The 196,875-nt window shown below is 63.6% G+C and carries 198 protein-coding genes, 1 tRNA gene and 1 riboswitch (1 of these 200 running past the window's edge); of the genes, 121 read left to right on the forward strand and 78 right to left on the reverse strand.

The window, feature by feature from the left end; genetic code table 11:
* Positions 1 to 881: the 3' portion of an NmrA family NAD(P)-binding protein gene (locus NKI66_RS16285; protein WP_128304586.1), read on the forward strand. The gene continues 10 nt to the left of window position 1, outside the view; only the last 881 of its 891 coding nucleotides appear in the window; its start codon lies off the left edge, out of view; the stop codon is at positions 879 to 881.
* A gap of 296 nt (positions 882 to 1,177) precedes the next feature.
* Here NKI66_RS16285 and NKI66_RS16290 read toward each other — a convergent pair whose 3' ends face one another.
* Entirely contained in the window at positions 1,178 to 2,833 is a 1,656-nt protein-coding gene (locus NKI66_RS16290; RefSeq protein WP_352752247.1) for an acyl-CoA synthetase, read from the reverse strand.
* 324 nt (positions 2,834 to 3,157) lie between these two features.
* Here NKI66_RS16290 and NKI66_RS16295 point away from each other — a divergent pair, with 324 nt between their 5' ends.
* The gene (locus NKI66_RS16295; protein ID WP_352752249.1) at positions 3,158 to 4,252 is read left to right on the forward strand and encodes a KamA family radical SAM protein; all 1,095 of its coding nucleotides are present in this window, start codon (positions 3,158 to 3,160) and stop codon (positions 4,250 to 4,252) included.
* Positions 4,253 to 4,261: 9 nt separating this feature from the next.
* Here NKI66_RS16295 and NKI66_RS16300 read toward each other — a convergent pair whose 3' ends face one another.
* The 3 genes from NKI66_RS16300 to NKI66_RS16310 are packed head-to-tail and all read right to left on the reverse strand — an operon-like array spanning position 4,262 to position 9,509.
* Positions 4,262 to 4,903, reverse strand: coding sequence for a 4'-phosphopantetheinyl transferase family protein (locus NKI66_RS16300; protein ID WP_352752251.1), 642 nt, complete (start codon positions 4,901 to 4,903; stop codon positions 4,262 to 4,264).
* Positions 4,903 to 5,388 (reverse strand): GNAT family N-acetyltransferase, encoded by a 486-nt coding sequence (locus tag NKI66_RS16305; RefSeq protein WP_023813363.1) that lies wholly within the window; start codon positions 5,386 to 5,388, stop codon positions 4,903 to 4,905. Before NKI66_RS16305 ends, NKI66_RS16300 begins: the two co-directional genes overlap by 1 nt.
* Positions 5,385 to 9,509, reverse strand: a complete 4,125-nt coding sequence (locus NKI66_RS16310) for a Pls/PosA family non-ribosomal peptide synthetase (RefSeq protein WP_352752254.1) — start codon at positions 9,507 to 9,509, stop codon at positions 5,385 to 5,387. Before NKI66_RS16310 ends, NKI66_RS16305 begins: the two co-directional genes overlap by 4 nt.
* Before the next feature lie 259 nt (positions 9,510 to 9,768).
* Here NKI66_RS16310 and NKI66_RS16315 point away from each other — a divergent pair, with 259 nt between their 5' ends.
* Both NKI66_RS16315 and NKI66_RS16320 read left to right on the forward strand, forming a co-directional pair.
* Positions 9,769 to 10,377 carry a BA14K family protein gene (locus NKI66_RS16315; RefSeq protein WP_352752256.1) on the forward strand — a complete coding sequence of 203 codons (609 nt, stop codon included), beginning with the start codon at positions 9,769 to 9,771 and terminating at the stop codon, positions 10,375 to 10,377.
* Between the two features lie 97 nt (positions 10,378 to 10,474).
* Positions 10,475 to 10,822 carry a DUF2934 domain-containing protein gene (locus NKI66_RS16320; protein ID WP_128305741.1) on the forward strand — a complete coding sequence of 116 codons (348 nt, stop codon included), beginning with the start codon at positions 10,475 to 10,477 and terminating at the stop codon, positions 10,820 to 10,822.
* Positions 10,823 to 11,414: 592 nt separating this feature from the next.
* On the opposite strand, the gene NKI66_RS16325 is transcribed toward NKI66_RS16320, so the two are convergent.
* The 6 genes from NKI66_RS16325 to NKI66_RS16350 all read right to left on the reverse strand — a co-directional run bounded on the left by NKI66_RS16325 (position 11,415) and on the right by NKI66_RS16350 (position 16,122).
* Entirely contained in the window at positions 11,415 to 12,368 is a 954-nt protein-coding gene (locus NKI66_RS16325; protein ID WP_352752258.1) for a DMT family transporter, read from the reverse strand.
* 135 nt (positions 12,369 to 12,503) lie between these two features.
* Entirely contained in the window at positions 12,504 to 12,866 is a 363-nt protein-coding gene (locus NKI66_RS16330; protein WP_352752260.1) for a hypothetical protein, read from the reverse strand.
* A 292-nt stretch (positions 12,867 to 13,158) separates the two neighbouring features.
* Positions 13,159 to 13,755, reverse strand: a complete 597-nt coding sequence (locus tag NKI66_RS16335; RefSeq protein WP_352752262.1) for a 7-cyano-7-deazaguanine synthase — start codon at positions 13,753 to 13,755, stop codon at positions 13,159 to 13,161.
* The gene (locus NKI66_RS16340; RefSeq protein WP_352752264.1) at positions 13,752 to 14,957 is read right to left on the reverse strand and encodes a PfkB family carbohydrate kinase; all 1,206 of its coding nucleotides are present in this window, start codon (positions 14,955 to 14,957) and stop codon (positions 13,752 to 13,754) included. The genes NKI66_RS16335 and NKI66_RS16340 overlap by 4 nt, the downstream gene beginning before the upstream one ends.
* Positions 14,954 to 15,295, reverse strand: coding sequence for a hypothetical protein (locus NKI66_RS16345; RefSeq protein ID WP_352752266.1), 342 nt, complete (start codon positions 15,293 to 15,295; stop codon positions 14,954 to 14,956). The genes NKI66_RS16340 and NKI66_RS16345 overlap by 4 nt, the downstream gene beginning before the upstream one ends.
* Before the next feature lie 14 nt (positions 15,296 to 15,309).
* Positions 15,310 to 16,122: an endonuclease III domain-containing protein gene (locus tag NKI66_RS16350; protein WP_352752268.1), complete on the reverse strand. Its 813-nt coding sequence runs from the start codon at positions 16,120 to 16,122 to the stop codon at positions 15,310 to 15,312.
* 519 nt (positions 16,123 to 16,641) lie between these two features.
* Here NKI66_RS16350 and NKI66_RS16355 point away from each other — a divergent pair.
* The 7 genes from NKI66_RS16355 (at position 16,642) to NKI66_RS16385 (ending at position 26,265) form a co-directional block, all read left to right on the forward strand.
* Positions 16,642 to 18,036: a hypothetical protein gene (locus NKI66_RS16355; protein WP_352752270.1), complete on the forward strand. Its 1,395-nt coding sequence runs from the start codon at positions 16,642 to 16,644 to the stop codon at positions 18,034 to 18,036.
* A gap of 192 nt (positions 18,037 to 18,228) precedes the next feature.
* Positions 18,229 to 19,785 carry a dGTP triphosphohydrolase gene (gene dgt / locus NKI66_RS16360; RefSeq protein ID WP_352752272.1) on the forward strand — a complete coding sequence of 519 codons (1,557 nt, stop codon included), beginning with the start codon at positions 18,229 to 18,231 and terminating at the stop codon, positions 19,783 to 19,785.
* A 226-nt stretch (positions 19,786 to 20,011) separates the two neighbouring features.
* Positions 20,012 to 20,821 carry a septum site-determining protein MinC gene (minC, locus tag NKI66_RS16365; protein ID WP_352752274.1) on the forward strand — a complete coding sequence of 270 codons (810 nt, stop codon included), beginning with the start codon at positions 20,012 to 20,014 and terminating at the stop codon, positions 20,819 to 20,821.
* Between the two features lie 62 nt (positions 20,822 to 20,883).
* Positions 20,884 to 21,699, forward strand: coding sequence for a septum site-determining protein MinD (gene minD, locus NKI66_RS16370; protein WP_127415391.1), 816 nt, complete (start codon positions 20,884 to 20,886; stop codon positions 21,697 to 21,699).
* Positions 21,696 to 21,968 carry a cell division topological specificity factor MinE gene (gene minE, locus NKI66_RS16375; RefSeq protein ID WP_024501686.1) on the forward strand — a complete coding sequence of 91 codons (273 nt, stop codon included), beginning with the start codon at positions 21,696 to 21,698 and terminating at the stop codon, positions 21,966 to 21,968. The genes minD and minE overlap by 4 nt, the downstream gene beginning before the upstream one ends.
* Before the next feature lie 299 nt (positions 21,969 to 22,267).
* Positions 22,268 to 24,472 (forward strand): sensor domain-containing diguanylate cyclase, encoded by a 2,205-nt coding sequence (locus NKI66_RS16380; RefSeq protein ID WP_352441818.1) that lies wholly within the window; start codon positions 22,268 to 22,270, stop codon positions 24,470 to 24,472.
* Positions 24,473 to 24,798: 326 nt separating this feature from the next.
* Entirely contained in the window at positions 24,799 to 26,265 is a 1,467-nt protein-coding gene (locus NKI66_RS16385; RefSeq protein WP_352752277.1) for a coiled-coil domain-containing protein, read from the forward strand.
* Positions 26,266 to 26,546: 281 nt separating this feature from the next.
* Here NKI66_RS16385 and NKI66_RS16390 read toward each other — a convergent pair whose 3' ends face one another.
* The 6 genes from NKI66_RS16390 to NKI66_RS16415 all read right to left on the reverse strand — a co-directional run bounded on the left by NKI66_RS16390 (position 26,547) and on the right by NKI66_RS16415 (position 34,175).
* Positions 26,547 to 28,331, reverse strand: a complete 1,785-nt coding sequence (locus NKI66_RS16390) for an ABC transporter ATP-binding protein (protein ID WP_031213654.1) — start codon at positions 28,329 to 28,331, stop codon at positions 26,547 to 26,549.
* A 9-nt stretch (positions 28,332 to 28,340) separates the two neighbouring features.
* On the reverse strand, positions 28,341 to 29,375 hold the full coding sequence (locus NKI66_RS16395; protein ID WP_352722079.1) for a glycosyltransferase family 2 protein: 1,035 nt from the start codon (positions 29,373 to 29,375) through the stop codon (positions 28,341 to 28,343).
* A 4-nt stretch (positions 29,376 to 29,379) separates the two neighbouring features.
* Positions 29,380 to 30,486 (reverse strand): glycosyltransferase family 2 protein, encoded by a 1,107-nt coding sequence (locus tag NKI66_RS16400; protein WP_023814314.1) that lies wholly within the window; start codon positions 30,484 to 30,486, stop codon positions 29,380 to 29,382.
* Complete coding sequence (locus tag NKI66_RS16405) at positions 30,483 to 31,649, reverse strand: acyltransferase family protein (protein ID WP_031213973.1); 1,167 nt, start codon at positions 31,647 to 31,649, stop codon at positions 30,483 to 30,485. The genes NKI66_RS16400 and NKI66_RS16405 overlap by 4 nt, the downstream gene beginning before the upstream one ends.
* A 559-nt stretch (positions 31,650 to 32,208) precedes the next feature.
* Positions 32,209 to 33,450, reverse strand: a complete 1,242-nt coding sequence (locus NKI66_RS16410; RefSeq protein WP_023814317.1) for an ATP-binding protein — start codon at positions 33,448 to 33,450, stop codon at positions 32,209 to 32,211.
* On the reverse strand, positions 33,447 to 34,175 hold the full coding sequence (locus tag NKI66_RS16415; protein ID WP_031213974.1) for a response regulator: 729 nt from the start codon (positions 34,173 to 34,175) through the stop codon (positions 33,447 to 33,449). The genes NKI66_RS16410 and NKI66_RS16415 overlap by 4 nt, the downstream gene beginning before the upstream one ends.
* Before the next feature lie 210 nt (positions 34,176 to 34,385).
* Between NKI66_RS16415 and NKI66_RS16420 the strand changes: the two genes are divergently transcribed.
* The 7 genes from NKI66_RS16420 to NKI66_RS16450 all read left to right on the forward strand — a co-directional run bounded on the left by NKI66_RS16420 (position 34,386) and on the right by NKI66_RS16450 (position 43,975).
* Positions 34,386 to 35,105 carry a hypothetical protein gene (locus NKI66_RS16420; protein ID WP_023814319.1) on the forward strand — a complete coding sequence of 240 codons (720 nt, stop codon included), beginning with the start codon at positions 34,386 to 34,388 and terminating at the stop codon, positions 35,103 to 35,105.
* Between the two features lie 140 nt (positions 35,106 to 35,245).
* Complete coding sequence (locus tag NKI66_RS16425) at positions 35,246 to 35,473, forward strand: hypothetical protein (RefSeq protein ID WP_023814320.1); 228 nt, start codon at positions 35,246 to 35,248, stop codon at positions 35,471 to 35,473.
* A gap of 242 nt (positions 35,474 to 35,715) precedes the next feature.
* Complete coding sequence (locus tag NKI66_RS16430) at positions 35,716 to 36,987, forward strand: efflux RND transporter periplasmic adaptor subunit (RefSeq protein WP_031213976.1); 1,272 nt, start codon at positions 35,716 to 35,718, stop codon at positions 36,985 to 36,987.
* Between the two features lie 3 nt (positions 36,988 to 36,990).
* On the forward strand, positions 36,991 to 40,134 hold the full coding sequence (locus NKI66_RS16435) for an efflux RND transporter permease subunit (protein ID WP_023814323.1): 3,144 nt from the start codon (positions 36,991 to 36,993) through the stop codon (positions 40,132 to 40,134).
* 12 nt (positions 40,135 to 40,146) lie between these two features.
* Complete coding sequence (locus tag NKI66_RS16440; RefSeq protein WP_352752281.1) at positions 40,147 to 41,637, forward strand: efflux transporter outer membrane subunit; 1,491 nt, start codon at positions 40,147 to 40,149, stop codon at positions 41,635 to 41,637.
* 158 nt (positions 41,638 to 41,795) lie between these two features.
* The gene (locus NKI66_RS16445; protein WP_023814325.1) at positions 41,796 to 42,878 is read left to right on the forward strand and encodes a sensor histidine kinase; all 1,083 of its coding nucleotides are present in this window, start codon (positions 41,796 to 41,798) and stop codon (positions 42,876 to 42,878) included.
* Between the two features lie 215 nt (positions 42,879 to 43,093).
* Positions 43,094 to 43,975 carry an EamA family transporter gene (locus NKI66_RS16450; RefSeq protein WP_031213978.1) on the forward strand — a complete coding sequence of 294 codons (882 nt, stop codon included), beginning with the start codon at positions 43,094 to 43,096 and terminating at the stop codon, positions 43,973 to 43,975.
* 112 nt (positions 43,976 to 44,087) lie between these two features.
* Here the strand turns inward: NKI66_RS16450 and NKI66_RS16455 are convergent, their stop codons facing one another.
* Together NKI66_RS16455 and NKI66_RS16460 are read right to left on the reverse strand one after the other, a co-directional pair.
* Positions 44,088 to 45,488, reverse strand: coding sequence for an autotransporter outer membrane beta-barrel domain-containing protein (locus NKI66_RS16455; RefSeq protein WP_352752358.1), 1,401 nt, complete (start codon positions 45,486 to 45,488; stop codon positions 44,088 to 44,090).
* Complete coding sequence (locus NKI66_RS16460) at positions 45,377 to 47,653, reverse strand: beta strand repeat-containing protein (protein WP_352752283.1); 2,277 nt, start codon at positions 47,651 to 47,653, stop codon at positions 45,377 to 45,379. Before NKI66_RS16460 ends, NKI66_RS16455 begins: the two co-directional genes overlap by 112 nt.
* 398 nt (positions 47,654 to 48,051) lie before the next feature.
* Here NKI66_RS16460 and NKI66_RS16465 point away from each other — a divergent pair, with 398 nt between their 5' ends.
* Positions 48,052 to 48,564, forward strand: a complete 513-nt coding sequence (locus tag NKI66_RS16465; protein ID WP_155930641.1) for a hypothetical protein — start codon at positions 48,052 to 48,054, stop codon at positions 48,562 to 48,564.
* A 74-nt stretch (positions 48,565 to 48,638) separates the two neighbouring features.
* Here the strand turns inward: NKI66_RS16465 and NKI66_RS16470 are convergent, their stop codons facing one another.
* On the reverse strand, positions 48,639 to 49,601 hold the full coding sequence (locus tag NKI66_RS16470) for an AraC family transcriptional regulator (protein WP_352722057.1): 963 nt from the start codon (positions 49,599 to 49,601) through the stop codon (positions 48,639 to 48,641).
* A gap of 234 nt (positions 49,602 to 49,835) precedes the next feature.
* Between NKI66_RS16470 and NKI66_RS16475 the strand changes: the two genes are divergently transcribed.
* A complete protein-coding gene (locus NKI66_RS16475; protein WP_023814332.1) occupies positions 49,836 to 50,978 on the forward strand; it encodes a helix-turn-helix transcriptional regulator in 1,143 nt (380 codons plus the stop codon).
* A gap of 302 nt (positions 50,979 to 51,280) precedes the next feature.
* Positions 51,281 to 51,991 (forward strand): outer membrane protein, encoded by a 711-nt coding sequence (locus NKI66_RS16480; protein WP_023814333.1) that lies wholly within the window; start codon positions 51,281 to 51,283, stop codon positions 51,989 to 51,991.
* Between the two features lie 157 nt (positions 51,992 to 52,148).
* Here NKI66_RS16480 and NKI66_RS16485 read toward each other — a convergent pair whose 3' ends face one another.
* From NKI66_RS16485 to NKI66_RS16510, 6 genes are all read right to left on the reverse strand, one after another.
* The gene (locus tag NKI66_RS16485; protein ID WP_023814334.1) at positions 52,149 to 54,464 is read right to left on the reverse strand and encodes a xanthine dehydrogenase family protein molybdopterin-binding subunit; all 2,316 of its coding nucleotides are present in this window, start codon (positions 54,462 to 54,464) and stop codon (positions 52,149 to 52,151) included.
* Complete coding sequence (locus NKI66_RS16490; RefSeq protein WP_023814335.1) at positions 54,461 to 55,444, reverse strand: FAD binding domain-containing protein; 984 nt, start codon at positions 55,442 to 55,444, stop codon at positions 54,461 to 54,463. Before NKI66_RS16490 ends, NKI66_RS16485 begins: the two co-directional genes overlap by 4 nt.
* Positions 55,441 to 55,920, reverse strand: a complete 480-nt coding sequence (locus tag NKI66_RS16495; protein ID WP_023814336.1) for a (2Fe-2S)-binding protein — start codon at positions 55,918 to 55,920, stop codon at positions 55,441 to 55,443. The genes NKI66_RS16490 and NKI66_RS16495 overlap by 4 nt, the downstream gene beginning before the upstream one ends.
* Before the next feature lie 226 nt (positions 55,921 to 56,146).
* Positions 56,147 to 58,405 carry a xanthine dehydrogenase family protein molybdopterin-binding subunit gene (locus NKI66_RS16500; protein WP_352441800.1) on the reverse strand — a complete coding sequence of 753 codons (2,259 nt, stop codon included), beginning with the start codon at positions 58,403 to 58,405 and terminating at the stop codon, positions 56,147 to 56,149.
* Entirely contained in the window at positions 58,395 to 59,453 is a 1,059-nt protein-coding gene (locus NKI66_RS16505; RefSeq protein ID WP_352554559.1) for an FAD binding domain-containing protein, read from the reverse strand. Before NKI66_RS16505 ends, NKI66_RS16500 begins: the two co-directional genes overlap by 11 nt.
* Complete coding sequence (locus tag NKI66_RS16510) at positions 59,450 to 59,947, reverse strand: (2Fe-2S)-binding protein (protein WP_023814339.1); 498 nt, start codon at positions 59,945 to 59,947, stop codon at positions 59,450 to 59,452. Before NKI66_RS16510 ends, NKI66_RS16505 begins: the two co-directional genes overlap by 4 nt.
* Positions 59,948 to 60,236: 289 nt before the next feature.
* Here NKI66_RS16510 and NKI66_RS16515 point away from each other — a divergent pair, with 289 nt between their 5' ends.
* Complete coding sequence (locus NKI66_RS16515; protein WP_352611149.1) at positions 60,237 to 60,857, forward strand: TetR/AcrR family transcriptional regulator; 621 nt, start codon at positions 60,237 to 60,239, stop codon at positions 60,855 to 60,857.
* Between the two features lie 56 nt (positions 60,858 to 60,913).
* The gene (locus tag NKI66_RS16520) at positions 60,914 to 61,912 is read left to right on the forward strand and encodes a bestrophin family protein (RefSeq protein WP_352611150.1); all 999 of its coding nucleotides are present in this window, start codon (positions 60,914 to 60,916) and stop codon (positions 61,910 to 61,912) included.
* Positions 61,913 to 61,975: 63 nt separating this feature from the next.
* On the opposite strand, the gene NKI66_RS16525 is transcribed toward NKI66_RS16520, so the two are convergent.
* The 3 genes from NKI66_RS16525 to NKI66_RS16535 form a co-directional block, all read right to left on the reverse strand.
* Positions 61,976 to 62,980, reverse strand: a complete 1,005-nt coding sequence (locus NKI66_RS16525) for a zinc-dependent alcohol dehydrogenase family protein (protein ID WP_352752286.1) — start codon at positions 62,978 to 62,980, stop codon at positions 61,976 to 61,978.
* Between the two features lie 49 nt (positions 62,981 to 63,029).
* Positions 63,030 to 63,290: a hypothetical protein gene (locus tag NKI66_RS16530; protein ID WP_352722047.1), complete on the reverse strand. Its 261-nt coding sequence runs from the start codon at positions 63,288 to 63,290 to the stop codon at positions 63,030 to 63,032.
* 83 nt (positions 63,291 to 63,373) lie between these two features.
* The gene (locus NKI66_RS16535) at positions 63,374 to 64,126 is read right to left on the reverse strand and encodes a DUF899 domain-containing protein (protein WP_031213983.1); all 753 of its coding nucleotides are present in this window, start codon (positions 64,124 to 64,126) and stop codon (positions 63,374 to 63,376) included.
* Positions 64,127 to 64,419: 293 nt separating this feature from the next.
* Here NKI66_RS16535 and NKI66_RS16540 point away from each other — a divergent pair, with 293 nt between their 5' ends.
* From NKI66_RS16540 to NKI66_RS16550, 3 genes are all read left to right on the forward strand, one after another.
* Entirely contained in the window at positions 64,420 to 65,640 is a 1,221-nt protein-coding gene (locus NKI66_RS16540) for a helix-turn-helix domain-containing protein (RefSeq protein ID WP_352752288.1), read from the forward strand.
* A 35-nt stretch (positions 65,641 to 65,675) separates the two neighbouring features.
* Positions 65,676 to 66,308, forward strand: a complete 633-nt coding sequence (locus NKI66_RS16545) for a Vgb family protein (RefSeq protein WP_352722043.1) — start codon at positions 65,676 to 65,678, stop codon at positions 66,306 to 66,308.
* Between the two features lie 144 nt (positions 66,309 to 66,452).
* Positions 66,453 to 67,283 carry an aldo/keto reductase gene (locus NKI66_RS16550; protein ID WP_352732322.1) on the forward strand — a complete coding sequence of 277 codons (831 nt, stop codon included), beginning with the start codon at positions 66,453 to 66,455 and terminating at the stop codon, positions 67,281 to 67,283.
* Positions 67,284 to 67,341: 58 nt separating this feature from the next.
* Here NKI66_RS16550 and NKI66_RS16555 read toward each other — a convergent pair whose 3' ends face one another.
* A complete protein-coding gene (locus NKI66_RS16555) occupies positions 67,342 to 67,647 on the reverse strand; it encodes a hypothetical protein (protein WP_013530714.1) in 306 nt (101 codons plus the stop codon).
* 206 nt (positions 67,648 to 67,853) lie between these two features.
* Here NKI66_RS16555 and NKI66_RS16560 point away from each other — a divergent pair, with 206 nt between their 5' ends.
* Positions 67,854 to 69,356 (forward strand): helicase HerA domain-containing protein, encoded by a 1,503-nt coding sequence (locus tag NKI66_RS16560; protein ID WP_127297074.1) that lies wholly within the window; start codon positions 67,854 to 67,856, stop codon positions 69,354 to 69,356.
* Between the two features lie 134 nt (positions 69,357 to 69,490).
* Here the strand turns inward: NKI66_RS16560 and NKI66_RS16565 are convergent, their stop codons facing one another.
* From NKI66_RS16565 to NKI66_RS16575, 3 genes are all read right to left on the reverse strand, one after another.
* Positions 69,491 to 70,273, reverse strand: a complete 783-nt coding sequence (locus NKI66_RS16565) for an SDR family oxidoreductase (protein ID WP_352722041.1) — start codon at positions 70,271 to 70,273, stop codon at positions 69,491 to 69,493.
* A gap of 176 nt (positions 70,274 to 70,449) precedes the next feature.
* Entirely contained in the window at positions 70,450 to 70,728 is a 279-nt protein-coding gene (locus NKI66_RS16570; protein WP_352722039.1) for an usg protein, read from the reverse strand.
* A 22-nt stretch (positions 70,729 to 70,750) separates the two neighbouring features.
* A complete protein-coding gene (locus tag NKI66_RS16575; protein ID WP_352752290.1) occupies positions 70,751 to 71,065 on the reverse strand; it encodes a hypothetical protein in 315 nt (104 codons plus the stop codon).
* Here NKI66_RS16575 and NKI66_RS16580 point away from each other — a divergent pair.
* From NKI66_RS16580 to NKI66_RS16635, 12 genes are all read left to right on the forward strand, one after another.
* Positions 71,045 to 71,359 (forward strand): co-chaperone GroES, encoded by a 315-nt coding sequence (locus NKI66_RS16580; protein ID WP_128305759.1) that lies wholly within the window; start codon positions 71,045 to 71,047, stop codon positions 71,357 to 71,359. The genes NKI66_RS16575 and NKI66_RS16580 overlap by 21 nt on opposite strands.
* A gap of 57 nt (positions 71,360 to 71,416) precedes the next feature.
* Positions 71,417 to 73,048 (forward strand): chaperonin GroEL, encoded by a 1,632-nt coding sequence (gene groL, locus NKI66_RS16585; RefSeq protein WP_352722037.1) that lies wholly within the window; start codon positions 71,417 to 71,419, stop codon positions 73,046 to 73,048.
* A 69-nt stretch (positions 73,049 to 73,117) separates the two neighbouring features.
* Positions 73,118 to 73,345, forward strand: coding sequence for a hypothetical protein (locus tag NKI66_RS16590; protein WP_352674188.1), 228 nt, complete (start codon positions 73,118 to 73,120; stop codon positions 73,343 to 73,345).
* A gap of 98 nt (positions 73,346 to 73,443) precedes the next feature.
* Positions 73,444 to 73,740, forward strand: a complete 297-nt coding sequence (locus tag NKI66_RS16595; protein WP_352674190.1) for a DUF982 domain-containing protein — start codon at positions 73,444 to 73,446, stop codon at positions 73,738 to 73,740.
* Between the two features lie 332 nt (positions 73,741 to 74,072).
* Complete coding sequence (locus NKI66_RS16600) at positions 74,073 to 74,957, forward strand: helix-turn-helix domain-containing protein (RefSeq protein ID WP_352752292.1); 885 nt, start codon at positions 74,073 to 74,075, stop codon at positions 74,955 to 74,957.
* A gap of 244 nt (positions 74,958 to 75,201) precedes the next feature.
* Entirely contained in the window at positions 75,202 to 76,290 is a 1,089-nt protein-coding gene (locus NKI66_RS16605; protein WP_127270010.1) for an ABC transporter substrate-binding protein, read from the forward strand.
* A 95-nt stretch (positions 76,291 to 76,385) separates the two neighbouring features.
* Complete coding sequence (locus NKI66_RS16610) at positions 76,386 to 77,207, forward strand: ATP-binding cassette domain-containing protein (RefSeq protein WP_352752294.1); 822 nt, start codon at positions 76,386 to 76,388, stop codon at positions 77,205 to 77,207.
* The gene (locus tag NKI66_RS16615; RefSeq protein WP_352752296.1) at positions 77,204 to 78,463 is read left to right on the forward strand and encodes a sugar ABC transporter permease; all 1,260 of its coding nucleotides are present in this window, start codon (positions 77,204 to 77,206) and stop codon (positions 78,461 to 78,463) included. The genes NKI66_RS16610 and NKI66_RS16615 overlap by 4 nt, the downstream gene beginning before the upstream one ends.
* Before the next feature lie 22 nt (positions 78,464 to 78,485).
* A complete protein-coding gene (locus NKI66_RS16620; RefSeq protein WP_352752298.1) occupies positions 78,486 to 79,214 on the forward strand; it encodes an SDR family oxidoreductase in 729 nt (242 codons plus the stop codon).
* Positions 79,215 to 79,374: 160 nt separating this feature from the next.
* Positions 79,375 to 80,976 (forward strand): FGGY-family carbohydrate kinase, encoded by a 1,602-nt coding sequence (locus NKI66_RS16625; protein WP_352752300.1) that lies wholly within the window; start codon positions 79,375 to 79,377, stop codon positions 80,974 to 80,976.
* Between the two features lie 140 nt (positions 80,977 to 81,116).
* Positions 81,117 to 82,169: a cupin domain-containing protein gene (locus NKI66_RS16630; protein WP_352752303.1), complete on the forward strand. Its 1,053-nt coding sequence runs from the start codon at positions 81,117 to 81,119 to the stop codon at positions 82,167 to 82,169.
* Positions 82,170 to 82,271: 102 nt separating this feature from the next.
* Complete coding sequence (locus NKI66_RS16635) at positions 82,272 to 82,604, forward strand: excalibur calcium-binding domain-containing protein (RefSeq protein WP_128305750.1); 333 nt, start codon at positions 82,272 to 82,274, stop codon at positions 82,602 to 82,604.
* Between the two features lie 14 nt (positions 82,605 to 82,618).
* On the opposite strand, the gene dinB is transcribed toward NKI66_RS16635, so the two are convergent.
* Positions 82,619 to 83,866 (reverse strand): DNA polymerase IV, encoded by a 1,248-nt coding sequence (dinB, locus tag NKI66_RS16640; RefSeq protein ID WP_352752305.1) that lies wholly within the window; start codon positions 83,864 to 83,866, stop codon positions 82,619 to 82,621.
* 122 nt (positions 83,867 to 83,988) lie between these two features.
* Entirely contained in the window at positions 83,989 to 84,405 is a 417-nt protein-coding gene (locus tag NKI66_RS16645) for a winged helix-turn-helix transcriptional regulator (protein WP_023813870.1), read from the reverse strand.
* Positions 84,406 to 84,508: 103 nt separating this feature from the next.
* Between NKI66_RS16645 and NKI66_RS16650 the strand changes: the two genes are divergently transcribed.
* Positions 84,509 to 85,108 (forward strand): dihydrofolate reductase family protein, encoded by a 600-nt coding sequence (locus NKI66_RS16650; RefSeq protein WP_352441786.1) that lies wholly within the window; start codon positions 84,509 to 84,511, stop codon positions 85,106 to 85,108.
* Between the two features lie 24 nt (positions 85,109 to 85,132).
* Here the strand turns inward: NKI66_RS16650 and NKI66_RS16655 are convergent, their stop codons facing one another.
* The 5 genes from NKI66_RS16655 to NKI66_RS16675 all read right to left on the reverse strand — a co-directional run bounded on the left by NKI66_RS16655 (position 85,133) and on the right by NKI66_RS16675 (position 88,643).
* A complete protein-coding gene (locus NKI66_RS16655) occupies positions 85,133 to 85,876 on the reverse strand; it encodes a 2OG-Fe(II) oxygenase (protein ID WP_023813869.1) in 744 nt (247 codons plus the stop codon).
* Entirely contained in the window at positions 85,873 to 86,427 is a 555-nt protein-coding gene (locus tag NKI66_RS16660) for a methylated-DNA--[protein]-cysteine S-methyltransferase (RefSeq protein ID WP_023813868.1), read from the reverse strand. Before NKI66_RS16660 ends, NKI66_RS16655 begins: the two co-directional genes overlap by 4 nt.
* Positions 86,428 to 86,530: 103 nt before the next feature.
* Positions 86,531 to 86,758, reverse strand: coding sequence for a hypothetical protein (locus NKI66_RS16665; RefSeq protein ID WP_023813867.1), 228 nt, complete (start codon positions 86,756 to 86,758; stop codon positions 86,531 to 86,533).
* Positions 86,759 to 86,770: 12 nt separating this feature from the next.
* Entirely contained in the window at positions 86,771 to 87,883 is a 1,113-nt protein-coding gene (gene ada / locus NKI66_RS16670) for a bifunctional DNA-binding transcriptional regulator/O6-methylguanine-DNA methyltransferase Ada (protein WP_023813866.1), read from the reverse strand.
* A 67-nt stretch (positions 87,884 to 87,950) separates the two neighbouring features.
* Positions 87,951 to 88,643: a winged helix-turn-helix transcriptional regulator gene (locus NKI66_RS16675; protein ID WP_023813865.1), complete on the reverse strand. Its 693-nt coding sequence runs from the start codon at positions 88,641 to 88,643 to the stop codon at positions 87,951 to 87,953.
* 173 nt (positions 88,644 to 88,816) lie between these two features.
* On the opposite strand from NKI66_RS16675, the gene NKI66_RS16680 reads away from it, so the two are divergent.
* Together NKI66_RS16680 and NKI66_RS16685 are read left to right on the forward strand one after the other, a co-directional pair.
* On the forward strand, positions 88,817 to 89,143 hold the full coding sequence (locus NKI66_RS16680) for a DUF1330 domain-containing protein (protein WP_023813864.1): 327 nt from the start codon (positions 88,817 to 88,819) through the stop codon (positions 89,141 to 89,143).
* 166 nt (positions 89,144 to 89,309) lie between these two features.
* On the forward strand, positions 89,310 to 89,810 hold the full coding sequence (locus tag NKI66_RS16685; protein WP_023813863.1) for a hypothetical protein: 501 nt from the start codon (positions 89,310 to 89,312) through the stop codon (positions 89,808 to 89,810).
* Positions 89,811 to 89,953: 143 nt separating this feature from the next.
* On the opposite strand, the gene NKI66_RS16690 is transcribed toward NKI66_RS16685, so the two are convergent.
* On the reverse strand, positions 89,954 to 91,021 hold the full coding sequence (locus tag NKI66_RS16690; RefSeq protein WP_023813862.1) for a phosphatase PAP2 family protein: 1,068 nt from the start codon (positions 91,019 to 91,021) through the stop codon (positions 89,954 to 89,956).
* Between the two features lie 399 nt (positions 91,022 to 91,420).
* Here NKI66_RS16690 and NKI66_RS16695 point away from each other — a divergent pair, with 399 nt between their 5' ends.
* On the forward strand, positions 91,421 to 93,538 hold the full coding sequence (locus tag NKI66_RS16695) for an EAL domain-containing protein (protein ID WP_023813861.1): 2,118 nt from the start codon (positions 91,421 to 91,423) through the stop codon (positions 93,536 to 93,538).
* Positions 93,539 to 93,592: 54 nt separating this feature from the next.
* Here the strand turns inward: NKI66_RS16695 and NKI66_RS16700 are convergent, their stop codons facing one another.
* On the reverse strand, positions 93,593 to 93,787 hold the full coding sequence (locus NKI66_RS16700) for a hypothetical protein (RefSeq protein WP_023813860.1): 195 nt from the start codon (positions 93,785 to 93,787) through the stop codon (positions 93,593 to 93,595).
* A gap of 197 nt (positions 93,788 to 93,984) precedes the next feature.
* Between NKI66_RS16700 and NKI66_RS16705 the strand changes: the two genes are divergently transcribed.
* Entirely contained in the window at positions 93,985 to 94,698 is a 714-nt protein-coding gene (locus NKI66_RS16705; protein ID WP_352441261.1) for a 3-keto-5-aminohexanoate cleavage protein, read from the forward strand.
* On the opposite strand, the gene NKI66_RS16710 is transcribed toward NKI66_RS16705, so the two are convergent.
* The 3 genes from NKI66_RS16710 to NKI66_RS16720 are packed head-to-tail and all read right to left on the reverse strand — an operon-like array spanning position 94,695 to position 98,673.
* A complete protein-coding gene (locus NKI66_RS16710; RefSeq protein ID WP_245273302.1) occupies positions 94,695 to 95,879 on the reverse strand; it encodes a serine hydrolase domain-containing protein in 1,185 nt (394 codons plus the stop codon). The genes NKI66_RS16705 and NKI66_RS16710 overlap by 4 nt on opposite strands.
* Positions 95,880 to 95,882: 3 nt before the next feature.
* Positions 95,883 to 97,484 (reverse strand): ABC transporter substrate-binding protein, encoded by a 1,602-nt coding sequence (locus NKI66_RS16715; RefSeq protein WP_023813857.1) that lies wholly within the window; start codon positions 97,482 to 97,484, stop codon positions 95,883 to 95,885.
* Between the two features lie 55 nt (positions 97,485 to 97,539).
* A complete protein-coding gene (locus NKI66_RS16720) occupies positions 97,540 to 98,673 on the reverse strand; it encodes an NAD(P)/FAD-dependent oxidoreductase (RefSeq protein ID WP_023813856.1) in 1,134 nt (377 codons plus the stop codon).
* Between the two features lie 138 nt (positions 98,674 to 98,811).
* On the opposite strand from NKI66_RS16720, the gene NKI66_RS16725 reads away from it, so the two are divergent.
* Positions 98,812 to 99,429 (forward strand): helix-turn-helix domain-containing protein, encoded by a 618-nt coding sequence (locus tag NKI66_RS16725; RefSeq protein WP_023813855.1) that lies wholly within the window; start codon positions 98,812 to 98,814, stop codon positions 99,427 to 99,429.
* Between the two features lie 356 nt (positions 99,430 to 99,785).
* On the opposite strand, the gene NKI66_RS16730 is transcribed toward NKI66_RS16725, so the two are convergent.
* Complete coding sequence (locus NKI66_RS16730; protein ID WP_023813854.1) at positions 99,786 to 100,781, reverse strand: ornithine cyclodeaminase family protein; 996 nt, start codon at positions 100,779 to 100,781, stop codon at positions 99,786 to 99,788.
* Positions 100,782 to 100,908: 127 nt separating this feature from the next.
* Here NKI66_RS16730 and NKI66_RS16735 point away from each other — a divergent pair, with 127 nt between their 5' ends.
* Complete coding sequence (locus NKI66_RS16735) at positions 100,909 to 101,370, forward strand: Lrp/AsnC ligand binding domain-containing protein (RefSeq protein ID WP_023813853.1); 462 nt, start codon at positions 100,909 to 100,911, stop codon at positions 101,368 to 101,370.
* On the opposite strand, the gene gcvA is transcribed toward NKI66_RS16735, so the two are convergent.
* Positions 101,367 to 102,266, reverse strand: coding sequence for a transcriptional regulator GcvA (gene gcvA / locus NKI66_RS16740; RefSeq protein ID WP_023813852.1), 900 nt, complete (start codon positions 102,264 to 102,266; stop codon positions 101,367 to 101,369). The two genes, NKI66_RS16735 and gcvA, sit on opposite strands and share 4 nt — an antisense overlap.
* A gap of 127 nt (positions 102,267 to 102,393) precedes the next feature.
* Here gcvA and NKI66_RS16745 point away from each other — a divergent pair, with 127 nt between their 5' ends.
* Together NKI66_RS16745 and NKI66_RS16750 are read left to right on the forward strand one after the other, a co-directional pair.
* Positions 102,394 to 103,098, forward strand: coding sequence for an SDR family oxidoreductase (locus NKI66_RS16745; protein WP_023813851.1), 705 nt, complete (start codon positions 102,394 to 102,396; stop codon positions 103,096 to 103,098).
* A gap of 50 nt (positions 103,099 to 103,148) precedes the next feature.
* The gene (locus NKI66_RS16750) at positions 103,149 to 104,207 is read left to right on the forward strand and encodes a Gfo/Idh/MocA family protein (RefSeq protein WP_023813850.1); all 1,059 of its coding nucleotides are present in this window, start codon (positions 103,149 to 103,151) and stop codon (positions 104,205 to 104,207) included.
* Positions 104,208 to 104,288: 81 nt separating this feature from the next.
* On the opposite strand, the gene NKI66_RS16755 is transcribed toward NKI66_RS16750, so the two are convergent.
* Positions 104,289 to 104,930 (reverse strand): DUF922 domain-containing Zn-dependent protease, encoded by a 642-nt coding sequence (locus NKI66_RS16755; protein WP_502895812.1) that lies wholly within the window; start codon positions 104,928 to 104,930, stop codon positions 104,289 to 104,291.
* Between the two features lie 75 nt (positions 104,931 to 105,005).
* Here NKI66_RS16755 and NKI66_RS16760 point away from each other — a divergent pair, with 75 nt between their 5' ends.
* The gene (locus NKI66_RS16760) at positions 105,006 to 105,500 is read left to right on the forward strand and encodes a hypothetical protein (protein WP_031213769.1); all 495 of its coding nucleotides are present in this window, start codon (positions 105,006 to 105,008) and stop codon (positions 105,498 to 105,500) included.
* Between the two features lie 50 nt (positions 105,501 to 105,550).
* Here the strand turns inward: NKI66_RS16760 and pdxR are convergent, their stop codons facing one another.
* Positions 105,551 to 106,975, reverse strand: coding sequence for a MocR-like pyridoxine biosynthesis transcription factor PdxR (pdxR, locus tag NKI66_RS16765; protein WP_023813847.1), 1,425 nt, complete (start codon positions 106,973 to 106,975; stop codon positions 105,551 to 105,553).
* A 35-nt stretch (positions 106,976 to 107,010) separates the two neighbouring features.
* Between pdxR and NKI66_RS16770 the strand changes: the two genes are divergently transcribed.
* From NKI66_RS16770 to NKI66_RS16780, 3 genes are all read left to right on the forward strand, one after another.
* Positions 107,011 to 107,763: a pyridoxamine 5'-phosphate oxidase family protein gene (locus NKI66_RS16770; protein WP_031213766.1), complete on the forward strand. Its 753-nt coding sequence runs from the start codon at positions 107,011 to 107,013 to the stop codon at positions 107,761 to 107,763.
* Positions 107,764 to 107,827: 64 nt separating this feature from the next.
* Entirely contained in the window at positions 107,828 to 108,280 is a 453-nt protein-coding gene (locus tag NKI66_RS16775; protein WP_023813845.1) for a GNAT family N-acetyltransferase, read from the forward strand.
* Positions 108,281 to 108,420: 140 nt separating this feature from the next.
* Positions 108,421 to 109,620, forward strand: a complete 1,200-nt coding sequence (locus tag NKI66_RS16780) for an aminotransferase-like domain-containing protein (protein WP_031213765.1) — start codon at positions 108,421 to 108,423, stop codon at positions 109,618 to 109,620.
* On the opposite strand, the gene NKI66_RS16785 is transcribed toward NKI66_RS16780, so the two are convergent.
* Positions 109,597 to 109,899, reverse strand: a complete 303-nt coding sequence (locus NKI66_RS16785) for a hypothetical protein (protein ID WP_245273301.1) — start codon at positions 109,897 to 109,899, stop codon at positions 109,597 to 109,599. The two genes, NKI66_RS16780 and NKI66_RS16785, sit on opposite strands and share 24 nt — an antisense overlap.
* A 330-nt stretch (positions 109,900 to 110,229) precedes the next feature.
* On the opposite strand from NKI66_RS16785, the gene NKI66_RS16790 reads away from it, so the two are divergent.
* From NKI66_RS16790 to NKI66_RS16820, 7 genes are all read left to right on the forward strand, one after another.
* Positions 110,230 to 110,658 (forward strand): VOC family protein, encoded by a 429-nt coding sequence (locus tag NKI66_RS16790; RefSeq protein ID WP_023813842.1) that lies wholly within the window; start codon positions 110,230 to 110,232, stop codon positions 110,656 to 110,658.
* 190 nt (positions 110,659 to 110,848) lie between these two features.
* Positions 110,849 to 111,364 (forward strand): hypothetical protein, encoded by a 516-nt coding sequence (locus tag NKI66_RS16795; RefSeq protein WP_023813841.1) that lies wholly within the window; start codon positions 110,849 to 110,851, stop codon positions 111,362 to 111,364.
* A 95-nt stretch (positions 111,365 to 111,459) separates the two neighbouring features.
* On the forward strand, positions 111,460 to 112,077 hold the full coding sequence (locus NKI66_RS16800) for a cysteine peptidase family C39 domain-containing protein (protein ID WP_031213761.1): 618 nt from the start codon (positions 111,460 to 111,462) through the stop codon (positions 112,075 to 112,077).
* Between the two features lie 25 nt (positions 112,078 to 112,102).
* Positions 112,103 to 113,191, forward strand: coding sequence for a D-alanine--D-alanine ligase family protein (locus tag NKI66_RS16805; RefSeq protein ID WP_023813839.1), 1,089 nt, complete (start codon positions 112,103 to 112,105; stop codon positions 113,189 to 113,191).
* A 153-nt stretch (positions 113,192 to 113,344) separates the two neighbouring features.
* Positions 113,345 to 115,330: an AI-2E family transporter gene (locus NKI66_RS16810; protein WP_023813838.1), complete on the forward strand. Its 1,986-nt coding sequence runs from the start codon at positions 113,345 to 113,347 to the stop codon at positions 115,328 to 115,330.
* A gap of 144 nt (positions 115,331 to 115,474) precedes the next feature.
* Positions 115,475 to 116,146: a glutathione S-transferase family protein gene (locus tag NKI66_RS16815; protein ID WP_023813836.1), complete on the forward strand. Its 672-nt coding sequence runs from the start codon at positions 115,475 to 115,477 to the stop codon at positions 116,144 to 116,146.
* A 108-nt stretch (positions 116,147 to 116,254) separates the two neighbouring features.
* Entirely contained in the window at positions 116,255 to 116,743 is a 489-nt protein-coding gene (locus NKI66_RS16820) for a GNAT family N-acetyltransferase (RefSeq protein WP_023813835.1), read from the forward strand.
* A gap of 58 nt (positions 116,744 to 116,801) precedes the next feature.
* Here the strand turns inward: NKI66_RS16820 and NKI66_RS16825 are convergent, their stop codons facing one another.
* The 3 genes from NKI66_RS16825 to NKI66_RS16835 all read right to left on the reverse strand — a co-directional run bounded on the left by NKI66_RS16825 (position 116,802) and on the right by NKI66_RS16835 (position 119,432).
* Positions 116,802 to 117,803: an aldo/keto reductase gene (locus tag NKI66_RS16825; protein ID WP_023813834.1), complete on the reverse strand. Its 1,002-nt coding sequence runs from the start codon at positions 117,801 to 117,803 to the stop codon at positions 116,802 to 116,804.
* A 70-nt stretch (positions 117,804 to 117,873) separates the two neighbouring features.
* Positions 117,874 to 118,119 carry a DUF982 domain-containing protein gene (locus NKI66_RS16830; protein WP_023813833.1) on the reverse strand — a complete coding sequence of 82 codons (246 nt, stop codon included), beginning with the start codon at positions 118,117 to 118,119 and terminating at the stop codon, positions 117,874 to 117,876.
* 422 nt (positions 118,120 to 118,541) lie between these two features.
* Positions 118,542 to 119,432: a LysR family transcriptional regulator gene (locus NKI66_RS16835; RefSeq protein WP_023813832.1), complete on the reverse strand. Its 891-nt coding sequence runs from the start codon at positions 119,430 to 119,432 to the stop codon at positions 118,542 to 118,544.
* 103 nt (positions 119,433 to 119,535) lie between these two features.
* Between NKI66_RS16835 and NKI66_RS16840 the strand changes: the two genes are divergently transcribed.
* Complete coding sequence (locus tag NKI66_RS16840) at positions 119,536 to 120,405, forward strand: SDR family oxidoreductase (protein WP_127331680.1); 870 nt, start codon at positions 119,536 to 119,538, stop codon at positions 120,403 to 120,405.
* Between the two features lie 103 nt (positions 120,406 to 120,508).
* Here NKI66_RS16840 and NKI66_RS16845 read toward each other — a convergent pair whose 3' ends face one another.
* Positions 120,509 to 120,826, reverse strand: a complete 318-nt coding sequence (locus NKI66_RS16845) for a hypothetical protein (RefSeq protein ID WP_127269194.1) — start codon at positions 120,824 to 120,826, stop codon at positions 120,509 to 120,511.
* Between the two features lie 281 nt (positions 120,827 to 121,107).
* On the opposite strand from NKI66_RS16845, the gene NKI66_RS16850 reads away from it, so the two are divergent.
* Positions 121,108 to 121,350 (forward strand): hypothetical protein, encoded by a 243-nt coding sequence (locus NKI66_RS16850; RefSeq protein ID WP_127269195.1) that lies wholly within the window; start codon positions 121,108 to 121,110, stop codon positions 121,348 to 121,350.
* 95 nt (positions 121,351 to 121,445) lie between these two features.
* Here NKI66_RS16850 and NKI66_RS16855 read toward each other — a convergent pair whose 3' ends face one another.
* The 5 genes from NKI66_RS16855 to NKI66_RS16875 form a co-directional block, all read right to left on the reverse strand.
* On the reverse strand, positions 121,446 to 121,652 hold the full coding sequence (locus NKI66_RS16855) for a hypothetical protein (RefSeq protein ID WP_127331684.1): 207 nt from the start codon (positions 121,650 to 121,652) through the stop codon (positions 121,446 to 121,448).
* A gap of 196 nt (positions 121,653 to 121,848) precedes the next feature.
* Complete coding sequence (locus tag NKI66_RS16860; protein WP_127331685.1) at positions 121,849 to 122,034, reverse strand: hypothetical protein; 186 nt, start codon at positions 122,032 to 122,034, stop codon at positions 121,849 to 121,851.
* A gap of 313 nt (positions 122,035 to 122,347) precedes the next feature.
* Positions 122,348 to 122,421: transfer RNA gene (locus NKI66_RS16865), tRNA-Gln, on the reverse strand.
* Positions 122,422 to 122,505: 84 nt separating this feature from the next.
* Entirely contained in the window at positions 122,506 to 122,799 is a 294-nt protein-coding gene (locus NKI66_RS16870) for a hypothetical protein (protein ID WP_352752311.1), read from the reverse strand.
* A gap of 381 nt (positions 122,800 to 123,180) precedes the next feature.
* Positions 123,181 to 123,663: a pyridoxamine 5'-phosphate oxidase family protein gene (locus NKI66_RS16875; protein ID WP_128307677.1), complete on the reverse strand. Its 483-nt coding sequence runs from the start codon at positions 123,661 to 123,663 to the stop codon at positions 123,181 to 123,183.
* A gap of 165 nt (positions 123,664 to 123,828) precedes the next feature.
* Here NKI66_RS16875 and NKI66_RS16880 point away from each other — a divergent pair, with 165 nt between their 5' ends.
* Together NKI66_RS16880 and NKI66_RS16885 are read left to right on the forward strand one after the other, a co-directional pair.
* Entirely contained in the window at positions 123,829 to 124,905 is a 1,077-nt protein-coding gene (locus NKI66_RS16880; protein WP_502900943.1) for a sensor histidine kinase, read from the forward strand.
* Positions 124,906 to 125,046: 141 nt separating this feature from the next.
* Entirely contained in the window at positions 125,047 to 125,595 is a 549-nt protein-coding gene (locus NKI66_RS16885) for an MgtC/SapB family protein (RefSeq protein ID WP_352752315.1), read from the forward strand.
* Here NKI66_RS16885 and NKI66_RS16890 read toward each other — a convergent pair.
* Positions 125,575 to 126,513, reverse strand: a complete 939-nt coding sequence (locus tag NKI66_RS16890) for an alpha/beta fold hydrolase (RefSeq protein ID WP_352752317.1) — start codon at positions 126,511 to 126,513, stop codon at positions 125,575 to 125,577. The two genes, NKI66_RS16885 and NKI66_RS16890, sit on opposite strands and share 21 nt — an antisense overlap.
* Before the next feature lie 146 nt (positions 126,514 to 126,659).
* Here NKI66_RS16890 and NKI66_RS16895 point away from each other — a divergent pair, with 146 nt between their 5' ends.
* Together NKI66_RS16895 and NKI66_RS16900 are read left to right on the forward strand one after the other, a co-directional pair.
* Entirely contained in the window at positions 126,660 to 126,965 is a 306-nt protein-coding gene (locus NKI66_RS16895) for a hypothetical protein (protein WP_352752318.1), read from the forward strand.
* Between the two features lie 90 nt (positions 126,966 to 127,055).
* Entirely contained in the window at positions 127,056 to 127,190 is a 135-nt protein-coding gene (locus tag NKI66_RS16900; protein ID WP_255337188.1) for a hypothetical protein, read from the forward strand.
* A gap of 43 nt (positions 127,191 to 127,233) precedes the next feature.
* Here NKI66_RS16900 and NKI66_RS16905 read toward each other — a convergent pair whose 3' ends face one another.
* The 5 genes from NKI66_RS16905 to NKI66_RS16925 all read right to left on the reverse strand — a co-directional run bounded on the left by NKI66_RS16905 (position 127,234) and on the right by NKI66_RS16925 (position 129,302).
* The gene (locus NKI66_RS16905; protein ID WP_127271133.1) at positions 127,234 to 127,479 is read right to left on the reverse strand and encodes a DUF982 domain-containing protein; all 246 of its coding nucleotides are present in this window, start codon (positions 127,477 to 127,479) and stop codon (positions 127,234 to 127,236) included.
* Between the two features lie 14 nt (positions 127,480 to 127,493).
* Positions 127,494 to 127,730: a DUF982 domain-containing protein gene (locus NKI66_RS16910; protein ID WP_023813818.1), complete on the reverse strand. Its 237-nt coding sequence runs from the start codon at positions 127,728 to 127,730 to the stop codon at positions 127,494 to 127,496.
* Between the two features lie 94 nt (positions 127,731 to 127,824).
* The gene (locus tag NKI66_RS16915) at positions 127,825 to 128,268 is read right to left on the reverse strand and encodes a GFA family protein (RefSeq protein ID WP_127270773.1); all 444 of its coding nucleotides are present in this window, start codon (positions 128,266 to 128,268) and stop codon (positions 127,825 to 127,827) included.
* 171 nt (positions 128,269 to 128,439) lie between these two features.
* Complete coding sequence (locus tag NKI66_RS16920) at positions 128,440 to 128,619, reverse strand: DUF3606 domain-containing protein (protein ID WP_024501602.1); 180 nt, start codon at positions 128,617 to 128,619, stop codon at positions 128,440 to 128,442.
* A 491-nt stretch (positions 128,620 to 129,110) separates the two neighbouring features.
* Positions 129,111 to 129,302, reverse strand: a complete 192-nt coding sequence (locus tag NKI66_RS16925) for a hypothetical protein (RefSeq protein ID WP_352752321.1) — start codon at positions 129,300 to 129,302, stop codon at positions 129,111 to 129,113.
* A 187-nt stretch (positions 129,303 to 129,489) separates the two neighbouring features.
* Between NKI66_RS16925 and NKI66_RS16930 the strand changes: the two genes are divergently transcribed.
* A complete protein-coding gene (locus tag NKI66_RS16930) occupies positions 129,490 to 129,918 on the forward strand; it encodes a DoxX family protein (protein ID WP_292336862.1) in 429 nt (142 codons plus the stop codon).
* Positions 129,919 to 129,957: 39 nt separating this feature from the next.
* Here the strand turns inward: NKI66_RS16930 and NKI66_RS16935 are convergent, their stop codons facing one another.
* Both NKI66_RS16935 and NKI66_RS16940 read right to left on the reverse strand, forming a co-directional pair.
* Entirely contained in the window at positions 129,958 to 130,263 is a 306-nt protein-coding gene (locus NKI66_RS16935) for a hypothetical protein (RefSeq protein WP_023813813.1), read from the reverse strand.
* 72 nt (positions 130,264 to 130,335) lie between these two features.
* The gene (locus tag NKI66_RS16940) at positions 130,336 to 130,605 is read right to left on the reverse strand and encodes a hypothetical protein (protein ID WP_127398148.1); all 270 of its coding nucleotides are present in this window, start codon (positions 130,603 to 130,605) and stop codon (positions 130,336 to 130,338) included.
* Between the two features lie 347 nt (positions 130,606 to 130,952).
* On the opposite strand from NKI66_RS16940, the gene NKI66_RS16945 reads away from it, so the two are divergent.
* The 5 genes from NKI66_RS16945 to NKI66_RS16965 all read left to right on the forward strand — a co-directional run bounded on the left by NKI66_RS16945 (position 130,953) and on the right by NKI66_RS16965 (position 132,945).
* On the forward strand, positions 130,953 to 131,150 hold the full coding sequence (locus NKI66_RS16945) for a hypothetical protein (RefSeq protein ID WP_023813811.1): 198 nt from the start codon (positions 130,953 to 130,955) through the stop codon (positions 131,148 to 131,150).
* A 171-nt stretch (positions 131,151 to 131,321) separates the two neighbouring features.
* Positions 131,322 to 131,738 carry a hypothetical protein gene (locus NKI66_RS16950; RefSeq protein WP_023813810.1) on the forward strand — a complete coding sequence of 139 codons (417 nt, stop codon included), beginning with the start codon at positions 131,322 to 131,324 and terminating at the stop codon, positions 131,736 to 131,738.
* Positions 131,731 to 132,153 carry a hypothetical protein gene (locus tag NKI66_RS16955; RefSeq protein ID WP_023813809.1) on the forward strand — a complete coding sequence of 141 codons (423 nt, stop codon included), beginning with the start codon at positions 131,731 to 131,733 and terminating at the stop codon, positions 132,151 to 132,153. The genes NKI66_RS16950 and NKI66_RS16955 overlap by 8 nt, the downstream gene beginning before the upstream one ends.
* Complete coding sequence (locus NKI66_RS16960) at positions 132,140 to 132,334, forward strand: hypothetical protein (protein ID WP_352752323.1); 195 nt, start codon at positions 132,140 to 132,142, stop codon at positions 132,332 to 132,334. The genes NKI66_RS16955 and NKI66_RS16960 overlap by 14 nt, the downstream gene beginning before the upstream one ends.
* Positions 132,335 to 132,693: 359 nt before the next feature.
* The gene (locus NKI66_RS16965) at positions 132,694 to 132,945 is read left to right on the forward strand and encodes a hypothetical protein (protein WP_352752324.1); all 252 of its coding nucleotides are present in this window, start codon (positions 132,694 to 132,696) and stop codon (positions 132,943 to 132,945) included.
* Between the two features lie 86 nt (positions 132,946 to 133,031).
* Here the strand turns inward: NKI66_RS16965 and NKI66_RS16970 are convergent, their stop codons facing one another.
* Positions 133,032 to 133,739 carry a hypothetical protein gene (locus tag NKI66_RS16970; RefSeq protein ID WP_023814072.1) on the reverse strand — a complete coding sequence of 236 codons (708 nt, stop codon included), beginning with the start codon at positions 133,737 to 133,739 and terminating at the stop codon, positions 133,032 to 133,034.
* Between the two features lie 39 nt (positions 133,740 to 133,778).
* The gene (locus tag NKI66_RS16975) at positions 133,779 to 133,949 is read right to left on the reverse strand and encodes a hypothetical protein (RefSeq protein ID WP_164762750.1); all 171 of its coding nucleotides are present in this window, start codon (positions 133,947 to 133,949) and stop codon (positions 133,779 to 133,781) included.
* Positions 133,950 to 134,038: 89 nt separating this feature from the next.
* Between NKI66_RS16975 and NKI66_RS16980 the strand changes: the two genes are divergently transcribed.
* From NKI66_RS16980 to NKI66_RS16995, 4 genes are all read left to right on the forward strand, one after another.
* Positions 134,039 to 135,583 (forward strand): glycosyltransferase family 39 protein, encoded by a 1,545-nt coding sequence (locus tag NKI66_RS16980; RefSeq protein ID WP_352441207.1) that lies wholly within the window; start codon positions 134,039 to 134,041, stop codon positions 135,581 to 135,583.
* 113 nt (positions 135,584 to 135,696) lie between these two features.
* The gene (gene msrA, locus NKI66_RS16985) at positions 135,697 to 136,215 is read left to right on the forward strand and encodes a peptide-methionine (S)-S-oxide reductase MsrA (protein WP_023814070.1); all 519 of its coding nucleotides are present in this window, start codon (positions 135,697 to 135,699) and stop codon (positions 136,213 to 136,215) included.
* Between the two features lie 25 nt (positions 136,216 to 136,240).
* Positions 136,241 to 136,474, forward strand: coding sequence for a hypothetical protein (locus NKI66_RS16990; protein WP_155930624.1), 234 nt, complete (start codon positions 136,241 to 136,243; stop codon positions 136,472 to 136,474).
* A gap of 130 nt (positions 136,475 to 136,604) precedes the next feature.
* On the forward strand, positions 136,605 to 137,636 hold the full coding sequence (locus NKI66_RS16995; RefSeq protein ID WP_023814069.1) for a formyltransferase family protein: 1,032 nt from the start codon (positions 136,605 to 136,607) through the stop codon (positions 137,634 to 137,636).
* A gap of 44 nt (positions 137,637 to 137,680) precedes the next feature.
* Here the strand turns inward: NKI66_RS16995 and NKI66_RS17000 are convergent, their stop codons facing one another.
* Positions 137,681 to 138,001: a RodZ family helix-turn-helix domain-containing protein gene (locus tag NKI66_RS17000; protein WP_023814068.1), complete on the reverse strand. Its 321-nt coding sequence runs from the start codon at positions 137,999 to 138,001 to the stop codon at positions 137,681 to 137,683.
* Between the two features lie 195 nt (positions 138,002 to 138,196).
* Positions 138,197 to 138,310, forward strand: a riboswitch (TPP riboswitch).
* Between NKI66_RS17000 and NKI66_RS17005 the strand changes: the two genes are divergently transcribed.
* The 7 genes from NKI66_RS17005 to NKI66_RS17035 all read left to right on the forward strand — a co-directional run bounded on the left by NKI66_RS17005 (position 138,301) and on the right by NKI66_RS17035 (position 143,803).
* Entirely contained in the window at positions 138,301 to 138,909 is a 609-nt protein-coding gene (locus NKI66_RS17005; RefSeq protein WP_352441205.1) for a YkoF family thiamine/hydroxymethylpyrimidine-binding protein, read from the forward strand. It overlaps the preceding riboswitch by 10 nt.
* Before the next feature lie 95 nt (positions 138,910 to 139,004).
* Positions 139,005 to 139,766 carry an ABC transporter permease gene (locus tag NKI66_RS17010; RefSeq protein WP_023814066.1) on the forward strand — a complete coding sequence of 254 codons (762 nt, stop codon included), beginning with the start codon at positions 139,005 to 139,007 and terminating at the stop codon, positions 139,764 to 139,766.
* Complete coding sequence (locus tag NKI66_RS17015) at positions 139,763 to 140,530, forward strand: ABC transporter ATP-binding protein (protein WP_023814065.1); 768 nt, start codon at positions 139,763 to 139,765, stop codon at positions 140,528 to 140,530. Before NKI66_RS17010 ends, NKI66_RS17015 begins: the two co-directional genes overlap by 4 nt.
* Positions 140,523 to 141,542: an ABC transporter substrate-binding protein gene (locus NKI66_RS17020; RefSeq protein WP_352441204.1), complete on the forward strand. Its 1,020-nt coding sequence runs from the start codon at positions 140,523 to 140,525 to the stop codon at positions 141,540 to 141,542. The genes NKI66_RS17015 and NKI66_RS17020 overlap by 8 nt, the downstream gene beginning before the upstream one ends.
* 176 nt (positions 141,543 to 141,718) lie before the next feature.
* Positions 141,719 to 142,414 carry a methyltransferase family protein gene (locus NKI66_RS17025; RefSeq protein ID WP_352752326.1) on the forward strand — a complete coding sequence of 232 codons (696 nt, stop codon included), beginning with the start codon at positions 141,719 to 141,721 and terminating at the stop codon, positions 142,412 to 142,414.
* A 376-nt stretch (positions 142,415 to 142,790) separates the two neighbouring features.
* Positions 142,791 to 143,396 (forward strand): hypothetical protein, encoded by a 606-nt coding sequence (locus NKI66_RS17030; protein WP_031213861.1) that lies wholly within the window; start codon positions 142,791 to 142,793, stop codon positions 143,394 to 143,396.
* Positions 143,397 to 143,647: 251 nt separating this feature from the next.
* Positions 143,648 to 143,803, forward strand: a complete 156-nt coding sequence (locus NKI66_RS17035; RefSeq protein WP_023814061.1) for a DUF3309 family protein — start codon at positions 143,648 to 143,650, stop codon at positions 143,801 to 143,803.
* Positions 143,804 to 144,085: 282 nt separating this feature from the next.
* On the opposite strand, the gene NKI66_RS17040 is transcribed toward NKI66_RS17035, so the two are convergent.
* Positions 144,086 to 144,343: a hypothetical protein gene (locus tag NKI66_RS17040; protein WP_023814060.1), complete on the reverse strand. Its 258-nt coding sequence runs from the start codon at positions 144,341 to 144,343 to the stop codon at positions 144,086 to 144,088.
* A gap of 84 nt (positions 144,344 to 144,427) precedes the next feature.
* On the opposite strand from NKI66_RS17040, the gene NKI66_RS17045 reads away from it, so the two are divergent.
* From NKI66_RS17045 to NKI66_RS17090, 10 genes are all read left to right on the forward strand, one after another.
* Entirely contained in the window at positions 144,428 to 144,697 is a 270-nt protein-coding gene (locus NKI66_RS17045; protein ID WP_027035091.1) for a DUF982 domain-containing protein, read from the forward strand.
* 217 nt (positions 144,698 to 144,914) lie between these two features.
* Positions 144,915 to 145,640 (forward strand): GntR family transcriptional regulator, encoded by a 726-nt coding sequence (locus tag NKI66_RS17050; protein ID WP_023814058.1) that lies wholly within the window; start codon positions 144,915 to 144,917, stop codon positions 145,638 to 145,640.
* Positions 145,641 to 145,643: 3 nt separating this feature from the next.
* On the forward strand, positions 145,644 to 146,684 hold the full coding sequence (locus tag NKI66_RS17055; protein ID WP_023814057.1) for an ADP-ribosylglycohydrolase family protein: 1,041 nt from the start codon (positions 145,644 to 145,646) through the stop codon (positions 146,682 to 146,684).
* A complete protein-coding gene (locus NKI66_RS17060) occupies positions 146,681 to 147,652 on the forward strand; it encodes a PfkB family carbohydrate kinase (RefSeq protein ID WP_128304630.1) in 972 nt (323 codons plus the stop codon). The genes NKI66_RS17055 and NKI66_RS17060 overlap by 4 nt, the downstream gene beginning before the upstream one ends.
* Positions 147,653 to 147,709: 57 nt before the next feature.
* Entirely contained in the window at positions 147,710 to 148,771 is a 1,062-nt protein-coding gene (locus tag NKI66_RS17065; protein ID WP_128304631.1) for an ABC transporter substrate-binding protein, read from the forward strand.
* Positions 148,772 to 148,834: 63 nt separating this feature from the next.
* Positions 148,835 to 149,698: an ABC transporter permease gene (locus NKI66_RS17070; RefSeq protein WP_127317861.1), complete on the forward strand. Its 864-nt coding sequence runs from the start codon at positions 148,835 to 148,837 to the stop codon at positions 149,696 to 149,698.
* Positions 149,698 to 150,486, forward strand: coding sequence for an ABC transporter permease (locus NKI66_RS17075; protein WP_127412003.1), 789 nt, complete (start codon positions 149,698 to 149,700; stop codon positions 150,484 to 150,486). Before NKI66_RS17070 ends, NKI66_RS17075 begins: the two co-directional genes overlap by 1 nt.
* A complete protein-coding gene (locus NKI66_RS17080) occupies positions 150,486 to 151,550 on the forward strand; it encodes an ABC transporter ATP-binding protein (RefSeq protein ID WP_352612623.1) in 1,065 nt (354 codons plus the stop codon). Before NKI66_RS17075 ends, NKI66_RS17080 begins: the two co-directional genes overlap by 1 nt.
* Before the next feature lie 238 nt (positions 151,551 to 151,788).
* Positions 151,789 to 153,039, forward strand: coding sequence for an aconitase X (locus NKI66_RS17085; RefSeq protein ID WP_128303397.1), 1,251 nt, complete (start codon positions 151,789 to 151,791; stop codon positions 153,037 to 153,039).
* Positions 153,036 to 153,494: an aconitase X swivel domain-containing protein gene (locus tag NKI66_RS17090; RefSeq protein ID WP_352441197.1), complete on the forward strand. Its 459-nt coding sequence runs from the start codon at positions 153,036 to 153,038 to the stop codon at positions 153,492 to 153,494. The genes NKI66_RS17085 and NKI66_RS17090 overlap by 4 nt, the downstream gene beginning before the upstream one ends.
* Here NKI66_RS17090 and NKI66_RS17095 read toward each other — a convergent pair.
* Both NKI66_RS17095 and NKI66_RS17100 read right to left on the reverse strand, forming a co-directional pair.
* Positions 153,455 to 154,540, reverse strand: coding sequence for an SIP domain-containing protein (locus NKI66_RS17095; RefSeq protein ID WP_352752329.1), 1,086 nt, complete (start codon positions 154,538 to 154,540; stop codon positions 153,455 to 153,457). The two genes, NKI66_RS17090 and NKI66_RS17095, sit on opposite strands and share 40 nt — an antisense overlap.
* A 2-nt stretch (positions 154,541 to 154,542) precedes the next feature.
* Positions 154,543 to 156,669: a TonB-dependent hemoglobin/transferrin/lactoferrin family receptor gene (locus NKI66_RS17100; RefSeq protein ID WP_352752331.1), complete on the reverse strand. Its 2,127-nt coding sequence runs from the start codon at positions 156,667 to 156,669 to the stop codon at positions 154,543 to 154,545.
* Between the two features lie 176 nt (positions 156,670 to 156,845).
* Between NKI66_RS17100 and NKI66_RS17105 the strand changes: the two genes are divergently transcribed.
* From NKI66_RS17105 to NKI66_RS17135, 7 genes are all read left to right on the forward strand, one after another.
* Positions 156,846 to 157,790, forward strand: coding sequence for a heme/hemin ABC transporter substrate-binding protein (locus NKI66_RS17105; protein WP_352752333.1), 945 nt, complete (start codon positions 156,846 to 156,848; stop codon positions 157,788 to 157,790).
* Positions 157,791 to 158,068: 278 nt separating this feature from the next.
* Entirely contained in the window at positions 158,069 to 158,665 is a 597-nt protein-coding gene (locus NKI66_RS17110) for a thioredoxin family protein (protein ID WP_352752335.1), read from the forward strand.
* Between the two features lie 30 nt (positions 158,666 to 158,695).
* Complete coding sequence (locus NKI66_RS17115; protein WP_352752338.1) at positions 158,696 to 160,321, forward strand: FAD-binding protein; 1,626 nt, start codon at positions 158,696 to 158,698, stop codon at positions 160,319 to 160,321.
* On the forward strand, positions 160,318 to 160,644 hold the full coding sequence (locus tag NKI66_RS17120; protein WP_352752340.1) for a 4Fe-4S dicluster domain-containing protein: 327 nt from the start codon (positions 160,318 to 160,320) through the stop codon (positions 160,642 to 160,644). The genes NKI66_RS17115 and NKI66_RS17120 overlap by 4 nt, the downstream gene beginning before the upstream one ends.
* A 32-nt stretch (positions 160,645 to 160,676) precedes the next feature.
* Entirely contained in the window at positions 160,677 to 161,513 is an 837-nt protein-coding gene (locus NKI66_RS17125) for an ABC transporter ATP-binding protein (RefSeq protein WP_352752360.1), read from the forward strand.
* A gap of 12 nt (positions 161,514 to 161,525) precedes the next feature.
* Positions 161,526 to 162,422 (forward strand): ABC transporter permease, encoded by an 897-nt coding sequence (locus tag NKI66_RS17130; RefSeq protein ID WP_352752342.1) that lies wholly within the window; start codon positions 161,526 to 161,528, stop codon positions 162,420 to 162,422.
* A 36-nt stretch (positions 162,423 to 162,458) separates the two neighbouring features.
* Positions 162,459 to 163,478 carry an aliphatic sulfonate ABC transporter substrate-binding protein gene (locus NKI66_RS17135; RefSeq protein ID WP_352554750.1) on the forward strand — a complete coding sequence of 340 codons (1,020 nt, stop codon included), beginning with the start codon at positions 162,459 to 162,461 and terminating at the stop codon, positions 163,476 to 163,478.
* Positions 163,479 to 163,527: 49 nt separating this feature from the next.
* Here NKI66_RS17135 and NKI66_RS17140 read toward each other — a convergent pair whose 3' ends face one another.
* Positions 163,528 to 164,556, reverse strand: a complete 1,029-nt coding sequence (locus tag NKI66_RS17140) for a LacI family DNA-binding transcriptional regulator (protein WP_023814039.1) — start codon at positions 164,554 to 164,556, stop codon at positions 163,528 to 163,530.
* A gap of 336 nt (positions 164,557 to 164,892) precedes the next feature.
* On the opposite strand from NKI66_RS17140, the gene NKI66_RS17145 reads away from it, so the two are divergent.
* The 15 genes from NKI66_RS17145 to purU all read left to right on the forward strand — a co-directional run bounded on the left by NKI66_RS17145 (position 164,893) and on the right by purU (position 179,859).
* Positions 164,893 to 166,506 carry an extracellular solute-binding protein gene (locus NKI66_RS17145; RefSeq protein ID WP_023814038.1) on the forward strand — a complete coding sequence of 538 codons (1,614 nt, stop codon included), beginning with the start codon at positions 164,893 to 164,895 and terminating at the stop codon, positions 166,504 to 166,506.
* A gap of 81 nt (positions 166,507 to 166,587) precedes the next feature.
* Positions 166,588 to 167,448, forward strand: coding sequence for a carbohydrate ABC transporter permease (locus NKI66_RS17150; RefSeq protein ID WP_023814037.1), 861 nt, complete (start codon positions 166,588 to 166,590; stop codon positions 167,446 to 167,448).
* Positions 167,445 to 168,404: a carbohydrate ABC transporter permease gene (locus NKI66_RS17155; RefSeq protein ID WP_023814036.1), complete on the forward strand. Its 960-nt coding sequence runs from the start codon at positions 167,445 to 167,447 to the stop codon at positions 168,402 to 168,404. Before NKI66_RS17150 ends, NKI66_RS17155 begins: the two co-directional genes overlap by 4 nt.
* Positions 168,401 to 169,492, forward strand: a complete 1,092-nt coding sequence (locus NKI66_RS17160) for an ABC transporter ATP-binding protein (protein WP_023814035.1) — start codon at positions 168,401 to 168,403, stop codon at positions 169,490 to 169,492. Before NKI66_RS17155 ends, NKI66_RS17160 begins: the two co-directional genes overlap by 4 nt.
* Position 169,493: 1 nt before the next feature.
* Positions 169,494 to 170,555, forward strand: coding sequence for an ABC transporter ATP-binding protein (locus NKI66_RS17165; protein ID WP_023814034.1), 1,062 nt, complete (start codon positions 169,494 to 169,496; stop codon positions 170,553 to 170,555).
* 35 nt (positions 170,556 to 170,590) lie between these two features.
* On the forward strand, positions 170,591 to 171,676 hold the full coding sequence (locus tag NKI66_RS17170; protein WP_023814033.1) for a Gfo/Idh/MocA family protein: 1,086 nt from the start codon (positions 170,591 to 170,593) through the stop codon (positions 171,674 to 171,676).
* A gap of 55 nt (positions 171,677 to 171,731) precedes the next feature.
* A complete protein-coding gene (locus tag NKI66_RS17175) occupies positions 171,732 to 172,646 on the forward strand; it encodes a sugar phosphate isomerase/epimerase family protein (protein ID WP_023814032.1) in 915 nt (304 codons plus the stop codon).
* A gap of 57 nt (positions 172,647 to 172,703) precedes the next feature.
* Positions 172,704 to 173,648: a sugar ABC transporter substrate-binding protein gene (locus NKI66_RS17180; protein WP_023814031.1), complete on the forward strand. Its 945-nt coding sequence runs from the start codon at positions 172,704 to 172,706 to the stop codon at positions 173,646 to 173,648.
* Positions 173,649 to 173,730: 82 nt separating this feature from the next.
* A complete protein-coding gene (locus tag NKI66_RS17185; RefSeq protein WP_031213848.1) occupies positions 173,731 to 174,711 on the forward strand; it encodes an ABC transporter permease in 981 nt (326 codons plus the stop codon).
* A complete protein-coding gene (locus tag NKI66_RS17190) occupies positions 174,708 to 175,490 on the forward strand; it encodes an ATP-binding cassette domain-containing protein (protein ID WP_196815367.1) in 783 nt (260 codons plus the stop codon). Before NKI66_RS17185 ends, NKI66_RS17190 begins: the two co-directional genes overlap by 4 nt.
* A 16-nt stretch (positions 175,491 to 175,506) precedes the next feature.
* Complete coding sequence (locus NKI66_RS17195) at positions 175,507 to 176,688, forward strand: aldose 1-epimerase family protein (protein ID WP_023814028.1); 1,182 nt, start codon at positions 175,507 to 175,509, stop codon at positions 176,686 to 176,688.
* Between the two features lie 49 nt (positions 176,689 to 176,737).
* On the forward strand, positions 176,738 to 177,820 hold the full coding sequence (locus NKI66_RS17200) for a fatty acid desaturase family protein (protein WP_164892896.1): 1,083 nt from the start codon (positions 176,738 to 176,740) through the stop codon (positions 177,818 to 177,820).
* Positions 177,821 to 177,831: 11 nt separating this feature from the next.
* On the forward strand, positions 177,832 to 178,146 hold the full coding sequence (locus NKI66_RS17205) for a MocE family 2Fe-2S type ferredoxin (RefSeq protein WP_013530832.1): 315 nt from the start codon (positions 177,832 to 177,834) through the stop codon (positions 178,144 to 178,146).
* 34 nt (positions 178,147 to 178,180) lie between these two features.
* Entirely contained in the window at positions 178,181 to 178,981 is an 801-nt protein-coding gene (locus tag NKI66_RS17210) for a 3-methyl-2-oxobutanoate hydroxymethyltransferase (protein ID WP_031213845.1), read from the forward strand.
* Positions 178,978 to 179,859, forward strand: coding sequence for a formyltetrahydrofolate deformylase (gene purU, locus NKI66_RS17215; RefSeq protein ID WP_023814025.1), 882 nt, complete (start codon positions 178,978 to 178,980; stop codon positions 179,857 to 179,859). Before NKI66_RS17210 ends, purU begins: the two co-directional genes overlap by 4 nt.
* Before the next feature lie 11 nt (positions 179,860 to 179,870).
* On the opposite strand, the gene NKI66_RS17220 is transcribed toward purU, so the two are convergent.
* Both NKI66_RS17220 and NKI66_RS17225 read right to left on the reverse strand, forming a co-directional pair.
* Entirely contained in the window at positions 179,871 to 181,352 is a 1,482-nt protein-coding gene (locus NKI66_RS17220) for an HAL/PAL/TAL family ammonia-lyase (RefSeq protein ID WP_023814024.1), read from the reverse strand.
* Positions 181,349 to 182,350, reverse strand: coding sequence for an ornithine cyclodeaminase family protein (locus NKI66_RS17225; RefSeq protein WP_023814023.1), 1,002 nt, complete (start codon positions 182,348 to 182,350; stop codon positions 181,349 to 181,351). The genes NKI66_RS17220 and NKI66_RS17225 overlap by 4 nt, the downstream gene beginning before the upstream one ends.
* Positions 182,351 to 182,487: 137 nt before the next feature.
* Here NKI66_RS17225 and NKI66_RS17230 point away from each other — a divergent pair, with 137 nt between their 5' ends.
* The 7 genes from NKI66_RS17230 to NKI66_RS17260 all read left to right on the forward strand — a co-directional run bounded on the left by NKI66_RS17230 (position 182,488) and on the right by NKI66_RS17260 (position 191,776).
* The gene (locus NKI66_RS17230) at positions 182,488 to 183,921 is read left to right on the forward strand and encodes a DHA2 family efflux MFS transporter permease subunit (RefSeq protein WP_023814022.1); all 1,434 of its coding nucleotides are present in this window, start codon (positions 182,488 to 182,490) and stop codon (positions 183,919 to 183,921) included.
* 269 nt (positions 183,922 to 184,190) lie between these two features.
* Positions 184,191 to 185,177 carry an ABC transporter permease gene (locus NKI66_RS17235; RefSeq protein WP_023814021.1) on the forward strand — a complete coding sequence of 329 codons (987 nt, stop codon included), beginning with the start codon at positions 184,191 to 184,193 and terminating at the stop codon, positions 185,175 to 185,177.
* A gap of 60 nt (positions 185,178 to 185,237) precedes the next feature.
* Positions 185,238 to 186,263, forward strand: a complete 1,026-nt coding sequence (locus NKI66_RS17240; protein ID WP_352752348.1) for a sugar ABC transporter substrate-binding protein — start codon at positions 185,238 to 185,240, stop codon at positions 186,261 to 186,263.
* Between the two features lie 77 nt (positions 186,264 to 186,340).
* Positions 186,341 to 188,464, forward strand: coding sequence for an ABC transporter permease (locus NKI66_RS17245; RefSeq protein WP_352752350.1), 2,124 nt, complete (start codon positions 186,341 to 186,343; stop codon positions 188,462 to 188,464).
* Positions 188,461 to 189,510, forward strand: coding sequence for an NHL repeat-containing protein (locus NKI66_RS17250; RefSeq protein ID WP_352752352.1), 1,050 nt, complete (start codon positions 188,461 to 188,463; stop codon positions 189,508 to 189,510). Before NKI66_RS17245 ends, NKI66_RS17250 begins: the two co-directional genes overlap by 4 nt.
* Complete coding sequence (locus tag NKI66_RS17255; protein WP_352752354.1) at positions 189,510 to 191,006, forward strand: sugar ABC transporter ATP-binding protein; 1,497 nt, start codon at positions 189,510 to 189,512, stop codon at positions 191,004 to 191,006. Before NKI66_RS17250 ends, NKI66_RS17255 begins: the two co-directional genes overlap by 1 nt.
* 362 nt (positions 191,007 to 191,368) lie before the next feature.
* Positions 191,369 to 191,776, forward strand: a complete 408-nt coding sequence (locus NKI66_RS17260) for a carboxymuconolactone decarboxylase family protein (protein ID WP_023814016.1) — start codon at positions 191,369 to 191,371, stop codon at positions 191,774 to 191,776.
* A gap of 3 nt (positions 191,777 to 191,779) precedes the next feature.
* On the opposite strand, the gene NKI66_RS17265 is transcribed toward NKI66_RS17260, so the two are convergent.
* From NKI66_RS17265 to NKI66_RS17275, 3 genes are all read right to left on the reverse strand, one after another.
* The gene (locus tag NKI66_RS17265; RefSeq protein WP_352752356.1) at positions 191,780 to 194,233 is read right to left on the reverse strand and encodes a DUF4062 domain-containing protein; all 2,454 of its coding nucleotides are present in this window, start codon (positions 194,231 to 194,233) and stop codon (positions 191,780 to 191,782) included.
* Between the two features lie 386 nt (positions 194,234 to 194,619).
* On the reverse strand, positions 194,620 to 195,507 hold the full coding sequence (locus NKI66_RS17270) for an amidohydrolase family protein (RefSeq protein ID WP_352752361.1): 888 nt from the start codon (positions 195,505 to 195,507) through the stop codon (positions 194,620 to 194,622).
* Entirely contained in the window at positions 195,507 to 196,643 is a 1,137-nt protein-coding gene (locus NKI66_RS17275; RefSeq protein ID WP_128303424.1) for a vWA domain-containing protein, read from the reverse strand. The genes NKI66_RS17270 and NKI66_RS17275 overlap by 1 nt, the downstream gene beginning before the upstream one ends.
* Between the last annotated feature and the right edge of the window lie 232 nt (positions 196,644 to 196,875).

Here is a 196,875-nt window from a genome sequence, read left to right on the forward strand (position 1 = left end):
CCCTGATCATCGGCGCGACGGGGCTGCTGGGTGGCGAGATGGCGAAGGCCAGCGCAGGCAATGGCGATCGCCTGCACGTTCTGGTTCGTCCGGCAACAGCCGGTAATGAAGAACGGCTGCGTTCGCTGAAGGAGCTCGGCGCCAAAATCCATGTCGGCGATCTCGACGACTATGACAGCCTTGTCCGCGCCGCCGGTGCGGTGGATCGCGTCATCAGCTCGGTGCATGTGGATTCGGCCAGCGAGATGACGCTGGTGCGCGCGCTCAGAGATGCCGGCGTCTCCCGCTATGTACCTTCCGCCGGCTTCGGCCTCGACTTTGCCGCCGCTGCACCGGGCTCGGTTCCGCCGCTCGACCTCAAGCGAGCCGTGTTCGACGCGATCAGGCAAGCGGATCTGCCCTATACGGTGATCTACACCAACGGCTTCTTCTCGACCTGGGTGACGACGCTGGGCGACCTGATGCGCTTCGGCTCGTCGCCCTTGCCGTCCGAAGAGGTGACGCTTTATGGCGACGGCAATGTGCCGGCGACGTTTGTCAGCGAGAAGGACATCGCCGCCGTCACCTTGCGCGCGTTGAACGACCCCAGTGCCATCCGCAGCGAGATCCGCATCGCCCAGAACGAGATCACCCAGAACGAAATGATCGATCTGTGGCGCCGGGTGAGCGGCCGCTCGCCGCGCATCGTGCCCCAGAGTGCGGCGGAGCTTGAGGCGATGATCGCATCAGCCCCCTGGCTCGGACTGCTGCGGGCGTTTTGGATACGCGGTGAGACGGCGCTCGAAACGGCCACGCCGGAAGCCGGCGCGCTCTATCCGGAGCTGACGTTCGAGACCATCGAGAGCGCCTTTGTGGCGATGGCGGGCACCGCTGGGCGGTAGGAGCAGAAGCGCGGCGGCGCAACTGCCGATCTCCCCCACTTGTGGCAGGGCTATCGCATATGGAATTCCTGAGATGTCTGCCCGGCACGGACCCCCACCCCTAACCCCTCCCCAAAAGGGGAAGGGAGACTTCCGTTGGCGCTGACCCAGAAGCATCGCCTGTCTTTTCGGCGCCAACAAGAATTAAAGACACGCGGCAGCATTCCCTCCCCCTTGTGGGGAGGGTTAGGGTGGGGGTTCTTCTTCGCAAGAATCCATATGCGATAGCCCTGCCACAAGTGGGGAGATCGGCAGCGTCACCCCTTCCGCTTCTCCACCTCGGCCTTCCTCAGCAGGAACCGCTGGATCTTGCCGCTCGGCGTCTTCGGCAACTCGCTGACGAACTCGACTTCGCGCGGATAGGCGTGGGCCGAGAGGCGCTTGCGGACATGCTGCGCCAGTTCCTCGGCCAGCGCCTCGCTGCCTCGAAAGGCGGGCGCCAGAACGACGAAGGCCTTGACGATTTCGGTGCGCTGCGGATCGGGCACGCCGACGACCGCTGCCTCGTTGACCGCCGGATGCTCGAGCAGCGCGCTTTCGACGTCGAACGGGCCGATGCGGTAGCCGGCCGAGGTGATGACGTCGTCGGCGCGGCCGATGAAGGAGATCGAACCGTCGGGCTCGAACTCGACCGTGTCGCCGGTGCGGTAATAGCCACCCGCAATGGCAGGGGTTTCGGCCTGATGATAGCCGCCGAACCAGCGCAGCGGCGAGTTGGCGATGTCGACGGCGAGAATGCCGGGCTGGTTGGGGCTAAGCTCGTTGCCGGCCTCGTCGAGCACGACGACGCGGTAGCCCGGCATGGCAAAGCCGGCCGAGCCGTGGCGTACGGGGTGCGACAGGCCGTGATGGTTGTTGACCATCATGCCGTTCTCGGTCTGGCCGTAATAGTCGTGGATGGCGGCGGCGAGATGAGCGTCGAACCAGCGGATCACCTCCGGGTTGAGCGGCTCGCCGGCGCTGCTCACCACACGCAGGCGGCCCTTGACGCGGGCGGCGGCCTCGGGTCCTTCGGCCAGCAGCAGGCGGAAGGCGGTGGGCGAGCCGGCAAGGCTGGTGACGCCGAGGCGCTCGATGATGTCGTAGGTGCTCCTGGCGGTGAAGGCGCCCTCGTTGAAGGTCGTGGCGATGCCAAGCAGCAGCGGGCCTGTTATGGCGTAATAGAGGCCGTAGGCCCAGCCGGGATCGGCGATGTTCCAGAAGACGTCGGCGGGCCGCAGCCCGATGGCATCGCGCATATAGGCGCCGAAGGCCAGCAGCGCGCTGAGCGGCACCGGAACGCCCTTGGGGAAACCTGTCGTGCCCGAGGTCGACATCATCATGAACAAATCGTCGCCCTTGCGCATCACCGGCTGGCAGTCAGGCGAGGCGGCGGCGAAGTCGGCGCGGAAATCGATGTCGCCGGCCGGCAGGGCTTCGCCTGGGGCAAGGATGGTTGCAACCCGAGGGCAATCCTCCACCTGGTCGAGTTTGCCGCGATTGGCAATGTTGGTGACGACGAGCTTCGCGCCGCTGGTCTTCAGCCGGTGGTCGATGGCCTTGGGGCCAAAGGCGGTGAACAGCGGCTGGTAGACCGCGCCGATGCGCCAGGTGCCGAGGATGAGCGCCACCAGTTCGGGAATGCGCGGCAGCATGCCGGCGACGATGTCGCCGGAGCCGACGCCAGCCGCTTTCAGCATGTTGCCGACGCGCGCCGACATCTCCTTGAGATCGTCGAAGCTGAACTCCCGCAGCTCGCCACCGGCGGAGATGGCGCGCAGCGCCAGCCGGTTCTGGCCGGTATGGCGATCGCAGCATTCGATGCAGGCGTTGATGCCCGTCGCGGGATCGCCGTGAAGTCTTGCGATCTCATCGTCGATGCGAAAGCGTGCAATGGCATCGGTATAGCGCGGCAGCGCCGGTGTATTGGTCATGGCAGTCCTCCCTGGCGGCGCCGCATCTCCCCATGCGGCGCTGTCGGGTGCGAGCTTGCCCGAAATTGTGGTTGTGGTCGATGCGGCGAAAGTTGGTGGGTGGGAAGGTTGGTGCTTGAACACCCCCCTCTGCCCTGCCGGGCATCTCCCCCGCAAGGGGGAGATCGGCGCCTCAACGACATCCAATCTCCCCCCTTGCGGGGGAGATGTCCGGCAGGACAGAGGGGGGTGTGAAGGATCACAGCGCTGACAATCTGCGTGGTTGACCTAATCAGTCATCCAGCGGATAGGTCCGGCCCAAATATACCCGCCCGAGAAACTCCGATGACCACAGACACCAAATTCCACCCCGACACCGCCTGGCAGGCCGAAATTCGCGCCGGCGTGCGCCACGTGCGCGATCTGGCGTCCCTGCCGTTGTCGCCAGCTGAGCGCGCGGCGGCGCAAGCGGCGGCGGTGAACCACAAGGTGCGTGCGCCCAAAGCCTATCTGGACCTGATCGACTGGAACGACCCGGCCGATCCGATCCGGGCGCAGGTCATCCCCTCTCCGCAGGAACTGGAGGAGGTGGAAGGCGAACTCGACGATCCGATCGCCGACCATGAATTCAGCCCGGTGCCGCGATTGACGCATCGCCATGCCGACCGGGTGCTGCTGTTCCCGACCTATCAATGCGCCGTCTATTGCCGGTTCTGCTTCCGCAAGGAATCGCTGACCGCGATCGGCCGCGGCTACACGCGCCAGGCGCTGGAACCGGCGCTGGCCTATATCGCGGATCACCCCGAAATCCGTGAGGTGATCCTGACCGGCGGCGATCCGCTGTCGCTGCCCGACAAGGTACTGGCTGAAATCTTCGCGCGCATCGAAGCCATTGCGCATGTGCGGCTGCTGCGCATCCATACGCGCGTGCCGGTGGTGCTGCCGTCGCGCATTACATCAGGGCTCGTCGCGGCGCTGCAGGGCCGGCTGATGGTCACTGTCGTCACCCATTTCAACCACGCGCGCGAGATCACCGACGCAACCGAGGCCGCCTGCCGCACGCTTCGGCAAGCCGGCTTCGTGCTGCTGAACCAGAGCGTTCTGCTCAAGGGCGTCAACGACAGCATCGAGGCGCTGGAAGAACTCTGCCGCGAGCTGATGTACCGCCTCGGCGTCAAACCCTACTACCTGCACCATGGCGACCTCGCGCGCGGCATGGCGCACCGACGCACGACGATCGCGCGGGGACAGGCGCTGACTGAAGCGCTGCGGGCGCGGCTGTCGGGCATTTGCAACCCCGTCTATGTGCTCGACCTGCCGGAAGGCGGCGGCAAGGTGCCGATCGGGCCTTGCCATGTCGAGGGACGGGACGGCGAGAACTGGCGGCTGCGCGGGCTCGATGGCGAGGTGAGGGCGTATACGGAGATCGTTGGCGAATAGGGCTGCGCGCTACCGCGCGTTTTTCTCGACAAATGCCAGCACCACCACGCGCGGGGCAACGCAATAGGCGAGGCTGGCCTTGCGGCGCGTCTTCGTCATTGCGCGGCCTGCGTTCAGGTCGATGGCGATGTCCTCATAGCCCAGCACCTCGCGATCGAGCGGATAGACGGCCTTGTAAACGGCTTCCTTGGCGGCAAAGAGGATGCGGCCGGCAAGATGCCGGTCGGCTGCGTCCGTGCGGTCCGCGGGTGTTGTCACGAGCGCCAAAATGTCATCCGGGAGAGGCTGCGCGGGCTCGACGTCGATGCCGAGCGAGGCGATATCGCCAATCGGTGCAATCGCCGCCACGGCCATGTCGTCGTCGTGCGCGAGCGAACCGGTTATTCCGTCAGGCCAGACCGGCGCGCCGGTTGGCGAGCGCAAGATGGCGACGTCGCCAACGCCAAGCTCCGCCAGCAGTCCGTGCGCGATCCACCGGGCCGCGCCGCTGGCGCGCCGCATGCCAGGCTGACGCGCGGGGATGGAATGCGCTTCCCCAGGCAGCAGATGGGCGTCGTCGCCGTCGCGGATCATCCGGCATCCGATCCGGACTCCCGATGGTGCGATGGCGGCGATCGCTTCGGCCAAGGCGATTTCCTCGGGCAGCCGCATCACGGCTCGTGCGTCCGGGCCGGCAAAGCGAGATCGGCGATCATTTCTCCGTCCTCGTCGAGCCCTTCTTCGACGAAACCGGCGCTGCGATAGAGATTTCGCGCCGCATCGTTCTCCGGTTCGTAGCAGATCGAGACGTGGCTGATGTGGCCGAGCCCCTGTATTTCGACCAGCACTTCGAGCAGTGCGGCCTTGCCGTAGCCTTTGCCCTGAGCGGCGCGGTCGATCATGAAGCGATAGATGCGTGCCTCGTCGTCATCCTCCGGCGCCTCGTACATCAGGAAGCCGACAACACGATCGCCAGCCATGACGACGCGTGGCCTCGCGTCTTCGTCAGTCCCGGCTTCTTCCAGCGAGTCCGCATTGCCGGCGACGAAATCCCTCTGCTCCAGCGCGAGTTCCAGGGCCATGACCTGGGCACGGTTGGCCTCGGTCACGGCAACGAGACGGATATCTCCGGTGTTCAAGCCGATGCCCTTCTTCAAGCCGATGCCCTGGCCGATACCTTGGAGCCATCGTCGGTGATCGGCTCGACGAAGCGGTGCAGCTTGGCCGGGTTGCCCCGCCATATGGAGTTGGGCTCCAGCTCTTCGCCCTTCATGACGAAGGAGTCGACATCGACCACCGAGCCTTCGCCCATCACGACGCCGTAATGGACAAAGGCTGAAGGTCCGAGCGTGCAGCCCTTGCCGATGCGGATGAAGTCGGACTTGAAGGCGCCTTCCTCCAGCGAATGGGCCTGGATGACGCAGCCTTCGTTGAGGGTCGCGTCGTCGCCGATCTCCACCAGCGAGCGTTCGGTGAGGTTGCTGCCGCCGTCATAGACACGGCTGCCGATCTTGACGCCCAGCATGCGCAGGATCATCGGCCGGAACGGCGTGCCGGCGAACAGCCGCACGATCGGCGAATCCGCCAGCTTCCAGTGGCGTTCGTGGCGCCAGAACGTGACGTCGTAGATCGTCGTCATCTGCGGCTTCAGCCGGCCGAAACCAAGGCTCGCCCGTTCCACGAAGATGTAGAACGGAATGGTGATCGCCGAGGTCAGGAGCACGGCGACGAACAGTGCGACTTCGGCCCATTCGGTATAGTAGTTCAGCGCCCGGTCCCAGATCGCCAGCGTGGCGAACAGCATGACCCATTGCGTTGCCACGAACAGCAGGATCGTCACCAGATTGTGGCGGTTCTTCAACGGGATGCGCCGGCGCCGGTCGTCCTCGTCGATGCCGGCGATGAGTTCCTTGTCGCGGTTCACCATGCGCGGGATTTCAAAGGCTGGCGAACCCAGAAGCCCGACATTCTCGCGCAGCGGCCCGTCGATGGGGATCATCACCTTGGTGCCGAGCAGGACGTTGTCGCCGGTGCGACCGTCCGGCGGATAGTAGATGTTGTTGCCGAGATAGTTGCGCTCGCCGATCCTCGTCGGCTCGAGCCTGAAGGCGGCGGCGGATTTGTGCATGTTGATCATGAACAGCCCGTCCGACACCATGGTCTCGGTGCCGATCTCGCACAGAAGCGGGTTTTCGTGCTGCTGGTTGGAGCCGAAATTGGAGCCGGTCTGCACCACCTTGTTGAGGTTCCAGCCGATCGCTCGCATGTAGTGCACGATCGCCGAGCTGTCGCCGGCCAGCAGGCCGAGCACGCGGGAGTTGCTCGAGAATTCGGCGACAGTCTGCAGCCAGTAGCGGAAGCCGTACAGCGTGTAGGTGCGGCCGGGCTTCAACAGCAGGCTGACCAGGCGCGGCACCAGCGTCGCCGCCAGGAAGGATGCGGCCATGTAGCCGAACAGCGTGACCGTGGTGCCGATCGCGACGACGCCGATGGTTTCCTGGTAGTCGTCGCCGACGTTTTCCCAATAGCTGTGGAATAGCAGCGGCAAGGGAGTGACGATGGCAAACAGCCCGATCAGCTGAACCGCTTCGAACAGGAAGCGCCGGATGTTGGAAGGATCGACATTGCGCACCTTGCAATAGTCGGCCGTGGTCGGCACAGCCGGCGAGCCATGCCAGCGTTCGCCGTCGGGGATGCTTTGGCCGCGGTGCAGCGAGGACGAATGGCCGAGCTGGGCGCCATCGCCGATCCTCGTGTCGATGTCGAGCGTCGAGCCGACGCCGACGAAGGCATCGCGGCCGATGGTCAGCGGCCCGGTGTGGATATAGCCGGACTGCGCCCGGAAGCCGAGGATCATCGATTCCTTGCGCAGGATGGTGTTGGCGCCGATCGAGATGAGATCCGTGCAGACGGGCACGGATTTCGATTCGATGACGGCGTTCTTGCCGAGCCTGGTGCCGAGAAGCTGCAGATAGATGCTGTAGAGCGGGCTGCCGCGGAACAGCACGACCGGCGCGGTGCGGATCAACGTCTTGACCACCCAGAAGCGGAAGTAACGCACGCCCCAGATGGGAAACGCCTCCGCCTTCCAGCGGCCGACCAGCACCCATTTGGCGATAACGGCAAAGCCCGACATGCCGAAGAACACGGCGGCCGAAAGTGCCACGCAGCGCAGATACAGCTGCAGCGGATCGTCGAGCGCGTCATACATCCAGTTGAGGCCGTCATTGACCGCCCACAGGGCGCCATAGCTGTAGAGCGCGTAGAACAGCAGCTGTGCGGCGCCGCAGGTCCAGTAGGCAAGATTCGAGGCCCGGCGGGTGAGGACGGGCTCGTTGGTGGCCGTCGTCATCTCGTCCGCCACGCCCAGGTGAAGCGCCAGGCGCGCCACGGTCGGGTGGAGATAGATGTCGCGCATCGACGCCGTCGCCCATTCCTTCCTGGTGCGCAGGCGCGCGCAGAAATGCGCCATCAGCAGCGAGTTGGCGCCGAGATCGTCGAAGAAATTGTCCTCGACGGACACTTCTTCGAATTTCAATACGGCGGCCAGTGCGTCGGCCAGGAAACGCTCGTCGTCATTGGCGGGCGCGACCATGGCGCGATCGCCCGAAAGCCGCACACTTGTCGGCTTCGGCAGCTGGCGCAAATCCACCTTGTTGGAAACCGTCATCGGGATCGCCGGCAGTTCCTCCAGATAGGAGGGCACCATGTAGTCGGGCAGGCGCCGCTTCATCGTCCTGGCGAGGTCCGCGCGCGAGATCGCCGATTGGCCGGCCTTTGGAGCGTAATAGGCGACGAGTTCGACGCGGCCGGGCTCGATCTCCCAGGTGGTGACCGCGGCCTGCGCGATTTCGGGCTGGTCGAGCAGCACCGCCTCGATCTCGCCGAGCTCGATGCGGTAGCCGCGGATCTTGACCTGGGTGTCGATGCGGCCGTTATATTCGATCTCGCCCTGGTCGTTGATGCGGCCAAGGTCGCCGGTCCGGTAGATGCGCTTCGACGGATTGTTCGGCAGGCCGACGAAATCGGCGATGAATTTCTGTCCGGTCAGGTCCGGCCTGTTGAGATAGCCGACCGCGAGCCCGATGCCGGCAATGCCGATCTCGCCCAGTTCGCCCGGCTCGGCGAGCTGCGGCAGCGAAGCGTCGAGGATGACGATGGAGTAGGTCGGCAGCGGCGCGCCGATGGTGACGGGACTGTCCGGCGTCAGCGCGCCCATTGTAGCGGTGACGGTCGCCTCGGTCGGCCCATAGGTGTTCAGGATCTGCCGCCCCGGCTTCGACCAGCGCACCACCAGATTGTGCGGGCAGGCCTCGCCGCCGACCAGCAGCGTGCGCAGGCTGGGCACATCCGATGTCATCGACGACAGCAGCGTCGGGCTGCAGGCGATGCAGGTGATGTCATGGAGCCGCAGGAAATCGGCCAGCTCCTCGCCCACCAGCGGCATCTGGCCCGGTGCCGGCACCACCGTGGCGCCGGCGACGAACGGCACCCAGATCTCTTCGGAGGAAAAGTCGAAGGCGATGGTCATGCCCTGGTAGACGCGATCGCCCGGCCGGTAGCCGTAGGAGGCGGCGGCGACGCGGATGAAATTGACGAAACTCTGGTGCTTGATGACGACGCCCTTGGGCTTGCCTGTGGTGCCCGAGGTGTAGAGGATGTAGCAGGTGTCGTCTGATGAAGCGGCCTTCGCATTCGGCTTCAGCGGCGCGCCGGACTCTTTGGAGATCTCGGCGGCAGTGCTGTCGATCAGCAGATGCGGGACCGGCAGCTGGCCGGCCCGCGACGCATAGGCGGCGATGGTGACGATCAGGCTGACGCCGGCGTCTTCGATGATGAGCGCCATCCGCTCCTCGGGAAAAGCGGTGGCCAGCGGCACGAAGGCAGCACCTGCCTTCATCACGGCGAGCAGCGCGACATAGGTCTCCGCCGAGCGGTCGAGGATGAGCCCGACGCGGTGGCCCGGTCGCACGCCGCGCTTGACCAGCAGGCGGGCGAACTGGTTGGCCCGGCTGTCCAGTTCACGATAGGTCCAGACACGCCCGTCGGAGATCACCGCCGGCAGCGCTGCAAACATTTCGGCGAGCTGCTCGAAGACGGTGTCGAGCCGCTCGCCGGGGAGGCCGTGCCGGGCAAAGTCGGCGCCCGTCAGGATCTGCCCGCGCCTGGCTGTCGCGGGGGCCGTTTTTACCAGCGCATCGACATCTGCCGGGCCGCTTTCCAGCCCCGATCGTTCCGCGTCCAGTTCGGCGATGTCGACACCGTGATCCATTTCCATACTTTCCCGTCCAGGCCGGGCATCGCCCGGCACGGCCATTTTTCCAGTTGTTGTGGGATGCTTATGCCATCCGATCTTTTCGCCAGTTTTTCCGAACTGTTGAATATTGTTTCTGAACTGTGTCTGGGCGCTCTTTTGAGCCTCCCTTGGCGGCTCTCCCCGGGCGCGCTCGGCGGCACGCGAGGGCGTGCACCCGGCGTTTTTCTGGAACCAGCCTTGAGGCCCCGCATTCTATGAGCAGGGACTTAAGGAGCGTGTGGTGAAAGCGGTTTTGGGACTGGTCTGCGGCTTCGTGCTGACCCTTGCGGTCTTCGGCAGCGGACTGGGCTTCGCCGCCTGGCTGCTTGCCGCGAAGCCGCCGCGCCAGGCAACGGCCACCGTCAGCGTGGCGGAGCTGTGGACCAAGAAGGCGCGGCCGGTGAACAAAGCCGGGCAGGGCCTCGAACGCCTGCCGGCCAAACAGTCCGCGCCGCCCGACATCCCCGCCAAACCGCAGGAAACACCGCCCGACCCCACCGTCACCGGCGCCATCGCGCCCAAGACGACCGGATTGCCGCCTCCGCATCTCGCCTGGTGCGCCAGCCGCTATCGCTCCTACCACCCGGACGACAACAGCTATCTCTCCTACAGCGGGCAGCTGCGTCGCTGCGTCTCGCCCTATCTCGAGGCGGCCGCTCAGGGCGCCCAGCCGGCTGCCGGTGATGGCGACGAAAACGGCGCCGGCCTGGGCGTCTACGTTGCCGACGATAGCGGCGAAGCACTTTCGGCCGACCATGTCGATTACTGCTTCAGCCGCTACCGCTCCTATCGCCCGGAAGACAACTCCTACCAGCCATACTCCGGCGGGCCGAGACGGCAATGCCAGTAGAGCCCGCGCGCCGCAGGCAGGCGATCCGATCGCGGGGATTTTCCGGAGCGTTCGCATTGGCGCGGCGTTCAACCCTGACCCAAAAGGAGGACTGACCATGAGCGACGACCGGGACGACAGAATTCGTGAGCGCGCCTACCAGATCTGGGAACGGGAAGGCCGCATGCAAGGCGACCCCGAACGGCACTGGCACCAGGCCGAGGCCGAGATCGACCGCGAGGCGGCCCTGCCGCTGACGGCGGACGATGCGCTGCCTGAAACCGGCGAGATCGCCAGCACCGATGTGCTGGAGGTCGAGGCGCTGGCGGTGCGCACCGGCATATCGGGCGACGAGGCACAGGAACTGCTCGACCGCTTGGGCAACGACCGCGCCGCGGTGGAGCAAGCCGCCCGCAGCCTCAAGGCCAAAAGGCGGCGAAACCCCGATGAGGGACTGGCCAAATGATCGACAGCTAAAGGACGGAAATACCGGCTCCATTCACTCAAGAAGGGCGAAAACGGCGACGCCTCATCATCTTCGGCTCTGTCGCCAATCTTTTTCCTTGGCCAGAGCCTTGGACTGGTCGTGAGCACGGCCCGCCAACGCGGCTTCTCGAAACGCTCAGTTGCGACGGGCTGGTCGGTCATCACTTGCGCTGGACCGCGAAAGCGAAAGCCCGCGCCTCTGGCGGAGGACGCGGGCCGATCGGACGGCCGATCTTCGGCAGGCGATGGAGGGCACCACCTGCCGCACAGATCAACAATTAGCTATAGCTAATGTTCCGTCAAGCTGGATCTGAATTTACTTTCGTTCGAATGTCGGCCTCCACCGCAATTGCGCGCTGGCTGTTGGTCGGGAATGCACGGGTCCGGCGGGCAGCTGGTGCTGACGTCGATAGGAATTTTTTCTTGACGGGTGAGGGCAGCTATGCTACATTTCTGCCTATGGTGCTGATTTGCGCCAGTGACCCGCCGCAAAGGCGAGTTTTTTGTTGACCCGCCGCACAGTCGTCACCCGCAAGATCTCTCGCCCGCAAGATCTCTCGCCCGCAAGATTTCTACGCCGCGCGTGGTTCGGCCGGCCTGGGCTTGACCATTGTGGCGAGGACGATGCCGGCGACGATGAAGGCCGCATCGACCAGATCGTAATCGTGCAAGCCCTCGCCGAGCAGCAGATAGGCGAGCATGGCCACGAACACCGTCTGCAGGTAGAGCAGCATGCTGGCCCGGCTCGCGCCCAGCGTTTGCACGCTTTTGTTGTAGAGATAGTACATCAAGGCGCCGCCGGGGCCAGCCAGATAGGCGAGCGCGAGAAGGCTGTGGAGGTTCATGGCGGAGCGTTCGTCGTTGAACAATTCCCACAAATGGAAAGGCAAGGCGACCAGCGCACCGGCGCCGAGCAGCAGCACGACCATCGGCAGGAGTTCGATGCCGAATTTGGCACGGCGCAAAAGCACGGTGTAGAGGCCCCAGCAGAACGCGCTGCCGACGATCCACAGCTCGCCGGCGTTGACCTTGAGTTGCAGCAGCGCCGTCAGGTTGCCATGGGAAACGATGAAAATCATCCCGGCAAGCGCAACCAGCGCGCCAAGCGACTTCCACAGCCCGAGCGGCTCGCCAAGCACGAAACAGGCAAGCACCATCGTCATGACAGGCGACAGCGCCATGATGATACCGGCCGTGGTGGCGTCGGTGTGGTTGAGGCCGTGGTAGATCATACCCTGGCACAGCGTCAGGCCGATCGCCCCCACGGCGACGACCTCCACGGCGCGCGTTCGCAAAAGCCCGATCATCGCGTCATGATGACGGTGCACGATCGGCAGCAGGATGGCGCAGGCAAGCGTCAGCCGCCAGAAGCAGAGGCCCCAGGGCGGCATTTCAGGCGCCACCCATTTGGCCGCAATATAGACACCAGCCGAAAGCAGCCAGCACAGGACGGCGGCTGGATAGCCGGCCAGGGAGGGGCCGGCCACGGGTTGCGCGGCTTGATGCCCTATCGGCATTGCCTGCATGTCATGCCCCCTTCGATGACCTCGGCCGGACGGGGCAACATAACCTGTGTCGTCGGGTCATGCATCCGTTTTGAGAGCCGCTAGGCGATTACTGGCTACGGCATCTTCGTTCGCAATCGCCGGCGGAGATTCAAGCTAGCTGCTGAGTTGTACAGCGCCTACGGCGAGGAAGCGGTCCTCTGAAAAGCCGATCGTCTTCAGGTAGCTGTTTCCCGCGAACCCTAGGATAGTGCTTTTCAGGCCCAGCCATTCAGCAACTAGGCAAAGCGTTGCGCCCAATGCCCCTGAATCTCGCCAGGCCAAGCTTTCTCCGTGTTGGTATGCTGCATCTACTTTGCTGGTGTCTGCGATCAGTCGCAGCGTGCACCCGGCGGTCCTCCCCAAAACCGCCTCCACGTCCTTGCCGTTCTGCTTATGCGCTTCGGTGGCGGAGGTGATCAGTGCGAATGCATGACGAGCCGGAAGATAGATTCGCGGATTGAGGTCACCGTGATTCATCTGGCATATTATCTGAACCGCATGGAGCCCGCCCGCTGATGGCGCTCTACGCCACTCGATCGGAATACCTGCTCTGCCTATGCCCCGATTGTGAATAGTTCTGCAGGCGTACCAGAGTAGCCTCTCGACATCGGGCCAGCTTAGCCCCGAGCCGACCCGTGAGCGTCGGCTTTCCAACACTTCGTGGAAAAGCTTTCCGTCAACAATCTGCGGAACTGGCAGTGCCTCTATGACTGCACTAGTGGGCAACCATGCGCTCCAGTCGCCCGGGACTGTGCGTGGCACCGGTTCGTCAGTGAGGAGTCCAGCCAAGAGCAGACCATGTGTTGTAATGTTTCAGGCAACCTCTACACCGCCCGCAGGCGTAGTTGCCGACGTGGCACGAATGAGACCAGGCAAGGGTACCTTGGTCGATGCCTGACTCCTGCACCAATTCGACAGCGTTCAGGTTGATCGCAGGAGCTTCGACAGTGATACCGCCTTCCTGTAGAGTCATGAGATCCGAGGCCCCCTTAATGAACTCCGCTCGGCCATCAGCATGAACTCCGTCAGTGGCCAAGGCGCCGATCAGCAGGCGAGACACCCCACTTCGCACCGCCGCCATCCCCGCCAGTGTGATCAGCAGTTGATTCCGAAACGGCCACCACTCCGAGACCGGTGCGACTGCCGATGGAGCGCTGCCTGCCATGTCGCCGGACCCAAGCGCGGAGCAGTCCACGCGAACGATTTCATGAGCGATACTGAGAAGTCGAGCAACCTGTCCAGCGGCCTCAATCTCGGCGTCAGCAGGTTTCTGCCCATAGTCAATCGTAATGGCAACATCCGGTCTTTTCCACCAAGCAATGCTGACGGAATCCATGCCGCCGGACAAGAGCAATGCCGTCTTCACGTAGGAAGACTCCAGATCGCCTTGTAGACGGCGGTGACGAAATCTTTTGCGATGATTGCGCCGGATCCAACGAACATTTTCAGGTCTTCTTCCTTCTCATTCTCGGCCAACGCGACGATCGGAATGCCCTTTTTGTTTGCATATCCCACTTCGAACACTGTTCCGGGATCCATGCCATTGAGGATAGCAAAAACGACGTCACAACTCTCCAATCCCAATAGATCCGCTGGCGCGACGACATCCGCCTTGCCTGGCCCGATTTCATGAACCGGGGAGAACACCTGTGCGCCAGCATCGATCAGTGCGAGGCGTGTCTCTTCGACAAGCCATCGCTGCCCGAGATCGAAGAACGGTGCAGCCAGGTAAATCCGTCCTTTGCCTGGCTTGATCGGCGTCGCACTTCCTGCTCTCAACCCAGCAGCATTGGGAGGAGGAAGTGTCCGCTCATTGCAGTACCAGGCAGTTGCGCGCGACGCCAAGTCGGCGGCCTCTACGGCTTCTATCCCCTGTATGGCCCAAAACCCTGCAAACGTGGAAGAAAAGACGTCGCCGGAGCCAAGCTTCCAAACGGTGTCGGACGCGTAAAGTGGTACTGGGTGCTCAGCGTCGGGCGTAACAACAAGAGCGCCCATCGCGCCCATTTTCAAGACAACGACTTCCGCATCGTCGTGCTCGAATAACCAATCTGCGCCGACCCTCGGATCGTCGCTTCCGGTGATGGAGAGCAACTCCAATCGATTGAGCACCACAGCAAGCCTTGCAGCCGATGAGCCGTTCTCTCGAAACGCCCTTGCGTGAAACGCGGATTGCGGATCATATACGGCTACTCTTGCCGATACGACGACGTCGGCTTCCACCATCCCGTAGCGGATGACGACATCGTTCTCGACCACTAGATTTGGGAGTTTTCTTAGGATCACAGGCGCTGGCGTTATGGCCGGCACAGCCAATGTATGCACATAGTCGAAGGTGATCAGTTGTTCCGTCTCGACGAGATCAAGCTCAACCTCGGCAAGCGACGCCTCGAACGCGATCCTATCTTGCAACTTCCTATTGGCATAGCCGTGCAGCCGCACGCGTCCGCTTGCGAGTTGCGCGATAGTGAAGGCAGCACGACCGGCCGAGCCATACACCTGATCCCAGGCGGGTTGCAGGCAGCGCTCATGGTACACGCCGCCTACGACCGTAATGTCGCGGCTCAAACGGGAGCGACCCTGACGGTGTAAACACCGCCGACAATCGAAAGAATCTCAGCCTTGTAGTTCACAGCCTGCTGTACGATGCAATTCATCACCTGCAGGTAGCCGAAAAATGTAAGTGAACCGCCGATGCTTCCGCTGGAGTCCATCACCGCTAGGGTAGACGAACTTCCCGTTGGAACGACTATGACGTCCAGGACGTCACCGACATTGAGTGGTCCTAAGGCCGAAGCCTTTGGGCTGTTGATTGGGGCTTCGTAGCTTCTGCTACACTGGTCGATCCCGTCACCGATGGCAGGTCCCAGATCGCCACGACCGCTGCCGCCGCCACCACCGCTCATTATTCGCCTCCCGCTTAATGCGGGTAGACTGGACCTCGATTCTGATAATTAATCAATGTCTGAATCACACGCGGATGAACGCTTCGCATGATTTTCCACATTACAGCATCGAGTATTGACGCTCGAACGCCTATTGCCGAGCTGAAATTAAGATATTTTCTCTCCAAGCCGAAATAGTCCGTGGCCGGATTTGCCTTAGCGGGAAACACGCCAATCTGAGAGCAGGCGCGAATGATGTGAACGTCCAGTATGGCGACGTTATCGCTGCGGCGTCGATTGCGTACAACCCACGATGCTGTTTTGGGGCCGACACCCGGCAACTGGCATAGACTGTCACGTAGCTCTCGGTCGGCAAGAGACCCCTCATCAATAGTCGACAGGCCGGATAAGCATCCATGGAGATAGCGGGCACGTTGCTTGGCGAAACGGTAGTGAACGGTTCTTCCGCGAACCGATAGCGGTTCGGATAGCAACGCCTCAGCCTCGGCAAGGGATAGTCCCGCTCCATTCTTTTGCAGGTACTCGCGAACCCGGTCGTAGGCTGCAAGACCGACTTCCGCCGGCGCTCCATGTCCGCCAAGCAGACAGGCCACCACCTCTTCAATGAGCGTCTCTCCAAGCCCGGGCTTGTCCCGAATGTCGATCATCTCCATCCACGCCTGCGTTGCCCAGAATGCTGGCGTGAACACAGCCGCGAAATTTCCCCACGGCACCGACGGCATAACCTCTGTATCGGCATCTGGAAGGTTAAGGAATACCGGCTTCCCGTCCCTCAGCGATATCACCTGTTGCATCTTTTGGATCCGAATTGTATTCATATTATTCATAAACTTTTCCGATGAAGACGACAAGTGCAAACTCCATGATCCTGGATGAAGTTCGAGATGCGATGGGCCGACTTCGGATCGGTCAGTCCAAGGTTGCGTCCTCGTGTGGCTATACGCAATCCTACATCAGCAAAGTTCTGAGTAAGCGTGCAAAAATTACAACGAAACTGGAGCGAAAGCTGGTTGTTTGGCTTTCCGGGTTGCCCGCAAAGGATGAAATTGCAAGTGAGGAGGTGGAAGCCATTGTTCGCCGCCTAGTGGCAGCGGAGCCGGATCGGAGAATGCATATTATGCATATCTTGAGAAGCCTCGCGGAGATATCCTGATGAATGATTTCTTCGCAGGGGTACGGATTGTGATGGGGCTGCGACATCAAGCTGCGGCCTTTCCACACGTAAAAGCCCCAAGTGCTGGTCCAGACCGAACGAAAGGCGCTAAGGTAGCTAGCTACGCCTTGCCGCTAGTCCCATGATGGGCGGACATAACGAACAGACTGACATGCCAAACCGATCGAGTGACATGAGTGAACCACGGTCAGCTTTCCGCAAGGATGCTGGACTCGCTTATCTTGCAGATGCCTTCAACGTCGCGCAGTTCGTCAGTTTCGCGCCAGGCTACGACGGCCCGGTTCAGCAATTTGCCCGCATCGCTGACTTTCCGCCAGATCATCGGTTCAGAAGCGTCGAGGACGCTGTTGTCGCGATGTTCGCGAAAAGCGTCGAGGGAACGCTCAATGTCCGATCCTTCAACGAGAATCAGCCTCAAAGTGCCGAGTTTCTGTATGGCCTTTCCTCGCCTGATCACGTGGTAGCCGCCGTCATGCGTCTTTCTGCTGATGGTTGGTACACAATCGTGAATGAGACGATCGACGTTAGCGACGGTGGCGTGTCTGGGGTTATCCTCGGCAATGTCGTCGAGTTCGGTCCCGACGTCACGCCGCGGGGCGTAGAGAAAGCCGGGTTCGCCGCCTTGCCCACGTTGTGGGCGCAGCAGATGTTCCAAATCGTCTACGGGTTCGGTCCTGACTTTGCCGCCGCACGCAATGCCCGTCTGGAATTCAGTCTTCACCCAAGACCTCGCGGCTATCGCAGCACTCACGCCATCTACTGGGAGTTCGGCCAGCAGGAACTTCTGCATGCTTCGGACATTCAGCCCCGATGGCCGAACGGGTTCTCTCGGATGGTGGGAGACAAAACCTATGGTCTGCTCATCGGCCATCTTGCCGGTGCGCCGGTTCCTCGGACGACCGTGATCTCGCGGCGCGTTGCGCCGTTCACTTTCGGCGAAAGCACCGGCTCTGGTGAAGTCTGGACGCGGACATGTCCGATGGAGCAGATACCTGGCCGCTTCACCACGGTTCGTGGCTGGCACGATCCGTTCAAACTGCTGAGTTCCGAGGATCCTGACCACCAGTTCATCGCTTCCGTCCTGTCCCAGGAAGGCGTGGCCGCTGAGTGGTCAGGCGCGGCACTTGTCGATGCTGACGGCAGGTTACTGGTCGAAGGCATCGCCGGCACTGGCGATATGTTCATGCTCGGCGAGGTTCCGCCCTCGCCATTGCCGACGCAAGTTTTTGAAGCTGTCGAAACACTCTATCAACGACTTTCAGCTCAACTGGGACCTGTCAGGTTTGAATGGGTCTACGACGGAAGAACGGCGTGGCTAGTGCAACTGCACAGCGGGCGTAGCGTTTCGTCCGGATCGACAATCGTTCCAGGTGATGCCGTGACGTGGAAAGTTTTTGATGTCCGTCTGGGCTTGGACGCGCTACGTAAAGCCATCGAATTGATTCCTGCTGGTCATGGGCTTCTGCTCGAGGGGGAAGTAGGCCTGACAAGTCACATCGCCGACGTAGTTAGAAAAGCTTTCGTCCCGACGCGCCTGAGGGCGGGCGGTGGCGCCGGAAGCGATTGACCTATGCGCGAAAACGGAACATAATGGGAACACTCAAAGCCGCACAGTATAAACAAGAAACAACGTGAAGGGATTGGATGATGGTTTTGACCTCTCTTGAAAATACCCGTAAGAAAGCTGAGTCACAGCTCGGAATATTGAAGGAGGCCTTGCGCCTCCGCGCTGAGCACCAGAAGGAAAATCGCGGATACTATGGTGAAGCCGAGCAAAAGCACAGCGGACCCGGGCAGGTCAAACAAGCCAAAACAGCTGTATAACAAAGAAAACGACGAGCGGCGTGAGGTTCAACGCGATGACTCCCACGCCGTGCCATGGCGAAACAACTACACACGCGATTACGGTCGGATAATTCACAGCGCGAGCTTTCGCAGACAACAAGGGAAAACCCAGGTTTTCCCGAGCCGTGAATCGGATTTTTTCAGAAATCGGCTGACACATTCGCTCGAAGTCGCGCAGATTGCGCAAGGCATCGCCGAGCGGGTTACCCACGCATATGCCGAGAAATTAGGCGCTGAGATCAACGGACGCATTTGCGCCACTGCGGGCTTGGTGCACGACATTGGCCATCCCCCGTTCGGACATAACGGAGAGCGTGCTCTCGACGCGGCCATGCGGAAATATGGAGGTTTCGAAGGCAACGCTCAGACCTTCAGAATTCTCACAAGACTTGAAAAGAAAGAACGTTACGACGATCCGATGGGCGGCGACAACAGGGCAGGGCTGAACCTTTGCCACCGAACTCTCGCTGCTGTGCTGAAATACGACAAGTGCATCCCACCAATCCGTGGTGACAACGAGAAAATCGTCAAGGGCTATTACACGTCCGAAGCCGAAATTGTAAAAAGCGTGACGAAGTCCATTCTCGGGGACTACAAGCTCGTTGCGCCTGCCAAGTTCAAGACGCTAGAATGCTCGATAATGGATCTGGCCGATGACATCGCGTATTCGGTCTATGACTTGGAAGATTGCCTAAAGGTTGGTTTCCTCACAGCAGCAGAAATAATCGCGTCCGAAGAGCCCCTGCTTAGCAAGGTTGCTCAGCGTGTTTCAGAAGAAATGAAACTGGATCCGCCAATCGGCTACGGTGCGGTTCTTGCTGCCCTTGTCGACATTTTCGCTAGCGTCTTCAAGCCAACCGAGAGCAAGGAAGACCCGACTGGCGCCGAAGAAAAAGCAAGTGACAAGCAGGGGCCGCCGCATGGCGGTACCTCGACGGATGATAAGCCGGCAAGCATCGCAGGCGCGCTGTATGACGCATCGGAGACCAAAGACCAGCAGTTCGAAGATTTCATTGGCGCCTATCGGGCATCTCGCCTGAATAGTGAAGACGGTTATGAGCGCACAGCGTTCTCATCCGAGCTTGTACATAGGTTCATTTCGTCGGTCGAACTCGAATACAATGCCGACTGTCCTGCTTTGAGCACCGTAAAATTGCCATATCGGGAACGGCTCCAGCAGGAAGTTTTGAAGCAATACACGTTCGAAGCGGCGATCTATGCGCCCCGGGTGAAGATTGGGGAATACAGAGGTTACGACCTGGTGAGGGACATTTTCGACGCGCTGATGAGCGATCGGGGAACTATTCTGATGCCGGCCGACGTACGGGAACGCGTACGGACAGCACCAAACGTTGGTGTAAAGGCAAGAGATGTGTGCGACTTCGTCGCCGGGATGACGGATCGATATGCGATGGAATTCTGGGCGCGTCTGAAATCCGATTCAGCCGAAAGCATGTTTAAGCCGATTTAGGCTGAAGGCATTGGTGCGAAGCAGCCGACAGAATGGTGGCGAGCGAATTTGGCGCCATCTCACCTGTGCTGGTTCGTGGCGGCTGTACGGCCGTGCAGCGACCGCAACTGGCGTTTAGCCGACCTTCCAATTTCTCGCACAGTTGCCGAGCTGCCGCCGCCTCGCATTAACCATTCGTTAACCATCCTCCCGCTAGCGTTTACCTCTCAGTAAGGATTCGCCAGCCGTGACCTTTGCCGCCCCCCTCGAGGCCAAATCCATTCGTTTTCGTGCCCGCTCTTTTGTCGCTTTCACGTTGACTCCGGAGGCGCCTTTGGACGTGTGGCTCGAGGGGCTGGATCACTGGATCGGCAACTCGCCGGGCTATTTTGCCGGGCGGCCGGTGGTGCTTGATCTCAACACCTTGAAGCCCGATGTCGCCGCGATCGAATCGCTGGTCGACGTGCTTGGCCATCGCGGCATTCGTGTCTACGCCATCGAGCTCGACGGCCACGCCGCACTCGCGCCCAACCTGCCGCCGGTTCTGGTCGGCGCCAAGGAGGCGACGACGGATGGGTTGCTGCCCCGCGAGGCGCGGGCGGAGGGTTTCGACAAGGCCGAGGGCAGGGCGCCTAAACAACTCGCGGACGCGGGTAGCTCGGCCAAGGTCGGCGACGGCAAGGCTGACGCAAGCAAGGCGGGCGATAGCGAGCCGCAGGTTGAAGCTTCGGGCACGCTGATGATCAAGGCGCCGATCCGCTCCGGCCAGGCGATCGTGCATCCGCATGGCGATGTCATCGTGCTCGGTTCGGTCGCTTCCGGGTCGGAGATCATCGCGGCGGGCTCGATCCATGTCTACGGCACGCTGCGCGGGCGCGCTTCGGCGGGTGCGCTGGGCAACAGGGGCGCGCGCATCTTCTGCCGCAAGAACGAGGCGGAACTGCTGGCGGTCGATGGCTGGTACGTCACCGCCGAGGAGATGGAAGGTGTTTCGCGCGGCAAGCCGGTGCAGGCGTTTCTCGACGGGGACGCGCTGCGGGTTTCGACGCTGAGCTGACTTCGACCGGGCGGCGAGGGCCGCTCGACCAAAAACAAATGAACAACAACGGAGGCTTTTCAATGGGCAAGGTAGTGGTGGTCACCTCGGGCAAGGGGGGCGTCGGCAAGACGACCTCGACGGCGGCCCTCGGGGCGGCCGTGGCCAAGACCGGCAAGAAGGTGGCCTTGGTCGACTTTGACGTCGGCCTGCGCAACCTCGACCTGATCATGGGCGCCGAGCGGCGCGTGGTGTTCGACCTCGTCAACGTCATCCAGGGCCAGGCCAAACTTTCGCAGGCGCTGATCCGCGACAAGCGGGTCGAGACGCTGTTCCTGCTGCCGGCTTCGCAGACGCGCGACAAGGATGCGCTGACCGAGGAGGGCGTCGGCGAAGTCATCGACAAGCTGCGCTCGGTGTTCGACTACGTGTTCTGCGACAGCCCGGCCGGCATCGAGCGCGGCGCGCAGCTCGCCATGCGCTTTGCCGACGAGGCGGTCATCGTCACCAACCCGGAAGTGTCGTCGGTGCGCGATTCCGACCGCATCATCGGCCTGCTCGACGCCCGCACCTTGCGGGCCGAGCAGGGCGAGCAGATCGCCAAGCATGTGCTGGTCACGCGCTACGATGCAGCGCGCGCCTCGCGTGGCGAAATGCTGTCCATCGACGACGTTCTGGAAATCCTGTCGGTGCCGCTGCTCGGCATCATCCCCGAGAGCCAGGATGTGCTGCGCGCCTCCAACCTCGGTTCGCCGGTGACGCTGTCGGAGCCGCTCAATTCTGCCGCCAGGGCTTATATCGACGCTGCCAGGCGGCTGGAGGGCGAGGAATTGCCCGTCATCGTGCCCTTCGAGCGCAAGGGCTTCCTCGATCGTCTTTTGGGAAGGAGGGCGGCATGAACCTGCTCGACATCTTCAAGCGACGCTCCAGCGCCCCGGTGGCGCGCGAGCGGCTGCAAGTGCTGCTCGCCTACGAGCGCCGCAACCGCAGCCAGCCCGACCTCGTCTCCATCCTGCGCGAGGAGATCATGGCCGTCATCGCCAAGCATGTGCAGATCGACCAGGACTATCTGCAAGTCTCGATGGACCGCGGCGAGACCATGTCGACGCTGGAAATCGACATCCAGATCCCCAACAAGAGCGCCGTGCCGCTGGCCATGGCGGGGTGACTTTTTTTACCCTCCCTCTTGTGGGGGTCCGAAGGACGGGCGAGACCGGTGGCTCGCCCCCGCAAGTCGATCCGCAAAGCGGATCGGGGTGGGGGTTGGCGCCAGCACCCCCACCCGGACCTGCGGTCCGACCTCCCCACAAGGGGGAGGTGGGGAGCCCAGTCCGCTCCCTCCGCGTGTGGAGCGGCATCGCCTGCCATCGTTAGGACGTTGATAAGCATTTGGTAATAAAAAGCCGGAAATGAGATGCTGGCTCGATTTGACATGCGCAATGCTGTCGTTCTCGGCGGAGCCATGACATGCGTATCAAGAGCCAGATCATTCTCTCCATGGTGGCCGCCGCGGCCCTGATCGGGCTGGTCGGCGGCGTTGCGATCTTTACGCAGATAGCGGCGACCAAATCGTTGGGGTTGACCGAAGCGACCAACGTCGCGCGGGAATTGGCCGACACCATCGTTTTCAAATCATCCGATGGGACGCCTTCGCTGCTCGAGCGGCCCGAGGCGCTCAAGCAATTCATGGAGCACCAGCACCGCCGCCTGCACCGGGATTTCCTGGTCCTCGACAACAACAAGACCATCCTTGCCCATGCCGCCGACGAAGAGCACCAGGTCGGCGACAAATTCGGTCACGACCCCGGCAACGAAATAGGCCAGACCTTGGCGGACGGCATTCCGCGCAGATTTGTCGACCCGGAGGAAGTGAACGCCATACTGGCCGTTCCGATCGAAAATCCCGAGGATACGATCATCGGCGCCGTGCTGCTGGAATATGACCCCGTTCTGCAGGCCGCCGAACAAAGCACCAACAGCCTGCTCTGGCTGGTTGGCCTCAGCGCGACGGCCGCCGTGCTGGTCGCGGTCGGCTTCGCATGGCTGCTGCTCCGTCGTTTCAGCTCTGGCCTCGGGGACATGATGCGCGGCATGGAAGCGCTGGCGAAAGGCAACGCCATGACGCGCATCAGCCACGCCCGCAACGATGAATTCGGGCAGCTGGCCGATGGTTTCAACACGATGGCGGACCAGCTTGCATCGGCGCGTGCGCATGTCGAGGACATCGTCGAAACGGCTGCCGAAGGCATCGCGGTTCTGAACGGCGACGGCCGCGTCGCCAGCGCCAATCCAGCGGCGGCAACGATGATCGGGCGGCGCGCCGACAAGATCGTCGGGCAGCAATGGGATTCGGTGCTGACGGTTCGCGACCCCAGAGGCGGTGCGTTCGCCGCTGGCGCTTCTCCCATCGAAATGGCGTTAGCCACGGGCCGGCAACACCAGGGCGAAGTGCGCCTGACCAGATCCGACGGCTCGCATCTGCCGGTCATCGCCAGTTGCAGTCCGCTCAGCAGATCCGAAGGCGGCCTGGTCCTCACGCTCAACGACATCAGCGAGCTGCGCCGCGCGGAAGGAGTGGTCAACGAGCGTGCCGATCAGCTGGCGCTCCTCAACCGCGAGCTGCACGACAAGTCCGAGACCACGACCCGTCTGGTGAAGCTTGGCGAACTGCTGCAGGCCTGCGTCACCTTCCCGGAAGCGTTCTCGGTGGTCGGCACGGCCATGGCCGAGTTCCTCGGTGGCTTGAGCGGAACCGTCCACTTGACCAGCGCGTCGCGCAACCTGGTGGAAGAGATGGCGCATTGGGGCGACGTCCGCTCGAGCGCCACGCAATTCGCGCCGGAAGACTGCTGGGCGCTCAGGCGCGGCCAGGAACATGTCGCTGGCCCCGGCATGCTCACGCCGCGCTGCGCGCATATCACCGAGAACGGCAAGAAGGGCTATGTCTGCATGCCTCTGGCGGCCCAAGGCGAGACGCTGGGCATCCTTCATCTGTGCGAGCCGAATGCGGCCGAGAAGCCACAATGGCTGACTGAAAGACAGCAGATCCTGCGCGGTGTCGTCGACACGCTGGCGCTCGCCCTGGCCAATCTGCGCCTGCGCGAGACGCTGCGGCAGCAGTCGATCCGCGATCCGAACACCAGTCTGTTCAACCGGCGATATCTCGAGGAGACGAGCAGCCGCGAACTGCGCCGGATGGAGCGCTCGGGCCAGCCGCTGGTGATCATCATGCTCGATGTCGACCATTTCAAGCAGTTCAACGATACGTTCGGCCACGAAGCCGGCGATCTCGTCCTGAAGCAGGTCGCCGCCACCTTGATCGAGCACGCCAGGGATAGCGATGTCGTGTCGCGCTACGGCGGCGAGGAGTTTGCCCTGGTCATGCCGGGAAGCTCGGTCCAGGAAGGTGCCGAGCGGGCGGAAGCGCTGCGCCAGGCAATCAGGAAGCTTCATTTGACGCATCGCGGCCGAACGCTGGGCACCGTCACAGCCTCGTTCGGTGTCGCCGCCTACCCCGAGCATGGCGTGGGCTGGGCCGAATTGACCAACGCCGCGGATCACGCGCTCTACGAGGCCAAGGGTAGTGGGCGCGACCGCGTCGCCATCGCGCTGGGCAACGCGTCCGGCGAGCGACCTCCGATCCAGTTGGTACCAGCCCCGAAAAGCAGCTGAGACCGTTTGGGGTAGAGCACTCGGCCCGGCCCGCGATAGTCATCCTGCGCCTGCCAAGAGGGATCAGGCAAGTTCTCTCTGCCCTCGAGGTCTCGCGCGCGGGCTCTTCCTGAGCGGCCGCGGTCTTGCCGTCCTTCAGACCTCCACACTGTCAGAGGATCCGGCTCTTTTCGGCTGCGGCATTGGTTGTTCGGGCTATTTCAACCCCCAAATGTCCCAAATTTACCTTTGTGCCGACGGGGCTTCCCCTGCGCAAGCAGCGGATGTAAGGATATATTAGCAATTTGTTAAGTTCGAAGCGAGGTATGCGTAAGGGGAGTTTGGTGATGAACTTCAGAGGCCTGATCAAGCGTGCTGAAGACGTGGATAAAGCGATCCAGGACCTGCAGATCGATTTGGCGGACGCGCTGGATGCAAGTCTCGACGCCAACGACCTGGTGCCGTCGGAGAGCGACGATGTGCCGGATGCCCAGGCGGCAGCCGATGATGGGCCACCCCAGGCCGACGCGGCAAATGACGACAACGCCAGGAAGGCCGACGCTGCGGGCGATGCGGACAGTTCCGAAACCGCGCCACGACTGACGGCCCATACACAGACCCGGCTGGCTGCATTGAGCGCCTTCGAGGGTCTCTTCCATGACGCCAGGGACTATCTGGAGGAGATCAATGACAAGCTGTCGGAGATCGGCACCTCACACCATCTGACGCGTGAATTCCTCAACATCCTGCACAGCGACATCCTGCGCGCCAACGAGCTGGAGGTTGCCAATGCCGCTCTGGCCGCCGAACAGAGGGCGCTGTCGGAGAAGCTGCACGATGCGACGAGAAAATTGCGCGAGCGTGACGGCGCTTTCGAAGCGCTGCAGCAGCGCGAGACAAGCCTGGTTCAGGACCGGGAGACGCTTCGTGCGGCACTTGCCGCGGTAAGGCTGGAACTGGTGGAGACAGCCAATGCGAGCGCCAAACGTGAAGCGGAGTTCGGCGACATCGCCAAGCGGCTGACCGCCAGGACGGTCGAGGCCAACAGGCGCTTGCGCGAAAGCAAGATGCTGCGCGAAAAGCACGTCAACCTCTCGATCGAACTCGACAAGGCGCTGAAGCGGGAATCGCAGGCGCGCCACAGGCTCGACGAGCTCTCGACGATCCATGCCAGCGAAGCAGCGCGGCTGGCGGAGCTGCTGGCCGCGCTCGGCAAGAGCGAGAAAGAGGAGATGCGGCTCCAGAAGTCGCTCGAGGCCGCACAGGCGAAGCTGTCGGAAACGAACGAAGCAGCACGCATGATGGAAGGCGACAAGGAAGCCGAGCTGGCTCGCAGCCAGGCGGAAATGCGCGGGTTGAGCTCGGAGATCCAGAACCTGCAATCGCGGCTGGAGCAAACCTCGACCGAAAACAGCGAAGCCGCAGGCGAGATCGCCAGGCTCAAGAGCGAATTGAACGATGCCTTGGCCGAAAAGAAGATCGCCGATGAAAGATTGTCCGCGCTGACCCAGGAGAGCGAAAGCGACAAGATGAGTCTTTCCAAGGTGAACGCCAACCTTTCTCAGCTGACGCTGCAACAGGCGTCCGAACAGATACAGTTCGACGTGCAGAGGCAGGAATGCGAGGACCTCAAAGCTGAAATCGCATCGCTCAATGCCCGCATCAAGGAACTGCTGCCCTACGAGCGGCTCCACAAGGCCACCAATGGCAGGCCGCGCGAGGACGGCGTGGTCGAGATAGCCGGGGCGATGGCGAAGAAAGCACGGACGACGGGCAGGCGGCGCATGCGCAGGAATGTTGGCGCCGCTAGCTGAAGTGTGGCGCTGAAGGGCTTCAGGCGACCCGCTTCAGGTCTTTTGTGCATGGGAGGCCGGCACCTCACCCGGAGAGTAAGCCCAATGGGGCACCGGCCAGGCGGATCGACAGGTCCGCCGCACAGGCAAGGTAGCGCGCCTCGGTCCCGCACGGCATTGGTGCGATCACGGAAGGTGCCAGCGGCACTTCCCCAAGCTTCTGATTCGAACCTTTGCGACGACCCGCCGGCCGGAGGCTGCAAACACGCCCGGGAAACGATCGCGGCCGGCCCGGTGCCTCCTCAGTCGAGCGGCTCGTGCTGATAAAGCTCGTCCATGCTGAGCGAGGCCAGGGCGCCGAAAGGGGCCTGCTTTTTCACGCGGCCGCCGCTCAGGATGACCACGTCGTCGCAGAACGAGATTGTGCTGTGGTGGTGGCTGATGACGATAGTCGTGCGGCGGCCGGCTCTCGACTTCAGGGTCTCGACGATGGCCGCTTCCGACAGCCCGTCCACCGCATTGGTGGCTTCGTCCAGGATGAGGAGATCGGGATCGCGGACCAGGGCTCTCGCCAAGGCGATCCGCTGCCTCTGTCCCGCCGACAGATTGACGCCCCTGTAGCCGACCAGCGTCTCGTAGCCCTGAGGCAGCCTTTCGATGAACTCGTGCGCTTCGGCCAGTCTTGCGGCGGCCTCGGCGTCGCCGGCTGTCGCCGTATCCTGCCCGTAGGTTATGTTTTCAAAAATGCTGCCATCGACCAGTTCCAGTTCCTGACTGGCCAGGGCGATGTGCCGTCGCCACTGGCTGGCGTCGATCCCGTCGAGCGGCGATCCATCGACGAGGATGCTGCCAGTGTCCGGTTCGACGAAGCGGCACAGGAGATTGACGATCGTCGTTTTGCCGGCGCCCGAGCGGCCGATCAGCGCCGTCGAGCGGCCGCCGCGGATTTCGAATGTCGCCGCATGCAGCACGACCTCGCGCCGGTCCGTACCGGAATAGGTGAATGTCACATCGTCGAACTTGATGCCCTGGCGCAGGCCGTGGAACGGCTCGTCGCCTTGCGGCGGTTGCGGCTTGCCGGCGGGATCCAGCAGCCATGTCACCTCTTCGAGCGATCCGCTCAGGCCCTGCAACTGGCTCCACGACCCCTGCAGGGCCCGCATATGCGGCTGCAGCCTGTAGAGCAGGATGACGAACGCGATGATCAGCGGGAAACTCACCTGCGCCAGCCAGGCGCCGATCACCACCGCCAGGAACAGCATGGCGTGGAGAACCTCCGTCAGCGGCGGCAGCGCTCCCTGGCGCACGAGCAGCGCGAAGGAGGCGCGGCGAACCGCATCCGACGCCGTGTCGAATATCGCCTTTTCCCGGTTCTCCTGTCCGAAGATGCGGATCAGCCGTCCGGCATGCACAAGGTGAAGCATCTGCGAGGCGAGGTGGCCGTTGCGCGAAGCGACGCTGCGGCTGGGCTCCTTCAGATTGGCAGAGAGGATGGCGTGCGCGATCTGGACGAGCGCCAGTCCGAGCGTGACCAGCAGCGTCATGCGCCACGAAAGCAGCAACAGGAAAGCCAACAGGATGATGGCGGCCGATGCGCTGACGATGGCCGACAGCATGATCTGGATCGCATCGGAGGCCCGCCAGGACTCGTTGGAGATGATGTTGAGCAGGCGTCCGGGGCTTTGCCGCAGGAAGAATGGGTAGCCGACCCGCAACAGCTGCTCCGACAGGGCGCCACGGATGGAATGGCTTGCCTTGCCGGAGATGAAGGTCGTCAGCAGCGTGTTGGCGAAGGCGAAGACGTTCTTCAGGATGATCGAGCCGAGGATGGCGACCGAAATGACGATCAGCCGGTCGCGCTCGCTCAAGCCCGATCCGACATGCTGGAGGACAGCGGAGAAGCCGCCCATTCCGGCCGCATCCCCGTGTCCCATGATGATGCCCAGCAACGGGATGATCAGGCCGATGCCGAACCCTTCGAGGACGGCGCTGAGCAGGCCGAGTACCACCACCGCCGGAAGCAGGCGCAGTTGCCGCTTTCCGAACGCCCGGAACAGCATCGGCAGGTTTGGCGGCAGCATTGGCATTATTGCGTTTCACCTCGCCTGGGCATTGGCTTGCTGATCTTGCCGCACTGGCTCGGCCCGCGGCCGTCTGGCCAGCAGGAGAACCGCGAATCTGGCCGCGCCGAGCAAATTCATGGCGACGATCGGCCAGTGCGGCAGGTTGAGTTCACGATCGAAGGCGGGTCCTCCCGCCAATTCCCTGATAGCCCCTCTTGCGGCCCAGTAGAAATGGCGAAGCAGCCAGGGCGCGTGGCGAACATGCTTCAGGCAGAGTCCGCCATTGCCCAGGCTGTAGTCGCGGTGCAGCTTCTCGATGGCTTTGCGATCCCGCCGGCCATGATGATGGAATATCGTCATATCAGGCACATACTCGACTGCGATGCCGAGCAGCATCGCGCGCACGAGATAATCGGTATCCTCGGCCGACCGCAATGGTCCGCCGGCGCCGAAGCGTTCGTCGAAATAGCCGATGCGGGCCGCGACATCGCGGTGCATCGTCATGTTGCAGCCCAGCACGAAGCCGCCGGGATGAACATCTGGCGTCAGCCGCTCGCGCGCCCACGACCGCTTGATGGTGAACGGCAAATCCCTGGCATCGCCAAGCTCGACACGTCCGCCCCGGATGAGCCATTGTTCCCCGGACGCATAGTGTCGCTCCAGATCGCGCAGGTAATCGCGATGGACCGCGCAGTCATCGTCGACGAAGACCAGCACACGGCCGCGCGCGCGCCTCAGCCCGGCGTTGCGCGCGGCCGCCAGCCCGGGGCGCGGCTCGCAGACCGGCGTGAACGGAATGTCCGACGCAGCGGCGATGCTGGCCAGGCGTTCGGCCGTGCGGTCGCTCGAACCGTTGTCGACGACCACGAGTTCGGCGGCGAAGCCGGCATGTGCGCGGCACGCGGCTTGCACCGACTTGATACAGGCATCGAGCACGGCGACGCGGTTGCGCGTGCAGATGATGAAGCTGACTTCCGGCGCCGATCGTTCCGGGCGGGGACCGGCCGGGGCAGGGCCAAGCGCCGTCGAACGATCGCGCTGCAGAGGTTGGTTGGCTTTGACGATCATGCCTTTAACTCAACCGATGAGACGCCAGAACCGCCGCGGCGGGCGCGGATTTGAAGAAGTACGCCATGGCATCGGCTTGTCTGGCGGCCGACAGCGAGGCGAGGCTGAGCCAGGGCGCCCAGGCGCCGGGCCGCAGCGCATATTGCTCGCGGCGCCGGATGACGTTCCATTTCGCGGTCCGCGTCAGCAATTCATGCGTCAACGCCGGCTGCTTTTTGTCGGCGACGAGCTGGTAGAGGAAATAGAACAGGTTCAGCGCGCCAGCCTCGAAGCTCGGCCGCGTCGCCGCCGGCAGCGAGCGGATTTCCTCCTCCAGCGCGACGATGAAGCTGGCCGCACGGGCGACCGTGTCGTGGCTGACCGCATCGCCGATGTCGCGCAGGTCCCGCGTGGCCTGCGCCAGGCCCTCGCGCTCGAGGTTCTCGGCCACGATGCGCAAATGCGTCCTGCGCATCTCCTTGACGTGCCGGCTGGTCACGCTTGCCTCATGGACGCGGTAGACGACCAGGTTTTCGGGCATCATGGCTGCCGGGTAGCGGCTGGCCAGCCGCCTGAAAAGATCGAAGTCCTCGGCGTGCCTGTAGGTCTGGTCGTAGTGGAGAACGCCGTCGTCGATGACCTTCCTGTTGTAGACGACCGTCGGGTGCATGAAGATCGTGAAGAACATCGCCAATACAGGGATGCGGCCGAACTGGAACACCGGATCCGGCCTGCCGATGGCGATGCGGCCGCGGATCAACATGTCGACGCCGGCGCCGCAGAAGCCCAGTTCGGGCCGCCGCTCGAACAGCGCCACCTGGCGCGACAGACGCCAGGGATAGGCGACGTCGTCGGCGTCCATCCGCGCGACCAGTTCGCCCCGGGCGACCGCCAGCCCTTCGTTGAGCGTCGCGACAAGGCCGCGGTTTTCGCGCGAGATGATCGAAATGCGGCTGTCGGCCTTTTGGCATCGCTCGAGTATCTCGAGCGAATTGTCGGTCGAGCCGTCATCGATCGCGATTATCTCCAGGCGGCCGTAATCCTGCCGCAGGATGCTTCCCAGCGCGGCGGCGAGATAGGGACCGGCATTGTAGACCGGCAACAGGACGGAGACGAGCGGCGCGGCGGTCATCGTCTCGCATCCGTGCGCTGGAGTTCGAGCGACGGTGTGCGGCCATCGGGCGATCCGCCGGCCGCTGTCGCGAGCCAGCCGCCAGGGCTGCCCTGTGCGGAGCGGGTGCGCGCGACATAAGGGAAGTGGCGCTTGAGGCTGTTGAGCGGCCTCTCGAAAACCACCCAGGAAATCGAGGCCGCGACAATCGTGGCGGCGCTCGCAACCAGGAATCGCCCTGGCCCTTGCTCCGAGACGTTGAGCGGAATCCAGGGCTGCGCCTTGACGGCGAGCGACAGCAATATTGGATGGTAGAGATAGATACCGTAGCTGATGCGGCCGAGGCCAAGCAGCGGCGGCAGTTCGGCAAGCTTGCCAAGGATGCCGCCAAGGCCGCGCGAACAGGCGGCTACGATGACCATCAGTGGCACCAGGGGCAGGACTTCTCGCAGCACCCAGCGGGCCCATTCCAATGTCGGATCGGCGGGCTCTGGGACTAACCACTCAATCGCCAGGAATGCGGCGGCGAAGGCAGGCCAGCCCAGCCGCATCCAGTGCGGCAGGCCGGCGCCCCTAAAATGCCAGCAGGCAAGCAGCGCGCCCGAAGCCAGCGCGTCCATGGATGCCGGCGGCAGCAGGTCGCGCGCCAGCGCCGGCGTGGCAGTGATCGGCCAATAGAAGCGATAGGCCAGCGACAGTGCGATGACGGCGATGCAGATGGCCTCGAAGCGGCGGCGTGGGGCCAGCAGGACGACCAGCGGCCAGGCAAGATAGAACTGCTCCTCGATGCTCAGGCTCCAGAAATGGCCCAGCACCCAAGGGTTCCAGTTATTGTGCTGCGCATACCAGAAGTTCGACAGATAAAGCGCATGCCAGACCAGCGATCCTCTGGATTGATCCAGGTCAACCAGCCAGACGAAACCCAGGACGGCAAAATAGGGCGGGAATATCCGCAACATCCGCCTGATGTAGAAGGAGCGCAGCGCGGGGCCGGTTTCGAATTCGGTGGCCGAACGCGCCTCCAGCAGCAGGCGCGTGATCAGGAAGCCGCTCAGCACGAAAAACAGCCGCACGCCGATATGGCCCCAGAACGAAGGTCCCTCCGCGAAGAAATGGGAATACAACACCATCGTTACGGCGATGGCTCTCAACGCATCAAGTTGGATGTCACGGGCGCTTCCCATCAGCGGCTTCCGCGGCATTGATGTCCGCGACGTATCCGCCAGCCGGTCGTTTCGGGCACCAGGCGGACGAGATCCGCCAGGGCACCGGCACCGTCAAACCTTCGCTTTGCGGGTCCGATCGCGGCGAGTCCGATCGGGCCGGGCTCGAAATCGACGGACGAACAGCACAAGTTGGTCAACGTGCCGGAATCCTCCACAGCGTATGTCCAGTCGCAAACGAACCCCAAAGGAATGGTTCGGCCACCCTATTGTGCGGCGCAACACAAAAAATCTACCGGGATGAAATACTTATGTGAGCAAGCGCTAAAGATTCCTGCTTCGGCTGATTGGGAGGACGTCGTAGGCTGACGCAATAAGATAGGCCTAATCTTTTGTTAAACCAGGCGAAATTTCGGAGTCTGTGTTTTTTGCCGAGTGGATTGGCTCTGGTTACGCCGAGAAATGGGCTGGAACCATTGGCTTTGCGCGGTGCAGCATCGTCGCCGTCTTTTTCTTGCCGTAAGGCTCACTGCTCCCGAGGCAGGCATTCCGTCCAACGGGAACTCGCACGTAACGCTCCTCACACTGCCTCGAACACCACCGTCTGTTCCAGCCCGCCGCCCCGGCGGTTTTGCAGCGTCACGATGCCGCCGTAGCGCTCGATGATTTCCTTGGCGATGGCGAGGCCAAGACCGGCTCCGGGGACGGATTGCAGGCGGCCGGGGTCGACGCGGAAGAAGGGCTCGAACGCCTTGTTCAGGAGTTCCGTGGGTATGCCCGGGCCATGGTCAGATATGGTCAGCACGGCGCGATTGTCGGCTGCGGCCAGGTCGATGCGGCACGCCTTGCCATGGGTGGCGGCGTTGACGATCAGGTTGCGCAAGGCGCGGCGCAGGCCAAACGCGCCGGCCCGCACGCAAACCTTGTCCAGGTGCCCGATCGAGACGGCATGGCCGAGCGATACCATCTCGGCTTCGATATCGCGCACCGTCTTTGCCAGGTCGACCGGTTCGACGGCGTCCTGGTTCACTTCTTCGCGCACCAGGCGGATGGCGCTATCGGCGATGCGGTCGAGTTCGTCGAGGTCGTGAAGCCATTTGTCGCGTTCGTCGTCGAGGAATTCGGCGCGCAGCCGCATGCGCGTCATCGGCGTTCGCAGATCATGGCCGGCGGCGGCGACCAGCCGCATTCGGCTTTCCATGGCGGTCCGCAGCCGCGACGAGAGCTGGTTCAGCGCATGCGCGGTAGCCTTGACCTCGGCCGAGCCCACTTCCGGCACCGCCGCCAGCACGCCGTCCGATCCGATCTTGGAGACGGCGGCCTCCAGCATCTCGAGCGGGCGGATCAGCACCGAGGTGAAATAGACCGACACCGCCGTGGCGCCGGCGACGATCAGCGAGATCCAGCCGGCCAAGACCAGCCATTCGCGCCTTGGCGGCTTGAGATGCGGCACCTCCATGATCGCCCAGCGGCGGTCAGGCAGGTGCATCGATGCGATCTGGCCGGGTTCGTCCGTCTTCTCGTTGACGACCGCCGGAAAGTCGAGGCCACGGCGGTGCAGGATGTCATTGAGCATCGCCGTTTCCGCACGAGCCACCTTGCCGCCCGCCGGATGGTCGGCGAATTGCACCCGCAGGACGTCGGGGATCGGCCCCGGCAAAAGCCGCACCACCAGTTCCATCTGTTGGGCAATCCAGGGCACGGTCAGTTCCGGCGGCGGTCCGCCGCCGCGCACGCTGATGACGGCGGCCGTCGCCAGGCCGACGACGCCGACGATCGAGGCGACCAGCAGCAGGATGAGACGGCGGCGCAGCGAGTTCACGCGTGGCTCTCCACGGTGTCGACGCGCGCGGTGAGTTGGTAGCCGCCATTGCGCACGGTCTTGAACAGCGGCCCGTCGCCGGTGTCGGAAAATTTGCGGCGCAGCCGGCTCACCAGCACATCGACCGAACGCTCCAGCGGGTCGCGCTCGCGGCCTTGCGTCAGGTCGAGAAGCTGGTCGCGCGATAAAAGCCGGCCGGGACGGTCGAGAAACACCTGCAAGAGGTCGAACTCGGCGCCCGTAAGGTCGACGGCCACGCCTTGTGCATCCGTCACCTTGCGGGTGTCCGGCTCCAGCCTGTAGCCGGCGAAGCGGTAGGTACGCGCGCGCGGGGAGGCGGGCGCCTCCTCGGGAGCCGAGCGCCTGAGCACGGCACGGATGCGGGCAATGAGCTCACGCGGGTTGAACGGCTTGCCGAGATAGTCGTCGGCGCCGAGTTCCAGGCCGATGATGCGGTCGACATCTTCTTTCAGCGCCGTCAGCAGGATGACCGGGATATGCGGCTTGCGGTCACGCAAGGCCCGGCAGATATCGAGCCCCGAGCCGTCCGGCAGCATGACGTCGAGCACGATCAGGTCGAACTGGCCCGCGCCCAGCCTCTGTTCGCATTCGCGCCGGTCCGCCGCAGCTGTGACACGAAAGCCCTGGCTGTCGAGATAGCGCTGGAGAAGCGTCCTGATCTCGCGGTCGTCGTCGACGACGAGGATATGGGGTTGTGACTGCATGACCGTGCCCTTGCCTTGGCCGCGATTATAGGGAGAGCCGCATCCAAGCGGCACGGAAAATTGCAACTGAATGTTTCCGGCAGGCCGTGGGAAACATTCAGTTACAAATTGCCCTCTTGCGGAAACCTTCGGCAATACGCCGACGCGAAGCGGACAAATACGCTTCCTATCCTCTCATTTGTCCGAAGCATGAGAGAAAGGAACACCGTCATGCGAAGCAGACTTCTTGCGCTCGGCCTGTTTTCCGTCGCCGCAATTCACCCCGTGCTGGCGACACAGCGCGATCCGGGTGCCGCCCCCGGCGAGCCGCCACCGGTCATGGCCCAGCAGAGTGGGGCAATGCAGGATGGACCCGATCATGGCCCGATGGCCGGACCCGGCCCGCACGGGCCGATGCGGCATGGTCCGCAGGGTTTTGGCCCGCGAGGTTTTGGACCGGAAGGCTTTGGCCCCCGCCGCATGGGTCCGCCGCCGGAATTCATGCTGGCCGCCCGGCTGGCAGCGCTCGAGACCCGCGTCGGCATCCGCTCCGAACAGCTCGACGCCTGGCGCGACTACACCAGCGCGCTGCAGGCCGTGCTGGCGCCGCCACGGCCCGATCATGGGCGGCCCGGTGGTCCTGATGGCTCCGGCAGTCCTGAAGCGAAGGGCTCCGACTCAGCCGGCCCTGACGGCAAGCGCGATCCCTTCGCCTTCCAGGAAAAACTGGCCGACGACGTCACGGCCCGCGCGGTTTCGGCCGGCAAGCTGAAAGACGCGATCGCGGCACTGCGCGCCAAGCTGACGCCCGAACAGCTCGAAATCCTCGCTTCGGCGGAACGTCCCCACGGACCACCCCCCGGTCCCTGGGGCGGTCCGCCGGATGATGCAGCCGGCCCCCGAGGTCTGCCCAACGATGGCAGTCCGCCGCCCCAGCCCGGGAACGGCTGAGAACTCTGACCGGCTGCGCCGGCCGGCCCGGTACCCAACCCGTTCTCGGGCCGGCCGGTCTCTTTCAGGGATGGCGGGCGTATCTTCGCCATCCCTGTTTTTCAAATCATGCCCAGTTCAAATCAAACGGAAGCACGACAATGTGGGAAGCCATGATACTGCTGCGGCTGCTCGCGTCCGCCAGCCCGAGATTGTCACTCGACCATGCCGGACGCGGTCTTCCGCTGTCCGGACGCGGCCTGCCACTGGCTCTGCCGGCCGACACGCTGAAGGGCGCGATCCGCCTGCGCTTCGCCGCCTGGCGACTGTCGCTTCCGCTCTCGCAGTCGCTCGACAACCATGGACATCATGACCGCAAGATCGCGTGAACTCCGGCAAGGCGCTTGGCATGTCCTCGCTGATCGGCATAATGATGTTGGTGGGCATCGCGGCCAGCTACTCGACCTTCGAGCAGCTCCGGCCGACGAGAAGGAGCGCGACATGAGCCGCTTCGAAGCATTGCTCGTCGCCGCCCGCCGACGGGTGCGGCCTATCATCATATGGATCGGCATGCCCTCGACCAAGCGGTCCATTGCCAGCGCGTACGCAACTCCAGGGAAAGATCCAGGCCATGATTTCCAAGTCTAGCCAGCCTCGTTTTTCGGCACGCCGTCTGGCGCCCTGGGCCGCGATGTTCGCCGCCACTCTTCTGCTGGCGTCCTGCTCGCAGGAGGGCAGCGCCCCCGCCGGCATGGGCGCGCCCGGCAAACCGGAAGTCGGTGTCGTCACCTTGCATCCGCAATCGGTGGCGATCACCGCCGAGCTGTCGGGACGCACGGCGGCCTCGCTGGTTGCCGAGGTGCGCCCGCAAGTGAACGGCATCATCCAGCAGCGCCTGTTCAAGGAGGGCAGCGAGGTGGCGGCTGGACAACCGCTCTACCTCATCGATCCGGCGAGCTACAAGGCGTCGTATGACAGCGCGGTCGCCGCACAGCAGAAGGCGCAAGCGGCGGTGCCCACCGCACAGGCCAAGTTCGACCGTTATGCCGGTCTGTTGAAGCAGAACGTTGTTTCCAAACAGGATTATGACGATGCCGCCGCCACGCTGGCACAGGCGCAAGCCGATGTCGCCTCGGCCAAGGCCAGTGCCGAGACCGCGCGCATCAGCCTCGACCGGACCTCGATCACCGCGCCGATCGCCGGGCGCATCGACAAGTCCACGCTGACGCCGGGTGCGCTGGTGACCGCCAACCAGGACACTGTGCTGACGACCATCCGTGCCCTCGATCCCATCAATGTCGACGTCACACAGTCGAGCACCAACCTGCTCAACCTGCGCCAGGCGATCTCGGAAGGGCGGCTGAAGTTCAGCGGCCCCAATGTCAGCGTCAAGCTGAAGCTCGAGAACGGCACCATCTACACACAGACCGGCAAGCTGGAATTCGCCGGCGCCAATGTCGACCAAACCACCGGCACCTTCGCGCTCAGGGCCGAATTCCCCAATCCCGACCGCCTGCTTTTGCCCGGCATGTATGTGCGGGCGCTGGTTGAGGAGGGCGTCGCGCAGAATAGTTTCCTGGTGCCGCAGCGCGCCGTCAGCCGCAACACCAAGGGTGAGGCGACGGCGATGGTCATCAATGCGCAGGGCAAGGTCGAGACGCGCGTGCTCGCAGTGCGCAACAGCGTCGGCAACAACTGGCTGGTGGATTCGGGTGTCGGCGACGGCGACCGCGTCATCGTCGAGGGCATGCAGCTGGTGCGCCCCGGCGGCGACGCGACGGGCGTCGAAGTGACGATCGACGAGACGACAGGCGAGGTCAAGGACCGCGGGCAGGGCACTTCCGCCGCGCCCGCCGCGTCCAACGCTGCCAAACCGGCGCCTGCCGCCGCGACCGGGAACTGAGCGATGTCCGTATTCTTCATCAACCGGCCGATCTTCGCCTGGGTGATCGCCATCGTGATCATGCTGGGCGGGCTCCTGGCGCTCACCTCGCTGCCGATCTCGCAATATCCGCAGATCGCGCCGACGACGGTCAATATCAGCGCCACCTATCCGGGCGCCGACGCGCAGACCGTCGAGAACTCGGTGACCAAGGTCATCGAGCAGGGCATGACCGGCATCGACAATCTCGACTACATGACGGCGACGTCGACCTCGACCGGTTCGGCCTCGATCACGCTGACCTTCACCACGGCTGCCGATCCCGACACCGCCCAGGTGCAGACGCAAAACAAGCTGCAACTGGTGCAGTCGCAGCTGCCGCAGGTGGTGCAGAGCAACGGCATCACCGTCTCCAAATCCTCGACCGGCTTCCTGATGGTCATCGGCTTCGTGTCGACCGACGGCAAGATGAACTCGACCGATCTCGCCGACTATGTCGATGCCACCGTCAACGACACGCTGAAGCGCGTCGAGGGTGTCGGCTCGACGCAGCTGTTCGGCTCCGGCTATGCCATGCGCATCTGGCTCGACCCCGACAAGCTCGCCAAATACGCCTTGATGCCGAGCGACGTGGCCTCGGCGATCGAGGCGCAGAACACGCAGGTTTCGGCCGGCCAGCTCGGCGGCCTGCCGGCGCGCAAGGGCCAGCAGCTCAATGCCACCGTGACGGCCAAGAGCCGGCTGCAGACCGCCGAACAGTTCCGCAACATCATCCTGAAGAGCCAGACGGACGGCTCGCTGGTACGCCTCAACGACGTCGCCACCGTCGAACTCGGCGCCGAAAGCTATACGACGCAGGCCAATTACAACGGCAAGCCGGCGGCGGGCGTGGCCGTCAATTTGGCGACCGGCGCCAATGCCATCAACACCGCCGAGGCGGTGCGCTCGACGATCGCCCGGCTGAGCTCGACCTTCCCGCAAGGCGTCGAGGTCGTCTATCCCTACGACACTTCGCCTTTCGTGCGGCTGTCGATCGAGGAGGTGGTCAAGACGCTGGCCGAAGCGATCGTGCTGGTGTTCCTGGTGATGTTCATTTTCCTGCAGAATTTGCGCGCCACCATCATCCCGACGATTGCCGTGCCGGTGGTGCTGCTCGGCACGTTCGGCGTGCTGTCGCTGTTCGGCTATTCCGTCAACACGCTGACCATGTTCGCCATGGTGCTGGCGATCGGCCTGCTGGTCGACGACGCCATCGTCGTGGTCGAGAATGTCGAACGCGTGATGCAGGAAGAGGGCCTGCCGCCGAAAGAGGCGACGCGCAAGTCGATGCACGAAATCACCGGCGCGCTGATCGGCATCGCCACCGTGCTTTCGGCCGTGTTCGTGCCGATGGCTTTCTTCGGCGGTTCGACCGGCATCATCTACCGGCAATTCTCGGTGACCATCGTCTCGGCGATGGTGCTGTCCGTGCTGGTCGCACTGGTGCTGACGCCCGCACTTTGCGCCACGATCCTGCGGCCGCCCAAGAACCATGCGACGCAGACCGGTCCGTTCGGCTGGTTCAACCGGGTCTTCGATCGCGGCACGCTTGCCTATCGCGACGGCTCGCACGGCATCATCAACCGGTCCTGGCGTTTCCTCGTCGTGTTCCTGGCCATCGTCGTTGCCGTGGGCTGGATGTTTGCCCGGCTGCCGAGTTCGTTCCTGCCGGAAGAGGACCAGGGCATCCTGATCACCAGCGTGCAGCTGCCGGTCGGCGCGACGCATGATCGCACGGAGCGCGTGCTGGCAGAGGTGACCAACCATTATCTCAACCAGGAGAAGGACGTCGTCGACGGGGTGTTCACCGCCTCCGGCTTCGGCTTCGGCGGCGCAGGGCAGAATGTCGGCATCGCTTTCGTGCGGCTGAAGGATTTCGACCTGCGCAAATCGCCGGCTTCCGCCGCGCAGGCAATCGCCGGCCGGGCGATGGGCGCGTTTTCGAAGATCAGGGATGCTCAGGTCTTTGCGCTTGCGCCTCCCGCCATCCAGGGGTTCGGCAACACCAACGGCTTCGACTTCTACCTGCAGGACGTCAACGGCGCGGGCCATGACGCGCTGATCCAGACGCGCAACCAGCTTCTGGCCCTGGCCGGGCAGAGCAAGCTGCTCGCCAACACAAGGCCCAACGGCCAGGAAGACCAGCCGCAATTCTCGGTCGACATCGACCAGGAAAAAGCCAGCGCGCTGGGCGTCAGCTTGGCCGACATCAACAACACGCTTTCGACCGCCTGGGGCAGCGACTACGTCAACGACTTCATCGATCGCGGGCGGGTGAAACCGGTCTATCTGCAGTCGGACCCGAACTTCCGCATGCAGCCGGAAGATTTGGACAAATGGCAGGTCCGCAATGCCAGCGGCGCGATGGTGCCGTTCTCGGCCTTTGCCTCCAGCCATTGGACATTCGGTTCGCCCAGGCTGGAGCGCTACAATGGTTCGGCGGCGGTCGAGATCCAGGGCGCGGCGGCGACAGGCGTCAGCTCGGGTGCCGCCATGGACGAGATCGACAAGCTTGTCGCGCAACTGCCCGCCGGCTATTCCCACGAATGGACAGGGCTGTCGCACCAGGAGAAGCTTTCCGGCAACCAGGCACTGTCGCTCTATGCGATCTCGGCCCTTGTGGTGTTCCTTTGCCTGGCAGCACTTTATGAGAGCTGGTCGATCCCGTTCGCGGTCATGCTGTCGGTGCCGATCGGCATCTTCGGCGCGCTGCTGGCGGCAAGCCTGTTCGGCCAGTCCAACGACGTCTATTTCAAGGTCGGCCTGCTGACCACGATCGGTCTCGCCGCCAAGAACGCCATCCTCATCGTCGAGTTCGCCATCGAGCGGCAGACCGCCGGGATGGGGCTGGTCGAAGCGACGCTGGAGGCGGCGCGACAACGGCTGCGACCGATCCTGATGACGTCTCTGGCCTTCATCCTCGGCGTGCTGCCGCTGGCGATTGCCAGCGGCGCGGGCTCAGGCGCGCAGAACTCCGTCGGCATCGGCGTGATGGGCGGCATGATCGCGGCGACGGTCATTGGCGTGTTCCTGGTGCCGCTGTTGTTCGTCACCGTGCGGCGCATCTTCAAGGGCAGGGCGGCCAAACCAGATACGGGCGAGACGCCGGTGACGGTCAACCAGCAATAAGGAAAACTTCACATGACAGGCTTGGAACGTGGCTCGGTGGCCGCGAGGCGGCTCCTTGCGTCTATGCTTACCGCTGTCCTGCTCGCGGGATGCGTCGTCGGTCCGGATTATCAGACGCCGATATTGGCGATGCCTGCAAGCTGGAGCGGCCAGAAGCCGACAAAGCCTGCCCAGCCGGCGCAACTGTCGAAATGGTGGCAGCGGCTGCGCGATCCCGAGTTGAACACGCTTGTCGAGGAAGCGGTTGCCGGCAATCTCGATGTCGCCACCGCCAAGGCCAGGATCCGCGAGGCGCGCGCCAGCTATCGCCAGAGTGCAGGCACGTTGCTGCCGTCGGCCGAGGGCTCCGGCTCGGTCTCCCGCAACAAGTCGTCAGAAGCCACGTCTGGCTCTGATGCCACCTACAGCGAGTATCAGGCCGGCTTTGACGCCAGCTGGGAACTCGACCTGTTCGGCGCCAACCGCAGGGGCGTCGAGGCCGCGCGTTACGGGCTGGACGCCTCGCAGGAGGAACTGCGCTCGACGCTTCTCACTCTGGTCGGCGATGTCGCTTCCTATTATACCCAGGCGCGCGGCTACCAGGCCCGCATCGCGCTCGCCCGGCGCTCGGCCGCGTCGCAAAGGCAGACCGCCGAACTTACCCGCACCATGGCGCAGGCGGGCACGGCGACCGCCGCCGATGTCGCCAAGGCGATGGGGCAGGCAGCGAGCACCGAAGCCGCGGTGCCGACGCTGGAGGCAAGCTATGCCCAGGCCGTGCATCGTCTCGCGGTGCTGGCCGGCCGGCCGCCTGCCTCGCTCAGCGAGCGGCTGAAGCGGGTCGCCCCGATCCCTGCACCACGCCTGCCGATGCCCACCGGAATTCCCGCCGACCTCCTGCTTTCGCGGCCCGATTTGCGCATGGCGGAGCGCCAATATGCGCAATACACCGCCAAGATCGGCCAGGCAGAGGCCGCCCGCTATCCCTCGGTCAGCCTGACGGGAGACATCAGCACGGCGGCGCTGAAGCTTGGCGATCTCGGCAAGAATTCGTCGATTGGCTGGTCGTTCGGGCCGACGCTCAGCGTGCCGGTGTTCAATGCCGGCCAATTGCAGGCCGCCGTCGAGGTCGCCAAGGCGCAGCGCGATCAATATTTCATCGCATATCGGTCTTCGGTGCTGACGGCGCTCGAGGATGTCGAGAATGCGCTGGTGCTGTTGTCGCAGGAGCGCATCCGGATCGGCAAGCTCGCCTCGTCGGCGAGGTCCTATGGCGAGGTGGCAAGTCTCGAAGGCACGCTCTACAAGGCCGGCGAGACAAGCCTTCTCGATGTGCTCGACGCCCAGCGCTCTCTCTACTCGGCCGAGGACTCGCTGCTGCAAAGCCGCGTCCTGCTGGCGACCAACTACATCGCCCTCAACAAGGCGTTCGGCGGCGGTTGGGACGGCGCGGTGGACAGTGCCAAGCCTGAGATCGTCGACGTCAGGACCGCGCCAAGGCTGGCGTCGAAGCCGGCCTCCTGAGCGGGCCTCGGTCAAGTATTTCGACGCGGCTACGCAGATTTCGAGATTGTGCGACACACCGCTCGTGGCGGCGCGTGAAATGCCGGCTCGTGCTTTGGCGATGGCGGGGAGATCGCATCGCTGTTATTGATGGTGATCACACAGCACAGGCGTCGCAGATGACATCCGATACACAGAAGGCCGAAGCGGTCGGGCAGCTGCTCGAAACGCCGGACCTTGCCAGCGCGCTGGAAAGCGAACAGTTCAAGAAGTTCCTCGACCAGGTGCCGATCGCCATTGCCGTCTCCGACCTCGGTGCGAAGGAGCGTGTCGTCTATGCCAATCCGGAATTCGAGAAACTGTCCGGCCTCAAGGCGGCGACGCTCGCTCGGCAACACTGGGCGGCGCTTTCCGGCACCGGCCTGCACAAGCAGAAGGGCCGGCCGCTGTTCGAGGCCGTGGTCGAGGACACCGATTTCATCGGCACGTTCCGGCTGGAGCGGAAGGAAGACCAACAGGCGATCGTCGACGTCTATTCCAATGTCATCGAGGACGACAATGGCAAGGCCTGCTTCCGGCTGGTGGCGCTGGTCGACGTCTCTGCCCATGGCGAAACCGAAGATGCGCGATCGATCGATGAGCGCATCCGCGAGAAGGACACGCTGCTGCGCGAACTGCAGCACCGGGTGAAGAACAATCTGCAGATGATCACCGCACTGATCCGGATGGAGACGCGAAACGCGGCCGAGCCGGACCAGAAGCGTTTCGAGAGGCTGGCAGGGCGCGTCGACGCGCTGGCGATCCTCTACCAGACGCTGTCGGGGGACGATGGCAAGGATGAGGTCGATCTCGGCGTCTATCTCAGCCAGATCGCGTCGGCGGTGATGAACTCGCATGCGGTCGAGGGCATCCGCCTCGACATGAAGGTCGACACCTATCCGGTGTCGATCAATGTCGCCATGCCGACCGGACTGGTGGTGAACGAACTTTTGACCAATGCGCTCAAACATGCCTTCCAGGGGCGAGACGGCGGCACGATCACGCTGCACAGCATCGTCGACGGTGATGGCTGCCGCATCGTGATCGCCGATGACGGCATCGGCCTGCCGGACGGCGAGACCTGGCCCAAGAGCGGCAAGCTCGGCGCGCTGATCGCCCGCTCGCTAACCGAGAATGCCAGGGCGGAGTTCGACGTGAAGTCGAGCGCTGCCGAGGGTACGCGGGTCACCATCGTCTTCAAGCGCTCGGCTGCCACCGCCTAAAGCGTTGTCGTTGCGCTCTCACACCTACAGGATCATCTCCAGCTATTCCTTGTCCGCCGCGGCAATGAACGCTTCGCGGCCCGGGAGGCTCATAGCGTGCCTGCAGTCCTTGCCCCAGCAGCCAGTTGCGGCTGCCTCACGACAGGTCGGCCGGTTCGCCCTATCTCCATGCCGCCGGTCGGGTTTGGACCCGGCGGTATGGAGGATGGGATCACGTGACATCGACGCCGATTGCCAGTCGCGAAGCAGCGCCCTTGCCGGTCGCGGCACTGATGGGCGCCATGGTGTCGATCCAGATCGGCGCCACCTTCGCCAAGGGCCTGTTCCCGCAGATCGGCGCGCAAGGCACGACGACGCTCAGGCTGGTCATCGGTGCGCTGATGCTGATCGCGGTGCTGCGGCCCTGGCAGATGCGGCCCTCGCGTGCCACCATGCCGTGGCTGGTCGCCTATGGGGTGACGCTCGCCGCGCTCAATCTCCTGTTCTACGCAGCGCTGGCCAGGATTCCGCTCGGCATCGCGGTGGCGCTGGAGTTTACCGGCCCGCTTCTGGTGGCGACCTTGAGCTCGCGGCGCGCCAGCGACTTTGCCTGGATCGCGCTGGCGGTGGCCGGCATCCTGCTGTTGTCGCCCTTCGTTCATTCCCTCGCGCCGCTTGATCCGATCGGGGTGATGCTGGCGCTGGCGGCCGGCGGGTTTTGGGCGCTCTACATCGTGCTGGCCCAGAAGGCCGGCGCGGAGCTTGGCACTCGCACCACCGCCTACGGCATGGCGATCGCCGCCGTGCTGGTGCTGCCCTTCGGCGTGGCACAGGCGGGAACCGCGCTGCTGGCGCCGTCGATCCTGGTCAGCGCGCTGCTGGTCGGCCTGTTTTCCAGCGCGTTGCCATTCTTCCTTGAGATGGTGGCGCTGACCCGCATGCCGGCGCGCATCTACGGCACGCTGACCTGCCTGGAGCCGGGGCTGGGCGCACTGGCCGGCTTCCTGTTCCTGCATGAAAGCCTGACCGCAACGCAACTGGCCGGGATCGCAGCCGTCGTTGTCGCCGCCTTCGGCACGGCGCTGACATCACGGCCGCCGGTTCCATCGCCGGAGTAGGGTGGGGCGGAGTAGGGTGGGAGGGATATGCGGAATCGTGCCGTAAAGCCGGTCCCGTCGCCGACCGCCGTTCGGGCGTTGCCTTTGTCCGGCCGGCGCGCTTCGTTGCTGTTCAGAACTTGATGCCGAGATCGACCTTGGCGCCCTGATCGACCGTGCCGCCACCGAACTGGCCGGAATAGGACACACCGAGCGTCGCGTTGGCCGACATGTTGAAGTCGAGACCGGCCTCGATGACGGCGCTGTCCCTGGCGATCGGCACGCCGGCGATGCTGAATTGATCGCCGCCGGCGAAGGCGAAGCTGGAGGTCGGCGTGACGTCGCCGAACGCGTGGCGCCAGCCGAGCATGCCGCGCGCCGTGGCGTTCATGCCGCCGAGCGCGAAATCGGTCGAACCGCGCAGGCCCAGCGTGGTGAAGGTCGCATCATCGTTCGAGCCGGCGCTGGTCAGTGCCGCATCGCCACCGTCTTCGGTGAAGCCATCGGTATGGACGCTGACATAGGCCAGATTGGCGAAGGGCTCGAACTTGAATTGTCCGGCATCGGCCCGGTAGGCGAGTTCGCCGAACATTTGCGCGGTGCCGGCATCATAGTCGGCCGACAACCCATCCGTGAAGCCGTTGAAAGCAACCGAGCGTTTGGTCGAAAGGCTGCTCCAGCTGTAGGCAGCACCGGTACGGAAAGCGATGGCGCCCCAGTTGGTGCCACCATAGAGGCCGAGATGATAGCTGTCGCTCTTGCCCGAAGAGTTGCGATCGTCGGCGTCGAAGCTCGAATGGCTGTAGCCGCCGAGCAGGCCGACGCGCCAGCCGCCCACCAGCGTGTCGGCGCCGGCCAGCAGGCCGCCGGTCGAACGATCGAAGGCGGCGGCGTTGCCGTCGCTGTCGGTATTGCCCCACGACCCAAAGGCCTGGCCCCAGACGGCGAAACGGTCGGTGTCGGCCGCGACCATTTCGGGGCCACCTTCGCCATAAGCCATGACCGGCAATGCGGCCGCGCCAACATCGCCGAAAGCGGACATGATACGATTGGTGACTGCGTCGCGAACGAAGCGGCTGTCCTCGACCAGCATGCCCTTGGCCGAGGCGTGGATTTCGCCAGACAGCTGGTCGAAAGCAGCGCGTGCAGAAGCTGCTGTCGGCAGCGCCAGAAGGGCGTCATGGATAGGATTGCCGGCCTCAAGGCTTTCAGCGCCGCCGCCGGTGGCGATTTGGTTGGGTGTCAGCCCGATATCGGTGAAGCCGTACACCAGCACATCGAGATAGGCATTGTTCAAGTCATAGGCATCCGTCACCGACAGGAACGCGGTGCTGGTGATCCCCGTCACAGAGGCGAACTCGCCGGTGAGTCCCAGATCGGCGGTCAGCACGGTGTAGCGGCCGGCGGTGATGCCTTGCGCCGTCACCGCCAGGGTCGAGCCGGTGATGGTGGCAGTGCCGGTGGTGTGAAGGAGATCCGACTGAAGTGCGGCGTTGATGTCGACGGCGTAGGTCGAACCGGCCGCCAGAGCCACAGTGGCGGCAAGCTCCGTGCGGTCGCCGGCGCCGCCATCCTGCATGGTGAGACGTCCGGCATTGGACAGCAACTCGAGCCCGCTGAAGGTGGTGGTCTCTGCGTTGCGCCATTGCTGGCGGTTCTGAGAGAGGCTGCGGCTGTATTCGTCACGGTGTCGATGCCGGCGCCGAACAGGCTGGTGCCGCCGGTTGTCCAGGTAGCGTGGTTGGTCAGGAGGTCGGCATAACCGCCAAGCTCCACCCGGCCGGTCAGTGCACCGCCATTGAGAATTGTCGTGGCACCATCAGAGGTAGTGATGGCCAGCGCCGCGGCCGTCAGGGCGGTGTTGTGCGTCGCGCCGGAAAGGGTGATGCCGATCGCATTGCCGCTGTTCGATTGCGCCGAAATCGCGGCGATATCGCCTTCGACCGTGCCGTTGGTGATGATGCCGATCGCGCCCGTGCCGTTGTTGAGGGTGCGGATGCCGGTGGTCCCCGAGACATCGCCCGCGGTCACGTTGACCGCACCCGAGCCCGCTGCCTTGGTCTGCCGGGCGATGATGGCCGTGTTGCCGGTGGACGCCACGTCGCCCGCCGTTATGGTGACGGCGGCGCCGGCCGACTGCGCATAGATGCCGTTCCCGCTGGTCGCGGTGACCGGACCGACCGTGGTCACCGTGGTCGAGCCCGATCCGAAGTTCTCGGCGTCGATGCCGAACCGGGCGTCGATGGAGCCGTTGGCGGTCACGTCGATGTTGCCGGTCCCCGAAGCGTTGAGGATCGCGGCCACCATGCCGGCATTGCCCGCCTGGAGGTTGCCGTTGGCGACCTCCGTGATATCGGCGGTCGTCGACTGGGTCTGGACGTCGATGGCGTCCTTGCCCGCGGTGAGTGCGGTCACCGCGCCCGTGGTGACGCTGATGTCGCCGCCGGCCGCCGTATCGCGCACGACGAAGCCTTCGCCGCCGGTGGAGCTGCTCGCGCCGGAGATGTCGACCGTGACCGTGCCCGAGCCGTTGTTCTGGATGGTCGCAGCGTTGCCGGTCCCGCCGACGAACCCGCCGGCGCCGGTGACGCTGATGTCGCCCGCACCGCCGGTGCCGCCGGTCAGCGACAGGCCGATCGTGGCGCCGGTCACCGTGTCGGCGACGCTCACGCTCACCGCGCCGTTGCCGGTCGCCTTGATGCCCTCGGCAAGTGTGCCGGTCACCGTGCCATTGGCGGTGATGCCGATCGCGCCGGTGCCGTAGTTGGTTGCCTCGATGCCGGTCGTCCCCGAGACATCGCCCGCGGTCACGTTGACCGCACCCGAGCCCGCTGCCTTGGTCTGCCGGGCGATGATGGCCGTGTTGCCGGTGGACGCCACGTCGCCCGCCGTTATGGTGACGGCGGCGCCGGCCGACTGCGCATAGATGCCGTTCCCGCTGGTCGCGGTGACCGGACCGACCGTGGTCACCGTGGTCGAGCCCGATCCGAAGTTCTCGGCGTCGATGCCGAACCGGGCGTCGATGGAGCCGTTGGCGGTCACGTCGATGTTGCCGGTCCCCGAAGCGTTGAGGATCGCGGCCACCATGCCGGCATTGCCCGCCTGGAGGTTGCCGTTGGCGACCTCCGTGATATCGGCGGTCGTCGACTGGGTCTGGACGTCGATGGCATCCTTGCCCGCGGTCAGTGCGGTGACAGCGCCCGTGGTCACCGAAATGCCGGTGCTGGTCGCGACGTCGCGGACAGTAATACCTTCGCCTGCCGCCGAAAAGATATTGCCGGAGACGTTAATGTCTATCGAGCCGACACCGCCGGTCTGCGTCGCATCGAACGCGTTGCCGGCGCCATGGTTGATGATGTTTCCACCCGTGTAGGTGATGGCGCCGCCAGCCGCCGAGACCGACAGGGCCGCCGTGCCGCCCGCGGTCGGCGTGTTGCCGGCATCGACGCTGATCGTGCCATTGTTGGTGACGGTGACGCCGCCGGTGTCGGCGTTGGAAACCGCAAGGCCATAACCGCTCACCGTCGTTCCCGGATCGACGGTGACGATGACTGGTGTGGGCAACAAGTTCTGATAGTTGCGGTCGTTGGGTGCGTCAGCGGGAAATGTCGTGTCGGTGGTGGAGGTCGTGTCGCATTGGACAGTGACGGCACCGACGAGACAATCCGCCCAGGCTTGGCCGGACGCCAGCAGACTCACGCCCGCGGCCGCAGCAATCCCGATGGCGGATCGCAGCGCAAGCTGGCTCGCCTGTGAACGCAGGTTGCTCTGTCGGGCTGAATTCGAGGGGGTCTGGCTTAGGTCCGAAGGCCTAAGACCGGCGGAATCTTGAACACGCCCCATGATTTGCCCCTCGCAGCCAATTCATGCGACCCCGGATCAGTCCGGGGCTGACTTGCCTGATAGAAATCTCTAATGTGATGCTTGGAGTTATGTCAACTGAGTACCTGAGAAAATACCAAATACAAAACGTTCCATTCCAAACTCTTCTTCGAGGAACAACTAGCAACGCTATCGTGCAGACGTCACTGTGAGCTTCTCAAATTTCGATTTCGAATCGCTGAACGTCGTACGGGAGTGGTTCAGTTGCGAGGGCGGTGTTTTATTTCTGGAATCAACCGGCCAAATCTAAAAAACTTAAGTCAACCCTTGTCCAGGGCGGCACTGAAGTTGTCACCTGGCGCACAAGTATTTCCGGCTCTGGACAGATCGTGATCTGGTCCAATACGGTGCGTGTCGAAATGAAGACTGCGATTCTGGAAAAGGCCGGTCGTCCCTTGCAAAAGAACGTCTTCTCATCGGCGGATTTGCCGTCGCATCTGGATTATCGCGCGCGCTTCGCGCTTGGCAGGACATTCGCCGGCGATGGTGAAGAGATCGCCGCCGGCAAAAGCGAACGTCGAGGTCGGCGTGACATCACCGAAGGCATGGCGTCAGCCGAGCATGCCGCGCGCCGTCGCCTTGATTCGCCGAGGCCCAAATCGGTGGAAGCACGCAGGCTGAGCGTGATGAAGGTGGCGTCGGTGGTTGAATTCGCGCTGGTCAGCGCCGCAGATCCGCCCGTTTCGCTGAAGCCGTCGATCGGCCATCGCATTCGGAGGCGCCATTGATCGCCGCCGGATCTCGGCTTTTGACGGAGAGGTAATCGGAATCGAGTCGTGTGTAGGTTTCCGGGTCTCCGGTTCTATCTGGCGCTCGTCGGCGTGTAGCCGAAGCGGCGGCGAAAGCAGCGATTGAAGTACGACACATCGCTGAAGCCACTGGTCATGGCAATTTCGCTGACGCGCATCTCGCCATTCTGTCTCTGCGAAAGCATTTTGTGGGCCGTCTGCAGGCGCAGTTCGAGAACGCGCTCGGAGAAGCTGATACCCGACTTCTGCAAAAGATTGTGAACATAGCGCGCCGACAGGCCGAGTTCCTGTGCGACGCCTTGCGCCGAGATGCCGGGCTTGGCGAAATTGTCCGCGATCTTCACCAGGACCGCTTGCAACCTGGCTGCCCGCAGACCGCGCAAGCCGGCCAGTTCGGCAACCTCACCCTTGGCACCTGTCACCAGACCGATCAGATCGACGATCGTTTCCGTCGCGTGCGCAATAAGATCGGGCGAGATGAGAGGGCGGCCGGTTTCAAGAAGTTGGCAATAACGCTTGAGAAGATCGAGAGCTTCGTTCTCGGCGCCGATCTTCAACGCCAGCCTGTCGTCGATCTGCGGGAAGGCCCGTGCGAGGACGCTGCGCGGGACCACCACGTTTGTCCACACATTGCTGTCGGCGCCGGCCATTTTCAGCGCTTCCGATGCTGTGACCAGCACCGCTTCTCCCTGCCCGACATCATAGTCGCGGCCGGCCTGGACGCCGGTCAACAGTGTGTCGGATTTGTTGATCAGCAGGAGATAACCGCCGTTGCCGTCATCGGCGATATTGCTCGCGTTCCTCGTCGCATGCTTGATCGTTCCGGACATCTGGCCAAGAACCAGTGATCCGACAGCTGTGGCTTCGATCGCAGTTTCGAAAGGCAGGTTGTCCGACATGCCGTATTCGACCGACCATATCTGCGCGACATGGATGTCTTGCCAGAGGGAAAATCGATCGCGATCATTGAGATGCGACGGCAGTTGAGCCGATGAAAACACCGTCTTTCGTGACAATGGAACACCCCGATACCCACAGCTTCAGAGAATATCGAAACGAAATGTTTCCTGATCCTGGAACATTGATCGTTTGGCGTTCAACTGATCGAATTAGATATATAATCCAGCATGATCACGCATGGCGTCACCCGAAAGTATGACGCGGCAAATCCTCCGAGGTGAGATTGCCTCTTTTACAACAAACGGCGGCCCGCCCATCCGGGGAGGTGGGCACGTCAGGAAACTGGGGGCGTGGTGGAGAGACTGAGCAGCGAGGTCCTTTCGTCGATCATCGGCGATATCTACGATTGCGTTTTGAATCCGGAAGGCTGGGCCGGGGTAATGATCCGGATCACGGAGGCTGTAGACGCAGCCTATACCACCGTCGCGCTTGCCAGTACTGCCGGCAATCATGGCCGCTTCGCGGCCCAATCGCCCTGGGATCCCGTGCAAATGCGCGTGCTCCAGGAGGACTATGACTTTGACGCAATTCCCGGACTGAAGGCCGCGGTTGTCGGCGACATCGACACACCCGTTGCGACGCTGTCGCATATGAGCGAAGCCGAACTCCAGCAGACGCCATTTTTCCAGAATTGGGCCAAACCGCAGGGATTGCGCGAAGCCTGCATCACCAAATTCGTCCATACGCCGGACCGGATCGGGCTCATGGGCTGCACTACGCGGGCCGACAGGGGAATCATATCAGCTGAAGAACAGCGCTTCCTGGCATTGCTCTCGCCGCACCTGCGCCGTGCGTCGCTGATTGGAGATCTGCTCGATCAGGCCCGCGTTACCGCCGACCTTTACCGCCAGGCGCTCGATCATCTCGCCGTGCCTGTCGTGCTTACCGGCGCCAACGGAGCAATCCTCCATGCGAATGGGGCTGCCGAACGGATGTTTTCGCTGCAAGGGCCCATTTTTTCCAGGAACGGTCTGCTCCAGGTGCAGAATTCGGCGGTGGCCCGCGCCCTGCTGGATGCAATCGCCAGTGCCGCGAGCGCGGATGCCTCGCTTGGCTCCCGCGGTATAGGCCTGCCCATTTCGGCCCCAGGTCAGCCGCCCGCCGTCGCCTATATATTGCCGTTGACCGAAGGAACCGCTCGCGCTGCTTTCCGGCCCGCATGTGCCGCCGTCTTCGTTTCGACCACGACGTCTTCTTCTCCACTCCCGGAAGCCGTTCTCGCCACTCTGTTCGACCTTACGCCCGCGGAGGCGCGGGTCCTGCTGCGCATCGGCAGCGGATTGTCCGCGTCCAAGAGCGCGCTGGCGCTCGGTGTCGGCGAAAACACTTTGAAGACCCACCTCAACCGCATCTTCGCCAAAACCGGCACGAGACGCCAAGCCGATCTCGTCAAACTCGTTTCGGACATAGGCACGCCGCTGGCAGCTCAGTGAAGGGCGCCGATCGCCGGGGACCCAACATCCTCGTCGACGCGCACCTCGATGAACGCGCGCCAGCCGTAGCGGGAATGGTTGCCGTCAGGCTCCGCGCTGGGCAGTGCCAGCTGGTGTCATTCGACTGAGGCTGAATGGCCACACCGGCCGAAAAAGCGTGGCATTGCATTTCAGGACAATTCGCGTGCGGCCCAGCCCAAGACACGTCCGACGGACAATGCGACATCGGGGCGGCGACAACACCGGATCTCCGCGAGGCATTCGCGGCGGGGACCACAACATTCTTGGGGCGGTAGACAACAATGAAAACTCTTCTTCTCGCAACGGCCTTGATTCTCGCGCCGCTCGGTATGGCGTGTGCGGCTGATATCAATGAGGTTTCGCCTGTTGCATCCGGCTACGACTGGTCCGGACTCTATGCCGGCGTCGACATCGGCTACGCGGCCGGAAAATCCAATCTGTTCATCGCCGGCGGCGGACTGGGCGGGGCCACCGATCTCAATGTCTCCACCGATCCGAACGGATTTATCGGCGGTGTCCATATAGGCGCCAATTACCAGATGGAGAACAGCTTCGTGATCGGCGCCGAGGCCGACATTGTGTACAGCAATATAGATGGGCTGACGGCCCTCGACGCCGGCGGCGGCGGTGTCACCACCTTGCTCAAGAGCGAACTCAAATGGTCGGGGTCGGCGCGGTTGCGGGCCGGCTATGCTTTCGATCGGACCTTGCCCTACATCACTGCCGGCGTCGCCGCGGCCAAGTATGAGCTTATTGCGGTCAGCGCCGGTGGCCCTGCCGCCGAAGTAACGCTCCACAGCGACAGCCATGTCGGCTGGACCGTTGGCGCCGGCATCGAGCACGCCTTCACCGACAAGTGGATCGCTCGAGCCGAATATCGCTACTCGGATTTCGGCAGCCAGGACCTCTCGGTAGCCGCCGGCCTGCCCACGGAAACCCATGTCGACCTCCAGACGCAGGATATCCGGGTCGGGCTCAGCTACAAGTTCTGATTGCTGGTGCTACAAATCTCCCTCGGGAGATGGCCGGCAGGCCAGGGGCGGCGGGGCTCGGCCTGCTGCCGCAGACGGGGTCGGCGCACTACACGCGGCGACCCCCCTCTGTTGCCTCTGGCGACATCTCCCTCGAGTGGGAGATCAGCCACCGCCCTCAGATTAGCTTCTCCAGTGTGATCGGCAGATCCCTGATCCTCTTTCCCGTCGCATGGAACACCGCGTTGGCAATCGCCGGCGCCACGCCGACAATGGCCAGTTCGCCGACGCCTTTGCCGCCGAGCACGGAGGAATGCGGGTCGGGGATGCCGACCGAGATCACCTCGATGTCGGGAATGTCGGCGTTGGTTGGCACGAGATAGTCGGCGAGGTTGTTGTTGACGACGCGGCCGTGGCGGCGGTCGACGATGCCCTCTTCCAGCAGTGCCTGGCCGATGCCCATGATGATGCCACCCTTCCACTGGCTTTCGGCCAGCTTGGGATTGTAGAGCCGGCCCGAATCCAGTGCCGACACCACGCGTGACACGCGCACCGTGCCGAAATCCTCGTCGACCCGCACCTCGATGAAATGCGCGCACCAGGAGTGGCGGGAATAGTCGCCCTCGGTGTGCGGCACCGACATGGCGATGGTGGTGTAGTTCTTGTAGCGATCCTCTGGCGTCGAATTGGCCGGCATGGTGTCGCCGGTGGCTTCGATGTGGTCGCGGCCGACGCTTTTGAGCAGTTCGGCGATCGAGACATCGGGACCGTCGCCGCGCGGCGAGGCGATGCGGCCGTTGGCGACGACCAAGGTGTTGGCCTGCAGCGCATAAAAGGGCGAGCGCGGATCGCTGATGGCGAGGCCGATCAGCTGGTCGAGCGCCGAGGTCGCCGCCTTGTAGACCGCACCCGTCATGACGCCGGCAAGCCGCGAACCGCCGGTGACGCCGGCGCGGGGGAAACGGGAGTCGCCGAGCTTCACCACCACGTCGTCGGCTCGCACGCCGACCGTTTCGGCGGCGGTCTGCGCCAGGATGGTGTAGGTTCCTTGACCCATGTCGATCGACGAGCTTTCGACCTCGACCGAGCCGTCGGCCAGGATACGCACGATCGCCTCGCCATAGGCGCGCCGAACCGGATAGGTGCCGGCTGCGACTCCCCAGCCGATCAGCTGGTTGCCGTCGCGGATCGAGCGCGGTTCGGGCGAGCGCCTGGCCCAGCCGAAGCGCTCCGCGCCTGCGGCAAAAGCCTCGCGCAACTGTCTGGTCGACCAGGCTTTCTTGGCATGCGGGTCCTGTTCGGCATAATTTCTCAGCCGAATCTCCAGGGGGTCGATGCCGACCTCGTAGGCGAGTTCGTCGATGGCGCTTTCGATGCCGAAGGCCGAAGGGTTTTCGCCCGGCGCGCGCATGGCGCCCGGCACTACCGAATTCACCCGCACGACATTCTGCCTGGAGGAGAAATTCGGCGTCGCGTACATGATCGAGATGACCGATCCGAGCGGCTCGACCCACATGCCGTCCATCGACGTCTCGTTGATGCCACGATGCACGATCGACTGGATTTTTCCTTGCGCGTCGGCGCCAATCGTCACCGTCTGGCGCGTCGCCGCGCGGCCACCATAGCCGGTAAAGGTCTGCGGCCGCGTCATCACCAGGCGCACCGGCCGGCCGAGCATTCTGGCGGCACATGCGGCCACCGCGCCATGGCTGAGCGCCAGCGCCTTGGAGCCGAAGCCACCGCCAATATAGGGCGAGACCAGCCGCACATTCTCGAACGGCACGCCGAACCATTCGGCATAGGTGCGCGCCATCCCGTCCAGCCACTGGCTCGGCTCCCATACGGTGAGCTTATCGCCTTCCCAGCGCGCGATCAGCCCATGCGGCTCTATCGGCGCCTGGTATTCGCGCGGCGTGTTGTAGGCGGCGCAGATGCGGACCGGTGCCGACGCGAACGCACCTTGCGCATCGCCCCATTCCTTGGTCATGGCGTCGATCGGGATGCCGTCGCCGGCCTTGACATCGCTGAGGTCGACGATGGCGGGCGTCTCGTCATAGCTGACCTTGACCAGTGCTGCCGCCGCCACCGCCTGTTCGAAGGTCTCGGCGACGACAGCGGCGACATGCTGGCCCGAAAAAGTGATGTCGCGCGCAAGCGGGCAATAGGGCTTGTCGGGCGGCGGTGTGCCGAACCAGTCCGCCGCGGTCCTCAGGCTGATGATGGTGTCCGGCGTCAGCACCTGCAGCACGCCGGGCGCCGCCTCGGCGGCCTTGGTGTCGATCGCGCGCACCTTGCCGGATGCAATCGTGCTCTCGACCAGTACGGCGTAGGCGAGGCCTTCGAGCTGCTGCTCGACGGCGTATTTGGCCGCACCCGTGATCTTGGCCGGGCCGTCGACGCGCGACAGCCGGCCGCCGACGGCTTCGGCAAAAGCGCCGTCGGACGCATCGCCGTGTCTTCCGACGTGAACGGTGCTTGCGATGTGAACGGTCATGCCGTTTCTCCCAATTTGAGGATGGCGCGCGCGACGACGCGCGGCGCGAGCTCGATCTTGTAGTGGTTGGCGCCATGGTCGACGGCGCCTTCGACAGCGAGCAGGCTGGCGGACCGCACGGTTTCCGGCTCCAGCGCCTTGCCCTTCAGCGCGTCTTCCACGGTCCGCGCCCGCCATGGTTTCGTCGCGACACCGCCGAGTGCGACGCACAAATCGCGGATCGTTCGGCCGTCAGGTTCGAACTCGATACCGACCGCCGCGCTCGCGGCGGCAAACTCATAGGATTGCCGGTCGCGGATTTTCAGGTAGGTCGACCGCCGGGCAGCGGCCGAGCCGGGGATTTCAATGGCGGTGATCATCTCGCCCGGTTCAATCGCATGTTCCCTATCCGGCGTGGTGCCGGGCAGCAGGAAAAAGTCGTCGACCGGGATCTGGCGCTCGCCCAGATGCACGATCGCATCGAAGGCGACCAGCGCCACGGCCAGGTCACCCGGATACATGGCGATGCAGGCCTCGCTGGTGCCGAGTACGGCATGGCCACGGGTAACGCCGCCGATCGCCGAACAGCCAGAGCCGGGCTCACGCTTGTTGCAGGCAGGGAAATTCGCGGGATCGCGGAAATAGGGGCAGCGCGTGCGCTGCATCAGATTGCCGCCGATGGTCGCCATGTTGCGGATCTGCGCGGAAGCCGCCTGCCACAGGGCTTCCGACACCGCAGGAAAGCGGCTCTTGATGTCGGCATGGTCGGCGACATGGCTCATCCTGGCCAGCGCGCCGATGGTGGCGCCGCGTTCGTCCACCTCGATGCTGTCCAATCCCTTGAGATGAGCGATGTCGACCAGTGTCTCGGGCTCGGCGACGCCGCATTTGGCGAGATCGATCAGCGTGGTGCCGCCGGCCAAGAGCATGGCGCCGGGCAGGGCGGCCGCCTGGCGTGCCGCATCGACCGAGCTGGCGCGAAAATAGGAAAGGTCCCTCATGATGCGACCTCCAAGGCGGCTTGGCGAATGGCGGCGACGATGTGCGGATAGGCGCCGCAGCGGCAGAGATTGCCGGCCATGTATTCGCGGATCTCGTCGTCGGAGCCGGCATGGCCTTCCCGGATGCAAGCGACCGCCGACATGATCTGGCCCGGCGTGCAATAGCCGCACTGGAAAGCGTCGTGCTCAAGGAAGGCAGCCTGCACGGGATGCATTTCGCCCTCCCGTGCAAGCCCCTCTATGGTGGTGACGGTGCGGCCCTCGACCTGAGCGGCCAGCGTCAGGCAAGCCAGTACACGCTCGCCGTCGATATGCACCGTGCAGGCGCCGCACTGGCCGTGGTCGCAGCCCTTCTTGGTGCCGGTCAGGCCGAGCCGGTCGCGCAAGGCGTCGAGCAGCGTGACGCGCGGCTCGAGTTGCAGATCGTGATGATGACCGTTGATATCGAGATGAACTGGGATCGTTGTTTTGGTCATGGGCGTCTGGCTCCAGTGCTTGACGCGAAGTCGGTTGACTCATGTTGGCCGGCGGGACCTCGCGCCGGCTGTGCGGCCCTTCGCTGCCGCTCCCTGTCCTTCGGGCGTTCAGCCCCTTAAAAAGGTCCACTGGACCTTTTGATCCGCCCGAAGGCAGACCGGGCTTTCACCGTTCGTCGGACGGGAGCCAAGCAATTGGCTTCCCGTCCGCTAGGCGGACCACTCCTCACCCCAGCAGGTCCTCGATGCGGATCGGAAAGCGCCGCGGCCGCACGCCGGTCGCATGCCAGACTGCATTGGCGACGGCGCCGGCCGTGCCGGTGATGCCGATTTCGCCAACGCCCTTGATGCCGAGCGCGTTGACATGAGGGTCGTCCTCGTGGACCAGCAGCGCCTCGACCGACGGAACGTCGGCATTCACCGGGACATGATATTCGGCGAGGTTGGCATTCTGGATCCGGCCCGAGCGCCGGTCGGTGATGGCTTCCTCATTCAGCGCGAACGAGACGCCCCAGATCATGCCGCCATAATACTGGCTGCGCACCAGCCTGGGATTGATGATCCGCCCGGCGGCGAACGCGCCGACCAGCCTTGTGACGCGGATCTGGCCGAAATCCGGATCGACCTTCACCTCGGCAAACACGGCGCCGTGCGCGTGCTTGGCATAGGTCTCCTGGGATGCCGGGTCGGGAGCGCCTTTGCCATGGCCCTCGATCTCGGTGAGGCCCGCGCGCTTGAGGATCTCGGCATAGCTTTCACCGCGGCTTTCATCGTCGCGCCGATAGAGGTGGCCGCCGCGCGCCAGCACGCCTTCATTGCCGGCGCCGAACAGCGGCGAGGCCTCGTTGCCGGTGGCGAGATCGGCAAGCCTGGCGATGACGGCGGCACCCGCATTGTGGATCGCCATGCCGGCCGTCGCCGTGTGGCCGGAGCCGCCGGCAATGCCTGCATTGGGCAGGTCGGAACTGCCGGCCCTGAAATCGACCTGGTCGATATCCAGTCCCAGTCCGTCGGCCGCGATCTGGGCGAAGGCGGTCCAGGCGCCTTGCCCCATGTCCTGCGCGCCGGTCTCCATCAGGCCGCTGCCATCGGCCCTCAGCACCGCACGCGCTTCGGCCTGGAACATGAGCGCTGGAAAGGTCGCCGTGCCCATGCCCCAGCCGGTGAGGAAACCGTCGGCGTCGCGCATCAGCCGAGGCTGAAGCGGGCGGCTCGCCCAGCCGAACGTCTCGGCCGCTTGCCTGTAGCACTCGCGCAGCGCCTTGGAGGAAAACGGCTTGCCGGTCATCGGCTCGACCTCGGCATAGTTCCGCAGCCGGAACTCCAGCGGGTCCATGCCGCAAGCGTGTGCCGCCTCATCGATGGCGCTTTCGAGTGCGATCGAGCCGGTGGCTTCGCCGGGCGCCCGCATGAACAGCGGCGTACCGGTGTCCAACCGCACCGCATCGTGCGAGGTGGCGATGGCCGGGCTGGCATAGAGCGTGTGCGAGGCATCCGCCGCCGGTTCGAAGAAATCGTCGAACGTGCTCGACGCAGTCTTGGCGTGATGGTCGAGTGCCGTCAGCCGCCCTTCGCCATCCATGCCCATGCGCAGCGTCTGGCGCGTCGGCGCACGGTGGCCGACCGGGCCGTACATCTGCTCACGCCGCAGCACCAGCTTGACCGGACGGCCGACGAGGCGCGCCGCCAGAATGCCGAGCACCTGCGGCCCGGAGATCATGCCTTTCGAGCCAAAGCCGCCACCCAGGAACGGGCTCCGGATGTGGACGTTTTCCGGCGCGATGCCGAACAGGCCGGCGATGCGGCCCTGCGCCATGGCAAGGCCCTGACTCGGCGTGTCGATCGACAGTGTGTCGCCATCCCAGGCGACGACGATCGCATGCGGCTCCATGGCGTTGTGGTACTGGGCCGGCGTCTCGTAGGTGGCCTCTATCCGCGTCTTTGCGGATTTGAGGCCGGCCTCGACATCGCCCTTGTGCTGCACCGCCGGACCGCCGACACCGACACCGCGCGGCACGAAGCTTTCAGCGCCGTCGAGGCCAACGCGCGCCGGCAGCACTTCATAACGCGGCGACAGCAGCGCCGCCCCCTCGGTCGCCGCCTCCAGCGTCTCGGCGATCACCACGGCGATGCTCTGGTTGGGGTAGCGGACCTGATCGTTTTGCAGCAGGTCGAGCCGGAACATGAAGGGATGGTCCTTGGCATCCGGATCGGCGGCGAGCGCCGGCCGGTTCTTGGGCGTCATCACCTCGACCACGCCCTGGTGCGCCTTGGCCGCCTCGATATCCAGCGCGGCAACGCGGCCGCGCGCGATGCTAGAGACAGCGAGCACGGCGTAAAGCATGCCGGGCGGATGGTTGTCGGCGGCATAGCGCGCGGCTCCGGTGACTTTCAGAAAGCCGTCGCGACGGGTCAGCGGCTGGCCGATGCTGGAACCCTGCCGGGCATGGGCGGGTTGCTGGTTGAGGCTGAGTTCAAGCGTCATGGCGCGCTCCGGGAATGTTCGAGAACGGGGAGGCAGGAAGGGCAGGCAGCCGCTCGGGCGTTCCCGCCTGGGCAGACATCAGCGCCCTGACCACGATGCGTCGGGCAAGCTCGATCTTGAACGCATTGTCGCCGGATGGGCTGGCATCGGCCAGGGCGGCCTCCGCCGCACTGGCGAAGTTCACCTCGTTGGCGTCCGCGCCAAGCAGGACGGCTTCCGCCGTTCGTGCCCGCCACGGCTTGGCCGCGACGCCGCCCAGCGCCAGCCTTGCGGCGCGGATCTTGCCGTCATCGACGACGAGCGCTGCCGCGGCCGATACGACGGCAAAAGCATAAGAGGTGCGTTCGCGGACTTTCAGGTAACGGGCATTGGCGGAGAAGGAGGCCGCCTCCGCCGGCAGGCGCACTGCCACGATCAGGTCGCCGGGCTCCAGCGCATTCTCCCGTTGCGGCGTTTCGCCGGGAAGCCGGTGGAATTCCTCCAGCGTCACATGGCGCCGGCCCTTCTTGCCCTCGATCTCGACCACCGCATCGAGCGCCACCAGCGGCACGCAGAAGTCCGACGGATGGGTGGCGATGCAGGCATCGCTCCAGCCGAGCACGGCGTGCAGGCGGTTCTCGCCTTCCAGCGCGTCGCAGCCGGCGCCAGGCTCGCGCCTGTTGCAGGCGCTGGCGGTGTCGTAGAAATAGCTGCAGCGCGTGCGCTGCAACAGATTGCCGCCGACGGTCGCGGCGTTGCGAAGCTGAGCCGAAGCGCCCGACAGCAGCGCCTCGGCCACCGCCGGATAGGATTTGGCGAACGCCGGATCGTAGGCAAGGTCGGCATTACGGACCAGCGCACCGATGCGCAGGCCACCATCGTCCAGCCGTTCGATGCGGTTGAGCTCCGGCAACCTGGAAATGTCGACGATACGCTCGGGACTGGTGATGCCGCCTTTCATCAGGTCGAGCAGATTGGTGCCGCCGGCGAGATAGGCCGAGCCCGGCTCGGCTGCCGCGGCGATGGCGTCGGGGATGGTGGCGGGCCTGATGTAGTCGAAGTCTCTCATGCCGCGGTCCTCCGGTCGGCTTTGACAAGCTGTTGCTGGGCTTCCAGGACGGCCTCGACGATGCCGCCATAGGCCGCGCAGCGGCATATGTTGCCGCTCAGCCCCTCGCGGATGCGTTCGGGATCGTCGCCGGCCTGTCCCTCGGCGATCAGGCCGAGCGTGCTCATGATCTGGCCGGGCGTGCAGAACCCGCACTGGAAGCCGTCATGGGCGATGAAGGCGGCCTGCACAGGATGCAGTTCCTCGCCGTGGGCGACGCCTTCGATGGTCAAGACTTGGGCGCCGTCATGGCTGACCGCCAGCGCCAGGCACGAGTTGATGCGCTTGCCGTCGACCAGCACCGTGCAGGCGCCGCACTGGCCGCGATCGCAGCCCTTCTTGGTGCCCGTGAGATCGAGCCGCTCGCGCAGCAGGTCGAGCAGGGTTACGCGTGGATCGACCTCCAGTTCGTGTTTGTGTCCGTTGATGGTGAGGGTGATGGGAAGGCTGGTCATGGGCGTCTGGCTCCAGTTGCTTGACGCGGATGGGATTGAACTGGTGCCTTGCCGCAGAAGGGCAAGGTAACCGTTCGGTCAGGTCTTGACGGCGAAAGCGGAGATGGCAGCGGGTCTCCCGCGAGGCAGGCGGGCAGGGGAGATGTCGGCTTGCGTGTTCGAAAGACGTGACATACCGGTTCCCCTGATTATATGATAAAGGTGCTCCACTAAAACGGAGGCGCCTCCGTTTATTACGTGGTGGCTGACCCGGCCGGGTTCAAGCCCCCTGACACGATGTGGAGAAAAATTGGCCAGCGAGCCGTCCGCCATTGCTGAACAGAAGGCCGAGGCCGTAGACGCAAAGCCGCTGCGCGCCGATGCGCGGCGCAACCGCGACCGGCTGGTCGAGGTGGCGGTGTCAGTCTTTGCCGAGCGCGGAATCGATGGCTCGCTGGAGGAGATCGCGCGCCGCGCCGGCGTCGGCATCGGCACGCTCTACCGGCATTTCCCGACGCGCGAGCATCTGGTCGAGGTGGTCTATCGCCGCGAGGTGGAGGCGCTGTGCGCGGCCGCCGGCGAGCTTGCCCAAAAACATCCGTCCGATGTCGCGCTGGAACAGTGGATGCAGCGCTTCGTCGACTACATCGCCACCAAGCGCGGCCTGGCGACCAGCCTGCGCATTGTGCTCACCACCAATTCGACGCTGTTTTCCGACACGTTCGGCCGGGTGTCGCAAGCCTTGCGACGACTGGTCGAGGCGGCGGTGGCCGACGGCACCATCCGCGGCGACGTCGACGCTTCCGACGTGCTGCACGCGCTGTCGGGCATCTACTCGGCACCCGACACCCCGGAATGGCGCGACCGTTCGCGCCGGCTGGTCAAGCTGCTGATGGACGGGTTGCGGTTCGGGGCTGCAAAGGCGCAATGAGGCGACGAGATTCCGGCGGTGCAAAACCACACCTGTCGATAAGTGGAGGGGACCCGATGTATGTAGGCCGTTCCTACAAAATAGTGGATTTCGCGCTCTGGTCGCGGCGCAGCGTCATCTACATGGTGGTGGTGAGCGGACTGGCCGTGGCGGCCTACCGTTTTCCGGGCATCGCCGGGTTCTCGGTGCCATGGTCGGTGGTGCTGGTGCTTGGCACCACCGTATCACTCGTTGCCGGGTTCAAGAATTCGCAGGTGTTCACCCGCAGCAGCGACGCGCTGCAGGCTTTTACGCAAATTACGGCCAGCAGCCGGTTGTGGTCCAATTTCTGCAGGGATTTCCTCGACGCGCCGACGGCCAGACAGCTCATCTATCGCCACATCGCCTGGATGACGGCATTGCGTTTTTCCCTGCGCCGGCCGATGCCATGGGAATCCATGGCGCGGGCCGCCAATATCGAATACCGGCGGCGCTACCGTATCCATGAGGATGCGAGCTCGGTCGCCAACGAGCTGGCTCCACTGCTCGCCGAACAGGCCGAGGACGTCCTGAAATCGCCCCAGCCGGCGATAGCCCTGCTCGAACTGCAATCTGTCCAGGTCAATGCGCTGTTCAAGGACACAAAGCTCCCTCCTCAGATCTATGGCGAACTGACCAAGCTGATCCGCGACTTCCATGACCAGCAGGCGCGCTGCGATCGCATCAAGAACAATCCCTATCCCAGGCAATACGCCATCGTCAGTTCGATGTTCGTGATGATCTTCTGCACGCTGCTGCCATTCGGGGTCGTTCCCGTCTTTGCCGATATGGGCAAACTGGGTGGCGCGCTCGGGTCGATCGCAATCTGGCTGACGATCCCGTTCAGCACGCTGCTGGGCTGGGCTTACATGTCCCTCGACCAGGTCGGCGAAAGCAGCGCCAACCCATTCGAGGGCAACGCCAACGACGTTCCGATCTCGCAGATATGCCGCGACATCGAGATCGAGTTGCGCAGCGGGCTCGGTGAGGCCGACCTTCCCAAGCCCCTGCTGCCGGTCAACGACATCGCGACCTAGGCAGAATCACGACGAAGGCACGGACCCGACGGTCCCCTTCATCGTGCTGCTGGTGGAGAGTGCTCAAACTTCAAGGCAGACCTTGCCGAAATGCTTTTGGGATTCGTAGTGCGCGAAGGCGGTGGCGATGTCCTGCAGCGGAAAATGGCGGTCTATGACGGGCTTCAGCCTGATAGCCTCTTTCGCCCGGATCATATCCTCCTGGTCGGCCCGGCTGCCGATGGAAATGCCGCTGATGCGGATCTGGTTGGAAAACAGGGCGGGGATAGACACTTCCGCCGCAAAGCCGGTCAGGACTCCGACCAGCGCGATGTGACCGCCCGTTCTGCAGGCCGCAATGGACTGCGCCAGCGTGGCGGGTCCGCCGACCTCGATCACGTGATCGACGCCGCGTCCGTCGGTCAAATCCCTGGCCTTGCGGCCCCAGTCCGGGACGGACTTGTAGTTGATGATGGCGTCGGCTCCGAGGCGCTTGAGCCGCTCCAGCTTCTGCTCGTCGGATGAGGTGGCGATGACCCGGGCGCCGGCGGCTTTGGCGAATTGCAGCGCGAACAGCGATACGCTGCCCGAACCGAGGACCAGCACCGCGTCGCCCGGCCTCACCTTGCCGCACACAACCAGGCCGCGCCAGGCAGTAACGCCGGTGCAGGTGAGCGACGCCGCCTCGACATGCGTATAGCCTGTCGGTGCCCTAGTGAAAGCGTGCGCCGGCATGCAGACATACTCGCTGGCGAAGCCGTCGAAACTGTCTCCCGGAATATCGCGCCGGGTCGAGGGCATCATGTCGCCGCCCAGCCACCAGGGATAGAAGACGCTGACGACGCTGTCTCCGGGCTTGAGTGCATCGACACCGTCGCCGAGGGCAATCACTTCGCCGGCGCCGTCGGAGAGTGGAACGCGGCCGTCGGCGAGAGGCATCTTGCCTTGCACGGCAAAGTCGTCGCGCATGTTCAACGCGCAAGCCCGGATCCTGACCAGCACCTCGCCCGGCCCTGGCTGGGGCGGATCTTCCTCGACCAGGTCGAGATTGCCCAAGCCGCCCGGCGCTCTCAGCCTGACCAGTCTCATTGTCTTCTCCGATTTGTGGGGTGTTTGGAATTGGAACGGCGCGCTGCGCCTAGCGGACCTGCCTGCCGGAAATCACCCGCAGCCAGGGCGCCAGATGGAATGCGCTCATCAGCAGATACATCGCGGCCATACCCGTGAGCGGCGAGGCGTTGGTGCCCATGCACTGCATGGCCGCATCGCCGCAGAAGATGCAGGTGAGCAGCGCCATCACGGCGAAGGTCGGTGCCGCGGCAAGGCAAAGCCAGTCGGCCAGCCCGAGGGTGGTGGCTTCCGGGATCGCGCTGCCGGCACCTGTGTGGATATCGCTCATGGTCTTGATCCCTGATGATTATGCCAGCCCCGACTGGTTCCTCTCCTCACGGAGCGGGGACAGGAACCCAGGCTGGACAACCGTTACTGCTCGCCCTTGTCGCGGAATGCAGCTTCGCCGGCAGCAGACACTTCTTCCCATTTCTTGTCGGCCCCGGCGTCGTAATTGTCGTGCCAGTTCCACCAGGAGTAGAGCGGAGTCTGTGGATAGCCCTCAGGCGAGTCTTCCCAGATTTCCTGGCGGCCGAGCGGCGTCGCGTCGAGATAGCTCCAGACGGTGCCCATCGCCTCGTCGCCGCGGCTGTTGATCAAGTAGGTGCGGAAGATGCGGTCGCCGTCATGGATGAAGACGTTGTGGCCGTGCCATTCGTCGACGCCGAAGTCCTTGTCGAAACTGTCGGTGATTGTGTACCACGGCATCTCCCAGCCCATCCGCTGCTTCAGCCGCGCAATGTCGGCCTGCGGGGCACGTGAAGCGTAGGCAAGCGTAGTGTCGCGGGCATTGAGATGGGCGAGGTGGCCGACCTGGTCGGCGCCAAGGGAACAGCCGCGGCAGGCGTGATCTGGCCAGCCATGCACGCCGGGCTCGAAGAAGGCGCGGTAGACGATCAACTGGCGGCGGCCTTCGAACAGATCGAGCAGGCTCGCTTTGCCGTTCGGCCCCTCGAACACATAGGCCTTGTCCACTTCCATCCAGGGCATGCGCCGGCGCTCGGCGGCCAATGCGTCCTTGGCGCGCAGCGTTGCCTTTTCCTTCACCAGCATCTGTTCGCGGGCGGCTTCCCAGTCCTGCCTCGAAACGATCGGCGGGGTCTTCATTGCGATGTGCTTGGTCATTGGTCGTCTCCTTTGCCAGTCTGTTGCCGCGCGGTTGCGACGTGTGGTTGCTTGCCGTGAGCTAGAATAGGGCGGTCAATCGCGGGGATGGGAGTTACAAGTGTGACGGGATTTGAAAGAGCCGGCCCGCCGCAGCAGGGGTGGCGCATCCGCTCAGTGCCCCCGACAGTGTCGTTCATCGCGTGGTTCTCCCTTGTTGTGCCGCTGCCGATACGGCTTGCTGGTTGGCGGCCATGACTTAAGTTAGGGCGCTGAGCGCTGGGGGTGGGAGTTACAAGTGTGACGGGATTTGAATGGATTCGCTGATCACCGCCGCGGCACTGGCGCTGGCCGGAGGCGATCCGCTCGGCGCGCTGGACCGCGTTGCCTTGCGTGAGGATGCGCCGGCGCTGGCGCTGCGCGGCATCGCGATGGCGCAGCTCGGCGATCTTGATCGCGCCAAGGCGCTGCTGCGGCGTGCCGCGCGTGGCTTCGGCCCCAAAGAGGCGGTGGCGCGCGCCAGATGCGTCGTCGCCGAGGCCGAGATCGCGCTGGTTTCGCGTGACCTCGGCTGGCCCGCCAAGGCTTTGGATGCGGCGCGGGCGACGCTGGAAAAGCATGGCGACCGGCTGAACGCCGCGCATGCCGGCCACCTCAAGGTGCGGCGTCTGCTGCTGATCGGCCGTCTCGATGAGGCTGAAGATGTGCTGGCCGGGCTCGATCCGATGCCGCTTCCGCCGGCCTCGAGGGCCGCGCACGAGCTCGCCGTTGCCGGCATCGCGATGCGGCGCCTCAAGACGAAGCCGGCGCGCAGGGCGTTGGAGTGGGCACGCCACGCCGCCCGCCGGGCCGGCATTCCGGGCCTGATGGCAGAGGTCGACAGCGCTTTCCTGGCGCTGGACACGCCGGCGGCGCGGCTGATCGCGGCTGGCAATCAGCGCCCGTTGCTGCTTGAGGACGTCGAGGCGTTGCAGGCGTCGCCGGCGCTGCTGGTCGATAGCTTTCGCTACGTCGTGCGCCAACAGGAGAAAACGGTCTCGCTGGCAACGCGCCCGGTGCTGTTTGCGCTGGCCCGTACGCTCGCCGAAGCGTGGCCAGGCGATGTGTCGAGGGCGAGGCTGATCGCTGAAGCCTTCGGCGGCAGGCACGCCGATGAATCGCACCGGGCGCGGCTGCGGGTCGAGATCGGCCGGCTGCGCGCCGAATTGCGCGGGCTGGCCGACATCGGCGCGACCAGGCAGGGCTTCGCGCTGGCGCCGCGCCACGGACGCGAGGTGCTGGTGCTGGCCCGGCCGATCGAGGAGCGGCACGCGGCAGTGCTGGCCTTCCTTGCCGATGGTGAATCCTGGGCGAGTTCGGCGCTGGCACTGGCGCTCGGTACCGGCCAGCGCAGCGTGCAGCGGGCGCTGGAGCAGCTTGGCGAGGCCGGCAAGGTGCAGTTTTTCGGTCACGGCCGGGCGCGCCGCTGGATGACGCCGCCGGTGGCGGGATTCACGACCACCTTGTTACTCCCGGCGCCGCTGCCGAGTGGTTAGTAAGGCACATCAGATCATCTCGTGAGGATAAAGACATGAAACATTCAAAAGCCGAAATCCTGCGCGAATACGGACCCTTTGCCGATGTGGAGAGGGTGCATGGGGTGAGCTTTGACGGCAACAACGTCTGGTTTGCCTCGGGCGAGAAGCTGAACGCCTTCGATCCGGAAAGCGGGCAGGCGCTGCGCTCGATCGATGTCGCGGCACATGCCGGCACCGCTTATGACGGCCAGCATTTCTTCCAGCTTGCCAATGACCGCATCCAGAAGATCGACCCAGATACCGGCCAGGTGCTGGCGACCATTCCGGCGCCAGGCGGCGGCGGCGATTCCGGGCTGACCTGGGCCGAAGGGACGCTGTGGGTGGGGCAATACCGCGAACGCAAGATCCATCAGATCGACCCGGAGACGGGGGCGATCCTGCGCACCATCGAATCCAACCGTTTCGTCACCGGGGTGACATGGGTCGAGGGCGAGCTATGGCACGCCACCTGGGAAGGCGAGCAGAGCGACCTGCGCCGCGTCGACCCGCGATCAGGCAAGGTTCTCGAGAAGCTCGACATGCCGGCCGGCATGGGCGTGTCGGGGCTGGAATCCGATGGCGGCGACCGCCTCTATTGCGGCAGCACTTCGGCCGGTGTGGTGCGGGCGGTGCGCCGGCCGCGATGAGATTGCGGCTGACGCCGAGATCACGGCTGCAGGCGCACTTCACACGGCAATTTGTCCGCTGTCGGGTGGTCGTCGCACCCTGTCGGACCTAGATAGGCTGTGCACCGGGCAGAACGCCCGGACCCGCTTTGCAAAGGATCCCCCATGCCCGAACAGATCGCATTGAACGACGGCTCCGCCATTCCCCAACTCGGCCTTGGCGTGTGGCAGGTCGACCAGGATATTACCGCCGAGGTGGTGGGTTGGGGCATTGAGGCCGGCTATCGCCTGATCGACACCGCCGAAGGCTACCAGAACGAGGAAGGGGTCGGAAAGGCGATCCGCAGCGCCGGCGTGTCGCGGGCTGAGCTGTTCATCACCTCGAAACTGCGCAACGGCGCACACCAGCGCGATGCGGCGCTACGCGCCTTCGATGACACCATGGCCAAGCTCGGCATTGAGCAGATCGACCTGTTCCTGATCCACTGGCCTGTGCCCAGCCAAGACAAATATGTCGAGGCCTGGAAGACGCTGGTCGAACTCCGGCAGGCCGGCCGCATCAAGTCGATCGGCGTTTCGAATTTCAACCCGGACCATCTGGAGCGCATCATCGCGGAAACCGGCGTGACGCCCGTCGTCAACCAGATCGAGCTGCATCCCCAGTTCCAGCAACGCGGTGTCAGGGACTTTCACACCAAGCACGACATCCGTATCGAAAGCTGGAGCCCGTTGGGCAGCGGCCGGCTGCTCGGCGATCCGACCATTGCAGGCATCGCCAAAAAACATGGCAAGTCCGTCGCCCAGGCGATCATCCGCTGGCATCTCCAGGAGGGGCTGATCGTCATTCCAAAGTCGATCCGCCGGGATCGCATCGCCGCCAATTTCGATGTCTTCGATTTCGAACTGGATGCGCAGGACCTGCAGACGATCCGCGGCATGGATTCGCCCGAAGGCCGCAACGGGCCCAACCCCGCCACGGCCGCGTTCCTGTTCTGAGAGGAGCAGGTTAGAGACGCCAACCGTGGAGTTGCCAATCTCCGGCCTCTCCGCGCTCTTAAATCCCGGACCCATCCAGCTGCTGGGCGTCTTCGCCTTCCCACGGCGCCGGCATCGACGCGCGGCTGAGGTTGGCCGTCGGCAGCGGCATCCAGCACTTCAGTTCCGGGTCAGCGTATTCGATAACGCGCCCGGGCGAGGAGTCCGATGCGCGCCAGCCTTCCGAGGCGAACTGGTCGGCACGCGACCAATAGGCGAGGTCGACTTCCGCCGGCCCCTGTTCGGACGGGCGCACCGTGACCAGGATCCGGCTGCCATCCTTCGGCGCCGTCGACATGTGCCGCCACCGTTCGGGCTCGTCCATCGCATTTCTCCTCGTACTCCTAGCGTTGGATGGAGTGTCGCCTCGTGGTCCGAAGGGGTCAACCCAAAGTTTCAGTCAGGCATCGGCTGATGACCCTGCAGACGGTGCCTGCACAGTTGTGCGCAACACGCCGCAGGCGGTCATGCGCGCTCGACGGGCCGTGACCCAGTTGATAAGCCCGTCTGCGAAGGAGCGCCTGAGTCGAGATGACCGTTGCGATCGAGATGGGACAGACGACCGCAGGCGCCCCGGCGAAGCTGGATCTTGAGGAGCTGCTCGCGACGCGCCTTTTGGTGCAGGGCAATTCAGGCTCCGGCAAGTCGCATCTGTTGCGGCGCCTGCTGGAGCAGAGCGCGCCCTGGGTGCAGCAGACCATCATCGATCCCGAGGGCGACTTCGTTTCGCTGGGCGACCGTTACGGCCATCTGGTGATCGATGCCGAGCAGCATACCGAGCGCGGCCTGCAGGCGGCCGGCGAGCGGGCGCGCATGCATCGCGTCTCCACCGTGCTCAATCTCGAAGGGCTCGACGCCGAGAACCAGATGCGGCGTGCCGCCGCCTTCCTCGGCGGGCTGTTCGAGGTCGCCCGTGACCACTGGTACCCGATGCTGGTGGTGGTGGATGAGGCGCAGCTGTTCGCGCCAGCGGTGGCCGGAGAGGTGTCGGACGAAGCGCGAAAGCTCTCGCTCGGCGCCATGACCAATTTGATGTGTCGTGGCCGCAAGCGCGGGCTGGCCGGCATCATTGCCACCCAGCGCCTGGCCAAGCTCGCCAAGAACGTCGCAGCCGAGGCGTCCAATTTTCTCATGGGCCGCACCTTCCTCGATATCGACATGGCGCGTGCCGCCGATCTTCTGGGCATGGAACGGCGCCAGGCGGAAGCGTTCCGCGATCTGGAACGCGGGCAGTTCATGGCGCTCGGTCCGGCGCTGTCGCGCCGTCCGCTGGGGCTGCGCATCGGCCCGACCGACACCAGCCCGCGCAACGGCACGCCGCGGCTCATGGCAATGCCGGAATCCGCGCTGGAAGACGCACGCGCGATCATCCTGGCGGCGCCGCCCCCCGAGACGGTGCGCACGCCGCGCCGCCCGGCGTCGCCGGACCTGCTCGACCAGCTGATGGCGGCCAAATCGGCGGCACTGGAAATGCGTCCCGAGCCGGCGGAGCCGCAAATCAGCGCGGAGGATCTGGCCGAGCGCCGCGAGCGCGTCGACCGTGTGCTGCGCGCCATCCTGGCGCAACCCGACGCCGGTTTTCGCGTGATCGGCGTGCTCTATCAGGAATTCGTGGTCCGCTGCCGCATAGAAGGCCTCGCCTCGGTTGTGCCGGACCTGCCGGAGTTCCGCCGCATGCTGACGCGCGCCCGTGCCGGTCTTGGTTCCGAGACGACGCAGGATGACGCGTGGCGGGACGTTTCTGTCCGCGCGTCGCTGCTGCCCGACGACATGCAGGGCGTGTTCATGATGATCGCCCGTGCGGCGAAAGAGGGCTGGCCGTGCCCGAGCGACGCCGCGATCGCCCGCGCCTACGGCTCGCACTCGCTGCGCCGCGCCCGGCGCCTCTTGACCTATATCGAGGAGCAGGGGCTCATCGTCTGCCAACTCGACGGGACAGGCCGGCGCACCGTGACGCTGGTCGAATTGGCCTGGGCCACCGCACCGGGAGATCCGAATGCCGAGGAGGTGGAGCAGGGGAGCCTGGCGCTGTGAGGCGGGGCGGGCGCTTTGAGCGAATGTGGCGATAGGCTTTTTCAGTCACCGTCATCGCGGCCAATTTTTGACGGCAACGGTGAAATCGCCGACGCCGAAATGCGCCGTGCAGGGCGCTTGCGTTTCGCTGGCGCTCATCGGTTCGCCCCGATCACCCACTGTTCCTGGTCGACGAGCGTGCCGGTCATCGGCCCGGCAGCATCCGAAAGCAGGAAGACGGCGAGGTTCGCGATGTCGCTCGTCGAGAACAGGCGGCCGAAAGGTTGCGAGGCGTTGGCGGCATCGAGCCAGCCCGGCCCGTTATCCAGCGTGTCGGCCTGCATGACGCGTTCGGCCGGCGTGTCGGTCCAGCCGACATTGATGCCGTTGACGCGGATGCGATCGAAGCGATGGGCGTTGGCGGCGTTCTTGGTCAGCGTGGCCAGCGCGCCCTTGCTGGCGGAATAGACGGCGAGCTCCGGCGAGCCGCAATGGGCGTTGATCGACAGGATGTTGACGATGGCGCCGCCCTGACCGCGCTTCTTCATGTCGGCGATGGCCGCCTGCATGAGGAAGAACGGTGCCCGCGCGTTGACCGCGAACAGCGAGGCCCAGCCGTCGAGATCGGCATCGAGGAACGAGGCCCGGTCGGTCAGCCCTGCGGCGTTGACCAGCGCATCGATGCGGCCGAAGCGCTCGATGCACGCTTGCGCCAAAAGGGCAGGGGCGGCCGGGTCGGCGAGGTCGGTGGCGACGAAGAGCGTTGGTGTGCCAAGCTGCGAAAGCTCCGCCGCCACCGCATCGCCGCGGGCCTTATCACGCCCGGTGACGAGCAGGCCGCCGGCGCCGGAACGCGCCAAGGTCTCGGCGATGGCGCGGCCAATGCCTTGCGTCGAGCCGGTGACCAGCGCCACCTTGCCGTTGAGCTGAAGCTCCATTCCTCTCCCCCGCATCGCATCTGGTTTCAGGCTAGCGCGGCACGATCGTTTTACAACATGGAAATTGGAAATTTTGGAGGGGAGGCTGTTGGCTGTCGCGGTGCGTGGGGCCGGCGAGAGCCTGCCCTAACGCCGCCGCTCCAGGCGAAGCAGGAGCGGCGGCCGTCGCAAAGACCCTAGTGGACCGTGATGATGCCCTCGACGGCCCGCCATTCCGAAGGCTGGATGAGCCGGTGATGAGCAACGCGGACCGAGTGCAGCGGGCCGTCGAGCTCGCGCTCCCAATATTGGAGAAAGCCCTTGAACTCGGGAAAGGCCGGAGCGAGATCATAGTCCTGCCAGACATAGAGCTGAAGCAGGCTCGGATGATCGGGCAGGTGATAGTGGATTTCGGCCGTCGTCAGGCCATAACCTTCCATTTGCAGGCGGAATTCGCTGCTGACCGTATCGACCATGTCTTTCTCCTTCTCTCTCCGTTCAGGCATCCGCCTGAACTCGCCCGATGCCAGGCCGGTCTGCCGGTCCCTCTACAAACAAACTCCGCGAGAAGGTCAGGGGTTCCGAGAATAGTCGCGCCATAACAGTGCCTTGGCCTTTTTTCTGCTCGATGTAAAATTTTTTGGCGGGGCTCTTGAAACCGAAAAACGGCAAAACTAGCTCGATATGCGCCCCCGATGCCTGACGAAGGGTCGCGGCGGTCCGCATCGGTCCGATATTGCCGGTTCGGTGCGGAGGAACCTCAAAAACCTGTTTGTCCACGAGGAGAACGACATGGCGTTCCGTCCATTGCATGACCGTATTCTGGTCCGCCGCCTTGAAGCCGAGGAGAAGACCTCCGGCGGCATCATCATCCCCGATACCGCAAAAGAAAAACCGCAGGAAGGCGAAGTGCTCGCCGTCGGTCCCGGCGCGCGCGACGACAGCGGCAAGCTTGTCGAACTCGATGTCAAGGTCGGCGATCGCATCCTGTTCGGTAAATGGTCCGGCACCGAGATCAAACTCGGCGGCGAGGACCTGCTCATCATGAAGGAAAGCGACGTGATGGGTGTCATCGATGAGATCGCCGAAGTGAAGAAGGCCGCCTGACGGCTTCTTTCGTATCCAACCAGTCAACGAATGCTGCCTAGATAGAGGAGTGATCCAATGGCTGCCAAAGAAGTGAAATTCCATACCGAAGCGCGCGAGAAGATGCTGCGCGGCGTCGACATCCTTGCCAATGCGGTGAAGGTGACGCTCGGTCCCAAGGGGCGCAATGTCGTCATCGACAAGTCGTTCGGCGCGCCGCGCATCACCAAGGATGGCGTTACCGTCGCCAAGGAGATCGAACTGGAGGACAAGTTCGAGAATATGGGCGCCCAGATGGTGCGCGAGGTGGCCTCCAAGACAAACGACCTTGCCGGCGACGGCACGACGACCGCAACCGTGCTTGCACAGGCGATCGTCAGGGAAGGGGCCAAGGCGGTTGCCTCGGGCATGAACCCGATGGATCTGAAGCGCGGCATCGACAAGGCGGTCGACGCGGTGGTCGCCGAGCTGAAGACCAATGCCCGCAAGGTCACCCGAAACGACGAGATCGCGCAGGTCGGCACAATCTCCGCCAATGGCGATGCCGAGATCGGCCGTTTCCTCGCCGAGGCGATGGAGAAGGTCGGCAATGAAGGCGTCATTACGGTGGAAGAGGCCAAGACCGCCGAGACCGAACTGGAAGTCGTGGAAGGTATGCAGTTCGACCGCGGCTATCTCTCGCCCTATTTCGTCACCAACCAGGACAAGATGCGCGTCGAACTCGACGAGCCTTTTGTGCTGATCCACGAGAAGAAGCTCTCCAATCTGCAAGCGATGCTGCCCGTGCTCGAAGCCGTGGTACAGTCGGGCAAGCCGCTCCTAATTATCGCCGAGGATGTGGAAGGCGAGGCGCTTGCCACGCTGGTCGTCAACAAGCTGCGGGGCGGCCTCAAGGTCGCGGCTGTCAAGGCGCCAGGCTTCGGCGACCGCCGCAAGGCCATGCTGGAAGACATCGCTATTCTCACCGGCGGCACCGCGATCTCGGAAGATCTCGGCATCAAGCTGGATAATGTGACGCTGCAGATGCTGGGCCGCGCCAAGAAGGTGGTGATCGAGAAGGAAAACACCACCATCGTCGACGGCGTCGGCCGCAAGGAAGAGATCCAGGGCCGTGTCGCACAGATCAAGGCGCAGATCGAGGAGACCACCTCCGACTACGACCGCGAGAAGCTGCAGGAGCGGCTGGCCAAGCTCGCCGGCGGCGTTGCGGTGATCCGGGTCGGCGGCTCGACCGAGGTCGAGGTCAAGGAGCGCAAGGACCGCGTCGACGATGCGCTGCATGCGACCCGCGCGGCCGTCGAGGAGGGCGTGCTGCCCGGCGGCGGCGTCGCGTTGCTGCGGGCAGCAAAGGCGCTCGATACCGTGCAGACCGACAATGCCGACCAGAAGACTGGTGTCGACATCGTGCGCCGTGCCATCGAAACGCCTGTCCGGCAGATCGCCGAGAATGCCGGCGCCGAAGGCTCGATCATCGTCGGCAAACTGCGCGAGAAAACCGAATTCGGCTGGGGCTGGAACGCCCAGACCAACGAATTCGGCGATCTCTACGGCCAGGGCGTGATCGACCCGGCAAAGGTGGTGCGCACCGCTCTCCAGGACGCGGCATCGGTCGCCGGCCTGCTGGTGACCACCGAGGCGATGGTGGCCGAGAAGCCGAAGAAGGAAGCCGCCGCCCCGGCAATGCCCGCCGGCGCCGGCATGGACTTCTGAGGTCGCGGCCAATCCGCCCGCTCCCCTGGCGGGGAGCGGGCGTCAGTCGAAGAGAAAGTGGAGGTAAAGATGGACGCAATGGCTGGCATCGAATCCGTACCGGCTCCTACGCACCAAGCGAAGGAATTCCTGGCCTATGAAACAGAATGCAGGAACGTGCTGAACCCGCTGCTGGCAGGGCTGCTCGACATGGCTGAAGCCGCCGGCTGGAATCGGCGAACCGCGGCGTCGGCACTGATGTTCCTCGCAGCGCAGCAAGTGTCGGCAACATCCGAGGTATCCGCCGGCAGCGGCTGAACGGAAATCGGCCAGTCCATTCACCTATCCGCGGCGGGCCGTGCTGCCCGGTGTTCGGTCCGCTGCAGGCCCTGAACAATCGAGAGGAGGCACAAGCCATGAATCGCGGGCAATTTGAGGAACCGGTCACACTTCTGGTCGGAATGGGCTTTCCGAGGAAGATCGACAGCGTGATGGAAGCCTATGCACTGCTGCAGGACTGGCCGAGCGCCGGCCGCAACGGCGCCCATGCCGTCGCGCTCAACGCTTGCAAGGTGGGCATCGTCGGCGAGATCGATCCGGAGACGGTGCGGGCCACGCTGATCAGCTTCGCGCGCCGCCACGACATACTGGTGCCTGACTTGATTACGCCGCTCGCGACGGCGGCCGGTGGTGCTGTGCACGAGGTGAACTGACGGATGCGGCGCTTCAACAGCGCCTGCAGACCATGTTCTTGAGATAAGCCAGGCGAACACGGAGACGCCGGAATTCCTTCCCGGGCGGGCGACATTGTCGTCGGTCAATTGAGCGAACGTGTCAGCAAGACTGACCTGTTCTGCCCGAATAACGCCTCTGAGCGCCGCCTCCCGGTTAAAAAAGTATCATCCATTGTCTTGAATCGTGGTGGCGCCTGTTGTCATGAGCCGGTACCGTGGCTCTTGAAATGCAGAGCCGAAACCAATTCGGCCGGTTTAGGGAATTGGGCCGAACGCGGCAAATATCCGTGCCGGCCCGGGAGGAAACGGACATGGAACCGGACCTGGAAGTAGTCCAGATACGACGCGGTGAGTCCTTCAAGGCGTGGTCGCATGGCTACCCCTTCCACACGGTGCGCTGGCACTTCCATCCCGAATATGAACTGCATCAGGTGATCTTCACCAACGGCCGCTATTTCGTCGGCGATTTCATCGGCGAGTTCGAGTCGGGCAATCTGGTGCTGACCGGGCCGAACCTGCCGCACAACTGGGTCAGCGACATCCCCAAGGACAGCTCGATCCCGCTGCGCGGCCGCATCATCCAGTTCTCCGAAAGTTTCATCGGTGATGCCATGCATGTGCTGCCGGAGTTGGCGGGGCTTGCGGCTCTGCTCGAGGCCTCACGTCGCGGCGTGCTGTTTTCCAGCCGCACCAGCAAGGCGCTGGCGCCGCTGATGGAAGAGATGATGCAGGCGCAAGGCGTGCGCCGCATCGAGCTGTTCATGATGATCGCCGGCCTGCTCAGCCGCGCCCAGGAATTCCAGCTTTTGGCCAGTGCCAGCTACCGGCCCGATCCCTCGGGCTACATGACGGCCGGCATGAACAAGGCGCTCGCCTATATCAGGGAAAACCTGACGCAGCTGTTCGACGAGGCGGACCTCGCCACCATCGCCGGCCAGTCGACCGGCGCCTTCTCGCGCTCGTTTCGCCGTCACACCGGCATGTCGCTGGTGCAGTATGTCAAACGGCTGCGCATCAATCTCGCCTGCCAGATATTGATGAGCGACGAGCAGGCCTCGATCACCGACATCTGCTACGAGGTAGGCTTCAACAATCTGTCCAATTTCAACCGGCAGTTCCTGGCGGAGAAGGGCATGCCGCCCTCGCGCTTCAGGCGCCTGCTGGCCGACAACATCAACGCGGGCAAAGCCGCTTAACGGAGGAGCCAGGGAGGAACCAAGGGAGGATTTTTCTTTTGCATGACGACGTGAGCCGCGTGGAGCGGTTCGCGATGGAGAACGCTTGTCTCGAATTCCTCCGTCGGCGGAGGTTGTCGGCGCGGCTCGAAAGCCGGCGCCGGGTCCCGGTTCCCAATGCAGTTGGGGCGAGGGCGGATGGGTGTCTTCAGACCAAAGCAGTCAACGACCTTCTTACAACCATATCAGAAACGGAGAAGACCGAATGACCAAACTTTCATCTTCATTGAAGTCCGCTGGCAAGTCCGCCGGTGTGGCAGCCCTTGCGCTGTCGCTGCTGGCCGGCACCGCCGCGATCGCCAGGGCCGCCGAAGTCACCGACGCGACCGTCGCCTTCCTGATGCCCGACCAGGCCTCGACCCGCTACGAGCAGCATGATTATCCCGGCTTCGCCGCCGAGATGAAGAAGCTGTGCCCGGGCTGCAAGGTGCTCTACCAGAATGCCGATGCCGACGCCTCGCGCCAGCAGCAGCAGTTCAACTCGGTGATCTCGCAGGGCGCCAAGGCAATCGTGCTCGACCCGGTCGACTCGACCGCCGCCGCCTCGCTGGTCAAGCTGGCGCAGAGCCAGGGCATCAAGGTCATCGCCTACGACCGGCCGATCCCGACTGCGCCGGCCGATTTCTATGTGTCGTTCAACAATGAAGGCATCGGCAAGGCCATCGCCGACTCGCTGGTCGAGCACCTGAAGGCGCTGAAGGTCGATCCGGCCAGCGGCGGCGTGCTGCAGATCAACGGCTCGCCGACCGATGCGGCGGCCGGCCTGATCAAGAAGGGCATCCATGCCGGCCTTGACAACAGCGGCTACAAGATCCTGGCCGAATACGACACGCCGGAATGGGCGCCGCCGAAGGCGCAGCAATGGGCCGGCGGCCAGATCACCCGCTTCGGACCAAAAATCCTCGGCGTCGTCGCCGCCAATGACGGCACCGGTGGCGGCGCCATCGCGGCCTTCAAGGCGGCCGGCGTCGATCCGGTGCCGCCGGTGACCGGCAATGACGCGACGATCGCGGCACTTCAGCTGATCATCGCCGGCGACCAGTACAACACCATCTCCAAGCCGAGCGAGATCGTGGCGGCGGCCGCCGCCAACATCGCCATCAAGCTGCTTTCGGGCGAGACGCCGAAGGCCGAGATGACGCTGTACGACACACCCTCGCAGCTGTTCACGCCGGCCGTGGTGACGCAGGAAAACCTGAAGGCCGAGATCATCGACAAGAAGATCAACACTGCGGCTGAACTCTGCGTCGATCGTTATGCGGAAGGCTGCAAGAAGCTGGGCATCGGGAACTGACCGCGACCCTTGCCCGCTCCGCTGCCTGGCCGCCCACGCGGTGGCCAGGCAGCGCTCATCCGACATTTTGAACCGGTTTTGAAAGGCTTCCTGGCATGATCGATACCCCGGACGAACCGGTTCCGGCAGGCGAGCTGGTGCTCAGCCTGCGCGGCGTTTCGAAGAATTTCGGCGCCGTTTCAGCGCTCACCGACATCGATCTCGATGTCCATGCTGGGGAGGTGGTGGCGCTGGTCGGCGACAATGGCGCCGGCAAGTCGACCCTGGTCAAGATCCTGGCCGGCGTGCATCAGCCGAGTTCGGGCACCATTAATTATCGCGGCAAGCAGGTGACGCTTGCAGATCCAAGTGCGGCTTTGACGCTCGGCATCGCCACCGTGTTTCAGGACTTGGCGCTGTGCGAAAACCTCGACATCGTCGCCAACATCTTCCTCGGCCGTGAGCTCAGTCCGCTGCGCCTGGACGAGGTGGCGATGGAGGTGCGCGCCTGGACGCTGCTCAACGAGCTATCGGCGCGCATCCCAAGCGTTCGCGAAGTGGTCGCTTCGCTGTCGGGCGGCCAGCGCCAGACGGTGGCGATCGCCCGCTCGCTGCTGCTCGAACCCAAGCTCATCCTGCTCGACGAACCGACGGCCGCACTTGGCGTGGCGCAGACGGCGGAAGTGCTCAACCTGATCGAGCGGGTGCGCGACCGCGGCCTCGGCGTCGTCATCATCAGCCACAATATGGAAGACGTGCGCGCCGTCGCCGACCGCATCGTCGTGCTGCGGCTTGGCCGCAACAACGGCATCTTCTCGCCCGACGCCTCGAACCAGGAACTGGTCAGCGCCATCACCGGCGCGTCGAACAATTCGGTATCGCGGCGCGCCGAGCGGAGACAGGCTAGGCAAGACCAAACCCAGGAGCCACGCCCATGAGCCGCGAAGCCGAACAGGCCGCCCCCGTGCCGCCGCAGCTCGACCGCGCCGATGTGCGCGTCAAGCACGAGGCCGGGATCGGCGGCGCCATCCGCAGGTTCTTCGACCGGGTCCGCTCGGGCGATCTCGGCTCGCTGCCGGTGATCGTCGGGCTGGTCATCATCTGGACGGTGTTCGCCAGCATCAATCCGATTTTCCTGTCGAGCAGCAATCTGGTCAATCTGCTGTTCGATTGCTCCACCGTGGGAGTCATTGCGCTCGGCATTGTCTGCGTCTTGATGGTCGGCGAAATCGACCTGTCTGTCGGTTCGATCAGCGGCTTTGCCTCGGCGATGGTCGGCACGCTGTGGGTCAACCAGGGCTGGCCGGTGGCGCTCGCCATTCTGGCCGCTGTCGCTGTCGGCGGCTTCATCGGCGCACTCTATGCGCTGCTGTTCAATCGGCTGGGCATGCCGAGCTTCGTCTCGACGCTGGCCGGCCTGCTGGCGGTGCTTGGCCTGCAGCTCTACATTCTCGGCTCGACCGGCTCGATCAATCTGCCCTACGGCTCGAACCTGGTGAATTTCGGCCAGCTGCTGATGATGCCGAAATTTGTTTCGTTCGCTCTGGCGGCCGTGCCCGGCATCGTCATGCTGGTCACCGGCCTGCGCACCGTCGCGCGCCGCCGCGCCGCCAATCTGTCGGCGCCGTCGACGGGCGGGCTTGTCACGCGCGCGGTGGTGATCACGGTCATTCTCGGACTCATCGTCTTCTATCTCAACCAGGCGCGCGGCATTCCGTGGATGTTCGGTCTGTTCGTCGGCCTGGTCATATCAATGCACTACGCGCTGACGCGGACGAAATGGGGCCGCTCGATGTCGGCGGTTGGCGGCAACCGCGAGGCGGCGCGGCGCGCCGGCATCAATGTGCGGCTGATCTATTCCAGCGCCTTCGTGCTGTGCTCGATGCTGGCGGCCTTCGGCGGCGTGTTGTCGGCGGCGCGCCTTGCGTCGGCCAGCCAGCAGGCCGGCACCGGCGACGTCAACCTCAACGCCATCGCGGCGGCCGTCATCGGCGGCACCAGCCTGTTCGGCGGCCGCGGCAGCGCCTATTCGGCACTGCTCGGTATCATCGTCATCCAGTCGATCGCCAGCGGCCTGACGCTGCTCGATCTGTCCTCGTCGCTTCGGTACATGATCACCGGCGCCGTGCTTGCCATCGCAGTCATCGTCGACTCGCTGGCCCGCCGCTCGCGTGTCTCGCATGGCCGGGCCTGAATCCATCAACAGGAAGCAAGACATGAGCGAAGAACTGTCCGGAAAAGTTGCCGCCGTCACCGGCGCGGCATCAGGCATCGGTCTCGAATGCGCCAGGCATATGCTGGCGGCCGGCGCCAGCGTGGTGCTGGTCGACCGCGCCGAGGCGACGCTGAACAAACTGTGCGCCGAACTCGGCCCCAAGGCGATCCCGCTGGTCATCGACCTGATGCAGCCGGTCAGCGTCGCCACCATGATGCCGCAAATCCTGGAGAAGGCCGGCCAGCTCGACATCTTCCATGCCAATGCCGGCGCCTATGTCGGCGGCGAGGTAGCGACCGGCGATCCCGACGCCTGGGACCGGATGCTCAACCTCAACATCAATGCCTGCTTCCGCTCGATCCAGGCGGTGCTGCCGCACATGATCGAACGCAAGACCGGCGACATCATCGTCACCAGTTCGATCGCCGGTCTGGTCCCGGTGGTCTGGGAGCCGATCTACACGGCTTCCAAGCACGCGGTGCAGGCCTTCGTCCACACGGTGCGCCGCCAGGTCGCCAAGCACGGCCTGCGCGTCGGTGCGGTGGCGCCGGGTCCGGTGGTGACGGCGCTGGTCGACGACTGGCCGAAGGCCAAGCTCGAAGAGGAACTCGCCGCCGGCGGCCTGATGCAGCCGCGCGAAGTGGCCGAAGCGGTGATGTTCATGCTGACCCGCCCGCGCAACGTGACGATCCGGGATTTGGTGATTTTGCCGCAGAGCAATGATTTGTGAGGCAGTAGGGAATGGGGAATAGGCAATAGGCAATAGGCAATAGGAAGATGTAGACACAGTCTTACAGGCCCCGCTCAAAAGTGCTTCGCGCGTCCTATCCTACTAACTAATCGCTTACTGCCTACTGCCTATCCCCTATTCCCTGAACCGGAGGTTCCTCATGCCCCATTATCTCGGCATCGATGTCGGCACCGGCAGCGCGCGGGCCGGGGTGTTCGACCACACCGGCACCTTGCTCGCCTCGGCCAAGCGGGACATCGAGGTCTGGCGCGAGGCCGGCGACATTGTCGAGCAGTCGAGCAACGACATCTGGCGGGCGGTGTGCGCGGCCACGCGAGAAGCGGTCGCTCAATCGGGTGTGGCAGCTGAGGCCATCCCCGGCATCGGGTTCGACGCCACTTGTTCGCTGGTGGTGCTGGGCGAGGGCGGCGTGCCGTTGCCGGTCAGCAAATCGGGGAATCCCGAACGCAACATCATCGTCTGGATGGATCATCGCGCGGTCGAGCAGACACGCCGCATCAACCGCAGCGGCGAAGCGGTGCTGAACTATGTCGGTGGCGTCATCTCGCCGGAGATGGAAACGCCGAAACTCCTGTGGCTGGCCGAAAACCTGCCCGCCACTTTCGACGCCGCCTGGCAGTTCATGGACCTCGCCGACTTCCTCACCTGGCGGGCGACCGGCAGCCTTGCGCGCTCGGTCTGCACGGTGACCTGCAAATGGACCTATCTGGCGCATGAAAGCCGCTGGGACGAGGCCTATTTCCGCACCATCGGACTAGGGAGCCTGGCCGACGAGGGGTTCGCGCGCATCGGCACGCAGATCGTGCCGGCGGGTGCCGCGCTCGGCGGCGGACTGACCGCGCAGGCGGCATCGGATCTGGGCCTGCGCCCCGGCACGGCCGTGGCGGCGGGGCTGATCGACGCGCATGCCGGCGGCGTCGGTACGGTCGGCGCGCGCGGCGCGTTCGGCAGCGTTCTGTCGCGCATGGCCTATGTCTTCGGCACTTCGGCCTGCACCATGTCGTCGACCGCCGAGCCGGCCTTCGTCGACGGCGTCTGGGGTCCGTATTTCTCGGCCATGGTGCCGGGCCTGTGGCTGAACGAGGGCGGCCAATCGGCGGCGGGTGCTGCCATCGACCATCTGATGCGCATGCATCCGGCGAGCGGCGAAGCGACGGCGAGGGCGCAGGCCGACGGCCTCAGCCTCAGCGCCTGGCTGTCGCTGCAGGCGCAGAGCCGCAACGGGGCAGCGGCGACGCCGGCCTTGGTCGGCGGCATCCATGTGGTGCCGGAATTCCTTGGCAACCGCGCGCCTTTCGCCGACCCGGACGCACGCGCGCTGATTGCCGGGCTCGATCTCGACGCCAGCCTCGACAGCCTGGTCGGGCTCTATGTCGCCGGCGTCTGCGGGCTGGGCTATGGCGCGCGCCAGATCGTGCGGGCCGAGCATGATAAGGGCATTCCCGTCGACACCATCGTCGTCAGCGGCGGCGCCGGGCAAAGCCCGCTGGTGCGCCAGCTGCTGGCCGACACGACTGGCATGGTGGTGGTGGCGTCGACCTCGCCGGAGCCGGTGCTGCTCGGCTCGGCGATGCTGGGCGCGGTCGCCGCCGGAACCTACAAAGACCTGGTGACGGCGATGGCCGGCATGTCGGAACTCGGCGAGGCCTATCATCCCGACGCAACGCTGACCGGCTGGCACGCCAAGCGCTTCGTGGCATTCGAATTGCTGCAGCAGGCCGGCAGGGCCATCCGAGGCTGAAGCGAGCGGCTCCTGTCGGGCTCTGTCAGGAGCGTGGCGAACACCGCTTGGCGATGATGCCGGAAGCTGGCAGCTTTGTTCTGTCGTAGACCCTCCTGCGGCTTGCGACGAGGGCAGGGCGACAGGATCAGGAGGCCCCAATGGCTGACGAGAAAGCGCCCGTGCCATTCGCATCGGATGAGGTGCCGTGGACGGAATGGTCCGATGTGCCGCGCTTCGGCGTGCGCTATCGGCATTTGTCGCTGGCCGCGCTTGGCGAAAACTACCATGTCGGCGTGGCGATCGAGGAGTTGCCGGCGGGCAAGCAGACTTCGCCGGCGCATTACCATATTTTCGAGGAAGAGCATGTCTTCATCCTCGAGGGGATGCTTACCGCGCATGTCGGCGACGCCGCCTACGCCATGAAGGCCGGCGACTACATCTGCTTTCCGGCAGGTGCAGCGGCGGGGCATTGCCTCATCAACACCAGCAACGCACCCTGCCGCTACGTCATCGTCGGCGAGCGTAACCCGAACGACGTTGTCGTCTACACCGCCTCCAACAAGGTGCTGGTGCGCGCCTTGGGCAGCCGTGCGATCTTCGATCTCGCTGCAACTCGAACCTACTGGGACGGTGAGAGCACCGGCCTCGCCGCCGGCGATCCGTTGCCGTCGGATGTGACGGCCGGTGTCACCAAGGCCCCGGCCACTCCGATCCCGCCGGTCGCCAGCGATGCTGTCGAGTGGAAACAGGAAGGCGAGGGGGCGCGGTTCGGTGGTCGGTCCAAACACCTCACCTATGCCGCCTTGGGACGGCCCGACTACCATGTCGGCGTGCTGATCGAGGCACCGGCCCCCGGCATGCGCCTGGCGCCCAGGCACTACCATATGCTGGAAGAAGAGCATGCGCTGATCCTGGAAGGGCAAGTGACGCTGCTGCTTGGCGAGGAGCGCTATGAGATGAAAGCCGGCGACTATGTCTGCTTTCCGGCCGGCCTGGCGGTTGGACATTCCTTCCTCAACAGCGGTACGGGACCGTGCCGCTATCTGATGATCGGCGAGAAAAACCCCAACGAGGTCTGCGTCTATCCCGATTCCAACAAGATGGCGGTCGACGCCTTGCGCCGGCGCGACGGCATTTTCGATATGGCCGGGTTAGGCGGTATTGGGATGGCGAAGCGTAGAACTGAAAGTGTCGATATCCGACTCAAATAGCCGCGCTCTGAACGCGAGAACCGTTCGGAGATAGGCGTTGTTGCCACCCTACCTGGGTGACGCTAGTCTGGTTCGGGCACTTCAACGGGGGAGTTGGCGGGGATGCTCCTGCCATTCTTGCGATGGCCTTCACGCTATCACCGCCGCCTTGGCAGGCTGAGATGGGTGGCTTTGTTCGCGCCGTTCATTCTGTTGTCGGGCTATATCGTCTATGGCTTCGTCGGCATTCGGTTTGATACGCCTCTCTCGGTGCTGAGGCACCTTGCCGCGTTCCCGAACTGCACGGCCGCCCGCAGGGGCGAACCTGGCTATTGGCCGACTCACGATGCCGACCATGACGGCATAGCCTGCGAGCCCTGGCACGGGGCAAGCCGACGACACGGGGCAAGCTCCACTGGCGTTCGGGTCCATCGTTACTCGCGTACCGGCCCATAGCCTTTGCCTTGGCTTCACAGCTCCTTCTCCGCCAGTTCCCTGAATTCATCCGGCACCGAGCGCGCCGCTTCCAGTGCCACCGTGCCGTAGCCGACCGCCTGTTTGCCGAAGCGTTCGCGGATCTTGTCGATGGCGCGGTCGGCGTCGAAGCGTGCCAGGCCTTTCCTGGTGCCGGGCCGGCGTTTCTCGTCGGCGAGGCCGAGCGGCAGTTCGAGTTGCAGCTCGAAGCTTTCCTCGAGGTGCGAGACCGAGATCGCCAGCAGCGAGATCGTTTTGTCATGCGGGTGGTCGGCGAGCACGCCGCGCACCAGGTCGCCGGCGATCTCGGCCAGGATGGTTGTCGCCGAGATCGGCTGGTCAAGCGTGATCGATCGTGTGACTGCGCTGAGATCGGCAAAGCGCACACGCACGGTCACCGTGCGGCCGGGCCGTGCCTTGGCGCGCAGGCGGCTGGCGACGCGGTCGGCCAGATGCAGCAGAGTGGGCACGATGACCCGTGCTACGGCAGGCTTCTCTCCGAGTGCCGATTGTGCGCCGGCGGAATGCGCGCGGCGCTTCGTCTCCAGTTTGCGCGGGTCACGGTTCCAGGACAATGCGGCCAGCTTTTCGCCGGCGGCCGGACCGAGCAGCCGCGTCAGCGCGCCGCGATGTGTCCTCGCCAGCTCTCCGATGGTCTCGATGCCGATTTCCGCCAGCCGCGCTTTGGTCGCCGGGCCGACGCCCCACATCAGCCCCACCGGCAGATCGTGCAGGAAGGCGAGTTCGCTACCGGGGTCGACCACCACCAGCCCGTCGGGCTTGGCGACCTGCGAGGCGATCTTGGCCAGATGCTTGGTGCGCGCCACGCCGATCGAGATCGGCAGGCCGAGTTCGGCGCGTACCCGGCTGCGGATCGTCGTGGCGATCTCCTGTGGGGAGCCGAACAGATGCGTGCAGCCGGCAACGTCGGCAAAGGCCTCGTCGATGGAGATGCGCTCGACCAATGGCGTAAAATCGTCGAGCACCTTGATCGCCGCGTCGCCTAGCCGCTGGTAATGGCTGAAATTGCCACCGACGAAGATCAGATGCGGGCAGAGTTCGCGCGCCTTGCGCCCGGGCATGCCGCCGCGCACGCCGAAGGCGCGGGCCTCGTAGGAAGCGGCGAGCACGACACCGCCGCCCACCGCGATCGGCTTGCCGCGCAGCGACGGATCGAGCAACTGCTCGACCGAGGCGTAGAAAGCGTCGAGATCGGCATGCAGGATGGTGGCTGTCGTTTCCATCCCGACCGCACATCCGCAGTTGCTGATAGATTGGAACAAATAAAGAACAAAGACGGATCATTGTCAAGGGAAGGGCGATTTGTGCGGCAACAGCCATGCCGGTTCCGCCTGAACGCAACCGCCTAGACAATATGCTCCGCTCGCAGCGCCGCTTTCATCCTTTCCAGCGCCGCTTCGCCGCCTGCCGCCAGTTCGTCGGCAATCCTGGCCAGCTTATCGTCGGCCTTGCGGTGCTTGCTGCCCCAGGCGCCGAGCGTCGCCAGCACCGGCAAGAGGTCGATGCCTGCTTCGGTCAGCCGGTAGACGGTTCTCAAGCCATGCGTCGGGTCGTCGCTTCGGGTGAGGATGCCCTCCTCCTGAAGCGTTTGCAGTCGCTCGGCCAGCGTGCGCGAGGAGATGCCTTCGTCGGATTGCAGGAATTCGCGAAAGTGCTTTTTCCCGGCGAAGACCATGTCGCGGACGATGAGCAGCGTCCAGCGGTCGCCGATCAGTTCGAGTGACAGGTTGATCGGGCAGCCGGACTTTTCGCGCGTCGACATCTATGGTTCCATTTTTAAATCACTTTACTATTGACATCGTTTTGGCCTTGCGTCAACGGTTCCAAATGTAAACTGTTTTGCGATGGCCCTGAGGAGAATGACGGTGAAAAAGCTGGTCCTGCAGATGCAGATGTCGGTCGACGGCTTTGTCGGCGCCAATGAGGACCATTCCTGGCAGCTCTGGGAGTGGGGTGACGAGAGCGCCTGGGACGGTGCGCTGAAGCAGGACTTTAACGCCGTCTTCGCAGGCGTCGATACCATCCTGCTCAGCCGCAAGATGGCGCAGGAGGGCTATCTCACCCATTGGGGCAATGCGGCGAAGAAGTTTCCGCGCGATCCGTTCTACGCCTTTGCGCAGCGCATCGTCGACTCCCGCAAGGTGGTGCTCAGCAACAAGCTCAAGCAATCGGCCTCGGAGCCGGCTTGGGAGCGCACCAGTGTGGTCAGCGGCGACCTGCCGCGCGAAGTCAATGCGCTGAAAGCGGGCGAGGGCGGCGACATGGCGGTGTTCGGCGGCGCCGGTTTCGCGTCGGCGCTGATTGCGGCCGGGCTGGTCGACGAGTTCCAGCTTTTCATCAACCCGGCGGTGCTGGGTGCGGGCCGCCGGATTTTTGATCAGGGCGGTTTTAGGAACCTGCGGCTACTCGGCTCGAAGGCCTATGCCTGTGGCATGGTGGTCAGCCGCTATGCGCCGGCGGGGTGAGGGGGACCTCCATCTTCTCCCTGGTCACTTCGCATCGTGAAAAATGATCCCGACCGTGTGGCGCATGCCTGAGCGCAACCGGCTGACGCCATGGCGCAGGTTGACCCGGTAATTGCCTTTGGTGCCCTGCACCGGCCGGTTGTGGACGGCGAAGACAACGGCGTCGCCCTGGCGCAGCGACACCACTTCGACCCGGCTCTGCATGCGCGGGCGCTGCTCGGTCAGGGCGAACTCGCCGCCGCTGAAATCCCGGCCCGGTTCGGAGAGCAGGATCGCCACCTGCAGCGGAAAGGCGAGGTCGCCATAGAGATCCTGGTGGAGGCAGTTGAAGTCGCCAGGCACATATTGCAGCAGCAGCGGCGTCGGCCGTGACTGGCCGGCGGCATGGCACTGATCGAGAAACGCGGCGTGCGTCGCGGGATAACGCATGGCCTGCCCCATGCGCTCGTTCCACCGATTGGCGACCTCGGCCAGCCTGGGGTAGAGCGCGCTGCGCAGGCCACCCAGGAGGTCGGGCAAGGGATAGCGGAAATAGCGGTACTCGCCCTTGCCGAAGCCGTGCCTGGCCATATGGATGTGGCTGCGGAAATATTTCTCATCCGAATAGAGGTCGGCGATCCGCCGGCACTCCTCGGGCGACAACAGCTTTTCGATCACGGCACAGCCGAAGCCGTCGAGTTCGGCGGCAAGGGCCGGCCAGTCGTAACCGGCGACGCGTGTCTCGGCGGCTTCGATCACCGATCTGGCAATTTTGGCATGGGCATTCATATCGTAGCCTCCTTGTCGAGCAGGGCGCGTTTGCGTTCGACACCCCAGCGGTAACCGGCCAGTGAGCCGTCGGCGCGGACGACACGGTGGCAGGGAATGCCCAGCGCGATCGCGTTGGCCGCACAGGCGGTCGCCACGGCGCGGGCGCCATTCGGCTGGCCGAGGCGGCGAGCCAGTGCGGTGTAGCGGATGGTGGCGCCGCACGGGATGCTGCGCAGCACATCCCAAACCTGTTGCTGGAATGGCGTGCCGTGGCGCATGTCGAGCGGCAGGTCGAGGCCGACGCCGGGCATTTGGATGAAGCGCGCGATTGTCGCGAGATCGTCGCGCAGTGCGGCCTCGTCCTCGACCAGTATCTTGTCGGGGAAGCAATGGCCAAGGTCCCGCTCCAGCGCGTCGGCGTCCGAGCCGATCAGGATGGCGCAGACGCCGATCTGGCTGCGCGCTGCCAGGACGTCGCCGATTGCGGATTCACCGATGGCATAGCTTATGGTGTCGAAGGCATTGGGGACGCTCGCCGGCGGCGCCATTTGGGTTTGCATGAGGTTCATTGCGTTTACTCCTTTGTCTGTGCGTGAACCCTACAGGGACGGCTTCTCGCGCTCACTCCGGTGCTTGCTTTCAAATTCGAATTTCGAAGGTAGGTGAACCGTTCTACGCGACACGAGTAACAGCGACCTCGCCGAGCAAAAACACCTCACCCGTCAACAACCGCAGCTCGATCTCGCCGGCCGCGGTGCGGCTCCATTCGGCTCTGCCGTGATCGACCATCTCGCCAATGGCCGCCATCACCAGTAACTTAGAGCCTTCGGCGCGCCGGCTGCCGGCAGCTTGGGTCCGGCTGGTCGTATCGGTGGTGGGAGACCTTGCCATCGCGCGCATTGCCGGTCCTGGTCAGGCCCGAATTGACCGGTTGGCATTGTCGGACGCCGCCTCACGCTCCAGCAGTGCGCGCTTGCGCTCAACGCCCCAGGCGTAGCCGGACAGGGCGCCATCCCTGCGGATCACGCGGTGGCAGGGAATGGCGACGGCATGATTGTTGGCGGCGCAGGCGGCGGCGATGGCGCGGGTTGCCTTCGGCGCACCGATGCGCTGCGCGATCTCGGCATAGGAAACCGTGCGGCCGACGGGGATGTCTTGTAAAGCCTGCCAGACACGCTGCTGGAAGGCGGTGCCGCGCACGTCGAGCGGCAAATCGAGACCGAGCGCCGGAACCTCGACGAAACCGACGACGCGGGCGACCAGCGCCTCGTAGTCGCTGTCGCCGCCGATCAGCCGTGCCCTGGGGAAACGGTCCTGCAGGTCGCGCACCAGCGCGTCGGGATCGTCGCCGAGCAGGATCGAGGCGACGCCCTTTTGACTGGACGCGACCAGGATGGCGCCGAGCGAAGTCTCGCCGACGGCGAAGCGGATCTCTTCATCAGCGCCGCCGGCGCGATAGCGCGTTGGCGTCATGCCGAGCATGCCGGTGGATTTCTCGTAAAAACGTCCGCTTGAATTGAAACCGGCATCGTAGATCGCCGTCGTCACGCTGGCGCCGTCTTCCAGGCCCTGGCGGACCCGGGCGGCGCGGTGCGCGGCGGCATAGTCCTTCGGTGTCAGCCCGGTGGCCGCCTTGAAGGTACGATGGAAATAACCGGCGCTACGGCCGGCGGCATCAGCCAGCTCAGCGAGCGACGGTTCTTCCTCGCTCTGCTCGATCCTGCGGCAGGCATCGGCGACCATCGCGGCATTACCGGCCTCGAGCGATGGGCCATCCGGGTTGCAGCGCCGGCACGGGCGAAAGCCGGTTGTCCTGGCCTGATCGAGCGTGCCGTGCAGTTGCACATTTTTCGGATTGGCGCGCCGCGACGGGCAGGAAGGCCGGCAATAGACGCCGGTCGTCGCCACCGAATACCAGAATGCGCCGTCGGCCGACTTGTCGCGCGCAACGATACGCGCCCAGCGCGGATCGTCGGCGATTTGCGGCGGCGCGGATTTCAGATTTTTCGCCAGGGTGATGAACATGGCCGGCATTGAAGCCGCTGGAAGAAGGCCCCGCCACCCGTTTCCTGACAACCTCCCGCCGGTTCTCCTACGCCGCGCGCTTGGGCTCGATCGCAAACGGGCTGAGCCCGAGCCAGGTCTGCATCTTCCTGCCGATGGCCTGGTCGCCGGTCAGGGCAACCTTCGCACCGGCCTTCTCGACGGTCAGCAATCCCATCCAGATCGCCGTCATCGTGTGCAGGTCGGTCGAGACGTAGAGGTCGACGTCGAAACCCGGATCGTACCAGCACAGATCGACCTCGCCGTGCTTCTCGACGATCAGCCACCATGACCGTTTGGACGCCGGCAGGTCCTGATACAGAAATTGTATCACCGTGCGTCCCTCGGGCAGCGGCGAGGGGTTCAAATTGCGCCGCATGTCCCACATCAGCAATGACGGATCGAGGTTCTTGAGCGACAGCCGGGACTCGACCCATTTCTGCCCCCAGAAGCCCATCGCCTCGACGACCGGGCGCAAATCGCGGCCGGCCTCCGTCAGCCGATAATCGAAGATCCCCTTCTCGCCCCGGACCTCCCCGCGCTCGACGATCCCGGCGATCTCAAGCTCCTTCAGCCGTTGCGACAGAAGGGTTGGCGACATTTTGGGGACACCGCGGCGCAGGTCGTTGAAGCGGGTCGAACCCGCCACCAATTCGCGCATCAGCACCATCGTCCAGCGGGTGCACAGCACCTCCGCGGCCATCGATAGCGGGCAGAACTGTTTGTATCCGTGCTGGGTCATGATTGTGCCTCTCCTCCAACTTGGGTCGAACATTAGGCCTTCATGATTGAGGCGGCCAGTACGGAAACTGTACTACCCCAGTACAGATCGCGGACTGGTTGGCGAGCGCCTTGCCATGCGAGCCCTTGGCCGGTTGCACGGGATACCCTGTGCGCCGCAATCAGGAGACTATCATGACCGCTTACGTTATCGCAGACATCAAGATAAACGACCCGCAATGGGTGCCGGCCTATGCCGCATCGGTGCACGACCTCGTACACAAGCATGGCGGCAGATATCTGTCGCGCAGCGGCAATGTGAAGACGCTCGAAGGCAAGCCGCTCGACACCACGCTGATCGCGCTGATGGCGTTCCCGTCGGAAGCGGCGGCGCGCGCCTTCACCAATGATCCGGCCTATGCGCCCTTCGTTTCGGCCCGTCAGGGCGGCAGCGACAGCCGTTTCCAGATGATCGACAACACCGATCTGGCCGGAACGATCCCGTATCTGCCAAAGGGATGACCATTCCTGGCATCGTTTTCGGGATCTCCAAGCAACAACAGTCACAGCGCTTGCCTGCCGGGCCTCCGTATTTTCGGCGGCCGGCCAGCTGTGCTTTTTCAAGAAGAATAGAATGAAGATGATATCGAACTTTCTCAACAGGCCAAATTTTCGCTGCAGACTTGTCATGGCCGGGGCCATGCTGGCCGTCTGCACCAGCTTCGCACAGGCGCATCAGGAAGCGGCCGCGCTTGCGTCCGTCCCCAATCCGCTGGCTGACAAGGTGCGGGCTGCCAACAGCCGGTTTCTCGACGTCAAGGCCGCTACATCAGAGGGCTATGCGCCCATTCCCTGCGCCAGCGGCATCACCGGCGGCGCCATGGGCATCCACTATGTCAACGGCGGATATCTGAAGGACGACAAGATCGATATCGCCCGGCCTGAGGCCGTGATGTACGAGCCGATGGCCGACGGCACGCTGCAACTGGTGGCGGTCGAATACATCACCTCGAAGGGGCCGGCGTCGCTGGACGGACAGCTGTTCAATTTCAACAGCGCGCCCAACCGCTATGGCCTGGGCGAATTCTACGAACTGCATGTCTGGGCCTGGAAGGGCAACCCGACCGGCATTTTCGCCGACATGAACCCGAAAGTGTCATGCGAACACACGATGGCGCCGAGCCAGTAAGCAATGAAGCCAGGCGGCGTCAATGCCGCCTGGTCGCCCTCCGTGACAGTTGGCAGCTCCGGCCCAGCGGCCGCTTTCGGCGAGGAAAAGCCGGGGAGGTGCGTGCCGCTGGCGCTCCTCGCGGCGTCAGGCAGGTACGGTCTTTATGCCGCTTGATCCGGGATCGCCAATCCCACCTCGGCGGTATCCCGGCTCGCTTGCGGCAAGACGAAGCGTCCCGTCACGTACCAGAGCAGGGACACCACGAGAATCGAGAGATAGCCATCCACGGCATAGTGCCAGCCGGTGTAAACCGAACCGAACAGGATGAAGGCCGCGAAGGACCAGCCGGCGATTGCCCACCGGCGGCCGAATTGGGCCAGGAAGAATGCGTTGAGCGTGGCGATCGCAACATGCATGCTGGGCATGGCCGAGATGCCGCCGCCGAGTTCCGGGCGGCCACTCTGGTAGGCTGTAAACAGATAATCGGCGTACAGATGGACCGACGCGCCGTAGCCCCTCTGCGCCAGGGCGGCCTGCAGCGCGACAAACCGGTCGCCGCCGTAGATTTGGTCGTGGAATATCGGGCCGGCGGACGACAGCAGGGTCGCAAGAACGGTGCCGCACAGCATCGTGGTCAGCGCGAATGCCCATAGGTAGCGCAAACGCCCGACCGGATTGTTCCAGAAGGCGACGAAGAGCACGGCGCCGAACCATTGCAGAAGCCAGCCATATCCATAGCCGGCGAAAATGGCGACCGACACCGGTTCGGAAACGATGCTGTGCGCCCATGTCCAGGGATCCGCGCCATGCAGCCGAAGATCGAGGTCCGCCAGGGCGCGGTCGGCGTAGAACGGCACCATGTCCGGGATGGCGGCCTTCAAGGTGGTGAATGCGGTGACGCCGAGAAAGAACAAGAAGATGACGGGTGCGGCTGCAAGCCAGCGGTGCCTGAGTACGCCGAGGATGAACCTCGTCGGCGTATGCCGGGCAAATGCCAGCCCCGCCACACCAAGGCCCGCCGCCAGAAGCGCGGGCAGGAAAAAGGCGAACGGCTTGGCATAGGATTGCGCCAGATGCAGGTAGCGGTCCGGCTGCAGGCAAACAGCGGTCATGGCATAGATCAGACACAAGGCAACCAGCAGCCAGCCGCTCCTGGTTGTCGCGATGTCGAGGTCAAGGATGGCAGCTGGGCGGCGATTGTTGCCGCGCTGACCTGTGTGCTCACTCATCGAAGGACGTCCCGCCAGTTGTCCAAAAAAATAATTGGATTATTTCGCAGGCGATATATTACCATCAGGTTACACTTGTGGGCAAATAGATCTCTAAATATTAGAGCGATAGAATGCTTGTTGGCAAAGAGTCTGTTTACGAAAGCGTTGCGCCGTCCTCTTTGTCTCTGCAACGCGATCATCGGCGCCGCCGATGATCCCGGGATCATCGGATTGGCCGATGACCTGGAGCCATGACTAGGAAGATCCGGCCGATGCGAAACTCCGGTTCTTGCCGGCCAATCGAAGAGCAGAGGCGGCAGGCGGGGAGCCAACAAAGCAGCCCGCCATCGCCGCGGTAACTGTTTCTTCTCTGGTTTTGCCGCAGATTGCCCCGCGGTGGAGCAGGCGAAGCAGACGATGGCGCGTCAGGGCAAGAAAAGTCGCAATGGAACGTTCTGGGCCAAGGCCCTGGAGCGCGCCCATCTTGGCGTCTGGGACTGGGATCTTGTGACCGGCGACTGCTTCTATTCCGCGACCTGGGCGCGGATGCTGGGCTACGATGAGAGCGAACTTGCCGACACCAGCGACCTGTGGCTGCAACTGACCCATCCTGACGACCGCGAGCGGGCGCTGGCCAGCGGCGACCGCCACATTGCCGGCCTGACCGACACCATCGAGACCGAATTGCGGCTGAAGCACAAGCAGGGACACTGGGTGTGGGTGCTCGATCGCGGCGGCGTCGTCGAGCGCGACGCGATGGGAAAGCCGCTCAGGCTGATGGGTGTGCAGACCGACATCTCCAAGCAGAAAGCCGCAGAAGCCGAACTCGAGCAGGTCAATGTGCGCTTCCGCCTGGCGCTCGCCGCCAGCGGTACCGGCATCTGGCACCACGACCTCGCCACCGGCAAAAGCTATTGGGACGAACGCACCAGGGAGATTTTCGGACTTGTCTCCGACACCGCCGAAGTCGAGCGCGACCACTGGTTCGGCTATCTGCATCCGGACGACAAGGAGGCCGCGTCGCGCGCACATCTGGTGCCGCTCGAAACGGACAAGGTCACCGCGGTGCAATACCGCATCGTCCGACGCGACGGAGAGGTCCGGCACATAGAATCCCTGCTGCGTTTCATCGCCGACCCGCAAATCCCGGACCGCCGGCTGGCGGGGCAGATCCTGGGCACGGTGCGCGACATCACCGAAGACAAGCAGCGTGAGCAGGAACTTGCCTATGCGGCCCGCCACGATGCGCTCACCGGTCTCTGGAACCGTGCCGCGTTCGACCGGCTGCTGGCCGATCATATCGCGGCCGCGCAGCGGCTGCCGCTCTCCGTGTTCTATGTCGATCTCGACTACTTCAAGGCGCTCAATGATTTTGCCGGCCATGCGGCCGGCGACCTGGCACTGAAAAGCGTTGCCCAAGGCATTCTGGGCTGCCTTCCCTCGACGGCGCATGCCGCGCGCCTGGGCGGTGACGAGTTCGCGCTGCTGATGCCCAATTGCGATACGGCGCAGGCCGGGCGGCTGGCCGACGCGGTACTTGCAGCCGTTCGCGATGCCGAACTAGGATCGACGGCCAAGTCGCGCAAGCTGGCGGCCTCGATCGGCATCGCTTTCGTCGATGACGCCAACACGACGGTGGCCGACGCGCTGGCCTGCGCCGACGACGCCTGCTACGCGGCCAAGGCCGCCGGGCGAAACCGATTTGCCGTCTTCTCCACCGATACGGCATCGGGTTCGGGTGGCCTAAACGCGGCGCGCGTCGTCGCCGATACGGTCGATGCCATGGAAGACGGGAGGCTGAAGCTGTTTGGCCAGGAAATCCATCGGCTGGGCCGTCCCTGGCTGGAAAGCCGCCATGTCGAAGTGTTGGCCAGGCTCGCCGCCCGCAACGGCCGGCTGGTGCCACCCGGCGAGTTCATTCCGGTGGCCGAGCGGTTCGGCATCGCGTCGCGGCTCGACCGCTGGATCATCCGCACCGCGCTGTCGCGGCATGGTGCCGCCTTGCGTTCGGGGGCGTTGACGCTTGGCTTCAATCTGTCGGCGCAGACGCTGAGCGACCCGCAGCTTTGGGACTTCGTGGACAACGTCATAGAAGAAACCGGGGCGCCGCATTCGGGCATCGGCTTCGAGATCACCGAAACCGCCGCCGTCACCAATTTCGACGCCGCCGAACAGTTTGTGCGCAAGGCGCGCGAGCGGCGCTGCCGGGTCAGCCTCGATGATTTCGGCGCTGGTATGAGCTCGTTCGAATATCTCCGGCGGTTCCCCGTCGACGCGATCAAGATCGACGGTTCCTTCATCGAGCACATCACGCAAAGCCGTTTCGACCGCGAGATCGTGCTGGCCATCACCAGCATCGCCCGCAGCCTCGGCTGTGACGTGGTCGGCGAGAAGATCGAACGGCAGGACACGCTGGCCATGTTGAGCGACATGGGCGTCGCCTTCGGCCAGGGATTTTTGCTGCACCGGCCGGAGCCGCTGGAGCGGATTGTCGTGCGTGCGACCAAGGGAGCGGCGGCCCGCAAGGCATCGTGATCCGGGTGCGGCGAGTTTCAGGCCAGGCCGGACTGACCTGAAACTCGCCACAGTCTATCCGGTTCGCCGCGCCGTTGATTGCGGAAACTCCAGCACTCCAGCCTCGGGTCGCCTGTGCTGCGCCTCCGTCACCGCTTCGATCAACAGATCGAGCGCTTCACAGGCCGTGCGACTCGTCTCGTCGTTGCCTTGCAGATAATGATAGGCGCGTTCGAGGTGGATGCGGGCGGCTGAAAAATCGCTGGTCAATGGTCCCTCCATGATCCCGCCCTAGAAGACCTTGCCGGAGACGAGGGAACGCCGGGTAAATATCCACAAGCGGCTTTTATTCAAATGCCGCAGAAACAGGGCGCGGCAGATGCGCTGTCAGGAGTGACGCCACCCAACTCTTTGCGGTGCCTTGCCGCGCGACTAGACTGTCGGCTCCCTTGTCCGAGGTGAGACCGATGATCGTCCAGGCCTGCATCAACGGCGCGCGTCCGCGCGATTTCCATCCCGCGCTACCGCTGACTGCCGAGGCGATGGCCGGCGATGCCGCCGCCTGCGTCGCCGCGGGTGCCTCCGAACTGCACATCCACCCGCGCGGCCTTGACGGGCGCGAAAGCCTCGCGGCCGTCGATGCCACCGTGCTGGCGGTGCGTCAGGCCTGTCCGGGCACGCTTATAGGCGTGTCGACGGGCGCCTGGATCGAGAACGATGTCGAGCGGACCCGTGCGGCGATCTCCGGCTGGCGGGAACTGCCCGACTATGCATCGGTCAATCTGTCGGAGGTGGATGCGCCTCGCGTGATGGAGCTGTTGCGCCAGCGTGGCGTCGGCATCGAGGCCGGGCTTGCCACCGTCGCCGACGCTGAGCGCTTCGTGGCGCTTCCCGACCACGACCGGGTGCTGCGCATCTTGATCGAGATCGACATCCCGGATCTGTCCGTGGCACTCGACGAGGCACACGGCATCGCCACGGTGCTCGATCGCGCAGGGGTGCGGCGGTCGATCCTGCTGCATGGCGTCGACACAACTGTCTGGCCCCTCGTCGAGCTTGCGTATCGCAAGCGCTGGTCGACACGGGTCGGCCTGGAAGACGGCAAGACGCTCGCCGATGGAACTGTGGCGAAGGATAACGCGGCGATCATCGCTGCCGCCGTGGCGATCTTTCGCGGCTAGTTTTCCAGAATGATCTGGATCGCCTTATCCACCACCGGATGCAAGCCGCTAGCCTGGAAGGACAGTCGGTTGCCGGAGCCGACATTGCTGGTCATGGCGATGGTCAGCTCTGAGATCGGGTCATGCAGCATGACGGCGACGTAGCCGGGGATACTGCCCTGGTGGCCGTAAAAGGCGCGGTTGGCGTAGGCGCTCTGGAACATGCCGGCGCCGGTCTCGCGCATGCGGGTGCCCGGAAAACTCGCTGGCACGCGGTGTTCGAACATCTCGGCGAAGAACGGCGGCGACAGCACTCTGCCGGAAAAGAGACCGCGCATGAAGCTCACCATGTCGGACGGCGTCGACACCATGTCGCCGCAGCCATAAGCGGCGCCGAACGGGAAGGAATCGGAAGAATCCTGCAATTCGTCGGAGTAGCGCAGCACGCCGTCCATGCGCCACATCTCGCCGCCGGAGGCGATGTCGGTGGGCGCATTCGCCGGCGGCGGGGGGCGGTGGTAGTAGCCACGCACCATCGACTTTTCCGGAAAGGCTTCGGTGGCCGGCGACCAGGTATTCTCCAAGCCGAGCGGCTGCAGCACCGCGCTTCTGACATAGCCGCCCAGCGACTGGCCTGTCACCGCCTCGATCACCATGCCGGCCAGCACATAGCCGGTGTTGTTGTAGACGGCGGGTCCGCCCGGCGCCTTCTGCTTGTCGGAAGCGAAGGCTATGTCGACCAGTTGCCGCGGCGTCCATTGCCGGCTCGGATCCATCGGAATGTAATATTCGAACTCCGGCAGGCCGCTGCGGTGGTTGATCAACTGGCGCACCGAAATGTCTTTTGCTTCCGGCAGGTAAGGAAACCAGCCGGAGATCGGCGCTCCGAGATCGAGCTTGCCGTCCTGGGCGAGCTTGGCCAGGGCCGCGGCAACGAAGGTCTTGGTGCAGCTGCCGATCTTGAACAGGCGTTCAGGCGAGACGGCAATGCCATGCTCCCGGTCGGCTAGGCCGGCGGTCAGGGTGGTTGGTGCGGCGCCAGTGGAGTATGCGAGTGATGCGCCTACCGCGCCATCGGTGAGATAGGTCTTGAGGAGGGCGTTCAGGTCTTCACGCATGGATTCTGCTTTCGCCGCTAAATTGCTGGTTTCATAGATGATGTCGGTGCGTCCTCGGGCCGAGCCCGAGGGCAGGGTCGCCAAGCTTCACTCCGCCATATCGACATCGGCAAAGTTCTGCCGGCCGAAGGGGTCGAGCACGTAGTTGAGCACGCTCTTGCGGATCGGGATCGCCACCACCGAATGGGCGATCGGCGCCACCGGCACCTCAACCTTCAGGATCGCTTGCGCCCTGGCATAGATGTCGGCGCGCTGTTTCGGATCGGCGGCGACGCGGCCGTCCTGCAGCAGCTTCTCGAAATCCTTGTCGCACCAGCGCGAGCGGTTGGAGCCGCCCTTCACGCCGTCGCAAGACAGCAGATAGCTCAGCATGTTGTCGGGGTCGCCATTGTCGCTGCTGCCGCCGAGCAGGTAGGCGTCCTGTTCGCCCGCCGCGGTGCGCTTGAGATATTCGCCCCATTCGAAGCTGACGATCTCGGCCTTGACGCCGACTTTCGCCCAGTCGGCCTGGATCATCTCGGCCATGCGCTTGGCGTTGGGATTGTAGGGCCGCGATACCGGCATCGCCCACAGGCTGATTTTCAGGTCGCTCTCGTGGCCGGCTTCCTTCAGCAGCGCCTTCGCGCCATCCGGGTCATAGTCGATGCCGGCATCGGTGACGGCGCCGATCTGCGCCGGCGGCACGACGCTGCCGGCGACCGTGCCGGCGCCGGCATAGACGGCGTCGACGATCGCCTTGCGGTCGACGGCCTTGGCCAGCGCCATGCGCACGCGCACATCGCCGAGCGGCTGATGTTCGACATTGAAGCCGAGAATGCCGATGTTCTGACCCTTGAGGTCGAGCACGGTGATGTCGGGATCGGTGCGCAAATCGGCGACGGCGCTTGGCGGGGGCGGGGCGGCGACCTGGCACTCGTTGGCCTTGAGACGCTCGACGCGCGTGGTCGGTTCGGGCGTGACGGCGAAGACCAGAGTGTCGATCTTCGGCGGGCCGCGCCAATAATCCTTGTTGGCGGCGTAGCGGATCTGGCTGTCGGGGACATAGGCCTGCAGCACGAACGGGCCGGTGCCGACGGGCTCGCTATCGATCAATTCCGGCGTGCCGGCGGCGACCATCTTTTCGGTCTGCTCCAACGACAGGATAGAGAGATAGTCGAGCGCAATGCCGGGCAGGAAGGTGACATTGGCAGCCGTCAGCGTGAAGCGCACGGTGTGGTCGTCGACCTTGTCGATCTTGTCGATCAGCGTGCCCATGCCCAGTGCGTTGAAATACTCGTAAGCGCCGCCGCCGAGCTTGTGGTAGGGATTGCTGGCGTCGCGCTGGCGGTTGAAGGTGTACAGCACGTCGTCGGCATTGAACTCGCGCGACGGTGTAAAGTGGTCGTTCGACTGGAATTTCACGCCGTGGCGTAGGTGGAATGTGTAGATCTTGCCTTCGGCTGAGACCTCCCAGCTTTCGGCCAGCGCCGGCCCGACCTCGGTCGTGCCAGGCTTGAACTCGACCAGCCGGTTGAAGATCGTCTTGGCGGCGGCATCCATGGTGGAGTCCGCCGTGCCGATCGCCGGGTTGAAGGTCTCGGGATTGGCTTCCGAGCAATAGACCAGGGTTTTGGCGTAGGCCTGTCCGCCGAGAAGGACGGATGAGGCCAGCAGGGACGAGGTAAGCACTGCGCGCAGAACGGATTTCATCGCAAACGCTCCTGATGACACTTTACGGGTTGAGGGAAGGGCAGGCCGGTGATGTTCATGGCGTCGCCGCCGGGGTGATGAAACGGTTGGGCGCAAGCGCGGCGGACGTGATTCCGCGTGCCGTGAGATCGTCCGGCAGCGGCTGGCCGCGTAGCAGCACTGAGCCCAGCCGCGCCAGCGTCAGCGACACCTGGAAACCGTAGCCGCCCTGGCCGCCAAGCCAGAAGAAGCCGGGCAGGCGAGGGTCGAAGCCGATGACCGGCGTGCGGTCAGGCGAAAAGGTGCGCAGGCCCGCCCAGGGCGTCGACGGACGGCCGATGCGCAGCGACGTCGCCTGTTCGATGCGGTCGACGGCGATCGCGACGTCGATGTCTTCCGGATAGGCGTCGCAGGGTTCGGAATCGGTCTCGTCGGCCAGCGAGCCGATCAGCCTGCCGGCATCGGGCTTGAAGTAGAATTGTTCATGCAAATCGACCACCAGCGGCCAGGCGCTGATGTCCGTGCCGGCGGGCGGATCGAACAGGAAGGCGGTGCGGCGCTTGGGCCGGAAGCCGAGACCGGAGAGACCGGCCAGCCCGGCGACGACATCGACCCAGGCGCCAGCGGCGTCGACGACGATGTCGGCCTGGTAGGCGCCGGCACTGGTGGTGACGCTGAAGCCGTTTGCGACGCGGGAAATCTCCAGCACTTCCTCGCCGGTGCGGATCACGCCGCCGCCGGCCTTGAGCGCGGAGGCTGAAGCCGCAAGCATCTTTCCCGTGTCGACATCGAGCGCGCCGGGTTCATGCACGCCGCCGCAGGTGGTTGCCGTGGCGATGACCGGCACCAGCGCGGTGACTTCTGTTGCTGACAGGCGCCGCACGCTTGGCACCAGCGCCTGCATCTCGGCCGCCATGCGGTCGACGGCTGCACTGTCTTCGACACCGCCGACGTGCAGCGCGCCGCGCCGGTGGGCGGCGAAGCCGCCATTGATGATCGCCTGTCGGCTGGCCAGCGACAGCGCCCGCACCAGCGCATTGCCATAGGTTTCGGAAAACAGCGCCGCGGAGCGGCCGCTGGCGTGGTAGCCGAGATGCGGCTCGCGCTCGAGCACGGTGATCTCGGCCCAGGATTGCACGGCCGCCGCCAGCGAAAGGCCGGCAATGCCGCCGCCGATGACGACGATTTTTTGGAGAGACTTGGACTGCATGCCCTAGGGGTAGAAATAATTTCGTATCCAGTCAATATTTAGCGTATAAGAAAATTGTTGGTGTTGTTGATGGCGGCAGAGAGTTGGACTACCTAGGGTGGACTGGCGGCTCGATGGGGCCGCGCAACGGAGCTGACGATGTCGGAGCAACCGAACCTCGGTGATTGTCTGCGCGGCTTGAGGAAAACGCATGGCTGGACCTTGCAGGAGGTCAGCACGCTGACCGGCGTCGCGGTGTCGACGCTGTCCAAGGTCGAGAACGACCAGATGTCGCTGAGCTACGACAAGCTGCTGCAGATCTGCGAGGGGCTGGGCATCCATGTCACCGAGCTGCTGAGCGGCGACCGCAAGCAGCCGGCCGCGCGCACCCGTCGTTCGGTGACTTCGCAGTCCAACACGCTGCGCCAGCTGACCCGCAACTACGACTACCGCTATCTGGCCACCGATCTGGTGCGCAAGCGCATGGTGCCGATCCACGCCTATGCACGCGCCCGCACGCCGCAGGAATTCGGCCCGCTGACCAGGCATGCCGGCGAGGAATTTTTGATCGTGCTCAAGGGCGAGATCGAACTGCACACCGACCAGTACGCGCCGGTGCGGCTGAAACAGGGCGACAGCGTCTACATCGATTCCACCATGGGTCATGCCTACCTCTCGGTCGGCGAGGGCGACGCCGAGATGCTGTGCGTCTGCTCCGGCGACGAGCCTGATATGGAAGGCACGCTGCTGAGCGTGCTGGAGACGGTGGAGGGGTAGGGACTAACATTCTCGATGGCTGCGCCGCCCCTCATCTGGCTGCCGCCATCTTCTCCCCGCAAGGGCAGGGCTATCGCATATGGAATTCCTGAGATGTCTGCCCGGCACGGACCCCCACCCCTAACCCCTCCCCACAAGGGGGAGGGAGACTTCCGTTGGCGCTGACCCAAGAGAATCGCCTGTCTTTTCGGCGCCAACAAGAATTAAAGGCACGCGGCAGCATTCCCTCCCCCTTGTGGGGAGGGTTAGGGTGGGGGTTCTTCCTCGCAAGAATCCATATGCGATAGCCCTGCTGTAAACGGGGAGAAGGACGATCCTATTGACGGGCGGCGCTGGCTTCGACAATTGAGCCCCCACTACATCGCAACCACACGCCCCATTCCCCGCCGAACCGCCTCGCGATAGGCGAGATCGGCCGCCACCATGTCCTCCATAGCAACGCCCATGGCCTTGTAGACGGTGACCTGATCGGCGCTAACCCGTCCCGGCCGCCGCCCGAGCAGCATGTCGCCGAGCTCGGTTCCGGTTTGCGGATCGAGGTCAGCGAGTTCGCAGGAGCCGACCGGCGTCGGGGCAAAGGCCTCCCTGGTCTCGACGAACAGGCTGGCCCTGCCGATAAGCTCGACCGGCAGTTCGCCGCCGGGCGGGGCGACGCCGACCGATGAGATGTGAGTGCCGGGCCGCACCCAGTCGGCCGAGATCACCGGCGCATAGGAATGCGTTGCCAGGCAGACGACGTCGGACGAACGCACCGCGGCCTCGATATCGGCGACGGCGACGACGCCGGGATGCTGCGCGGCAAGCGCCTGCGCATCGGCGAATTCCTTCGAGACGACGCGGATCTCGGTGAAGTCGCGCACCAGCGGCAGAAGATTGAGATGCTGGCCGGCCTGCACACCGGCGCCGACCACCGTCGCGACCTTGGCGTCGCGGCGGGCGAGTTCACGCACCGAGAGCACGGCGGAGCCGGAGGTGCGCACGGCGGTGATGTAGGTGCCGTCCATGACGCAGACCGGCATGCCGGTCTGCGGATCGAACAGATGGATGGTGGCGAGGTGGCTGGGGATGCCTCTGGCGACGTTGCCCTCGAAGACGTTGACGATCTTCACCGTCAGATGCATGCCTGCCATCCATGCCGACATCGCCAGCGAATAGCCGACCTGCGGAATGTCGAGCTGCGGCCGTGCCGGATTGACCACCTTGCCGCCGGACAAGGCCTTGAAGCCGCCGGCGAGCACGTCGAGAAGCTGGCGCAGGTCGATGCAGGTTTTCACCTCGGCCTCGCTCAGGATGAGTACGGGCGTGTCACCCTTGGCCTGGGCGCTGCGGGAGGTCGATATCGCTGATGTCATGGAATCCGCTTTCGTTATGGGTTGCACGACAACGGTATTGCGATCTATCAGCGTGATGAAATATGCTGTTTTCGTTATTTTGGCGTGACTATCACGCGTGCCCGGCTCACAAAGCGTGAATCCTGAAATGGACGATCTCGACCGTATCGACCGCTCGCTGCTGCGTTTGTTGCAGGAGGACGGCCGCCGCACGACGCTCGATCTGGCGCGGCGGGTCGGCCTGTCGCCGACCGGGGCGACGCAGCGCGTCAAGCGGCTGTTCGCCGAAGGCTTCATCCGCGCCGTGCGCGCGGTGCTCGATCCTGCTCGGATCGGGCAGGCGCAGCTCGTCTTCATCGAGGTGCGGCTCGACCACACGGCGCCGCATGTCTTCGACCGCTTCGCCGAGGCGGTTCTGCGGGCGCCCGAGATCATCGAATGCCACATGGTGGTCGGCGGCTTCGACTATCTGGTCAAGGCGCGCATCGCCGACATGGCGATGTTCCAGGATTTTTTGCAGCGGGTCATCCTGCCGCTGCCCGGGGTGCGGGAAACGCACACCTACGCCTCGATCGCCAATGTGAAGCCCGACGCCCTGCTGCCGATCTAGACCGGCGGCCGTTCCCCCGCATCCAGCAGCCATTGCCGCACCGCTTGCGTCGGCTCCGGGTGCCGCTGCTTTCTCGGCATCACGACATAAAAATCCTGCGTGCCGCGCATTTCGCCGCTGACGGGCTGAACCAGGCGGCCCGTGGCGAGATCAGCGGCGACGAGGAAGCGGCTGGCCAGCGCAATGCCCTGGCCGGCGACGGCGGCGTCGATGGCGAGGCCCGTCTGGTTGAAGCGCATCCGTTTCAATTCGGTCGTCATCTTCAAGCCGACCGCTTTCTCCATGAATTCCGGCCACAGATTGTGGGCATCGTGCAGCAGCACATGGTGCTGGATTTCGGAGGCTGCGATTTCAGCAGCATCTTCCTGCAGCAAGGCCGGGCTGCAGACGGCGATGATCTGCTGGGGAAACAGCAGGTCGACGACCAGACCGGCGCCGAAGGGTGGGCGGCCCTGGCGCACCGCGATGTCGACGCCATCGGCCTGGAAGCTCGACAGGCTCTCGCTGGCCAGAACGCGCAGGTCGACAAGCGGGTTGTGCGCGACGAAGTCGTGCAGCCTCGGGATCAGCCATTTGGTGGCGAAGCTTGGCGTCACGCTGACCGTCAGCCGCGCCGGTTCGGGACGCAACAGCAGCGTCGCCTCGGAGATCAGGTCGAAGGCGCGGCGGATGTTGGGCACATAGGCGCGGCCCTCATCGGTCAGCGCCAGGCCGCGCGGCAGCCGCTCGAACAGCTTTGTGCCGAGATCGGCTTCCAACCCGCGAATGTGCTGGGCGACCGCCCCTTGAGTGACGTTCAGCTCCTCGGCCGCGATGCGGAAGTTGAGATGACGCGCCGAGGCTTCGAAGGCGCGCAGCGCATTCAATGGCGGCAGGCTGAGGAAGGCTTCGGGCATGCAGGAGTTTTTCTACAGGTTGATTTCAAGCATTCTGGTTCGAACCGGTGTGGAAAACCAGCTATATCGACGTTCAACTCCCGAAAACACCGTTTGCGGTGCCCGCCAACCCTGAGAGGAAAATCCGATGAGTGTAGAAAAAGTAGCTGTGGTGGTGGCCGGCGGCAGCGGCATGGGTGCGGCGGCGGCCAAGCGGCTGGCGGCGGACGGCTTCAAGGTCGCCATCCTTTCGTCTTCCGGAAAAGGCGAGGCGCTGGCTGGGGAATTGGGCGGGCTCGGCGTCACCGGCTCCAACCAATCCAATGAAGATTTACAGCGCCTCGTCGACCTGACGCTGGAGCGCTTTGGCCGCATCGACGTGCTGGTCAACAGCGGCGGCCACGGGCCGCGCGCGCCGATCCTCGAAATCACCGACGAGCAATGGCACACCGGCATGGATGTCTATCTGCTGAACGTCATCCGTCCGGTGCGCATCGTGGCGCCGCAGATGGTCAAGCAGAAGGGCGGCGCCATCATCAACATCTCGACCGCCTGGGTGGTCGAGCCGAGCCCGATGTTCCCGACGTCCGCCGTGTTCCGCGCCGGGCTTGCCGCCTACACCAAGATCTTCGCCAACACCTATGCCGCTGACAATGTACGCATGAACAATGTGCTGCCCGGCTGGATCGACAGCCTGCCGGCCACCGAGGAGCGCCGCGACAGCGTGCCGATGCAGCGCTACGGCACCTCGGAAGAGATCGCCGCGACCATCGCCTTCCTGGCTTCGGAAGGCGCCGGCTATATCACCGGCCAGAACATCCGGGTCGACGGCGGCATTATCCGCGCTATTTGAGGGCGTCGATCGGGAGGGGGACTCCGGCATCTCACCCCAAGGAGCAAAGAATGCGGCTTTTGATACTCGGCACCGGCTGGATGGCGCAGGAACATGCGCGGCGCTTCATCGCCATCGACGGCGTCGACATTGTCGGCGCGGTCGATGTCGATCCGGCCCGGGTCGGCGAGTTCGCCGACAGCTTTGACATTCCCAACCGCTTTACCGCGCTGGATGAGGCGCTGGCATGGGGCGAGTTCGACGCGGTGGCCAATGTCACGCCCGACCGCATCCATCACCCGACCACCATGACGCTGATCGCCGCCGGCAAGCCGGTGTTGTGCGAGAAGCCGCTGGCCGAAAACTTCGGCAAGGCGACCGAGATGGCCGACGCCGCCGAGGCCGCCGGCATCGTCAACATGGTGAACCTGACCTATCGCAACGTCGCCGCGCTGCAGAAGGCTCGCCAGATGGTGCAGGCGGGCGAGATCGGCATGGTCAGGCATGTCGAGGCGTCCTATCTGCAAAGTTGGCTGGTGTCGAAATTCTGGGGCGACTGGCGCACCGATCCGAAATGGCTGTGGCGCCTGTCGCGCGGCCACGGCTCGAATGGCGTGCTTGGCGATGTCGGCATCCACATCCTCGATTTCGCCAGCTATGGCGCCGCGGTCGACATCGACCATGTCTTCTGCCGGCTGCGCGCCTTCGACAAGGCGCCCGGCAACCGCATCGGCGACTACGGGCTCGACGCCAATGACAGCTTCGCCATGACGCTGGACTTTTCCAACGGCGCCTTCGGCGTGGTGCATGCCAGCCGCTGGGCAACAGGCCATCTCAACGAGCTGCGTCTGCGCATCTATGGCGAGAAGGGGGGCATCGAAGTGGTGCACAATCTCGATGGTTCGACGCTCAAGGCCTGCATCGGCGAAAACGTCGAGAACGCTATATGGGAAGAGCTCGACGCCGGCACGGTGCCGACCAACTACCAGCGTTTCACTGACGCAGTGCGATCCGGCGTGCAAGCCGAACCGTCCTTCCGCCATGCCGCCGAATTGCAGCAGGTGCTGGATCTGGCAGTGGTATCGGACGAGAAGCGCGCGGAGCTGCGGGCGAGTGCGGAAACGCGGTGAGCTGGGGCGAAGCGGCGGAGAGCGCGGGCGCCAGCGGTCGAGATAGCACTGCCGCCAACTTCGGATTGGAGGCTGCGCCAGTCAGGGGCCGGTCACGAGCGAAAAAACCAGTTTCTGCAAATTGCCGCCATCGCCGAATTCGACGCGGTCGAAATCTCGGCTTGCCTGCACACGCGCCTTCGAAATCGCGTCGAGCCGCTTGACCACCTCGGCCCTTGTCTTGCTGCATTTGGGATCGTCGGCGACGGTCAGGCCGTCCGTAGCGGCTTGGATATCGTGGACCATCTGGACCATGCTGGCGCCATGCACCTTCTCATGGGCGGCGACGCCGGCGATGAAGGTTTCCCAGTTCTTCTGGACGGCGGGCGGCAGGGAGCCGGAGGGTTTTGGCAAGGTGTAGGTGACGATCAGCTTCGGCCGCCCGGCCGTCAGCACGCAGTCCTTGCCCCTGGGCCGGTAGTCCCTTAACCCCCAGGTCAGCTTGAAATTGGTGTAGGCGATGGCACGGGCAATGCCGAGCTTTGGCCCTTTCTCGCCGATCGAGCGGTAGAGTTCGGCGCCGGACCGGCCCGAGATCGCGTAGGGCTCGATCTTCTCGACCGGCTTCCACTCGGCATGAGCGGTGAGCGGCGAGGCCAGCAGGGCGGCAAAGGACAGACACAGGCGAACGCAGGCTTTCAATCCAACTCTCCGCGAAACAGGACTGGTTGCCGCAACGGGCATGCCATCGGATCGCTTTTCCTATATGCTGCCGACGGGCGCTGCAAATGCCCTGGAGGCAGTCAATTGGGGGGAGTCATGAGAGCTGGACATCTCGTCGTCGTCGGTGCGGTTGCGGTCCTGCAGGCCGCGCAGCCGGCGTTTGCCGCGTCGTGCGGTGGCTGGAGCGCCAAGATGGAGGAAGACGAGGGCGGCAGCGTGCTGACCGCCTCGGTCTGCGGCGGGCCGAAAGGCGATGCGCATCTGATGCTGACCTGTTTCGACACGCCGGTGCTGAGCTACGATCTCGGTGCCACCGGCCAGCAACTGGAGCCTGGCATCAGCGGTTCGTTCGCGTTCAAGGCCGACGGCAAGACGGTAACGAAGACGCTGCAGCTGGAGGCCATGTACAACTACTTCGTGGTCAATCTGGCGAAAGCCGATCCGCTGCTCGACCTGCTGCGAGGGAAGGGCGATGTGTCGGTCAGTTCAGCCAAATATGGCGAGATCAGCTTTCCGCTGAAGGGCTCCAGTGCGGCCATCGGCAAGGTGCTGGCGCAGTGCGGCAAGGCCGGGCCAGCGGAGGGGGATTGAGGGGCTCTACAGTTCGATGCCGGCGCACCAATGAGGCGGTTCTCGTTGGCTCACCGGGCTTGCTGCCGAACCACCCCACCCAGTCGCACCGTCGCGGCCATCAACTCCTCGTCCGAAAACCCCGAAAAACCCAGCACCAGACCTTGCCGGGGCGCCCCGCCGATGAACATTGAGGACAAGGCCCTGGCGCCGACACCCGCCGCCTTCGCCGCCTCGACGATCGCGGTGTCCGGCCCGGCGTCCTTCAGCGTCGCCATCAAATGCAGCCCCTGTTCGGGCACGGTTACTTCGAGGGCATCGCCGCAATGCGCCTCGAGGCCGGCGACCAGGACGTCGCGCGCGGCCTGGACGCGGCGGCGCACGCGCCGGAGATGCGCGGCGAAATGGCCTTCGTTCAACAGGTCGGTCAGCGCGCCTTCGGCCAGCGTCGAGGGGAAGCGGTCGGAGCGCGCCCTGACCGCCATCACGGCATCGAGCAGCGCTTCGGGCACCACGACATAGCCGATGCGCAGGCCGGGGAAGAGGATTTTCGAGAAGGTGCCGAGATAGGCGACACGGTCTGAACCGTCCATGCCCTGCAGCGAGGTCAGCGGTGGGCCGGCATAGCGGAACTCGCTGTCGTAGTCGTCCTCGATGATCCAGGCATCGTTGCGCCGCGCCCAGTCGAGCAAAGCGAGACGGCGGCGCATCGTCATCGTCACGCCGAGCGGATATTGATGCGAGGGCGTGACATAGGCCGCGCGCGCCTTGGAGCACAGGCTTTCGCCGATCTCGGGATCGAGCCCTTCCGCGTCGACCGGTACCCCAAAAACCCTGGCGCCGCTGCCGGCCAGCACGGCCTGCGCCATCGGGTAACAGGGGTTTTCGATCCAGACGGCATCGCCGGGGCTGAGCGCGGCGCGCACCAGAAGATCCAGCCCCTGCTGCGTGCCCGAAGTCAGCACGATCTGGCCGGCGTCGCAGCGCACGCCGCGTGCGGTCCTGAGATAGGTGGCAATTGCCGTGCGCAGCGGCAGGCCGCCACGGGGATCGCCATAGCGGAAATGCTCCGGCCCGGGGCGAGCGAGGTGGCGCGACAGAAGGATGCGAAACAAATCAAGCGTGCGCGGATCGGACACCGCCACGCCAAGGCCGCAGGGCAGCGAGGTGGCTGCGTCGATCTCCGGCGGACGCGCCTTGACCAGTGTTGTCGGCAGATGCGGCACGTCAGGCGCGACGAAGGTTCCGGCACCGATCCTGGCGACGGCGAAGCCTTCCGAGACCAGGATTTCAAAACAGGCAACCGCCGCCGAACGCGACAGGCCGAAGCGCTGTGCGAGATCCCGGGTGGTCGGCAATTTGGCCCCGGCGGCCAGCGCGCCGGTCTCGATCAGCCGCCTGAGCGCCGCATAAAGCTCGCGGCTGCGCGGGCCGTCGCCCGGCAGGACCGGGATCAGCGCCGACCAATCCGGCAAATTGGTCTGTTTTTTCTTCATCGGATTGGTTCTTTTATCAACCAATGTCATGGCGCATGGTTGGCAGACAACAACCAAGGATGCAAGCCGTGAACGACACGCCAGCCAGCTTTCCGACCACCAGCCGCAACCGCGTCAAGCGCCTGCACGAGCGCGGCAGCTACGACCATGCGGCAGTCTTCGCGGTGCTGGATGCCGGGCTTCTGTGCCATGTCGCCTATACGTTCGACGGCCAGCCCTATTGCACGCCGACCATCCACTGGCGCGAGGACGACATGCTCTACTGGCACGGCTCGTCGGCCAGCCGCATGCTGCGCTATCTGCGCGGCGGCACGCCGGCGTGTCTGACGGTGTCGCATCTCGACGGGCTGGTGCTGGCGCGCTCGGGCTTCAACCATTCCGCCAATTACCGCTCGGCGATGTGTTTCGGCACGGCGCGGATCATCGACGAACCTGATGAGAAACTGAAGGCGCTGGCCGGAGTCGTCGACCGCTTCTATCCCGGCCGGAGCGAGACCTTGCGGCCGATCTCGGTGCAGGAGGCCAAGGCGACGATGGTGATCGGAATGCGCATCGAGGAGGCGTCGGCCAAAGTGCGCGCCAAGGGCGTCGGCGACGACGAGGAGGATTACGGGCATCCGGTGTGGGCCGGCGTCATCCCGGTGCGGATGGTGGTCGGCGCCACCGAGCCGTGTCCGAGGCTGCTGCCCGGTGTGGAGCGGCCGCAGAATCTGGCTAGATATGCCGAGGGTGCGAGACTTGATGACGCGCTGACGCAGGCGCAGCTGGCGTATGAGGGCGAAGTTTAGCCAGCGCCTAGTGGGAGCGTATTCAAATCTTGCCGCTGCCGCCGCCTCGCGATATCTCGACACCATGATCACCTTCCGCCGTGCGCAGGCCTCCGACCTGCCTGATATCGTCGCGATGCTGGCCGACGATCCGCTTGGCGCCGGCCGCGAGGACGCTTCCTTGCCGCTGGCGCAAGGCTATGTCGATGCTTTCAACGCCATCGACGCCGATCCCAGTCAACTGCTGGCGGTGGCTGTCGAGGGCGGCGAGGTGATTGGCACCTTGCAGATTTCTTTCCTTGCCGGGCTCTCGCGCAAGGGCGCGTGGCGCGGGCAGATCGAGGCGGTTCGGGTTGCCGGCCACCGGCGCTCGGGGGGCGTCGGCAGGCTGATGATCGAATGGGCGATCGATGCGTGCCGGGTGCGCGGCTGCGGCCTCGTCCAGTTGACCACCGACAGGTCGCGCGCTGACGCGCACCGCTTCTATGAGAGCCTCGGCTTCACCGGCAGCCATCTCGGCTATAAGAGAACCTTGTAGTTTCCCGCCCCGTCCCGCCCGGACAGCGGCTGGCGCATAGCGGACGGCTTTCAGCCCTATTCAAAGCGCCGGCAAAGACTGATATAGGTCAGCCAAGTTGACCTATATTGCAGCGTCTGGGGAGGCGTGTCGTGACCCTTATGAATCTGTTGGCTTCGCGCTCGTCGCGCATGAAAGCGTCGGAAATCCGCGAACTCTTGAAGCTGCTCGACCAGCCCGACATCATCTCGTTTGCTGGCGGCATTCCCGACCCGGCGCTGTTCCCGGCCGAGGCGATCCGCGACGCCTATGCTTCGGTGCTGGGCGGCGCCGAGGCGGGTGCGGCGCTGCAGTACCAGGTCTCGGAAGGCTATCTGCCGTTGCGGCGCTGGCTCGCCGGGCAGATGGGCAAGCTTGGCGTCGCCTGTGACGAGGCCAATATCTTCATCACCTCCGGCTCGCAGCAGGCGCTGGATTATCTCGGCAAACTGTTCCTGTCGCCGGGCGATACCGCGCTGGTGACGTGGCCGACCTATCTGGGCGCGCTGCAGGCTTTCAACGCCTATGAGCCTCGCTACGACCGCCTGACCCCGGCCGGCGGCAACATGACGCCCGATGCTTATCGCGCGGCGGCGGCTGCAAATGGCGGCAAGGCCAAATTCGCCTATCTGGTGCCGGATTTCGCCAACCCGACCGGCAACACGCTGAACCGTGAGCAGCGCGAGGCGGTGCTCGACCTCGCCGGCGAACTCGACATCGCCGTCATCGAGGATGCCGCCTATCGCGCGCTGCGCTATGACGGCGAAGGCGAGCCGCCGATCCTGGCGCTCGACTGCATCAGGTCCGGCGGTATCGACAAGGCGCGCACGCTCTATTGCGGCTCGTTCTCGAAGATCCTGTCGCCGGGCATGCGGGTCGGTTGGGTGTGCGCGCCGCGCCAAATCGTCGAGAAGCTGGTGCTGATGAAGCAGGCCTCCGACCTGCACAGCCCGTCGATCAACCAGGTGGTGATGCATCGCGTCGCCGAAGCCGTGTTCGACGGCCAGGTAGAAAAACTCATCGGCGCCTATCGCGAGCGCCGCGACGGGCTGCTCTCTGCACTGGAAGCCCACATGCCGGAAGGCGTGACCTGGAGCCATCCGGAAGGCGGCATGTTCGTCTGGGTGACGCTGCCGGAAGGGGCCGACGCCACCGAGCTTCTGGCGCGGGCGGTCAAGGAGGCGCGGGTGGCCTTCGTGCCGGGCAGCGCGTTTTATGCCGACGGCACCGGGCGCAACACGCTGCGGCTGTCCTTCACGCTCGCCGACCGGCGCGCGGTGAGCGAAGGCATTCCCAGGCTAGCCGCCATCCTGAAGGGATAGGCCGGCGCCGGAAGCCGGCTTTGCCTCCGCCATTACAGTCACCAGCCGCTCAAGCTTTGAAAGCCTGGTGCGAGCGAGCTTGCGGACCGGCTTTTCGAAACCTTCTTCGCCGTTTTCGACGACGAAGACCAACGTCATGAAATCGAGCATGAACTCATCTATGGCTGCCGCGACCTCGCGCGACCTGCCCTTGAACCGGCGCAGCAGAGCGGTTGCTTCCTCGATATCGTCGACACCGGCGCTGTCGACAAGCGCTTCGAGCCTCTGAAAACAATCCAATCGCAATTCCTCCCACCGCGCCACCAAACCCGGTTGCGAGCGGAAAGTTCCAAACTGAGAGTGGTCTCGCGAAAGAAATCGCCTCCACCGCTCGAATTCCGCGGTTTCGACCGGCCATCGGCAATTTTTTTGTTCGGGTGGAACCTCCGCGGCCAACAAAGGTTCTTACTAGGTCTGATCCCCCCTCAGACCTCTGAAGGCTAGACATGCTTTCCAAAGGCCCGCTGGATCCCCTCCCAGCGGGCCTTTTGTTTGCTGGACGGAAGGAGTATCCGCATTGACGACGCCCTGTCCGAACCTAAATTCGAACCCACACGAGGAGGCGTTTTCATGGAAACCCAGGAATTGCATCGCGGCCGGCTCATCGACCACATCCAACTGGTGGTCGGGGACCTTGCGGCCAGCCGGCGTTTCTACGAGGCGGTCCTGCAGGCGCTCGATGTCCCGATTGGCGGCAGCGGCGCCGACTTTTTCTGGGCCGACGAGCTGTTTGTCTCCACTGCCGACAGCCCGGCCGCACAGGGAAAACTCACCGGCCGCCATCACCTGGCTTTCCAGGCAAGGGATCACGCCATGGTCGATGTCTTCTACAAGGCCGGGCTTGCGGCTGGCGGCACGGACAATGGCGCACCGGGCGAACGGCCCTATCACCCCGGCTATTACGCCGCCTTCCTGCTCGATCCCGATGGCAACAACATCGAGGCCGTCCATCACGGCCCCCATAGTCGCAGCGCCGCTTCGGTGAAGATCACCTTCTAAGCTGCCGATATTCAGCCGGCCGGGATCGCGGGCGCATGGGGCGATGCTGGAGAGAGAGGCTGCTTTGCGTTGCCAGATTGGTGGCCACGATGCTAACCGTGCAAATGGCGAGCGGGAATCGGTATCGAAGCAACGCGCGCTGCAAAATCCTCAATAAAACTCCCCTTACCCCCGTGGAGATATATTTTTTATGCAAAACCCAACAAGGGCGATCTGTGCCGCCACGCTTTTATTTGCGATCGGGGCCGGTGGCCTCACAAGTATATCACCTTTTGCTTATGTTTCATCGGCGCAGGCGCAGGAGGAATATCTTCCGACCCAGAAGGATTTTGTCGGTAAATGGAAACTGAACGGTGGGGCCATCCGGCCGCCGCGCGATATGAAGGATGCGCCGACACCGGAACAGGAAGCGGCCGCCAATGAATTCCAGCAGACGGTGACCGCGTTTTACGGGGCGTTCGACTATCTGGAGATCACGGCGGACGGCCGCTACAATTTTCATCAGCCGGGTGATCCGACGTCGGGGCCTTGCGTCTGGTGCGGAACCTGGTCCTTCAGCAAGAGTTCGGCGTGGCTCAAGCTGGAGACGGCGCCCAGGCTGGATATCTACGCCAAGGACGGCGACATGCAGATGACCTACACTGTCGAACCCGACGAAAAATCGAAATATGCATGGCTGGTATTCGGTTGGGCGAAGGCCGAGTAGGCGGCGGCGCACGGCTCGCCAAACGGGCCTAAGCGGCTTTTCATCCATCTCGTATCCTCGTATACAAGAGGGAGCCAGCCGCCCGAGGAGACCGCATGAACCCGCTGCCTGAAACCGTGCCGTTTTTCAGCCAGTGGGAGACGCCCGACCTGACGCTGGACGTCCTCGCCGACGGCGCGGATGTTGCGCTCAGGCGCGATCCGCTGTGGCGGAGGTCGGGCGCGGAAACCCTCGATGAGTATGCGGTCTGGGCGGCCAACATCTGCGGCATGGCGTGCCTGAAGATGATCCTGGCCAGCCGCGGCGAGATCGTGCCGACGATCGAGCTTGCCAGGCGCTGCACCTTATATGGCGGCTATGTCGTCAACGGGGGATCGATCAAGGGGCTGATCTACGCGCCCTTCGTCAGCTTCGTGAAGGAAGCCTTCGGCCTGCGCGCCGAGGTGATGACCAATATCGCGACAGCGGAGATTCCGGCGATCATGCGGCGGACGCGCTTCTTCATCGCGTCGGTCAGCAGTTCGATCCGCTGGCCCGAGCGCGAGCCGCCCTCGAAGGGCGGTCATCTGGTGCTGGTCACGGCGGCGTCCAACCAGGGTTTCCGCTTCCACAACCCGTCCGGCCATGACCCCGCCACACAGGCAGACGCAGTGTTGGCGCCGGCCGATTTCGATCGCTTCTTCGCCAATCGCGGCATTGCCGTCGCCATTTGATTTTTTTGACAGTCGAGGGATTTCGATGACCGGTAAGACAAGAGTGGCCATCCTCTATGGCGGGCGTTCGGCCGAGCATGACGTGTCGCGCCTGTCGGCCGCCAATGTGCTGAAGGCGATCGACCGGACGCGCTACGACATCGTGCCGATCGCCATTTCGCGAGACGGCGGGTGGCTGCTGCAACAACTCGATGGCGCCGCCGCGATCGGCGATGGCGGGGCAGGGGCGCCGGTATCCGAGTATGTTGCAGAGGTCGCCCTGCTGCCCGGTGGCAAGGGCCGGCTGGTTGCCGTGTCGCCGGATGGTACGCGGCCTGACCTGCCCCCCATCGACGTCGTGTTCCCGGTGCTGCACGGGCCGTTCGGCGAGGACGGCTCGGTGCAGGGCTATGCCGAGGTCGCCGATGTCGCCTATGTCGGCTGCGGCATCCTCGCCTCGGCCGCCGCCATGGACAAGGATGTCGCCAAGCGGCTGATGCGCGAGGCGGGATTGGCGGTTGCCCGCTCCGTCACCGTGCATCGAAACGGCAAGCATTCCTTCCAGGAGATTGCCGGGATGCTCGGCCTGCCGTTCTTCGCCAAGCCGGCGCGCCAGGGCTCGTCCTTCGGGGTCAGCAAGGTGAATGACAGGGACGGCTTCGAGCAGGCCATCGACACGGCTTTCCGCTACGACGGCAAAGTGTTGATCGAGGAATTCGTCGAGGGCCGCGAGATCGAGTTCTCGGTGCTGGAGCGCGCCGACGGGTCGCTGACGGTGTCGCTGCCCGGCGAGATCATTCCGGCCGGCAAGCACGGCTTCTACACCTATGAGGCCAAATATCTCGATGCCGACGGCGCGCTGGTCAAGGTGCCCGCCGATATCCCGGCCGATGTGGCCGAGAAGGCCAGGGATATGGCGCGGCGGGCATTCCAGGCGCTTGGCTGCGAAGCCATGGCGCGCGTCGATTTCTTCCTGCGCGCCGATGGCAGCCTGCTCGTCAACGAGGTCAACACCATTCCCGGATTCACCGACATCTCGATGTACGCCAAGGCGCTGGCGGCATCAGGCATCGGCTACAGCCAAACCATCGACGTGCTGATCGAGCACGCGCTGGCCAGGCATGCGGCGCGCTGATCCGAACGAGCGAGCCTGACTTCCATTCCGCGCGTTGAGAGCGGCCGACGCGGGCCGGATCATTGCCTGTTGAGTGAGGTGTATTTCACCGTTGGCTAAAGTTGCACGTCGGCTCTATATGCCCGATCATGGCATTTGGCAGGGAGGCATCACGTGGCCAATCGTCGAAACGGCACGGCGTCTCCGGCTGATGGGCCGGGCGACGCCCTTTCAGCGGCCGCGCTTCATCCGCGAACCTCATTGCCCAATGTGGCGGCCATCGTCACGACAGTGGCGGCACTGTATTTCGGGCGCGAGGTTTTCCTGCCGATCGCGATCGCGCTGCTGCTGACCTTCGCCCTGGCGCCGCTTGTCTCAGCTCTTAAAAAGGTCGGTATCCCCCGGATTGCCGCCGTCATTGCCAGCGTGCTCGGCGCTTTCGCGGCCCTTGGCCTGTTCTCCTTCGTCGTCGCCACGCAGGTCAGCGAACTGGCGCAGAACATCCCGGTCTACCAGACCAACATCCTGACCAAGATCCGCTCGCTCAAGGAAACCGGGGTGGGGGGCGGGATCCTTGCCAGACTGAGCAAGGTGGTCGAGCGGGTCGGCCAGGAGATCGACAGGCAGGACCCCTCGCTGCCGGCTGCCACCCCGGAAAAGCCGCCGCGCGAGCCGGTGCCGGTCGAGATCGTCGCGCGCGAAAGGCCGCTCCAGGTTCTGCAGAACATCGTCGGGCCGCTGATCAGCCCGCTTGGCTCGGCCGGGCTGATCATTGTCGTCGTCATCTTCATGCTGCTCGAGCGGGAGGATCTGCGCGACCGCTTCATCCGGCTTGTCGGCTATGGCGACCTCCACCGGACCACCGAGGCGCTTCAGGATGCCGCCAAGCGGGTGGGCCGCTATCTCTTGATGCAATTGGTCGTCAACATCGTCTACGCCGTACCGATCGCGATCGGGCTCTGGGTCCTCGGTATTCCCAATGCGCTGCTGTGGGGGCTGCTGGCGCTGGCGCTGCGTTTCGTGCCCTATATCGGCCCGATCATAGGCATGCTTTTGCCGCTGTTCCTGGCGCTGGCCGTTGCGCCGGGCTGGTCGCTCGTGCTGTGGACGGCCGCCCTGTTCGTGGTGATGGAGCTGATCACCGGCAATGTCATCGAACCCTGGCTCTACGGTTCGCGGACAGGACTGTCGCCGCTGGCGATCATCGTCGCGGCGATTTTCTGGACGTGGCTTTGGGGGCCGCTCGGGCTGATCCTGTCGACACCGCTCACCGTCTGCCTGGTGGTGCTGGGCCGGCACGTGCCGCAGTTTGAATTCCTCGACGTTCTGTTCGGCAACGAGCCCGTGCTCGAACCCCATGCGCGCCTGTACCAGCGGTTGCTGGCCGGTGATCCGGAAGAAGCCACCGACCACGCCGAGGAGATGCTGGAGGAGAAATATCTGGTCGAATTCTACGACAAGGTTGCCATTCCGGCGCTTCTGCTGGGCGAACAAGACCGTGTGCGCGGCGTCATGGGCGATTTGCAAAGGCGGCAGGTGGCGGCCAGTGCCCTGATGCTGGTCGCCAATCTCGACGACAGCGCGCAGGAGGAGGCAGGCGAGGAGGAGGAGCCGCCCGTGGCCGCAGAGGCGAGCGACGATGGCGATCCCAACGGGGAGGACGAGACCGACCTGCCCGATGGCACGGATATGTCCGTGCTTTGCGCCGGTGGGCGTGGCGAGCTCGACGACGCCGCCGCCGCGATGCTGGCGCAGGTGCTGGAGGTTCAGGGCGCGACGGTATCGAAAGCCGGCTTTGCCGATATGGAGCCCGCCAGCATTCGCCGCCTTGAGCTCGAAACCGTCGACACCGTCGTGGTCGGATTCCTGAACCGGGATTCCGTCAAGCACGCCCGTTTCCTGGTTCGCCGGCTGAAGCGCGCGAAGGCCGCACTTCGGGTGGGAATCGTGTTCTGGTCGGAGGCCGCTGCTGAGGACAAGGAGACGGCCGACAAACTGGCCCGTGACATGAACGCGGATTTCGTGGCGCATGGCATGGTCGACGCCGTGCTGGGGGCGCTGTCAAACGAGCCGCCGGTCGCGCTCAAGCTTGTCGTCAAACGGCGCATGCGGCGACAGCGGGCCGCGTCCAAGAAGGTCACGGCAGCAGCGGCGGGTTAGGCCCTGCCTTCGCCTTCTTCGGCAATGTCGGGGACAAGCCAGGCACGAATTGCGGAAAATAGTTCAGACCGATGTCGATTTCCGGGAGGCCCATTCGTCTTGACGATAGGGAGCCGAAGAATTCACCCAATCAGGAACGATGCGATGACAATCACCATCACGGCATTTGAACGATCGCCCGATCGCGGCAAGGGACTGGCGCGCGATACGCGCGTTCGCTGGGCGCTCGAAGAAGCAGGGCAGCCTTATGCGGTTCGGTTTGTTTCCTTCGCGGAGATGAAGGCGCCTGGCCATCTGGCCCTCCAGCCCTTTGGTCAGATCCCCACCTATGAGGAGGGTTCTCTCTCACTGTTCGAGACCGGCTCGATCATCCTTCATCTTGCCGAGCAGCACGCGGGCCTGCTGCCCGGCGATCGCGATGCCCGCGCGCGTGCGATCACCTGGATGTTTGCCGCACTTAACACAGTCGAGCCGCCGATCCTCGAATTAACGACGGCAAAGATATTCGAAGCTGACAAGCCCTGGAGCGAGGAGCGTTTGCCATTGGTGAAGGATCGTGTTCGCGCCTGTCTCGACAGGCTCTCGGCTCGCCTGAGCGCCGCCGAGTGGCTCGACGATGCATTCAGCGCGGGCGATCTGTTGATGGTATCGGTGCTGCTGCGACTAAGAATGTCGGGCATTTTGGACGAATATCAAAACCTTGCTGCCTATGTGGCGCGCGGTGAAGCTCGGCCCGCTTACATCAGGGCTTTCGCTGCGCAATTTGCGGTCAACGCCCCGAGCACGCTGGACAGGCATGGGGCGCGAACGCTCTGAGATGTTCGCAAAGCCAGGGATGATGCAGCGGATTGTAATTCTTGGAAATGCCGGAAGCGGCAAATGACCCTGGCGCGGCAGATCCCAGACTTTTGCAGGCGGTGAGGAATGCTTGAAATTCGCCCAGCCCAAAAAGCCGACCGGCCAGCGATCGTGCAACTGTGGCACCAGGGCTGGCATGATGCCCATGCGCATCTGGTTCCGGCCGAAATCCTGGCGTACCGAACGCCCGCGCATTTTTCGCTGTGGCTGGAGCAATCCACCGATGCATTCCATGTGGCGGCAGCCGATGAACTGCTTGGCTTCGTCTCCATCAACGGGACGGAGCTGGTGAAACTCTATGTAAGCCCGCAAGCACGGGGAAGCGGAACCGGTCGCGATCTGCTGTCGCATGCCGAGCATCTCTTGTCCGAACAAGGCGTGGCGGAGGCCGAGCTTTTCTGCACGGCGGGGAATCTCCGCGCGCAGAGATTTTATGCCCGCGAAGGGTGGCGCTTGAGCCGCGCCTTCGAAGACGCACTTTGGCTGCCGGACGGTGTCGCCGGCAGGTTCACCGTGGAAACCCACTGCTATCGGAAGCATCTGGGCTTTCGGTAGCTTTGTCTATTCGGAACGACCTTGGCGAGACCGTCGCGGACGCTGGAGCAGGGCGTCCCTACCGGTCGACCATCGCCATGCCCCGCTCAGTGTAGCGCGGGCCGGAGATTTTTCCCGGCGCGAGCGCGTCGTCGAGCGCGGCCATCTCGGCGGCATCGAGTTTGATGGCGGCGGCGGCGACGTTCTCTTCCAGGTATTTTCTGCGCTTGGTGCCGGGGATCGGCGCGATGTCGATGCCAAAACCGTCGCCCTTCGCCAGCAGCCAGGCCAGCGCGACCTGGCCGGGCTTGACGCCGCGCGCAGCGGCGATGTCGCTCACCTTGGCGGCCGCCTCGACATTGGCGTCGTAGTTTTCGCCCTGGTAGCGCGGGTCGTTGCGGCGATAATCGCCGTCGGGATAGTCTTCCGCGCGCTTGACCTGGCCGGTGAGAAAACCTCGGCCGAGCGGCGAGAACGGCACCAGGCCGATGCCGAGTTCGCCAAGCAGCGGGATGATCTCCGGCTCCAGATTGCGCTCCCACAGCGAATACTCGCTCTGCACGGCCGACACCGGATGCACGGCATGCGCCCGGCGGATGTTGGCCGCACCCGCCTCCGACAGGCCGAAGAAGCGCACCTTGCCTTGCGCGATCATCTCGCCGACGGCGCCCGCGACATCCTCCATCGGCACCGCCGGGTCGACGCGGTGCTGGTAGAGGAGGTCGATATGGTCGGTTCCGAGGCGGCCGAGCGAGGCTTCCACGACCTCTCGAATGTGCTCGGGCCGGCTGTCGGTTCCGACCTGCTTGCCGTTTTCGATGCGAAAGCCGAATTTGGTGGCGATCGTCACCTGGTCGCGCTTGCCCGTCAGCGCCCGGCCAAGCAGGGCTTCGTTGTCGTAAGGGCCATAGACCTCGGCGGTGTCGAGGAAGGTGCAGCCGAGTTCGATGGCACGGTGCAGCGTGGCGATGGATTCGGCCTCGTCGGCCGGGCCGTAGGACTGGCTCATGCCCATGCAGCCGAGGCCGATGGCCGAGACCTGCAGCCCTTGGCTGCCGAGCTTGCGTGTGTTCAGGGTCATGGTGGGGTCTCCAAGGAGGGGATGCCGCGACTATAGCAGCCGCATCGACATTGGCCGATCAATCGACACTCTATTCGATCAGGATGTGGGCTTCACGCGCGGCCTCGACGAGCGCCGCCCTGGCGACGTCGGGGGCGACATCGCCGCTCGTTGCCCGCCGGCAGGCGCGCAGCGCGGACTGATGCTTCGGGCTGCCTGCGTCACGCCAATGTGTGGTGAGCAAATCAATGGCCTGCTGTGTGTTGGACAGATGGTGGATGGAACCGGTGACGCCGACCGAAACCGCCACAGGCTTCGAGAACCATGCCGTTTGCATTGGAACCACCTCGATAGGGCTGAAGCGATAAACGCCTATGGCCGCTCAAAGGTTTCGTCGATGCCAATCAATCCGGTGTGAGAGTTGCCGATACCTCCCAATGGCATTGGGCGACCCATCTTGTCCGCGCGGCTCACATGTTCGAGGAGACGTCGCGGGTGGACGGTGTTTTGGGTTTGTGGGCGGCACGTTGCCGCGGCGCCTGATGGGCGGGGCGGGGTTTGACTGTGTTCACGACAGTGGGCGCCTGCGCCTTGCGGCGCTTGAGCCAGCTGGCTGACAGTTCGGCAAGGAGACTGCGCAAGCCTTTCACGACGTCCTCCTCTTGTAAGGGTGACAGGTAATTTTCGTCGCCCCAACTTGTTCCGCCGGAAATCTTTCCGCGGAAAATAAAGGTTCTTGCCGGCGAAAGCGGCCGGGCATCACCTGCCGATATAGGCGGCCAGTTCGTCCGGCGTCCCATTCGGGAAGGCCTGTTTCAGAAAATCCAGGAACGCCGACACGCGCGCGCTGAGCAGCCGCCGGGAGGGGTAGAGCGTCCAAAGAGCGATCTCCGGGCCATCGATGTCCCCCCAATTCACCAGGGTGCCGTCAGCCAAATCGTGGCTCACCAGGGAAATTGGGAGACGTCCAACACCGACGCCGGCCCGCACCGCATCCCGCACCATGATCAGCGTCGACAGAGCAAGGACAGGCTCGACCGCAATCGTCGAGCGGCCACCATGGTCCTTTACGTGCCATGTCTGGCGTTCGCCTGTGCCGCGTGCAACGCCAGGAGCGGCCTGCCCACCGGTCGTACGAGGAAGGTCCGGGCTCGCCACAACGACCAGGCGGTCGCGGAGAAACGCCCGTCCGACCAGGCTTTCGTCGGGTTTCGGGTTGACCCGGATCACCAGGTCGTAACCTTCCTCGATCATGTCGACAGCCCTGTCCTCCGTCGTGACCTCAAGCCTCACCTCGGGATGCTTGAGGGTAAATCCCGCGGCGATCCTTCCCATCGCGGTCTGAGAAAAATGCAGAGGTGCGCTGATCCGCAGCCTGCCCTTGGGTCTTTGGCCGCCCGAGGCGATCTCGGCGGCCGTCTCGTCCAGCTCGGCGAGCAAGGTCCCCGTCCGCTCGAAGAGTGCTCGCCCTTCCTCGGTGAGCTTCAGGTTGCGCGCACCCCGTTCAAACAGGCGCAGGTCAAGGCTGCTCTCCAAGTCTCCAACCCGCCGCGACAAGGTTGCCTTGGGCCGGCCGGTGGCCCTTGCCGCTTTGCCGAAACCGCCATGGCGGGCAACGAGGTTGAAATCGGTGAGGGCCAGAAGATCCATGAGTGTTCCACCAGTGAGACGGTGCGTCTAAAATTTCGGCCTGTTTGACTGTTTGTGAGCCACACATATTGGGCCTGTCAAGCAACCCAACAGGAGAAATTCCATGACCATCCTCGTTACCGGCGCCACAGGCAATGTTGGCCGCCAAGTCGTCGAGCACCTCGTCAAGCGTGGCGCCGACGTCCGTGCTCTCGTCCGCGATCCGTCGAAAGCCAGCTTTCCGGCAGGCGTATCGGTCGCGCAAGGCGATTTTCTCGATGTCGATTCACTGCGCAAAGCCATGTCCGGCGTTTCCACCCTGTTCCTCTTGAACGCCGTGGTGCCGGACGAATTCACCCAGGCTTTGGTCGCGCTGAACGTCGCCCGATCGGCGGGCATCGAGCGGATCGTCTATCTCTCGGTGATCCATGCGGACGTCTATGTGAACGTGCCGCATTTCGCCGGCAAATTCGGCGTCGAGCGAATGATCGAGCAGATGGGCTTCCAGGCCACGATCCTGCGCCCGGCCTATTTCATCCAGAACGACCTGATGATCGAAGACGTCATCACCGGCTACGGCACCTACACAATGCCGGTCGGCGCCAAGGGGCTCGCCATGGTCGACGTGCGTGATATCGCCGAGATCGCCGCTCTCGAGCTGCTGCGCCGCGAACGGTCCGCGGAGCCGCTTGCGCTCGAGCGGATCAACCTCGTCGGTCCGCAGACACTGACCGGGACGGATATCGCCGCCATCTGGTCCGACGTGCTTGCCCGCCCGATCAGCTACGGCGGCGACAACACCGAAGGTTTCGAGCAGAATCTCAAGCAGTTCCTGCCTGCCTGGATGGCGTACGACATGCGCTTGATGGGCGAACGGTTCCTGACCGACGGCATGCTGCCCGAGGCCGGCGACGTCGAGCGCCTGACCACGCTTCTGGGCCGCCCGCTGCGTCCCTATCGCGACTTCGCCTCACAAATCGCCGGCTCCGCCTGAGGAACTGCTCTGGTCATCACCAAGGTACGGAAACAGCAGGGCGGCCTTTTGAGGAGGCCGCCCTGGCTGGCACGGGACAAATGCGCGTTCAGCCTGAACCGCCCTACTGCAGGGTGGCCTCACCAGGTCTGTCGAGTTGGGCGTTGACGCGCTCACCATCGTCGCCACCGAGGCCATCCACGAACAGACCAGCTACGCCGTCGAAATTGGTGAGCCCGTCGAATTCAATTGCCGCGCCGATCAGCTGGGCTGCCTGGAAGACAAGGTATTCGACGTCCTCGAGGGCGACGTTTTCGGCCAGATTCCTGACCCTTACATGCTCCGCCACCGCCGTGATGCTGACGATGCCGGTCTTCCTGAAGGCGACCTGGACTGCTGAACGGACGTCATCGCGCAGTCGCGCCGAGTAATCATACCGCATCGAAACCTCCCAAAGGGAATGGTTTTCTGTTCAGGTTGCACAATGCGGCAGGGGCTTGGGCTTGGCAAGTCACTAATTAAATAATACCCAAACAAATCAAACAGTTAGCATAGTTGTGCAACTGTGTGTGTTACGCCGAATACGCATCAGGCTCTTCATGAGCATGACAAGCGGTTCACCCATCGCGAGGTCTTGACGCGCTAGGAGCGGTTTTCTAACTATGAGTTGAGTAAGTTGAATACTCATTCTACGTATTCATGGTGCGGAGCGAGGGAAGCGCGATGACTGAACTGGAACGCCCGGAACGGTTGCAGATCATGCTGACGTCAGACGAACTGGCGGCGCTGGAAAACTGGCGCTTCGACAAGCGCATGCCGAGCCGTTCGGCCGCCGTGAGGGAATTGCTGCGGCGCGGTCTTGCCTCGGATGGCTTCCTGACGGCGGAGCAAGGGACGAAGTCGCAAGACTTCGGCATCCTGCCAACCGCCGGCGGCAACGGCATTTCCGACGGCGGCAAGGAGTAGGGCGGTTCACCGCGCCTGAGCCGCCTGGTCCCGTAGGCCGGTCGGCAGTTGCCGCGACGCGGCGCCGGCTGGCGTACCGGGACGAGACTCTCGGTTCAGAGGATGTTGGTCGTCACTTCGACGATTATCGCGGCACCTTCCAGGCTGCCATTGGTGACGTGCACGACGCGCGATACCCGCAGATCCTGCGTGGTTCCGTCGATCGACAGCGCAACACTTTCGCCGATCCGGGGAACCGCCTGGAAAACGGCGTCCGTGGCCTCCGGCCGGTTGTCGATCGATATGCGGCAGTTGACGGTCATGAGATGTCTCCTGTGTCGGCCCGGTGGTCAACGCAGGGTCCGCGAAATGGTTTCAGGAGCCGGACGCAACTTAATGGCGCCTGGATTCGTAAAGCAGTAATTGCTCCATCGTTCATCGTAACGGAGCAACAGCTCGCTGGGGAGGGCGTTGGGGCTGCCCCGGCGAGCTTGATCCGATTTGCCCAGGGGCGTGGCGTCACCGAGGCATGGAGACGAGTTTCGGAGCCCGCAATTCCCCGGCCATCCTTGCCGCCTGGAAGATTGTCATCAAAACCAGGATGGGCTCACCCTCGGTCGGGTTGATGGTCAGGACGACGCGGCCGAGCTCGTCGCTCATGCCGCAAGACCAATCCTTGACGGCTATCACTTTTCTCGCGGCCATATGCCTTCTCCTGAACCGGAGATCCCCTGCGGGCTACGCCGTCTGGAGTTGGTCGACAGAACCTTTGCCTGACATTGCAACCAGCCGAAGTGCGGCAAATGCGGTCAATATTATGAAAACCGCCGTGACGTTCAGGGACATCGTCGATGCAAGGACGCCCCCGTCAAAGCAACTCAGTTCCATGGCGCTGCACCCCTTCAATCCACTGACGGACTGGATGATGATCCTGCTTGGGGCGAAATACAAGCGTTCTCTAATACGCCGATGCGGCTGGCCAGCCCTGCGCGCTTTGAGCAGGCGAACGGTTGGTTGCTGGTTCCCGCTCAAGGGCTCGAACCTCGATTCACGCCTTCAAAGGGCGCTGTCCTACCATTAGACGAAGCGGGAAAATGCACGTTGCGCCCCACCCCTAGACGGTTCGCGCGCCGGGATCAACGCACGGGGGCGGCAAAGCCGATTGGAAGCGCGGTGTCAGTCCGGAAAGTTGGTGACAGGTTCCTCGCAGCGGTAGACCGGGCAGCTGCCGTCGCGGGTCGGGACATAGGCCGACATCGGCACCTCCGGCCAGTCGCATTCGTTGCCGAACTGCCTGACATAGCGGTCATAGGTGTTGGGTCCGGTGGTCAGCACCACGGCATGATGGCTTTGGAGCAGTTGCCGGAGTTGGTCGCAACTCATCGTGCGGGTGTCGGGCCTGGCTTCGGCAAGGCCGGTCGCGGCCAGCAGGATCGCTGCCGTCATCAAGGCAATTCGGCGCATCGGCATGGCTGTTCCCTCGAATGGATGTATCGGCCGAAACTCGCATCCCGGCGGGTGGTTCCGCAACCGCCGGCTGGCCGTCTGTGGCGGCGCAACCAAATGGTCCGTCGCGCATTGCTGGGGATGGATGGCAGGAAGCCCTACGAAACCCCGCAATGGCGGCCCGGAAACGGGGATCGCGAGGCCATGTGCTGTTCTTTCTGCGGCGGGCGCGACCACAGCTATGAGGACTGTCCGCAAAGGGATACTGACGCCGATCCAGTGCCGAATGCCCCTGACCCTCCCAAGCCAGACTGATCCGCGCCGGTATGCCGCCAGCAATATGTCAAATGCGACCCGCCGGCATTCGTACATCTGACTGATGTGGTGATTTTCAACGCCGTCCGGCTACATCCTGACCTTACCGGTGTCACCGATTTCCGGGCGGCTGTCGCTGACCGTTGCGGCCAGCATCTTCACATAGCTGACCACGGTGCCGGGGCTGTCCCAATACTGGGCGTCTTTCGGCGTCACCTTAAGCACGCGGATCGAAGGGTCATCGGCACTGTCCCACCAGGCCTTGGCAGGGGTCGACCACAACTCCCTGATTTTGGCGCGGTCGTTCGAAACCGCCGCCAGACCGCTGACGGAAACATATTTCTGGCCGCCTGAATCGGCGAAGGCGAGGCCGACATTGGGCTCGGCTTCGATCTCGTCATCCTTGTGACTGTCGACATCGGTGAGGAAGTAGATGGCGTTTTCGTCGCGCACCACATGCGCCGCCATCGGTCGCGAGCGGATGTCATCGCCTTCGCGAGTGGCGAGCATACAGAAACCGATCCTGTCCATCAGTTTCCAGACCCGGTCGAGATCGCTGTTGCCGTCGCTCATTGTGTGCCTCCTTATTGAGCCGTCCATGGGGGTGTCGGGTGCAACTCGCGCAGGCGCGCAAGGTTCCGGACATGAACTGCCCGGACTGTTCCTGGGAGGAATGTTGGAGGCGATTGCAACCAAAACGCACCGCGGCGCATTGGTGGCCATGCGCGAAATCCGCGCATGAGGGAGAAGGGGTCGACAGTGACAGATTTGGCGGGCCGTGATGCCTTGATCGCCATCACCGCCGATGCGCGTTTGGCGGCGATTGTCGATTCGTCCTTCGACGCCATCGTCAGCAAGGATCTGAACAGCATCATCACCAGTTGGAACGCGGCGGCGCAACGCATGTTCGGCTACACCGCCGAAGAGGCCGTCGGCCGCTCCGTGCTCATGCTCATCCCCGATCATCTCAAGGATGAAGAGACCGACATCATCAGCCGGGTTCGCAGGGGTGAACTCCTGGCCAGCTATGAGACGATCCGCCGGCACAAGGATGGCGGCCTCATCGCCGTGTCGCTGACCATTTCGCCGATCAGGAACGCGTCCGGCGAGATCATCGGCGCCTCGAAGATCGCCCGCGACATCACCGCCAGCAAGGAGAGCGAGCGCCGGATCAGGCTTTTGCTCCGCGAGGTGAACCATCGCGTCAAGAACCAGTTCGCGGTGATCCTCTCGATGATCCGGGAGACCAGCAAACGCTCGACCGATCCGCGCGAGTTCGAGGAGTTGATCCGCTCCCGCATCATGGCGCTGTCGCGGTCGCACGATCTGCTGGTGAACTCGGAATGGGCCGGCGCCAGCCTCTTCGACCTCGCCCAGGAGCAGCTCAAGCCGTTCGGTCACGAGGCGCGGGTATCGCTGTCGGGACCGCTTTTGACCTTGCAGCCGAATGCCGTGCAAAATCTCGGCATGGCGTTTCATGAGCTCGGCACCAACTCTTCCAAATATGGCGCGCTGGCGAGCGAGGCCGGGCGGCTGGAGATTACCTGGCGGATCGTCGAAGGCGCTTCGGACAAGCTGGAAATCCATCTGCTCTGGGACGAGACGATGCCGGTACGTGAGGGAGAGCGTCGGGACGAAAGCACGCGCAAGGGTTTCGGCACCGTCGTCCTGCAACGGGTCGCGCCGCAATCGCTGAACGGCCTGGCGGTGCTGGATCGCAGCCCGGGCCATCTCAGCTGGTCCCTGACGGCGCCGCTGGCTTCGATCATCGTTCCGCAGCTCGGCGCCGACCTGCCCGAAACCGAGCCTTCCTGAGCCCTTGAGGGTTGGTTCCATCAACCTCCCTTTGGCAGATGCGTTTTCAAAAGCGGCCGCATCCTTGCCGCACCCGGCCGTGGATTCAGGAACCGTGACCCGGCGGCCGCGTTGTGGCGTGAAGCTTTCGGAGGGGACATCATGGAACAGCTCGTCGAGGAATTCGGCCATTCCACCTACACCTCGTTTCCGGTCATCGCCGCGCGGCTGTTGCTGGCGACGCTCTATGGCGCGGTCATCGGTTTCGAACGCGAATGGCGCAATCGCCCGGCCGGACTTCGCACGCATATTCTCGTCTGCGTCGCCGCCGCCACCTTCGGCATCCTGACGGTCGAGATCGTGCACGCGCCGATGTTCGCGGGGGAATCGGTCAAGGTCGATCCGATCCGGGTGGTCGAGGCGGTGACCGCCGGCGTCGCTTTCCTCGCCGCCGGCTCGATCATGTTTTCGCGCGGCGAGGTGCATGGGCTGACGACCGGCGCCGGCATGTGGCTGGCGGGCGCGATCGGCGTCGCCTGCGGACTGGGTCTTTGGCAAGTGGCCGGGTTCGGCACGCTGATCGTGCTGATCGTTGCCGGCTTTCTGCGCCGGTTCGAACGCGGACCCGGCCTTGCCGCCGGTGATGAAGGAAGTCAGGCAAAGGCGGAGAAGGAGGGGGCTTCGGCCCGATCAAAGGAAGGGCGAAGGTAATTCCGATCGCCGGAAAACGCCGTGACTGGTTTCACCGAAGAAGCGGGCCAGCAGATCGGCCGTGCGCGCCGGGTTCTCCTCGGGAAAGAAGTGCCCGCCCGGCATCGCCTGGCCGCGCACATCGTCGGCCCAGCCGCGCCACAGCGCCAGCGGCCCGCCTTTGCCGGCATACCAATCCGCCAACGCGCCCTGACCGCTCCATAGCGCCAGCAGCGGGCAGCGAATGCGCCGGCCGGCTGCCTTGTCGGCATGGTCGTGCTCGCGATCGAGCGTGGCTGCCGCCCGATATTCCTCGCAGATGGCATGGGCGTGGGCAGGCGCGCGCAAGGCCTCGACATAGGCCTGACGCACTTCGGCTGGAAACGCCGATGACGACGAGCCCCAGCCGTTGAGCGCATTGTCGACGATCGCCTCGGCGGCGCCGGACAGGATCTTTTCCGGCAACGGCTCGGGCTGCGCCAGCAGCGACCATGGCCAATAACCCAGCGCCAGCCTGGCGTCGGCCCGGTCCCAGGCATCGGCGGTCGGCACGATGTCGAGAACGGCGAGCTTGTCGATGCTGCCCCGATGATCGAGCGCCATGCGGTAGGCGACACGCCCTCCGCGATCATGGCCGGCGACCATGAAGCTGCTGAAACCCAGCTTCTCCATCAGCCTCGTCATATCGGCGGCCATGGTGCGCTTGGCATAGGGGGCGTGGTCGGGAGTGGATGCCGGACACGAACTGCGGCCATAGCCGCGCAGGTCGGCGCAGACGACGCTGAACCGGCTGGCCAGAGCGGGGGCGATGTCGCGCCACATCAGATGCGTTTGCGGAAAGCCGTGCAGCAACAGCAGCGGTGGCCCGCCGCCGGCGCGCAGGCAGAATATGCCGGCATCGCCGGTGTCGATTTCCGCGCCTTGAAAACCTTCGAACATGATCGCCTCCGGCACGCGCAACGGCCGGCAAACGGGTTTGGTTGCAATGCCGCGCGGCGAGGCGGCCAACCTTTTTCATCGACAGGCGTTGTCCCTTTGAAAGGAAGGTCGCCGCGGGCGACCGTGAAAGAAAGAAGGAGGCAGTGATGAGAATTCTTGCCATCATGCCACTAGGCCTCATGCTGGCGCTGGCAGTGCCGGCCGCGGCCCAGCAGCAGAACGACAGCCAGGCACAGGCCGACAAATGCAGGGCTCAGACCGGGCAAGGGGCAAAACAGCAGCCTGGACAGCAGGCCGATGACGGCAATTTGACCGCGAAGCTCAACGATTGCGGCGGCGTGCTGAAACCGCCCCCGACGGGCGACCAGGGCATGGCGGCGCCGGCCCCCGAGGAAGGCAAGACGCCGGTGATCAAGCCGGGTGAAGTGCCGCCCCAGCCGCCGAAGCAATAAACGCCGCTGGCCGGTATTATCGCGCAAGCTAATGGAACCTCGTTATCTCAGGAGCGTTTCTCTCACGACTTGGAATTCGGAGAGATTATCGTGAGAGATATTGCGACCACGGCCACGTTGCTTGCCTCGATAGCCATCGTGATTGCCTTGATTCTTCTGGCGCCGAAGAGTTTTGGCTTCGAAACCTCTCAGCCGATTGTCCAGGGCGAGCTTCCAACGAAATGACAAAGCAGGCGAGGCACGACGCCCCGTCTGCTTCCTTTGACACCTACCGCACCAGCACGCCGGCATGGCTGCAGAGCGCTGCGAACGCTTCCTGCGCCTCGGCGGCGCCTGTCCCGGTTTCCAATGCGGCTTCGACCTTCTCGCGCGCCGCCTGGTAGAACGGGCCGCGTTTGGCCTGCGGCCAGTCGATCAGGATTTCGCTGGCATCCTTGAGCGTGGCGACGTCGCGGATCGTGTCCGACCCATGCGGCTTGATCCGCATCGGTGTGGGCAAAATGAGTTCGGACATGTCCTGTTTTCCAACTACTGGAGGAGTTTTGCTTCGCGCGCGGCGTCGATCATCGCCCGCATCGCTTTTTCCGCCGGCGTCCAGCCATCCAGCGCATCGCGGCAACTGCGCAACGCCGCCCGGTAGCGCCGTCCCTGGCCAGCCGGCCAGTCGCCGAGGCATTCCAGGCCTTCCCAGGCGCTGCGGATGATGCGCTCGCGCTCAGGCGCGAATTTTAGCCTGATGGGGCGGGGAAACATCTTGTCGTTCAATGGTCGTCTCCATGATTGCCGCAAGTCGCCGGGCGACATGCGTGAGAGGCGACCGGTAACGTCGGCGACAGGGCAGGGTTCCCTTCCCAAGAGATCAAATCTCAGCGTCGATGTCCGACAGCGATCTCGGCGTCGGCGCTTCGGCGCTGTGCTGCGCTGGGCGGTCATGCTCGAACTGTTCGGTGCCGGGCAGAGCGTGCAGCCAGGTCTCGCGCCTGGAGGTCCACAATTCATATTCGGGCACGAGATCGGTCGGCGCGATGTCGAGGCTGCCGATAGCCACCTCGGCCTCGTTGTCGTCGACCCAGGCGACGCGGCCGCCGCATGTCGGGCAAAAGCTGCGCGTGCCATAGGAGCTGACGAGGCCGGTGGTCTCGAAGGCTTCGCGCGGCCAGATGGCAAAGGCCGAGTAGACCGAACCGCCGGCCTTGCGGCAATCCTTGCAATGGCACAGGCCAACGCGCAGCGGCGGGCCGTGAACCTCGAACTGCACGCCGCCGCACAGGCAGCTGCCGGTCCTGCGTATGGTGTCGGACATGGCGACCTCCCTCAATGCGTGGCGCTGCGGGCCGGGTGGGACAGATGCTCGTCTGCCGTTTCGTTGGCCAGGATGAGAAACCGGGAAAAAGACATCCTGTTCACCGTACCACCAGGCCCGGTTGACACGGCCCGCAGCATCTTCAACGCCGCCCAGGCGAAATGGTTTCGGCTAGCCGCGGGCCGCCATATGGGCGTCGAGCTTCTTGCGCGAGGGGCCGTAGCGCTTGATGATAGTCTGTGCCTCGCTTGGCGGGATGCCGTATTTGCGGGCAAAGGCGGCAACCTCGTAGGGCTCTTCACTCGAGACCAGCTTGCGGTCCTGTTTCGTCTTCGACTTGTCGTCAGCCATCTCAGGCCTCGCTTTCTGTTGTCGGGGACGCGCAGCCTTCGGCGCCCGCGATCAACACGACATAACACAGATTGGCGCCGCCGGTTCCACCAGACGACACGGCCTGGGCTGCGATAGCCCTGTATCAGGCCGTGGGCCGCATGGGGTCGGCGGCGGCAGCGTGGTCGCCGTCACATTCGGAGCATGCCGCGCTGAGGCCGGGGCAGCCGCGCCGGTGCGTGCCGGCGGGGCAGCAATGGCCGTTGGAACTCGTCCAGCGGGGGCATTCGAAGACCTGGCCAGCGCCGCCGCAGCCGCTGCACTCCAGCGGTGCCGACCGCTCGCCATGAGATGTCGCCCCAAACCTGACGCTCGTGCGCAAATTTCAGCCCACCCAAAATCCCTGCACCGACACGCCGGTGCATTAGCCCCGACTAACGATATCACGTCCGTGATTACCAACAAGTTTCAACATCGCTATGCGCCGGAAAGCCGTCCGGGCCGGCGTGTCGTCAGGCCGGCTTCAGCCGCATCGCGGCGAGATACATGAGCGCCGAGGCGGCCTGCCCGCGGTCCCAGCCGGCGGCCTCGACCTTGCGGAGCAGGGCGTCGAGATGCGGAACCAGCATATCCCTGCATTCCTGTTCGTAGGCGGTGCTCGTCGCCGGATGCCGCGGTGAGCCGATGGTCAATGCCTTGGCCATGTCCGATTCCCCCTTGGAGCGAGCAATAATATGCCGTCAGCCGGCAAACCGAAAATCGCTCTTGCCGTACGGTGTGACGCTTCGAAACCCCTCTGCGATCCTGTCGAAAAAAATTGGCCTGATGTGTCGGATCTGACGCCGGTCGCGCGTCCTAGGAGCGAGCAACCTGCAAAGCTGGAGAACGAGCATGTCGTCGCAAATCATTCAATCGCCGTGGCAGACCGGGGCCCTTCTCGTCGCCCGGCTGATCTTCGCCGGCGTCTTCCTGATGGCCGTGACCTTCAAATTCATGGGCATGGACGCCACCGCCGGTTATATCGCCGCCGCCGGCTTTCCGTTTCCGCTGTTCCTGGCCTGGTGCGCGGCGATCCTGGAAGTCGCGCTGGTGCTGTGCTTCCTGACCGGCGCCTTCTTCTCGCAGGCAGCCCTGGTCGCCGCCGCCTATGTGCTGTTCCTCGGCTTCGCCTTTCACGGACCCAGCCACTGGGCCGGCAACCAGGCCGAGTTCGGCTTCTTCGTCGACCATTTTTCGTTCCTGGCCGGACTGCTGTTTGCGGCCGTGCATGGACCGGGCAAGGTGCTTTCGCTCAATTCGGGATGGCCGGGCAGGGCTTGAGGCGAGGGCAGCGGGCCACCGCGGACGCACGCCGGCCGCTCACAGCTGGTCGTTGTAGGGTTCCTTTATCTTGCCGACCATGCGGGCCAGCTTCGAAAAAGACGGCATCTCCGCCTCCGGCTGGCACTGGTTGGCGAGTTCCAGCAGCCGGATCGGAAAGTTGACGGCGTCGCGGCTGGACGCGGACATGCCTTCGGACCGCTCCTGGTTGGTTTCGCCGGCCTCGGTCTTGCGCAAGGCCAGGTCGATCTCCTCCGCCGTCAGCACCCCCTTTTGAACCAGGAGGCGGTTGATCGAGGCGACGGCCATCAACAGGCCTTCGAGTTGCAGGTTGGCGACATTCATGGCGATTGCTCCCGTGGCTGGGGTTGAAACGCGCGAGCGGCATTTCCGCTCCAGAAAGGCTGCGGGCGAAACCTATTCCTGCGTCAGCCGTTCGCCATATTCGCGCCACAGCGCCTTGACCTCCAGGTTGCCGAGGCTGCTGATCGAAACATCCCCACAGCTGATGGCGACGGCGCTGATGTCGTATTGGGGGTAGGCGTTGGCGACGAAACGGATGGCTTCGCCCAGCGAACGCACGCGGATGACTGGATCGGCCTGACCCTGGCCGGTGCTGCGCACGCCGGAAACCGTGGCTTGTGCATGCCGCATCCTGAACACGGATGCCATGGCTGGTCTGTCCATCGTCCTCTCCCACAAGGCCGTGCGACGGGAATCATTCCATGAGCTTCGACGAATGATTTCACACCTGCCGGCTTATGACCAGCCGCCGGCAAAAGCAGGGTTTTACGCGCTTGCCAGCGTCGCTCCGAGTGGGAGTTCCGACCGGTCTAGGAATTTTTTCTCAAAAAACGGTTGACGGGGTGAGTGCAGCTATGCTACATTTTTGCCCATGGTGCTGAGTTGCGCCAACGACCCGCCGCCGAGGCGGGTTTTTTGTTTCTGGGCTAGACATGTCGGCAGGACAGAGGGGGGCCCCAAGGAATGCCATCCTTCGCCCGATGACTCATTTCGCAATCCGAGAGACACTCATGACCCGCTACGCCACCATCATCACCGATGCTGACGGCCAGGAAATCGTCAGCGCCATCGGCGAATTCGAAGGTGCTGCGCCGCAGCCAGGCCTGGGGCGTGTCGAGCAGGTCGCGCCCAGCGTAAAGATCGGCATGGTGCGGGATGCGGCCGGCGGGTTTGACCGAATTAGGAATTTTTTCTCAGAAAACGGTTGACGGGGTGAGTGCAGCTATGCTACATTTTTGTCCATGGTGCTGAGTTGCGCCAACGACCCGCCCCTGAGGCGGGTTTTTTGTTGCTGGGCTAGACATGTCGGCAGGACAGAGGGGGCGCCAAGGAATGCCATCCTTCGCCCGATGACTCATTTCGCAATCCGAGAGACACCCATGACCCGCTACGCCACCATCATCACCGATGCTGACGGCCAGGAAATCGTCAGCGCGATCGGCGAATTCGAAGGCATTGCGCCGCAGCCACGCCTGGGGCGTCTCGAGGAGGTCGCGCCCGGCATAAAGATCGGCATGGTGCGGGACGACGCTGGCGAGTTCGGGTTCTCGCAGGCCGGCATCGCCGGGCACCTTGTCGGTCTGGTCATGGCGCGTCTCAGGGCGCGGGCCGGTCTGGCAAGGCCTGCCCCGGCGGCGAAGCCTGCCGACGCGGCAAAGCCAAAGCGCGTCCAGGGAGCCAAGAAGCGCACCAGGAAGAAATCCGCTCGTTCAAAGAAACCGGCCAGCCGGGCCGGATCGATGCCGAAGGCCGGCATTCCCGCTGCCAACGCCGTGGGTGGTGACGTCCGTGACTGACAAGACCGCCGCCGGGCCAACGCGCCGCAAGCCGGCAAAGCGCAAACCCGCCGCCAAACCGGCCGCGCAAAAGCCGCGCCGCAAGCGCGCCAAGAAGACACTGGGCGACGATTTCCTGGCTGCCGTGCGGGCTGATTTCCGCGCCTATGGCGCCGGCGTGATCGCCCAGGTGCGAGCCGACAAGCCGGACCAGTATCTGAAGATCGTGCTGTCGGTGCTGCCCAAGGATTTCGATGCCAAGATCAACCAAATGGACAGCCTGAGCGATGACGAAATCCGCAGCCGCATCCGCGCCCTCGAGACGATCGTCAAACCGTTCCTCGAAGAACCCGGTGATGTCCGTGAAGATGGAATATCTGGCGCTGCTGGCCGAACTGGACAGACGGCGCCGGACCAATCAATTGGCGGCCTATAGACCGTACCTGACGCTGCCGGCGGTTTCCTACGCCAGGATCGCCGGCCTGCCGATGCCCGATCCCGCCGACGACACCACCACGCTGGCGGCTGCCTTCCTGATCGGCGTCTGCGCCATGTGGATTTCGGACGTGCTGTTCGAGTTTGTGGTGCGGAGATTCAAGCCGGGGGTGGAGGAGTAGCTATTGGCACCGCGTCGTCTGTTGGCTACTGCCTCGGAATTACCGAGGCAGGCAACCTGGCGCGGCGCTGCTCTCATTTCCAGAAACGACCGCTGCCCGCTTCGGCTCACGCCGGGGCGGCTTTTTTGTATTTCCGATCGGCTATTGCTGAGCGGCATTCGATCTGACCGGTCTCGTCATCGCCCGTTGTCACAAGCAAGTTAATCATGTCGGTTATGCATAATGATTATTGTTAATTTTTGATTGATGCACCGAAACCAGATAAAGACTTGAGCGGATGAAGTGTTCATATATTGTTAAACAAGAGGTAGACCACAGAAGACGGAAGCCATCTCCATCATCAAACGGGAGTAGCTTTCATGAACAAGTTCACTGTTATTTTAGCCGCTGTTGCAGTTGCATCGTCCGTTGGAGCCGCCGAGGCAGGTTGTGGGTGCGGAGGTTCGGGCGGCTGGGGAGGCAATTCGGGCAGCCTGATCAATGTTTCGCCATCCATCGACCTTGGCAAGATCACCGCGCTGAACGACGTGCTCAGCGGCAACAACATCCTGAGCGGGCTCGGCGTCAACCTGCTGGGCGGCAACAGCTACAGGCTGGGCAAGCGCCACTAGTTCGGCGCTGCATTCCAATCATCGAAGACAACCCAAAATAGCCCGTTCCGGTTCGCCGGGCGGGCTATTTTCGCGTGTCGGGCCGATCAAGCGAGGATGTTGACCGCGCGTGCCGCGACCAGCGCGATGGTCAGCAGCGAGATCATGGCCTCGGCCATCATCAGCAGCTTGGCGCGCTGGGAGAGTGGCAAGGTATCGGTGGGCGAAAATGCGGTCGCATTGGTGAAGGCGAGGAAGAAATAATCGACGAAGCCGGGCAGCCAATCTCGAAGCTCACGGTCGTTCAACGTCATCTGCGCGAACAGGAAATCGGCCTGTGCGAGCTTGACGAGGCCGCAGGTCGGCGGACCGCCGCGGTCGGTGCTCCAGAACCACAAGGCAAACACGATGACGTTGGTAACCCAGATGTTGAGTGCGTCGATCAGCAGCGTCGTACCGCTGTTGCCGGCATGGCCCTCCAGCAAGGCACGCACCAGCAGGACCAGCGAACCGCAATTCATGATGCTGATGATGGCGGTCATGGTCAGGGCTGTTCTGCGGATCATGACCCGAAACTGGCCGATCGCATGCCACTCGTGGTCCTCGACCGCCTTTCGGGTGGCGGCCTGTGTCCAGGCGGTGGCCACCGACAAGGGCAGCAGCAGGGCCGCCTCCAGCGCGGGCGCCACCCAGCGCGGCCCGAATGAGAGATTGTTGATGACCAGAAGCTGCAGGCAGATGATGACGAGAACGGCCGCACGGGCCATCCAGAAATCGAGCGCACGGTAATGAATGACGGCATGGTGGTGGCGCATTTTTCAAATCCTGGATGCTTTTTTGGGGACGGGAGCCGGTCAGGCGTAGGCGACACCTGCCGCGATCACGCCCAAGGCGCCATGCCCGGCATGTTCAGGGTGCTGCGGGATGGCGTGTTCCATTGTTGTCTTGCTGGCATGTGATGACGGGAGAGGCGGCATGGTGGCGCGAAACTCTGCCTCAATCTTGGTTTTGCCATGGTCGGCCAAGTATACATTTTCGTAAGCTTCAAGTTCTGGGCTGTTCGTAAAACCGTCCGGTGTGATTTATCCACCGCATGACGCGAATCGACGAACCCATGAACGGTTGGCTGCCGGTCGGCAGTTCTGTTCCAGGCGACTGGCGGCAGTCGTCGATCTGGCCGGGTCTGATGCGCTATCCAGAAGCCGGCCTGGCGCTTTTATGCCTGACGCAGATCCTGTGCTGGACCGTGGTTCCGGCGCTTGTCGATGCCGCCCCGCCCGGCGATGTCGTCGAGAGCTTCATGTGGGGCCGCGAATGGGTGCTTTTGACCTACAAGCATCCGCAGCTCCCCGGCTGGCTGCTCGAGATCAGCCATCTTCTGACCGGATCGTTCCGCTGGCCGCAATATCTGCTCGCCCAGCTTGTCGTCTCGGCGACCTTCGTCTTCGTCTACCTGCTGGCCCGCGACATGCTCGGGAGAACCCGCGCGCTGGCCGCCGTGCTTTTGATGCCGTCATTGTATTTCTTCGGCTGGCCGACACCGCAGTTCAATCATGATTACGCGCAGATGCCCTTCTGGGCCGCAATCTGCTGGCTGCTGTGGCGTGCGGGCCGTGGCGGTGGGCCGGGCTGGTGGCTGCCGCTCGGACTGGTGTCGGGCGTCGGGCTCTATGCCAAGTTTTCCACCGGGTTGCTGTTGCTCTTCGGGGCGATCTGGCTGTTGTCGGACACACGGGCACGCAACCGGCTCGCCACGCCCTGGCCCTGGCTTGGGCTCGCGGTTTTCCTCGCCGTCGCCGCGCCGCTGGCCGTCCAGCTCTACCGCATCGATTTCCTGCCGCTGACCTATGTCGCCGGCCGCGATGAATGGGTGTTGGTCCACCGCGCCCGCCTTTACTATATCGGTGTCCAAATGGCGGGGCTCTGCGGCTTATTGCTGGTGCTGTCGATATCGGGGCTGTTGCGGCGTTCGCCCGCGCCGGAACAGCCCATCGAGAGCGGCGCGCTGGCCTATCTCGTGTGGATGGGGCTTGGTCCGGCGGTGCTTGTCATGGTGGCTTCGCTGTTCACCGGCGCCGGCGAGGCGTGGGGCGCGCCGATGTACAATCTGGTCGGCGTTGTGGCGCTCGCCTTGCTGGGTCATCGGCTCGGCGCCGTCGAACTGCGACGGCTGGCGATCTGCGCGTTCGCCTGCATCCTCGGCATGTCCGGTGCCTATGCGGGCATCCGCTGGACGAGTTGCAATTTGCGCGGGCGCATGGATGCCGTCTGCTGGCCAGCGCGGCAGATTTCGGACGAAGCCGAGGCGGTCTGGCACGCGGCGGTGCCCGGTCGGCTCGACATCGTCGGCGGCGATACCCGCATCGCGTTGCTGGCGGGCCTCAACGCCTATGACAAGCCGTCGATCTTCACCGACCTCGACATGCGGCTCGCCCCCTGGATCACCAGCCAGCGGCTGCGCGATCACGGCATGCTCCTGGTCTGGCCCGGGAGCGGCGTGCCACCTCGGCTGCTGGCGTGGCTGGGCAACATCCCCGTCAAGACCGTTCTTTTCGACTGGTCGCTCAGGGCACCACCGGTGGCGATCAGCTTTGCCGCCATTCCGCCTGGCATGAAGCTACCGGGTTTGATCGACAGGCTCGCCCAAACGAGCAACTGAAGTAGATCCACCGCGTCCGCTGGACGAAGCAGGTGACAATGCCCATTTATTTCGAGACCACTTGCTTTTACGCAATTCCAGACGGAAAACCGCTACCTTTGAGGAGACGTGACATGGCGACTTCGACCGAACGTGCAGTCCTTGCCGGCGGCTGTTTCTGGGGCATGCAGGATTTGATACGGCGCTATCCCGGCGTCATCTCCACCCGTGTCGGCTACAGCGGCGGCGACGTGCTCAACGCCACCTACCGCAACCACGGCACCCACGCAGAAGCCATCGAGATCAATTTCGATCCGGCCATCATAAGCTTTCGCACGCTGCTGGAACGCTTTTTCCAGATCCACGATCCGACGACCCGCAACCGCCAGGGCAACGATGTCGGGACGAGTTATCGCTCGGCGATCTATTACACCAGCGACGAACAGAAGCGCGTCGCCGAGGACACCATCGCCGATGTCGATGCCTCGGGCCTGTGGCCGGGCAAGGTCGTCACCGAAGTCGCACCCGTTGGTCCATTCTGGGAAGCCGAGCCCGAGCATCAGGACTATCTGGAGAAATATCCCGACGGATACACCTGCCACTTCGTCAGGCCAGGCTGGAAGCTGCCGGTTCGCGAGACGGCGGTTTCGTAGATTTGCAACTGCGATTTGCCCTGCATTGCTGCTCGACGGTGTCGTCGAGCAGATCATCGCATCCAAACCCCTTTCGGTCAGCGCGGCTTGTCGCGTCGGTGAAGCCATCGAGCTTTCACCAATGTGCGAAAGCGCCCTTCGAACACCTTCGTCAACGGCGAATGCGGATGCGGTAGGCAAACACGGTCAGGCGGTTGACAGCCTGCCGTATCGCGGTCCAACTGCGCAGGAAGAGTTGATTTCGGGAGACGGGCCGTGAAAAAAGTTTACGAAAAGCCAGTGTTTGTAAAACGCGAGCGTCTTTCGGTTGTCACTGCCTTGGCATCGCCTTCCACTCAGCCGACCTGACAAGCTCGCCCTGACCTGTCGGCCCGTTTGAGCCGCCGAAGATGAGGCCGATCGAATCGACCGATCACTCGGAGCCGATCACAGCCGTTTTTGTCCTCGATATCTCTAACTATACGGGGCCTCTGCTCGCCGGCTGGCTAGAGGCTGGAAATGCAATTGGCGCGATCATCGTGCCCGGGTTCCGGCGTCGTCCCACCGGTTTCAGCATTGGCAATTTCCGGCGAAGGCTTCAACGCAAGCTGCTGCTCAGGCGGTTTATCGGTAACACGCCTGTCAAGTTGATCGAATTTGGCCGCCCTTACGATTGGAATGCGCTTGGTCGGCAATTGTCTGACGTCCGCGCCGATGTGCTGGTCTGCTACACTTTGCCTGTCTTGATCCCTCAAGAGGTTCTTGGCCATTTTTCCAAAGGCGGGGTCAACCTCCACCCGGCGCTGCTCCCCGACTATCGAGGGCCCCACCCGATCCAGCGCTTGGCCGTGGACGGCCGGCATGCGGCTCATGGCGGCGTCACGCTCCACAAGATGTCCGCCGGTTTTGACGAGGGTGACATTCTCGGGCAGGTGCCGTTTTCCGAAGCTGACTGGACATCGAGAGAAGCCCTGGTCGACAGCACGGCAACCGCTATGCGGATTCTGGTGAGCGAGGCGGTGCCGACCTACTGCCGGGGGCTGTTGTCAGGAATGCCGCAACCGAAAGGCGATTTCGTCTGGGCGCGGCTTCAGCCCAGCCACCTGATAATCTCGCCGGCCATGTCGGTCGAGCATGTTGTACGGCTATGGCATGTGCTTGGCCTTCTGCCAGGCATCTATCTTGAAATCGGAACGCGCAAAGTCAGGCTGGGATTCCAGATCAGAAGGCTGGGGCCCTGCACAGGAAAGGCCCCGGTCAGGCGGTGGGGAACAGTGGAATTTGATCTCGCCAACGGTCGGGTCCTGTATTTTACCTACGGTAGAGTGCTCAAACGGCTGCTCAATTCGAAACACCTATTTTCGCGCCCGCCCGCCGGGAGACCCGCTCCAGAAATCCGGCTGTTCGGCAAAGCGAGTGCTGCGGACCAGAAAAACGGATGAAGTCGCTGGGCGATGCCCAGCGGCTTCATCCGTTTGCGACGTGGTTACTTGCCACAATGATTATCGTTTACCGTTGGCGCCGTCGCGTTACCATCGGCGTCCGGCTGCGCGCCTTGCGGGTTGGTCGGGCAATTCTGATCCGCGTTCGAATTCATGTCCCCTACCGTGCCAGTCGTGCTGTTGGTCGTGCCCGGGTCGACAGTGTCCGGCTCGATCGTATTCGGGGAAGCCGGCGTGTTCGGCTCAACCGTCACCGACTTGCCGCTGCCGCTTCCATTTGCGTTGTTGCTGCCGGCGCTTTGCGCCATGGCTGACGTGGCCAGACCAATGGTGAGAACCGAAGCTGCGAGGATTTTCATGAACATGGTTTGTCTCCATTTCTGTGAAGTCGTCGCTTATTTTCTACGAAAGTGATCGCGTTGCGACTGTGGGGACAACCGGTCGCGGCGGCGAAGGTTCCCGACAAAATTCCGCTCAGGCGCACCGTGACTGGCGCAATGCTTTTGGCGCAGTGCTCTGAAAAAACGGCTTTCCCTTGAACTCGAATGATGCTTTAAGGCGCACATCCACAGGGGTGCTCCGTACGGTCGGGGCTGAGACGGGGGCGGCAAGCCCACAGACCCTAGAAGCTGATCTGGGTAATACCAGCGGAGCGAGGCGGGCGATGTTTTCAGGCGCACAGATTTCCCTATACCCCATGACCGACGATTTCGTCGGTGTCATTCTTGGCGCGCTCGGTGCGCTCGATCCCTGGCGCGACAAGCTCAGGATCGAGACCGACGACATCTCGACCTTGCTGGTCGGGTCGCCCGAAGTGCTGTTTCCCGCCATGCGCGACCTCTTCGTGGCGGCGGCACGTAGCGGCAAACATTGCGTGTTGTCGGCCACCATCTCGCGCGGGTGCCCTGGCGAGCCGGATGATCCGATCTGCCGCTCCGATGCACTTGGCGGGCCTGTCGGGCCACTCGGCCCGCGCAAGGATGCGGCCATCGCGGCGGTGCGCAATGCTGCTGCCACCGGCCAGCCGGCGGCGGCGCAGTTCTCGCTCTATGTGATGGGCACCGACGACCACATGGACGAGATCTACGGCTGCATCGATTTTCTCAAGCAGTCCGGCGTCTATGAGCGTTCCAAGCATTTCTGCACGAAACTGCGCGGTGATGCCGGTGCGATCTTTTCGGCGCTGGACGAGGCCTTCTGCCGCTTCGGACCAGGCGCCGGCCACGTAACCCTCGACGTCACGGTCTCGGCCAACAGCCCGTCGGCTGTCTGAAGCTGCCGCCGCCTCCGCGCGGCCGTCAAAGGTTATCTCCCGTGGTCTCATCATCATTCGCTTCGCGCCCGATCGCGGGCCTTCTTGTCAAGGCAATGCCGGCCATGATCTCGGTCGGTTTGCTCCTAGTGGCGTGGGAGCTTTATGCCACCTATTCCGGCATCAGGCCGACGATACTGCCGGCGCCGTCGCGCGTTTTCGAGCAAGCGCTGCTCAATCGCCAGGCGCTGGCCGACAACGCCATTCCGACCATCGGCGCCACGCTGCTCGGCTTTGCCTGTTCGCTCAGCGCCGCCTTCGTGCTGTCGATGCTGGTCGACTTCTTCCAGCCGCTGCGGCGTGCGCTGTTTCCCGTCTTAATCGTCAGCCAGACCTTGCCGCTGGTGGCCATCGCGCCGCTGGTGGTGCTGTGGTTCGGCTTCGGGCTGGCGCCCAAGATCATGCTGGTGGCGCTGGTTACCTTCTTTCCGATGCTGGTTGCATTGGTCGAGGGTTATGAGTCGACCGAGGCCGAGATCGGGCAAATGCTGCGCGCCATGGGGGCAGGGCGCTGGCGCATCTTCGTGCTGGCACGGCTGCCTTCGGCGCTGCCCTATTTCTTCGCTGGCTTGAGGATCTCCATCACCTACGCCGTGGTCGGCGCGATCTTCGCCGAATATGCGGGGGCCGCGAAGGGGCTGGGCATCTACATGCTCAACGTCAAGAACAATTTCCGTCCTGACCTGGTTCTTGCCGCCGTCGGAGTGAGCGCTGCCCTGACCCTTGTCCTGTTCGGGTTGACTGTACTGCTGCAGCGCCTTGCGATGCCCTGGGAGCGGGCCGGCAAGGAAACCGCCGGGAAGGGAGCCTGGCGATGAGCCGGCTGGAACTGCGGTATGTGCGCAAGGCGTTCGGTGGGCTCGACGTGCTGGCCGATATTTCGCTTAGCGTCGGCGCTGGTGAATTCGTCTCGATCCTTGGACCCTCGGGCGCCGGCAAATCGACGCTCTTCCAGCTTCTGACCGGCGCCGAGCATGGCGAGGGCGAGATGTTGTTCGACGGCGCGCCGCTCGACGACCACGGCAGGCATTTCGCCTTCATGCCGCAGCGTGACGCGCTGATGCCGTGGCGGCGCATCCTCGACAACGCGACGCTCGGGCTCGAAGTCCAAGGCATGAGGAGACAGGCGGCGCGGGTGCGCGTTGCGCCGTTGTTTGCCGAATTCGGGCTTGCCGGCTTCGAGCGGCATTTTCCAGCGCAACTGTCCGGCGGTATGCGCCAGCGCGCGGCCTTGCTGCGCACGGTGGTGCAGCAACGCGACATGCTTTTGCTCGACGAGCCGTTCGGCGCGCTCGACGCGCTGACCCGCACGGCCATGCAGCGCTGGCTGGAACAGATGTGGCGGCATCATCGCTGGACGGCGCTCCTGATCACCCATGACGTGCGCGAAGCCGTGTTCCTGTCCGACCGCATCTATGTGCTGTCGGCGCGCCCGGCCCGCATCGTGCGTGAAATCAAGGTGCCGCTGCCGCGCCCGCGCAGCCTTGGCGGCGATGCCGCGCGCCAGGCAAGTGCGCTCGAGGCCGAGATTCTCGACATCATCCTCAACGCCACCCCATCCAAAGGACACGATCATGATTGACTTGACGCGCCGGCAGGCCTTGTTGCTGACCCTTGCCACAGGCCTTCCGCTCATTGCCGGATCGGGGCGAGCCCAAGCACAATCGGCACAAAAGGTCACCGTTGCCCTCGACTGGACGGTCAACACCAACCACATCGGACTGTTCGTCGCCCGCGACAAGGGCTTCTATCGCGAGGCCGGGCTCGAGGTCGACATCCTGCCTTACAGCGATACCGGTGCGGGCACGCTGGTTGCAAATCGCGTCGCCGATTTCGGCATCAACGGCACCATCAGCCTGTTCACCCAGAGAACCGCCGGAGCGGACCTGAAGGGCGTCTATGCGGTGGTGCAATCGGAAACCGGCCGCGTGGTCTTCAATGCGGCCCGCAGCGAGATAGTAAGCCCGAGAAACCTCGACGGCCTGACCTATGGCGGCTTCGGCAGCGCCTGGGAAAACGCCCTGATATCGACCATCATCCGCCATGATGGCGGCAAGGGCAATTTCGAGACGGTGACGCTCGGCACCTCAGCCTATGAGGCGCTGGCCAATGGTTCGGTCGATTTCACGCTCGAAGTCTCGACCTGGGAGGGTGTCGACGCCGAGCTCAAGGGCGTCAAACAACGCAGCTTCGTCTATGCCGATTACGGCGTGCCTGACGAGCACACGACACTGATCTCTTCGAGCGAAGCCTATCTCCAGGCAAACTCCAAGCCTGCGGCCGCCTTTGTCCAGGCGACGCGGCGCGGCTACCAGTTCGCGGTCGATCACCCCGAAGATGCGGCAGCCCTGCTGATCGCGGCCAACAAGGATGCGTTGACCAATCCGGCGCTGATCCACGCCTCGCTGAAGGCGCTGATCGACGGCCATTATCTGCGCAGCCAAAGCGGCGCCATCGGGACGATGGATCCAGCCAAGATGGAAGCGATCGGCGGCTATCTCTTCGCGTCCGGCATTTTGCGTGATGCCGACGGCAAGCTGGTTGCTCAACGCCCGGATTTCGGGAGCTATTTCCGCAACGACTATCTGAGCTAGTCTGGCAAAACCAAATGAAATGGGTCGCCAGTCTATTTCTGGACGACCGCGTGGAGCAGGGTCGTCTGGATGTGGCACCCTGGCTCCCCGACAGCCAGTTTAAACACCGATCTGATCTTGTTGATTAACTGCCCGGCAATGGTTGCGTGCAAAGGTCGCCTCGAGGGATCATCGGGGTGTTTGCATTGCTCATATCAAAAAGCGAGGCGCTTTCGCACGTCAGTGACGGCAGGATTTTGTCCGCAGCCCGAAAGCGCGAAATCGTGGTGGATTTGCGCGAAGGTTTCTTTCGGATCTGCGCGCTGGCCTTCGCGGGCATGTTCGTCTACCGCGGCGTATATCACCTGATGCTCGACCCGACCCGCATCAATGTGGCGCTGGTGGCAATTTCCGAGATCCTGACCTTTACCTGGCTGCTTCTGTCGCGGCGACCGCAGGTACGCGACTGGAACCCGCTGACGGTGGTTGTTTCGGTGGTCGCCAGCTTCGGTGTCGGCTTCATCGACCTGCAACCGGGCGTGGCCATCATCCCGGTCTATGCCGCTGCGCCGCTGCAAGTCCTGGCGTTGGGGTTCGTGATCTGGGGGAAGATATCGCTAGGGCGTTCTTTCGCCATTCTGCCAGGCAATCGCGGCGTGATGACCGACGGTGCCTACCGCCTGGTGCGGCACCCGATCTATGCCGGATACCTTGCCGGTCATGTCCTGTTCCTGCTGTCGGCCTTTTCCTTCTACAATCTTGCTGTCTACGCCGCGATCACCTTCTTCCAGGTTCATCGCATCCTGCGCGAAGAGGCGCTGTTAGCCGCCACGCCGGAATACCGGGACTATATGAAGCGCGCCCACTACAGGCTGTTCTACGGGATCGTCTGACAAGCGGGCCGGCGCAGAATCGTTCGGCCTGCAATCACGCTTGCACTCTCTCACTCCCGCATCCGGCCGCCGATAGACTCTGGCCACTTGCAATCATCGCGGCGGTCTTGCTGATCTTGCGAGAGGCCTATCCATGTCCAGCGCGGTGTGCGGCATGGAGCAGAGTAACGTCCGATCGCCAATGCCTTACGAATTGTTCGTGTAAAGAACAATTATTCAAACTTTAATATCATTTTGTTTCAGAAATTTTGTTGATGTACACCACGCCTCAGGTTCAGTATTCTCTCTCTGAAACTGAAATTCACCACCTCGCGTAGTTGATCTTGCAATCGGCCTCTCGCCAATTGCTTTAGCGCAACGACAACAGGAGAGTGTTATGGCTCACACCATCAAGACAGTCGCCAATATGTTGGCGGGTAGTGCGGTAATTTTAGCTCTTTCCCTGCCCGCCAATGCTGCGGGAATCGGCCTTGGCGTTGGTGCCTCGGTGGGTGGTAGCGGCGGCGTCAATGCCGGTGTCGGGGCTTCCGTTGGCGGCAGTGGCGGCATCAGTGCCGGAGTGGGCGCCTCGGTCGGCGGCAGCGGTGGTGTAAATGCCGGTGCCGGTGCCAATGTTGGCGGCTCGAGCGGTGTCAATGCTGGTCTCGGCGCTTCGGTCGGCGGCAGCAACGGCATCAATGCCGGCGCGGGCGCCAACATCGGAGGGTCTGGCGGCATTACGGCCGGCCTTGGCGCCAATGTAGGCGGGACGAGCGGCGTCGGCGTGGGTATTGGTGGCGGCATCAATCCAGGCAATCCGTCGAACCCGAGCAATCCGTCCAATCCGTCAAACCCCAGCAGGCCGAGCCTGCCGGGTGTCGTGGCCCAGATGTCGGATAGCAACGTGGCGCGAATGAAGAAGCGCTGCGTCGACGTGCTCAGCAGCGAAGGCGCCTACGACCGCGATCTACGGCAACTCTGCCTCCTGATCGCTCGTCGCTGATACTGAAGGGGCCGGGGATTGGAAGTGCCGAATCAGCCGTGAGGCTCGACCGCACTCTCCTGGCCTCCGGCCGGTAGGAAAGCCCGCCACGCTGGCGGGCTTTCTGCGTCCACAGGCGTGCCGGAATCAAATTCTGGTTGCCATCATCTGGATGGCCGCTTCTGTTGCCGGCAGACCTCTTCCGCACGCGATGCCCGCCACAATCGCGCGGAACGGTAGAGCCTTTGGAGCGCTCGTCTTTGAACATCGCTATGAGTCTTGGAACCATACCGATCATCATTGCGCTGCTTGGCGGCCTCAGCGGCCTCGGTGGCGGTCCGTTCTACGGCACCGGCTACTATGGCGGCGGCGGCCTTGGGCTCGTGCTGCTCATCGCCATCGTGCTTGTCGTGCTCGGGCGTATCTAGCCGGGTTATCGCAACTGATCGCAATCTCGTGAGCGCCCCCAATATCGGCGTGCACCGGATTGTGATGCAGGCAAGCCGGCTTGTGATCCTGCACTCTGCAAAACTTTCGTATGGTCATTGCGGTCCACACCCCCCCGTGGAAACAAGAGGAGAGGGTCCCACCCCTTGTCCTCCTCCAAGGCCCGCTCCGGTTCACCGTAGCGGGCTTTTGCTTGCTGGCGAGGGGAAACCGGCTCGCATCAAACCCTATGGGCAAGGCATCCAGAAGCTGACGCCAGTCGACTATTCCATGTCAGGTACGTCGCCGCTGACGAAGAGCGTGTTCGGCGGGCCGTATTCGCCCAGCGTCGGATCGGCCTCGCGGCTCCAGGCGATGACGCCGGCATGCTTTGCCGCTAGAGCCCTGGCGGTGCGTATGGCGCGGTCTTCGCTCTGCTGGTCGGCGGGTCCAAAGGCTGGGAACAACTCGCCATCCTCACCGCGATCGAACGCGACCACGACGATCAGCCTGGGATTTTTCTGGCCACTGGAATCGGACATCTTGCACCTTTGTCGCGGAACCTATCACATTGCGCGGGGTTGAAGGCCGCGAATCGATGAATGCCGACTTTGGGGAGTGGCATCGTGCAAGATCAGCGTTTCGATGAGCCGGTCAGGATTGCGCTCGGCCGATCGCGAAACTCGATCTTCAACGTGGAGCGGGTCGCTCAGGCTGCCGACATCCTGCTGAACCGCTGGCCGGTTGCAACCGGGCAAAAGCATATGGTTGCCCGTAAGGTCTGTCTGGCCGTGCTAGAGGGAAAGAAAGAAGTCTCGGCGGCAAGGGCGGCGTTCATCAACGCCGCTATCGAGGCGGACATTCTCGTTGAGCCGCGTGAGGTGTCGATCCCGTAGCCTGCCCGGTGAAATTGAATCAAGGATCGGCTCTATCCTCTTGGTTGATCTCGGTCTTTCACCGGCTTTTCCGGGCCATGGCAACCGGCCAGTTCGGCGCGCTCTGCGGACAATCCGAAATTCGGGGTTCATTGGGCCTGTTTCCGGCATCTGTTGACACGGCATTTCTATCCAGATATTGAACAGGACTATACAGGTTCACTGAACAGGTACCTATATGAAGCGGCGCGCGGTTCAACTGTCTCCCGGTACGGGCAAACCCGAGCAGATCGCCACCGTTCTCGAACATGAAATCCGCTCCGGTGTTCTCGGCTTCGGCGACCGCCTGCAAAGCGAGAATGAACTTGTCCAGCGCTTCTCCGTCAGTCGCAATACGGTCCGCAAGGGCCTCGAAGAACTGTCCAGCCGCGGGCTGATCACGACCAGGGTTGGTATTGGCTCGTTCGTCACCTTCGACGGCAAGCCGGTCGATGACTCCATCGGTTGGTCGCGCGCGCTGGCCGATGCCGGCGCCAATGCCGAGACGCGGACGCTGCGGCTGGAGGTCATCGAAGACCCCGATCTGGCTGCGCTGCTTGGTATCGAAAGCCCGTTCTTCATTGCCGTTGACCGGGTGCGCACCAACGCCAGCGACGGCCATGCGATCTCCATCGAGCGCAGCCGGCTGCCATTGTCCTCCGAGCTTGAGGACGTACCGTTGCGCGGACTGCGCGAGGGCTCGCTGCACCAGACGCTGCGCGCCGCCGGCCTCATTCCCGACCATGGCGAGGAATGGGTCGAGATCGAGATGCTCAATGCCGAGGATGCGGCCATCCTCGGTTGCCCACAAGGCACGCCCTTCCTGCGCGGCCGCCGGCTGACGCGTGCGGCTGACGATCGGCCGATCGAGTATGTCACCAGCCTGCTCAACCCGGCACATTTTGCGCTGCATATGAGGTTCTGAGCGATGTCGGATGCAACCAGCAAGGCCATCGATCGCGCCATGGGCGCGCTTGTCGGCGGAGCGCTGGGAGATGCGCTCGGCATGCCGACGCAGCTTTTGTCGCCGGTTCGCATTGCCGAACTCCACGGCCATGTCGAGGATTTCATCGAGCCTTTCGCCGATCATCCGGTGTCGAAGGGACTGGCTGCCGGCACCATCACCGACGACACCGAACAGGCGCTGCTGCTCGGCCGCATCCTGGTCGAATCCGGCGACCGTTTCGACCACGCGCGCTGGGTCAATGCGCTGCTCGACTGGGAGCGCGAGGTCAAGGCGCGCGGCAGCTATGATCTCTTGGGGCCGTCGACCAAACGGGCCATCGACGCCATCAACAATGGCGTACCGGCCGAGGAAGCGGGACGCAGCGGCGACACCAATGGCGCGGCCATGCGCATCGGGCCTGTCGGCATCATGATGCCGCTCGAACCATTGGAGGCGTTCGTCGCCAAGGTGGCGGAGACCTGCCGGGCGACGCACAACACCTCGATCGCAATCGCTTCCGCTGCTGCCGTTGCCGCTGCCGTCAGCCGCGGCATCGCCGGCGGTGGCTGGCGCGATGCTTCCGCCAGCGCCGTCGCGGCGGCGAGGCGAGGGGCGACGCTTGGTCATTGGGTCACCGGCGGCGACATCGCCGCGCGTATCGTCTGGGCGCAGGACATCGTGCGCGGCAAGGCGATCAGGGATGCCATTCGGCTGATCACCGATCTGGTGGGTACCGGCGTCGCCAGCCAGGAATCCGTCCCGGCGGCCTTCGCCGTGCTGGAAGTCGCCCGTGGCGACCCATGGCAAGCAGCTATCATCAGCGCCAATATCGGCGGCGACACCGATACGATCGGCGCCATCGCCGCCGGCATGGCCGGCGCCTGCAGCGGTTTTTCCCGATTGCCGCAACAGCATATCGCCCGGCTTGTCGGCCTCGACATGTCAGAGGTTCGCGCGCTTGCCGCCGACCTCGTGGCAGCAAGGGTGGCGAAAATCGGTTCCGGCAAGGACGCGGCGGAATGAGCGGCCGTCTCGTCCATGTCGGCAGTGCCGTGGTCGACTATGTCTACCGCATCGACGCCCTGCCGGCGCCCGGCATGGAAAAGACGGCGTCGAGCTTCGCCCAGGTCGCCGGCGGCGGCTTCAACATGATGGTCGCGGCCAGCCGCACCGGCATGCAGGTGGTGTTCGGCGGCCAACTCGGCAGCGGACCCAATGGCGATTTCCTGCGTGCCGCTTTCGCCGCCGAGGGCATCGCGACGCTGACGCCGCCATCGCCATTGACGGACAGCGGCAACTGCGTCGCCATGATTTCGAGCGACGCCGAACGCACCTTCGTGTCGTGGCCAGGGGCGGAGAGCGTGCTCAGCCGCGACCTGATGGCGCCGGTCGCGGTGGCGCCGGGAGACTGGGTGTTCACCTCCGGCTACACGCTAAGCTATCCCAAGAGCCGCGATGCGCTCACCGATTGGATCGAGGCACTTCCGGCAGATATTCCCTTCGTCTTCGATCCGACGCCGGTCATCTCGGACATTCCGCGTCCCATCCTGTCGCGGGTGCTTGCCCGCACCACATGGCTGAGCTGTAACACGACGGAAGCCGCCGAGATTGCCGGCCCAGGCGATGTCGAGGGACTCGCGGCACGACTTCTCGCCGACCACTGCCCCAAGGCTGCTGGCGTGATCATTCGCGCTGGCGCGAAGGGTTGCCATATCAGGCTGGCCGACGGCACAGCGCAGACCATTGCCGGCTTCAACGTCAGCGCCATCGACACCAATGGCGCCGGCGACACCCATATCGGCGGTTTCGTCAGCGCGCTGGCGCACGGCATCCCGCCCTTCGAGGCAGCGCGCTATGCCAATGCTGCAGCGGCCATTTCGGTCACCCGCCATGGCGGCTCGTCGGCGCCGACGAACCGCGAAATCCAGACATTCCTGAGCCATGCCGCCGACCCATCGGGAGCAGGCCGGACACAGAAGGCCAATGCATAACAGCTGGAAAGCCTGACAAGCCCGGGAAGCGGGCAAACCCACAGAGAGGAACCAACCATGCGCATGCCTGACTTGACTGCTCTGCTGACGGCGACCGCCGTCTTTACCTCCGCACTCACGTTCGCCGCCAAGGCCGACGAAGTGCATGTGCTCAACTGGAAGGGCTACGGCGCCGACGAGCCGTGGGCCGTCGAGGCTTTCGAAAAGGCGACCGGCAACAAGGTCGTCAACGATTTCTTCAATTCCGAACAGGAAATGCTGACCAAGATCCGGACCAATCCCGGCCTCTACGACGTCGTCATGATCAACGCCGCCTTCAACGACCAGGCGATGGACGGCAAGCTGATCCAGCCGATCGACGTTTCCAAGCTGCCGAACTACGCCGACATCAGCAAGGACAAGGCGGGATCGCCGATGCTCGTCCACGACGGCAAGGTCTATGGCGTGCCGTGGGTATGGGGCCTGACGGCGCTCGCCATCAACGAAAAATCCTTCGACAAGCCGCCGACGAGCATCGCCGAGATGTGGGATGCCGCGCACAAGGGCCGTGTCGTCATTCGCGACGACGCCGTTGAAGCGGTGCAGTTCGGCGCCATCGCCACTGGCCAGAACATCAACGACATCAAGGATATGGATGCGGTCAAGACGAAGCTGACCTCGCTGATGCCGCAGATCAAGACCTTCTGGAGCTCGGAGAACGACTGGAACCAGATGGTCGCCTCCAACCAGATCGACATCGGCACCTACTGGAGCGGCTCGGCCGATCGCGCCAAGACGCATTTCAAGCTGCCGGTCTCGCTGGTCGTGCCGCAGGAAGGCGCCGTCGCCTGGCTCGACGCGTTTTCCATTCCGGTCGGCGCCAAGAACGTCGCCGGCGCCGAGGCCTTCATCAACTACATGATCGACCCGAAATTCTACGTCGAATGGGTCACCAAGGTCGGTGCTCCCGTCTCCGCCAACACCAAGGCGGTGGAAGCGCTGCCCGAGGATGCCTTCAACCGCAAGGTCATGGGTGATCCCGAAGTGGCCAAGCGCATCCAGTTCCAGGCGCCGATCACCGACGCCCAGCGCGAAGCCTATCTGGCGCTCTGGCAGCAGCTTAAGGTCGACGTGAAGTAATCACAGCCAGGCCAGCCGGCGGTTCGCGTCGGCTGGTTCTTCCAATACTGGGAGGAGGGTACCATGGCAGCTGCGACAGCGTCGCGAAGCGGGCTGAGATCGGCATTGCCGCTGCTGGCGCCAGCCTATCTCTGGCTGACGGTGGCGATCTTCCTGCCGCTGTCGGCCATGGTCTTTTTCTCGTTCATGACCGAGCTGCCGCTGTCGGGAAAACCGTGGGCGTTCACGCTTGGCAACTATGCCGCCTTCTTCTCGCAAAGCCTCTATCTGACGCTGCTGCTGGCCTCGCTGCGGCTTGGCCTCGAAGTGACGCTGTGGTGCGTCGTCATCGGCTATCCCGCGGCTTACGTGCTCGCCAAGGTGCTGAAGGGGCGCAGCCGCGAGGCGATCTTCCTGCTCGTCATCCTGCCGTTCTGGTCGAACGGGCTGGTGCGCATCTTCTCCTGGGCGATGGTTTTGCGCGAAGGTGGCATCCTTGACACCGCGCTCAACGCGGTGCTGCCGTTCAAGATCAACATCGACCTGATGTATTCCTATCCGGCCGTCATCATCGGGCTGGTGCATTCCTATGTGCCGTACATGGTGCTGACCTGTTATCTCACGCTGCAGGCGATCGACGACTCGTTGATCGAGGCCGGGCGTTCGCTTGGAGCCTCGCGGTTGCAGGTGCTGAAGCGGGTGATCATCCCGCTGTCGATGCCGGGGTTGGTCGCGGGTGCGGCGCTGATCTTCGTGCCGGTCGTCGGCTCGTTCATGGAACCGCGCATCCTCGGCGGCCGCACCGGCACCTTCTACGGCACGGTCATCGAGGACCAGTTCGTCGCCGTGTTCAACTGGCCGCTCGGTGCAGCGCTCTCCTTCATCCTGCTGGCGGTGGTGCTGGTCATCCTGGCGGTGGCGTCGCCGGTGCTGCGGAGGGCCGCGTGATGGCGACGACCCGCATCCTCGAATGGCTCGGCCGTCTCTACATCTTTATGCTGCTCGCCTTTCTTTATCTGCCGATCATCATCATGGCGCTGATGTCGTTCAATGTCTCGCCCTTCTACCAACTGCCGTTCGAATGGACGACCGAATGGTACGCCTCGCTGTGGCAGAACGACCAGCTGATCGCGGCCACCTGGAACAGCGTCGAGATCGCGGTCATCACCACAATCATCTGCGTCGTGCTCGGCTCGGCTGCATCATTGGCGCTCTACCGCTATGAGTTTCGTGGCAAGAAATTCCTGCAGGCGCTGCTGTTTCCGCCGATCGCCATACCGTGGCTGATCACCGGCACGGCGATGCTGATCTTTTTCTTCGGCGTTGGCATCGGCCGTGGCCTGCATGCCATCCTGCTCGGCCATGTCGCACTGGCGCTGCCCTATGTCATCGTCGTCGTCTCGGCCCGGCTGCAGACCTTCGCGCCGGAGCTGGAAGAGGCGGCGCGCTCGCTCGGCGCCAACCAGTGGCAGGTGACGAGGCGCGTTACGCTGCCCTGGATCATGCCCGGCGTCATCGCCGGCGGGCTGTTTGCGTTTGCCGTTTCGTTCGATCAGTTCGTCGTGTCCTATTTCCTGGCGACGCCGGGCCAGACGACGCTGCCGGTCGAAATCTACGCCGCGATCCGCAAGGGTTTTACGCCCGAGATCAACGCGGTCTCGACCATCATCATTGTCGTGTCGATGGCGCTGATGCTGCTGACAGCGCGGTTCTTCAAATTCGGCGGAGAGAAATAATGGCCGGCGTGCAGGTATCTGATGTCTCGCGCAGTTTCGGCGCGCACAAGGCACTGGACGATGTCTCTATCGATTTCGCCGATGGCGGCTTCTATGCGCTGCTCGGGCCATCGGGCAGCGGCAAGACCACGCTGCTCAGGCAGATCGCGGGGTTCGATTTTCCCGATTCCGGCCGCATCACCATCGGCGGCGAAAGCGTTGAGCGGGTGCCGGTCGAAAAGCGGCGCATCGGCATGGTGTTTCAGAACTATGCGCTGTTTCCCAATATGAGCGTCGCCGACAATGTCGCCTTCGGCCTGTCGGTGCGCGGCGAGGCCAGGGCGATCATCGCTACCGAGGTGCAGCGCGCGCTCGATCTGGTGCAACTCGGCAAGCTCGGTGGGCGGCGGCCGCATCAGCTGTCGGGCGGCCAGCGCCAGCGCGTGGCGCTCGCCCGCGCCATCGTCACCAAGCCGCGCGTGCTGCTGCTCGACGAGCCGCTCGGCGCGCTCGACAAGGCGCTGCGCGTCGATATGCAGATCGAGCTCAAGCGCATCCAGCGCGAGATCGGCATCACCACCATCTTCGTTACCCATGACCAGGAAGAAGCGCTGACGATGAGCGACCGCATCGGCATATTGCGCGACGGCAGGCTGGTGCAGGAAGGACCACCGGAGGAGATCTACGACCGGCCTAAGAGCGAATTCGCCGCCACCTTCCTCGGCGACGCCAACATTTTTCGCGGCGATACGACGGGCGATGGCATCCGGCTGCCGGACGGCACGGCGATTGCCGCCGGCGCGGGTGCTCGCCTTGCTGCTGGTGCCAAGGCGAGTTGTGCGGTGCGGCCCGAACGCATCCGTATTGCTATTGATGGCGGGGCTTCGGATGGCAACGCCAACATGCTCAAGGGGCAGGTCTCCAAGCGCATTTTCGCCGGCAACAACAGCACATACTTCGTCGACCGTGCCGGCCAGACGCTGAAGGTGATCGTGCAGAACACCGGTGCCGACAGACTGGCGGAGGGCCAGGAGGTGGTGCTGCGCTGGTCGCCTGAGAGTACGGTGCTGATTGCGCCGGGGTAGTCGACGCGGTTCGATAGATGGGGCTGTTGGCGTTCCTTCGCACCCCCCTCTGCCCTGCCGGGCATCTCCCCCGCAAGGGGGGAGATCGGCTGCTTCAGCGCCGATGCTCTTCCCGAAGCGTTGGGAATTTGCGAAGGCGGATATGAGGGCCAATCTCCCCCCTTGCGGGGGAGATGCCCGGCAGGGCAGAGGGGGGTGCTGTCCCGCCACAAGATCAAGTAAGGTCCGGAGCACACCCATGACGTTGGAATTGACCGCGCGCGACCGATCCATGCTCGACGGCGAGCAGGGCCCGTCCGCCGCCGCTGCCATGAAAATCCTCGTCGCATTTTCCAATGCGGTTGGGGCGCGCGGTCTGCTCGACATCACTGGCGCCCATATCGATGGCTGTCTCTACCACGGCAAGGCAGGGCTCGATTTCGTCGAGCGGCTGGTCGAAGGCGGTGGCCGGGTCCAGGTGCCGACGACATTGAATGTCGGCTCATTCGACCTCATCCATCCCGGCATGGTGAAGATGCCGGCAGCGGAAGAGGTGCCGGCGCGGCGGCTGATGAAGGCGCATCTGGAGCTCGGCTGCCAGGCGACCTTCACTTGCGCACCTTACCAGACGCGGTTCAGGCCGGAGTTCGGCGAGCAGATCGCCTGGGGCGAATCCAACGCCATCGTCTTTGCCAATTCGGTGATCGGCGCGCGCACCAACCGCTATGGCGATTTCATCGATCTGTGCTGCGCCATGACCGGCCGCGCGCCGGCCTGGGGTCTGCATCTGAGCGAGAACCGGCGCGGCCGGATCCTATTTGAGCTGGATGTTCCGGACGGCGAGCCGAGCGACAGCCTTTTCGTCGGCGTCGGGCTATTCATCGGGCAAGCGAGCGGCGACCGCGTTCCGGTGATTGCCGGTCTGCCGCAGCCGCGCGATGAGGACCAGCTAAAGGCGCTGGGCGCGGCGGCTGCAACGACGGGTGCTGTGGCGCTGTTCCATGCGGTCGGCATCACGCCGGAAGCGATGACGCTCGATGAGGCGTTCCAGGGTCATGCGCCTGACGAAACGATCCGCATCACCCGCGCCGATATCGACCATGCGCTGGCCAGGCTATCGAGCGTACGGGATGGCGCGCCGGTGGCGGCCGTGTCGCTCGGCACGCCGCATTTTTCGTATGAGGAGTGGATGCGACTGTTGCCGTTGCTGCGCGAGGCAGCACCCGGAAGGCGCATCCCGATCTACGTCAACACGGGCCGTGCGACCTTGGCGCGACTGCAGGAGGAGGGCGCGCTGGCGGGGATGGAGGCGTTTGGTCTGGTCCCGGTCGCCGACACCTGCACCTATGTCACATCGATCCTGGAACGCCTCGACGGCGTCGTGATGACCAATTCCGGCAAATGGGCGCATTATGCACCGGGCAATATCGGCGTGTCCGTCGCCTTTGCCGAGATGGAGGATTGCATCCGCTCCGCTGCCGTCGGGCATGTCGTGCGGAGCGCCTCATGACGCGACCGGTGGCACGAACCGGCACCTTCCAGTTGGCCGGCGAAGCCAAGGGCCAGGCGCTGGTGTTCTCGCAACCCCTCAGCTTCTGGGGCGGTATCGATGCCGAGACCGGCGACATAACAGACCATTCGCATCCCGGCCTCGGCCAAAATGTCGCCGGCAGGATTTTGGTCATGCCGAGCGGGCGCGGCTCATCGTCTTCATCCTCGGTGCTGGCCGAGGCGATCCGCAGAGGCACGGCGCCGGCCGGTCTTCTTCTGGAGCGGCCGGACCCGATCCTGGCGGTGGGCGCCATCGTTGCCGAGTTTCTTTATGACATCCGCATGCCGCTGGTGGTGTGCGATATTTCGAACCTTGTCTCCGGTGATCAAATTGATATCGGCATCGGCAAAGACGGCGGGCCGATCATCAGAGTTCACCCCGCCATCAATCCGGCAGAGCCACGCCGCCAATAGGCAGCCGCCAGCGTCTGATCGCGACCAAGTCCCAGCGTGTCGCGCCAATATTCGCGCACGATCTTGGCGGCAGCGGCTTCCGCCGCGAACCAGCCGAAGGCCGAACCGTCCTGCGGCCACGCCACCGAGCGGACAGCCTCGGCCAGCCGTCTGTCCTCGCCCGCCGCCACGCCATCCCGTGTCAGCCAATGCACTTCGATGCGGGTGGGGTTGGCGATCTTCTGCCGTTCACCGTCATTGGCGATCTCGACGAAGGCAACGCCTTTTGTCTCGGCCGGCAGCGTCTCCAGCAGCCGCGCCAGCGCCGGCAGGCCGGTTTCATCGGCACCCAAGACATACCATTCTGCCTGCCGCACCGGACGGCCGACCGGTCCCATGATGCCGACCTTCATGCCGGGCGCTGCCTGCATGGCCCAGGTGGAGCCGACGCTCTCGCCGGTATGAATCAGGAAGTCGACATCGATGATGCCCTTTTCCACGTCGAGCGCGCGGATGGTGTAGACGCGCGCCACCGGGCGCCGGTCATCGGCGGGCCAGACCGGCAAGCCATTGCCGCCGAGCACCGGCCACAGCGGATCGGGCACCTCCCTGGTCGGAAACAGCATGCGGATATGCATGCCGCCGAATTTGGCGAAACGGCTGAGATCCTCGCCGGCCAGCCGGATGCGGCGCATATGCGGGGTGAGGTCGCGAATATCCGTCACCACCATCTCGCGGAACTGAGCGAGGCTGGTTTCGCCTGAGAGATCGCCGGTCCAGACGATCTCGGGATTTTCGTCCTTGGCGTAGACCTGTACGGCCGTGGCCAGCAGGTCCTTGATACGGGCCAGCCCGTCGCGGTCGGCGGCATTGGCCCGCATCACCAGCCGTTCCATGTCGAAAGAGGCGCCACCGAAGGCAAAGCGGAAATCGATGCGCTGTCCCTGATGCGAAGCATCGGCCTCGAAGCTCTGCAGTCTGTCGCTGATGCTGTCCATGAAATCGGGCAGATGTCGCAGGTTGAGCTGTGCCTCACAGGCCAGTTCACGCACCGATGCTTGGCTCATTGTCAGCCTCCGATCCTGCCGGTGAGCGCCACCTTGAAGGTGCGGCCCTTGCCCTGTTCGGTTGCCGCCGAGGTCGACCATGCGCTTTGCGGGTCGGTGTAGGCGGTGTTGAAGATGTTATCGACGCCGAAGTCGAGCTTGAGGTTGTCATTGACGCGCCAGTTGGCGAAGACGTTGACCAGATCGAAACCGTCATCGACGACCGGCACGGCGTTGGGATTGGTGCGGCTGGTGCGGGTGATCTTGCCGACGCTGAGATATTGCGCGCCGACGGTGAGCTGGTCCTCCAGCATGCGGAAGCCGATGGTGGCCGAGAAGCGGTCGAGCGGCGTGTTGTTCAGCGCCTGGCCGGAATAGACGCCGCTGACGACCTTGGCGTCGATCAACGCGCCGGCAAGGTTCACAAAACCCCAGTTGTAATCATAGACCATCTCGGCCTCGATGCCCTTCAGCCGGGCGTCGCCGATGTTGATCGCGGTGCGCGGCAGGACGGTCAGGTCGACGTCGATGTAATCCTCGACGGCAGTGTGGAAGACGTTGAGCTTGGCGCGCAACCGGTCGCCCGCCGTCAGAACATCGTCATACTTGACGTTGATGCCGGCCTCCCAGTTCTTCGCCGTCTCGGGCTGCAGCAGAAGATTGGGCCGGTATGTATCGCCGCCGCCATGCGCGCCGCCGCCGCGGAAGACATCCTGCAGGCCCGGCGCCCGATAGCCTTCGGAATAGGTGCCATAGAGCTGGAAGCCATCGAATGGCGTGACGCCGACGGTGAGGCGCGGCGACCAACGATCGCCGGAGATCGAGGCTTCCTGCGGCGACGGGATGCGCGTTTCGCCATCGAGCTGGTAGCCGTCATACCGCATCGCAGTGATGACCTGCAGCCAGTCCTCGTAATCGCCCTGCCACTGCAGGAAGCCGCCATAGCCCTGCTGCTCGCCGGCGCCGAAATGCGCCGCTTCCGAGGAGGCCTCGAGATAGTAGTAGTCGAGTCCGTAGGTCAGCGTGTGGGCAAGCCCCCAGGCGTCGAAGCGCGAGGAGTTCTTCACATTGAAACCTGTCGTGGCCACGTCGTAGAAGCGGAAATTGCCGATCCCTGAGGCAGGCGCGACCTGCGTCTGCTCGGTGCGGGTGCGGTTGTGGTAGGCATTGGCGCTGAAGTCGATCAGCTCGTTGTCGTCTGGCTTCCAGGTGTAGGCGGCGGTGTAGGTCTGGTTGGTGGTGTTGGTGTCGTAGCGGCTCAGCGTCGGCGAGGTCGAGCCGCTGGATCCGGTGATCTGGTCGTTGTAGCGCTGCAGGATGGCGCCGAGCTTCAGCTCATGGTCATCGGCCGGCCGCAGCGTCGTCTTCAGATAGCCGCTGGTCACCCGCTCGCCGGTCCATGGCACGGTCTCGCCATTGCCGTCGGTGTAGCTGTCGCGGTCGCGGTAGATGAGGTTGCCGATGATGTCGGCATCGCCGCTAAAGCGGTAGGCACCGGTGGTGCTGGTGGTGAAGCCGTCGCCATTGTCCTCGTAGCCGAGCTTCTCGCTCAGCGCCCAGCGCTCGTCCTTCTTGAGGAAATCGCCGGCGTCCTTGGTCTCGAAGGAGACGACGCCGCCGATGCCGCCTGACCCATAGGCATTCGACACCGGGCCACGAATGACGGTGGCTTCCTTGATCAGGTCCGGTTCGACATAGAACGAGCCAGAGCCATGACCGACGCGCCAATAGTCCTGACGGGCGCCGTCGAGCGTCACGACGACGCGGCCATATTGCTCCAGGCCGCGAATGTTGATGGCGGTTGCGGGATCGTCGCCATTCATCGAGGCAGCGACGCCGGGCGTGGTGCGGAAGATATCGGCCGCTGTGTCGGGCTGAATGCGGTCGAGTTCGTCCTGATCGACGGCGCTGATGGCGGCCATCGATTCGATCACCGCCGTTTTGATCATCGTCGCCGAGATGGTGATCACGTCGAGCATCGTCGCCGGCTGGTTCTGCGCGACACTGGCCGACGCCAGGCGGCCGGTCTTGGCGGCGGCCTTTTTCTCCCGGTCCTGTTCCTGCGCGCTGGCAAGAGGCACGGCGCAGAGGCCGAGCACGAAGGCGAGCGCGGTGCTCGCCCTCAATGTCGTGTTTGTTGTAGTTGTCATGCTGCCCCCGAGCAAAAGCAAAACTGCTGGCGGTGGCTGAACGGCCTTGGCTGGCATGATTAAAAATCCCTCGACCAGGTCAGGGCATGGGTCACATATTAAAACATGATGACACAAGTCAACTTTAAATTTATAGCCAACCATCATCGAGAAGCATCTGGCACGGGAACAGCGGCATGGTCGGCAGTTTAGGCGAAGGCAAGACGACCCACTGGTCGCAACCTGGCAGGATCGCGGCGGTGCTGCTTCTGGCACTGTCGGTGCTGGCGTCTTCCTGCGGCTTCAAGGCGCTGGCCGCCGAGACCGTTGTCGATGTGCTGGGGCGAACCGTCGTGCCGGGCGCGGCGACCCGAATCGTGACGCTCGGCTCCGACGTCACCGAGATCGTCCACGCGCTGGGCGCCGGCGAGCGGATCATCTCCGTCGATCGCGGCAGCAAATATCCGCCTGAAGTCGCGCAAAAACCCAATGTCGGCTACCGCCGCCAGCTTTCGGTCGAGGGGCTGGCCAGCCTGCGTCCCGACCTGATCCTGGCAGCCGAGGACAGCGGACCGCCGGAGGCGGTCGAGGTGCTGAAGTCGCTGGCAATCTCGATCGTCTTCGTCCCGCAGGACAACAGCCCGCAAGGCATCGAGCGCAAGATCACGCTGATCGCCGCCAGCCTTGGGCTCGAGGACAAGGGCAAGGCGGTTTCCGCCGAGGTGCTCACGGCCTTTCAGACGGCATCCGATCTGGCGGCAAAAATCCCGCCGGAGCGGCGCAAGAAGGTGGTGTTCTTCCATGGCCTCGTGAAGCTGAGCGCTGCCGGCGCCGGCACCTCTGCCGACGCCATCATTCGCTATGCCGGCGGCCTCAACCCGATGGATGTCGTGCATGGCTACAAGGCGGCATCGGAGGAAAAGCTGATCGAGATGGCGCCTGACGTCATCCTGATGATGAGCGACGGCAAGGGCGGGCCGACGCCCGAGCAGGTGTTCGGCAACCGCGCGCTGGCGGCAACGCCGGCGGCGGCCAACAAGGCGCTGGTCGTGCTTGACGGCGCCTACATGATCGGCTTCGGGCCGCGCACATCAGATGCGATCCGCGATCTGGCGAAGGCGCTTTATCCGGAAGGGGGATGACGTCGTGAAAATCGCAAGGCGGTTCGGCTGGGCAGTACCAATTCGTCGGCGAACCAGTTGAGCTTGATAATCCTGTCCGTCCGGATTTCTCCGGATCGGCTTCCGCCCGAACAAACTTGGCGGCTCGGCCTGAAATATTGGCACGATATTCTAAGCCGCGCGGTTGACCGCGAATGCGCTATCCAGCCTATAATTATACTAAATTCATAGACTAACTGCGAACGTTCAGGGCGCTCGCACCTTGGCCTATGAAAATAGTTGCACAAGGGAGCGCATCGATGCCGAAGACAGAGTCCAATCCGATCGACCTCGGCACCAGGGCGGCCGATTTCCTGTTGCCCGACGCGCAAGGCGTGCTGCACCGCCTCGCCGATTTCGACGCCAAGCCGGCCTTGCTCGTCGTCTTTATTTCCAACCGCTGCCCGTTCGTCGTGCTGATCCGTGAGCAGCTTGCCGCTTTCGCCAGGGATTATGCGGGCAAGGGGCTGCAGGTGGTGGCGATCAACGCCAACGACCACGAAGCGCATCCGGAAGAAACGCTTGCCCGTATCGGCGAAGAGGCCGAAAAATTCGGCTATTCCTTCCCCTATCTCAAGGATGCGTCGCAGCAGACGGCGAAAGCCTATGGCGCGGCCTGCACGCCCGACTTCTTCCTGTTCGGCACTGACCGGCGGCTCGCCTATCACGGCCAGTTCGACGAGGCGCGGCCGGGCAATGCCAAGCCGGTGACGGGTGCCGATCTGCGAGCGGCGGTCGACACGGTGCTGGAGGGCGGCAGGCCCATTGCCAGCCAAGTGCCGTCGATCGGCTGCAACATCAAATGGAGTGCCGGCAACGAGCCGGTCTGGTCTTCCAGCGCGGTGCGCGCGGCCTAGCGCCGGCCTCGACGCATTCGCCAGGTGTCCATGCACAAGCCGCAAAAATCCGCTTCCGACAGCTTGCTGCTCCAGGCAGACGTGCTGGTGCTGGGCGGCGGTCCGTCGGCAGCCTGGGCAGCAGTCGCTGCGGCCGAGGGCGGCGCCAAGGTGGTGCTGGCCGACAAGGGCTATCTCGGCACCAGCGGCGCCACTGCGCCGTCCAATACCGGCACCTGGTGCGTACCTCCGGGCGACAACAGGCACGCCGTGGTCGAACGACGCTGGCAGCGCACCGGCGAACTCGCCGACCCGCGCTGGATGCTGCGCTGCGTCGACACCGCCTACCGCAACCTGCTCAGGCTGTCCGAATGGGGCTATCCCTTTCCGAGCGAGGATGACGGACGGCTCTACATCGCCAATCTGCGCGGCCCGGACTACATGCGCTTCATGCGCCGCCGGGTGCTTTTGGCCGGCGTCACCGTGCTCGACCATCATCCGGCGCTCGAACTTCTGTCCGACGGCGATGCCATTGTCGGCGCCGCTGGTGTTGCGAGACAGATCGGCCAGGACTGGCGCGTCGACGCCAACGCCGTGGTGCTGGCGACCGGCGGCTGCGCCTTTCGCGAACGCATCCTCGGCGCCACCGGGCTGACTGGCGACGGCTATCTGATGGCGGCCGAAGCCGGCGCCAGCCTGTCGGGTATGGAGTTCACCGGCAAATACACGCTGGCGCCCTATGGCTCATCGCTGAACAAGGGCCTGCCGTTCCGCTGGGCCTCGTTCCATCGCGAAGATGGCTCCCCGATCGTCCGACCGACCGGCGAGCCGTTGCGTAACGGCATCGGCGACCGCGAGGAGGAAGTGGCGCGCGCGCTGATCGACGGCCCGGTCTATGCGCGGCTCGATCAGGCCGAGCCGGCGCTGCAAGGCTGGCTGCGCCAGGGCCAGCCGAATTGCTTCGTGCCCTACGACCGCGCCGGCATCGATCCGTTCAGCGAGCTGTTCCGCGTCACCTTGCGCGCCGAAGGCACGGTGCGCGGCACCGGCGGCATCGACATCGTCTCCGACGATTGCGCCACCGGCGTGCCCGGCCTCTATGTCGCCGGCGACGCCGCCAGCCGCGAGATGATGACCGGGGCCGTGTCGGGCGGCGGCGCCGTCAATTCATCCTGGGCGCTGGCCAGCGGCTGGTGGGCCGGCAAGGGCGCCTCGACCCATGCCAAGCGCCGCACCGGCAAGGCCTTCCGCAGCGCGGTGCAATCGCTCGGCCAGGCTGGATTGCGTCCTGCATCTTCGCCGCGTGCCGACACCTCGGCAGGCGAAGTCATCGAGGCGGTGCGCAACGAGGTGACGCCGCTCGACAAGAATTTCTTCCGCACCGGCGAGGGCCTGGAGAAAAGCGGCGAGCGGCTGGAGAGTGTCTGGCGCGACGTGCGCGACCATCTGCAAGGCGAGGGGCTGGATCGGGTCCGTACCCGCGAGGCGGCATCGATCGCCGCTGCCGGGCGCTGGTCCGTGGCCGCAGCGCTGCACCGCACCGAGAGCCGCGGCATGCACCGCCGCACCGATCTGCAGGGCAAGAGCCCGGCCTTCGCGCACCGGCTGGTCATCACCGGTGTGGATGAGTTCCGCATCGCAGGTGCGCCTGAGCGGCTGGCGGAGCTGGCGTCATGATCGAGATCGTCTCGGCCACGCGCTGCGTCGAATGCGACATCTGCGTCAAGGTGTGCCCGGCCAATGTCTTCGACGCGACCGACAATGGCGTGCCGGTGATCGCTCGCCAGGAGGACTGCCAGACCTGCTTTCTCTGCGAGATCTATTGCCCGACCGACGCGCTTTATGTGGCCGAGTTCGCCGAAGGGCCGACCGGCATCACGGAAGCTCAGGCCGACGCCCGACGGCTGTTCGGCTCCTATGCCCGCGCGCTTGGCTGGAAGCGCGGCAAGGTGGGCGGCTCGGAATTCGACCCGACGCACCGCATCCGCGTGGCGCAGTGAACCGATCGGAGACAGATATGGACCGCCCGAACATGGACCGGATCGTCGTCAGCGACATCAGCAAGACGTTCCAGCTCAAGCCGGGGCAGTTCGTCACCGTCGATGGCGAGGCGACCGACCGCGTCACCGTGCTCGACGGCGTTTATCTCTCGATCCGCAAAGGCGAGTTCATCACGCTGGTCGGCCCGAGCGGCTCGGGCAAGTCGGTGCTGCTCGATATCATTGGCGGGCTGACGCAGGCGACCGGCGGCGACGTCCAGCTCGACGGCAGGCGCATCACCAGGCCCGATCCAAAGACCGGCTATGTCTTCCAGCAATATGCGTTGTTTCCCTGGCGCACGGCGCTCGCCAACATCGAATATGCGCTGGAAGTGCGCGGCGTGGCCAAGGCCGAGCGTACCGCCACAGCCCGCCATCTGTTGGCGCTGTTCGGCCTTGCTGGTTTCGAGGACCGTTTTCCCAACCAGCTGTCCGGCGGCATGCAGCAGCGTGTGGCAATCGCGCGTGCGCTGGCCAGCAACCCGGAAGTGCTGCTGATGGATGAGCCGTTCGCGGCGCTCGACCAGCAGACGCGTGAACTGCTGCAAGGCGAGCTGCTGCGGATCTGGGGCAAGATCAACACGACTGTCATTTTCGTCACCCACTCGATCGACGAGGCGATCTTCCTCGCCGATCGCGTGGTGGTGATGACGGCGCGGCCGGGCGCGGTGAAGGAGATCATCGATATCGACCTGCCACGGCCGCGCGACGGCGACATCCGCGCCAGCGCCGAATTCAACGCCTATCGCGCCCGCGTCTGGGACGTGCTGCGCGACGAGGTCAACAAGGCGCAGAAGGACTGGACCCTGTCGCCAGCCTTCAGTCACTGAGGAGCTGGACCCATGGCCTATCTGACCGAGAAGTTTGGCTCCGCTGGAGCGCTCCACCTGTTTGCCGGCGCTGGCGAAACGGTCGCTGCCGCCAGGGTCCCCGCCATCAAGGCCAGCGCCAAGAACCGGAGCAAGAAAGCGAGCCACGGCACGTTCCTCTATGGCTTGCCGCTGCTCGGCCTGTTCTTCCTGCTGTGGGAGATCGCGCCCCGGCTCGGCTGGCTGAACCGGATCTTCTTTCCGCCGCTGAGCGAGGTGCTGGTCGCCTGGTGGGCGCTGCTCGCCTCGGGCGTGCTGATCGAGCATATCGGCATAAGCCTGCAGCGCGCTGCGATCGGCTTCGCACTCGGCGTGGTGGTGGCCATCCCGCTCGGTCTGTTGATGGGGCGCTATTGGCTGTTCGAGAAGGTTTCCGACCTTCTGGTGCAGACGCTGCGCAACACATCGCAATTCGCACTGCTGCCGGTGTTCATCCTTTTGCTCGGCATTGGTGAGGAATCGAAGGTGGCGATCACCTTCTACTCCTCGGTTTTCTTTCTCCTCGTCAACACGATCAGCGGCGTCAAGTCGGTGGATCCGCTGCTGATCAAGGCGGCGCGCTCGATGGGCACGTCCGACTTCGATCTGTTCCGGAAAGTCATCCTGCCGGCCAGCATTCCCTCGATCGTCGCCGGCGCGCGGCTGGCGGTGAAATCCTCGCTGTTCGCGGTCATTGGCGCCGAGATGCTGGCGGCCAAATCCGGCCTCGGTTTCCTCATCCAGAACTCGCAGCTGATGATGGAAACGGCCGACATGTATGCCGGCATCCTGACGCTGACCGTCATCGGCCTGACCGTCAACTACCTGCTTGTCTGGTTCGAGCGCTGGGCGACAGCCTGGAAAGGCCAGTCCGAGACCTCGCTCATCTGAGCCGTCCATTCATTCCAATCAGGAAGGATTTTTCCCATGCCCAGCATTCCATTCGATGCACTTCGCCGACTGCTCCTGAAGGGCGCCATTGCCGTCGTCATCGGCCTTGGCGGCATGCCTGCCTTCGCCCAGGACAAGCCGGAAATCATCCGCATCGGCAGTACCGCGCCGGGGCATCTCAAATTCATCCTCGCCCAGAAGGACGGCTGGTGGGAGAAGGAATTCGCCAAGGACGGCATCAAGGTCGAACTGGTGACTTTCAATGGCGGTTCGGAGGCGACGACAGCGTTGGCCACCGGCGCGATCGAATTCACCTATACCGGCAACAATCCAGCGCTGCGGGTTGCTGCGTCCGGCGCCGACGTCAAGCTGATCGGCCTGTCGAGCTATGTGAAGGCCGGCGGTTCCTACATCGTCGTCAAGACCGACTCGCCGCTGAGGACACTGCAGGATCTCAAGGGTAAGAAGGTCGCCTATTTGACCGGCACGGTGCGGCATTCGAATTTCAGCAAGGCGCTGAACAGCGTCGGCCTGACCACCAATGATGTCGAAGGTCTGAACCTGCCTTTCGAGGCATCCGGCCCGGCGCTGCTGCGCGGCGATATCGACGCCATTGTCGAGACCGATTCGACGGCGGCCAAGCTGGTCGACACCGGCGAGGCGCGCGTCCTGTTCGACACCAGCACCCATCCGGAATGGAACGTGCCCAACGTCATCTCGGTCAACGGCGCCTTCGCGGCGAAATATCCCGATCTGGTCAAGCGGCTGCTGAAGGTCGATATCGAGATTTCGCGCTGGGCCGACGCCCATCCGGACCAGACGATCAAGACCTTTGTCGAGGCGACCAAGTCGTCGGAAAAATCCGTCCGCAAGACCTATGCCGACGGGGTGTTCCATCAGGATCCGAAACTCACGGACGACGCGATCGCCGCCTTGCAGGGCGAGGAGAAATTCATGGCCAGCGCCGGGCTCCTGAAGGGCTCGATCGACTATGGCAAATGGGTCGACAAGAGCTTTGTCGATGGCGCCGCGGCTGAAGTCGCTGCCGTCCAATAGGCCCGGAAAGATCGAGCGGGCGGCGCTTTGCGGCGCCGCCTCGTACAGGTCAAATCTCCGGAATGTTCTCCTTGAAGATCACCTGCAGCCTTGGCTGGTGCAATTCGTAGGGCAGCCCCCGGACCGCATGGATCAGGGTGTTGAGCGCTTCGCGGGCCTCGACGCGCGGGTTCTGGTCGATCACCGCGTCGAGCGTGCCGTCGAGCAGAAGGTCCTTGGTGCCGTCCGTCACTTCGTGGCCGAGGAAGACCATGGATTGGGCGCGGCCGCGCTCCTTGAGCGCGCGGGCGATGCCGGTGTTGCCGGCGCCGACATTGTAGATCGCGGCAAGGTCGGGGTGCCGCTCCAGCAGGGCCGATGCCTCCGAATAGGCCTTCTCGCGGTCGTCGAGCATTTCGCGCATCTCGACGATCTGCAGATTGGGTGATTCCTCGGTCAATACGTGGCGGAACCCCATCTCGCGTTCCTCGTGGCCGCGATAAGACAGCGAGCCGGCGAACAGCGCCACCTTGCCCGGACGCCCCGATCCCATGAAGCGGTTGAGCAGATAGCCGGCCAGCCGCCCGGCGGCGCGGTTGTCGATGCCGATATAGGCGACCCTGGGTACATGCAGGATGTCGGAGGCGATGGTCACCACCTTGATGTCGTTGGCCGACAGGGAGCGGATTGCTTCGCGCACCGTCGGATGGTCGAGCGCGATGACGCCGACGCCTTGCGTCTGTCCGCGCAGATCCTGCAACAGGCGAGCAAGCCGGTCAGGATTGAAGCCCTCGATGGTGGCGATATGAACATCGAGGTCGGGCCGCGCCAGAGCCTGTGCCTCGATCTGGCGGTGCAGCATCTTGATGAAGGAATTGGTGCCGGCCGGCAGGGCGAAGTCGAGCCGGATGACCTCGCCGGGCGAGGGTCGTGGCGGCGCGCCGTTCGGGCCTTCGGCGATGTAGCCGAGGCGCTGCGCCATTTCGAGCACGATTTCCCGTGTGCGCGCCCGTACGCCGGGTCGGTTGTTGAGCACGCGGTCGACGGTGGCGGCCGAGACGCCGGCCTCCCGGGCTATGTCAGTCAGGGTGGAACGCACCGTCTTTCATCTCCTGCATGCGTCAGATCGGCTGGTGACGGCTTCCCCGCCATCGGCGATTCTGATGGGAAATGATGTATCCGCCCTTGGCCGATGTGCAAGCCGCCGCGCTAAATCAAATCGTCCGGCAGGGCTGCGCAGGGCCGGTAAGGGCCGGGTGCCCTCAAATTGAGGCATTCGGCGTGACGCATGGATCCCGTTTTTGTGCATTTCCTTGCCTTGTTGCAACGTTATGAGGTGTTTTGATTATTTATGATGTTGACAGCCTTGCCATGCTGCCGTCAATATCCCTCATAAGGGCCGTGGAGGAAACGTGGCCCTGAGGGAGGAGTTTCAATGTCTGACTTGATCCGCATCTCGCGGCGCCGGCTGCTGGCATCCGGAGGAAAGGCGGCTGTGATCATGGCCGCCGCTGGTATCGCACCCCAATTCATTCGTCCCGGACGTGCCTATGCGGCCGACGCGCTGGCGCCCGGCATGATCGGCGGCCCGACGGGCTTCGAAGGGGCCGAGCGCTACCAGTATGGCGCCGATACGCCGGAAGGCCGCGCCATCGAGGCGGCCAAGGCGCTGAAGGGCGCCGGCAAGGCGCCGGCCAAGATCGTGCTCGGCCTGTCCGACGGCTCGATCGGCCAGCTCACGCAGCCGTTCCCGGCCGGTGCGCCGTCGATCAAGGAGCTGTGGGAAAAGGAAACCGGCATCGCGATCGAAATCGTCGGTTTGCCGAACGGCCAGGAATTCACCAAGACGATGCAGGACATCTCCACCAAGGGTGGGGCCTACGACATCTACTCGACCGAATGGAACCGTCTTGGCGACCTCGCCGAAACCGGCGGCATCGCCAAGCTCGACGACTTTGTCGCGCAGCATAAGCCTGAATGGGACGATCCGGTCAGCGGCTATGTCAACGGCGCCAAGGGCGTGTCGCTGCTCAACAAATACCGCGGCTCGAACTATGGCGTGTCGCTGGACGGCGACTTCCAGACTTGGGTCTACCGCGCCGACCTGTTCGGCGACGAAGCCGAGAAGAAGGCCTTCAAGGACAAATACGGCTACGATCTGGCGCCGCCGAAGACCTGGAAGCAGCATGGCGACATAGCCGCCTTCTTCCAGCGACCGGACAAGGGCCTGTTCGGCTCGACCGACCTGCGCAACCAGGGCTGGGGCTACACGAACTGGTACCAGCGCTATGTCTCGATGGCTTCGCCCAACCAATTCCTGTTTGGCGATGACGGCAAGCCGATGATCAATTCCGAGCAAGGTATTGCCGCCACCAACGAATATGTCGCTTCGCTCGCGCATCATTCGCCGGATGCGATCTCCTGGGGTTGGCCGGAGCAATACGGCAACTTCGCCAAGGGTGGTGCGGCGATGACCTGCGCCTTCTCCAACTTGCCGAAATTCCTCGACAATGCCGGCAACAAGGATTCAGCCGTCACCGGCAAGATCGGCTCGATGCTGCCGCCCGGCCGCGAGATCGGCGGCAAGCTGATCAGCCGTTCCGTGCTGTGGTTCTCGCTGACCGGCATGGTCTCGTCGCAGTCGAAAAACCAGGAGGTCGCCTATCTCCTGCTGCAATGGCTGGGCTCGGCCCGTATCTACGCATGGATGAGCGCCAACCCCGGCGGTTATCTGGACCCGTTCCGGCTTTCGGACTTCTCCGATCCGCTGGTGCGCCAGACCTATCATGCCTACCACATGGACGTCGTGCGCGAGACGGTCGCCCGCACCGTGCCAACCATCAACTATCCCGGCGCGACAGCCTTCCACAATGCGCTCGACGAGAACCTGATGGCGGCGCTGACCAAGGCCAAGACATCGGAGCAGGCGATGGCCGATACCGAGGCAGAGTGGAAAAAGATCGCCCGGCGCACCGGCGAGGACAAACTGCTCGAAGCCATCAAGACCAACAAGGAGGCCTGGCCGACAGTTCTCGATCCAATCGTCTGATCCTTCTCCCTGGATCATATCGAAGGAGGGGAGGAGCTTGCTTCTCCCCTCCGCCCACAACGCCACCAGCAAAGCCGCCAGATGAAGCGTTCCTTTCCTTTCCTGATATTCCGCTATGCCGCGATCTTCGCGGCCATGGCGGTTACGCTGGTGCCGATCCTGTGGATGGTATCGATGGCCTTCAAGCCGATCGCCGAATGGTCGGCGACCGGCGCCGACCTGACCTGGTGGCCGAAGAACCCGACGCTCAGCAATTTCCGTTTCGTCTTCGGCGAGTCGACCAACAATTTGATCGTCGCGCTCGACCGTAACGCGCTGAAGCCGATCCTCGCATCGCTGCTGTCGGCGGTTTTCGGCACGGTGATCGCCATGTCGGCGGGCACTGCCGCGGCTTATGGGCTGTCGCGTTTCGGCTCCGGCCAGAACCTGCCGCTGGCGCTGATCCAGCTCAGGATCTTTCCGCCGATGGCGGTCATGATCCCGGTGATGATCATGTGGGCTTTCCTCAACTTCACCGATAGCTGGTGGGGCCTGGCGCTAATCTACGGCATCGTCACCTTGCCGTTCGCCTTCTGGCTGATGAAGACCTTCTTCGACGACATGCCGCGCGAGATCGAGGAGGCGGCGCTTGTCGAAGGCTGTTCGCGGCTGCGCGTCTTCACGCGCATCACGCTGCCGATGATGCGCGCGCCGCTCGCCAGTGCCGCGCTCTTCGTCTTCATCCTCAACTGGTCGGACTATTTGATCGCGCTGCTTCTGACGACGCGCGAATGGGTGACCATCCCGGTCTACATGGCCTCTCTGTCCTCCTCGATGACTGGGCAGCTCTATGGCGCCAAGGCGGCGCTTGGGCTGATCGCGGCCGTGCCGCCGGTCATCATGGGCATCGCCATCCAACGCCATCTGGTGCGCGGGTTGACGTTCGGGGCGCTCAAGCAATGAGCGCGGTGACTGTCATGACTTCCAAGGATGAGATGAAAGCCGTCGGAACAAGGCCGGGTTCGCGTGACGAGGGCGCAAGGCTGGGTTTCCGGCTGACATTGCCCGCTCAGATCCTCGTGCTGTTCATCTCGGCCTTCCCGCTGTTGATGCAGCTCTACATCAGCGTCACCGACTGGTCGCCTCTGTCGGGCACCGGCTGGTGGAACGCCTGGTCGATGTGGAACAGCTTTGCCAACTACACCGATCTCGCCGCCGACGCGCGCTTCTGGAGCGCGCTGAAGCGTACGGCCATCGTCATGATCGTCTGCGTGCCGGCGGAATTCCTGCTTGGCCTGGCACTGGCGACGCTGTTTGCCGACGATTTCCCGGGCAAGCGCGTCTTCTACTCGATCCTGCTGATGCCGATGATGGTGGTGCCGGCGGTGGCCGGCTACATGTTCTTCATGCTGTTCCAGTCAGGCGGCCCGGTGAACGACATCTTGTCGTCGCTGACCGGTTCTCCCGTCACCATCGCCTGGCTGTCGGATCCGACGCTGGCGCTGATCGCGGTGATGGTCGCCGATATCTGGCAATGGACGCCGCTGATGTTCCTCATCCTGCTCGCCGGCCTGGTCGGCGTGCCGGAGGACCAGATCAAGGCGGCGACGCTGCTCGGCGCCAATCCCTGGCAGCGCTTCGTCACCATCGTGCTGCCGAAGATGAAGACGATCATCATCATCGCGCTGGCGATCCGGGTGATAGAGAACTTCAAGATCTTCGACACGCTCTACATCATGACCGGCGGCGGTCCAGGCGTCGCCACCGAAACCATCTCGGTCTACATCTACAAGCTCACCACGCAGGACCTGATCTGGGGCTATGTGGCGGCGATCGCGCTGGCCATTTTGGTCGTGCTGTCGATCGTCGCGGTGTTCGCCATGAAGCGCATGGCGCGGGCACGCGAGGTGGCGGCATGAGCGCAATTCACCTGCAAAACCTGGTCAAGAAATTCGGCGACTTCACCGCGCTGAAAACCATGGATTTGGCAATTGCCGATGGCGAGTTCATGGCGCTGCTCGGCCCGTCGGGCTGCGGCAAGTCGACGACGATGAACATGATCGCCGGCATGGAAGAGCCGACCGGCGGCAAGATCCTGTTCGGCGAGCGCGACATGGCCGGCGTACCGATGGGCCGGCGCGGCGTCGGCTTCGTCTTCCAGAACTACGCCATCTTCACGCATATGACGGTGCGCCAGAACCTTGCCTATGGACCAAAAATGCGAGGGGCTGCCAAAGCCGAGATCGATCGCCGTGTCGGCGCCATCGCCGAGATGCTGCAACTGACGCCGCTGCTCGACCGCAAGGCCGACAGGCTGTCAGTCAACATATTGCAGCGGGTGGCGATCGGCCGCTCGGCGATCATGGAGCCGGCGATCTTCCTGCTCGACGAGCCGCTGTCCAATGTCGACGCGGCTTTCCGGGCCGTCATGCGCACCGAACTGAAGCAGCTGCAGCGGCAGTTCCGCCAGACCATGGTCTATGTCACCCACGACCAGCTCGAGGCGATGACCATGGCCGACCGGATCGCGGTCATGGATCATGGCGTGTTGCAGCAGGTCGGCACGCCACTCGAGGTCTACAACGATCCCGCCAATGTCTTCGTCGCCCGCTTTATCGGTGCGCCGGGCATGAATCTGCTCAAGGGCAGGCCGGTGGAAAGCGACCGCGGACTGGTCGTCGATCTCGGACCGCTGGGCGTCACGCCGCCGCTGCCGGTCGAACTCGCGGCGGCCATGCGTGGTGCGCGCGGCGAGGTGCTTTACGGATTCCGTCCTGAACAGGCGACGTTGGTGCAGAATGGGCAGGGCCTCGCAATGCCGGTGACCTTCGTCGAACGGATCGGTGCGCGCACCATCGTTCATCTCGGCCAGGGCGAGGCGGCTGTGAAAACGGTGTTCGACAATGATGTCGGACTGGCTATCGGCGACACCGCTGTCATTGCCCCCACTACGTCGTCGGTGCGCGTCTTCGACGCCGCTACCGGCCTTGCGATAAAGGCAGGTTGAGATGGCCGATATCGTCTTTCGCAATGTGACCAAACGCTACGGCAATATACTCGCCGTCGACGACGCCTCGTTCACCGTCAACGACAATGAGTTCTTCTGCTTCTTCGGACCGCCGCTGTCAGGCAAGTCGACCATTCTGCGCCTGGTGCTCGGGCTGGAGACACCTGACACCGGTGAAGTCCTGATCGGAGGCAGGCCGGTCAACGCGATGTCGCCGGCCGAGCGCAACGTGGCGATGGTGTTCCAGAACCTGGCGCTGTTTCCGCATATGAGCGCGCTCGAAAATGTCCGCTTTCCCCTGGTCGAACGCCGGGTCGCCGAGGCCGAGATCAAGTGGCGGGTCACGGACGTCGCGGCGAAGCTGCATATCGGCCATATCCTGCACAAGCCGCCGGGACAGCTTTCGGGCGGGGAGCGGCAGCGCGTGGCGATCGCGCGGGCTCTGGTGCGCGATCCCAATGCCTATCTGATGGATGATCCGATCTCGGCGCTAGACGCCAGGCTGCGCGAGGAAACGCGCGTCGAGCTGAAGCGCATCCAGCGCGAACTCGGCAAGACGCTGATCTATGTCACGCATGACCAGGAAGAGGCGATGTCGGTCGCCGACCGCATCGCCATCCTGGAGGACGGCAAGATCAGGCAGATCGGCACGCCGGCAGAGATCTACGACCGCCCGGCCAGCACGTATGTGGCAAGGCTGCTTGGCTCGCCGATGATGAACATTCTCAGATCGGCGCGCAGCGAGGGCGGTGTCGAAGCGGCTGAAGGGACGATCCGCATCGAAGACAAGACAGCGCCCGCCGACGCCGTGGAGATCGGCCTGAGGCCGGAAGACATCAAGGTTAGACCGTGGGCGGATGGGGGCCCGGGCCGCCCGGCGCGAGTGTTCGAGGTCGAGCCGCTTGGCGGCTATACCGTGGTGACGCTCGCTGCCGGGCAGGCGCGGCTAAAGGCATTGCTGCGCGGCCAGCCCGACGTCCGGCCGGATGCCATGGTGGCGATATCCTGCGAGCCGGCCAGAGTGCATTATTTCGAACAGAGCGGCGGAGCGTTGGCACGATGACGGCCGCCGCAAGGAAAGAGTTTCGGGAGGAAGAGATGGCAAGCAAAGACTTCGAGCCGGACGTGAAGGTCCGCACGAAGGAATACAGGATCGGCTGCGTCGGCGCCGGCATGATCATGGCCGAGTGCCATCTCGCCGCCTACAAGGAAGCTGGATTCCCGGTGGTGGCGATCGCCTCGCGCACCAGGGCCAGCGCCGAGAAGGTGGCGACGCGCTGGAGCATCCCCACGGTCCACGACACGCCCGAAAAACTGATCGAGGACGAGAATGTCGAGATCATCGATCTTGCCTTCCCGCCCGACCTGCAGCCGGCGCTGATCCGTCACGCGCTGAAGCAGAAGCACATCAAGGCGATCCTGGCGCAGAAGCCATTGGCCTTGTCGGTTGAGGAAGCGGTCAAGCTGCGCGACGAGGCGGCCAAGGCCGGCAAGATCCTCTCGGTCAATCAGAACATGCGCTACGACCAGTCGATGCGCGTCTTGAAGCAGATCATCGACAGCGGCGCGCTGGGCGAGATCATCTTCGCCCAGATCGACATGCACGCCATCCCCCACTGGCAAAGCTTCCTCGAGGATTACGACCGGCTGACGCTGGCCAATATGAGCGTGCATCATCTCGATGTGCTGCGCTTCCTGTTCGGTGACCCCTCAGAGATCACCACGCTGACGCGGAAGGATCCGCGCACGACATTCGACCATTCCGACGGCATCACCGTGTCGACGCTGCGCTTCCCGTCCGGCGTGCTCGCCGTGTCGCTGGAGGATGTCTGGTCCGGTCCGCGCCAGGATGGCTACAAGGACGACCAGCACATCAACTGGCGCGTCGACGGCACCAAGGGCGTCGCGAAGGGCACCATCGGCTGGCCGACGGGCGCGGCCTCGACGCTGACCTATGCCTCGACCGAGACGACCGGCGGCGAATGGGTCAGCCCGAGTTGGGACACGATGTGGTTCCCGCATGCCTTTATCGGCGTGATGGAGCAGCTCCAGCATGCGGTGAAGACCGGCACGCCGCCGGCGCTGTCGGTGGCCGACAACGTCAAGACCATGGCGCTGGTCGAGGCGGGGTATCGCTCGATCGACGAGGGCCGCACTGTCAAGCTTTCCGAAATCGCTATCTGATCACCGCAACTGAAACACCAGACAACTGAATCGCTTACAGGGAGGAATTCACACCATGATGCAGGCAGGTATTTTCACGGGCTATTTCCCGTACGGCCTCGAAGAGACGGCGAAGAAGATCCGCGGGCTCGATTTCAACACGGTGCAGCTCGACCTGCATTTCAAGGACGTCGACCTGTCGGCGGGGCAGATCACCAAGGACAAGGCCAAGAAGGTGCGCGACGTCTTCCGCGATCATCACCTGCCGGTGTGCTGCATTTCCGGCTACACAAACATCATCCATCCCGACAAGGCCGAGCGCGACAAGCGTGTCGGCTATCTCAAGGAGATCATCCGCAACGCCCGCCATTTCGGCAGCCCGTATGTGATCTCGGAAACCGGCACCTACAACACCGAATCCGACTGGGTGCATCACCCCAAGAACAAGACCGAGGAAGGGTTCGAGGAGTGCCGCAAGGTGGTCGCCGAGCTCGCCCAGACGGCCTATGACCACGGCGCGGTCTTCCTGCTCGAAACCTACGTCAACAACGTCGTCGGCTCGGTCGAGGAGACGGTGAAGATGTTCGCGCAGGTCGACCATCCCGGCCTTGGTCTGCTGATGGACCCGACCAATTATTTCGAGACGCATAACATCGACAGGATGGACCAGATCCTGAACCAGGTGTTCGACACGCTGACCGACAAGATCAGAATAGCTCACGCCAAGGACGTCAAGCGTTCGGGCGGCGACAAGTCCGAGAAGCACGCCGATATCGGCGACGAGGACGCGCTGGAGAGCCACACCTTCCGTGGCGTCGGCGAGATCGAGCTGCCGGCACCGGGCCTCGGTTCGCTGAACTACGATCTCTACCTCCAGCGGCTGGCGGAAAAGCATCCGAACATTCCTGTGATCATCGAGCATCTCTCGGAAGACGACGTGCCGCGCGCCAAGAAATTCCTCGATGGGAAGTTCCGCGCCAACGGTCTGTGACGGTCACTGCGCGCTGTCGGTTCGCGGCGGCGCGGCCCAAAAGCAAGGGAGGAAAGAATGTTGAAGTTCGCATTGAAACTGGCGGCTGCCGCAACGCTGCTCGCCAGCGTCGCGCTAGGCTCGCCGGCAATGGCGCAGGATGGCCAGAAGACGTTTTACCTGCTGTCGCATGGCGGTCCCTCGGATGCGTTCTGGCTCGACTGGAATGCCGGCGCGACCAAAGCCTGCGACCAGCTCAAGGTGACCTGCAAGATCTCCTTCAGCGGCGGCGACATGGCGGCGCAGAAGGAGGCGTTCAATTCCGCGCTTGCGGCCAAGCCCGACGGCATCGCCACCACCTCGGCCCAGCCGGGCTTGTGGACCGAGGAAGTGAAGGTTGCCAAGGCGGCCGGGATCCCGATCGTGTTCTTCAACACAGACGATCCGGCGACCGGACGGCAGGCCTATGTCGGCGCCGATCTCAAGGAGGCGGGCGTCATCTGGGCCAAGTATCTCGTCGACCGCAAGATGGTGAAGCAGGGCGACAAGGTGTTCCTGCCGGTGGAAGTGCCCGGCGCCAGCTATCAGCAGCTGGAGACCGAAGGCATCGCCAGCGTCTTCGATCCGTTGGGGATCAAATATGATGTGGTCGATTGCGGCACCGACCCGGCCGGCATCATTGCCAAGATGACCGACTATATGGTGGCCAACAATCCGCCGGCGATCATCGCGCTCGGCGATTCCGTGGCGGCCAGCGTCAAACGGGTGTTCGACGGCGCAGGTGTGCCGGCCGGCAAGATCCCGGTCGTCGGCTGGGGCAATTCGAAGGAAACCGCCGAGGCCGTCAAATCCGGCTTCGTCAACGCGGCCGCCTGGCAGTTTCCGTCTGCGCAGGGCTTCATGCCGGTGGCGCTGCTCGGGCTCGCCGCGTCGGGCGAACCGATCGGCTACGACATCCATACTTTCAGCCTTTACGACGCCTCAAGCGTCGAACCGATCCTGAAACTCTACGACACGAAGTGAAAACCGGTGCCCGCGGCGCAGGCCGCGGGCACCACTTCAAAGCATGGTTCAAGCAGTCATGATGATCGCCGCAGAAGACGAAATGCCTGTCGGGAAACGCAGATCGAGCCTTATACGCTCGCCGCAATTCTCCTCGCTCGTCATCCTCATTGTCCTGCTCGCGATTTTCGCCATCGCCGATGCCAATTTCCTGTCGCCGCTCAACATCTCCAACATGATGGCGTTCCTCCCCGAGCTCGGCATCATCGCGCTCGGCATGACGCTGCTTCTGACGGCGGGCGAATTCGACCTGTCGGTTGGTGCCGTGTTCGGGCTGGCGCCGGTCGTCGTCATGCTTCTGGTGCAGAACGGAGGCGTCGATATCGGCTTCGCGCTTCTGGCCGGGCTTCTGCTGTGCGTCGCCATCGGCGCGATCAACGGGTTGATCGTCACCAAGATCGGCATTTCGTCCTTCCTGGTCACGCTGTCCATGCTGCTCGTGGTGCGCGGGGCGGCGCTCTACATCACGCAGGGCTTTCCGCTGAAATCCTGGGACCAGCCAGGCTTTTTCGTCACGCTGCTGGCCGGCAGCTTCAATGTCGGTTCGTTCAGGTTCTACACCTCGCTGTGGTGGTTCATCGGTCTCTCGCTGCTGGCGATCTACGTGCTGCGCTATGCCAAGCTCGGCAACTGGATCAGCGCCATCGGCTCCAACCGGAACGCGGCGGTGGCGCGCGGCGTGCCGGCGGACGCAGTCAAGGTGTGGCTGTTCATCCTGACTTCGGTCCTGGCGGGACTGGCCGGCATGATCAGCGCTTTCCGCATCTCGGCCGCCTCACCGGTGGCCGGCACCGGCTACGAGCTCGAAGTGATCGCCATGGTGGTGGTCGGCGGCACGGCGCTGACCGGCGGACGCGGCACGATCCTCGGCACCATCGTCGGCGCGCTGATGCTGCGCGCGATCCGCAACGGCATCGTGCTGATCGGCGTGCCGGGCCTCGCCTACAACATCTTCGTCGGCCTCATCATCCTCGCCATGCTCATCCTGCACGCTTTGCTGCAGAAGAACGCTGCGAGGGGCTGATCATGGAAGTTCTCCGGCTGCAGAATCTGCAAAAATCCTTCGGCAGCGTTCGGGCGCTGAAGAATGCGTCCTTTGCCCTCAAGGAGGGCGAGGTGGTGGCCTTGCTCGGAGACAATGGCGCCGGCAAATCGACGCTGATCAAGGCGATCTCGGGCGTGTTTCCAGCCGATCGGGGCGACATCTATGTGCGCGGCGAAAAGGTTTCGATCCGCTCGACGCGCGATGCGATGGACCTCGGCATAGAGACCATCCACCAGGACACGTCGCTGGCGCCGGATCTCAGCATTGCGCGCAATCTTTTCCTTGGGCGCGAACCGGTCAAGCTGAAATGGCTGGGCGTGTTCGCGCCGCTCGATTTCGCCAAATTGCGCGACGCGGCGTCGGCGCTGTTGAAGCGCGTCGGCATCTCGAAGAAACTCGACGCCGATGCGCTGGTCTTAACGCTGTCGGGCGGCGAGCGCCAGTCGATTGCGATTTCTCGCGCCATGCAGTTCGCCGCCAAGGTCATTATCCTCGACGAACCGACCAACAATCTCGGTGTCGAGGAAACCCATGGCGTGCTGCGCTTCGTCAAGGAGGTGCGTGACGCCGGCCATTCGGTGCTCTTGATCACCCACAACATCCATCACGTGTTCCAGGTCGCCGACCGTATCATCGTCATGCGCCGCGGCGAGATCGTCGCCGAGCAGACGGTTGCCGATACCGATCTCCTGACCGTGGAAAGCATCATCACCGGCGCCGACATGTCGGCCCTGCTGAAAGAGACGAGAGCGAAGTGAAGAAGTTGGCCGTCACATGGTAGAACTTTACGGCAAGACGCTTTCGCGCCGGCAGGTGTCGGAACGTTCGGGCATGCTGTCGCAATTTGCCGGCGTGCGGCTGATGACGCTTGGCGACGGGGTGGAACGCGGCATTCGCATGCTGGAGTTCCGTACTGGCACGGGGCTGCGCTTCACCGCGCTGGTCGACCGGGCGCTCGACATCGCCGACTGCGACTTCAAGGGCCAGGCGATCGGCTGGCATTCGCCGAGCGGCTTTCGTCATCCCGGCCTGCACGATTACGAGGGGGAGGGCGGGCTCGCCTGGGCACGCTCGTTTTCTGGGCTGCTTGTCACCTGCGGCCTCGACCACATATTGGGCCGCGAAGAGGTGCCTGCCGATAGCTACAACTACCCGGGCAAGAAGACCGTGATCCATTCGCTGCATGGCCGCGTGGGCACCATTCCAGCGCGGCTGACCGGTTATGGCGAGGCCTGGGATGGCGACCGCTGCGTGCTTTGGGCCGAAGGCATCGTTCAGCAATCGGCGGTGTTCGGCGAGGATTTGCATCTGATCCGGCGTATCGAGGCCGATGTCGGCGGCAACGAGATCCGGCTGTCGGACCGCGTCGTCAACCATGGCTTCAATCGCACGCCGCATATGTATTTTTACCACGTCAATGTCAGCCACCCCTTGCTCGACGAGGGTTCGCGCTATCTGGCGCCGATCCGCGACGTCGTCTGGGCTGGCCATGCAGGCGAACGCTACAAGGCGCAGAAGGTCGGTTACCGCACCGTGCCGGCGCCGCGACTGGGCTTCAGCGAGCAGGTCTGGCAGCACGAGATGGCGGCGGACGCCAATGGCGAGGTGCCGGTGGCGGTGGTCAATGACGGCATAGGGCTTGGCCTGGAAGTGATCACGCGCAAGGACCAGCTGCCTTGCGCCTATCAATGGCAGAATTTCCAGGCGGGGCAGTATGCGTTGGGCATCGAGCCCTCGACGCACCATGTGCTCGGCAATCTCGCCGCACGTGAGCGCGGCGAAATGATCTGGCTGGAGCATGGCGAAAGCCGTTCCTACGACGCGATGTTCCGAGTGCTCGACGGTGCCGGCGAGATCGCCGCGACGGAAGAGAGGATCGCTTCGATCGCCAGGCAACCGCAACAGGATTATCCTGCGCCGTCGGGCAATTTTCCGGGATTGGCGGACAGGGCATGATGCGAAACGAATGCTCCGGCTGGCGGGCCGGAAATCGGAGGTCGATGTGATGGCGAAAAAGCGCGACTACAGCCTGGTCGGGGAAAGCACGCGCACCGCGATCGAGACCGGGCTGGCCTCGGCCGAGTGGTATCACACCGATGTGCCGCGCAAGGCGATGAAAGAGCTGATGCAACGCTCGGACGGGCCGGCGATCCGCGACACGATCATCTGGATCGTTGCCATATTGGGCTCTGCCGCCGGGATCGCCTGGTTCTGGGGCACGTGGTGGGTGGTGCCGTTCCTGCTCGTCTATGGCGTGCTCTACGGCTCGTCCAGCGACTCGCGCTGGCACGAGTGCGGCCACGGCACCGCTTTCCGCACGCGCTGGATGAACGATGCCGTCTACCAGATCGCCAGCTTCATGCTGATGCGCAACCCGGTGACCTGGCGCTGGAGCCATGCGCGCCATCACACCGACACGATCATCGTCGGCCGCGACGCCGAGATCGCGGTGATGCGTCCGCCGGACCTGCTGCGCGCCGCACTCGCCTTCACCGGCATTCTCGATTTCCGCTATTCGCTGCCGACGCTGGTGCGCAATGCGTTCGGCAGCATCTCGCCCGACGAGAAAAGCTTTATCCCCGAGATGGAGCTTCACAAGGTGGTCACCGCCGCGCGCTGGCATGTCGCCATCTATGTCGCGGCGATCGTGCTGGCGCTCTATCTGTGGTCGTTCCTGCCGCTGGTGCTGATCGGCCTGCCGCGCCTCTATGGCAGCTGGCACATGGTGCTGACCGGCCTGCTGCAGCATATCGGCCTGGCCGATAATGTCACCGACCACCGGCTGAACACGCGCACCGTCTACATGAACCCGATCAGCCGCTTCATCTACTGGAACATGAACTACCATGTCGAACATCACATGTTCCCGATGGTGCCGTATCACGCGCTGCCGAGGCTGCATGAATTGATCAAGCATGATCTGCCCGCGCCGAACCCTTCGATGTGGCATGCCTACCGCGAGGTCTGGCCGGTGCTGCTGAAGCAGCTTCAGTACGAGGACTATTTCCTCAAGCGTGAATTGCCGCCGACGGCCAGGCCGTACCGGGACGAGTTCCATGCGCTGACCGTTCCGGCGGCGGCGGAATAGGGGAGAAGCAGATGGCCGACTGGGTTGAAGCGTGTGGCGTCGACGATGTCGAGGAAGAGGATGTCATCCGCTTCGATCATGGCGGCCGTACCTTCGCCATCTATCGCAGTCCCGATGACGAGTACTTCGCAACCGACGGATACTGCACGCATGAGAAGGCGCATCTGGCCGATGGGCTGGTGATGGACGACATCATCGAATGCCCCAAGCACAATGGCCGCTTCAACTACAAGACGGGTGTGGCCCGAGGCGCACCGGTATGCGTCAATCTCGCCACCTATCCGGTGAAGGTCGAGGCTGGCAAAGTGATGATCCAGATCGGCTGACCTGCCGCCGAATGCAACTGAGGGAACCCATTTGATGAGCCGAAAAAGACCAACGGTGGCGGATTTGCGCGCCATGAAGGGCAAGCGACAGCTGACCATGCTGCGCGTGCTGACGATGGACGAGGCCGAGGCCGCCGAGCGCGCGGGGGTCGACATCGTCTCGGTGCCGCCCGAACTGGTGCTCAACCCGCAATACCGGGACGCCGCACCCAGCCTGTTCACCATGCCGGGCGACAATTTCTACGAGATCGGCACGGCGGACGATTTCGTGCGCTGGGCTTTCCTGCTCTACAAGGCCGGCGCCGACGCGGTCTATTGCAGCGCCGGTTACGCCACGATCAAGCGGATGGCCGATGACAATATCCCGGTGATCGGCCATGTCGGGCTGATCCCGTCACGGGCCACCTGGACCGGCGGCTTCAAGGCGGTCGGCAAGACCGCCGACACCGCCATGGAGGTCTTCGCGGCGGTGAAGCAGCTGGAAACTGTCGGCGCCATCGGCGCCGAGATCGAGGTCGTACCGGTCGAGGTGGCCAAGGCGATCTCTGAACGGACATCGTTGATCATGCTGTCGATGGGAGCGGGCACCGGTTGCGATGCGCAATATCTGTTCGCTGACGACATCCTCGGCCAGAACCGTGGCCACATGCCCCGTCACTCCAAGGTCTACCGCAACTTCGCCGCCGAGTATGATCGTTTGCAGGCCGAGCGTATCGCCGCGTTCTCGGAATATGTTGCCGATGTCAACAGTCTTGCCTATCCCGAAGACAAGCATGTGGTGCATATGGATCCGGCTGAGCTCAGCCTGTTCATGAAAAGGGTCGACAGGGCGTGAAATCTCAAGGCAATGATGCGACGGACGACGCCGCGCCGGTTCATATTCTTACGCTTTCTTGCGAGGACCAGCCGGGGATCGTCGCCGCGGTCACGGCGGAGCTTGCCGCGAACGGCGCCAACATCGCCGAAAGCAGCCAGTTCTGGGACCGGCAGACCAATCGCTTTTTCATGCGGATCGCCTTCATCAGCCCGCCAGGCTCGACCAGGGACAGTCTGGAACGGGCCTTGAAATCAAGTGTCGACCGGTTCGGCATGAAGACCGCGCTCGTCGATCAGGGGCGCCGCCCGAAGATCATCGTCATGGTCTCCAGGTTCGACCACGCGCTTCTGCATCTGCTGTACCAGATCAGGGTCGGCTGGCTGAACGCGGAGGTTGCCGCCGTCGTCTCCAACCACGAGGATGCCCGCCGCTTCGCCGAGCTGGAGGGCATTCCCTACCACCATTGGCCGACCACCAGGGAGAACAAGGCCGAGCAGGAACAGAAGCTGCTGGACCTGGTGCAGCAAACAGGGGCCGAACTGGTCATCCTGGCGCGCTACATGCAGGTGTTCTCGAAAAGCCTGTCGGACCGGCTGTTCGGACGGGCGATCAACATCCACCATTCCTTCCTGCCGAGCTTCAAGGGCGCCAAGCCTTATCACCAGGCCTTCGACCGCGGCGTCAAGCTGATCGGTGCGACGGCGCATTACGTCACGTCCGACCTCGACGAGGGCCCGATCATCGATCAGGAGACCGAACGCGTCACCCATGCGATGAGCGCCGAGGATTTCGTTGCCGTCGGGCGCGACATCGAAAGCCGGGTGCTGGCGCGCGCGGTCAAGCTGCATCTCGAAGCCCGCGTCATGCTCAACGGCCACAAGACCGTCGTTTTCTGAGCGAAGCCGCGTCAGGCCGGCCAGCTTCCGCCGGCGAGCGCAGCGTAAAGTGCCTCGGCGTCGATACCGAGCGGCCGGTCCTCTTTCAGCATGGGGACGAGAGCGCGTATCGCCGCGTGAAGTGCGGCGGTGCCTGGCGCCAATGTGAAGCCGTCGCGCAGGTCTATGGCCTGTGCGGCGGCCATCAGTTCGAAGGCGATCAGCCGCCGCCACAGCTCGATCATCCCGGCGCATTTCGCAACCGCCAGAGGCGTCTGCGTGGCGTGATCCTCGACGCCTTCCGACACGGCCAGGAAGTCGAGCATCACCGGATTAGCCTTGTGGCGGATGGCGGCCAGGATCGAGGTCACTGTCTTCTGCAGCGGCACGAAGCCGGCCGAGGCGCCGCCGACCGGCGACAGATATTTCGGCAGGCCATTGCGGCCCGAGCCAGTGAGCTGGATAAAGCGGGCGGCACTGGCCGCGGCACATTGGGCGATCGCCAGGCCGAGCGTCTCGAAGGCGAGCGCCAGTGCGGCGGTGTGGAAATTGCCGGTCGACAGCACCAACTCATCATCGCCCAGCACCAGCGGATTGTCGGCGGCGGCGTTGAGTTCGATCTCGACAGCCTGTCTCGCCTGACCGATCGCCTCGATCAGCGCGCCATGGATCGACGGCATGCAGCGGATCGACAGCGGGTCCTGCAAGGTGGTCGGCACCAGCGCCTCGTCGCGGACGAGCAGATCGTGCAGCACCTTGGCTGCTTCCTGCTGGCCGGCCGCCGGGCGCGCCATGTGCAAGCGCGGATCGAGGATGGTGCGGTTGGCACCAAAACCTTCCATGGTCAGCGCCCCGGTCTGCTGTTGCTGGGCAAGAGCCGACAGCGCATCCGTCACCGCAAGCGCGCCGCTGCCGGCGGACACCGCCGAGGCATTGATCAGCGACAGCCCATCCTTGGGCGCCAGGCTGATGGGGGCGAGGCGCGCCATCATCAGTGCCTTGGCCGCCGGCATGCGACGGCCCTGATAGTCTGCTTCGCCTTCGCCGGTGAGCATGCGGGCGAGTGCCGTCATCAGCACCAGATCGCCGGCGCCGATCGAGCCGAGTGACGGCATGACGGGATGGACGCCGGCGTTGAGCGCGTCGACCAAAGCGACGAAGACGGAGGGCGAAAGGCCGGAGCCGCCAACCGACAGCATCGCGGCGCGGGCAAGCATAGTAGCGCGCACGGCTTCAACCGGCAGCACCTCGCCGACGGCGCCGCTGCGTCCTTCAAGCAATTGGCGCTGGAAGGCGCCGGCGTCGCCGTCGACAGCAGTGCCGAGATTGGCGCCGAGTCCGGTGTTCAGGCCATAGATCTGCTGGCCGGATGCGGCGGCCTGGTCGAGCACTTTTCGCGCCTTCTGCAGCCTGCCGATGACATCGGGTCCGATCTCCACCTTGCGACCATCGCGGGCCACGGCGGCGACATCGCCAATGCCGACGCCGGCTCCGGAGAGGACGAGCACGGTCATGCGAAGCGCAGCCGCTGGCCAATGCCTTGCACTTGCGCCTTGGCCAGCATCGCCTTGCCCAGCGCAATGTCGGACAGCGACAGGCCACGATGCCAGAATAGGATCGTTTCGTCGTCGCTTTCGCGCCCGACTTTCAGACCGGCGGCGATCTGGCCAAGCTCGGCGTGCAGCGTCTTCTCGCTCAGCCGCCCGGTCTCGACATGGGCGCGCAGCGAGCCGAACTTGCCGCCCTTGCACTGGCCCCAATCGTCGACGACCATTTTCTGCATGATCTCGGTCAGCGACAGTTCGACCGCGCTCATCGTGCCATAGGGCACGACCAGCGCGCCGGGCTTGATCCATTCGGTCTTCAGCAATGGCTGCGGCTCCGGCAGCCGCGAGGCTTCGACGACGATGTCGGCGCCCTCGATGCAGCTCTTCCAGTCGGCCACCGCAGTGACCGTCTTGCCGAGATCGGCGGAGAGTTTGGCGGCAAAACCGTCGCGGCTTTCCGGCCGGCGCGAATGGACGCGGATCTCGTCGAAGTCGAAGAGATGGTCGAGCAGGCGCACGTTCCAGTAGGCGGTGCCGCGCGCGCCGATATGGGCCAGTACCTTGGAATTCTTGCGCGCCAGATGTTTGGCGCCGATGGCGGTGACAGCGCCTGTGCGCATGTCGGTGATGACGGTGGCGTCGAGGATGGCGCGCGGCGTGCCGGTTCGCGGATCGAACAGATTGAGGATGCCGAATTCGGAAGGCAGGCCATGCAGGTAATTGTCGACATAGTCGCCGACGATTTTCACGCCCGCCGTGTCGAGCGGCGCGACGTAGCCACGCAAGACATTGAAATGACCGTGGAAGGACGGGTCCGGTTCGAGATGGACGCGCGGCTCGATCACCGTCTGGCCGTTGCCTTGCGCCACCAGGCCAGCCTCGACGGCGGCAATGATTTCACCATCGGTCATGGCAAGGGCATCGATGTCGAGGGCATTGAGGTAGTCGATATAGATGGGCTTCATTTTACGCAGACACTTTCCTCGGCCACCCCGTCCATCCCATAGCAGGCCATGGCGCGACCCGAAAGTTTCGCGACACGAAAGTTTGTTGCGCTATCTCTGGACGCGGCCGGCCAAATGCTGTTCAAACCGGTTCCGTCATGACTGCCATTCCCGATACCGAAATCTTACCCGAAACGGCCACCAATGCGCGGCGCGTGGCGCTGATCGTCGCCATCGCCTTCTTCATGCAGTTGCTGGATTCGACGATCATCTCGACCTCGCTGCCGCAGATGGGCGCGTCCTTCGGCGTGTCGCCGGTGGCAATGAGCATCGGCATCACCGTCTACATGCTGACCATGGCGGTGTTCGTGCCGCTGTCGGGCTGGCTCGCCGACCGGTTCGGGGCGCGCAACATCTTCCTGCTGGCGATCGTCCTGTTCACCCTGGCCTCGCTCGCCTGCGGCCTCTCGCAAACCCTGACCCAGTTCGTCGCCGCCCGTGTCGTGCAAGGGCTCGGCAGCGCGCTGATGACGCCGGTCGGGCGGATTCTCGTCCTGCGCAATGCGTCGAAATCCGAATTGCTCAACGCCACGGCGCTGATCACCTGGCCGGCACTGTTTGCGCCGGTGGTCGGGCCGGTACTCGGCGGCTTCATCACCACCTATCTGTCCTGGCACTGGAATTTCTTCATCAACATCCCGCTCGGCGTGATCGGGCTGGCGCTGGTCGCGCGCTTCATTCCGGGCGACCGTGTGGCTGACCCCAAGCCGCTCGACTGGCCGGGTTTTTTCCTGACATCGGCCGGACTTGCCCTGCTGCTCTATGGCCTTGAACGCATTGCTCATCCGGAGGACGGCGTGCTGCCGACAGCGCTGCTGATCGTTGCCGGCATCGTCATAGGCTGGCTGGCGGTACGGCATCTCCGGCGGGCGCCGCATCCGCTGCTCGATCTCTCCTCGTTCAATGTGCTGACCTTTGCCATCTCGACATTGGCCGCCGGTACCATTTTCAGGGTGGCGATCAATGCCACGCCGTTCCTGCTGCCACTGCTGTTCCAGGTCGGCTTTGGCCTCTCGCCCGTCGATGCCGGCTTGATGATCCTGGCCTATTTCCTCGGCAATCTCGGCATGAAGACGGTGACGACGCCAACGCTGCGGCGTTTCGGTTTCCGCTCGGTGATGGTCGTCAACGGCATCATCGCCTCGGCCTCGATCATGGCTTGCGGGGCGATCTCGCCGCAGACGCCACAGGCGCTGGTGGTGGCGCTGATGCTGATTGCCGGCCTGACGCGCTCGATGCAGTTCACCGCGCTCAACACACTGGCCTTCGCCGACATCGATGCGGCGCAACGAAGCTCGGCGGCGACCCTGTCCTCGATGCTGCAGCAGGTGGCGATGCTGTTCGGCGTCGCGGTGGCGGCGGCGATCCTCAATTTGTCGCAGATCGTCAGGGATCGCCCCGCTCTCGACCTTGTGGATTTTCGAATCGCCTTCCTGGCGATCGGCGCCATCGGGCTGGTGGCGGCGTTGCGTTTTCTCGTGCTGCCGCCAAGTGCGGGCGCGGAGGTTTCCGGCCACTCGCCGGGAAATTGAGATCGATTTTTCCGCCTGATGCGGAGATAAATTCCGTCTCGTCCTTTCGCCGTAGTGCAGCGCTTTCGCGAGCGGCCGCAATGGCGCAACCAATTGCCAAAGTGCAGGCTTTTCCATGCATTGCGCCAGCTTCGGCAATCGACGCGTCCACTCGGTAAATATCGCTGCCGGCCTGGGTTCCGAGCGCGGATTCATTTGACGAACCGGCGTTGGGCCGATTAGCGTTCTTTCCCAGGGATGGCAGCGCTGCCATCGGGGCAAACGCAGACATGAACACGATCGGCTGGCCGAATTACAGGAGCCTGAATCAGGAAGGCATTGTCTTTGCCATAGCGGTGGTGCTGTTCGTTGCAGCGGCCATAGGCCTGCCGGGCTTCATCGACCCCAACAACCTTGTCGCCATTGTCCGCTCGGTGTCGGTGCTCGGCATTCTGGCCCTTGGCATGGCTGTCGTCATCATCGGCCGCGGCATCGACCTCTCCGCCGTCGCGATCATGGCGATGTCTGTCGCCTGGTATCTGCAACTTCTGAATTCGGGGACGCCGGACGGGCTGGCCTTCGCCTATGTGCTGGCCGGTGTGCTGGCCATCGGCCTGCTCAATGGCTTTCTCGTCGCCTATGCCGACGTGCCGGCGATCTTCGTGACGCTGGCGACAGGCTCCTTCGTCTTCGGCTATGTGCGCTCGCAACTGATCACGCAGGATGCCGTGCCGGTGCCGCAGGGCCATTGGGTCGAGCTGCTCGGCGGCCTGCGCTTCCTCGATGTTCCCATCGAGGTGTTCGTCTTCGCCGGCCTGGCATTCCTGTTCTTCCTGTTCCTGCGCTACACCAAATGGGGACGCTACATCTATTTCGCCGGCGACAATCCGGTGGCGGCGCGCAACATCGGCATTCCGGTGCGGCCGATGCTGGTGCTGCGCTATGTGCTTTCCGCCCTGGTCGCACTGGTCGCCGGCCTGCTGACGGCGGCGAGCCTGCATTCGATCAACACCCGGGTCGTCAACTCAACGCTGCTCTACGATATCGTGCTGGTGGCGGTGATCGGCGGCATCGGCCTGTCCGGCGGGCGCGGCGGGGTGCGCAACGTGCTGGTCGGTGCGGCACTGATCGGCATCCTGCTCAACGCCATGACCATCATCGACATTCCGCTGCTCTACCAGAACCTGATCAAGGCAGCGATCCTGCTCGGCGCCATCATCGTCGACGGCATCATCAATCCACGTGACGAGCAGACCGCCCAGCAAGGCGATATCTAAACCTACCGCGGACGGTTGGGGCCGGCCGTGAACAGCAACAGCAAAAACAGAGGATCTGACATGAAACTGATCAAGACACTTATGGCCGCCGCCACGGCGCTTGCCGTTACCACTTTCGTGGCGCCAACCTTTGCCGCCGATGATCCCGGCCCGGCCGCCTATGCACAGGCGCTCAAAGGCAAGCGCGTCATGCTGGTGCCGCTGGCGATGGGCTTCGACCTGGCGCAGGGCTGGGCGCATTATCTGAAGACCGAAGTCGAGGCGTGGGGCGGCGTGTTCGAGACGCGCGATCCGAACTGGGTCGTCGACGCCGGCGCGCAGGCGATCACCGACGCCATCTCGTCGGACACCAGGCCGGATGTGCTGATCATCCATGCGCCGGACCTCAACTCCTATTCCAAGCTGATGAAGAAGGCGCAGGCCGCCGGCACCTACGTCATCCTGGTCGACAATCCCGCCAACTTCCCGGCCGACGCCTTTATCGGCAGTGACTGGGACCGGCTCGGCCAGCTCGAGGCCGAAGCGGCGATCAAGGGCTGCGGCCCGAACTCGTCAAAGAAGATCGGCCTTGTGCAGGGTGACCAGGCCAACTCCTCCAGCCTCTATCAGTATGCCGGCATCATGAAGGTGCTGGACAAGAATCCCGACTTCAAGGTGGTGGCAAAGCCCGATTCAAACTGGGATGCGACGACCTCGCGCAACGTGACGACGACGATGCTGCAGCAGAACCCGGACATCTGCTCGATCATCGATTTCTGGGATGGTGACGCCACCGGCGCTTCCGCCGCGATCCGCGACGCCAAGCTCGACGGCAAGGTGTTCCTAGTCACCACGGGCGGCGGCGAAAAGGCGGCCGATTGCGACAAGCTGCAGGACGGCACCTATGGCGCCGTGGTGATGACCGATCTTGCTCGCCAGTCGGGCGACATGAACGCGATCATCAAGTTCCTGCTGCAGAGCGGCCAGCCGGCCGGCACCTCGCACACCTACATCTACACGCTGGAAAAGGCGACGACCAAGGCCGACCTGAAGCCCGACAGCTGCTGGGACCTGAAGGCGCTGCAGGCGCAAGCGGCTGCGAAATAAGCCGATCCTTGCCAACACCGATCAACGAGGTGGCCGGATTGCCCGGCCACCTCTTTCTCATGGAATAGCAGCTGCCGATGTCCTTTCGCGAACGCCTCCAGTCCTGGCGCTACAATCTCGTGCCCGACCACGTCGTCGGCGAGATCCTGACCAAACGCTGGACCGACAACGCCATTCCGTTCCTGGCGCTGGTGGCGACGCTGGCAACCTTCGGCTCGATCATCCCGGGCTTCTTCAAGCTGACCGCGCTGCAGGAATCGACCCGGCAGCTCGGCGAGTTCTCGATGGTGGTCACCGGCATGACGGTGGTGATGCTGGGCGGCGGCATCGACCTGTCGGTCGGCTCGATCTTCGCGCTATCCTGCTTTTCCGCTGTCTATGTCTTCTTTATCCTCGAACAGTCGATCTGGCTGGCACTGGCCGCTTCGCTCGCCACCGGCCTCATCTTCGGCGCCATCAACGGCTATCTCGTCGGCTATCTCAGGCTGCGCGCCTTTCTCACCACGCTGGTCACCTTCATCTTCGGACGGGCACTGTTCGACATCCTGGTCACCACCTATGCCGCAGATGTGCAGCTCTCGACAGCCACATCGGATGTGCTCGACTTCATCGGCGACAGCACGTTCTGGGGGCTGTCGGTCTCGGTCTGGCTGGCGATCATCCTGGCCATCGTCACCCATATCGCGCTGACGCGCTCGCGGCCGGGCTGGCACGTGCTGGCGGTCGGCGGCTCCAGGCGCTCGGCGCACAATGCCGGCATCCGCGTGCGCCGCACGGTGTTCATGACCTATGTCTTCTCGGGCTTCTGCGCCTCGATCGGAGGCTTCCTTATCGCCTGCCGCCTAAGCGGGGCAGGGCCGGGCACCGGCCTCAACCTCGAGATCATGGTACTGACGGCGGCGGTGGTCGGCGGCGTCAGCCTCGGTGGCGGGCGCGGCTCGGTGATCAAGGGGCTGATGGGCGCGATCATCGTGCTGACCATGACCAACGGGCTGATCCGGCTGGGCTACGGCACCGGCACCAACCAGATGGTGCTGGGCATCATGCTGGCGGTGGCGGTGACCATCGACATCCGCTGGCTGAAGAACCGCCACAAGGTGCTGAACGAGGTCTATGTCGCGCCGGTCTATCTCAAGATGGGCGTGACACAGTCGGCCGCACCCGGCTCAGGCACGCCCTACGAGCTCGACAACAGGCTGTCGGCCGCCGACCATATCGGGCTTGGCGAGCTGGAAGGGCCGGAAGACGTCATCCTCGACCGCGACGACAACCTCTATTGCGGCACGCGCCACGGCGAGATCGTCCGCTTCTTCGCGCCGGATTATGTCAGGTCGGAAGTGTTTGCCCACATCGGCGGCTTTCCGCTGGGCCTCGCCTTCGACAAATCGGGCAATCTGATCAGCTGCGTCGGCGCCATGGGCCTCTATTCGGTCTCGCCGGATCGGGAGGTCAAACGCCTGTCAGCGGAGACATCGCGTTCGTGGACCTCGATCGTCGACGATGCGCGGCTGCGCGACCCCAACGACTGCGACATCGCACCCGATGGCCGCATCTATTTCACCGACTCGACCAAGCGCTATGACGCGCATGACTGGGCGCTGGACTCGATCGAGAACCGCGCCACCGGCCGGCTGCTGGTCTACGACCCGAAGGACGGTTCGACCAGGACGCTGCTCGACGGCTACCGCTACACCAATGGTGTGTGCATGGCGCATGACGGCAAGTCGCTGTTCTTCGCCGAAAGCTGGGCCTGCCGCGTGCATCGCTACTGGCTGGAAGGGCCGAAGGCCGGCACCGCCGAATGCGTTATCCGCGACATGCCGGGCTATCCCGACAACATCAACCGCGCCTCCGACGGCAATTACTGGATGGCGTGGCTGGGCATGCGCACGCCGAGCTTCGACCTGTCGTTGCGGCACCCCGATATGCGCAAGCGCATGACGCGCCGGCTGCCGCAGGATGAATGGCTGTTCCCCAACATCAACACCGGCGGCGTGGTGAAATTCAACGAGACCGGCGGCATCGTCGAGGCGATGGGCGACCTCACCGGCGACGCGCATCCGATGGTCACCTCGATGCGCGAGCATAAGGGGCTTCTGTTCGTTGGCGGTATCCTCAACAACCGCATCGGCCGCTACAAGATCGCTGGCGCCGATCCGAACTGGACCAGCCCCGCTTCCTATTGGGGGGCGAAATCATGATCCTCGATCCGGTGCTCGACCTGTTTCGCGGCAAGGCGGTGACCATCCCGCCGCTCGACGGTGCTTTTCGCCCCAATACGCGGTTGGACGATGCGCCGGCGTTCGCCGAGCTGACCGAGCCCGACAATCTGCTGGTGTCTGGCGAGCGGCTGCTGGCCTCCAGCGGCAACGCAATCTATTCGATTGCCGCCGGAACCGGACCCAAGGTCGTCGAAACTTTCCCGTCTCCCGTCACGGCGCTGGCGCTGTCGCCATCCGGCCAGCTGACGGTCGGGCTCGAAAGCGGCAAGCTGCTGATAGGCGACAAGGAGGTTCCGCTGCCGGCTGCTCTCAGCTGCATCACCGCACTTGCCTATGCGGATGACGGCACGCTGTGGCTGGCCAATGGCTCGGCCGAGCACGCGCCCTCGCAATGGGCCGCCGACCTGATGAAGAAGGGGGCGTCCGGTTCGCTTTGGAAGCGGGATGCGGTAGGTGGCGGCTTCCGCAAAGTGGCCGGCGACATCGCCTTCCCCTATGGGCTCTATCCCGTCGGCAGGGATGTTCTGGTCGGTGAAAGCTGGCGCCATCAGCTTGTCCGCTTCGATGGCGCGACGGGCAACCGTTCGACGGTGTTGATGCATCTGCCAGGCTATCCCGCGCGCCTGTCACCCTCCGCCGATGGTGGTGCCTGGCTGACCTTGTTTGCGCCGCGCAACCGGCTGATCGAATTCGTCTTGCAGGAGACGCACTACCGGCAGGACATGCTCGACCAGGTGCCGCCGGCCTACTGGATCGCGCCGGCGCTGGCGTCCAGCCGCAGTTTCCTCGAGCCGCTGCAATGCGGCGGCATCCGCACCATGGGCATCCACAAGCCGTGGTCGCCGAGCCGATCCTATGGGCTGGTGGTCAAGCTCGACCAAAACATGCAGCCGCAATTCAGCCTGCACAGCCGCGCCAACGGCACGCGCCACGGCATCTGCAGTGTTGCGGAAAAAGACGGCCTTCTGTTCGTCGCCTCCAAAGGGGGCGACTGCATCCTTTCCGTCGCCACGGGAGGTTTCTGATGGAACCGATCGTCCGTCTGGAGAATGTCACCAAGAACTATCGCGGCGTGCCCGCTGTGAAGAATGTCAGCTTTGAGCTGCGCAAGGGCGAGATCCACGCGCTGCTTGGCGAGAACGGCGCGGGAAAATCGACGCTGACCAAGATCATCGCCGGGGTGGTCGACGCCACTTCAGGCAAGATGTTCCACAAGGGACAAGAGATCGCCTACGCGTCGCCGCACGCAGCGCTTGAAGCCGGCATCGCCATGGTGTTCCAGGAGACGAGCCTGGTGCCGTCGATGACGGTGGCGCAGAACCTTTATCTCGGCACCGAAAAGTTCCTCAACCGGCTGCGCGGCACCTACATTTCGGCGCAGCAATTCCTGCAATCGCTGAACTTTCCCGTCGACCCGAACGCGATGGTGGCGACGCTGGGTGCTGCCAAGCGGCAGATGGTCGAGATCGCGCGCGCGGTGCACCACAATGCCGAGATCATCATCTTCGACGAGCCGACGGCGACGCTGACGCCGGAAGAAAAGCGGCACTTCTTCGCGTTGATCCGCCGGCTGAAGGCGAGCGGCGTGTCGATCGTCTTCATCAGCCATGCATTGGAAGAAGCGCTTGATATTGCCGACCGCATCACCATTCTGCGCGACGGCGAGCTGGTCATCACCGACGACACGTCCGCCTTCGACCGCGACAGGATCGTTTCCGCCATGGTCGGGCGCACTTTATCGGGGGAGATCTACCGCCAGCGCGACGAAGCAAAACTGCGCAAGGCCGGCAAGAAAGTGCTGTCGGTGCAGGACATTTCGATGAGCAATGTCGTGCGCAACACGTCCTTCTCGATCTTCGAGGGCCAGATCACCGGCGTGTTCGGGCTGATCGGCTCGGGCCGCACCGAGACCTTCAAGATCGTCTCCGGCATCTACAAGCGCGATTTTCTGCGCGGCGGCGCCATCGAGCTGGACGACAAGCCCGTGCGCTATCTCGTGCCGAGCGAAGCGGTGGCCGACGGCATCGTCTATGTCACCGAGGACCGCAAGAGCGAGGGTATTTTCGAGACGATGGGCATTGCCGAGAACCTGTTCGGCGGACTGCTGGCGGCGGGCCGCGAAAAGGCCTGGGTGATCAACGCGCAGGAGATGCGCGCACTGTCAGCCGAATGGACGAAGACGCTGAACATCAAGGCGATCAACGACAATGCGCGGGTGGTCGAACTGTCCGGCGGCAACCAGCAGAAGGTGGTGATCGGCAAGGGGTTGGTGCAGCAGCCGCGCATCGTCATCTTCGACGAGCCGACGCGCGGCGTCGATGTCGGCGCGATCGCCGAGATCCACCAGATCATCAACCGGCTGGCCGACGAGGGCCTGGCCGTCGTCGTCATCTCGTCCTACCTGCCGGAGATCATGAATTTGTCGGACCGGATTTTGGTTTGCCGGCAAGGGCGTATCGTCGAGGAATTTTCGCCGGCGGAGGCTACGGAGGAGAAGATCATGTATGCGGCCGTGCATTAGGTTTTTGGCTGGTGCCTACGTTGATAATTGGCCAGGACATCCATCCCTTCGTCATCCACGGGCGGAGCAAGGCGCGCAGCGACGCGGCGCAGACCCGAGGATCCATGCCGCGACTCGGAAGCGCCGCGACCGTGCAGAATTCTGCTCCGTTGCACTCCGCGGCTGACGTCACTGCATGGATCCTAGGGTCTCCGCGACGGCGCTTCGCGCCTGCTTCGCCCTAGGATGACGAAGTTTAGGTGCCTCGGCTAATCTTCAACGCTATTGCGGGCCAAAAACTGAGTCAAAGAAGCTGGTTAGCCGCCTTTGCTCGAAACTTGATTCAACGAGCCAGTTCGTCGGTCAAAACGAAAGGAAACACCATGGCCACCACAAGACTCCTCAGCGATGCCGAGGTGGAGAAAATCCCGGCCGTGAAGGCCGTCTTCGACGACATCCGCGCGACGCGCAAATCCGATTTCGTCAACAATTTCTGGCGCGGGTTAGCCAACGATCCGCCGGCGCTGAAGCGGATCTGGGAACAGCTGAAGGTGGTGATGGTCGCTGACAGCGCCGTCGATCCGCTGACCAAGGAGATGATCTACATCGCGGTGTCGACCGCCAATGGCTGCTCCTACTGCGTTCATTCGCACACGGCCGCCGCCCGCGCCAAGGGCATGACCGACGCGCAGCATGGCGAGTTGGTTTCGATCATAGGGTTGGCTGGACAGACCAACCATCTCGTGACGGCGATGCAGATCCCGGTCGATCCACAGTTCGAGGTGAAGTGAGGATTAGTGGCGAGCCAGTGCTCGTTCTGCGACGTTTCTAACGTGAGGAATTGGCAGCGACGCACCTAAGTCCAGCCAATGAACGCTGTTGTAAAAGCGATGCTCGGCCCTATCAACATAGCGGTCCAATAGCTTTGTCACCCGAGATTTCGGCAGCGCCAGAACGCACCTTAGAGCGAACACAACCCTGTATTCGTCATCCTTCCGATCAAGCTCGCGCAATAACACTTCATCTCTCAAATCAATAAAGACCTTCCTAGGTAATTTCTTCGCGAGCGATATCCTGATTTCGTTATCAAGATCGAGCGCCAGCAGATCAGCAACGCGACCCTTTCCTAAGGTAAGGATAGCCGCAGCCTTTTGGGACGGCAATTTTGTTTGGTAGAATTCGAGCAATCCTCTTCGACGACCAGTAGGGTAGTCGCCCAATTTCCTGATGCGCTCGATGTCGGACCAGTCTCCGAAACGGGCGAGATATTTCAAGATACCCTTTGTGGCATCAATCTCCGTATCCCTAATCACGTCCCGTACCAAGTCGAGGTCTTGGACCTTCGCCAGTCCGCAAAGAGCCGCTAGGGCGTCATTACAAAACCTTTTCAACATGAAGTTTTCAAGATTTCTTATTTTAGGTTCCTGGCCGGCGACGATGGTCCCTGCGCTCCTTTCTTCATCAATCTTCCTGTCGAAATAGCCTTTGAAGCGGTCCCTCAAATTCTGCCTAATTTCGTCGCTAAATTTGGATGCGAACCGCGAATATAGAACGGACAATTCCCTTTCGCTGAATACGCCAGCGCTATTCGCTCTGGACCGCAGTGTTGAGAAATCAAGTTCAAGTAACCGGTTCATACGATAGATCTCGTAGTAGGTGTCATCCGTTTCACGGCCTGCAAACAAGCCAATCAAACTGTTGGATGGTTTGGTAATACATAGCGCCTGTTTTGCGACGTCGTCGTCAAGCTTGACGCCGTTTTTCTTTAAGGTCTCCGCAGCCAGTAGCCGGATTTCATGGTTGCTGTCGGTTAGAAGCGTTTCCGCCGCCTCCAACGCAATCTCGCTACGCGCATACAGAAGTTGAACCGCGTGAAGCCTAATAGACTCGGATTTGGCCGCTAAACATGAAAGCACCGTTTCTGTCGCTAGTGATTGCGAATTGCTGAAAAGCACATCCGCCAATTTCTGACCGACCTTATCAACTTCCTTTTCAACAACACGCTTGAGCGCGCCGTCCAGGTTGGTCCGCGACAAGATGCTGACGATCGCTTCCTCCACTTTCGTCCGGCGCTGTGGCGAACATTGCGCCGCTGCTTCTTCGATAAGAGGTAGGTCATCGTCGGTCGCATTTGAGCCCAAGAATGATAGGGCTGCGTCAAAGATTTGGCTAGAAGTTGCATCAGATAACCATGACGCAAGAACACGCTTCTGATCGAAGTACTCGTGAAGCGAAGGGATTGATTGAGACCCAAGGTCCAAAATCTCAATGGCGTACCGCTGCTCGCTTTCACTCCCGACTGCAGCGAGTACTTCGACACGGCTCCAGATGCCGCCCTCATCTTCGTACCTAGCAAGCCAGCGCCACAGGGGGACATTCTGATATTGAAATCCCACAACACCGCTGTCTACTAACGCTCGGACCTCTTGCTTCGAAAGTGCAGCATTTCTAAACTTTTGAAAAATCAAGTTCGCATCGTGATTGCCAACGTAGAACTCATCATTCCCCGACCGGCTAACAGAGGTTCCTATCAACCGTAGACGGGCTACTTCGTGCGCCGAAGTGCTTTCCCAATTCGGTGGTCTCTGCATCAGGCCATGAAGAAAATCTCGTGCCCCTTGATCGATCAACCAAGAATCAGAGGTAGGCGGATCGCTCGACTTGTCCTGAATCGAAGGAGCATCCTTGGGTTGACTAGATTGCGGGTCTTCTACAGTAAATATTTCGGTTTCACGCCAGCCTATCTCCTCTAATTTATCCCGAATAGTGTCTCGGAAAACCTGATGATCAGAGAAATCTTTGAAAAAGATTTTGTTCTCGTCGATGCATTTTTGCCGAAATTTTAACACCTTTCCGAGACCTTCGCCCGGCTTCATGTTAGGTGGAACTTCGACCATTTTGAAATAGATGGCCATGTCTTTCATGAGGCCATTTTCAATGCGGGCTTTAGATCTGAAATATTCTTCTTCGAAACCAGACGAATAATCCGGACCTGTCTTTGAACCCCAATTGTCGCAGAGTACCCCGATAAAGTAATCGCACTTGTCGAGGTCGTCATTAATTTTGCTTTGGGCGCGGACGTAACCTGGGACTGCGTCTTCCCATCCCAACAGCTTAAACTGAAGCCTCCAGCGATCAGAATGGCTGCGGTTTACACTGTTAACAACGTCATGCGCTGCTCGCCGTTCGTCTTTCAAGCCGCCAGGTGAGCCAATAAAAATACGAACTATTTTCTGTTTATCCGACACAGTTTTGCCCGTCCGCCCGCAGTGCATTGGCCCGTTGAGTCCCTGTTGGAGAGCGTAACGTGACGGTTGAAACCCGTCTAGACGGCTGATCGGACTAGCCGGCCTGCGGCTGCAGTGATCTGCGAGTGAGCCGTTGGTGGACGGTATTGCTCATAATCAACAAAGCAGTTTGCGGAAGAGGTTGGCGCTAGCAATTTTCGAAGACTTTTTCATGTGGTTGAAAGCATAGCACATCAAACGAGTGGATCTCGCCGTGTTGACGGAAAATGAACAAGCTCTTCGCTTTTGGCAGGGACAAGGCTTCGAGCCGATGCGGACGGCGGGGCCAGTCAGTATCGGCGCCAAACGGCATATGGCCCAGGTTTTGGGCCGGCGGTTGTAAGCAGCTACACCGGCCGGTAAACCTTCTCCGCCGTGTTCCAGAAGATATCCGCCTCTGCCGCCGCACCATGCTCGGCTACCGCATGCCGGTGCGCCTTGATCAATTCGGCGTGGCTGGTCCACAATTTCTCGATCGGGAAGTTCGAGCCGAACATCAGATGGTCGGCGCCAAGGATGTCGATTGCGTTGTCGACGATGTAGGCGATCAGCGCCGGGTCGTTGCGGTGGACGAAGGTGCCGAGGCCGGAGAGCTTGGCGTAGAGGTTGGGGGCGGCTGCAAGCGTGCGCAAGCCTGCCTTCCAGGCTTCGGTGGTTTCCGGCTCCATGCCGGTCAGCATGCCGGCATGGGTGAGGATGAAATTCGTTTCGGGGTTCTCGCCGACCAGCGTCAGCCCGTCCTTCATCTGGGCGGGGAAAAGCTGCAGGTCGAAGGACAGGCCATAGTCCTTGAGCCGCGCCACATTGGCGCGCACCTTCGGGTCGATCACCTGGTCGGCCGAGGCGGCGAAACGGAAGGCCGGTGTCTCGTGCCAATGCAGCTGCATGCGCACGCCGCGCAGCAGCGGATATTTCTTCAAGCGATCGATCTGGGGCCTGATATCGTCGACGGTCATGTCGGTGTAGCCGACGATGGCATGCGGCCAGCCGGTTTCGTCGGATGTCTTCTGCAGGAAGGCGACTTCCTTCTCGAAATCCTCCTTGGCCCAGTTGGTCTGGACATAGACGGCCTTCTCGACGCCCGACCCCTTCTGGTCTTCGAGAAACTCCTCGATCGGATAGTCGCGGCGGATCGGCTCGTAGGGACCAAAAATACGCGGCACCATCGGCCCGACCAGCCAGGGCTGGTCCTTTTGGCGCCAGATGTGGAAATGCGCGTCGATGGTTTTCTGCATCATGAAACCCTCCTCCAGATTGTCGCCGCCGCCGGAGCAGGGCGGGCGAGCGACAGGATGAAATCGGTGAGGCCTTTCACCGACGAGCCGTCGACGAGGTCGTCCAGCACCGGCAGGATGGCGCGCAGTGCCGCCGTTGCCGGCCGGAAGCGCGGATCGCCGGCCAAGGGTGTGGCCAGCGACAGTCGGAAAGCGCGGGCGCTCAGCCGTCGCATGGCTGTCTCCAACTCGCCATGATCGCCGCGCTCCAGCGCGTCGGACAGGATCACGACCGTGGCACCGCGTGCAAACGACGAGAAGCGCGGCACCGAGAGGAAGGCGAGCAGCGTCGGCCCCATGCGGGTGCCGCCGTCCCAATCGTCAACCTGCGCGGCCGCGCGCGCCAATGCCTGATCGCGGTCGCGGATGCGCAATGCCGTGGTGATGCGGGTCAGCCGCGTGCCGAAGGTGAAGATCTCGGCGCGGTCCGCGCCTTGCACGGCGGCATGCGCCAGCTTGAGGTAATCCGACGTGTGCAGCTTCATCGAGCCGGACACGTCGATCAGCAGCAGCAGCTTTCGGGGGACGGTCTGGCGGCGGCGCAGCAGCGGCGAGGGCACGTCGCCATCGGCGCTGACGATTTCCCGCAGCGACCGGCGCAGATCGAGCTTGCCGCGCGAATGCGTGCGTACGGTGCGGAAGGAGCGGCGGGCGGGCAAGGCTGAAGCGAGTTTGCGGCGGAAAGCGGCAAGGCGGTCATCGTCACGCTGGAAGTCGCGGCTGCTCAACTGCTCCAGTGCCGAGGACAGCTCGCCGCCCTCTTGGGTTTGTTCGGCTTCGATCCGTTCGTCGTCGGCGCCGCCATCATCCTTGATGCGGGTTTCCTCGTCGGCGTCGCCTTCCACCACGGCGGATGTGTTGCCATAAAAGTGGCTCTGGAAATGCGCTTCGAATTCGTCGTGGCGGTCGGGCGGCGGCGCCAGCGTCGCGAGCGCCGCCTCGCGGATGTCTGCCATCGAGCGCGGCCCGAGCAATGTCACGGCCTGCATGAAGCTGGAGACCTGCTCGGGCGCTATGGCGAAGCCGTAGCGGCGCAGCAACCGGGCGAAGCTGAGCAAGGGCGCTGCCGCGCGGGGTAAGCTTGTTTCCCGCATCATTGCGTGGCGCCCCCCTCTGTCCTGCCGGACATCTCCCCCGCAAGGGGGGAGATCAGCAGCTTCGATGCTTCGCTCCGTTCTGCGACGCTGGAGATTGTCGAAAGCCGGAATGACAGCCAATCTCCCCCCTGTTTGGACCGGAGACATCGCGAACAGGTGTGCGAGGACATCGCGAACAGTTTTGTCACTTATCGTCTGCAGAGGTTGAGGTCGACTGTTTCTATTTTCTGAT

It is taken from the genome of Mesorhizobium sp. M0518 (assembly GCF_040321125.1).
Classification (GTDB): domain Bacteria; phylum Pseudomonadota; class Alphaproteobacteria; order Rhizobiales; family Rhizobiaceae; genus Mesorhizobium.

Excerpts from the sequence above, each read along its gene's own strand:
- NKI66_RS16600 (WP_352752292.1), top strand. The coding sequence starts at position 74,073 with ATGGAACCGGACCTGGAAGTAGTCCAGATACGACGCGGTGAGTCCTTC.
- NKI66_RS17230 (WP_023814022.1), top strand. The coding sequence starts at position 182,488 with ATGACTGCCATTCCCGATACCGAAATCTTACCCGAAACGGCCACCAAT.
- NKI66_RS17255 (WP_352752354.1), top strand. The coding sequence starts at position 189,510 with ATGGAACCGATCGTCCGTCTGGAGAATGTCACCAAGAACTATCGCGGC.
- NKI66_RS16545 (WP_352722043.1), top strand. The coding sequence starts at position 65,676 with ATGAAACATTCAAAAGCCGAAATCCTGCGCGAATACGGACCCTTTGCC.
- NKI66_RS17185 (WP_031213848.1), top strand. The coding sequence starts at position 173,731 with ATGCCTGTCGGGAAACGCAGATCGAGCCTTATACGCTCGCCGCAATTC.
- NKI66_RS16380 (WP_352441818.1), top strand. The coding sequence starts at position 22,268 with ATGCGTATCAAGAGCCAGATCATTCTCTCCATGGTGGCCGCCGCGGCC.
- NKI66_RS16680 (WP_023813864.1), top strand. The coding sequence starts at position 88,817 with ATGACCGCTTACGTTATCGCAGACATCAAGATAAACGACCCGCAATGG.
- NKI66_RS17150 (WP_023814037.1), top strand. The coding sequence starts at position 166,588 with ATGAAGCGTTCCTTTCCTTTCCTGATATTCCGCTATGCCGCGATCTTC.
- NKI66_RS16930 (WP_292336862.1), top strand. The coding sequence starts at position 129,490 with ATGTCGTCGCAAATCATTCAATCGCCGTGGCAGACCGGGGCCCTTCTC.
- NKI66_RS16405 (WP_031213973.1), bottom strand. The coding sequence starts at position 31,649 with ATGGGAAGCGCCCGTGACATCCAACTTGATGCGTTGAGAGCCATCGCC.
- NKI66_RS16665 (WP_023813867.1), bottom strand. The coding sequence starts at position 86,758 with ATGCGCGCGATGGCAAGGTCTCCCACCACCGATACGACCAGCCGGACC.
- NKI66_RS16720 (WP_023813856.1), bottom strand. The coding sequence starts at position 98,673 with ATGCAGTCCAAGTCTCTCCAAAAAATCGTCGTCATCGGCGGCGGCATT.
- NKI66_RS17160 (WP_023814035.1), top strand. The coding sequence starts at position 168,401 with ATGAGCGCAATTCACCTGCAAAACCTGGTCAAGAAATTCGGCGACTTC.
- NKI66_RS16690 (WP_023813862.1), bottom strand. The coding sequence starts at position 91,021 with ATGAGTGAGCACACAGGTCAGCGCGGCAACAATCGCCGCCCAGCTGCC.
- NKI66_RS16355 (WP_352752270.1), top strand. The coding sequence starts at position 16,642 with ATGAGTGAACCACGGTCAGCTTTCCGCAAGGATGCTGGACTCGCTTAT.
- NKI66_RS16530 (WP_352722047.1), bottom strand. The coding sequence starts at position 63,290 with ATGAGCGATATCCACACAGGTGCCGGCAGCGCGATCCCGGAAGCCACC.
- NKI66_RS17085 (WP_128303397.1), top strand. The coding sequence starts at position 151,789 with ATGACGTTGGAATTGACCGCGCGCGACCGATCCATGCTCGACGGCGAG.
- NKI66_RS17015 (WP_023814065.1), top strand. The coding sequence starts at position 139,763 with ATGAGCCGGCTGGAACTGCGGTATGTGCGCAAGGCGTTCGGTGGGCTC.
- NKI66_RS17080 (WP_352612623.1), top strand. The coding sequence starts at position 150,486 with ATGGCCGGCGTGCAGGTATCTGATGTCTCGCGCAGTTTCGGCGCGCAC.
- NKI66_RS16745 (WP_023813851.1), top strand. The coding sequence starts at position 102,394 with ATGAGTGTAGAAAAAGTAGCTGTGGTGGTGGCCGGCGGCAGCGGCATG.
- NKI66_RS16755 (WP_502895812.1), bottom strand. The coding sequence starts at position 104,930 with ATGCCCGTTGCGGCAACCAGTCCTGTTTCGCGGAGAGTTGGATTGAAA.
- NKI66_RS17275 (WP_128303424.1), bottom strand. The coding sequence starts at position 196,643 with ATGATGCGGGAAACAAGCTTACCCCGCGCGGCAGCGCCCTTGCTCAGC.
- NKI66_RS16795 (WP_023813841.1), top strand. The coding sequence starts at position 110,849 with ATGCAAAACCCAACAAGGGCGATCTGTGCCGCCACGCTTTTATTTGCG.
- NKI66_RS17120 (WP_352752340.1), top strand. The coding sequence starts at position 160,318 with ATGATCGAGATCGTCTCGGCCACGCGCTGCGTCGAATGCGACATCTGC.
- NKI66_RS16490 (WP_023814335.1), bottom strand. The coding sequence starts at position 55,444 with ATGAGGGACCTTTCCTATTTTCGCGCCAGCTCGGTCGATGCGGCACGC.
- NKI66_RS17205 (WP_013530832.1), top strand. The coding sequence starts at position 177,832 with ATGGCCGACTGGGTTGAAGCGTGTGGCGTCGACGATGTCGAGGAAGAG.
- NKI66_RS17115 (WP_352752338.1), top strand. The coding sequence starts at position 158,696 with ATGCACAAGCCGCAAAAATCCGCTTCCGACAGCTTGCTGCTCCAGGCA.
- pdxR (WP_023813847.1), bottom strand. The coding sequence starts at position 106,975 with ATGAAGAAAAAACAGACCAATTTGCCGGATTGGTCGGCGCTGATCCCG.
- NKI66_RS16885 (WP_352752315.1), top strand. The coding sequence starts at position 125,047 with ATGGAACAGCTCGTCGAGGAATTCGGCCATTCCACCTACACCTCGTTT.
- NKI66_RS16445 (WP_023814325.1), top strand. The coding sequence starts at position 41,796 with ATGACATCCGATACACAGAAGGCCGAAGCGGTCGGGCAGCTGCTCGAA.
- gcvA (WP_023813852.1), bottom strand. The coding sequence starts at position 102,266 with ATGCCCGAAGCCTTCCTCAGCCTGCCGCCATTGAATGCGCTGCGCGCC.
- NKI66_RS16330 (WP_352752260.1), bottom strand. The coding sequence starts at position 12,866 with ATGAATCACGGTGACCTCAATCCGCGAATCTATCTTCCGGCTCGTCAT.
- NKI66_RS16570 (WP_352722039.1), bottom strand. The coding sequence starts at position 70,728 with ATGGTCGATACGGTCAGCAGCGAATTCCGCCTGCAAATGGAAGGTTAT.
- NKI66_RS16480 (WP_023814333.1), top strand. The coding sequence starts at position 51,281 with ATGAAAACTCTTCTTCTCGCAACGGCCTTGATTCTCGCGCCGCTCGGT.
- NKI66_RS17075 (WP_127412003.1), top strand. The coding sequence starts at position 149,698 with ATGGCGACGACCCGCATCCTCGAATGGCTCGGCCGTCTCTACATCTTT.
- NKI66_RS17235 (WP_023814021.1), top strand. The coding sequence starts at position 184,191 with ATGAACACGATCGGCTGGCCGAATTACAGGAGCCTGAATCAGGAAGGC.
- NKI66_RS17040 (WP_023814060.1), bottom strand. The coding sequence starts at position 144,343 with ATGTCCGATTCCAGTGGCCAGAAAAATCCCAGGCTGATCGTCGTGGTC.
- NKI66_RS17220 (WP_023814024.1), bottom strand. The coding sequence starts at position 181,352 with ATGACCGTGCTCGTCCTCTCCGGAGCCGGCGTCGGCATTGGCGATGTC.
- NKI66_RS17090 (WP_352441197.1), top strand. The coding sequence starts at position 153,036 with ATGACGCGACCGGTGGCACGAACCGGCACCTTCCAGTTGGCCGGCGAA.
- NKI66_RS17270 (WP_352752361.1), bottom strand. The coding sequence starts at position 195,507 with ATGCAGAAAACCATCGACGCGCATTTCCACATCTGGCGCCAAAAGGAC.
- NKI66_RS17095 (WP_352752329.1), bottom strand. The coding sequence starts at position 154,540 with ATGAGCCAAGCATCGGTGCGTGAACTGGCCTGTGAGGCACAGCTCAAC.
- NKI66_RS16655 (WP_023813869.1), bottom strand. The coding sequence starts at position 85,876 with ATGAATGCCCATGCCAAAATTGCCAGATCGGTGATCGAAGCCGCCGAG.
- msrA (WP_023814070.1), top strand. The coding sequence starts at position 135,697 with ATGGCGACTTCGACCGAACGTGCAGTCCTTGCCGGCGGCTGTTTCTGG.
- NKI66_RS17210 (WP_031213845.1), top strand. The coding sequence starts at position 178,181 with ATGAGCCGAAAAAGACCAACGGTGGCGGATTTGCGCGCCATGAAGGGC.
- NKI66_RS17260 (WP_023814016.1), top strand. The coding sequence starts at position 191,369 with ATGGCCACCACAAGACTCCTCAGCGATGCCGAGGTGGAGAAAATCCCG.
- NKI66_RS16610 (WP_352752294.1), top strand. The coding sequence starts at position 76,386 with ATGATCGATACCCCGGACGAACCGGTTCCGGCAGGCGAGCTGGTGCTC.
- NKI66_RS16730 (WP_023813854.1), bottom strand. The coding sequence starts at position 100,781 with ATGACATCAGCGATATCGACCTCCCGCAGCGCCCAGGCCAAGGGTGAC.
- NKI66_RS16385 (WP_352752277.1), top strand. The coding sequence starts at position 24,799 with ATGAACTTCAGAGGCCTGATCAAGCGTGCTGAAGACGTGGATAAAGCG.
- NKI66_RS17105 (WP_352752333.1), top strand. The coding sequence starts at position 156,846 with ATGGTCGGCAGTTTAGGCGAAGGCAAGACGACCCACTGGTCGCAACCT.
- NKI66_RS17250 (WP_352752352.1), top strand. The coding sequence starts at position 188,461 with ATGATCCTCGATCCGGTGCTCGACCTGTTTCGCGGCAAGGCGGTGACC.
- NKI66_RS16780 (WP_031213765.1), top strand. The coding sequence starts at position 108,421 with ATGAATCTGTTGGCTTCGCGCTCGTCGCGCATGAAAGCGTCGGAAATC.
- NKI66_RS17060 (WP_128304630.1), top strand. The coding sequence starts at position 146,681 with ATGAGCGGCCGTCTCGTCCATGTCGGCAGTGCCGTGGTCGACTATGTC.
- NKI66_RS16935 (WP_023813813.1), bottom strand. The coding sequence starts at position 130,263 with ATGAATGTCGCCAACCTGCAACTCGAAGGCCTGTTGATGGCCGTCGCC.
- NKI66_RS17035 (WP_023814061.1), top strand. The coding sequence starts at position 143,648 with ATGAGTCTTGGAACCATACCGATCATCATTGCGCTGCTTGGCGGCCTC.
- NKI66_RS17020 (WP_352441204.1), top strand. The coding sequence starts at position 140,523 with ATGATTGACTTGACGCGCCGGCAGGCCTTGTTGCTGACCCTTGCCACA.
- NKI66_RS17130 (WP_352752342.1), top strand. The coding sequence starts at position 161,526 with ATGGCCTATCTGACCGAGAAGTTTGGCTCCGCTGGAGCGCTCCACCTG.
- NKI66_RS17100 (WP_352752331.1), bottom strand. The coding sequence starts at position 156,669 with ATGACAACTACAACAAACACGACATTGAGGGCGAGCACCGCGCTCGCC.
- NKI66_RS16840 (WP_127331680.1), top strand. The coding sequence starts at position 119,536 with ATGACCATCCTCGTTACCGGCGCCACAGGCAATGTTGGCCGCCAAGTC.
- NKI66_RS17180 (WP_023814031.1), top strand. The coding sequence starts at position 172,704 with ATGTTGAAGTTCGCATTGAAACTGGCGGCTGCCGCAACGCTGCTCGCC.
- NKI66_RS16615 (WP_352752296.1), top strand. The coding sequence starts at position 77,204 with ATGAGCCGCGAAGCCGAACAGGCCGCCCCCGTGCCGCCGCAGCTCGAC.
- ada (WP_023813866.1), bottom strand. The coding sequence starts at position 87,883 with ATGTTCATCACCCTGGCGAAAAATCTGAAATCCGCGCCGCCGCAAATC.
- NKI66_RS16725 (WP_023813855.1), top strand. The coding sequence starts at position 98,812 with ATGTCGGAGCAACCGAACCTCGGTGATTGTCTGCGCGGCTTGAGGAAA.
- NKI66_RS16495 (WP_023814336.1), bottom strand. The coding sequence starts at position 55,920 with ATGACCAAAACAACGATCCCAGTTCATCTCGATATCAACGGTCATCAT.
- NKI66_RS16790 (WP_023813842.1), top strand. The coding sequence starts at position 110,230 with ATGGAAACCCAGGAATTGCATCGCGGCCGGCTCATCGACCACATCCAA.
- minD (WP_127415391.1), top strand. The coding sequence starts at position 20,884 with ATGGGCAAGGTAGTGGTGGTCACCTCGGGCAAGGGGGGCGTCGGCAAG.
- NKI66_RS16860 (WP_127331685.1), bottom strand. The coding sequence starts at position 122,034 with ATGGCCGCGAGAAAAGTGATAGCCGTCAAGGATTGGTCTTGCGGCATG.
- NKI66_RS17170 (WP_023814033.1), top strand. The coding sequence starts at position 170,591 with ATGGCAAGCAAAGACTTCGAGCCGGACGTGAAGGTCCGCACGAAGGAA.
- NKI66_RS16675 (WP_023813865.1), bottom strand. The coding sequence starts at position 88,643 with ATGACCCAGCACGGATACAAACAGTTCTGCCCGCTATCGATGGCCGCG.
- NKI66_RS16415 (WP_031213974.1), bottom strand. The coding sequence starts at position 34,175 with ATGCAGTCACAACCCCATATCCTCGTCGTCGACGACGACCGCGAGATC.
- NKI66_RS16735 (WP_023813853.1), top strand. The coding sequence starts at position 100,909 with ATGGACGATCTCGACCGTATCGACCGCTCGCTGCTGCGTTTGTTGCAG.
- NKI66_RS17240 (WP_352752348.1), top strand. The coding sequence starts at position 185,238 with ATGAAACTGATCAAGACACTTATGGCCGCCGCCACGGCGCTTGCCGTT.
- NKI66_RS16430 (WP_031213976.1), top strand. The coding sequence starts at position 35,716 with ATGATTTCCAAGTCTAGCCAGCCTCGTTTTTCGGCACGCCGTCTGGCG.
- NKI66_RS16920 (WP_024501602.1), bottom strand. The coding sequence starts at position 128,619 with ATGGCTGACGACAAGTCGAAGACGAAACAGGACCGCAAGCTGGTCTCG.
- NKI66_RS16300 (WP_352752251.1), bottom strand. The coding sequence starts at position 4,903 with ATGCGGCTGCCCGAGGAAATCGCCTTGGCCGAAGCGATCGCCGCCATC.
- NKI66_RS16750 (WP_023813850.1), top strand. The coding sequence starts at position 103,149 with ATGCGGCTTTTGATACTCGGCACCGGCTGGATGGCGCAGGAACATGCG.
- NKI66_RS16560 (WP_127297074.1), top strand. The coding sequence starts at position 67,854 with ATGACCGTTGCGATCGAGATGGGACAGACGACCGCAGGCGCCCCGGCG.
- NKI66_RS16505 (WP_352554559.1), bottom strand. The coding sequence starts at position 59,453 with ATGAGAGACTTCGACTACATCAGGCCCGCCACCATCCCCGACGCCATC.
- NKI66_RS17175 (WP_023814032.1), top strand. The coding sequence starts at position 171,732 with ATGATGCAGGCAGGTATTTTCACGGGCTATTTCCCGTACGGCCTCGAA.
- NKI66_RS16940 (WP_127398148.1), bottom strand. The coding sequence starts at position 130,605 with ATGGACAGACCAGCCATGGCATCCGTGTTCAGGATGCGGCATGCACAA.
- NKI66_RS16555 (WP_013530714.1), bottom strand. The coding sequence starts at position 67,647 with ATGGACGAGCCCGAACGGTGGCGGCACATGTCGACGGCGCCGAAGGAT.
- NKI66_RS16715 (WP_023813857.1), bottom strand. The coding sequence starts at position 97,484 with ATGAAATCCGTTCTGCGCGCAGTGCTTACCTCGTCCCTGCTGGCCTCA.
- NKI66_RS16875 (WP_128307677.1), bottom strand. The coding sequence starts at position 123,663 with ATGAGCGACGGCAACAGCGATCTCGACCGGGTCTGGAAACTGATGGAC.
- NKI66_RS16880 (WP_502900943.1), top strand. The coding sequence starts at position 123,829 with ATGAGGGAGAAGGGGTCGACAGTGACAGATTTGGCGGGCCGTGATGCC.
- NKI66_RS16830 (WP_023813833.1), bottom strand. The coding sequence starts at position 118,119 with ATGCAAACGGCATGGTTCTCGAAGCCTGTGGCGGTTTCGGTCGGCGTC.
- NKI66_RS16965 (WP_352752324.1), top strand. The coding sequence starts at position 132,694 with ATGAACAAGTTCACTGTTATTTTAGCCGCTGTTGCAGTTGCATCGTCC.
- NKI66_RS17010 (WP_023814066.1), top strand. The coding sequence starts at position 139,005 with ATGCCGGCCATGATCTCGGTCGGTTTGCTCCTAGTGGCGTGGGAGCTT.
- NKI66_RS16595 (WP_352674190.1), top strand. The coding sequence starts at position 73,444 with ATGAATCGCGGGCAATTTGAGGAACCGGTCACACTTCTGGTCGGAATG.
- NKI66_RS17125 (WP_352752360.1), top strand. The coding sequence starts at position 160,677 with ATGGACCGGATCGTCGTCAGCGACATCAGCAAGACGTTCCAGCTCAAG.
- NKI66_RS17245 (WP_352752350.1), top strand. The coding sequence starts at position 186,341 with ATGTCCTTTCGCGAACGCCTCCAGTCCTGGCGCTACAATCTCGTGCCC.
- NKI66_RS16440 (WP_352752281.1), top strand. The coding sequence starts at position 40,147 with ATGACAGGCTTGGAACGTGGCTCGGTGGCCGCGAGGCGGCTCCTTGCG.
- NKI66_RS16870 (WP_352752311.1), bottom strand. The coding sequence starts at position 122,799 with ATGCCGATGCGCCGAATTGCCTTGATGACGGCAGCGATCCTGCTGGCC.
- NKI66_RS16525 (WP_352752286.1), bottom strand. The coding sequence starts at position 62,980 with ATGAGACTGGTCAGGCTGAGAGCGCCGGGCGGCTTGGGCAATCTCGAC.
- NKI66_RS17135 (WP_352554750.1), top strand. The coding sequence starts at position 162,459 with ATGCCCAGCATTCCATTCGATGCACTTCGCCGACTGCTCCTGAAGGGC.
- NKI66_RS17225 (WP_023814023.1), bottom strand. The coding sequence starts at position 182,350 with ATGAAGCCCATCTATATCGACTACCTCAATGCCCTCGACATCGATGCC.
- NKI66_RS17055 (WP_023814057.1), top strand. The coding sequence starts at position 145,644 with ATGTCGGATGCAACCAGCAAGGCCATCGATCGCGCCATGGGCGCGCTT.
- dgt (WP_352752272.1), top strand. The coding sequence starts at position 18,229 with ATGGTGAAGCCGAGCAAAAGCACAGCGGACCCGGGCAGGTCAAACAAG.
- NKI66_RS16695 (WP_023813861.1), top strand. The coding sequence starts at position 91,421 with ATGGCGCGTCAGGGCAAGAAAAGTCGCAATGGAACGTTCTGGGCCAAG.
- dinB (WP_352752305.1), bottom strand. The coding sequence starts at position 83,866 with ATGGAAACGACAGCCACCATCCTGCATGCCGATCTCGACGCTTTCTAC.
- NKI66_RS17155 (WP_023814036.1), top strand. The coding sequence starts at position 167,445 with ATGAGCGCGGTGACTGTCATGACTTCCAAGGATGAGATGAAAGCCGTC.
- NKI66_RS16645 (WP_023813870.1), bottom strand. The coding sequence starts at position 84,405 with ATGTCGACGCGCGAAAAGTCCGGCTGCCCGATCAACCTGTCACTCGAA.
- NKI66_RS16500 (WP_352441800.1), bottom strand. The coding sequence starts at position 58,405 with ATGACGCTTGAACTCAGCCTCAACCAGCAACCCGCCCATGCCCGGCAG.
- NKI66_RS16325 (WP_352752258.1), bottom strand. The coding sequence starts at position 12,368 with ATGCAGGCAATGCCGATAGGGCATCAAGCCGCGCAACCCGTGGCCGGC.
- NKI66_RS16290 (WP_352752247.1), bottom strand. The coding sequence starts at position 2,833 with ATGACCAATACACCGGCGCTGCCGCGCTATACCGATGCCATTGCACGC.
- NKI66_RS16435 (WP_023814323.1), top strand. The coding sequence starts at position 36,991 with ATGTCCGTATTCTTCATCAACCGGCCGATCTTCGCCTGGGTGATCGCC.
- NKI66_RS16945 (WP_023813811.1), top strand. The coding sequence starts at position 130,953 with ATGACCCGCTACGCCACCATCATCACCGATGCTGACGGCCAGGAAATC.
- NKI66_RS16890 (WP_352752317.1), bottom strand. The coding sequence starts at position 126,513 with ATGTTCGAAGGTTTTCAAGGCGCGGAAATCGACACCGGCGATGCCGGC.
- NKI66_RS16895 (WP_352752318.1), top strand. The coding sequence starts at position 126,660 with ATGAGAATTCTTGCCATCATGCCACTAGGCCTCATGCTGGCGCTGGCA.
- NKI66_RS16565 (WP_352722041.1), bottom strand. The coding sequence starts at position 70,273 with ATGGAGCTTCAGCTCAACGGCAAGGTGGCGCTGGTCACCGGCTCGACG.
- NKI66_RS16580 (WP_128305759.1), top strand. The coding sequence starts at position 71,045 with ATGGCGTTCCGTCCATTGCATGACCGTATTCTGGTCCGCCGCCTTGAA.
- NKI66_RS16575 (WP_352752290.1), bottom strand. The coding sequence starts at position 71,065 with ATGCAATGGACGGAACGCCATGTCGTTCTCCTCGTGGACAAACAGGTT.
- NKI66_RS16540 (WP_352752288.1), top strand. The coding sequence starts at position 64,420 with ATGGATTCGCTGATCACCGCCGCGGCACTGGCGCTGGCCGGAGGCGAT.
- NKI66_RS16395 (WP_352722079.1), bottom strand. The coding sequence starts at position 29,375 with ATGATCGTCAAAGCCAACCAACCTCTGCAGCGCGATCGTTCGACGGCG.
- NKI66_RS16770 (WP_031213766.1), top strand. The coding sequence starts at position 107,011 with ATGGTTGGCAGACAACAACCAAGGATGCAAGCCGTGAACGACACGCCA.
- NKI66_RS17195 (WP_023814028.1), top strand. The coding sequence starts at position 175,507 with ATGGTAGAACTTTACGGCAAGACGCTTTCGCGCCGGCAGGTGTCGGAA.
- NKI66_RS16310 (WP_352752254.1), bottom strand. The coding sequence starts at position 9,509 with ATGGAAATGGATCACGGTGTCGACATCGCCGAACTGGACGCGGAACGA.
- NKI66_RS16485 (WP_023814334.1), bottom strand. The coding sequence starts at position 54,464 with ATGACCGTTCACATCGCAAGCACCGTTCACGTCGGAAGACACGGCGAT.
- NKI66_RS16800 (WP_031213761.1), top strand. The coding sequence starts at position 111,460 with ATGAACCCGCTGCCTGAAACCGTGCCGTTTTTCAGCCAGTGGGAGACG.
- NKI66_RS16510 (WP_023814339.1), bottom strand. The coding sequence starts at position 59,947 with ATGACCAGCCTTCCCATCACCCTCACCATCAACGGACACAAACACGAA.
- NKI66_RS16925 (WP_352752321.1), bottom strand. The coding sequence starts at position 129,302 with ATGGCCAAGGCATTGACCATCGGCTCACCGCGGCATCCGGCGACGAGC.
- NKI66_RS17165 (WP_023814034.1), top strand. The coding sequence starts at position 169,494 with ATGGCCGATATCGTCTTTCGCAATGTGACCAAACGCTACGGCAATATA.
- NKI66_RS17030 (WP_031213861.1), top strand. The coding sequence starts at position 142,791 with ATGGCTCACACCATCAAGACAGTCGCCAATATGTTGGCGGGTAGTGCG.
- NKI66_RS16760 (WP_031213769.1), top strand. The coding sequence starts at position 105,006 with ATGAGAGCTGGACATCTCGTCGTCGTCGGTGCGGTTGCGGTCCTGCAG.
- minE (WP_024501686.1), top strand. The coding sequence starts at position 21,696 with ATGAACCTGCTCGACATCTTCAAGCGACGCTCCAGCGCCCCGGTGGCG.
- NKI66_RS17005 (WP_352441205.1), top strand. The coding sequence starts at position 138,301 with ATGTTTTCAGGCGCACAGATTTCCCTATACCCCATGACCGACGATTTC.
- NKI66_RS16855 (WP_127331684.1), bottom strand. The coding sequence starts at position 121,652 with ATGACCGTCAACTGCCGCATATCGATCGACAACCGGCCGGAGGCCACG.
- NKI66_RS16835 (WP_023813832.1), bottom strand. The coding sequence starts at position 119,432 with ATGGATCTTCTGGCCCTCACCGATTTCAACCTCGTTGCCCGCCATGGC.
- NKI66_RS16320 (WP_128305741.1), top strand. The coding sequence starts at position 10,475 with ATGAGCGACGACCGGGACGACAGAATTCGTGAGCGCGCCTACCAGATC.
- NKI66_RS16350 (WP_352752268.1), bottom strand. The coding sequence starts at position 16,122 with ATGAATAATATGAATACAATTCGGATCCAAAAGATGCAACAGGTGATA.
- NKI66_RS16590 (WP_352674188.1), top strand. The coding sequence starts at position 73,118 with ATGGACGCAATGGCTGGCATCGAATCCGTACCGGCTCCTACGCACCAA.
- NKI66_RS16635 (WP_128305750.1), top strand. The coding sequence starts at position 82,272 with ATGCTCCTGCCATTCTTGCGATGGCCTTCACGCTATCACCGCCGCCTT.
- NKI66_RS17000 (WP_023814068.1), bottom strand. The coding sequence starts at position 138,001 with ATGTTCATGAAAATCCTCGCAGCTTCGGTTCTCACCATTGGTCTGGCC.
- NKI66_RS16625 (WP_352752300.1), top strand. The coding sequence starts at position 79,375 with ATGCCCCATTATCTCGGCATCGATGTCGGCACCGGCAGCGCGCGGGCC.
- NKI66_RS16915 (WP_127270773.1), bottom strand. The coding sequence starts at position 128,268 with ATGTCCGACACCATACGCAGGACCGGCAGCTGCCTGTGCGGCGGCGTG.
- NKI66_RS16905 (WP_127271133.1), bottom strand. The coding sequence starts at position 127,479 with ATGTCCGAACTCATTTTGCCCACACCGATGCGGATCAAGCCGCATGGG.
- NKI66_RS16550 (WP_352732322.1), top strand. The coding sequence starts at position 66,453 with ATGCCCGAACAGATCGCATTGAACGACGGCTCCGCCATTCCCCAACTC.
- NKI66_RS16850 (WP_127269195.1), top strand. The coding sequence starts at position 121,108 with ATGACTGAACTGGAACGCCCGGAACGGTTGCAGATCATGCTGACGTCA.
- NKI66_RS16535 (WP_031213983.1), bottom strand. The coding sequence starts at position 64,126 with ATGACCAAGCACATCGCAATGAAGACCCCGCCGATCGTTTCGAGGCAG.
- NKI66_RS17200 (WP_164892896.1), top strand. The coding sequence starts at position 176,738 with ATGGCGAAAAAGCGCGACTACAGCCTGGTCGGGGAAAGCACGCGCACC.
- NKI66_RS16980 (WP_352441207.1), top strand. The coding sequence starts at position 134,039 with ATGAACGGTTGGCTGCCGGTCGGCAGTTCTGTTCCAGGCGACTGGCGG.
- NKI66_RS16825 (WP_023813834.1), bottom strand. The coding sequence starts at position 117,803 with ATGACCCTGAACACACGCAAGCTCGGCAGCCAAGGGCTGCAGGTCTCG.
- NKI66_RS16950 (WP_023813810.1), top strand. The coding sequence starts at position 131,322 with ATGACCCGCTACGCCACCATCATCACCGATGCTGACGGCCAGGAAATC.
- NKI66_RS16425 (WP_023814320.1), top strand. The coding sequence starts at position 35,246 with ATGTGGGAAGCCATGATACTGCTGCGGCTGCTCGCGTCCGCCAGCCCG.
- NKI66_RS16815 (WP_023813836.1), top strand. The coding sequence starts at position 115,475 with ATGACAATCACCATCACGGCATTTGAACGATCGCCCGATCGCGGCAAG.
- NKI66_RS16970 (WP_023814072.1), bottom strand. The coding sequence starts at position 133,739 with ATGCGCCACCACCATGCCGTCATTCATTACCGTGCGCTCGATTTCTGG.
- NKI66_RS16820 (WP_023813835.1), top strand. The coding sequence starts at position 116,255 with ATGCTTGAAATTCGCCCAGCCCAAAAAGCCGACCGGCCAGCGATCGTG.
- NKI66_RS16620 (WP_352752298.1), top strand. The coding sequence starts at position 78,486 with ATGAGCGAAGAACTGTCCGGAAAAGTTGCCGCCGTCACCGGCGCGGCA.
- NKI66_RS17050 (WP_023814058.1), top strand. The coding sequence starts at position 144,915 with ATGAAGCGGCGCGCGGTTCAACTGTCTCCCGGTACGGGCAAACCCGAG.
- NKI66_RS16345 (WP_352752266.1), bottom strand. The coding sequence starts at position 15,295 with ATGAGCGGTGGTGGCGGCGGCAGCGGTCGTGGCGATCTGGGACCTGCC.
- NKI66_RS16705 (WP_352441261.1), top strand. The coding sequence starts at position 93,985 with ATGATCGTCCAGGCCTGCATCAACGGCGCGCGTCCGCGCGATTTCCAT.
- NKI66_RS17110 (WP_352752335.1), top strand. The coding sequence starts at position 158,069 with ATGCCGAAGACAGAGTCCAATCCGATCGACCTCGGCACCAGGGCGGCC.
- NKI66_RS16605 (WP_127270010.1), top strand. The coding sequence starts at position 75,202 with ATGACCAAACTTTCATCTTCATTGAAGTCCGCTGGCAAGTCCGCCGGT.
- NKI66_RS17145 (WP_023814038.1), top strand. The coding sequence starts at position 164,893 with ATGTCTGACTTGATCCGCATCTCGCGGCGCCGGCTGCTGGCATCCGGA.
- NKI66_RS17065 (WP_128304631.1), top strand. The coding sequence starts at position 147,710 with ATGCGCATGCCTGACTTGACTGCTCTGCTGACGGCGACCGCCGTCTTT.
- groL (WP_352722037.1), top strand. The coding sequence starts at position 71,417 with ATGGCTGCCAAAGAAGTGAAATTCCATACCGAAGCGCGCGAGAAGATG.
- NKI66_RS16845 (WP_127269194.1), bottom strand. The coding sequence starts at position 120,826 with ATGCGGTATGATTACTCGGCGCGACTGCGCGATGACGTCCGTTCAGCA.
- NKI66_RS17070 (WP_127317861.1), top strand. The coding sequence starts at position 148,835 with ATGGCAGCTGCGACAGCGTCGCGAAGCGGGCTGAGATCGGCATTGCCG.
- NKI66_RS16805 (WP_023813839.1), top strand. The coding sequence starts at position 112,103 with ATGACCGGTAAGACAAGAGTGGCCATCCTCTATGGCGGGCGTTCGGCC.
- NKI66_RS16520 (WP_352611150.1), top strand. The coding sequence starts at position 60,914 with ATGTATGTAGGCCGTTCCTACAAAATAGTGGATTTCGCGCTCTGGTCG.
- NKI66_RS16775 (WP_023813845.1), top strand. The coding sequence starts at position 107,828 with ATGATCACCTTCCGCCGTGCGCAGGCCTCCGACCTGCCTGATATCGTC.
- NKI66_RS16400 (WP_023814314.1), bottom strand. The coding sequence starts at position 30,486 with ATGACCGCCGCGCCGCTCGTCTCCGTCCTGTTGCCGGTCTACAATGCC.
- NKI66_RS16685 (WP_023813863.1), top strand. The coding sequence starts at position 89,310 with ATGGCCGGGGCCATGCTGGCCGTCTGCACCAGCTTCGCACAGGCGCAT.
- NKI66_RS16420 (WP_023814319.1), top strand. The coding sequence starts at position 34,386 with ATGCGAAGCAGACTTCTTGCGCTCGGCCTGTTTTCCGTCGCCGCAATT.
- NKI66_RS16390 (WP_031213654.1), bottom strand. The coding sequence starts at position 28,331 with ATGCCAATGCTGCCGCCAAACCTGCCGATGCTGTTCCGGGCGTTCGGA.
- NKI66_RS16660 (WP_023813868.1), bottom strand. The coding sequence starts at position 86,427 with ATGAACCTCATGCAAACCCAAATGGCGCCGCCGGCGAGCGTCCCCAAT.
- NKI66_RS16995 (WP_023814069.1), top strand. The coding sequence starts at position 136,605 with ATGAGGCCGATCGAATCGACCGATCACTCGGAGCCGATCACAGCCGTT.
- NKI66_RS16630 (WP_352752303.1), top strand. The coding sequence starts at position 81,117 with ATGGCTGACGAGAAAGCGCCCGTGCCATTCGCATCGGATGAGGTGCCG.
- NKI66_RS16295 (WP_352752249.1), top strand. The coding sequence starts at position 3,158 with ATGACCACAGACACCAAATTCCACCCCGACACCGCCTGGCAGGCCGAA.